Raw genomic sequence first — 226,357 nt, 5'->3', positions numbered from 1 at the left:
ATCGAGGCGCTGATCGACAGGAAGGTGTGCGGGTTGACCACTTTGCCGGCGCCGCGCGCAGCGGTACCGGTGGCCGCCAGCAGCGGCACGTTTTCGTTGGCTTCGATGGTCTTGATGTTCGGCGTTTCGCTGGCGGCGATCATGCGGTCGGCGAAGTCGTCATGACCGACCCCGTTGAGCACGATCACATCCAGACCGCTGATGCGTTTGATGTCTTCAGCGCGTGGCTCGTAGGCGTGCGGGTTGAAGCCGGCGGGAATCAGCGGCACCACCTCGGCCTTGTCGCCGACGATATTCGCCACATAGCTGTAATACGGGTGCAGGGTGATGCCGATGCGCAGGCGTTTGCCCGGATCGGCGCTGGCCAGCGGGCTCAGCAGGCACGCGCACAGGCCTAACAGCAGGGTGCGCAGGAGGGGACGGCGAGTCAGGGAAATAAGCATGGGCAAGCGGTCTTCTCTCGGGTGAAGGCGAAGGTTCAGTGGCGATGCTCGCGGGTCACGCCGGCATCGAACTGCGCGACGATCTGTTTCCAGCCTGCGGCGGACAGCGCGGCATCGGTCAGCTCGGCGGGCGTTTTCAGATCGGCGGCGCGGTTGAGCCAGATGTCCGGCGCGGCAGTGGCGTCGGCGCTCAGTAGCATCACGAATGAACCGGCGACGGCGGGCGCCTGGCTGTGGCCGAAATAGGCCGTGTCCGCCAGCAATTGCCAGGCATGCCCGCCACGGCTGACCGAACTGGCGTCCTGGGCGAACGGGGCGAAACCTTCTTCAGCCAGGGTCTGTGGCGTCGGCAGGCTTTGCTGTTCCTCACGCAGCAGGCGGATTTCATCGAGGGTCACCCGCAGGTCGGCATAGATGCCTTGCTCGGCGGCACTCAGGTCGCGCCGTGCATCGAGTTGATGGCTGGAAACCGGCTCCGGTTCATGGGACACCCCGCGCCATGCCACCACTGATCCGGCGACGGCAAGGATCAGTAAACACAACAGCAGAACATTGAGGGTTTCATGGCCGGCACCGGCCGGGCGGACGACTTGGGTGGTGGGCGTGCTCATGGGGCCTCGATGTCGGCTTGGTCGATTTCCACAACGTGGCCTGGGCCGGCGTCGAACAGCACATAAAACTCGGCCGCCGGTTTTTTGAACGTCACGGTCGAGTCGGCGCCGAGCTTGCCCGGCAGCAGAATGGTTTCGTCGTAACCGATCACATCGAGGGTTACTCCCGGTGCGCCGCTGCCGTCCGAGAAGCCGCCGGTGCATTTGATCTGCTCGGCATCGACGGCTTTGCATTCGCACATCGGGTTATGGGCCAGGGCGCCGGCGCTGAAACCTGCGCACAGCATCAGCAACGCGGCGCGCAACTGCAGGCGGGAAGGGCGTTGAACGCGGTTCATGGTTTGGCTCCTTGTTGGTTCAGCCAGGCGAGGGTGGCGGGGGAGGCCTGGCTCAGGGGAATCGAGGCCTGGTGCATGCTGCCGTCCCAGCCTTCCATGGTGATCCACAGTTCGGCATCGGCTTTGGTTTTTTCCGCCACCGGCAATTGCGCGCCCATGCGATACGGCGTGCCGAAAAAAATCACCCCGGCGGCGCGCAGGCTGCGCGGTTTGCCGATGCGCAGGTAGGTGGCCTTGACCTGTTCGACACAGGCATCGCACAGGGCGGCATTGAAGTCCTTCATGTAGCCGGCGGGGCCGCTCAGGCGCGGTGCTTCGTTACGCAGTTCGGCCAGGCGCAGGCTCCACGGGCCGACCTGGATTTCGCCGACCTCATGCTCACCGAGGCCGACGTCACCGCGAAACAGCGCGGCATCGGCGAAATACTTGGGCATGAAGCCCAACGGAATCAGCAGCAGCAGGGCGTTCAGATGAAAGCGCCATTTGTGCCAGAAGCGGCGCAGGGCGGACGGTTGGGCAGTGCGGTTGGACGGGCTCACAGGTTGACCTCCGCCGGTTCACGGCTGACGCGGGGGCTGCGGGCCTTTTTATTTTCGCGCTTGAGGGCGTTGGCGGTGGCCAGCGCGGTGCGCTTGGTCCAGATCAACAGGCCGCTGAGGACCATCATGCTCAGCAGCAGACCGAAGAAGAACCAGATCAGTTTGATCCACAGACCGCCGAAATCACCGGTGTGCAGCGGGCGCATCGACTCGGTGACGAACTCCAGCGAGGAACGGTCGGTTAGCAGTCGCGTGGCGGCCATCTCACCGTTGTACGGGTTGAGCGTGGCGGTCTGGAACATCAGCGGATACCAGCCGCGACCGCCAAGGCTCAGGTGGCTGTAGGCATTGCCCGGCAGGCTGACGAAGCTGACTTCCAGCCCGGGGATGTGCTGTTCGGCGATCTGTACCGCGCGATCGAGGCTGATCCGTGGGGGAGGACTCGCGTCGCTCGACATCGGTACGCTTTCCCGGGACATGGCAGGAATGATCGGTTCGCTGCTGATCGACACCTGGTTGTCGGCCAGAATGGCCTGGATCAAAAACCAGGTGCCAGTGATCGAGATCACCGCGATGAACCAGATCGACCAGATGCCGCTCAGTCGATGGAAGTCGCCCCAGAAGATCCGCGCGCCGTGGCGAAAACGCAGGGTGGGTTTGAAGAAGCCTTTCCAGAAGCGCTTGTAGACCACCAGCCCGGTGACCAGCGAAGCGAGCATCGGCAGGCCGAGGAACGACACCAGGTACCAGCCCCAGCTGAAACCGTTGGTGAACGGCACCAGCCACCAGCCGTGCAGGGCGCGGGTGAACGCCTTGAAGTTGAAGTCCGGCGCCGGGCCTTGAATCACCCCGGTGTACGGGTTGACGTAGACCGTCTGCGAGCGGCCGTCGGGGTAGCTGACCTCGACGTCGAGGGCGAAGTGCGATTCGTCGGGGCGGCTGATGCTTTCCACCAGCGTCTGCGGTTCGGCCTGTTTGATCGCGGCCAGCACTTGATCGTAGCTGAGCAGCGGCGCGTCATCCGATGGCTGGCTGGCGCGCATCTGCGGGTTGGCCAGCCAGACGATTTCCTGGCTGACCACCGCCAGCGTGCCGGTGACACAGACGATCAGGACAAAAAACCAGATCGGCAGCGCGAGCCAGCTATGCACCAGGAACCACAGTTTGGAACGGGATTTCTTCGACATGTTTGCGCGTCTTGATTTCGATGAAAGGGCACGCGGCTACGGGCTTCGCAGCGCGGGTGTCCGCAAAAGGCGCGGTCGTGGCTGTTGCCTGTGCGAACGGCCTGCATCTCTATAGGACGGATGAGCCGGACAAATCCCGAAAGGTGATATGAAAGCAAATGTTTCGCAATTCCCCCCCTGTGGGAGCGGGCTTGCTCGCGAAAGCGGTAGATCATTCAACATTGAGGTCGACTGACACGACGCCTTCGCGAGCAAGCCCGCTCCCACAGGGGCGTTCGGTGATCAGCCGATCAAACACGATTCATGAATGCCGCTCTCACTGCCTGGCAATTGATGCGGTCAAGGCGCTCCCTATGATGGAAATCACTCGATTCCCCTAGTGAGCCCCGTGATGAGCCCCAGAACCCTCTACGACAAACACATCGATTCGCACACCGTGTGCCGCCTCGACGATCAGGGCCATGTGCTGTTGTACATCGATCGCCAGGTGATCAACGAATACACCAGCCCGCAGGCGTTCAGCGGTCTGCGTGCTGCCGGGCGCAAGGTCTGGCGGCCGGGTACGGCGTTGGCGGTGGTCGATCACGTCAACCCGACCACCCCCAAACGGGTGGCGGCGATGCCTGATGCCGGCGGTGCGCGGCAGGTGTCGTATCTGGCGGAGAACTGCCGGGACTTCGGCATCGAACTGCTGGACATTCTCGATAAACGTCAGGGCATCGAGCATGTGATCGCCCCGGAGCAGGGCTTCATTCTGCCGGGCATGGTCATCGCTGCCGGTGACAGCCACACCACCACGTACGGTGCGCTGGGGGCGTTCGGATTTGGCATTGGCACCTCGGAAATCGAGCACTTGCTGGCCTCGCAGACGCTGGTCTACAAACGCCTGAAAAGCCTGTGCGTGACGGTGGATGGCGAGTTGGCGCCGGGGCTGACGTCGAAGGACGTGATCATGGCGCTGATCGGCCGCATCGGTGCATCGGGCGCCACTGGCTATGCGATCGAGTTCTGCGGTTCGACCATTGATGCGCTGAGCGTCGAGGCGCGGATGACCATTTGCAACATGGCGGTAGAAGCCGGTGCACGCGGCGCCTTCATGGCACCGGACGAAAAAGTTTTTGCTTATCTCAAGGGGAAACCCCGAGCGCCGCAAGGCGTACTGTGGGCGCGCGGCGTGGAAAAATGGCGTGAACTGCGCAGCGATCCCGGCGCCGTGTTCGACCGCGAAATCCATCTCGACGCCAGTCTGCTGGAGCCGATGGTCACCTGGGGCACCAGCCCCGATCAGGCGGCTGCGATTGGCGCGCAGGTGCCTGACCCGCAGGCTATCGACGATCCGATTCTGCGACAGGACATGCGCCGCGCCCTCCAATACATGGGCCTGGAGGCGGGGATGGCGCTGCGCGATATCGTCATCAGCCACGCTTTTATCGGCTCCTGCACCAACGCGCGGATCGAAGATTTACGTGACGCCGCCAGCGTCGTGCGCGGGCGGCGGGTGGCAGGGCATGTGCGGGCGATGATCGTGCCCGGCTCCAGTGAGGTCCGCGCTCAGGCTGAAGCCGAAGGGCTGGCGCAGATCTTCATCGACGCCGGTTTCGAATGGCGTCAGTCCGGCTGCTCGATGTGCCTGGCGATGAACGATGACGTGCTCGCGCCCGGCGACCGTTGCGCCTCCAGCACCAACCGCAATTTCGAAGGCCGCCAGGGCGCCGGGGCGCGCACCCACCTGATGAGCCCGGCGATGGTCGCCGCCGCCGCGATCAGCGGCCACCTCACCGACATCCGCCACTTTGGAGAACGCCCATGAGCCTGCAACCCTTCACGCAAGTCAGCGGCCGGGCCGCGCCGCTGCTCGCGGCCAACGTCGATACCGACGTGATCATGCCCAAGCAGTTTCTCAAGGGTATCGATCGTCAGGGACTGGATCGTGGACTGTTTTTCGATCTGCGCTTTCTTGCCGACGGTACGCCCAACCCGGAATTCGTGTTGAACCAACCGGCCTGGCAGGGCGCGAACTTTCTGGTGGTCGGGCCGAATTTCGGTTGCGGTTCCAGCCGCGAACACGCGGTGTGGGGGTTGCAGCAAATGGGCATTCGCGCGCTGATCGGCAGCCGTTTTGCCGGGATCTTCTACGACAACTGCCAGCGCAACGGGGTGTTGCTGATTACCCTGGACGAGGCACAGGTGCAGCGCATTGGCCGGTTGGTGAGTCAGCCTGAAACGGCACTGATCCATGTGGATCTTGAGGCGCAGCAGATACGTCTGGCGGACGGTGAAGTCATCGATTTCCAGATTGACGGCTTGCGCAAGACCGCACTGTTGCTGGGGCTGGATGCGATAGGCAGTACCTTGCAGCGGCGTGAGCAGATCGAGGCGTTCGAACGCGAACACCTGGCCGCCAACCCATGGCTGACCTGACACCCAACTAGCCCTCTGTAGGAGTGAGCCTGCTCGCGATGGCGTCGTGTCAGTCGAAATAATCATTGGCTGAATGACCGCCATCGCGAGCAGGCTCACTCCTACAAGGGTTTGGTGTTGCACCCGCTATAGCGACAAATCCTTGAAATGCCCCTGCAAAAACTCCACACACGCCCGTAGCTTGCCGGAATTGGCCAGCCGCGTCGGGTACACCGCCCAGACATTGGCGCTCTGGCTGTAAGCGGCCAGCACCGGCAGCAGTCGGCCCTGTTCCAGCAACGGTTTCACATCCCACAATGAACGCAGCAGCACGCCGCGTCCGTCGAGCGCCCATTGCAGGACGATCTCGCCGTTGTTGGAAGACAGCGGCCCACTGACCCGCACGCTTTCCTGCGTGCCGTCGCGATCCAGATGCCAGACGCCGAAAGCGTTGTCGCGCTCCTTGATCACCAGGCAGTCATGTTGTTGCAGATCGTCCAGAGTCTGCGGTGTGCCTCGGCGTTCAAGGTATTCGGGCGCAGCGCACAGCACCCGGCGGTTACTCACCAGTTGCCGGCCGATGTGCTGGCCGGGCAGGTCGTCGCCGACGCGGATTTCCAGATCGAAGCCTTCGTTGACGATGTCCACCGCGCGGTCGAACAGGTCCAGGCGAATCTGCAACTGCGGGTGAAGCTCGGCCAGCCGCGAAACCGCAGGCGCCACATGGTTGCGGCCGAAACCGAAACTGCTGCAGATGTGCAAACGCCCGCGTGGACTGTCGTGGGCGTCGGCGAGATCGTCATGCAGTTGTTGAAAATCATCGAGGATGCGCAAGGCCCAGCGCTGCACCCGCTCGCCGTCCTCGGTCAGCGACACGCGGCGACTGGTGCGGTGCAGCAGGCGAGTGCCGAGGGTCGATTCGAGAATCTGGATGCGTTTGCTGACGTAGGCCGGGGACAGGCCCAGTTCATCCGCAGCGGCGGCAAAACCGTTCTTGCGGATAACGGTCAGCAGCACGCGCAGGTCTTCGGGCAGGGGCACGGGGTTTTGGTTCTGGGACATGTGGGAACGAGCATTGGCGGCACAAGCCGCCAGCATATCATCGGCCGTACATGGCTCGATTCAGCGCAGGAAATCCAGCGCTTCGGCGAGCAACAGTTCCGGCACTTCTTCGGCCAGATAATGCCCAGCCGGCAGCGCCTTGCCACTGACGTTGGTCGCCACATGCTGCCATTCCTTGAGCGGGTCAAAGCAGCGCCCGACTGTGCCTTGCGCACCCCACAGCACCCGCAGCGGCAGGTCAAGATGATGGCCGGCTGCGATGTCGGCCCGGTCATGTTCCAGGTCGATGCTGGCGCTGGCGCGGTAGTCCTCGCAAATGCCCCGGGCGCTGCCGGGACGTTGCAGGCAACGCAGGTATTCGCTGAACGCTGGCTCGGTGAACGGCGTAAGTCCGGCGCTGCGGCTGCCCATCACGCTGCGCAGATAGGCTGCGGGATCGGCCTCGATCAGGGTTTCTGGCAACGGCGCCGGGCGGATCAGGAAGAACCAGTGCCAATAGGCGCGGGCAAAGGCTTCGTTGGTCTGCGTGTACATCGCCAGGGTCGGGGCGATGTCCAGCAGCATCATCCGTTGCACCGCAACGCGGTGGTCGAGGGCCAGGCGATGGCCGACCCGGGCGCCACGGTCGTGGGCCAGAATCGAAAATTGTTCGAAGCCCAGCGCCTGCATCAACTCGAGGTTGTCCCTGGCCATTTCGCGTTTCGAGTAATTACGATGTTGTTCATCGGCAGCCGGTCGGGCGCTGTCGCCGTAGCCGCGCAGGTCGGCGGCGACCACGGTGAAATGCTCCGCCAACTGCTCGGCAATCTTGTGCCAGATCACGTGGGTCTGCGGGTGTCCGTGCAACAGCAACAACCCTGGGCCGCTGCCGCCGAGGCGATAGGCGATGTCGACACCGTTGACGTGGCGCTGGTCTTTGACGAATCCGGCAAACATCGGGCTGATCCTTGTTCAGGTGCGGGTGGAATGCATCCTGAAAGTGTTCGGCATTCGGGGCAAGGGTTGAAGCGTGGTGTGGTGGTTCATGAAGTGTGATCTATCCGCATTGGCCTCATCGCGAGCAGGCTCACTCCTACAGTTGAAATGCGTTCCAATTGTAGGAGTGAGCCTGCTCGCGATAGGGCCAGCCAAAACCCTGAAAATCTCAACCCTGACTGAACATCTCCATCGCCCGCTGCTTGATCTGCTCTTCCGTCAGATCCTCCTTGCGCGTGGCGAGAAACCACAGGTGCCCATAGGGATCCTTCAGCGTCCCGCTACGATCGCCATAAAACTGATCCTTGACCTCCGACACCGCACTCGCCCCGGCATCCAGCGCCCGCTGAAAGGACTTGTCGACATCAGTGACATACAGATGCAGACCGACCGACACGGCATTGTCCGGACCACTCAACGGCCCTTGATCGCACGGCGTGCCGAGCATGATCGCGCTGTCGCCAATACGCAGTTCGGCGTGGCCGACGCGCCCGTCGGGCATGTCCAGGCGCATGACCTGGGTCGCGCCGAAGGCTTTCTTGTAGAACTCGATGGCTTCGGCAGCCTTGAGGATGCCGAGGTACGGGGTAATGCTGTGATACCCCTCGGGAATGGGTTTGACGCTCATGACGTTCTCCCTGTTTTTGTTTTGCGAGGTATGGCTCCACCGGATTTGTGGAAGATTCACTATAGAACTGTCTGCGCGGCCAGCATTTTTCCCCGACGAGCAGTCAGTCCAGAAAGTGCGCCCCCGGCCCCTGATCACCGAGCACATCGCCCTGATTGCGCAACGGGCAGGCCTCCATCGACAGACACCCGCAACCGATGCAACCGGTGAGCCGGTCACGCAACAAGGTCAGCTGATTGATCCGCTCGTCCAGTTCGCGGCGCCATTGTTCGGACAGGACTTTCCAGTCTGCTGCTGTCGGAGCGCGGTCGTCGGGGAGTCTCTTCAGCGCCTCGCCAATCTCCGCCAGCGGAATGCCCAGACGCTGCGCGACCTTGATCAACGCCACCCGGCGTAAGACCGCCCGTGGGTAACGGCGCTGATTGCCGGCATTGCGCTGGCTGGTGATCAGGCCTTTCGATTCATAAAAGTGCAGGGCAGTGACCGCGACTCCGCTGCGCGCGGCGACTTCGCCCACGGTGAGCTGTTTGTGCAGGTTTTCCGGGGTGATCATTTTGCAAAAGGACTCTTGACCTTGACTTAACTAGAGGTTTTACCCTGCAGGCCTTCGAGTCGCAAGACTCGGCTTACGATGAGTGGGGACTTCTCATGCAAACCTCAGCGAAAAATCGCAGCTTTACCCAATTGATCGAATTCGAGATCGAGCCGCGCCAGCAGCCGGCATTGGTCAGTGCGCTGGCGCAGCAGAGTGAACATCTGGCGCAGCGCTACGCAGGCTTTGTCAGCGCCAGCGTTCAGGTCAGCGACGACGGCCGGCGGGTGCTGAGCCTGCTGCAGTGGCAGAGCCGCGAGGCCGGGGAGGCGGCGTTCTGTCGCTTTGAAAGCGGCGAGCAGGATTTCTGGCAGCTGATCCGCGCCCATCAGGCGAAGACCGTGACCTTCAATTCATTTCAGGTGTTGAGCAGCATCGCCCGCAGTCATGACGATGCGCTGCACTGCAATCTGGTGGGCTAGATCGACAACTGGATCAGGCGTTCACCGTGCAGGTTCTCCGTGAGTCGCCGCTTGTTCACCGCCAGTTCGCCGATCTTGATCAGCCGCGTGCGGGTGACATTGCGGCTCAGACCGAGCAGCGCGGCGGTGTGCACCTGGTTGTAATGGCAGAAGCGATAGGCGGCGCGCAGCAGGGCGTCTTCGACCTTTTCGTGGAGGGCGCCGGCCTGTTGTTCGAAGAGCTTCTGAAAGGCTCGCTCCAGCAGCGCTTCCGGTGAGTCGTCGGCGTTCGACTGCTGATCGTCCGGACGCTCGATGCGCAGGTTAGACAGGCGCAAATCGTCGCGTTCGATCACGCCGTTGCGGCAGATCAACAGGGTGTGATGGATGACGTTTTCCAGTTCGCGGATGTTCCCCGGCCAACTGTAGCTGCGCAGTTTCTGTTCGGCACCGGAGCTGATGCTGACCCGTCCGTAACCCAGGCGCTGGCTGTAGGCCTCGATGAAATGTCGGGTCAGCGGCAGGATATCGCCGGGTCGTTCGCGCAGCGGACTGAGTTCCAGATTGACCACGTTCAACCGGTAGAACAGGTCTTCGCGGAAGTTTCCGGCATTGATCGCTTTCTCCAGTTGCACGTTGGTCGCGGCCAGCACGCGCACATCGATCGGAATGCTCTTGCGCGAGCCGAGGCGCACCACTTCGCGCTCCTGCAACACCCGCAGCAACTTGACCTGAATCGCCATCGGCAAATCGCCGATTTCGTCGAGGAACAAGGTGCCGCCATCCGCCTCTTCGAACCACCCGGCCTTGGCGCTGAGGGCGCCAGTGAAGGCGCCTTTTTCATGGCCGAACAGCTCGGCTTCCACCAGCGATTCGGAGAACGCACCGCAGTTGACCGCGACAAACGGCCGATGCCGGCGGTGGCTCAGATTGTGGATGTGCCGCGCCACCAGCTCTTTGCCGGTGCCGGTCTCGCCGATGATCAGCACGCTGGCTTCGCTCGGTGCGACCTGCTGCAGATGCGCCAGCAGGGCCTGGGACTTGGGGTCTTCGAAGACCTGTGCGGTGGCACGGATCGACGTCGCCAGAGCGGGTGAGGGCGGAAGGGTCAGCAGTTGCATGGGGCTCGCTCCATTAAAGGCAGGATCAGGAATAGAACGTTGGCACCGGCAGCGCCTGATTCAGCGCCCAGTCGCCCAACTCGTGAAGTTTGTAGTCGAGCGGGTCGTGCAGGGTCTGCGTGCGCAGGTTGCGCCAGTGCCGATCGAGACGCAGCGAAGCGTGGGTCGAGCGCGCGCCAGTGACTTCGAACAAACGGCTGCAAATATCCAGCCCCTGACGACTGGCGGCGACCTTGGCGGTGGCAATCGCTGTGGCCAGATGTCCGCGCTCTTCTGCGGTCAGGTTCGGGCCTTGGGCCCAGGCCTCGTCGAGCAGCGCGGCGGCCCGTTCGACCAGCAGGCGGATGCCTTCCAGCGCCACCCAGAACTCGCCGTAATGCGCGAGTACGTACGGGTCTTCACGCACATTGCGGGCGGCGGATTTGTGCCAGAGCCGGGTTTCGCTCAGGGTGTATTGCCGCGCTTCCTCAAAGGCACCTTCGGCGATGCCGAGAAACATGTGGGTGAAGGTCAGTTGCGCGATCAGCGGACGCAGGCAGGCGAACGGTGTGCTCAACGGGCCGGGATCGAGCAGCAGTTCGGATTCCTCGACCCGCACCCGTTCGAACGTAGCGCTGCCGCTGTCGGTCTGGCGCTGGCCGATGTTGTTCCAGTCGTCGTGCAGGGTGATGCCGCTGCGACCGCTGGGGATCGCCGCGATCAGCAACTTGCCGCCGGCACTTTCGTCGACGGCCGAAGCGATCAGCATCTGCGAATCGCTGGCGCCGGAGCAGAAGCTTTTCTTCCCGGAAAACTCGCGCCAACCGCCGAAGTCCTTGACCACGGTGCGGGTGTCGAGCGGGTTGAGGGCGTTGCCCCAGAACCAGTTCTGCCGCGCGGTCTGTTCGAACCACGGCTGCCATTGTTCGGGCCGCGAGAACAGGCGCACGGTGGCGAGCATCAGGTGATGAAAGCCGAAGACGTGGGCGATGGAACTGTCGACCTTGGCGAACTCGCGCACGATCTGCAGGGTTTCGCTCCATGTCGCGCCGAGGCCGCCGTAGCGGGTGGGAATGCTCAGGGCCAGCAGGCCGCTGTCGCGCAGGGCATCGCGCTCGGCCTTCGGCGTACCGCCGCGCTCGTCACGCTCGACGGCGGTGACGGCGAATTCGGCGGCCAGTTGGCGCGCGGTTTGCAGCGGGGAGAGCAGGGTGCTTTGTGGGTTGGCGGTCACGCGGTGTTCCTCATCAAATCGACGCGATTCTCTGTAGGAGTGAGCCTGCTCGCGATGTGGTCAGCACAGTCGACATCACCGTCGCAGACACACCGCTTTCGCGAGCAGGCTCACTCCTACAGGGGGCGTTTTAGGCCTTGGCTTGGGTGGGCAACACATCGTTGGCAATCATTTCGCCAAACGGCCCGGTGAGGTTGGTCACGCCGCGTCCGGCCAGGCTCGCGTACGGCTCGGGCAGCAGCGGGAACACCAGTTCGGCAAAGCGATAAGCCTCTTCCAGATGCGGATAACCGGAGAAGATAAAACTCTCGATACCGAGGTCGGCGTACTCCTTGATCCGCGCGGCCACTTGCTGCGGGTCGCCCACCAGCGCGGTACCGGCGCCGCCGCGTACCAGACCGACGCCGGCCCACAGGTTGGGGGCGATTTCCAGGTTGTCGCGACGCCCGTCGTGCAACGCCGCCATGCGCCGCTGGCCTTCGGAGTCGAAGCGCGAGAAGGATTTCTGCGCGGCTTCGATGGTCTCGTCGCTGATGTGCTCGATCAGTTTGTCCGCAGCCTTCCACGCCTCTTCGGCGGTCTCGCGAACGATGACGTGCAGGCGAATACCGAACTTCACCTTGCGTCCATGGCGAGCGGCACGTTCACGTACATCGGCGAGTTTTTCGGCAACGGCGGCGGGCGGTTCGCCCCAGGTCAGGTACACGTCGACTTGCTCGGCAGCGAGGTCATGCGCCGCGTCGGACGAGCCGCCGAAATACAGCGGCGGATACGGTTTCTGCACGGGCGGATAAAGGGCCTTGGCGTTCTGTACTTTCAGGTGCTTGCCCTCGAAATCCACCGATTCCCCTTGCAACACCCGGCGCCAGATCCTGAGGAATTCGTCGGTGACTTCGTAGCGTTCGCTGTGGCTCAGGAAGCTGCCGTCGCCACGGTTTTCGTCAGGGTCGCCGCCGGTCACCACGTTGATCAGCAGACGACCGTTGGAAAGTCGATCGAGCGTCGCCGCCATGCGCGCCGAAACGGTGGGCGAAATGATCCCCGGGCGGATCGCTACCAGATAACGCAGGCGTTCGGTCAACGGCACCAGCGCCGAGGCGATCACCCACGAGTCTTCGCAGGAGCGCCCGGTGGGAATCAGCACGCCGTGATAGCCGAGGCTGTCGGCGGCTTGCGCCACTTGTTTCAGATAATTCAGGGTGACCGGGCGCGCGCCTTGGGTGGTGCCCAGGTAATGGCCGTCGCCGTGGGTCGGCAGGAACCAGAAAACATCCATGAACAGCTCCTTAAGCGATTTTCAGCAACGGTTTGATTTGTGTGCCGAACAGCGGCGCGGCGCGTTCGGCGGCCAGACGGATCCGCGCTTTCAGCGGTTCGCTGGTGATCTGGTAGTCGGCGAAATCGGCTTCGGTGGCGTAGACCCCGATCGGCAGGGTCACCGCCTGGAAGAAACTGAACAGCGGCCGCAACTGATGATCGAGCACCAGCGCATGGCGCTCGCTGCCGCCGGTGGCGGCGAGCAGCACCGGGGTATCGATCAGCGCGTTGAGGTCGATCAGGTCGAACAGATGCTTGAGCAGGCCCGGGTAGGAACCGCGATACACCGGCGCGGCGACGATCAGCAGATCGGCCTGTTCGATGGCTTGCAGTTCGGCTTCGACCTCGGCGCTCAGCTCCTGACGCGACAGGGCAGCACCCAACGGCCGGGCGATGTCACCGAGTTCGATCAGATGACTCTCGACCGGCAAGTGCCCGGCCAGTTCGGCCAACAGCGCTTGGGTCAGCACCAGCGTGCGCGATGGACGCCAGGTGCCACCGGAGAGGGCGACGACTTTCAGGGGACGCGACATGATGAGTTCCTTTTTATCAACAGTTGCTCAGCGAGCAGTGAGTAAGTGCCAAGGCTTGAGCAAGTGCTGTACCAATTCCTGAGAGGCCCGGTTTACCTGGGCTTGAGCGTTCTGGCGTGAGTCGGTTGTGCGGATATCAGGCGGGTTTGTTGATCTGCTGTTGCCTGGGCAACAGTTGCTGGAGCAACAGTTTTTCGCCGCGTGCAGGGATTTATAGCGGCTGCTGGTTATTCCGTAAAAGAACGTTCATCGATATTTATAGATCTTTAGGAGATATAGCGCCGATCAAGCTGAAATCCTGATAGCCACTATTGAGAGCGTTGATTTTTGCCCGGGCGGGCGCGGGCGTAGCCTTTGTCCATCGACTACTACCGCTCGCCAGGACGCTCCCCATGAATCGTTTACTGACTGTTTCGCTGCTGCTCGCTGTCTCCGTACTCGCCGGTTGCGCGACCCACGTTTCCCCCGAACAACGGCCGTACACCGCCGAAGAAACCCGCGAATTGGCAATGGAAGCGCTGAACCGCAGCGGCTTGTCTTTCGACGAATATCACGCGAAGAAAGCTGCACTGCTGGGCGAATCGCAATTCGACAAGAAAGCTGAAATGAGCGCCGGGCGAGCCATACAGCTGCACGGTCGTCCAAGCTAATCGCAAACTGTACTGCTTGAATTTTCGCGTAACTGTCCGTGGGTTTGCGCGCTGCCGTGCGATAGGGTCAACACCTGAATGACCCTGACGGATTGCCCCATGACCCTCTCGCTTGATCTGCTGTTGGGCTTTGCCCTGTTTGCCCTTGTCACCTCGATTACACCGGGGCCGAACAACACCATGTTGCTGGCGTCGGGCGTGAACTTCGGCTTCAACCGCACCATTCCTCACATGCTCGGCATCACCTGCGGCTTCTTCGTATTGGTGGTCGCCGTGGGTTTCGGCCTGGGCGCGGTATTCCAGACTTACCCGATTCTCTACACCGTGCTGCGCTATCTCGGCGCTGCATATCTGTTGTACCTGGCGTGGAAAATCGCCCATTCGGGGCCGGTGGGTGAGGGCGTGGAAGGCGAGGCCAAACCGATCAGCTATCTGGGTGCCGCCGCGTTTCAGTGGGTCAATCCCAAGGCCTGGATCATGGCCATCGGCGCCATCAGCACCTACACGCCGATGCAGGGTTACTTCACCAACGTGGTGGTGATCGCCGCCGTGTTCGCCATCATCAACCTGCCCAGCGTCGGCGTCTGGGCAGCGTGCGGCACGCTGCTGCGTAACGTGCTGAAGGACCCGCGCTGGTTGCGCGTGTTCAACTGGGGCATGGCGGCGCTGTTGGTGATTTCGCTGTACCCGTTACTTCTCGAAAGCTTTCACTGACGCATTGCTTCAACCGCCGGCCCGATGCCTGTTAAGCTCGGCTTCAGGAGCGTTCCTACGCACTTTTAAATGAAGTTGTTCTTCTTTAACGGCATCCGATCAGGTATTGATGACGGTCTCGAACCCAGGCGCAGCTCACAAGGCTGCGTTGTGCCGTTTGCAGACACGAGCCTCCTGATCCCGGAACACGCTCTGCGAGTCTTTTATGATTAAACGTCCGTTGTATTTCGATTACGCCGCCACCACCCCGGTGGACGAGCGGGTCATCCAGGTGATGATCGATTGTCTGGGTTTTCACGGTAACTTCGGCAACCCGGCGTCCAGCTCCCATGCCTTCGGCCAGCAGGCCCGGCACACGGTCGAGCAGGCCCGTCGGCAAGTCGCCGAACTGGTCGGCGCCGAGGCCGCGCAGATCGTCTGGACTTCCGGCGCCACCGAATCCAACAACCTCGCCCTCAAGGGCGTGGCCCAAGCGCGCGGCGTTGCCGGCGGCCACATCATTACCAGTCAGATCGAACACAAAGCCATTCTCGATACTGCCCGGCAATTGCAGGATGCCGGCGTTGCGGTGACCTATCTGGTGCCTGATGCTGAAGGCCTGATCACCCCGCAGGCGGTCAGCGAAGCCATGCGCGACGACACCTTTCTGGTATCGCTGATGCTGGTCAACAACGAACTCGGCACCCTCAACGATATCCCGGCGATCGGTGAAGTCGTGCGCGGCCGTGGCGCGTTGTTCCATGTCGATGCCGCGCAGGGCGCCGGCAAAGTGGCGATCGATCTGCAGCAGTGGCCAGTGGACTTGATGTCGTTTTCGGCGCACAAGCTTTACGGTCCCAAGGGGATCGGCGCGTTGTATGTCGGCCCGCGCGCGCAGCAGCGTTTGCAGGCGCAGATTCATGGCGGCGGCCACGAAGGCGGGCTGCGCTCCGGGACTCTGGCGACGCATCAGATCGCCGGCATGGGCGCGGCATTCGCCTTGGCGGCTGCCGAATTCGATACCGAGAAAAAGTCCATCGTGGCGCTGCGTGAACGGCTGCTCGAACAGTTGCTGAGTCTGCCGGGCGTACGTCTCAACGGCAGCGCCAACCAGCGCATCGCGCACACGTTGAGCCTGACCTTCAGCGAAGGTGAATTCAACAGTGCGGCCTTGAGCCAGTCGATCGCCTTTTCCGCGACCTCGGCCTGTAACTCGGCGAGCAACACGCCTTCTCACGTGCTGCTGGCGCTGGGGCACGACGCCCGGCTGGCCGGGCGCACCATTCGTCTGAGCCTCGGCCGTTTCACCACCGCCGATGATGTCGATCAGGCGGCAGCACTGATCAAAGGCGCCTGCGCCAGTGCCCCGGCATTCTGGGCGACAGGGCTTTAACCAGCCGGTTTTCACGGCTACGAACAATAACGATGAAGTGATTGGCAGGAGACATGATGAGTACCCAGACTTTGACCGAAGGAACGGTTCCCCAGCGCCTGGCGCACACCCGTGAATTAATGCGCCGTGAAGGCATTCATGCGTTGCTGGTGCCATCGGCCGACCCGCATCTGTCGGAATACCTGCCGGGTTATTGGCAGGGGCGGCAATGGCTGTCGGGCTTCCATGGTTCGGTCGGCACTTTGATCGTGACTGCTGATTTCGCCGGGGTCTGGGCCGACAGTCGCTATTGGGAACAGGCGACCAAGGAACTCAAGGGCAGCGGCATCGAACTGGTCAAGCTGCAACCGGGTCAGCTGAGCCCGCTGGACTGGCTGGCCGAGCAGACCCCGGAAGGTGGCGTAGTCGCGGTCGACGGTGCGGTGATGGCCGTAGCTTCAGCGCGCACCCTGAGCAGCAAGCTCGAAGCGCGCGGCGCGCGTCTGCGCACTGACATCGACTTGCTGAATGAAGTCTGGGCGGATCGCCCGAGCCTGCCGAACGCGCCGATCTATCAGCATCTGCCACCGCAAGCGACGGTCAGCCGTGGCGAAAAACTCGCCAAACTGCGCGAGACCCTGCAGGAACGTGGCGCCGATTGGCACTTCATCGCCACCCTCGATGACATCGCCTGGCTGTTCAACCTGCGCGGCGGCGACGTGTCGTTCAACCCGGTGTTTGTTTCTTTTGCGTTGATCAATCAACAGCAGGCCACGCTGTTTGTGGCCTTGAGCAAAGTCGATGCCGAGCTGCGTGCAGTGCTGGAACAGGACGGCGTGACTCTGCGCGATTACCGCGAAGTGGCCGACGCCTTGCGCGCCGTACCGGGTGGTGCGAGCCTGCTGGTGGATCCGGCGCGGGTGACCAGCGGTTTGCTGGATAACCTCGACAGCGCGGTGAAACTGGTCGAAGGCTTGAACCCGACCACCCTCGCCAAATCGCAGAAGAGCGAGGCCGATGCACAGCACATTCGCAAGGCCATGGAACAGGATGGCGCGGCGTTGTGCGAATTCTTCGCCTGGCTGGAATCGGCCTGGGGGCGTGAACGCATCACCGAACTGACCATCGACGAAAAACTCACCGCTGCCCGCGAGCGCCGTCCGGATTACGTGTCCTTGAGCTTCAACACGATTGCCGCGTTTAACGCCAATGGCGCGATGCCGCACTATCACGCCACCGAAGAAGAACACGCGGTGATCGAGGGTGACGGCTTGCTGCTGATCGACTCGGGAGGCCAATACCTGGGCGGCACCACCGACATAACCCGAATGGTCCCGGTCGGAACCCCGACGGCTGAGCAGAAGCGTGACTGCACGCGTGTGCTCAAAGGCGTGATCGCGCTGTCGCGGGCGCAGTTCCCGAAAGGCATTCTCTCGCCGTTGCTCGACGCCATTGCCCGCGCACCGATCTGGGCGGAAAGCGTGGATTACGGTCACGGTACCGGTCATGGGGTCGGCTATTTCCTCAACGTGCATGAAGGCCCGCAGGTGATCGCCTATCAGGCAGCACCGGCACCGCAAACGGCGATGCAACCGGGGATGATCACTTCGATCGAACCAGGCACCTATCGTCCGGGTCGCTGGGGCGTGCGCATCGAGAACCTGGCGATGAACCGCGAGGCGGGAAGCAGCGAGTTCGGTGAGTTTCTCAAGTTTGAAACCTTGACCCTCTGCCCGATCGACACGCGCTGCCTGGAGCCGTCCTTGCTCACGCAGGAAGAAAAGGAGTGGTTCAACGCCTACCATGCTGAAGTGCGTGAGCGTCTGAGTCCGTTGCTTGAGGGGGCCGCGCTGGAGTGGCTGAACACGCGCACAGCGGCGATCTGAATGGCTGAAACCCGGGCGCTGTTGGCAGCGTCCGGGTTCTGAGGTTTTTCTAAGCCTGACGCAGGGCCTCTTCGACGAAGTCGAGGCGGTCCTGTCCAAAGAACATCTGGTTGCCGATAAACATGCTCGGCGCGCCAAACACCCCGCGTTTAATGGCTGTTTCAGTGTTGTCCTTCAGGGCTGCCTTGACTGTCTCGTCGTTGGTCAGGGCCAGGACTTCATTGGGATCGAATCCGTGTTCGCTCAAAACCGCAGCGACAGTCTCCGGCTCATCGAGAGGGCGTCCCTCCACCCACAATGCCTTGAACAGACAATCGATAAATGCGTGAAAGCGTTCCGGTTGGCGCAGTTGTATGCCGGTGACCGCGCGCATCAGCATCAGCGTGTTGATCGGAAAATGCGGATTGAATTTCAGCGGCACGCCATAACGTTTGGCGTAGCGATCCAGATCCTGAAACATGTAACGGCCCTTCGCCGGAATCATTGCCGGTGATGCGTTGCCGGTCGCCTTGAACACGCCGCCGAGCAGCATCGGGATGTAGATCAGCCGGCTGCCGGTCTCGGCACAGATCTTCGGCAACTGGGTGTAGGCCAGGTAGGTGGCAGGGCTGCCGAGGTCGAAATAGAACTCCACGGTTTTCGTCATGTTCGCTGCTCTCTATTTATTGTTATGGCGGAGGCGGGGCTTACCAGCGTTCGTTCCATGGGCGCAGATCCAGCTCGAAGGTCCAGGCATCCCGTGGCTGACTGTGCAGATACCAGTAGTTTTCGGCGATGTGCTCGGGATTGAGAATACCGTCCTGATCCTTGGTCGCGTACTTCTCCGGGAAACTGTTGCGAATGAAGTCGGTATCGATCGCGCCATCGACCACTACATGGGCGACGTGGATGTTCATCGGCCCCAACTCGCGCGCCATGCTTTGCGCCAGTGCACGGATACCATGTTTGGCGCCGGCAAACGCGGCAAATCCGGAAGCACCGCGCAGACCGGCGGTGGCGCCAGTGAACAGAATGGTGCCGCGTTGGCGGGTGACCATGCGCTTGGCCACTTCGCGGGCATTGAGAAAGCCCGAGAAACAGGCCATTTCCCAGATCTTGAAATACTTGCGCGCAGTTTCTTCGAGAATGCTGCAAGGCACGTTGGCGCCAATGTTGAAGACAAACGCCTCGATCGGGCCGACGCGGGTTTCAATCTCTTCAATCAGCGCAATCACGTCTTCTTCCTTGCGCGCATCGCAGGCAAAGCCGTGAGCTTCGCCACCCTCGGCCTGAATCGCCTCGACCAGCGGCTGTAATTTGTCGGCACTGCGCCGCGTGACGCAAGCGATAAAACCTTCCCGGGCAAAGCGCTTGGCAATCGCTCCGCCGGTGGCATCGCCAGCACCCACCACCAACACGACCTTCTTGTTATTCATGGGTAGATCCCTTTAGTAAACGATCGTTAAGTGAACGAACGTTATGCTAGGATCCGGACAACGTCAAGGCGGTCGATCAAGAGGGCAAGCACATGCGGTATTCCGCCGGTCACAAGCTGGAAACCCGAGAAAAACTGCTGAGCAGCAGCGCGCTGTCAGCCAAGCGTTCTGGCTTTTCCACAGTCGGTGTCGATGGTTTGATGAAGGCCATCGGCCTCAGTGGCGCAGCGTTTTATAACCACTTCTCGTCGAAAAACGAGCTGTTCACGGCGATCGTCGAGCGTGAACTGTGTCAGAGCCTGGAGCGACTGGGAGGGCAGGGGGCGCAGGATCGTGAGCGGCTGGAACGCTGTCTGAAACAGTACCTGAGCATGGCTCACGTGGAGCAGCCTGAATCGGGCTGCGCCTTGCCGACACTGGGTGCGGAAATTGCCCGTTCAGATGATCAGGTTCGCGAGCAGGCTGAACTGTGGATTTGTCGGTTGCACGCCAGTTGGGCGCAGATTCTGGAAAGCGACAGCCTGGCGTGGGCGATTCTGTCGCAATGCGTCGGAGCGTTGGTAGTGGCGCGGATGCTGGTGACGCCGGATATTCAGCGAACGGTATTGAAATCCAGTCATGAGGAAATCGGGCGTCAGCTGGCTGCTCGACAAGGCGAGCAGCCAGCATGATTCATTTGCAGATGACGATCATGCTACGGCTGGTATAACCGGCCGGATTAAGACCGAACGGGTAGTCGCCGGGTTCTTCCACGGCGTCCCCTGATTTGGCGATGACTTTGTAGCCCTTTGGGGCGCAGGCATTGGCGGCGCTGGTGTAGCACTTGTCCCAAGAGGACGACAGCCCGGAACAGTTGATGTGCAGCCCTTTTTTACCGTGCTTCACTTGGGTCTTGGAAGTGGCTGCGCACCCCGCTACTGCCAATACAGCGATCAGTATCAAAATTCGTTTCATTACCGTCCTTATGGTAGCCACGAGTCTGGCGCTCGGGTCTGCCTGTATTCGCCTGCGCTTTAAGCGGTTCGATATCCCTGTCCGAAAAAATCCATGCCTGGCACTGAGTTAAGGGGCCTAAACATGGCCTAAATGAACGCCAATTGCCAGACCTTCGTCAAATCCTGTTTCAATCTGCCGCTACAACGGGTTTGGCGCTACTGCCCATGGTCATGGTTGCCCCGACGGAAGCCAGAATAATGCACAGGATCGCCATCCATTGTGACAGCGTGAGGTACTCCTGCAGGAATAGCAGCCCGGACAACGCGCCAAAGGCCGGTTCGATGCTCATCAACGTCCCAAAGGTGCGGGCTGGTATGCGGGTGAGGGCGACCATCTCCAGCGTGTAGGGCAAAGCAGTCGAGAGGATGGCGACGCCGATGGCCACCGGGATCAGCGACGGGGTGAGCAATGCCGCGCCGGCATGCACTATGCCGATCGGGGCGACAAACAGTGCGGCAATCATCACGCCCAGCGCCGCGGTCGTCACGCCGTTGTCGGCGCCAGCCTTTTGGCCGAACAGAATGTACAGCGCCCAGCACACGCCGGCCCCCAAGGCGTAACCGGCGCCCATTAGATCAATCCCCGTGGATGTCGCTCCTGTCGGGATCAACAGCAGCAGGCCAACTGCCGCCAGAGCAATCCAGAGAAAGTCGATAGCGCGGCGGGAGGCGTAGATGGCGACGGCCAACGGACCCGTGAATTCAAGCGCGACTGCAATTCCAAGTGGCACGGTGCGCAATGACATATAGAAGAGGAAGTTCATCCCGCCCAGCGCCATTCCGTAAACGATCACCGTGCGCAGGGACTGAGCTGTCAGCCTTGCGCGCCAAGGGCGCAATAACAACAGCATGATCACGCTGGCGAAGACCAGGCGCAGAGTGGTCGTTCCTTGAGCGCCAACCACCGGGAACATGCTCTTGGCCAGAGAGGCGCCAGACTGAATGGATGCCATGGCTATTAATAAGAGGCCAACCGGGAACAGCATTGAGGCCAGAGAGCGAGGTTGGTCAGTCATTGCAAGGCATCATCCGAAGGTGAGAACAGGGTGTTGTTTTAAGTGTTGGGCAATATACTGCGCATTCGCTGACGTTGCATCTATATATAAGCAGGCTTTTTCGGTGCATTGATAGAAAACTGAAATTAACGGTTGACGGCAGATTCAGGAGGTCTATAATTCGCCCCACTTCCGGCGCAGTCGAAACGGAAAACTCCTTGAGATTCAATGAGTTACGCAGTTTTCGGCAGCGGCTTGCTTCAGTTCATCGAAGCCTGGAAGGAGTTGAAAGAGCGGTGATGTTTGGCTCTTTTGACGGTTCGATCTTCTCGGTCGAAAGCGGAGAAAAAGAGGTGTTGACAGCAGCGTGTAACGCTGTAGAATTCGCCTCCCGCTAACGAGAGATCGGAAGCGCAAGTGGTTGAAGTTGTTGAAGAAATCTTCGAAAACTTCTGAAAATAATCACTTGACAGCAAATGAGGCTGCTGTAGAATGCGCGCCTCGGTTGAGACGAAAGATCTTAACCAACCGCTCTTTAACAACTGAATCAAGCAATTCGTGTGGGTGCTTGTGGGGTCAGACTGATAGTCAACAAGATTATCAGCATCACAAGTTACTCCGCGAGAAATCAAAGATGTAACCAACGATTGCTGAGCCAAGTTTAGGGTTTCTTAAAAACCCAAAGATGTTTGAACTGAAGAGTTTGATCATGGCTCAGATTGAACGCTGGCGGCAGGCCTAACACATGCAAGTCGAGCGGATGAGAGGAGCTTGCTCCTGGATTCAGCGGCGGACGGGTGAGTAATGCCTAGGAATCTGCCTGGTAGTGGGGGACAACGTTTCGAAAGGAACGCTAATACCGCATACGTCCTACGGGAGAAAGCAGGGGACCTTCGGGCCTTGCGCTATCAGATGAGCCTAGGTCGGATTAGCTAGTTGGTGAGGTAATGGCTCACCAAGGCGACGATCCGTAACTGGTCTGAGAGGATGATCAGTCACACTGGAACTGAGACACGGTCCAGACTCCTACGGGAGGCAGCAGTGGGGAATATTGGACAATGGGCGAAAGCCTGATCCAGCCATGCCGCGTGTGTGAAGAAGGTCTTCGGATTGTAAAGCACTTTAAGTTGGGAGGAAGGGTTGTAGATTAATACTCTGCAATTTTGACGTTACCGACAGAATAAGCACCGGCTAACTCTGTGCCAGCAGCCGCGGTAATACAGAGGGTGCAAGCGTTAATCGGAATTACTGGGCGTAAAGCGCGCGTAGGTGGTTTGTTAAGTTGGATGTGAAATCCCCGGGCTCAACCTGGGAACTGCATCCAAAACTGGCAAGCTAGAGTATGGTAGAGGGTGGTGGAATTTCCTGTGTAGCGGTGAAATGCGTAGATATAGGAAGGAACACCAGTGGCGAAGGCGACCACCTGGACTGATACTGACACTGAGGTGCGAAAGCGTGGGGAGCAAACAGGATTAGATACCCTGGTAGTCCACGCCGTAAACGATGTCAACTAGCCGTTGGGAGCCTTGAGCTCTTAGTGGCGCAGCTAACGCATTAAGTTGACCGCCTGGGGAGTACGGCCGCAAGGTTAAAACTCAAATGAATTGACGGGGGCCCGCACAAGCGGTGGAGCATGTGGTTTAATTCGAAGCAACGCGAAGAACCTTACCAGGCCTTGACATCCAATGAACTTTCCAGAGATGGATTGGTGCCTTCGGGAGCATTGAGACAGGTGCTGCATGGCTGTCGTCAGCTCGTGTCGTGAGATGTTGGGTTAAGTCCCGTAACGAGCGCAACCCTTGTCCTTAGTTACCAGCACGTTATGGTGGGCACTCTAAGGAGACTGCCGGTGACAAACCGGAGGAAGGTGGGGATGACGTCAAGTCATCATGGCCCTTACGGCCTGGGCTACACACGTGCTACAATGGTCGGTACAGAGGGTTGCCAAGCCGCGAGGTGGAGCTAATCCCACAAAACCGATCGTAGTCCGGATCGCAGTCTGCAACTCGACTGCGTGAAGTCGGAATCGCTAGTAATCGCGAATCAGAATGTCGCGGTGAATACGTTCCCGGGCCTTGTACACACCGCCCGTCACACCATGGGAGTGGGTTGCACCAGAAGTAGCTAGTCTAACCTTCGGGAGGACGGTTACCACGGTGTGATTCATGACTGGGGTGAAGTCGTAACAAGGTAGCCGTAGGGGAACCTGCGGCTGGATCACCTCCTTAATCGACGACATCAGCTGCTCCATAAGTTCCCACACGAATTGCTTGATTCATTGAAGAAGACGATAGAAGCAGCCCGAAATTGGGTCTGTAGCTCAGTTGGTTAGAGCGCACCCCTGATAAGGGTGAGGTCGGCAGTTCGAATCTGCCCAGACCCACCAATTTTTGTGTGGGAAACCTGTAGAAATACGGGGCCATAGCTCAGCTGGGAGAGCGCCTGCCTTGCACGCAGGAGGTCAGCGGTTCGATCCCGCTTGGCTCCACCACCACTGCTTCTGAAGTTTGAAAGCTTAGAAATGAGCATTCCATCGCTGTGATGGCGAATGCTGATTTCTAGTCTTTTGATTAGATCGTTCTTTAAAAATTTGGGTATGTGATAGAAAGATAGACTGAACGTTACTTTCACTGGTAACGGATCAGGCTAAGGTAAAATTTGTGAGTGACTCTTAAGAGTTTTGCGAATTTTCGGCGAATGTCGTCTTCACAGTATAACCAGATTGCTTGGGGTTATATGGTCAAGTGAAGAAGCGCATACGGTGGATGCCTTGGCAGTCAGAGGCGATGAAAGACGTGGTAGCCTGCGAAAAGCTTCGGGGAGTCGGCAAACAGACTTTGATCCGGAGATGTCTGAATGGGGGAACCCAGCCATCACAAGATGGTTATCTTGTACTGAATACATAGGTGCAAGAGGCGAACCAGGGGAACTGAAACATCTAAGTACCCTGAGGAAAAGAAATCAACCGAGATTCCCTTAGTAGTGGCGAGCGAACGGGGACTAGCCCTTAAGTGGCTTTGAGATTAGCGGAACGCTCTGGAAAGTGCGGCCATAGTGGGTGATAGCCCTGTACGCGAAAGTCTCTTAGTCATGAAATCGAGTAGGACGGAGCACGAGAAACTTTGTCTGAATATGGGGGGACCATCCTCCAAGGCTAAATACTACTGACTGACCGATAGTGAACTAGTACCGTGAGGGAAAGGCGAAAAGAACCCCGGAGAGGGGAGTGAAATAGATCCTGAAACCGTATGCGTACAAGCAGTGGGAGCCCATTTTGTTGGGTGACTGCGTACCTTTTGTATAATGGGTCAGCGACTTATTTTCAGTGGCGAGCTTAACCGAATAGGGGAGGCGTAGCGAAAGCGAGTCTTAATAGGGCGTCTAGTCGCTGGGAATAGACCCGAAACCGGGCGATCTATCCATGGGCAGGTTGAAGGTTAGGTAACACTGACTGGAGGACCGAACCGACTACCGTTGAAAAGTTAGCGGATGACCTGTGGATCGGAGTGAAAGGCTAATCAAGCTCGGAGATAGCTGGTTCTCCTCGAAAGCTATTTAGGTAGCGCCTCATGTATCACTGTAGGGGGTAGAGCACTGTTTCGGCTAGGGGGTCATCCCGACTTACCAAACCGATGCAAACTCCGAATACCTACAAGTGCCGAGCATGGGAGACACACGGCGGGTGCTAACGTCCGTCGTGAAAAGGGAAACAACCCAGACCGTCAGCTAAGGTCCCAAAGTTATGGTTAAGTGGGAAACGATGTGGGAAGGCTTAGACAGCTAGGAGGTTGGCTTAGAAGCAGCCACCCTTTAAAGAAAGCGTAATAGCTCACTAGTCGAGTCGGCCTGCGCGGAAGATGTAACGGGGCTCAAACCATACACCGAAGCTACGGGTATCACGCAAGTGATGCGGTAGAGGAGCGTTCTGTAAGCCTGTGAAGGTGAGTTGAGAAGCTTGCTGGAGGTATCAGAAGTGCGAATGCTGACATGAGTAACGACAATGGGTGTGAAAAACACCCACGCCGAAAGACCAAGGTTTCCTGCGCAACGTTAATCGACGCAGGGTTAGTCGGTCCCTAAGGCGAGGCTGAAAAGCGTAGTCGATGGAAAACAGGTTAATATTCCTGTACTTCTGGTTATTGCGATGGAGGGACGGAGAAGGCTAGGCCAGCTTGGCGTTGGTTGTCCAAGTTTAAGGTGGTAGGCTGAGATCTTAGGTAAATCCGGGATCTCAAGGCCGAGAGCTGATGACGAGTTACCTTTTAGGTGACGAAGTGGTTGATGCCATGCTTCCAAGAAAAGCTTCTAAGCTTCAGATAATCAGGAACCGTACCCCAAACCGACACAGGTGGTTGGGTAGAGAATACCAAGGCGCTTGAGAGAACTCGGGTGAAGGAACTAGGCAAAATGGCACCGTAACTTCGGGAGAAGGTGCGCCGGTGAGGGTGAAGGACTTGCTCCGTAAGCTCATGCCGGTCGAAGATACCAGGCCGCTGCGACTGTTTATTAAAAACACAGCACTCTGCAAACACGAAAGTGGACGTATAGGGTGTGACGCCTGCCCGGTGCCGGAAGGTTAATTGATGGGGTTAGCTAACGCGAAGCTCTTGATCGAAGCCCCGGTAAACGGCGGCCGTAACTATAACGGTCCTAAGGTAGCGAAATTCCTTGTCGGGTAAGTTCCGACCTGCACGAATGGCGTAACGATGGCGGCGCTGTCTCCACCCGAGACTCAGTGAAATTGAAATCGCTGTGAAGATGCAGTGTATCCGCGGCTAGACGGAAAGACCCCGTGAACCTTTACTATAGCTTTGCACTGGACTTTGAATTTGCTTGTGTAGGATAGGTGGGAGGCTTTGAAGCGTGGACGCCAGTTCGCGTGGAGCCATCCTTGAAATACCACCCTGGCAACTTTGAGGTTCTAACTCAGGTCCGTTATCCGGATCGAGGACAGTGTATGGTGGGTAGTTTGACTGGGGCGGTCTCCTCCTAAAGAGTAACGGAGGAGTACGAAGGTGCGCTCAGACCGGTCGGAAATCGGTCGTAGAGTATAAAGGCAAAAGCGCGCTTGACTGCGAGACAGACACGTCGAGCAGGTACGAAAGTAGGTCTTAGTGATCCGGTGGTTCTGTATGGAAGGGCCATCGCTCAACGGATAAAAGGTACTCCGGGGATAACAGGCTGATACCGCCCAAGAGTTCATATCGACGGCGGTGTTTGGCACCTCGATGTCGGCTCATCACATCCTGGGGCTGAAGCCGGTCCCAAGGGTATGGCTGTTCGCCATTTAAAGTGGTACGCGAGCTGGGTTTAGAACGTCGTGAGACAGTTCGGTCCCTATCTGCCGTGGACGTTTGAGATTTGAGAGGGGCTGCTCCTAGTACGAGAGGACCGGAGTGGACGAACCTCTGGTGTTCCGGTTGTCACGCCAGTGGCATTGCCGGGTAGCTATGTTCGGGAAAGATAACCGCTGAAAGCATCTAAGCGGGAAACTTGCCTCAAGATGAGATCTCACTGGAACCTTGAGTTCCCTGAAGGGCCGTCGAAGACTACGACGTTGATAGGTTGGGTGTGTAAGCGCTGTGAGGCGTTGAGCTAACCAATACTAATTGCCCGTGAGGCTTGACCATATAACACCCAAGCAATCTGCATGCTCGAAAGAGACCAGATTGCGGTGTGTGAAGACGCAATGAACCGAAAGTTCGCGATGCTCACAAACACCTGTATCACATACCCGATTTGCTGAAGCGAGGCCAACCGGTCACGAGTCAGTACCCGAATTTCTTGACGACCATAGAGCGTTGGAACCACCTGATCCCATCCCGAACTCAGAAGTGAAACGATGCATCGCCGATGGTAGTGTGGGGTTTCCCCATGTGAGAGTAGGTCATCGTCAAGATTAAATTCCGAAACCCCAATTGCGAAAGCAGTTGGGGTTTTGTTTTGCCCGCAGGAAAGTGCTCCTCTCGCCAGAGTCAGACGGCACGAGAGTTCCAACCGTCGCCGGGACTGCCATTAGGGAAAATCCTTCTGAAGTGACCACTCGGTTTTTGGTATGGTGCAGCTCGTTTTTTAACGGACTGATGTCATGCCCACGGATCGGCACTCAATTTATGTCAAAGAGTTGCTGTAGAAATGCCTGAACCCATCCCGATCAAGGATCACGAAAAAGAGACGCGTCTGGTCAACAAGCGGTTGATCGCCTGCGCTCTGTTCGTCTTTGCCATCAGTTGCGCGCTGGTGGTACGCCTGTACATCCTGCAAGTGGTTGAATACGACTACCACTCGACCATCTCTGAAAACAACCGCGTGCACGTCTTGCCGATTCCGCCGACAAGAGGCCTGATCTACGATCGCAATGGTGTGCTGCTCGCTGATAACCGTCCCAGTTACAACCTGATCATTACCCGCGAACGCGCCACTGATGTTAATCAGGAGCTGGACGAGGTAATCAATCTGCTGCATTTACCCGCCGAAGATCGTACGATTTTCGATAAGGCCATGAAGCAGTCCCGTCACCCATTCACCCCGGTGACACTGTTCTACGAGCTGACGGAGGAACAAATCGCCGTGTTGGCGGTTAACGAGTTCCGTCTGCCGGGCCTTGATGTCGAGCCGCAGTTCGTTCGGCATTACCCGTTGGGGGCGCACTTCGCGCATTCGATCGGCTACGTTGGCCGGATCAACGAAAAAGAATCCAAGACCCTCGATTCGGTAGAGTACCGCGGCACACAATCCATCGGTAAAACCGGCATTGAACGTTTCTATGAGGCGCAGCTGCATGGCCACGTCGGTTATGAAGAGGTTGAGACCAACGCCCAAGGCCGGGTGCTACGCGTGCTCAAGCACACCGATCCGGTCCCTGGCAAAAACATCGTTCTAAGTCTCGACGTCAAACTGCAGGAGGCTGCCGAAGCCGCACTGGGCGACCGACGTGGCTCGGTGGTGGCTCTAGACCCGTCCACCGGTGAAGTGCTGGCCATGGTCAGCAATCCGAGTTTCGACCCGAACCTGTTCGTCACTGGCATCAGCTCCAAGGAATACTCGGCGCTACGCGATTCCATCGACCGCCCGCTGTTCAACCGTGTGTTGCGCGGCCTCTATGCGCCGGGCTCGACCATCAAGCCGGAAGTGGCAATCGCCGGCCTCGATGCCGGTGTCGTGACGCCGCAGACCCGCGTCTTTGACCCAGGCTACTACCAACTCCCGGATTTCGATCACAAGTACCGCAACTGGAACCACAGTGGCGATGGCTGGGTGGACATGGACGCGGCAATCATGCGCTCCAACGACACCTACTTCTACGACCTGGCACACAAGCTCGGCATCGATCGCCTGCACGACTACATGGCGATGTTCGGCCTTGGCGAAAAGGTCTCGCTGGACATGTTCGAAGAGTCGCCCGGTTTGATGCCGTCTCAGGCCTGGAAGCGTGCCACGCGCCGTCAGGCCTGGTTCCCGGGGGAAACGGTGATCCTCGGGATTGGGCAGGGTTACATGCAGGTCACGCCGCTACAACTGGCTCAGGCCACCGCACTGATTGCCAACAAGGGCGTATGGAATCGTCCGCACCTGGCGAAGACAGTCGATGGTGTGGCGCCGGTCGACGAGCATCCGATGCCGAACATTCTGCTGAAGAATCCGCGTGACTGGGATCAGGTCAACCACGGGATGCAGATGGTGATGCACGATGCCCGAGGTATCGCGCGCGCCGCAGCGGCAGGTGCGCAGTATCGCATTGCCGGTAAGAGTGGTACCGCGCAAGTGGTTGCGATCAAGCAGGGCGAGCGCTACAACCGCGAGAAAACCCTCGAACGTCATCGCGACAACGCCTTGTTTGTTGGTTTCGCTCCGGCAGAGCACCCGAAGATCGCCATCTCGGTGATGATCGAAAACGGTGAGGCCGGTGGTCGAGTGGCCGGCCCTGTGGTGCGACAGATCATGGACGCCTGGTTACTGGACCAGGACGGCCACCTCAAGCCGCAATACGCGGCGCCGGCCAAGCCGCCGGGTGATCCCCACGTCTAACCCGAGTCAGCTTCACAGCACCGCCTCACGCCGGCTGAGCTGTGAAGCTCTCACGTTTGGGCAACTGACTACTTGCAGCTGTAACCCTCGGGCATCGTGACGCTGTAGTTGCGTTGCATGCGGTCCTGGAAGTTCAGGTTCTGCAGGCCTTGCTCGACCAGAAACGCTTCGACCTTGGCGGCCTGACAGTCCTCGTTATAAGACGACGCCCGCAGCAGATACACCGTGCGCTTACTCGCCTCATCCCGGGCGGTGACAGTGAAGGTACTGAGGGTGGTGTAGCCGATACGCTCTGACGTTCCCACCGGGCCATAGGTTGTATTGGGCTTACTGGTGCAGGTCAGTCGGTCATCTTTCTTCTTGGCGTTCTTGCACACGGTCGTAGTGCTGGTTGGAACTTGCCCATAGTCGGTGGCGGTATAGCGATAAGACACTTGCCGGCTGCCGATATCGAGAGTGACGGTCATTTTGATCGGCGCGTGATTCCTGGGCAGGCTGGCGTCGGTATAAACCTCCTGAAAGCCTCTGTCTTTCAGTGCGTTGACCATGTCGCGAAGATAGTAGCGGGCATTCAGTGCGTTCTCATCGGCGCTGTTGGTCGAGGTCACCAGCACGGTTGCCTTTCGATCGAACGGATAGTCCGGATCAGGTATTGCGTTGAGTGCTACGTCTATTTGCGTGGCGCAGCCGCCAAGCAACGCGGTCAGCATTAATAGGACGCAGAACAAATAACGGGACATGACAAAGACGCCTTGCAACTAAGGATTGAATAAAAGTTAAACGGATGAGGGGGCGATAAATAAACCGCCGCCAGCGGGCTAGTCTTTCTGGTATTCCAGCAGATCGCCCGGCTGGCAATCGAGCGCAGCGCAGAGCTTGTCCAGAGTTGCCATCTTCACGCCTTTGACTTTGCCGTTTTTGAGCAATGACAGATTCGCCTCGGTGATCCCGAGCAGGGCGGCTAACTCTTTTGAACGAATTTTTTGCGTGGCCATGACTACGTCAAGGCGGACAATAATGGTCATTATATTGTTCTATATGTATTGGCTTTGCTCATCGCTGAGTACTTTTGCGTCACGCATGATAATTGAAAAAATACAGAGTAATACGCCTTTGATTATTTCGTAGGCAGAAGCGGAAGACATGCCGATCGAGAACTGGAAAATCCGATCCCCCGGCGGCAGATCTATCGACAACGCCAGACCTTGCAAGGTCTCTATTAGCGGGTAGGTTGCCGGAGAAACGATGCAAAGCACGCCTACTCGCCAGAGAACCCTGATGTTGCGGTCGGTCCAGGTTTCGCCGCGCGACAAGCGCAAAAAGAACAAACCGGTCAGCCATAACGCGTAAGCCGACAGGACCACGGGCAGGAAATCCAGAAAGACGATCAGCGCCGTGACCGTTGATGACAGCCAGGTGTCGGGATCAAGCAGTGCACCTTCGACAAACGGGTCAAGCAATTGCGGCGAGCCCTCAGCAAAGGCATAGAGCAGGCCCGCCAGCATTTCATCCTTTTTGAAGAACCAGATCGTTGCGTTGCCGCCGACCTCCGTTACCCCCAGAACCCAGACGAGAATTGCTGCCAGCAGCCCGATCCAATGCATGCGCTGCAGCGCCAATCCGTTGATGTGAGTACTCATGAAAATTCCTGGTTGCTACAATTTGGTAGCGAATTCTCGATGATAAATTATCTAATAACAATAATTAATTTTGATTTTGTTGTTTTGGTATCCTCTTCTGATCCGGCTCCGCATGGTCGCTCGCAATGGTGCGGGGAGTCGGTAGGCTGGCCAGCGCGCCGACAGGTGCTCCGAGTGGGGAATCAACAAACCTGTCGGCGAAACTGAAACCCCTGCTACATCAGGCCCCTGGCACCGGGCAACTCAAGTCACCTTCCTGACACTTCAAATACTGCTTCAGCGCCTCGACCCGCACCTTGGTCACCTCGGTCAGGCAATTGCTGTAAATCAATGGATAAACACTCCCGCCGTCCACACCGGACGCGGAAAACTTGCATTCGGCATCACGAAAGCCGATCCACGCCCGCTGCGCGCTCACCAGCAGCTTTTTGGCGTCGGCGTTGTCCTTCAAACGACCGGTGATCTGCTGATACACCGCGTTCAGCTGCTTGTCCGCTGCCTTGAATTCCTGCCCGGCGCACTGGTTCATGGTGGCCTGATCGCTGGCGTTGGCGCAGTCGACGGCGGCGTGGGCGAGAGGCGTGAACAGGACGGGTGTCAGGGCCAGGAGCAGGCGTGGGAGCATGGTTAATCTCACTGTGTCGGATGAAAGTGCAGAGCAGTTTAGCGGCTGTGGTGCTTCTATTCAGGAACGCGCAGTCGGGAGGCTTCGAGCAGGCGATCCGCTGTGGCTGCAATCTCCTCGCCGTCATGAAGTATTTCCAGCCAGTGAGCAGGAATCGCCCGAACGCCATAATAGGCCCCGGCCAATTGACCGACGATCGCGGCAGTGGTGTCAGCATCATCGCCGAGGTTGGCGGCTTGCAGAATCGCCGCTGTAAAACTGTCGGTGTAATGAAAACACCACAGCGCGGCTTCCAACGACTCAACGCTGTAGCCGCTGCCACGGATATCATTGACTGATTTGGCCAGATAATCTCCCCGAGCAATCGCGGCAACTTTAGGCTCAGTGAAAGCTGAGCGCGGCAGCCTGCACAGTTCGTTTTTGCAGGTACCGAACAGCGCGTTGGCGATCAGTTCGGCAAACAATTGACAGCATTCGATGGCTTCAGGGGCCGCGTGGGTTGTCCGCGAACTGTCGCTGGCGAAGTTGCGAATCTGCTGGACGTCAGGGAAGAAAAACAGCACCACCGGCGCCAAACGCATGAGCGAGCCGTTGCCGGCGGTAAACGGGTCGGTTGACCCGGCAAAGGGCTGACCGGTTTGCTGATACTGCGACAGTGCCTGACTGACGGTCATGCCAATATCGAAACAATCCCCCGTCGAGCTCAGATATCCCCACCGCCACCAGTTTAGATAGCGTCCCATCTGGTCCGCCGCATCGAATGTGTTTTTGCTCAGAAGACTCTCCGCCAGGCAAAGCGCCATCGAGGTGTCATCCGTCCATTGCCCGGGCTTCAAGTGAAAGGGGCCACCGCCGACCATGTCCGTCAGCGGCTGGAATGAGCCTCGTGGCTTGAACTCCACCGTGGTGCCGACGGCGTCGCCGCAAGCGAGACCGAGCAGAGCGCCACGATAACGTTCGGATAGAGATGGCTGCATGCTTCGTCCTTGTTTGTTTCCATTTCGCTGGAAAAGGTAACAGGTTCAGCGAGAGGGTTGCGTCAGTCATTCACTCATTCAACGATCGGAAATGCCGCCGAATGTTTCCTTTGGACTGAACAGGTGCAGCCCTTTGATACAACTTCAGGTTGGACATGTGGTCATACAAGCCTACTGTTCAAAACAGGAGGTGACTTATGAAACCGGTACCCAATAGTTTCGAACGCAAAATCACGCTCAAGGCGCCGCGTTCTTATGTCTGGCGCGCATTGGTCGATGCCGAGGCTTTTGGCCAGTGGTTTGGTGTGGCGCTGGAGGGCAGGCGGTTCATTGCCGGGGAATGGACGCAAGGGCAGGTCACGTATCCTGGTTATGAACACGTGTTGTGGAACGTGCTCGTCGAGCGGGTCGAGCCACAGCAGTTGTTTTCGTTTCGCTGGCACCCGTACGCGGTCAATCCACAGATCGACTATTCACAGGAGCCGACGACGCTGGTCAAGTTCGAGCTGCAGGATTACGAGGGTGGCACTTTGCTCAAAGTGTCCGAGTCCGGCTTCGCGCACATTCCCGACGTGCGGCAGAAGGAGGCGTATTACATGGACAGCCGTGGCTGGGAGGAACAGCTGAGTCGACTTGAACAGTTTCTCGCCGAAAGCGCGAAGGCGCGCGAGCGTGACGGTGACTGACTGCGCAATCTTCGAACCCTGGTTGCAACGCTGGGCGCTGGTGCCGGACGGTGAGCCGATCATCACCCCCGGCAGCCGTCTGTTGCCGGTGCGTTTTGGCGAAACGCCGGCCATGCTCAAGGTTGCGCTGGATACCGACGAGCAATTCGGCAATCGACTGATGACTTGGTGGGACGGTGAGGGCGCAGCGCAGGTGCTGGCCCATCACGAGGAAGGTTTGTTGCTGGAACGGGCCATGGGCCGGCGTTCGTTGATGCACATGGCGCTCAACGGTGAAGACGACGAAGCCACGCAGATCATGTGCACGACACTAGCGCGCTTGCATGCGCCGCGCCCGACGCCGCCACCGCCGCTGGTGGAGCTGGCACCGTGGTTCGCCTCGCTGCGCGTGGCCGCGGCCGAACATGGCGGGACCTATGCCCTGAGCCTGCGAGCGGCTGAAGCCTTGCTCGCAGATCCGCAGGACGTGGTGGTGCTGCACGGTGACATGCACCACGACAATGTTCTCGATTTTGCTGCACACGGCTGGCTCGCTATTGATCCCAAACGAGTACGCGGCGAGCGCGGTTATGACTACGCCAACCTGATCTGCAACCCGGACTTGCCGACGGCTGGCGATTCACAGCGATTGCGCCGGCAGGTCGAGGTGATCGTCGAGGCGTCCGGGCTTGATCGCCGACGCTTGCTGCAATGGGTGCTGGCGTTTGCCGGATTGTCGGCCGCCTGGTTCCTGGAGGACGATGTGCAGCAACAGGCTGCCCAACAGCTGCAGATCGCGCAAATCGCCGCTTGCCTGCTGGATGACTGAGAGGGCTAAGGGTTTTCGGAAGGGCTGGTATAGCGAATGTCTTACACGCGGTGGTAGCTTTTGCGACTATTGCCGATTGGATCCACCGCGTAATCTACACCCATCAACTGAGACACAGGGAGTGTTTCAGGATCACGGATGATCGACCATAGCAAGGATCGCTGCCGACAGGGAGTCGATAATGGTCTTGGGAAAAACCCGCTTCGGCGGGTTTTTTTTCGCCTGCAGAAAAGTGCTTGTGTCGAGCATCTGTAGCGAGGGGATTTATCCCCGATGGGTAGCGAAGCGACCCAAAAAAGGGCCCGCTGCGCAGTCCATCGGGGAAAAATCCCCTCACCACAGGAATCAAGCAATCAAGAGGCGATCAGCTGCCGCAACACGTAGTGCAGAATCCCGCCGGACTTGAAGTACTCCACCTCATTTAACGTATCGATGCGGCACAGCACCTCGATTTTCTCCTGGCGCCCGTCTTCACGGGTGATCACCAGCGTCAGGTTCATGCGCGGGGTCAGCTCGACACCGGTCAGGCCCTGAATATCCAGGGTTTCCTTGCCGGTGAGGTTCAGGCTCTTGCGGTTCTGATCGAGCTTGAACTGCAGCGGCAACACGCCCATGCCCACCAGGTTGGAACGGTGGATACGCTCGAAGCTTTCAGCGATCACCGCTTTGACGCCCAGCAGGTTGGTGCCTTTGGCCGCCCAGTCACGGCTGGAGCCGGTACCGTATTCCTGACCGGCGATCACCACCAGCGGCGTGCCCGAGGCCTGATACAGCATGGCGGCATCATAAATCGGCATTTTCTCGCCGCTCGGGATGTAGATCGTGTTGCCACCTTCTTCGCCGCCGAGCATCTCGTTACGAATGCGGATGTTGGCGAATGTGCCGCGCATCATCACTTCGTGGTTGCCACGCCGTGAGCCATAGGAGTTGAAGTCCCGCGGCTCCACGCCTTTTTCGCGCAGATAGCGCCCGGCCGGACTGTCAGCTTTGATGTTACCGGCAGGGGAGATGTGGTCAGTGGTTACTGAATCGCCCAACAGCGCCAGAACCCGCGCGCCCTTGACGTCGGTGATCACCGGCAAAGGTCCGGAAATGTCGTCGAAGAACGGTGGATGCTGGATGTAGGTCGAATCGTCCTGCCACACATAGGTGGCGGCCTGCGGCACCTGGATCGCTTGCCATTGCTCGTCGCCGGCAAACACTTCGGCGTATTCCTTGTGGAACATCGCGGTGTTCACCTGATTCACCGCCTCGGCGATTTCCTTGCTGCTCGGCCAGATGTCGCGCAGGTAAACCGGATTGCCTTGCTGGTCATTACCCAGCGGTTCAGTGCTGATGTCGGTGCGCACGCTGCCGGCCAAGGCGTAGGCGACCACCAGCGGTGGCGAGGCCAGCCAGTTGGTCTTGACCAGCGGATGCACCCGGCCTTCGAAGTTGCGGTTGCCGGAGAGCACCGACGCCACGGTGAGGTCGGCTTTCTGAATGGCTTTCTCGATCGGTTCCGGCAGTGGCCCGGAGTTGCCGATGCACGTGGTGCAGCCATAACCGACCAGCGAAAAGCCCAGTTGATCGAGGTATTGCGTCAGCCCCGCCGCCTTGTAGTAGTCGGTGACCACTTTCGACCCGGGTGCCAGCGAACTCTTGACCCACGGCTTGCGGGTCAGGCCTTTTTCCACGGCTTTTTTCGCCAGCAGACCGGCCGCCATCATCACGCTCGGGTTGGAGGTGTTGGTGCAGGAGGTGATCGCGGCGATTACCACCGCGCCGTTTTTCAGGCGATAGGTGTGGCCTTCGTATTCGTACTCGGTTTCGCCGACCAGATCGGCGTTACCCACGGCCACGCCACCGCCGCCCTCGCTTTCCAGACGGCCTTCTTCTTTGCTGGTGGGCTTGAATTGCAGGTCCATGAAGTCACTGAAGGCCTGCGCCACGTTCGGCAGCGAAACCCGATCCTGCGGGCGCTTTGGTCCGGCCAGACTGGCTTCGACGCTGCCCATGTCCAGCGCCAGGCTGTCGGTGAACACCGGTTCCTGACCGGGAAGGCGCCATAGGCCCTGGGCCTTGGTGTAGGCCTCGACCAGTTTCACCACTTCGGCCGGGCGACCGGACAGGCGCAGGTATTCGAGGGTTACGTCATCGACCGGAAAGAAGCCGCAGGTCGCGCCATATTCCGGGGCCATGTTGGCGATGGTCGCGCGGTCGGCCAGTGGCAGGTCGGCGAGACCGTCGCCGTAGAATTCGACGAATTTGCCGACCACCCCTTTTTTGCGCAGCATCTGCGTGACGGTCAGCACCAGGTCGGTGGCGGTGATGCCTTCCTTGAGTTTGCCGGTGAGTTTGAAACCGATCACTTCCGGAATCAGCATCGACACCGGTTGGCCGAGCATCGCCGCTTCTGCCTCGATCCCGCCAACGCCCCAGCCGAGTACGCCAAGGCCGTTGATCATGGTGGTATGGGAGTCGGTGCCGACCAGGGTGTCGGGGAAGGCGTAGGTGCGGCCGTCCTCATCCTTGGTCCACACCGTGCGCCCGAGGTATTCGAGGTTGACCTGGTGGCAGATCCCGGTGCCTGGTGGCACCACGCTGAAGTTATCGAAGGCGCTCTGGCCCCAGCGCAGGAACGCATAACGCTCGCCGTTGCGCTGCATTTCTATGTCGACGTTCTGTTCGAAGGCGCTCGGGGTGGCGAATTTGTCGACCATCACCGAGTGGTCGATCACCAGATCCACCGGCGACAGCGGGTTGATTCGCTGCGGATCACCGCCGGCCTTGGCCATGGCGGCGCGCATCGCGGCGAGATCCACCACCGCAGGTACACCGGTAAAGTCTTGCATCAATACCCGAGCCGGGCGGTACTGGATTTCCCGGTCGGAGCGGTGCTCCTTGAGCCAGGCAGCGATGGCCTTGAGGTCGGCGCCAGTGACAGTTTTTTCATCTTCCCAGCGCAGCAGGTTTTCCAGCAGGACTTTCAGCGACATCGGTAGCTGGTCGATATTGCCAAGGCTCTTGGCGGCATCGGGCAGGCTGAAATAGTGGTAGGTCTTATCGTCGATTTGTAGAGTTTTAAGGGTCTTCAGACTATCGAGGGACGGCATTACGATCACTCCTTTGAGTCCGCACGGCTACGGACGGAGGGGACGGGCAGAGCTATCAACGTAGCCCTGTTTTCAGTAGCTGGCTAATAACTGGACTCTATGGGCAAGTCCAAGGTTCCGACATCGGCTATCATGCGCCGGTTTTCGTGACAGGCTTTGCTTCACCGCAAGGCTTGAGCAGCGTGCAGGGGCCGAATGTCCGCCCTCTGCCCAGGAGTAAGAATGAACACCCTATTCATGCATTGCCGGCCAGGCTTCGAAGGCGAAGTCTGTTCGGAGATTTCCGACCTCGCCGCCCACCTCAACGTGGCCGGTTACGCCAAGGCCAAACCGGCCACCGCGTACGCCGAGTTTGTCTGCACCGAAGCAGACGGTGCCGAGCGCCTGATGCGCGGCCAACGCTTCGCCGAGCTGATTTTCCCGCGGCAATGGGCGCGGGGCGTTTTCATCAATCTGCCGGAAACCGACCGCATCAGCGTGATCCTCGAGCACATGGCGGACTTCCCGGTCTGCGGCAGCCTGTGGCTGGAAGTGGTCGACACCAACGACGGTAAAGAGCTGTCGAACTTCTGCAAGAAATTCGAAGGCCCGCTGCGCAAGGCACTGACCGGCGCCGGCAAACTGGTGGACGACGCGAACAAACCGCGCCTGCTGCTGACCTTCAAGAGTGGTCGCGAAGTGTTTCTCGGCATGGCCGACGCCGGCAACTCGGCGATGTGGCCGATGGGCATTCCGCGCCTGAAGTTTCCGCGCGAGGCGCCAAGCCGTTCGACCTTGAAGCTGGAGGAGGCCTGGCACCACTTCATCCCGCGTGATCAGTGGGACGAGCGCCTGCACAGCGACATGACCGGCGTCGATCTCGGCGCAGCACCGGGCGGCTGGACCTGGCAATTGGTTAACCGCGGCATGCTGGTGACCGCCATCGACAACGGCCCGATGGCTGAAAGTCTGATGGACACCGGGCTGGTGCAGCACTTGATGGCCGACGGCTTCACCTTCAAGCCCAAGCAGCCGGTGGACTGGATGGTCTGCGACATCGTCGAGAAGCCGGCGCGTAACGCGGCGATGCTTGAAGAGTGGATCGGCGAGGGCCACTGCCGCGAAGCGGTGGTCAACCTCAAACTGCCGATGAAACAGCGCTATGCCGAAGTGAAGCGCTTGCTCGAACGCATCGCCGATGGCTTCAAGGCGCGTGGGATCAAGGTGGATATTGGCTGCAAGCAGCTGTATCACGACCGCGAGGAAGTGACCTGCCATCTGCGTCGGCATGACATCAAGAAAACCAAATCCCGCTGAGTCACCACTAAACCCTGTGGAAATGATCTCTGTGATGAGGGGATAAATCCCCTCGCTACAGATGACTGAGCACCCGGCAATGCGCGACAATGCCGGCCAGTTTCAGGAGTGAATCATGAGTGAAATGATCGATACGCCGGTCGACGGCACCCTCGACGCCACCGGTCTCAATTGCCCGGAACCGGTGATGATGCTGCACCAGCACATCCGAGACCTGGTACCTGGCGGCCTGCTCAAGGTGATTGCCACCGATCCCTCGACCCGTCGCGACATTCCCAAGTTCTGCGTGTTTCTCGACCACGAACTGGTGGGCCAGCACGAAGAGGCTGGTACTTATCTGTACTGGATCCGCAAGAAACAAGCCTGACCCTCAGGCAAACGCAAAACCCAATGTGGGAGCGGGCTTGCTCGCGAAAGCGGTGTGTCAGTCACTGTAAATGTCGACTGAAACACCACTTTCGCGAGCAAGCCCGCTCCCACATTTTTTTTATCCTGCGTAAGGGTTTTAGCCGGCGCTGCGACTGATCCGAATACGCTTGCGCGCACTTCGGGTCAGGCGGATCGACAGCATGAGTGCCGCGCAGCTCAAACCGACGATCAAACCCTGCCACAAGCCGCTCGGGCCACGCGGTTCGCCGAGCCAGTCGGTCAGGCCGAGGGCATAACCCACCGGCAGGCCGATGCCCCAGTAGGCGAACAGGGTCAGGATCATCGTCACCCGGGTGTCCTGATAACCGCGCAGAGCGCCGGCAGCCGTCACTTGGATCGCATCGGAAAACTGAAACAGCGCCGAGTACACAATCAGCATCGCCGCGATATGGATCACCGTCGGATCAGCCGTATAGATCGACGCAATCGGCTCGCGCAGCAACAGCATCATGCTCGCCGAAATACAGGCGTAAGCCAGTGCAGTGCCCATGCCGACGCCGGCTGCAAAGCGTGCTTCACGCGGCTCTTCACGGCCCAAGGCCTGGCCGACGCGTACGGTCACCGCCATACCTAGCGAATACGGAATCATGAACACCAGCGAGCTGACGTTCAGCGCGATCTGATGCCCGGCCACCACGGTGGCGCCAAGGCTGCCGATCAGCAGGGCGATCACTGCAAAGATGCTCGACTCGGCAAACACCGCGATGCCAATCGGCAGACCGATCGCCAGCAGACGCTTGATCACCGCCCATTGTGGCCAGTCGAAACGGCTGAAGATCTCGCTCGAACGATAGGCCGGCGCCCAGCGCTCGTAACCGGCCAGCCCCAGCACCATGACCCACATCACGATGGCCGTGGCCCAGCCGCAACCCACGCCGCCCATGGCCGGCACGCCGAAGTGACCATAGATGAAGATGTAGTTCAGCGGAATGTTCAGCGCCAGACCGCACAGCCCCAGCACCATCGCCGGGCGGGTACGGCCGATGCCGTCACTGGTGCAGCGCAGCACATGATAGAACGCCACCGCCGGCAGACCGCTGGCAATGCCGTGCAGGTATTGCATGCACGGGCCGATCAGCTCGGGATCGACCTTCATCAGGTGCAGCACCGGTTCGGCGGCGACCAGCATTGCTGTCGCGATCAGGCCCACCACCAGCGCCAGCCACAGCGCCTGACGCACGATCGGGCCGATTTCACTGTGGGTGCCAGCGCCAAAACGCTGGGCGACTTTCGGCGTGGTGGCCAGCAGGGTGCCGGTCATCAGCAGAAACACCGGGACCCAGATCGAGTTGCCCAGCGCTACCGCCGCCAGATCTTTCGGCCCGACGCGGCCGGCCATCACCGCATCGACGAAGCCCATCGCGGTAGTCGCCAGCTGCGCGATGATGATCGGCAAGGCCAGGGCGAGCAGGTTCCTGAACTCCAGGCGAATTCGCGCGGGGCGGGTGAGTGAGGCAGCGAGAGGTTGATCAGTAACAGAATTCACAGGCAAAGCGTCCACAGGTGTTGATGCGCAAGGCGCCGCATTCTACGCCGCTGACGTGACAGTCAGGAAAAATCCTCTGTTGCGGATTTGTAATCATCGATGCCATCCACTGTGGCGCTGGCCCAACGGTGGATCTGCACCTAAACTGCCGATCCCCTCAAGGAGCCCGCCATGCTGATTGTTGCCGACGAAAATATTCCGCTGCTCGATGCCTTTTTTGCCGGTTTCGGCGAGATCCGCCGGGTGCCGGGCCGTTCCATCGATCGTGCAACGGTCGAGCAGGCCGATGTGTTGCTGGTGCGCTCGGTGACCAACGTCAACCGCGCGTTGCTCGAAGGCAGCAAAGTGCGTTTCGTCGGCACCTGCACCATTGGTACCGATCATCTGGATCTCGATTATTTCAACGAGGCCGGCATCAGCTGGTCCAGCGCACCCGGTTGCAATGCGCGAGGCGTGGTCGACTACGTGCTGGGCAGCCTGATGACCCTGGCGGAAATCGAAGGCGTTGATTTGCCGCAACGTACGTACGGTGTGATCGGCGCCGGTGAAGTTGGTGGGCGGCTGATCAAGGTCCTCAAGGGCCTGGGCTGGAATGTCAAAGTTTGCGACCCGCCGCGTCAGGCGGCCGAGGGCGGCGATTATGTCAGCCTCGAGCAGATCATCGAGCAGTGCGACGTGATCAGCCTGCACACGCCGCTGACGCGCACCGGCGAAGGCGCGACCTGGCATCTGTTTGACGAACAGCGTTTGCAACAGCTCCAACCCGGCACCTGGCTGATCAATGCCGCGCGTGGCCCGGTGGTGGATAACGCTGCGTTGCGCAAAGTGCTGCTTGCGCGTGAAGACCTGCAAGCGGTGCTCGACGTCTGGGAAGCCGAGCCTGAAGTCGATGTCGCCCTCGCCGAACTCTGCGTGCTCGCCACGCCGCACATTGCCGGTTACAGCCTCGATGGCAAACAGCGCGGGACGGCGCAGATTTATCAGGCCTATTGCGCATTTATCGGTCAACTGCCGAGCATCCAGCTCAGTGACCTGTTGCCGGCACCGTGGCTGTCAGAAGTGACCCTGCACGCCGACAGCGATCCGGCCTGGGCGCTGGCGATGTTGTGCCGCGGGGTGTACGACCCGCGCCGCGATGATGCGGATTTTCGCCGCAGTCTTGTAGGCAATGTCACTGAACAGCGTGCGGCCTTCGATGTGTTGCGCAAGCAGTATCCGGTGCGGCGCGAGATCGAGGGGTTGAAGGTGCGGATCGACGGTGATTCGCCGCAGTTGCAACAGATTGTGGCGGCGCTGGGGGCGGTGGCTGTCTGAAAATCCTGTAGGAGCTGCCGAAGGCTGCGATTTTTTGATCTTGCCTCTGAGAAACAAAATCAAAGGATCGCAGCCTTCGGCAGCTCCTACACAGAACAGAAGAGAACGGCAGGCAGAAAAAACCCGGCCAACCAGGGGCCGGGTCAGGAAGACGGTGGCTATATCACTTTTGTTCGGCAGGCTTGACCAATCGCTTCTCCAGTTCGCGGCACGCGTCCTGGATCATGTCTTCAGTGATCGGTACTTCACGCCCATCCTTGTCGATAATCGAGCAACCCAGAGGTTGGCCGGGCTTGGTGCGGATCACTTGAATCTTGTCATCGCTGCTGTGTTGCAAGGACATGGCCTGTCTCCTCATCAGGTTGTGCACGTAGATTAAAACCGCCACGTGACCAGGCTGTGACAACACCCTTGGGTCTGTCAAAAGCGGCACCTCCAGTCCAACAGAAATGACCGCTCGTCTCAACCGGGACATTAGACCAATAGCAACTATGGCCTAGTCTTTGGGGGCATATTTAACCTGACTCATTGTGATTTACAGAGTTCCGCCCCATAGAAGGTTTAGGCTAGCCCTTTCACCAACACGGATGTGTACCTGAATGATCTCGAAGCTTTCTTCCCGGCACCGTCGAGCGCTGAGTCTGACCAGCCGGTTTCTGGCGCCTTATCGTTGGCAAGTCGGCGCTGCGCTGCTGGCGCTGATCGTCACCGCGGCCGTCACTTTGTCGATGGGGCAGGGGATCAAATTGCTGGTCGATCGGGGCTTCATGACGCAGTCGCCGCACCAACTGAACCAGAGCATCGGCATCTTCATGCTGATGGTACTGGGCCTGGCGGTCGGCACGTTTGCACGGTTTTACTGGGTATCGTGGATCGGTGAGCGCTGTGTGGCGGATATCCGGCGCGAGGTGTTCAACCATCTGGTGTACCTGCATCCCGGGTTTTACGAAAACAACCGCAGTTCGGAGATCCAGTCCCGACTGACTGCCGACACCACGTTGCTGCAATCGGTGATCGGCTCGTCACTGTCGATGTTTTTGCGCAACCTGTTGATGGTGATCGGCGGGGTGGTCCTGCTGTTTATCACCAACCCGAAACTCACCAGCATCGTGGTGATTGCCTTGCCGTTCGTGGTCGCGCCGATTCTGATTTTCGGTCGGCGCGTGCGCAATCTGTCGCGGTTGAGCCAGGATCGGGTCGCCGACATCGGCAGCTATGTTTCCGAGACCCTTGGCCAGATCAAGACCGTGCAGGCCTACAACCATCAGGTGCAGGACGAGCGGCGTTTTGCCACGACGGTCGAGGACGCGTTCGATACCGCGCGCAAGCGCATCTTTCAGCGCTCCTGGATGATCACCGTGGTGATCGTGCTGGTGCTCGGCGCGGTAGCGGTGATGTTGTGGGTCGGCGGCATGGACGTGATTGCAGGGCGCATTACCGGTGGTGAGCTGGCAGCGTTCGTTTTCTACAGCCTGATCGTCGGCAGTGCGATCGGCACGTTGAGTGAAGTCATCGGCGAGTTGCAGCGTGCGGCGGGTGCCGCTGAGCGCATTGCGGAACTGCTCAGTTCGCAGAACATCATCCAGCCACCGAGCATCGGACTGGTGACATTGCCAGAACGGATCAAGGGCGAGCTGCAATTGCAGAATGTGCGTTTCTCCTACCCGTCACGTCCGGACAGCTACGCCGTCAACGGCTTGAGCCTGACCATCAGGGCCGGCGAGACCCTGGCCCTTGTCGGGCCATCCGGGGCCGGCAAGTCCACGGTGTATGACTTGCTGTTGCGCTTCTACGACCCGCTTGAAGGCCGGATCCTGATAGATGGTGTGCCGCTGACCAGCCTCGACCCGCTGGATCTGCGGCGCAATTTCGCCCTGGTCTCGCAATCGCCTGCGCTGTTTTTCGGCAGCGTCGAAGAGAATATTCGTTACGGCAATGCAGATGCGACGCTGGAACAGGTCAAGGAAGCGGCAAGAATTGCCCACGCCCATGACTTCATCGAGAAGATGCCCAATGGCTATCAGACCCACTTGGGGGACGCCGGCCTCGGACTTTCCGGCGGCCAGCGTCAACGCCTGGCGATTGCCCGCGCGTTGCTGGTGGATGCGCCGATTCTGCTGCTGGACGAAGCCACCAGCGCCCTCGATGCGCAGAGCGAACACTTGATTCAGGAAGCGTTGCCAAGCCTGATGCAAAATCGCACCACATTGGTAATCGCGCATCGCCTGGCCACAGTGAAAAACGCCGACCGGATCGCGGTGATGGATCAGGGTAGCCTGGTGGCCATCGGTACCCATCAGGAACTGATCGTAAGCAATCCGCTGTATGCCCGGTTGGCAGCGCTGCAGTTCAACGACGGGCATGCGGTGGCGGTGTAGAACTGCCGCAGATCTTTGCTGACGGCAAAAAAAATGCCCGCATCGATTGATGCGGGCATTTTTCATTTCAGGTATTCAGCACCTGTCATTGATCGTCGAAATACCGCTCATGCCAGTCCACCAGCGGCTGCGGCGAATTGAGCTTCTGCCCGTAGATCACCGAGTATGACAGCACGTTTTGCACGTACTGGCGGGTTTCGTCGAACGGGATGCTTTCCACCCACACGTCGAAGCTCAGGTGATCGGCACCGCGCAGCCACTGGCGCACGCGGCCGGGGCCGGCGTTGTAGGCGGCGGAGGCGAGCACGCGGTTGCCGTTGAACTGGCTGTGTACCTGGCTCAGGTAAGCGGCGCCGAGCTGGATGTTCTTGTCCGGATCGAGCACTTGTTGCGGCGAGGCCAGCGGGATGCTGAACTTGCGTGCGGTTTCCTTGGCAGTGCCGGGCATCAACTGCATCAGACCGCTGGCACCAACGCCGGAGCGGGCGTCGTCCATGAAGGCACTTTCCTGGCGGGTGATGGCGAACACCCAGCTTGAGTGCAGGCCGCGCGTCTTGGCTTCACGCACCAGGGTGTCGCGGTGGGCCATCGGGAAGCGGATATCCAGGTCGTCCCAGTATTGCGCCTGACTGATGGTGCGGATGGCCGGGAAATACCATTTCAGGTCGTAGGCCAGTTTGGCCTGAGCGACCATTTCGTCACGATTGAAATGGCGACTGACGTGATACCACTCGCGGCGCCCGTCAACGATCTGCCCACGCGCATGGAATTCCAGCGCGCGGCGTACGCCCGGGGTGTTGCGCACCTTGTTGATCAGCGCCTGGCTGAGGACCAGCGGCTTGTTGTTCAGCGAGTACGGCGATTGCGAGCGGTCGGCGGCGAGGAAACCGTAGAAGTCACGTTCGCGCGCAAGGTTTTTGTAAAGGGTCTGTGCTTCCGGGTTTTGTGGCTGGGCCAGTTCCAGACTGCGCGCCTGCCAGTAGCGCCAGCGGTTGGTGGTCGCCAGATCCTGCGGCAGGCGTCGGGTCAACTGATAGGCATCGTCCCAGCGTGCCAGACGCAGCAGCAGTCGCAGGCGCCATTCGGACACGGTGTTGTCGCGCAGTTCCGGGTCGTACTTGGTCATCACGTCCAGCGCGCGGCTGTCGAAACGCCGGGCCAGGGTCAGGCCGATTTCCCGGGCGATCGCGACCTTCTCGTCACGGGAGAAATGCATGCTGCTGGCGTATCCGTCGAGCAGCGCCATGGCCTTGTCCGGATCCTGACGGGCGAGGCGGCGCAGGCCGAGGCTGACCACGTCGGACATCGGCTCGTCGGCCGGGGTGAAGCGCGATGGTTGATTGAGCAGCTCGGGTTTTTGCGCGACATCCACCAGCAGCCGACCGCGCGGGGCGAGGGTGGTCAGGCCGTTGACCAGGCTGTTGGCCAGTGGATAGTTACGCGCCTGGGCGGCGAGTTTGGTGCGTTCCCAGCGTTTCTGTTCGGTCAGCTGGCCGTCGGCGGCCCAGATCCCGAACAGCCCGTCACAGGCGGCCGGTTGCGATTTGCCGGTCAGCCACAGTTTGTCGGCGTTGGCATAGCCCTCGGCCTTGTGGCCACTGCTGATCTGGTACTGCGCATTGAGGCAGTCCAGTTCGGTGAAGTTGAGTTTCGGATCGTAATACTTGGTGAAGGTCGCCCAATCGCCACGGTCGGCGAGCCAGCGCAACCAGCGCAGCTTCATCCAGTTGGCCTGGGGCAGGTCGCCGTGCTCGGCGAGGAACTTCTCGATTTCGGCGTTGCTCGCGGTTTTCAGACGCGCGGTCAGTTCGTCGTAGGCCAGATACGGTTCCAGCGGGTAATCGGCGAGGGCCTGGCTGTAACGGAAGTACGGGCCGGTATCGCCCTTGGCCAGGGCGCGTTTGGCTTCATCGTAATACTGGCGTTGGGTGGACAGGTCCACCGCCTGGGCGGATTGAGCGGCAGCGGCGGTAAGTAGCAAACAGGACAAGACACTGAAAAGGCGACTGCGCATGAGACATCCGGGCAGAGAAATCATGACAAGCACCGGCCGCGGCCAGCACTGAATTGTCTGTAGCTTAGCCTTTTGCCAGCAACGGGCGAAAGCTTTGCCGGTCTCGCAGCACAAGTTCGCAACAAATGTTGTGCAGAGTGCTTCGGCAGACAAATTGCCGGCCTGCTGAGGGCCTGAATCAGGTAGAATGCGCGCCCGGTTTTTGGAGAAGCTCATGACCCTGCTCAAATTCAGCGATGTGTCCCTTGCATTCGGCGCGATGCCGTTGTTGGACAAGGTGTCCTGGCAGATCGCCCGTGGTGAGCGGGTGTGCATCATCGGCCGCAACGGCACTGGCAAATCCAGCATGATGAAACTGGTCAAGGGCGACCAGAAGCCCGATGACGGCTCGGTGTGGCGTGCCCCCGGTCTGAAAATCGGCGAATTGCCGCAAGAGTTGCCAGTGGCCGACGGGCGGACCGTATTCGACGTGGTTGCCGAAGGCCTCGACGGCGTTGGCGCCTTGCTCGCCGAATATCATCACCTGAGCCAGAACATCGTCACCGACGCCGATCTGGACAAGCTGATGCACGTCCAGCACGACCTCGAAGCCCGTGACGGCTGGCGCTTGCAGACCCTGGTCGACAGCACTCTGAGCCGCCTGCAACTGCCGGCCGACAAGACCCTCGCCGAATTGTCCGGCGGCTGGCGTCGTCGCGTGCTGCTGGCGCAGGCGCTGGTATCCGAGCCGGATCTGCTGCTGCTCGACGAGCCGACCAACCACCTGGACATCGGTGCGATTGCCTGGCTCGAAGAAGCCCTTAAGGATTTCCAGGGCGCCGTACTGTTCATCACGCACGACCGCTCCTTCTTGCAGAACCTCGCCACGCGCATCCTCGAACTGGATCGCGGCGGCCTGATCGACTGGAACGGCGATTACGCCAGCTTCCTCGTGCACAAAGAAGCCGCGCTGGCCGCTGAAGAAACCGCCAACGCGCTGTTCGACAAGCGTCTGGCCCAGGAAGAAGTGTGGATCCGTCAGGGCATCAAGGCTCGTCGGACCCGTAACGAAGGCCGTGTGCGCGCCCTGAAAGCCCTGCGTGTTGAGCGCAGCGAGCGTCGCGAGCGGACCGGCAAGGCGAATATCCAGCTGGAAACTGCCGACAAGTCCGGCAAGCAAGTGATGGTGTTGGAAAATGTCAGCTTCCATCACCCGGACGGTCCGTACCTGATCAAGGACTTCTCGATGGTCCTGCAGCGCGGCGACCGTATCGGCCTGCTCGGCGCCAACGGTACCGGCAAGACCACCCTGCTGAAGCTGATGCTCAATGGTCTGCAACCGACCAGCGGCAAAGTGGAAGAGGGCACCCGGATTGACGTGGCCTACTTCGACCAGTTGCGCCATCAGCTGGATCTGGAAAAGACCGTGATCGACAACGTCGCCGAAGGTCGCGACTTCATCGATATCGACGGCCAGAGCCGCCACGTCCTGAGCTACCTCGGTGACTTCCTGTTCAGCCCGCAGCGTGCGCGCACGCCGGTCAAGGCGCTGTCCGGTGGTGAGCGTGCGCGCTTGCTGCTGGCCAAACTGTTCAGCAAACCGGCGAACCTGCTGGTACTCGACGAACCGACCAACGACCTCGACGTGGAAACCCTCGAGCTGCTCGAAGAAGTGCTGCTGACCTTCAACGGCACTGTGCTGATGGTCAGTCACGACCGGGCATTCCTCGACAACGTGGTCACCAGCACCCTGGTCTTCGAAGGTGAAGGCAAGGTGCGGGAATACGTCGGTGGCTATCAGGACTGGATTCGTCAGGGCGGCTCGCCGCGCCTGCTGGGCGTGACCGAGAGCAAGTCGGGCAAGGCTGACCTGAATTCGGCGGTGGTCACCGCTGAGCCAGCCGTGGTTGCCGCACCTGTCGCTGCCGCGCCGGCAGCCAAGAAGAAGCTGAGCTACAAGCTGCAGCGCGAGCTGGAAGCGTTGCCGGGTGATATCGATGCCAAGGAGCAGCAGATCGCGGCCGTCGAGGCTGAAATGGCCGAGGCCGGCTTCTATCAGCGTCCGCCAGCAGAAACGGCCAAGGTGATTGCTTCGCTGGAGCAGTTGCAGGCTGAGCTCGATACGCTGGTCGAGCGTTGGGCCGAGCTGGATGCCTGATTGATCCGGCCATGAAAAAGCCCGGCGTTCAGTGATGAGCGCCGGGCTTTTCATATACGGGTGGAGACCTAATGTGGGAGCGAGCCTGCTCGCGAATGCGGTATGTCATGCGGCATTAATGCTGATGTGCCGACGCCTTCGCGAGCAGGCTCGCTCCCACAATGATCAGTGTTTCAACGTTTGACCAGGTGTACCGCCAAAACATCGCAAGGCGCGCCATGCAGCACGTCATTGGCCGTGGAGCCCAGCAACAGTGCCAGACCGTGACGGCCATGGCTGCCGACCACGATAAGATCGCACGAGTTTTCCTTGGCGAAATGATGGATCTCCTGACGTGGCTGGCCATAGGTCAGGTGGCAATTGGCGCCTTCGAGCTCGGCATATTTGGCTTTCAGGCGCTCAAGACGCTCCTTGGCCTGATCGAACTGCTGCTGTTGCAGTTGTGACAGATCCATCGGCACATCGCCGCCGAACGCCATGGCCATCGGTTCGACGATATGCACCAGCGACAGCTTGGCGCCATTGCTCGCCGACAGCTCGCGGGCGCGGTGAATCACAGGGTCGCACTCTTCGGTCAGGTCTACGGCGACCAGGATATGGTTGTAGGGCATGAGGTGCTCCTCGTGACGGTTCAATATTGTTAAGTATGGCTGGTTTCAAGCGCATTGGTTCCAAAGTGACACAATGCGCTCACCTTAAGTCGGGAGTAGAGATATGACGGTCTGGTTGGTGGTGTCAATCCTGCTGGTGGTTTTGAGTCCACTGGCGTGGTTGCGCCCGTCGCGCGTGCAGAGCGGCCGGATGGCCCTGCGCATGGAGGCGCGACGCATCGGGCTGGCCATGCAGCTGGCGCCTCAGGAGTGGCCGCACTGGCTGTCTCAGGAGCCGCCCAGCCCGTGCGCGCAATATCATCGGCCACGGCGTGGCACTCAGCCGGCGTGCTGGACCTACTGGCAGAAATCGCCGGGGGTATGGGTCAATCAGTGGCAGGAAGTCTGCGAGGACCGGTTGCTGCTCGATCATTTCGAAAAGTTGCCGGGCAACGTGTTCAAGGTCGAGGCCGACAAGCAGATGATCGCGCTGTACTGGGGCGAGAAGGGCGAAGCCACGGTTTTGCAGGATATCGACGCGACTCTGAAAGCGCTGGCCTGACTCGCGGACTTTTCCCACTGCAAGGGTGGGGAGCGTCCGGCAGACGAGCAATAAAAAGCCCGACATGATTCATCGGGCGGGGTGGCCAGGCAGGCCGGTAACTGTTTTTATCGCTGCCTTGGCTTTTCGCGGTCAGCGATTCTCCCTGTAGTCCAGCCAGCGTAGCCTGTTAAACAAGGCTCGCCGGGAATTAGGGCGACTTTTCTAACTATTGATTCTATGAATGGCTTTGCATGCAGCTGCGTGTTGCGGATCTGTGTGCAACGGAAATGACCACAAAGTCGCATTTCAACCCGTATTTTGGGCGATTGACAATTGTTGGAAATTCCGTGAAGGTGACGTACCCAAATCAAACGGGCGTATGAATTGAGCGTTTGTCTTACAGACTGCTCCTACAGAATCCCGACTATCGCGTTGGCGGGTGTGCCGGGTGGATTGGCGTCAGCATCGACGAAAAAGCGTCCTGCCGAGCCATTTACCTGCGTCCGACGTGTACTGTTCAGCTTCCATATCGTGGAGATCAGTTGATGATTTACGAAGGTAAAGCCATCACGGTTAAAGCTCTTGAAAGTGGCATCGTCGAATTGAAATTCGACCTCAAGGGTGAGTCCGTCAACAAGTTCAACCGTCTTACCCTGAACGAACTGCGTCAGGCCGTGGACACCATCAAGGCAGATGCTTCGATCAAGGGCGTGATCGTCAGCAGTGGCAAGGACGTGTTCATCGTCGGCGCCGACATCACCGAATTTGTCGACAACTTCAAGCTGCCGGATGCCGAGCTGGTTGCTGGCAATCTCGAAGCCAACAAGATCTTCAGCGATTTCGAAGACCTCAACGTTCCGACCGTGGCCGCGATCAACGGCATCGCCCTGGGTGGCGGTCTGGAAATGTGCCTGGCGGCGGACTACCGCGTCATGTCGACCAAAGCCAAGATCGGTCTGCCGGAAGTCAAACTGGGCATCTACCCAGGCTTCGGCGGCACCGTGCGTCTGCCGCGCCTGATTGGCATCGATAACGCCATCGAATGGATTGCCGCCGGCAAGGAAAACCGTCCTGAAGATGCGCTGAAAGTCAGCGCCGTCGACGCCGTGGTTGCTCCAGAGAAGTTGCAGGAAGCTGCCCTTGAACTGATCAAGCGCGCCATCTCCGGCGAGTTCGATTACAAGGCCAAGCGTCAGCCAAAACTTGAAAAACTCAAGTTGAACGCCATTGAACAGATGATGGCTTTCGAAACCGCCAAAGGTTTCGTGGCAGGGCAGGCTGGTCCGAATTACCCGGCGCCGGTCGAAGCGATCAAGACCATCCAGAAAGCCGCGAACTTCGGTCGTGACAAGGCGCTGGAAGTCGAAGCCGCCGGTTTCGTCAAACTGGCCAAGACCTCTGCCGCGCAGAGCCTGATCGGTCTGTTCCTGAACGATCAGGAGCTGAAGAAAAAGGCCAAGGCCTACGACGAAATCGCCAAGGACGTGAAGCAGGCTGCCGTACTGGGCGCCGGCATCATGGGTGGCGGCATCGCTTATCAGTCGGCCTCCAAAGGTACGCCGATCCTGATGAAGGACATCAACGAGAACGGTATCGAGCAGGGGCTGGCCGAAGCCGCCAAACTGCTGGTTGGTCGCGTTGACAAAGGTCGCATGACCGCCGCGAAAATGGCAGAAGTGCTCAACGGTATTCGTCCAACCCTGTCCTACGGTGACTTCGGTCACGTCGATCTGGTTGTTGAAGCCGTGGTCGAGAACCCGAAGGTCAAGCAAGCGGTGCTGGCTGAAGTCGAAGACAAGGTCAAAGAGGACACCATCCTCGCGTCCAACACCTCGACGATTTCCATCAGCCTGCTGGCCAAGGCCCTCAAGCGCCCGGAAAACTTCGTCGGCATGCACTTCTTCAACCCGGTGCACATGATGCCGCTGGTGGAAGTGATCCGTGGCGAGAAGTCCAGCGAGCTGGCGATTGCCACAACCGTTGCCTACGCCAAGAAAATGGGCAAGAACCCGATCGTCGTCAACGACTGCCCGGGCTTCCTGGTCAACCGCGTTCTGTTCCCGTACTTCGGCGGTTTCGCCAAGCTGGTCAGCGCTGGTGTGGATTTCGTCCGCATCGATAAAGTCATGGAAAAATTCGGCTGGCCGATGGGCCCGGCGTACCTGATGGACGTGGTCGGCATCGACACCGGTCACCACGGTCGTGACGTGATGGCTGAAGGTTTCCCGGATCGCATGAAGGATGACCGTCGTTCGGCCATCGACGTGCTTTACGAAGCCAAGCGTCTGGGCCAGAAGAACGGCAAGGGCTTCTACGCCTACGAAGCCGACAAGAAAGGCAAGCAGAAGAAGGTTGCCGATCCGTCGGTGCTGGAAGTGCTCAAGCCGATCGTTTACGAGCAGCGCGAAGTCACTGACGAAGACATCATCAACTGGATGATGATCCCGCTGTGCCTGGAAACCGTGCGCTGCCTGGAAGACGGCATCGTTGAAACCGCCGCCGAAGCCGACATGGGTCTGGTCTACGGTATCGGTTTCCCTCCATTCCGTGGCGGTGCGCTGCGCTACATCGATTCGATCGGTGTGGCCGAGTTCGTTGCCCTGGCTGACCAGTACGCTGATTTGGGCGCGCTGTACCACCCGACCGCGAAGCTGCGCGAAATGGCCAAAAACGGCCAGAGCTTCTTCGGTTAAGCGCCCCCAACTAGAGTGAGAGTGAACTTATGAGCTTGAATCCTAGAGACGTCGTGATTGTCGACTTCGGTCGTACTCCGATGGGCCGCTCCAAGGGCGGCATGCACCGCAACACCCGCGCCGAAGACATGTCGGCGCACCTGATCAGCAAACTGCTGGAACGCAACGCCAAGGTCGATCCTGCTGAAGTCGAGGACGTGATTTGGGGCTGTGTGAACCAGACCCTGGAGCAGGGCTGGAACATCGCGCGCATGGCGTCGCTGATGACCCAGATTCCGCACACCTCGGCCGGCCAGACTGTCAGCCGTCTGTGCGGCTCGTCGATGAGCGCCCTGCATACTGCAGCGCAAGCGATCATGACCGGCAACGGTGACGTATTCGTGGTTGGCGGCGTCGAGCATATGGGCCACGTGAGCATGATGCACGGTGTCGATCCGAACCCGCACATGTCGCTGTACGCGGCGAAAGCCTCGGGCATGATGGGTCTGACCGCAGAAATGCTCGGCAAGATGCACGGCATCACTCGTGAGCAGCAGGATGCCTTTGGCGTGCGCTCCCACCAGCTCGCCCATAAAGCGACAGTGGAAGGCAAGTTCAAAGACGAAATCATCCCGATGCAGGGCTACGACGAAAACGGCTTCCTGAAGCTGTACGACTACGACGAAACCATTCGTCCGGAAACCACCCTGGAAAGTCTGGCGGCCCTCAAGCCTGCCTTCAATCCAAAAGGCGGCACCGTGACAGCCGGTACTTCGTCGCAGATCACCGATGGTGCTTCGTGCATGATCGTGATGTCGGCGCAGCGTGCACAGGATCTGGGGATCCAGCCGATGGCCGTGATCCGTTCGATGGCAGTGGCGGGTGTGGATCCGGCGATCATGGGCTATGGTCCAGTGCCGGCGACACAAAAAGCCCTGAAGCGTGCGGGCCTTGGCATCAACGATATCGACTTCTTCGAGCTCAACGAAGCTTTCGCTGCACAGGCCCTGCCAGTGCTGAAAGATCTGAAAGTGCTCGACAAGATGAACGAGAAGGTTAACCTGCACGGCGGCGCGATCGCCCTGGGTCACCCGTTCGGTTGCTCCGGTGCGCGTATTTCCGGCACCTTGCTGAACGTGATGAAGCAGAATGGCGGCACCTTCGGGGTGGCCACCATGTGCATTGGTCTCGGCCAAGGCATCTCCACCGTCTTCGAACGCGTTTAAGCGTCTCGTCGATGGAAGCCGGGGCCAAGTGCCCCGGTTTTTGTTTTTTGCGGATTTATTTTTGTATTTATTTTGAAAAAATTTGAGTGAGGGCCAAAACATGCCGATACAACCTGGGCTCTACCAACATTACAAAGGTCCGCAGTACCGCGTATTCAGTGTGGCGCGGCATTCCGAGACCGAAGAGGAAGTGGTGTTTTACCAAGCCCTGTATGGCGATTACGGCTTTTGGGTGCGCCCTTTGAGCATGTTCGTCGAGTCGGTCGAGGTTGACGGCGAGCAGGTGCCACGCTTTGCTTTGGTGCACGCCGAACCGAGCCTTTTTTCCAAGGCATAAGGCGAGTGCGCACAGAACCCTGTGCTTGACCTCACCTTGTAGCCACTATATATAGCGGTGCCGCGTCAGGCGCCAACCGCCTTTCACTTCTAGAATTCAGGAATTTTCTGATCCATGGGCAAATCGCTGGTCATTGTGGAATCCCCGGCTAAGGCCAAGACCATCAACAAGTATCTGGGCAACCAATACGTGGTGAAGTCGAGTATCGGCCATATCCGAGACCTGCCCACCAGCGGTTCGGCTAGCGCCAGCAAAGAGCCAGCCGCCAAGCGCGGCAAGGCTGCCGCGGGCGAAGGGCCGGTGCTCACGCCGAAAGAGAAAGCGCGCAAGCAACTGGTCTCGCGCATGGGTGTCGATCCCGATCATGGCTGGAAAGCCCAGTACGAGATCCTCCCGGGTAAAGAGAAGGTCATCGAAGAGCTGCGCCGGCTCGCCAAGGATGCTGACACCATCTATCTCGCAACCGACTTGGATCGCGAGGGGGAAGCCATTGCCTGGCACCTGCGCGAAGCCATTGGTGGTGACGACAGCCGCTACAAGCGCGTGGTGTTCAACGAAATCACCAAGAAGGCGATTCAGGAAGCCTTCTCCGAGCCGGGCGAGCTGGACATTGATCGTGTAAATGCCCAGCAGGCGCGTCGTTTCCTCGACCGCGTTGTGGGTTACATGGTCTCGCCGCTGCTGTGGGCCAAGATCGCCCGTGGCCTGTCGGCCGGTCGCGTGCAATCGGTTGCCGTGAAACTGGTGGTGGAGCGTGAGCGTGAGATTCGTGCATTCAACCCGGAAGAGTACTGGGAAGTGCACGCTGATCTTGGCACCGCCAAGGGTTCGACCGTACGTTTCGAAGTGGCGCGCGAGAAGGGTGAAGCCTTCAAACCGCTGAACGAAGCTCAGGCCACAGCCGCGCTGGAGAAGCTCAAGTCCTCCAGCTACAGCATCGTCAAGCGCGAAGACAAACCGACCAGCAGCAAGCCGTCGGCGCCGTTCATCACCTCCACCCTGCAGCAGGCCGCGAGCAACCGCCTGGGCTTCGGCGTGAAGAAAACCATGATGATGGCCCAGCGTCTGTACGAAGCCGGCTACATCACTTATATGCGTACCGACTCGACCAACCTCTCGGCTGATGCCGTGGCGATGGCGCGTACCTATATCGAGGACGAGTTCGGCAAGAAGTACCTGCCGGAAACACCGAACGTCTACAGCAGCAAGGAAGGCGCACAAGAGGCTCACGAAGCGATTCGTCCTTCCGATGCCAATACCACGCCAAGCAAGCTTGCAGGCATGGAGCGCGATGCTGAGCGCCTCTACGAGTTGATCTGGCGCCAGTTCCTCGCTTGCCAGATGCTGCCGGCGCAATATCTGTCGACCACCGTCAGCGTTGCCGCTGGCGACTTCGAGCTGCGTGCCAAAGGCCGCATCCTCAAGTTCGACGGTTACACCCGCGTTCTGCCGCAAATCACCAAGCCTGGCGATGACGATGTTCTGCCGGACATGGCGCAGGGCGATGCGATGAAGCTGATCAAGCTCGATCCGTCGCAGCATTTCACCAAGCCGCCGGCCCGTTACTCGGAAGCCAGCCTGGTCAAGGAAATGGAAAAACGCGGCATCGGTCGTCCTTCGACTTACGCAGCGATCATTTCGACCATTCAGGATCGCGGCTACGTGACCCTGCACAACCGTCGTTTCTACTCGGAAAAGATGGGCGATATCGTCACCGAGCGTCTGTCGGAGAGCTTCTCGAACCTCATGGACTACGGCTTCACCGCCGGCATGGAAGAGAACCTCGATGATGTGGCTCAGGGCGAGCGCGACTGGAAAAACGTGCTGGACGAGTTCTACGGCGACTTCAAGAAGAAGCTCGAAGTGGCCGAGAACCCGGAAAGCGGCATGCGTGCCAACCAGCCGGTCATGACTGACATTCCGTGCACCACGTGCGGTCGTCCGATGCAGATCCGTACGGCATCGACCGGCGTGTTCCTCGGTTGCTCGGGCTACAGCCTGCCGCCAAAAGAGCGCTGCAAGGCCACCGTCAACCTGGTGCCGGGCGACGAGATCGCTGCGGACGACGAGGGCGAGTCGGAGTCGCTGGTGCTGCGCGGCAAGCATCGCTGCCCGATCTGCAGCACCGCGATGGACGCCTACCTGCTCGACGAGAAGCGCAAACTGCACATCTGCGGTAACAACCCGGATTGTGCCGGCTATGAAATCGAAGAGGGCAACTACCGCATCAAGGGCTACGAAGGTCCGAGCCTGGAATGCGACAAGTGCGGCAGCGAGATGCAGCTCAAGACCGGCCGTTTCGGCAAGTTCTTCGGCTGCACCAACCCGACCTGCAAGAACACCCGCAAACTGCTGAAGAGTGGTGACGCGGCGCCGCCGAAGATGGACCCGGTGAAGATGCCTGAGCTGAAATGTGAAAAGGTCAACGACACCTACATTCTGCGCGACGGTGCTTCCGGTCTGTTCCTGGCGGCCAGCCAGTTCCCGAAAAACCGCGAGACTCGTGCTCCGCTGGTGATCGAGATTCTGCCGCACAAGGATGAGATCGATCCGAAGTACCACTTCCTCTGCGAAGCACCGCAGAAGGATCCTGATGGTCTGCCGGCAGTAATCCGTTACAGCCGCAAGACCAAGGAGCAATATGTGCAGACCGAGGTCGACGGCAAGCCTACCGGCTGGAAGGCTTACTACGACGGTGGCAAGTGGACTGTTGAAGACAAGCGCACAAAAGCCAAGGCTGAGTAAGCGCTAGCCTGATCCACAAAAGGCCGCATGATGACTCTCGGGTTTTCATGTGGCCTTTTTGTTTTGTGCTTGCGGTGGGATCGGCTGATCCATGACACTGTCCGGCCTGTGTGACGCAATTATTTCGCTGTGGAGACTGCCGGCATGGCGCACGAACTCTATACCCGCACCAATCAGAAGATCTATTTCGCCGGCCTGTCGCTGGAGGCTCTGGCTCGCGCCGAAGAGGGGCGGGCGATGAATTCGTTGGCGCTGATTCAGGCTGGCCGTGAATCAGCATTGTTTCACCTCTATGGCGCGCTTCTGGGACTGTGTCACGAGATCGCCGGTTTCTATCGTCTGCCTCAGGCCAATGCATCGCGAGCCGAAGCGTTGCTGACTCGCGAAGTCCTGGAATCGATTGCGATCCCGGAACTGGCCGAGATGGTTGAGCTGGCTGGTAACCCTGAAACCTGGCTGGCGAAATTGCTGGCGGCGCACTCGGCGTTGTTTCAGCCGCCACGGGTGCCCCACAAGCCCAAGGGTGATGTGACACAGCCATTGATTCAGGCCATTAATCTCGATGAAGAAGAGGCGCCGCAGGAGTTGAGTCGGGAAGAGCTGGAGAGCTGGCGGCAGAATCTCAAGGGCCTGGCAATCCGCTTTCGCGAAGGCTTGAACGAATGCTGAGGACAATTGACACGGTGGCAATCTGAAACATGCTGCTGGTCAAGATCCCGAGCGAAGCCCGAATGATGTCTATATAATCCCTGCCTTTCGTGGAGAACAGACCTATATGCCAACGTCCTTTCTAGAAATTGTCGAGTTACCAGACGGCCGAATCGAACTGCGCAGGGCTGAGGACGAGGGTTCTCTGGTGACGCTGGATTTCTCCGAGGATGCCAAAGCATTCCTGCAAGGCCAGCATGTGGAAATCGCGAAAGCGATGTTGAGCGTCGGCGTACAGATGGCCGGCCGTATGGTCGAAGGCGAATTTGATAAGGAAGAAGGGCCGCGGGTTCTTCACTGAGATCCGCCTGTCGGCGCTTGCCGCTGCAACATCAGATCGGCTTCTCTGTCCCTGGAGAAGCCCTGCGCTTCACACAGCGCGCGTTACAAGTGAATCAACCCAATCGAATGTTCAGGCTCTGAGCGTCGCCCGTGCGGGCTGCGCTGATCAGTTGTTGCCGTGAACTTGTGTTCAGCGGATTGAGCCAGGTTACCACCGTATGGCTACGACCCAGGCGCAGTGCTTCGCAGGCCAGTTGCTGAGCGCTTTGCGCACCACGAGGTTGCAGTAGCAGAATGCGTTCACGGTTCAGGCCGGCCTCTCGCAGCCAGATCTGGGTCAGGCTGGCTGGAGGGGCGATCAGCGTCAGCCAGCGTGCATCCTGATCCTCGCTCAGTTCGCGAAGGATCGGGGCCAGCAGGTTCAGGCAGTTCCCGGTCGCACCGCGCAGTGACAGCTCACTGAATACTTCCGGTTCGGCAATCCATGGGCGCTCGACCACATCTTTCAGGATCGGTGCCATCGGTTGTGCCAGAAACGCTTCGAATAGAGGCAGTTGTGTTTGCTGGGGTGTGTGTGGGAACTGCATAAAGCCTCCTTTAGCGGCGGATTACGCCGACACTCAAGCCTTCGATCACCAGTTCCTGATCTTTCAGGTCGACTTCGATAGGGGCGAACTCAGGGTTTTCGGCAATCAACCAGACTTTGCTGCCTTCGCGCTTGAAGCGCTTGACCGTCACTTCATCGCCGATCCGTGCAACCACCACCTGGCCATTGCGTGCTTCGCGGGTGGTGTGAACCGCCAGCAGGTCACCGTCGAAAATGCCGATGTCCTTCATGCTCATGCCGTGTACGCGCAACAGGTAATCGGCCCGTGGGTGAAAGAACGCAGGATTGATGTTGCAGGACTCTTCGATGTGCTGCTGGGCGAGGATCGGTGCGCCGGCAGCGACCCGGCCAATGATCGGCAGGGTAGAGTCGTCAGCCTTGGCTTCGAAACCGGGGATGCGAATGCCGCGGGAGGCGCCCGGGGTCATCTCGATAGCGCCTTTGCGGGCCAGGGCCTTGAGGTGTTCTTCCGCCGCATTGGGCGACTTGAAACCCAGTTCCTGAGCGATTTCCGCGCGGGTTGGCGGGTAGCCGTTGTCTTCGAGGCAGCGTTTGATAAAGGCCAGAATCTCGGCTTGGCGTGGCGTCAGCTTTAGCATATTGATCGCTCTGTCTTTTTATACAGTGACTGGGATTATATACAGTGAAGCGGTCTTGGCAATGCCCGTTTTTTTGCAGCCCGCCGGACGGTCGGTTCCCGTGCTTATTAATGCGCCGGTCGAGTGTGGTTAAATAGCTGACCGACCATTCCCAAAACGAACTGGCAGGCTTGACAAGGCACAGGCTGAAACGTATGTTTCAAACAAGTGTTTGTCAGGCGGAGTAGCCATGGCCCAGTCGGAAACCGTTGAACGCATTCTTGATGCTGCCGAGCAGTTGTTCGCGGAGAAAGGTTTCGCTGAAACCTCATTGCGTTTGATCACCAGCAAGGCCGGGGTAAACCTGGCGGCGGTGAATTATCATTTCGGCTCCAAGAAAGCGCTGATCCAGGCGGTTTTCTCGCGCTTCCTCGGGCCGTTCTGCATCAGCCTCGATAAAGAGCTGGAGCGTCGCCAGGCCAAGCCTGAAAACAAGCCGACCCTTGAAGAGTTGCTGGAAATCCTCGTCGAGCAAGCGCTCGTGGTGCAGCCACGCAGCGGTAACGACCTGTCGATCTTCATGCGTTTGCTCGGTTTGGCGTTCAGCCAGAGCCAGGGTCACCTGCGTCGTTATCTGGAAGACATGTACGGTAAGGTGTTCCGCCGCTACATGCTGTTGGTCAACGAAGCGGCTCCGCGCATCCCGCCAATCGAGCTGTTCTGGCGCGTGCACTTCATGCTCGGCGCTGCGGCGTTCAGCATGTCCGGGATCAAGGCCTTGCGCGCGATTGCCGAGACCGACTTCGGCGTCAACACCTCGATCGAACAAGTGATGCGTCTGATGGTGCCGTTCCTTGCCGCCGGCATGCGTGCCGAAACCGGTGTCACCGACCCCGCGATGGCGACTGCGCAGCTTCGCCCGCGCAGCAAATCGACTCCGGTGGCCGCCAAGGTTTAACCGCACACGGGTGGGCGCGGCTGCTTGTATCCGCTAAGCTAGCCGCCCATGCCGACTTTCGTTCTGAACCCGATCTCCATAGAAATTATTGGCCTGCCGAGCCCTGCTCACGGTAGCGATTTCTGGCGGATCGGGTTTTTCGTTTTCAAGGAATCTCTATGACTGCTGGCCTGCAAGGCTCGTTGATGGTGGACGTCGCCGGTACTTGGCTGACGGCCGAAGATCGCCAATTGTTGCGCCAGCCCGAAGTGGGCGGCCTGATCATTTTCGCGCGCAACATCGAGCACCCGCGCCAAGTGCGCGAGCTGAGTGCTGCGATCCGCGCCATTCGCCCGGATCTGCTGCTGGCGGTCGACCAGGAGGGCGGCCGGGTGCAGCGTCTGCGTCAGGGCTTCGTGCGCCTGCCCGCGATGCGTGCCATCGCCGACAACCCGAACGCCGAATACCTCGCCGAACAATGCGGCTGGGTCATGGCCACCGAAGTGTTGGCGGTCGGCCTCGACCTGAGTTTCGCCCCGGTGCTGGATCTGGATTACCAGCGCAGCGCCGTGGTCGGCACTCGTTCGTTCGAAGGGGATCCCGAGCGCGCAGCGTTGCTCGCCGGCGCCTTCATCCGCGGCATGAACAGCGCGGGCATGGCCGCTACCGGCAAGCATTTCCCCGGTCACGGTTGGGCCGAAGCCGACTCCCACGTCGCGATCCCGAATGACGAGCGCAGTCTCGACGAGATCCGCGCCAACGACCTCGTACCGTTCGCCAGACTCAGCAAGCAACTCGCTGCGGTCATGCCGGCGCACGTCATCTATCCGCAAGTCGATTCGCAGCCGGCCGGGTTCTCCCGTCGCTGGTTGCAGGACATCCTGCGCGGCGAGTTGCAGTTTGACGGCGTGATCTTCAGCGACGACCTTTCGATGGCCGGCGCCCACGTGGTCGGCGACGCTGCCAGCCGGATCGAAGCCGCGTTGACTGCCGGTTGCGACATGGGCCTGGTGTGCAATGACCGCGCTGCGGCCGAACTGGCCCTGAGTGCTGCGCAACGGATGAAGGTCAAGCCGTCCGCACGCATTGCGCGGATGCGCGGGCAGGCGTTCGCCAGCACCGACTACCGTCAGGATCCGCGCTGGCTCACCGCCATCGGCGCGCTCAAAGACGCTCAACTGATCGATTAAGGATTTTTGCTATGACGGTTTACGCAATCATCGGTGGCACCGGCCTGACCCAGCTCGAAGGCCTGAGCATTCGTCAGTCGTTGGCGGTGGATACGCCTTACGGTTCGCCGTCGGCTGAAGTGCAGATCGGCGAATATGCCGGCAAGGAAGTGCTGTTCCTCGCCCGTCACGGCCATCCCCATCGTTTCCCGCCGCACAAGGTCAACTACCGCGCCAACCTGTGGGCGCTGAAGCAGGCCGGCGCCGAGGCGATCATCGCGGTCAACGCGGTGGGCGGGATCCATCCGGCCATGGGTACCGGGCATTTCTGTGTGCCGCACCAGATCGTCGATTACACCAGCGGTCGCGAACACACGTTTTTCGCCGATGATCTGGAGCACGTCACCCATATCGATTTCAGCTTCCCTTACAGTGAGCCGCTGCGTCAGCAATTGATCGTCGCGCTGGCTGCCGAAGGTTGCGAATACAGCGATCAGGGCGTGTATGCCTGCACCCAGGGCCCGCGTCTGGAAACTGTGGCCGAGATCGTGCGTCTGGAGCGCGATGGCTGCGACATCGTCGGCATGACCGGCATGCCGGAAGCGGCATTGGCTCGTGAGCTGGATCTGGATTACGCCTGCCTGTCGCTGGTGGTGAATCCGGCGGCGGGCAAGACCACGGCGGTGATCACCATGGCCGAGATCGAGCAGGCGCTGCATGACGGGATGGGCAAGGTGAAATCGACGTTGGCGCGGGTGTTGGCCAGCTAAGGACTGTCCATGAGCAGTTTCATCGAGCGGCTTAAAGGGCTGGCATGGACTCACGCATTCAGTAGCAAGGCGTTGGCCAAGGCCCGCGCTTATGCTGCCGATGATCGGGTAGAGATCATCGAGATCGATGACAGGAAAATCGAGGCGTTCTGCGTCGGTTCGGAAACTCAGGCGTATGAACAAAGCATCTACCTGTCCGATGATCGCCTGGGATCGGTTAATTTGCGTTGCTTATGCACCTGCCCCGTCGCGATTGATTGCAAGCACTGCGCGGCGGTGCTCTATCTCCTGCAGGGCATTGACGACGATACGTCCGAAAGTGACGCCCAGATCCCCTTGGGTCGGGCGCTGGAGCATTGGCTTTCGACAGTCCCCGTCCCGGCCAGGCCCGTCGACGAAGGGGCGCAAACCGCGGGCACGCGCCTGTTTTACAAACTCAAACCCACGTCTGCGAACGGCAAGTGGCTGCTGGATATTTTCAAGGTCTATCAGCTCAAGAGCGGCGAGTTACGCGAAGTAAAACCGCTGTATTCGCTGTCGGACATGCTCATGCGTCAGCCCGGTTATCTGTCCGAACTGGATCTGCGCGTTGCCAGGCTGTTGGTCGCCATGCATTCCCATCACGCCTATTACAGCGGCTATCCGCTGGAAGGCAGCAGTGGCGCGGAACTGCTGGAAATGCTCCTGCGCACCTCGCGCCTGTTCCTCGACTTCGAAAACTTGCAGCCACTGACGCCGGGCGCGAAACGCATGGGTCTGTTCTCTTGGGCCGAGCAGGCCGACGGTGGGTTCCGCGCCCAGTGGAGCAGTGCCGAGGCTACGCAGGAAACCGTGCTGGCGCTGGAGCCGCTTTATTACCTCGATCGTGAGCAGCGACAGGTTGGTCCTCTGTTCAGTGAGCTGGAAGAAAAACTGGCCTGCCATTTGACCCTCGCCCCAGACATCCCGGCGCGTCAGGCGATGCAGTTCAGCCATCGCATGAGCGCGATGACCAAAATCTCGCCGCCGCACAAGCTCACCGAACGAATCATCGATGACGTGTTTCCGCAGCCGCAACTGACCTTGGTCAGCGGCCGGGAGCGTTCGCGCTGGGAATACGTTCTGGAGCACCGCGCCGCTCTGGTGTTTACCTACAACGGTCATCCGGCGGTGGATCGTAATCCGGAAGTGATGATCCTCAATGGCACTGAAACCCAGCGCATTCGACGCCAGCCTGCGATGGAAAAGAAGCTGCGCCAGAGCCTGCAAAAGCACGGCTTCAAAAAAGCCACGCGCAAGAGCGCTATGGATCGTCTCGGCGAGATGTTCACCTTGCCGGATGATTCCGCCTGGCTCGGATTCATGCATGAAGGGCTTGCCACACTGCGCGCCGCGGACTGGGAAATCGAAATCAGTCCCGGCTTCCATTTCGATGTGCAGCCGGTCGAACACTGGTACGCGGAGGTCGAAGAAGAGGCCGGGCATCAATGGTTTGATCTGCAACTGGGCATCGTCGTCAATGGCGAGCGCTACAGCTTGTTGCCGATCCTTCTGCATCTGTTGCGCACCCAGCCACGTTTGCTCGACCCGGTGAATCTGGCGCAACGCAGCGACGACGAAAAACTCCTGATCGAACTCAAGCCCAGCGGTTTTGGCGACCCGGCAGGCGCCAAGGTGGCGTTGCCGCTGAGTCGGGTCAAACCGCTGATGGCGACGCTGGGCGAGCTGTACCTGGGCGGACATCAGGGCGATGCGCTGCGCTTGACTGTTCCAGACGCCGCGCGCCTGAGTATGCTCGATGGCATGCCACTGGAATGGCAGGGCGGCGAACGCCTGCGCACTTTTGCCAAGCGGCTGCACAATTCCAGTCACACCCATATTGCTGCGCCGGCCGGCCTTAATGCGCAACTGCGCCCATATCAGCTCGAAGGCCTTGGCTGGATGCAGACTCTGCGGGAGCTGGAGGTCGGCGGCATTCTTGGCGATGACATGGGCTTGGGCAAAACCCTGCAGACCCTGGCGCATCTGCTCACGGAAAAGCACGCTGGTCGCCTCGATTGCCCGGCACTGGCGGTGATGCCGACCAGCCTGATTCCCAACTGGCTCGACGAGGCCCAGCGCTTCACGCCTCAGTTGAAGGTCCTGGCGCTGCATGGGGCCGGGCGGCAAAAAGACTTCGCCAATCTCGCCGAATACGACTTGGTGCTGACCACTTACGCCTTGCTGCCCAGGGATCTTGAAACGTTGCGGCCGCAGTCGTGGAGCGTGCTGATTCTCGACGAAGCGCAGAACATCAAGAACCCGCTGAGCAAAGCGGCGCAGGCCGCACGTGACTTGCAGGCCCGTCAGCGCTTGTGTCTGAGCGGCACGCCACTGGAAAACCATCTCGGCGAGCTGTGGTCGCAGTTTCATTTCCTCATGCCTGGCTGGCTGGGCGACAGCAAATCCTTCAACCGCGATTACCGCACACCGATCGAGAAGCATGGCAATGTCCAGCGCATGCAGCACCTGACGGCGCGCATCAAGCCGTTTCTGCTGCGTCGCAAGAAAGATCAGGTCGCCACTGAGCTGCCGCCGAAAACCGAAATCATCCATTGGGTTGAACTCAGCGACGGCCAGCGCGACGTCTATGAAACGGTGCGCGTGGCGATGGACAAAAAAGTGCGCGATGAAATTGCCCGCAGTGGTGTGGCGCGCAGTCAAATCATCATTCTTGATGCCTTGCTCAAGCTGCGTCAGGTCTGCTGCGATCTGCGCTTGATCAACATGCCTCTCACGGCGAAGGCATTGCGCTCGGGCAGCGGCAAGCTGATCAGCCTGATGGAGATGCTCGAAGAGTTGCTCGGCGAAGGTCGGCGCATCCTGCTGTTCTCCCAGTTCACCTCGATGCTGGCGCTGATCGAGCAGGAGTTGCAGCAGCGCGCTATCGGTTATTCGTTGCTGACTGGCGACACCACCGACCGGCGCACGCCAGTCAAGAATTTCCAGGGCGGCAAGGTGCCGTTGTTCCTCATCAGCCTCAAGGCTGGCGGTACCGGTCTGAACCTGACGGCTGCGGACACGGTGATCCACTTCGACCCGTGGTGGAACCCGGCAGTGGAGAATCAGGCAACTGATCGCGCTTATCGTATCGGGCAGAACAATCCGGTGTTTGTTTACAAGCTGATCGCTCGCGGCACGGTAGAGGAAAAGATACAAGCGTTGCAGCAGGAGAAAGCAGCGTTGGCCGGGGCGGTGCTGGAAGGGGGTACGACAGGTGGGTTCAAGCTGGAACAGAGTGACATCGAGGCGCTGTTTGCGCCGCTGCCGGTTTCCAGGCAGTAAGCTTCAGTTTGAACCTTCAACTGAGGTGATCCGTTCGCGAGCAGGCTCGCTCCCACAAGGGGAAATGCGATCCAACTGTGGGAGCGGGCTTGCTCGCGAAAGCTATCTAGCAAACACTGCACATCTCAACGCTTGTCGAACTTGTCCGGTAATGGCGCAAACAGCGCTTCGATGTCATCGCTCTGCAGTTTCCAGTCCCCGGCCTTGCGCCCATCCAGTACGCCTGCTGCCAAGTCAGACTTTTCCTTCTGCAGGTGCTGAATCTTCTCTTCCACCGTGCCCCGGGCAATCATCTTGTAGACGAACACCGGCTTCTCCTGGCCGATTCGATAGGCGCGGTCGGTTGCCTGGTTCTCGGTCGCCGGGTTCCACCACGGATCGTAATGAATCACCGTATCCGCTTCGGTCAGGTTCAAGCCGACGCCGCCGGCCTTCAGGCTGATCAGAAAAATCTGACGTTTGCCGCTCTGGAATTCCTTCACCGGCGTGCGCCGATCGCGGGTCTGGCCGGTCAGCAAGGCGTAGGCTACGTTGCGTTTTTTCAGTTCGTCTTCGATCAGGGACAGCATCGAGGTGAACTGCGAGAACAGCAGAATCCGCCGACCTTCTTCGAACAGCTCTTCGAGCATTTCCATCAGGCTGTCGAGCTTGCCCGAGCTGCTGCCGCGGGCGGGCAGGGTGGCGTCGTTGACCAGACGCAGATCGCAGCAGACCTGACGCAGCTTGAGCAGGGCTTCAAGAATGATGATCTGGCTACGCGCCACGCCTTTGCGAGTGATCTCGTCGCGGACTTTCTTGTCCATCGCCAGGCGCATGGTTTCGTACACGTCGCGCTGCGCCTCATTGAGATCGACCCAGTGGATGATCTCGGTTTTGGGCGGCAGTTCGGTGGCCACCTGTTCCTTGGTGCGGCGCAGCAGAAACGGTTTTATCCGCCCATTGAGGTGCTGCAGCCTGACTTCGCTGGCGCGCTTTTCGATCGGCACGCGGTAGTCGGCATTGAAGCTTTTGACATCGCCCAACCAGCCCGGCAGCAAAAAGTGGAACAACGACCACAACTCGCCGAGGTGGTTTTCCAGCGGTGTGCCACTCAGGCACAGGCGCTGGCGCGCGTTGAGTTCGCGAGCGGCCTGCGCGGCCTTGCTGTTCGGGTTCTTGATGTACTGCGCTTCGTCGAGCACCAGAACGTGCAGCGGCTGTTGTGCCAGCCGTTCGACGTCCTTGGGCAGCAGTGCATAGGTGGTCAGGATCAGGTCGAAGTCGGCCAGATGCTCGAAATGCTTTTTGCGGCCGGCACCGTACAGCGCGACCACTTTCAGTTGCGGCGTGAAGTGCGCGGCTTCGTCGAGCCAGTTCGGGATCAGGCTGGTGGGCATCACCACCATGCACGGTCGATCCAGACGCCCGGCGTTTTTCTCACTGAGAATATGCGCCAGGGTCTGTAAGGTTTTACCCAGACCCATGTCGTCCGCCAGAATCCCGCCGACCTCAAGCTGACGCAGGGACTGCATCCAGCTCAATCCTTCGAGCTGATAGGGACGCAACGTCGCGTTCAAGCCTTCCGGCGCTTTCGCGCTGTAGTCGCGGATGTCGCGCAGGCGTTGGGCGAAACTTCGAATCTGTTCGCCACCCTCCCACAGCAGGGGAATGCCTTCCAGCGAGTTGAGCCGCGTGGCGTCTGCCTTGCTCAAGCGCAGGGTGGTTTCGCCCGGCTCCTGCAAGTAGAACTCGCCCAGCGTCGCCAATACCGGTTTCAGTCGGCCAAGGGGCAGCGCCACTTGCAATGGCCCGTGCTCACTGTTGCGTTGCGGAATATTGACCAGAATCAGCTCGTCATCGCGGCGCCGCGCCAGGCGTTCCGGGTTGAGGATTTCCGTGTGCGAGCGCATCAGATTGAGCAGGATCGGCAGCAGGCTCAGGCGCTCACCATTGACGATGATCCCCAATTCCAGATCGAACCAGTCGCGTTCCGGCGCCTGTTCGACGGTGGCGTACCAGTCGTCGACGGCGGTCAGGTCGAAGCCGAATTCCTCGTCGATCTGCAATTCCCAGCCTTGGGTGCGCAGCTTCGGCAGTTCGTTGAGGGTGAACGTCAGCCAGGCGCTGTCGTTGACCATCTCGTACAGCTCACCGGCGCTTTCCGGCAGCGCTTTGCTCTGGCGCGTGGCGATACGGAAGCCGAGGATTCTTAACTGTTCGCGGTAGGACTGTTCCACTTCCGGATGGCGTTTTATCCGCAGGGTCTGGGTTTCCTGGCGAATCAGAATGTCGCTGTTTTTCTGCCCGCTGACGTACTCATCCAGATAGCTGAACGACAGCGCCGCCCGATGCTGAATATAGCGCTGCATCTTGCCGTTGCGCGGCTCGAACGCGCTGAACTCGACGCTGGCCAGCCACAGGCGCGGCAGCGGTTGCACGTTGTCCACCAGCACTTGCGGCGGCGCCTTGGGGCTGCGGTTTTCCAGAACAGCCTGGAGCTTTTCCAGCAACTCGGCGTCTTTCGCAGCGGCAGGGTATTCGAGGGTTTCCTGCACTTGCAGCAGCACCGCGGCGCAGTGTTTGCAGTTGTTGCGCACCGGGCAGGTGCAGGTGGCGTCAACCAGCAATAGGGTGTCTTTGGCTGACTCGCGCAGGTGAATGGTCTGACGGTAGACGTTACCGCCAGAGCCTTCGCAACTGGCGGTGATAGTCGCATCGCCGACCTGGGCGATGCGTACCCGGTTCTCCAGGGCGTAGCGGCGGCCACGCTCCAGGCTCTGTTCCTTGAATCGGCTGACCCAGGAGGGTGCCAACGGTTTACTCAGGGGCGGGGACATAAGGACTTCGATCAGTCCGGAATCGCTTCAGGGGCTTGCCGTGGGGCGGGCGCCGTCAGGGACGTGATCTTGATCAGCAGCGCCAGGTGGCCGTTGTCGAGATAGTTGAGCTGGCCGTTTTTGGTGTGACTGTCCTGTTTCAGGTGTTCGCTGGCAGTGACCATGCCGTTGGCGTCGATCTGGTTGACCCAGAAGTCGGCGTTCACGTCGGTAAAGCGCCCGAGTTTCATTTCCAGCGTGCCCTCGATCGGGAACTGGCCGAACTGTTCCTTGCCGTCGCTGACGGCCACCTTGGTCGGCGCTTCGCCGAGGGTCTGCTGCCAGGCCTTGTGCATCAGCACACTGTAATCACCGCTGGCGGTGAGTTTGCTGGCAACGTCGCCGAGCGCAGGTGTGCGCAGGCTGTCATCACCCAGGCGTTGAGCGCCGGCGGCCCAGTCTTCCGGGGCGGCGCGGCTGACGATAGCCGGCACGGCGTTCTGGCGCACCAGAATCATTTCGACCTGATACAGGTCATCGGCGAAAACCGAAGGGGCTACCAAGGCAAGTAGCAAAGTCAGTGAGCGAAACAGGCGCATGCGGCGTCCTTCAAACAGTTTTCGGGAGGAGGCGCTCGAACAGCGCCTCTACAGTATTAAAGCGCTCTTCCGGGCGTTCCATCGGCACCTGGAACTTGAACATCGTGGCGCCTTCGAATTTGTAGCGTTTTGGCTGAGTCTGGATCAGTTTGATCAAGGTCATCGGGTCGACCGGCGTCTGCGCGGCGAACTCGATGCGTCCACCCTGCGGGCCACCGTCGACTTTCTTGATGCCCAGCTGTTCGGCCTGCAACTTCAGCGCAGTGATGCGCACCAGATTCTTGGTCGGCTCCGGCAGCAGGCCGAAACGATCGATCATCTCCACTTGCAGATCCTTCAGGCCTTCCTCGTCGGTGGCCGAAGCGATGCGCTTGTACAGAATCAGGCGGGCGTGAACGTCCGGCAGATAGTCTTCCGGAATCAGCGCAGGCACGCGCAGGTTGACCTCCGGGCCACCGCCGAGCGGTTGATCGAGATTCGGTTGCTCGCCCTTGCGGATCGACTTCACCGCGCGCTCGAGCATTTCCATGTACAACGTAAAACCCACGGCCTGAATTTGCCCGCTCTGGCCATCGCCCAGCAGTTCGCCGGCGCCACGGATTTCCAGATCGTTGGTTGCCAGCACGAATCCGGCGCCCAGATCCTGGGTGTTGGCAATCGCTTCCAGACGCTTTTCAGCATCCGAAGTGATTTGCTGGCGCGGTGGGGTCAGCAGGTACGCGTAAGCCTGGTGGTGACTGCGGCCGACACGTCCGCGCAGCTGGTGCAATTGCGCCAGACCGAACTTGTCGGCGCGCTCGATGATGATGGTGTTGGCGCTCGGCACGTCGATGCCGGTCTCGATGATGGTCGAGGCGATCAGCACGTTGAAGCGCTTGTGATAGAAGTCGCTCATCACCTGTTCGAGTTCGCGTTCACGCATCTGTCCGTGGCCGATGCCGATCCGCGCTTCCGGCACCAGTTCGGCGAGATCCGCCGCGCACTTCTCGATTGTTTTGACGTCGTTGTGCAGGTAGTAAACCTGACCGCCGCGCAGCAGTTCACGCAGCAGAGCCTCTTTGACCGTGCTCTTGTTCTGCTCCATGACGAAGGTGCGCACCGACAGGCGGCGCGCCGGCGGCGTGGCGATGATCGACAGATCACGCATGCCCGACACCGCCATGTTCAGCGTGCGCGGAATCGGCGTGGCGGTCAGGGTGAGAATGTCGACTTCGCTGCGCAGGGCCTTGAGCTGTTCTTTCTGCCGCACACCGAAACGGTGTTCTTCGTCGATGATCACCAGACCCAGGTTTTTGATCTTCACGTCGTCGGACAGCAGCTTGTGCGTGCCGATGACGATGTCGATCTTGCCTTCCGCCAGATCGGCAATCGCCGCGTTGACTTCCTTGGCCGACTTGAAGCGACTCATCACTTCCACGGTCACCGGCCAGTCGGCGAAGCGGTCGCGGAAGCTGTTGTAGTGTTGCTGGGCGAGCAGGGTGGTCGGCACCAGAATCGCTACCTGACGCCCGCCGTGCACGGCGATGAACGCGGCGCGCATCGCCACTTCGGTCTTGCCGAAACCGACGTCGCCGCAGACCAGACGATCCATCGGCTTTGGCGCGAGCATGTCTTCGCGCACCGCTTCGATGGTCGCTTGCTGGTCCGGCGTTTCTTCGAACGGGAAACCGGCGCTGAAGGTCGCGTAATCGGCTTTCGGGTCGGCAAACGCGTAGCCTTCGCGGGCGGCACGACGGGCATAGATGTCGAGCAGCTCAGCGGCGACATCGCGCACCTGTTCGGCGGCTTTGCGCTTGGCTTTCTGCCAGGTCTCGGAGCCGAGGCGGTGCAGCGGCGCCAGTGAGTCATCGCTGCCGGTGTAACGCGCGATCAGATGCAGGTTGGCCACCGGCACGTAGAGCTTGGCGTTCTCCGCATATTCCAGAGTGAGGAATTCGGCCGCCTGGTTGTCGATTTCCAGAATCGTCAGGCCCAGATAACGCCCGACACCGTGGTCAATGTGCACCACCGGCGCGCCTTCGCGCAGTTCGGTAAGGTTTTTGATCACTGCATCGTTGTTGGCGTCGGCGCGTTTTTCCCGGCGACGACGCTGCATGACGCGCTGACCGAACAACGGGCTCTCCGCCACCAGCGCCAGCGCCGGGTCATCGAGCATCAAGCCTTCGTCGAGCGGCGCGATGGTGATCGCCAGGCGATCCTTGCTCGAAACGAAGTCCGGCCAGCTGTCGACGGTTTTCGGCCGCAGCTTCAGCCGTTCCAGCAGCTCCAGCAGGACTTCACGCCGGCCCGCGGATTCGGCGGTGAACAGCACGCGTCCGGGGAATTCGTCGAGGAATGTCGAGAGCGCCGCCAGTGGTTGTGTGGCCTTGGCTTCGATCGCCAGGTTTGGCAGTGCCTGCGCCGGGAAGCGCTCGCGACCGGCACCGGATTCGACGTCCTGCTGACTGGCAACGACCCGTGGCCAGCTCTTGAGGCGGGCGAAGCAGTCTTCCACCGGCAGGAACAATTCCGCAGGCGGCAATAGAGGGCGCGATGGATCGACGCGGCGCTCTTCGTAGCGATTGCGCACGTCGTTCCAGAAGTTTTCTGCCGCTTGTTCGATACCCGGCAGCGAGAACACTTGAGTGTCCTGCGGCAGGTAATCGAACAGTGTCGAGGTTTCATCGAAGAACAGCGGCAGGTAGTACTCGATACCGGCCGGGGTGATGCCGCTGCTCAAGTCCTGGAAGATCGGGCAGCGTCGGAAGTCGACATCAAAACGCTCGCGAAAGCGCGCCTTGAAGCGGGTGACCGCATCTTTCTGCAGCGGGAACTCTCGGGCCGGCAGCAGCTTGACCGAATCGACTTTGTCGATGGAGCGCTGGTTTTCCGGATCGAAGGTGCGCAGGGTTTCGATTTCGTCGTCGAACAGGTCGATGCGATAGGGCAGTTTGCTGCCCATCGGGAACAGGTCGATCAGCGCGCCGCGCACGGTGAACTCGCCGTGCTCGTAGACCGTATCGACGTAGCGATAGCCGCTGGCCTCAAGCCGCGAGCGCATCTGTTCGACATCGAGCTTCTGCCCGACATCCAGCACCAGGCTGCTGCCGAGCAGGAACTTGGTCGGCGCCAGGCGGTGCAGGGCGGTGGTGATCGGCACCACCAGCACGCCGTGCGCCAGTTCCGGCAGTCTATAAAGGCTGGCGATACGCTGGGAGATGATGTCCTGGTGCGGCGAGAACAGATCGTACGGCAGGGTTTCCCAGTCGGGGAAATGCAGCACGGGCAAATCCGGGGCGAAGAAACTCAGCTCCTGTTCCAGCCGTTCGGCACTCTGGCTGTCGGCGGTCAGTAGCAGGGTGAAGCGCTTGGCAGCGCTGGCAGCCTCGGCAATCGCGAGGCTGAGGGCAGCACCGGGCAGGTTGCCCCAATGCTGTTTACCTGCCGCGGCAGGGAGAAGCGGTAGACGCAGAACGGGCACGGAAGGTTGAGCTCCAGGCTTTGCGACAAAGTCGGTAATTGTAGCGGCGTCAGGTGCCGGCTGTCAGTTGCAGACTGCGTCTATCTTCGCGGTTTGCGCAAAATGTAGTGGTAACCATAAAAACGAGCACTTTTTTAGTGGTTATGTAGTGCCGAAATCGACTGGTGTTGCGGAGGGTTACAGACATCGTCTAACAGTCGTCGAAAAATTGACTGCGCTGGAAGCCCCGGTTTTACTGGGCTGGCGCGGGGCGTAATTTTTTTGAACGGAATTTTGTTACCGATTGCGCGACAAGCGCGCATTGCTACAAGAGGTTCTCGGCGGCATAATGTAGCCCCTTTTTTCTGCCCCTACATGTGGAAGGTTCCCGTGACTCAGAAGCCCGACCAGTGTCTTGGTGAATGGATCGACCGTGAAGCACTCGCAGAAGCGATGATTCCGCTTATCGGTCAGCTCTACCGCAATAACAACGTGGTGAGCTCGATCTATGGCCGCAGCCTGATCAACCAGTCTGTCATCGCGATTCTCAAAGCTCACCGCTTTGCTCGCCACCGTTCCTCCGACGATAGCGAACTCTCCGTCCACGAAACATTCCCTCTGCTGAAAGCCATGAGCGAGCTCAAGCTCGGCGCGGCTTCGGTAGACCTGGGCAAGTTGGCGTTCAAATTCCGCAGCGAAGGCAATGGCCGCAGCGCCGAGCAGTTCGTGCGTGAAGAACTGGCTGACGTGGTTGGTCAGCAAAACGCTTCGGCCCGCAAAGGCACTGACGTTGTGCTGTACGGCTTCGGTCGTATCGGCCGTCTGCTGGCGCGCATCCTGATCGAGAAAACCGGTGGTGGCGACGGTCTGCGTCTGCGTGCCATCGTCGTGCGCAAAGGCGCCGAAAACGACCTGACCAAGCGCGCCAGCCTGCTGCGTCGCGATTCGGTACACGGCCCGTTCAACGGCACCATCGTCATCGACGAAGAAAACAACACCATCACCGCCAACGGTAACCTGATCCAGGTGATCTACGCGAAGAACCCGACCGAGGTGGATTACACCCAGTACGGCATCAAAGACGCGCTGCTGGTGGACAACACCGGTGTATGGCGTGACGCCGATGGCCTGGGTCAGCACCTGCAATGCCCGGGTGTGGCTCGCGTTGTTCTGACCGCGCCTGGCAAAGGCAAGCTGAAGAACATCGTTCACGGTATCAACCACAACGAAATCACCGCTGACGACAAGATCGTGTCCGCCGCTTCCTGCACCACCAACGCCATCGTGCCGGTGCTGAAGGCTGTGAATGACAAGTTCGGCATCATCAACGGTCACGTCGAAACCGTTCACTCGTACACCAACGACCAGAACCTGATCGACAACTTCCACAAGGGCGATCGCCGTGGCCGTAGCGCCGCGCTGAACATGGTGATCACCGAAACCGGTGCTGCCACCGCCGCTGCCAAGGCCCTGCCTGAGCTGGCCGGCAAGCTGACCGGTAACGCGATCCGCGTTCCGACGCCAAACGTGTCGATGGCCATTCTCAACCTGAACCTTGAGAAAGCCGCCAGCCGTGAAGAGATGAACGAGTACCTGCGCTACATGGCGCTGCACTCCGATCTGCACAAGCAAATCGACTTCGTCAACTCGCAGGAAGTGGTGTCCACTGACTTCGTGGGTTCGCGTCACGCCGGTGTGGTCGATGCTGAAGCAACCATCGTTCAGGACAACCGCGTTGTGCTGTACGTCTGGTACGACAACGAGTTCGGCTACAGCTGCCAGGTGGTTCGCGTGATGGAAGACATGGCTGATGTAAATCCGCCAGCGTTCCCGCGCTAAGCCTTCGCTGCAAATGAAAACGCCCCGACTTAGGTCGGGGCGTTTTTTTATGCCTGCTGAATCTTTATTGCCTGTACCGGCCTCTTCGGGAGCAAGCCCCCTCCCACAGGTTTGGCGGTGTTCACACAATCATGTTGGCACCACCGGACCTTGTGGGAGGGGGCTTGCTCCCGAAGGCGTTTTATCGGGCGCCGCCTGCCACAGGCGCTTGCGCAGTCCGCAGCTCATGCTTATTGCCACGGAACAGCACCAGCGTCGCAATCAACCCCAGTACCGCCGCACCGCTGAGCCAGATCCCCGGCGCAGCCTTGTTGTCCAGCACATGGATCAGATAAGTACAGGCTGCCGGCGTGAAGCCACCAAAGGTCGCCGTCGCCAGGCTATAGGCCAGCGAGAATCCGGTGGTGCGCACTTCCACCGGCATGATTTCGGTCAGAGCCACGACCATCGCGCCGTTGTACGAACCGTACAGGAACGACAGCCACAGTTCGACGATCAGCAGATGACTGAAGCTCGGGTTCGCCACCAGCCACGACAGCGCCGGATAGGCGGTCAGGATCGCCAGAATGGTCGCCGCCAGCAGTAGGGGTTTGCGCCCGATCTTGTCGGACACCGCGCCCATCACCGGCAGCCAGAAGAAGTTCGACAGACCGATGCACACGGTCACCAGCAGCGCGTCGAAATCCGACAGATGCAGTTCAGCCTTGCCGAAGGTCGGGGTGTAGGCGGTGATCAGGTAGAACGACACCGTGGTCATCACCACCAGCGCCATGCCGGCGATGACGATGCCAAAGTTCTGACCGATCGAGCGGACGATTTCCCGCAGGGTAGGGCGATGTTTGCGCGCCTGGAATTCCGGAGTTTCCTCCAGCGAACGACGAATGACGAAGATCACCGGAACGATCATGCAGCCGATCAGGAACGGCACACGCCAGCCCCAGTCACCCATCTGTTCCGGGCTTAGCCAGTGATTGAGGCCCACCCCGAGCAGGCCGGCAAACACCACCGCCGCTTGCTGGCTGGCGGACTGCCAACTGACGAAAAAGCCCTTGCGGCCCGGCGTGGCGATTTCCGCCAGATAGACCGAAACACCGCCCAACTCGACGCCGGCCGAGAAGCCTTGCAGCAAGCGACCGAACAGCACGATCAACGGCGCTGCGACACCCAGAGTGGCATAGCCCGGCACGCAGGCGATCAGGATCGTACCGGCGGCCATCAACGCAAGGGTAATGATCAGGCCCTGGCGACGACCGTGACGGTCAATGTAGGCACCAAGGAAGATCGCGCCCAGTGGACGCATCAGGAAACCGGCACCGAAGGTGGCCAGGGACAGCATCAGGGAAGCGAAGGCGCTGTCGGCCGGGAAGAAGGTTTTGGCGATGGCCGTGGCGTAGAAGCCATAGACCATAAAGTCGAACATCTCGAGAAAATTGCCGCTGACAACGCGAAAAATCGCTTTGCCTTTGCCCGTGGTCGAGGACATTTTCAGTTACTCATTATTGGTTTCTTATGACGCGTTGCATCCGTTGGGGAGCGTGCGGGCCTTTGATCCATAATGGCCGGCGCGCTTTTATGGGGAGATGAAGAATTGTTCACTGGACGGTGGGTTTGGCTTGTGAGTGTGACGGTTGTCCTCGCTGCCTGTGGCAACGGTGAGTCCATGGAAAGCTTTGGGGGGCCGACCATGGGCAGCACGTATTCGATCAAGTACGTGCGGCACTCGGGTATTGCCGAACCGGCGCAAGTTCGCCGGGAAGTGGAGGCTATCCTCGCGAAAGTAGATCGGCAGATGTCGACCTATCGCAATGACTCCGACATCGAACGTTTCAATGCCTTGCCAGCGAACAGCTGTCAGACCATGCCGGCTGCCGTGCTCGAATTGGTCCGTGTCGGCGAGCAGCTGTCGGAGCAAAGCGAAGGTTCCTACGACCTGACTGTCGAACCGCTGATGAACCTGTGGGGGTTCGGCCCGCAAGGGCGTGAAGAGACAGTCCCCGACTCCGCCGCGCTGGCCGAAACCCTGCAGCGAGTCGGCTACCGCCATTTGCATATCGACGGCGACCGCTTGTGCAAGGACGCCGCTGTCGAAGTCGACTTCAACAGCATCGCCGCCGGTTACGCGGTCGACACCATCGCCGCCAGGCTCGAGTCGATGGGCATCCATGACTATCTCGCCGAAGCCACCGGTGAGCTAAAGGCCAAGGGCAAGAAGCTTGATGGCTCATCCTGGCGTATTGCGCTGGAAGAGCCGCGAGACGATCAACAGGTGGCCGAACGGATCATTCAGGTCGACGGCTACGGGGTTTCCACCTCCGGTGATTACCGTAACTATTTCCTGCAAGGTGGCCGGCGTTATTCCCACACCTTCGATGCGCGGAGCGGGGCGCCGGTCCTACACAGCCTGGCGTCAGTCACGGTAATTCATCCTTCAGCGTTGATGGCCGATGGACTATCGACGCTGTTGCTGATTCTCGGGCCTGAAAGGGCTTGGGACTATGCCGAAAAACACGACATTGGTGCATTCTTCGTGATTCGTGCCGATACAGGTTTTGTTATCCGCACCAGTGCAGCTTTCGAACGCCTCAGTGGCGCAAAAGTTGACTGAAAACAGTACGAAAGCTGGCGTTGTAGTGCAGGCAAAAGTAGCCTACGACGCGACCAAGGGTTAATGTGCGCGGCGTTGACGCTTCTATAGACTGTGTCCGGGTTCTTTACTGACCCCCAATTGTTCCTTCGCGCCACGATTCGGCGTGATTTAGCCGCAGGTGCTGCTGGCACCGCGGCCTGTTCTGAGGAGTACGCATGGCTGTCTACAACTACGACGTGGTGGTGTTGGGTTCCGGCCCAGCGGGAGAAGGCGCGGCAATGAACGCCGCCAAAGCAGGGCGCAAGGTGGCGATGGTCGACAGCCGTCGCCAGGTCGGCGGTAACTGCACCCACCTCGGTACCATCCCGTCCAAGGCCCTGCGTCACTCGGTGCGGCAGATCATGCAGTTCAACACCAACCCGATGTTCCGGGCGATCGGCGAGCCGCGCTGGTTCTCCTTCCCGGACGTGTTGAAAAGCGCTGAAAAGGTTATCTCCAAACAAGTCGCTTCGCGCACTGGCTACTACGCCCGTAACCGCGTCGACGTGTTCTTCGGCACCGGCAGCTTCGCCGACGAGCAAACCATCGAAGTGGTCTGCGCCAACGGTGTTGTCGAGAAGCTGGTGGCCAAGCACATCATCATCGCCACCGGTTCGCGCCCGTATCGTCCGGCGGACATCGATTTCAATCACCCGCGTATCTACGATAGCGATACCATCCTCAGCCTCGGCCACACCCCGCGCAAACTGATCGTTTACGGCGCCGGCGTGATCGGCTGTGAATACGCTTCGATCTTCAGCGGTCTGGGTGTATTGGTTGAACTTGTGGACAACCGTGGTCAGTTGCTGAGCTTCCTCGACTCGGAAATTTCCCAGGCGTTGAGCTATCACTTCAGCAACAACAACATCACCGTGCGCCACAACGAAGATTACGATCGTGTTGAAGGCGTCGATAACGGGGTTATCCTGCACCTGAAGTCCGGCAAGAAGATCAAGGCCGATGCCTTGCTCTGGTGCAACGGCCGTACCGGTAACACCGACCAGCTCGGTCTGGAAAACATCGGGGTCAAGGTCAACAGCCGTGGCCAGATCGAAGTCGACGAGGCTTACCGCACCTGCGTGCCGAACATCTACGGCGCCGGCGACGTGATCGGCTGGCCGAGCCTGGCCAGTGCCGCCCACGACCAGGGTCGTTCGGCTGCTGGCAGCATCGTTGATAACGGTAGCTGGCGCTTTGTGAATGACGTGCCGACCGGTATCTACACCATTCCGGAGATCAGCTCGATCGGCAAGAACGAGCAGGAGCTGACCCAGGCCAAGGTGCCGTACGAAGTCGGCAAGGCGTTCTTCAAGAGCATGGCGCGTGCGCAGATCGCCGGCGAGCCGCAAGGCATGCTGAAGATCCTGTTCCACCGTGAAACCCTGGAAGTGCTGGGCGTCCACTGCTTCGGTTATCAGGCGTCGGAGATCGTGCACATCGGTCAGGCGATTATGAGCCAGCCGGGCGAGTTGAACACCCTGAAGTATTTCGTCAACACCACGTTCAACTACCCGACCATGGCCGAAGCCTATCGGGTAGCAGCGTACGACGGCCTCAACCGGCTTTTTTGACGGGCTCCGGCCGGTGGCCTGAGCCGGCCGGGGAGACCGATTTCAGCAATTCTCAAGGGTGGCAGTGGCCAAACCGGGAAAGTCTGTAATCAGGCTGTCAACGCCGAAGTCGGCGAGTCTGCGCATCAGCGCAGGCTCGTTGACGGTCCACACCGAGACATGCAGCCCCTGACGCTGCGCCTTCTGCAGGCGTTCCGGCGTACACAGCGTCCAGTTCAAAGCCAGAATCTCACAGCCATAGCTGGCCGCGACCTTTAGCGGGTCGAGCCAGGCGTATTCGGCGACCAGTCCACGCGATACGTCCGGCACCAGGTCCAGCGCCGCTTTCAGCACTTCCCGTGAGCTCGAAGTGATGGTGACCTTGTCCAGCAAGCCATGACGCTGAGCCATTTCGCGAATCGCCAGTACGGTAGTCGCGGCGCGGGTGCGTGAAGCGCTTTTGACTTCCAGTTGCCAGTGCTCGAAATCACACTGCTCGAACAATTCTTCCAGGGTCGGAATCGGGCACGGTTTGATCCAGCCCGGGCCGCCCTTGCGCGCGTCGTAGGTCACCAGTTCAGCGGCGGTGTGTTCGACCACCTTGCCGCGCCGGTCGGTGGTGCGCTTGAGGGTCGGGTCGTGGATCACCATCAGCTCGCCGTCCTTGGACAGGTGCAGATCCAGTTCGCAACGGCGCACGCCGTGCTTGAGACATTCCTGAAAACTGGTCAGGGTATTTTCCGGTGCTTCGCCCTTGGCGCCGCGGTGGCCGTAGATGAGGGTCACGGTGCTTCCTTAATTTAAATGCCTGATTCGTTCTGTTCACGGGCCAGGCGTCGTTCCTGGGCCTGTTTCTGCAAGATATAGCGGGCGAGCAACTGGCGCTGGGCGTCGGTCAAGTGTTCGAACTCGGTGCCGACGTCGTAGCCGTCGCCCTTGCGGTCGCAATGGGTGACGCGGGCGCGCAGCAGCAGGCCCAATGCCTGCGGCATCAGCACCAGTTTGACCGACAGGTGTGCGCCAGTGGCCAGCGCGGTCGGGTGCTGAAAGTCGATCCCGCCTTCGGAGATGATCACCGGTTGCGGCTCGCCGATATGGCCGAGCACGGTCAGGGCGACCACCTGGCTGAGCAGGTCGACGCGTTTGTTCTGGGATTTGAGAAACGCGGCGATCGCCCGGTCGCGCTCGCTGATCTGGCGTAACAGGTGCTGCGACTCGAATTCGCTCAGGTGCAGTTCGCTGAGCAGGTTGAACAGCGGGGAAGCATCCTGCAACACTTCCTGGCCTGCGGCTTCGGGAGCGGACAGGGGCCGAATTTCCAGTGCGATCATGTCCTCGATACGGTAGTATTCGCGGCGATCTTCTTCATCTAATGTCGACATGGCGAACCCATGGTAGCGGCGGTGGTCTGAGTGTAAAGCTGGTTATCGACCCCCGCCACAAGGACGTTCCTTTTCCCTCCGAACAAGCCCCGACATGTTCAGACCTCTCTTCGTATTTATCGGCACGCGTTATACCCGTGCAAAGCGTCGCAATCATTTTGTGTCATTCATTTCCCTGACTTCGATGATCGGGCTCGCCCTCGGCGTGATCGTGATGATCGTGGTGCTTTCGGTGATGAACGGCTTCGATCATGAGATGCGCACCCGCGTGCTGGGCATGGTGCCCCACGCGACTCTTGAAACCGGCGAACCGATCAACGATTGGCAGAGCCTGGCCGCCAAGGTCAAACGCAACCCTGAGGTGACGGCGGTTGCGCCGTTCACCCAGATGCAGGGTTTGCTGACCAACAACGGTCAGGTATCCAAGGTGTTGCTCAACGCCATCGACCCCGCGCTCGAGCGCAATGTGTCGATCATCGACAACTTCATGAAGCAGGGCAAACTCGACGACCTGACGCCGGGCAGCTTCGGCATCGTCATCGGCGACAAGGCTGCGACCAAGCTCGGCGTGGGCCTCGGTGACAAAGTCACCTTCGTCGCGCCGGAGGTCAGCGTGACCCCGGCCGGGATGTTCCCGCGCATGAAGCGCTTTACCGTGGTCGGCATCTTCCATGTCGGCGCCGGTGAGCTGGACGGCTATCTGGGCGTCACCAACCTGCAGGATCTGGCGAAGATGCACCGCTGGAAACCTGATCAGGTGCAGGGCATCCGGTTGAAGTTCGATGATCTGTTCCAGGCGCCGCGCGTGGCCTGGACCATCGCCCAGCAGTTGGGCGAAGACCATTACTTCGCCCGCGACTGGACCCGCACCCACGGCAACCTGTATCAGGCGATCCGCATGGAAAAAGCCATGATCGGTCTGCTATTGCTGCTGATCGTCGCGGTGGCTGCGTTCAACATCATTTCCACGCTGGTGATGGTGGTAAATGACAAGAAGAGCGACATCGCCATTCTGCGTACCCTCGGCGCCACGCCGGGGACGATCATGCGCACGTTCATGGTGCAGGGCACCGTGATCGGCGTGGTCGGTACGGCGATTGGTGCCGTGGTCGGGATCTTCGCTGCGCTCAACGTCAGTGCGGCGATTTCCGCCCTCGAAGGGCTGATCGGCCACAAGTTCCTCAACGCCGATGTGTATTTCATCGATTACCTGCCGTCGCAGGTGCAGAGCCAGGACGTGGTCATGGTCTGCGCCGCTGCGTTGGTCCTGAGTTTCCTCGCCACCCTGTATCCCGCCTGGCGTGCTGCGCGCACCCAGCCGGCGGAGGCGCTACGTTATGAGTGAGTCGGGCATGAGTGATAAAGCAATCTTGAGCTGCCGCAACCTGGGCAAATCCTACGAGGAAGGCCCGGAGTCGGTGCAAGTGTTGGCCGGTCTGCAACTGGAGTTGCACCCGGGCGAGCGTGTGGCGATCGTCGGCAAGTCCGGTTCCGGCAAAAGTACCTTGCTCAACCTGCTGGGCGGTCTCGACACGCCGACTGAAGGCAGCGTCTGGCTCGACGGCGAAGAACTGTCGGCGCTGAGCGAGAAGAAGCGTGGCCTGCTGCGTAACCGTGCCTTGGGGTTCGTGTACCAGTTCCACCACTTGCTGCCGGAATTCACCGCGCTGGAAAACGTCTGCATGCCGCTGCTGATCGGCAAGACCGCGATCCCGGAAGCACGTCAGCGTGCTACCGCGTTGCTGGAGCGCGTGGGGCTGGGCCATCGTCTGGAGCACAAACCGGCCGAGCTGTCCGGTGGCGAGCGCCAGCGTGTGGCTATCGCCCGGGCGCTGGTGAACAATCCAGGCCTGGTGATGCTCGACGAGCCAACCGGCAACCTTGATTCGCACACCGCCGAAGGCATCCAGGACTTGATGCTGGAACTCAGCACTTCGATGCGCACGGCGTTCCTGGTGGTGACTCACGACATGAACCTGGCCCGCCAGATGGACCGCGTCCTGCAGTTGCAAGAAGGTTGCCTGACCGCCATCTGACCGACCGAAACCCGGTGCCTGTGTAAGGCATCGGGTCTTTTATTTTTATACGGTGCCCCAGCGAATGTTCAGACCGTTATCGATCTTTATCGGCACGCGCTATACCCGCGCCAAGCGCCGCAATCGCTTTGTTTCGTTCATCTCGATGACTTCGATGATCGGGCTCGCCCTCGGCGTGCTGGCGATGATCGTGGTGCTGTCGGTGATGAACGGCTTCCAGCGTGAAATGAGCTCGCGCATCCTCGGCATGGTGCCGCACGCGACCATCGTTGGCGTCAAGCCGATCGATGACTGGCAGCCGGTAGCCGCCACCGCGCTGAAAAATCCTGAAGTGACCGCCGCCGTGCCGTTCACCGAGATGGAAGGCATGCTGTCCTACAAGGGTTTGATGCAGCCGATTCAGATCAGCGGCGTCGATCCGGCCCAGGAAGGCAAGGTGTCGATCGTGGCCCAGCACATTGTGCAGGGACGTCTCGATGACCTGAAACCGGGCGAGTTCGGTGTAGTGATCGGTGAAATCACCGCGCGCCGCTTCCGCCTCAACGTCGGCGACAAGATCACTCTGATCGTGCCGGAAGTCAGCACCGCACCGGGTGGCATTACCCCGCGCATGCAGCGCCTGAACGTGGTCGGTGTGTTCAAGGTCGGCGCTGAACTGGACGGCTCGATGGGGCTGATCCACGTGGCCGATGCCGCGACCATGCAGCACTGGCAGCCGAATCAAGTGCAGAGCGTGCGCCTGGCGGTGAAGGATCTGTACGCCGCGCCGAAAGTCTCCTCGGACATCGCCGCAGGCCTCGGTGCCGAGTTCAAGGCTGACGACTGGACTCACACCCAGGGCAGCCTGTTCAGCGCGATGAAAATGGAAAAAACCATGATCGGCCTGCTGTTGCTGATGATCGTTGCGGTGGCGGCGTTCAACATCATCGCCACGCTGATCATGGTGGTTAACGACAAGGGCGCGGACATCGCGATCCTGCGCACCATCGGCGCCACGCCCCGGCAGATCATGGCGATCTTCATGGTGCAGGGCACGGTGATCGGCATTGTCGGCACACTGATTGGTGGCGTGCTCGGCGTGATCGCGGCACTGAATGTCAGCGAGATGGTCGGCTGGGTCGAGCGCGTTACCGGGCAGCATATCTTCAGTTCCGACGTGTACTTCGTCAGCAACCTGCCTTCGGAATTGCAGGGCGGGGATGTGCTGTTGATCTGCTCGGCGGGGTTTGTTCTGAGCTTCCTGGCGACGGTGTACCCGGCGTTGCGGGCGGCGAAGATCGAGCCGGCGCATGCGCTGAGATATTCGTAAGCGCCAATACCGTCTTCGCGAGCAGGCTCGCTCCCACAGGGAAATGCATTCCAATTGTGGGAGCGAGCCTGCTCGCGAAGGGGCCGGTCCTATCGACCTCATTCTCCTTTGGGCAACTCGATCACAAACCGCGTCCACCCCGCAGCCGATTCGCAATGAATCTGCCCACCATGGGCGCGGACGATCGATTGGGTAATCGCCAGCCCCAGCCCCGCATGTTCACTGCTGCCTTCCTGCCGCGCCGGATCTGCTCGATAAAACCGGTCAAACAGCCGTGGCAACAACTCTGCCGAAATGCCTTCGCCACTGTTCTCCACCGACACCTGCGCTATGTGCGGTTGATCGACGATGGACAGGCGCACGCTGCCTGACGCCGGGGTGAAGCGCAGCGCGTTATCCAGCAGATTCGACAAGGCCCGGCGCAGCATGCTGCGATCGCCTTCTATACGCGCATGACCTTCGCGGCTCAGCGTCACCCCGGCGTCCTCGGCCAGTGGCGCAAAAAACTCCAGCAATACATCGCTCTCATCCGCCAGCTCCAGCACCTCACGCTTGGGCATCAGCAAACCGTGGTCAGCCTTGGCCAGATAAAGCATGTCGTTGACCAGTTGGGCCATCCATTGCAGTTCTTCGAGGTTGCTGTGCAGGGCTTCGCGGTAATCCTCGATCGGTCGCGGGCGGGTGAGGGTGACCTGGGTGTGGGTCAGCAGGTTCGACAGCGGAGTGCGCAGTTCATGGGCGATGTCGGCAGAGAACGCCGACAGCCGTTGAAACGAGTCGTCGAGGCGTCCGAGCATGGCGTTGAAGCTGTGGGCCATTTCTGCAAGTTCTGGCGGCATTTGCGCTTCCGGCAGTCGGGCGTTGAGCGAATGTGCAGAAATCCCACGGGCGACTGCGCTCATACGGCGCAACGGACGCAAACCGCTGCGCGCGGCCCACGCGCCGAGCAGCGCGGTGGCCAGGGCCGACAAGCCGACGGTCAGCCAGATCAGATGCTGCATGCGTTGCAGGAAGTGCTGGTGATGGGTGATGTCCAGCAGCAGAGTGAGCTGTGGCGAGTCGGTTTTGTCAGGGTAGAGCGGGGCGTTGAGCACGCGGTAGTCGGCGCCGTCATGGCTGATGGTCGACAGGCCCGGCTGTTGCGGCAAGTCCTGCGGTAAATTGATCGAGCTGTCGTACCAGCGCTGGCCGTCACTGCCGGTAATACGCAGCGCCAGATCGGCCTGACGGCTCAGCTCATCCGCCAGCCGCGCCTCACGCTGAACGGGTTGCACATCCTGCAAGGCACGGCGCAAACCGATCAGCTTGCCGTCCAGCAATTGCTGATCGAGCTCAATGAAGTGCGCCTCGCTGGCGCGGCTGAACAGCACCCCGGCGAATAGCGAGACCACGGCGGTGCAGGCGGCAAAGAGCAGCGCCAGACGAGAAGTCAGCGACAGGCGACGCATCAGGCCGGACGCTCTTCAAGCACGTAACCCATGCCGCGCACGGTGTGGATCAGTTTGTTGGGGAAGTCATCGTCGATCTTCAGGCGCAGGCGACGGATCGCCACTTCGATCACGTTGGTGTCGCTGTCGAAGTTCATGTCCCAGACTTGCGAGGCAATCAGCGATTTCGGCAGCACTTCACCCTGACGGCGCAGAAGCATTTCCAGCAGGGCGAATTCCTTGGCGGTGAGGTCGATGCGCTGGCCACTGCGTTCGACCCGACGGCGAATCAGGTCCAGACGCAGGTCGGCCAGTTGCAGACTGGTTTCCTGGGGCAGGGCGCTGCCCCGGCGCAGCAGGCTGCGCACCCGGGCCAGCAATTCGGAAAAGGCGAACGGTTTGACCAGATAATCGTCGGCGCCGAGTTCGAGGCCGTGAACCCGATCTTCGACTGCATCTTTGGCGGTCAGAAACAGCACTGGCGTGTCGAGGCCGGCACTACGCACCGCCTGCAGAATCTGCCAGCCACTGCGCCCGGGCAGCATCACGTCGAGAATCAACAGCGCATAATCTCCGCTCAACGCCAGTTGCTGACCGCTGACGCCGTCGGCCACCAGTTCTGTGTTGAAACCGGCCTCGGTCAGGCCCTGGCGCAGGTAGTGGCCGGTTTTCGGTTGGTCTTCGACGATCAGCAGTTTCATGGGCGACTCGGGTTGTAGGAACAAAAGCGTTATACCGTGGGAGCAGGCGACGCACGCCAACCTGACAAAGTTGTAATCTGCCTGTCAGGTAGCTGCCAGCGCAGGCGGGCTAGAGTTTCCCACAGGCTGAACCTTATCTTGTTGGAGTATGACTATGTTTTTGCGCAACCCTCTGACCGTCGCCGCCTGTGTGCTGGCGCTGAGTTCACCTGTCTGGGCCGCACCCGCGCACAGCTATGATTTCGGCCAACCGGCACCAGCAGCCAAGGCTACTCGCAGCATTGAAGTTGTACTGAACGACATGTCGTTCGATCCCAAGGCGATTCAGGTCAAGGCCGGTGAGACGGTTCGCTTTGTGCTGGTGAATAAAGGCCAGTTGCTGCACGAATTCAACCTCGGTGACGCGGCGATGCATGCCCAGCACCAGCAGGAAATGTTGCAGATGCAGCAAAGCGGCATGCTCACGCCTACCGGCATGAAAGAAATGTCCCACGACATGGCGGGTATGGATCACGGCAGCATGGGCCACGGCATGAAGCACGACGACCCCAATAGCGTGCTGGTCGAGCCGGGCAAGACCGCCGAGCTGACCTGGACCTTCAGCAAGGCCAGCAGCCTGGAATTTGCCTGCAATATTCCCGGTCACTACCAGGCGGGCATGGTCGGCAAACTGACTGTCAGTCAGTAAGCACTCAAAGGCGGGCGCAAAGGCTGATAGAATCCGCTGATTCTTCAGTCAGGTTTCCGCCATGCATCCCGCAGCCGAACATTCGCCGCTGGGCAAATCCAGCGAATACATCGCCACGTACACGCCGTCCCTGCTGTTCCCGATTCCGCGCACCGCGAAATGGGCCGAGCTGGGCCTGACCGCCGAAACCCTGCCGTATAAAGGCGTGGATTTCTGGAATTGCTTCGAACTGTCGTGGCTGTTGCCGTCGGGCAAGCCGGTGGTGGCAATCGGTGAATTCAGCATTCCGGCGGATTCGCCGAACATCATCGAATCGAAGTCGTTCAAGTTGTACCTGAATTCGCTGAATCAGACGCCGTTTGCCGATATCGCCAGCCTCGAAGCGACGCTGGTCAAGGACCTGTCGGCCGCTGCCGGCAAACCGGTCGGCGTACGGGTACGCAGTCTGAAGGACGTCGAAGCCGAAGGCGTGTTGGCGTTGCCGGGCGTGTGCATCGACGATCTGGACATCAGCGTCAGCAACTATGAGCATCCGCGTCCGGAACTGCTGCGTTGCGATGATTCGAAGATTGTCGAAGAGAGCGTGCATAGCCATCTGCTCAAATCCAACTGCCCGGTGACCAGTCAGCCGGACTGGGGCAGCGTGGTGGTGGAATATCGTGGCGCGGCGCTGGATCACGCCAGTCTGCTGGAATACATCGTCAGCTTCCGCCAGCACTCGGACTTCCACGAGCAGTGCGTGGAGCGGATTTTCCTCGACCTGCAACGTTTGCTGAAGCCGGAGAAACTCACGGTGTTTGCGCGCTATGTGCGTCGGGGTGGGCTGGATATCAACCCGTATCGCAGCACTGAAGCGGTACAACTGCCGAACCATCGTCTGGTCCGTCAATAAACATCTGAATTGTGGGAGCGAGCAAGCCCGCTCCCACATTGGACTGCGTTTCAAATTGTGGAAATGAAAAAGCCCTGCCAGCGCTGGCAGGGCTTTTTGCATTTCAGGGGAGGGAAATCAGATCCCCATGCTACCCAGCGCATTGACGATATTGCGCAGGGTGCCGGCAATGGCTGGGTGTTCGAGTTCAAAGCGGTCCACCGCCAGGTTCACGCCATCGGCGATGCTGGCATCCTGAGTGGCGTTCTCCAGTTTGATTTCCGATTCGATCTGCGCCATCAGCGCATGCAGATCTTTACGCTCGGCTTCGGACAGCGGAGGATTCTGCTCCAGTTGCTCGCGCAGGGTGTCGAGTTGTTTTTGCAGTTCTTGGGCGGGCATGGTGGGGTTCCTTTTATCAAGAGGCACTGGCATTGACCGCAGCCGCGCGCCAAAGGTCTATGGCTGACCTTTAGATTAATCCACTCTGCGGCAACCTGCATGATCCCGGTCAGGGCTTTTCGCCCTTGAGGCGGCGCAGGTTGATGTCGGCCAGGCAGGTGTCGAGTTCGCCCAGATGATCGATCACCGAATGCACGCCCAGGTTAAACAACTGCAGGGTCGCCTTGCCGCGGCGCTGTTCGCGTTCCTGTTGGCTCAAGGCTTGCCACTCGCTCGGCGACAGGCCGCACAGTGAGCCGCAGGACGCCAGGCCGATGGTCCACAGCCCGGCGTTGAGGCCCGCTTGCAGCAACCGGGGCTCGCCGCTCACCAGCACGCAGCCATCCAGGCAGCTGACGTTCAAAACCATCAGCGCCTGCCAGCAGGCGTTCGGTGCGGGCCATGGATTGATTGTTGCTGAATATTGCGTCGGTTTGATCCACGCCGGCAGAGAGGCCGCCAAGGGTTGCGCGAGGGCAGGGGGCAGCTCGTCGATCCACGCACAGGGAATCTGCTGGCGCTGCAGGCTGAGCAGGCTGTCGAGAGCGCCGGGTGTGGCGTCGGCGTGCTCGGGCAGTACGCTGGCGTGTTGATGGGCACGGGCGCCGAAATCCACCAGACAGCCACTGAGTCCGAACAGCACGGCGGTCAGGCCGGGCGCGGCGACAGGCAAGACTTCAGCGTGGGTCATGGCAACGTCCCTGAAATAAGCATGAGGCTAGGCGACATCGGTGACAGTTGGATGACAGGTGTGTGAAGGCGCTCCCTGGAAACGTCCTGCATTACTCTTCACGGGCAGACTGCCCAAAACGGCTTTTGCGCTTATACTAGCGCTCTTAACGCCTGGGCCCGGGGCCCGCGCCAGTAAAAATCCAAGGAGTTTTTCTATGCGCTGGAGCAATCCTCTCGCTCAGCTATGTGTATGTGCCAGCGTCCTGCTGGTTCCGTTCGCCGCCAACGCTGCAACGGAAGAAGACCCTTGGGAAAGCGTCAACCGCCCGATCTTCCAGTTCAACGACTTCGTCGACACCTACGCGCTCAAGCCGCTGGCGCAGGGTTATGAGTTCGTGACGCCGCAGTTCCTCGAAGACGGCATCCACAACATGTTCCGCAACGTCGGTGACGTCACCAACCTGGCGAACAACATTCTGCAGGCCAAGCCGGCAGCAGCCGGTGTCGATACCGCGCGTATCATCTTCAACACCACCTTCGGCCTGCTGGGCTTCTTCGATGTCGGTACCAAAATGGGCCTGAATCGCAGTGACGAAGACTTCGGTCAGACCCTCGGTTACTGGGGCGTCAGCAGCGGCCCTTACGTGATGCTGCCGTTGCTCGGCCCGAGCACCCTGCGTGATGCACCGTCCAAGTACGTCGACAGCTACACCGGTCCGTACCGCTACATCAACGACGTGCCTGTCCGTAACTCGGTGTTCGGCCTGAACATCGTCGACACCCGCGCCAGCCTGCTGTCGAGCGAGAAGCTGATCAGCGGCGACAAATACACCTTCATCCGCAACGCCTACCTGCAGAACCGCGAGTTCAAGGTCAAGGATGGTCAGGTCGAAGACGATTTTTAATTTCGACCGATGACAGGAAGGCGGCCCATGAGGCCGCCTTTTTTGTGTGCGCTTATTTCATCAGCAGAATGGTCAGGCCGAGCTTCTGGCCATCGCCGTCCTGAGCCTTGACCCAGACCACTTCGGTCTCCGCCTCCAGCCCGCTCAACGCCGCATGCTCGGAATCGATGCGCACGCTCAAACGATCGCCAACCGCGAACTGGCGCGGCGCTTCGACCTGCATGCCGCTGCTGGAGAGGTCGATGCACACGCCGGCGATCTCATCGCCTTCATGAATCAGCACCACATCGGCATCGACCCGCATGCGGATGAAATCGCGCTTTTCGCTGTAGTCCCGACCGGTTTGACTCATGGCTTCGACCTTCCATTGGGTTACGGTTTGAGCTGTTCTTATAACTCTCGGTGATTTGACAAGTAAAGTCGTCAAGCGACCATCGGCGCATGCTTGAAACGCCCCGCGGATGGGAGTACCGTCTGCGCCTTAGAAGGGCACCTCTGGTGCAATCGCGTTCCGGCTCAGTGCTCGAAAGCGGTGCAGCAGAGAGGCTAGAAAGCGAATCCAGTAGTCTGAGCCGGGCCGATGCCCCGCCTGCTACGCCAACCTAATTCTGGCGCCGTTTGCCCACATGCCAAAAACCAGTGCCACGCTGCTGATAATCGATGATGACGAAGTAGTGCGCGCGAGCCTCGCGGCCTATTTGGAAGACAGTGGTTTCAGCGTCCTGCAGGCCAGCAACGGCCAGCAGGGTCTTCAGGTATTCGAGCAAGACAAGCCCGACTTGGTCATCTGCGATCTGCGCATGCCGCAGATGGGTGGTCTCGAACTTATCCGTCAGGTCACCGAGCGCTCACCGCAAACGCCGATGATCGTCGTTTCGGGTGCCGGCGTGATGAACGACGCGGTCGAGGCGCTGCGCCTGGGTGCGGCGGACTACCTGATCAAGCCTCTCGAAGACCTGGCCGTGCTCGAGCATTCGGTGCGTCGCGCGCTGGATCGCGCGCGCCTGCTGCTGGAGAACCAGCGCTACCGCGAGAAGCTGGAGAAGGCCAACCGCGAGCTCGAGGCCAGCCTGAACCTGCTCCAGGAAGACCAGAACGCCGGTCGCCAGGTGCAGATGAACATGCTGCCGGAAAGCCCGTGGCGCATCGACGAGTTCCAGTTTGCCCACCAGATCATCCCGTCGCTGTATCTGTCGGGTGATTTTGTCGACTACTTCCGTGTCGACGAGCGTCGGGTGGCGTTCTACCTGGCCGACGTATCGGGCCATGGCGCCTCGTCAGCGTTCGTCACGGTGCTGCTGAAGTTCATGACCACGCGCCTGCTGTTCGAGTCCAAGCGCAACGGTACGTTGCCGGAATTCAAGCCTTCGGAAGTCCTTGGTCATATCAACCGGGGGCTGATCAGTTGTAAGCTGGGCAAACACGTCACAATGGTCGGTGGAGTCATCGACGAGGAGACCGGTTTGTTGACCTATAGCATCGGCGGCCATCTGCCGTTGCCTGTGTTGTACACGCCTGACAGTGTTCGTTACCTCGAAGGCCGCGGTTTGCCGGTGGGCCTGTTCAATGAGGCCACCTACGAAGATCACGTGCTTGAGCTGCCTCCGACGTTCAGCCTGACGCTGATGTCCGACGGCATTCTGGATCTGTTGCCAGAACCGACGCTCAAGGAAAAAGAAGCCGCTTTGCCCCAACGGGTGAAGTCGGCGGGCGGCAGCCTGGATGGTCTGCGGCAAGTGTTTGGATTGGCCACGCTAGGGGAGATGCCGGATGATATCGCCCTGTTGGTGTTGAGCAGGAACCTTCAATGAGTACCGGTAGAATCCAGTTCGCCGAGCAGGACGGCACCTTCGTCCTGAAGTTCGTCGGTGAAGTTCGCCTGACCCTGTGTTCGGCGTTGGATGCGACTATTGAGAAAATCTTCACCGCGTTGAATTTCAACGCGATCGTGATCGATTTGACCGAAACCCGCAGCATCGACAGCACCACCCTCGGCCTGCTGGCCAAACTGTCGATCCTGTCGCGGCAAAAGGTCGGCCTGCTGCCGACCGTCGTCACCACCCACGAAGACATCACCCGTCTGCTGCAGTCGATGGGCTTCGAGCAGGTGTTCAACATCGTCAACCACCCGGTGCCGTGCCCCGAGTGCCTGGATGACCTGCCGGATCAGGACCAGTCCGAAGAAGTGGTGCGGATCAAGGTGCTCGAAGCGCACAAGATCCTCATGGGCCTGAACGACTCCAATCGTGAAGCCTTTCATGATCTGGTGAATGCCCTCGAAAGGCATTGATGGCCTGAAATGTGGGTAGGGTCTGCTGGCCCTATCGCGAGCAGGCTCACTCCTACAGGGTTTCTCATTCGACGCATAATCTTGAGTAATCCACAGATCCACTGTAGGAGTGAGCCTGCTCGCGATAGCTCTCGTCAAAACACTAATAATCCAGCAGGCACAAAAAAAGGGCGAACCCGTTTGGGTTCGCCCTTTTTGCGTTTCAGCGACTCAGATCACAGCTTGGCCTGCAGCAGCGCCTCGAGCTTCTCCTGGTCACGGGCAAACTGACGGATGCCCTCAGCCAGTTTCTCGGTAGCCATCGCGTCTTCGTTGGACAGCCAGCGGAATTGCGCTTCGTTGAGGCTCAGGCGCGCTTCGCCGGCGTGGCCCGGGGCGAGTTTGCGCTCCAGTTTGCCGGTGTCTGCCGCGAGCTTGTCGATCAGGTCCGGGCTGATGGTCAGGCGATCGCAGCCGGCCAGTTGCTCGATCTGGCTCAGGTTGCGGAAGCTGGCACCCATGACCACGGTCTTGTAGTCATTGGCCTTGTAGTAGTTGTAGATGCGGGTCACCGACTGCACGCCCGGATCATCGGCGCCGGTGTAGTCGTTGCCGTTAGCCTTCTTGTACCAGTCGTAGATGCGGCCCACGAACGGCGAGATCAGGAACACCCCGGCGTCAGCGCAAGCGGCAGCCTGAGCGAAGGAGAACAGCAGGGTCAGGTTGGTCTGGATGCCTTCCTTCTCGAGGATCTCCGCAGCGCGGATGCCTTCCCAGGTCGAAGCGATCTTGATCAGCACGCGGTCACGGCCGATGCCGGCCTTGTCGTACAGCTCGATCAGGCGATGCGCACGCTTGAGCACGGCGTCCTGGTCGAACGACAGGCGCGCATCCACTTCGGTAGAAATGCGGCCCGGAATCACTTTGAGGATTTCCTGGCCCACGGCGACGCCGAAACGGTCGCTGGCCAGACCCACGTCGCCCTTGCAGTCGCTGACGCAGTCGTTCAGCAGCTCGGCGTAGGCGGGGATGGCGGCTGCCTTGAGCAGCAGGGAAGGGTTGGTGGTGGCGTCGACCGGCTTGACCCGGGCGATCGCTTCGAAGTCGCCGGTATCGGCAACTACGGTAGTCATCTGTTTGAGTTGTTCCAGCTTGGAAGTCATGGGTGTGCTCTGTCCTGTGGGTTTGACGACATTACCCGAGCGTTGACAGCCACTCAAGGGCATCAAGGCGCAACGGGTTCCCCGGGGGCAACAACCTGAGAACGGCTGTTTGAACGGTGGGGCGCGGTATCGATGAATACGATGCCAAAATCGGCCGCAGGTTCAAAGCAACTGACGGCCAGCGCCCCTTGAGCACATTGATGGAGGTTATTGCTGGCTTAGCTGGGTTTTGACCGCAGTTTCTGCCGGTTTCGGCTGGCCATCGGACGTCAACAGACCGAAATTCTTCTCGCGGTCATTGCTGCCGGTGTCGCTGTTTTTCCACTCGTAAATCGAGGTCAGGGCAATGTTGCGGGTTTTGATATCGGCGACGAATGCGCTGATTTTGCTGGCCTGACCCTCAATCCCGCCGTTGGAGGCGAGCGCCGAGATGCCCCATTCGCTGATCACCCCCGGCAGATGGAAGTTCTGCTGGATAAACGCCTGGGCGGTGCTGATCTGCGTGCCGCTCATGCCGTAGGGATGGTAGGAAACCGCGTTGAGGCATTTGGGGTATTCACTGACGATTCGGTTGAGTGCCACAGTGGACGCCGAGCCGGCGGTGGGCGGCCGGGCAAAACCAAAACCGATCACCGGGACAGTCTGGGGTTTGTCTTGCAGGGTCTTGCACGCTGCGCTCATGAACGGCACGAAGGTCGTGTCGAAATTGCCGGTCGGCCAGTAGGTGCCGAGGTCCGGCTCATTCCATAGCTCGATCGCCACCAGTTGTGAGCCATAGGTCGCTGCCAGGCTGGTCAGCGCGTTGGCATACGCGACCCCAGCGTTCGCCAGATCATTGGCCGGTAACGGCTTGGTCGCGCGCAGGGTCATCAGCACCGGCAGACCGGCCGCGCGGGCCACGGCGAAGGCATCGCTGATCTGCTTCTGGTAGGCCGCGCTGGGCAGGCTGTCAGTCCATACGCCAAAACGCACGAAACTGAAGCCGGTGGCTTTGACGCGCTCGGCGTCGGCAGCGGAGAAGGTCTGGACTTTGACCTGAACCCCGATGGTTTTATTGGCGGGCAATGCCGGGAACAGTTCATTGGCCTGGCTCTGGCCGGTTGCCGCCAGCAGTAACAGGGTCAGGGCGCTCAGGGGTTTGAGATGGGCTGATTTCATGTCGGTTCTCCGGGTGAGAAGTGACAACGGCGAAAAGTATCTCGAGATAACTGTTTCGAAACTAACAATCGCACTAAGTGCGCCAATGTTATTTTTTGTCAGGAAAACCAGACCTGAAAATCACAGTTATTTTTAGTCCGTTAATTGTGTTTTGGCGGCTTTTGACCCTGTGGTACTTAATACGCTGGTACTAACAGGGCGAATCTATTTCTGAGTGCAGAATGATCTAGTGGGTTCATTAAGATCCGCTCTAGATGTTGGCAGAATGATATTACACAGGAATGTAAACCTTGTTCAAAAAGATCCTCGTCGTGTGCGTTGGCAATATTTGCCGAAGTCCGACAGCAGAACTTCTGCTGCGTAACGCGCTGACCCCCTCAACCATTTCGGTGACGTCCGCAGGTCTCTGTGCGCGGGTTGGCGAAGGCATGGAAGCCTCGGCGCGCCAGGTGCTGGAAGACCACGGGCACAGCGCCGAGGGTTTCCGGGCCCGGCAATTGACCGCCGATATCGTCAATGAATCAGACCTGATTCTGGTCATGGAAAAACAACATGTGAATCAGGTGCTGAAGATTGCCTCGCACGCCCGAGGCAAAGTATTTCTTCTTGGCAAGTGGCAGAGCGAACGAGAAATACAGGATCCGTATCGTCAAGGTAAGGCCGCTTTTATTCATGCCCATGCATTGATTGAAGATGCTGTTAGCTCGTGGGCGCAGCGCCTCGGACATTGATGAATATTCTTCAGATCAGTGAATGGTAAGAAAGACTTATGCAGTTACCGTCAGTAATCGCCAACCGTGATAACGATCAAGACAGTATTGATCTTCTCGGCATATTCGGCAGTTTGATCGACCAGAAATGGCTGATCGGTGCATTCACCGGTGCGTTCATGGCCGCCGGCGTTGCCTATGCGGTATTGGCGACGCCGGTGTACCTGGCGAACGCGCTGGTGCAGGTCGAACCGAAAAAGAACGACATGCTCGGCTTTTCCGACCTCAGCAGCATGCTCGGCGGGCAATCGCCGTCGGTGACCGAAATCGGCATCATCAAATCCCGTGCGGTGATCGGCAAAACCGTCGACGACCTGCGCCTGGATATCGACGTCACCCCCAACACCTTCCCGGTGGTCGGCGGTTTTCTCGCCCGGCGTTATCGCGGCGAAACCGAGTTCAGCGTGGCGCCGCCGCGTTTTGGCTTCAACAGCTACGCCTGGGGCGGCGAGCGTCTGGAGTTCACTCGGCTCAATCTGCCCAAAGAGTTGTTGGGCAAGAAGCTCACCCTGGTGGCTGGCGAACAACAGCACTTTCAGTTGCTCGATGACAACGACAACCTGTTGGTCGAGGGCGTCGCCGGCGAAGCCTTCGCCCAGGACGGCGTCGAGGGTTTGATCGAGCGCCTGCAAGCCAACCCGGGCACCCGCTTTGAAGTGGTGCGCAATCCACGGATCGTGACCATTCAGGGTTACCAGGATGCGCTGGATATCTCCGAGCAAGGCAAGGAGTCGGGGATTATCCGTCTGGCGCTGGCCAGCGCCGATGCGGCCGAGGCGGTGAAGATCCTCAACAAGATCGCCGCGCTCTACGTGGATCAGAACGTGCGCCGCACCTCGGCGGAAGCGGCGCAGAGCCTGGCGTTCCTGCAAAGTCAGTTGCCGCAGGTCAAGCGTGATCTGGCCAAGGCCAGCGATGCGCTCAACGCGTATCAGACCCACGGCAAGACCGTGAATATTTCTCTGGAAACGCAATCGGTGCTTGGTCAGTCCGTGGCGCTGGAAACGCGGATTTCCGAGCTGAAAATGCAGCAGGCGGAAATGGATCGCAAGTTCACCAAACAGCATCCGGCGTATCGCGCCTTGATGTCGCAGATCGGTGAGTTGACCCAGCAGCAGAAGTCGCTGGAAGGCAAGGTCGGTGATCTGCCGGCCACGCAGCAGGAGCTGCTCAACCTGACCCGGGATGTGGAAGTGGCTTCGCAGATCTACACGCAGTTGCTGAACAAATCCCAGGAACTGGACATCGTCCGCGCCGGGGCGGTGGGCAATGTGCGCCTGATCGATCCGGCGGATGTTGACCTGAGCAGTCCGGTCAAACCGAAAAAAGCCCTGATCGTGCTGATCGCAACGTTCCTCGGCGCCTTTGTCGGCGTAGCCCTGGTGCTGTTGCGCAAATCGTTGAGCAAAGGTCTGGAAGGGCCGGAAGCCATCGAACAGCTCGGGCTGCCGGTGTACGCGTCGATTCCCTACAGCGCCTTGCAGCGTGACGAGGACACGAAAAAGGGCCGGGCCAAAATCACCGCCGAAACACCGGCCTATCTGCTGGCGCTGCGCAACCCGACCGACCTGTCCATCGAGTCGATCCGCAGCCTGCGTACTTGCCTGCATTTCGCCGCGCTGGATTCGACCAACAACCGCATCATGATCTCCGGCCCTAGCCCGCAGGTCGGCAAGACCTTCGTCTCCTCCAACCTCGCGGCGGTCATGGCGCAGAGCGGTCAGCGCGTGCTGCTGATCGACGCCGACATGCGCAAGGGCCACCTGCACAAGACGCTGAATGTGCCGATCGCCAATGGCCTGTCGGATCTGCTGGTCAAGCGCTGCAGCATCGAGCAGGCGGTCAACACGGTGGAAATCGACAACCTGCACTTCATCAGCCGTGGCCAGGTTCCACCGAATCCTTCCGAGTTGTTGATGCATGCCAACTTCCGCGACCTGCTCGCCGAACTCAGTGAACGCTACGACGTGGTGATCATCGATACGCCGCCACTGCTCGCGGTTACCGACGCGGCGATTGTCGGCCGCGAAGCCGGCATCAGCCTGATCGTCACGCGGTTTGCGGTAAACCCGGCCAAGGAAATTGAAGCGACCATTCGCCGCTTCGCGCAGAACGGCATCGAGCTCAAGGGCGCGGTGTTCAACGGCGTCGAGAAGCGCGCTGCCAGCTACTACGGCAATGGCAGCTATGGCTATTACAACTACGAATACGCGTCGGACAAATCCTGAAATCAGGGGCGTTCCAACAGGCATGAAAGTGGGTGGGTTGTGAAGAAAATACTGCACGTGGCTGAAACGATAAAAGGTGGGGTCGCCACCGTTATCCGCACCATCTCGGCGTCGCCCGAAGGCCAGGATTCGAATTACGAGCTGGTCTATCTGGTGCCGCTCGACCAGAAACAAGAGCTGCACGGCATTGATGCACAGCAGATTCGCACGTTCGAACGCAGCGGGCGTGATGTGCGTTCGCTGCTGCGTTTTGCCTGGCAACTGACCCGGGTGATGCTCAAGGAAAAACCCGATGTGGTGCATTTGCACAGCACCTTTTCCGGGGTGATCGGCCGCGTGGTCTGTGTGCTTCTGCGACCGTGGCGCAAGCCGAAAATCGTCTACTGCCCGCACGCCTTTTCGTTCCTGATGGAAAGCTCGCCGACCAAGCAGAAGATCTACGCATGGATCGAGCGGGTCCTGCAGAGAGTCACCGACGTGATCATCTGCGTCAGCCGCTACGAGATGGACAAGGCTGCGCGGTTCGGCATTCAGCGCTCGCGCATGAAGCTGATCTACAACGGCATTCACCAGCGTGACGAAGCACCGAAGACCGAGAGCCCCGCGCCGATTCATCTGCTGTTCGTCGGTCGCCTCGACTACCAGAAGGGCTTCGACGTATTGCTCAAAGCCTTCGCCAAGGTACAGCGCAGCGATCTGAAACTCACAGTGGTCGGCAGTGCGGTCAACGAGGACACGGTCGAGTGCCCCGAGATGGACGCGGTCGAGTACCTGCCGTGGGTCACGCCAGCCGAAGTGCAGGCGCTGTATCAACAGGCCGACGCGCTGATCGTTCCGAGCCGCTGGGAAGGTTTCGCCATGGTGCCGCTGGAAGGCATGGCCATGGGCTTGCCGGTGATTGCCAGCAACTGCACGTCACTGCCCGAACTGGTCACCCATGAAGTGTCCGGCTACGTCTTTCCCACCGGTGATCATCAGGCGCTGGCCGACGTGCTGGCGCGAATCCAGAAGCCGCGGTTGCTCGACCTCGGCAGCGAAGGCCGGAACATCGTGCGCGAGCGCTTCAGTGCCGCGCTGATGATCCGCCAGACCTACGACGTGTATTGCGCTCCCACTTATTAAGTAGAACTCAAGCTTATGAACGTAACGATTTTGCATGGCTACAGTGCCTCCAACTCCGGTGACGGCCTGCTCGTCGATCTGGCCATCGCCTTGGTGCAGCGCAACTTTGGCGAAGACACCGCGATCAATGTCGTGGCGTCCGACCCGCAGTCTTTCGCCTACTTGCCGTACCCGCGATTCGACGCGCCGGTGATGGCGGCCAAGGGCCTGGGGCGGGTCAAGCAGGCGGTGTTTCTCAATCAGTCGTATGCCGGGCTGGCGGATCTGTTGCGCAAGACCGATCTGATCGTCGGCGTCGGTGGCGGCTACATGCGCTCGAAAAGTGCCTTCGAACACATCAAGCTCAAACTCGGCCACGCCAAGCAGCTGGAAACGGCGATCCTCAGCAAGGTGCCGTCGGTCTACCTGCCGCAAAGCATCGGCCCGTTCCATGGCGAGAGCCGCCAGATCGTCGATCACTACGCCAGCGCTGACGCGGTGTTCGTGCGCGATAACCGTTCCTCGGCGATGTTCGATGCCTGCGAAAACGTCTACCGTGCGCCGGATCTGGCGGTGCAGTCGTTGGCCAGCAAGATCCTTCAGCAACCCAAGTTCACCCGCTGCGCCGCATCGCCGGCCACCGTGTGCGTGGTGCTGCGCAAGCCGCCGGAGTGGAGCAAGGAAAAGAAAGTCGCCTACGTTGCCAACCTGAAGTTGCTGCTGCAGCGGCTGAAGAACAAAAGCAAAGTGGTCTGCGCCGTGCAGAGCGCCGTTCGCGGCAACGATGACGGTGCGTTCTATCGCGAACTGGGCATCACCGAGGACCTGCTGTCGTTGAAGGCGACGATTGCCAAATATCAGCCGGACCTGGTGATCTCGGTGCGTCTGCACGGCGCCATCGAGTCGCTGCTGTCCGGTGTCCCGGCGTACCACATCAGCTATGAGCGCAAAGGCTTTGGCGCCTATCAGGACATGGGCGTGGAAGACTGGGTGATCAATGGCGGCGATATCAATGTCGAGCAGATCATCGACACCGTTTATGCGCCGAACGCGCTGTCGAATTTCGGCAAGCGCCTGACCGATACTTGCCGCGAAATCGAAGCCAAGACGGTGATGATGGACGAGATCATCAAAGGCGTCGTTCGATGATATTTCGCTTGCTGCTGCGCGGCGGAGCCTTGGGCGCGAAGTTTCTGCTGGTGTTGGCCATCACCCATTACCTGGGCTACGAAGCGCTGGGGTTTTATGGCGTGGTGGTCGCGGCGTCGCTGATCGCTTCGAAGTTCTACAGCGTTGGTTTCAGTTCCGAGATCAATCGGTTGATCAGCGTTGGCGGCAGCTCGCGGCGGGTGGTCGACAAAGTCCTGTTGCTGTACCTGGCAGTGGGGCTGCTGCTGTCGCTGCTGACGGTGGGGATTTACTCGCTGTTCCAGCAGGTCGAGGCGAGCACCGCGCTGATCCTCTGCGTGACACTGGTGCTGCTCACCGAACACCTGTCGTTCGAGATCAACTCGTTCGTGTTTTCTGCGCAGAAGGCCACGGCAGGCGCGCTGCTGTTCTTCATCAAGACCGGTCTCTGGGCGCTGCTAGCGGTGGGCGGGATGATGCTCGACTGGGTCTCCGGCATCGCCAGTGTGCTGTGGCTGTGGGTGGCCGCCAACGTGCTGGTGATCGTCGCCGGTTACCTGATCGTGGTGAATGTGCACAAGGGTCGGGTCAGCGAAGCACTGACTACCGCGACCGTGTGGAAGGCCGGGTTGCCGTTCTACTTCGGTACGGGCTTGATCGCGCTGAGTCAGTACGCCGAGCGCTTTCTGATTGCCGATCTCGAACCCTACGCCAGCCTCGGTAAATACGTGTATGCGTGGTCGGCGGCGAACACTTTGCAGGCGCTGTCTTACGCGGTAGTGGCGGTGGTCGGCATTCCGGTGCTGGCCAAGCGGTTTCAGGCGGATCAGCAGGCGTTCACCGTACGGCACTTGTTCGTCAACAAGTGGGTGATGCGCTCGTTGGTGGTGTCAGCGGCGGTGGCCGTGTTGATCTATCTGTTCTTCAACGTGGTGCTCGATTATGTCGCCACCAGCGTACCGCGCCCGGACAACGCGATTCTCGGCGTGCTGATCTTTTCCTTTGCCCTGCGGGCCATCGGCGACATCGTCTGGGGCGGTCTGATCGCCTCGAAAAACAGTCGAGTGTCATTCGCCAGCGCGGCAATCTGCCTGCTGGTGTCGGTGCCGGTCAGCTATGTGCTGATCAAGCACTATTCGATTTATGGCGCGGCGTGGGGCAATGTCTTTGCGATCATCGTGCAGCTTGGCGTGATTGCCGTGTTGACCCGAGCGACCCGCGCAAAAGGGGCGCTGGCATGGGGTTGAAGTTGCCGTGCATCGAGTTTCGCGGCCGCAGACTCGATTCTTCGCTGTCGTTCCTGATTCTGTTCACCGGGCTGTTTCTGTCGGTGGCGATGCCGCTGCTGATCCCGCGCGCTCCGGGGCCGGATGCCATGACCTTATGGTCGTCCTACGCCCGCGCCGACAACTGCAATTTCTGGAACCCGTTCTCGCCGGATCGCTCCTCCTACGAGTGTTCGGCGTTCCTGCTGCGGCCCACCGGGATCAACCTGACCAACGCCTGGGCTTACGGGATGTTCTGCAATTTCTTCCTCACGGCGATTCCGGTGGTGGTGTTCCGGCGCATGCCGCTGGCGATCTTCGGCACCCTGTGTCTGTGGGGGATAGTGCGTTCGTTTTTTCTGGAAAACCTGACCAAGGAAATCATCGTCTCGGTGGCGGTGCTGAGCATTTTGTTCAGCTCGCTGACACGCAAATACCGCGGCGGATTTTTTCTGTCGGCGGTGATCTACGGCGTGCTGATCCGGCCTTACTGGATTCTGTTTTCGCTGTCGTGGGTCGGCGTCTGCGTGATGAAGAAGTACGTGTCGCGCTTCACTTTCTTCCTGATGCTGTTCCTGTTTTACCTGGCGGTGGCCATGGCGATCCAGCTGGCGTTGGGGTTTCCGGTGTCGTCGATTCGCGCCAGCAACAACGAGTTGCGCACGGCGGGGGAGGAGGGCTCGAAATCGCTGATTGTCTCGTGGCTCAGCGGCAGTGACTTCGTTTCGCAGGCGCTGGACTCGATGATCATTTTCTTCCGGCTGTCGTTCCCGGTGGAGCTGATTCTGTTGTCCGGGCCGGGCCAGGTGATCTTTGTGGCGCTGATGATCATGACCGCGCTGCTGCTGTTCAAAGTCATCACCTCCACTGATTACAAAGGCGCGCCGATCGAAACCAAACCCAAGGAACTGATCGCGATTCCGCTCGCGTTTTTGCTGGTGCAGGGTTTGTTCGAGCCGGACTTCGGCTCCTTCGCCCGGCACTTTTCCATGGTGGTGCCGGTGCTGTTTGTCGGTCTGGGCCTGATGTTGCGCGCGAACAAACCGGTGCGGGTTGAATCACGAGTTCTGAATTGAGGCAGGTGCTGTATGTCGAGCAAGAAAAAATCGCTGGAGATCGAAACCCTGCGTGGCCTGGCGTGCCTGCTGCTGGTGCTCTATCACGTCATTGGCCCGTTGGGCGGAGGGTTGAAAATCGATATCGGCTCGCCGTTCCGAGTGATCGCCGACTCGATGGTGTACGTGCGCATGCCGCTGTTCACTTTCATTTCCGGCTACATCTATTCGATCTACAAAATCCGTGGCAATGACTTCTCCGCGTTCTTCAGTGGCAAAGTGCGACGGCTGATCGTGCCGCTGTTTTGCGTCGGTGTGCCGTTCTCGGTGTTGCAGGCGGTGGGGCCCGGGGTGAACAAGGACGTCGGCGTGATCGATGCGTTGTTGTCGTTCTGGGTGCCGGTCAATCACTTCTGGTTCCTGCAGGCGGTGTTCATCATTTTCATGTTCGTCGGCCTGCTGGAATGGCGCGGGATGCTGCGCTCGATGACGCGCTTGTATCTGCTGTTCGCCTTCGCTGCGGCGGTGTTTCTGTTGCCGCCGTTCAAGCTCGATGCGTTCGGCATCAATGGTGCGATTTACCTGCTGCCGTTTTTTGTGGCGGGGATGATCGGTCAGGAAAATGTCGAGGCGTTGAAGCAACGGTTCAAGGTGATCGGGCCGCTGGTGTTTGTGCTGATCTCGCTGACGCTGCTGTACGTGGCGGCGATTGATCGTGAGTTGATCGTCGACCGCCGCAGTCTGATCGGTCTGACCGTGGGGTGTGTGTCCTGCATTGCTTTGCTGTCGAGTGACATGCGCTCGAAGTGGCTGACCTGGCTGGGCGGCTATTCTTACGCGATCTTTCTGTTCCATGTGCTGTTCGCGGCGACTTCGCGGTTTGTCATGGGGCGGCTGGGGGTGAAAGACGAAAGCATTCTGGTGCTCGGTGGGCTGCTGTTTGGTCTGTTGGGGCCGGTGGTGCTGTCGATGATTTTCAGTCGCTTCAATGTCACTTCGGTGCTGTTTCTTGGGGAGCGTGCGGCGAAGAAAAAACCGCTGGCGAGCGTTACTCCGGTGGTGCCGGCCAATAGCTGAAAGGCTTCGCGAGCAAGCCCGCTCCCACAGTTTTCGGTGCTGGACACAGATTCAGCAGATGACCGCAATCTCTGTAGGAGTGAGCCTGCTCGCGATAGCGGTTTGTCAATCAGAGTTGCACCGTCTGAACCAACGCCATCGCGAGCAGGCTCACTCCTACAATGGATCTGGGTCGTACTCCAGTCCCCGCATTCCAGACTGAAGGAAATAATGCATGTTGGCAGTAAATGACGCTCAGCCTGTCGCAGCGTCGATGGTTGAGGTAGGCGATGCCCGCGAGCGTTTTGCGCAGTGGCGCGAAGGCAAGGCCGGAAAGGTCTTGTCGGTCTCGGTGATCGGCGACAGCTACAGCGCCGGGCAGGATTTCTACCTGAACAAACTGGTGCAGCGCGTGGCCGGCGAGGTCGGTTTTGCCGGCCCCGGTTATGTCGGCTTCAACCATGGCGCGGCGCTGGGCGGCACGCATTTCAAATACACCCGCAGCAGCGAAAAGTACTTCGGTGGTGGCTGGCAGGTGTCCGGTCTCGGTCAGGCCAGCCCCGACAGCCGCACGGTGACCGGCAAGCCCGGTGCCTGGCTGCAAATCGATGCCAGCCCGACACCGGCCATCGACACCCAAGTCACCCAGGCGAAATTGCTCTATCTGGGCAACGGCGAAGCCAGTGAGCTGCGCTACCGTTGGACACCCTCGGAAGACTGGCAGCCATTGACGCTCAAGGGTTCGGGCGTTCAGGAAGTACCGCTTGCAGGTCTCTCTTCAGCGCCAGACTGGTCATTCAAACTGGAAGTGGTGAAGGGCGCACCGACCTTGTTTGGCTTGTGGATGAGCAACGAACAGAACGGCGTGCGTGTTTCGAAACTGGCGGCCTCGGGCGCGGCCTCGGCGGACTTCTATCACCGCGACCCGCAATGGCAGGTGCAGTGGAAAGCCGCCGTGTCGAAGATCCCCGCCGACGTTTATCTGATCATGCTCGGCGGTAACGACCAAGGCTTCGGCGTCAAACCTGCGGAGTATCTGCAGAACGTTCAGGGCCTGGTAACGATGATCCGCGAGATCCAACCGGCGGCGAGCATCAACCTGATCATGCGTCAGGACACCACACGTTCCAGTGCCTATCCGATGTCGGCGTATGCGCAGGTGCTGCAGCCGTGGGCGCATGAGCAGCAGCTGGGTTTTGCCAATCTGCAATGCGCGTTCGGCCCTGACGTCAAACGCTATGCGGCGGCGATGATCGGCCCGGACAAGATTCATCCGCAGCCGGCCACGGGCGGGAAGGTGATTGCCGATTACTTCTATCGCTGGATCGTCAGTGGCATCAACGCGGACAGTTGCGACTTGTAGGAGCTGCGGCACGCTGCGATCTTTTGATCTTGCTCTTCAAAACAAAATCAAAAGATCGCAGCGTGCCGCAGCTCCTACAGGGGGAGTGTTTTTATTTGAAGTTATCTATCTGGCTGAGGAGCTCAGCAGTCTTCTGCGGCATCAGTTGCGTGGCACACCGCGTCTCGACATTGATGATGATCGCCGGCTCGTTGCAGCACAGGCGTACGCGGAAGCGCCAGTCGCTGAAGATCACCTTCAGGCCATCACGATCGTCCATTTCCAGCGCCTGCTCGGCATACCGTTGTTTCAGATGGGCGAGCAGGGGATAGGGATCCGCCAGCGTGCGGCGAATGTCGCCGGACGAGGGAAACATGCCGATGCGTTCCACCAGCAGAATGCTGCCCAGCCACGACTCGTTGGCGCTGGGCAACGGCTGATGGTGTGACAGCCAGCTCACCGTGCCGAGGTTGCCCACCTCCCGTTCAATCTCTGCTGCATGCTGTGCCATGTTCATGGGTTGCCTCCTGAAAAGAGAAGTGGGCGGCGACCGTCTCAGCGGCCCTTGAGGTAGACGTTGTCGTAGCAGAAGTTGGTCGCCTGCAGGTAACCCTCGGCGTCGCCGCAGTCAAAGCGCAGGCCCTTGAACTTGTAAGCCAGCACGCAACCGTTCTGCGCCTGTTTCATCAGCGCGTCGGTGATCTGGATCTCGCCGCCCTTGCCCGGTTGGGTGTCGGCGATCAGGTCGAAGATGTCCGGCGTCAGGATGTAGCGGCCGATGATCGCCAGGTTCGACGGCGCGTCCTGCGGCGCCGGTTTTTCCACCATGTTATTGACCCGGTAGATGCCCTCGGAAATCAGCTCGCCGGCGATCACCCCGTATTTGTGGGTCTGGTCGGCCGGGACTTCCTGGATGGCGACAATCGAGCAGCGGAATTTCTTGTACAGCTGGATCATCTGCGACAGCACGCCGTCACCTTCCAGGTTCAGGCACAGGTCATCGGCCAGCACCACGGCGAAAGGTTCATCGCCGATCAACGGACGGCCGCTGAGAATCGCGTGACCGAGGCCCTTCATTTCCACCTGACGGGTGTAGGAGAAGGTGCAGGTGTCGATCAGCTCGCGGGTGCCGGCGAGGAATTTCTCTTTCTCGGTGCCGCGGATCTGGTGTTCGAGTTCGTAGCTGATGTCGAAGTGGTCTTCCAGCGCACGCTTGCCCCGACCGGTGACGATGGCCATGTGTTGCAGGCCGGCGTCCCGTGCTTCTTCAACGGCGTATTCGATCAACGGCTTGTTGACGATCGGCAGCATCTCTTTCGGCATGGCTTTGGTCGCCGGCAAGAAACGCGTGCCGTAACCGGCAGCGGGGAACAAACATTTACGAATCATAAAAGTATCCTGGACAGTCATGGAACACAGGCAACGGATGCGCGCACTTATCAAAGCGCACAAGTTTCAATGATTATTGAACGAGTACTTTAATACCTGAGTCAGGTTGTTAATGGCAATTAGCGCAGGGGGTAAAACATGACAATGTTATGAGATGTCGGTTAAGGCGTTATTAGTTATTTTTAGTCGGTATCTGTTGATAGTGATGAGTGTACTTGGGGTGCTAATAAGTACCGGGCAATACAGTTTGACCTGCAAAAATATTTATTGCCAGTGGTTGAACTAATTTTGTTTAAGGCTGTTGTCGTCCTTATTTGTGTGGTGCGCCACAGATTCAATGAAAGGGACTTGACAGGCTACTTGTCACTTATCCAATGACGGACCGCGCTATGAAGATTCTGGTAACGGGTGGCGCCGGCTATATCGGCTCGCACACCACACTTGCGCTGCTTGAAGCAGGTTATGAAGTTGTTGTACTGGATAATCTTTGCAACAGCAGCGATGCGGCACTGCACGCGATAGAAGGTATCTGCGGCAAAAGTGCGCTGATGATTCGCGGCGATGTCTGCGACCGGGCGTTGCTGGACCGGATTTTCCGCGAGCATGCGATCGACGCGGTGCTGCATTTTGCCGGGCTCAAAGCCGTCGGCGAGAGCGTGCGCAAGCCGCTGGATTACTACGAAAACAACGTCGGTGGCAGCATCACGCTGTGTCAGGCGATGGCGGCGGCCGGGGTGTTCCGGTTGGTGTTCAGTTCGTCGGCCACGGTGTACGGCGAGCCTGAGCAGATGCCGATCCGCGAGGATTTCCCCACCGGCATTCCGACCAATCCTTACGGTCAATCCAAGCTGATCGTCGAGAACGTGCTGCGCGACCTGAGTCAGGCCGAGCCGCGCTGGAGCATCGCCTTGCTGCGTTACTTCAACCCGATCGGCGCGCATCACAGCGGGCATATGGGCGAAGACCCCAGCGGCATCCCCAACAACCTGCTGCCTTACATCAGCCAGGTCGCGGTTGGCAGCCTGCAGGAGTTATCGATTTTCGGCGACGATTACCCGACGATCGACGGCACCGGGGTGCGCGATTACATCCATGTTGTCGACCTCGCCGATGGCCATCTCAAAGCCTTGCAATCGATTGCCGACCGCCCGGGCATCCATACCTGGAACCTCGGCACCGGCGACGGCTACAGCGTGATGCAAGTGCTGCAGGCCTTCGAACAAGCCAGCGGGCGACCCGTGCCGTACCGGGTGATGCCGCGGCGCAGCGGGGATATCGCCGAGAGCTGGGCCGACGCCTCGAAAGCGCAAAAAGAACTCGGCTGGAAAGCCACGCGCAGTTTGCAGGACATGGTCACCGACACCTGGCGCTGGCAATCGAATCATCCACGCGGTTATCTCGAATGATGTCGTTCTAATACTGAATGTTAGTTTCGGTCAGCTGTTAGATATCGTCGGGAAAATACGCTGGAAATGCCTTTTGCAAGTCCGTAGATATAAACCTGCCGTTCGACTTTTATCAGTTGGGTAAGACTGTGAAAGAACGACGGATCTTGTTCGCGCTTTTCGCGGACTTGAACGCTACCACCGCTAACAAAGACCGGTTTTTAACAGGTCGAATGTTAGAAAGGAGTTGATATGAAAAAAGTGATGGCGATTGCCCTGTTGACGATGTTGAGCAACTGGGCGTCCGCTGCTGAAGCGCCGCTAACTGCGGTGACCAATGTATCTGGCAGTGTTGCGGCTTCTACAGCGCCTGCTGCCAGTACTGCAATGGTTGCCAGTGCAGTCGCGGCGTCCAACAGCGGCGGAAGTGCCAACGGCGGTACCACTGGCACCACCGGTACTACCGGCACCACCGGCACGCACAACTAACAGGAACATTTGTTAGTGCAGTACAGGGTCGCCCGACGCAAGTCGGGTGACTTTATTTTTAGATTCGCCCTTGAATAGCGTAGTGCCATTATGACTCGTAGTTTTTCTCTTTTGCTGTTGGCAAGTATCGCTTTGCAAGGTTGCATGTTTTCCCCCGGCCAATACCTGAGCACCGGCGACATCACGCGCCAGGGCGCCAGCGAAAGCAGTCGGGTCGAGCTGATCCCGATCACGCCCAAGCTGATCTCGATGACCCGTGCCACGCAGAAGCGTGAAACGGTACCGTCGGAACTGTTGGCCACGCCTGCGGAATACCGCATCGGCAGCAACGATGTGCTGTACATCACGGTCTGGGATCACCCGGAGCTGACCGCGCCATCGGGGGCACAACAGCAGATCGACGCCAACGGTCGACTGGTGCGCTCCGATGGCACGCTGTACTACCCGTTCATCAAGGAGGTGCAGGCGGCCGGCAAGACCATTCAACAGCTGCGCTCGGACATCGAAACCCGCCTGTCGGCGTTCATCGCCGAGCCGCAGGTGGATGTCGCGGTGCTGCGTTTCGCCAGTCAGAAAGTGGTGGTCTCGGGCGCCGTGGCCAAGGCCGGTCCGCAGCCGATTTCCACCAACCCGTTGAGCGTGGTCGAAGCCCTCGGCACTGCCGGCATCGACACCAACAACGCCGATCTGTCGGGCCTGCTGCTGACCCGCAATGGCCGGGTGTATCCGCTCAATCTCGACTCGCTCAACCAGCAGGATTCCGAGTTGCAGCACGTCTTCCTCAAGGGCGGCGATCAGCTGTACCTGCCGTACAACGACAACAAGCGCATCTACGTCATGGGTGAGGTCAATCAGCCCCGTGCGCTGAGTTTCAAGACCGCGACGATGAACCTCTCCGACGTGCTCGGTTCGGTCGGCGGTCTGAGCCAGACCACCTCCAACGGCAACGCGGTGTACGTGATTCGCGGGGTGGAAAACCTCGATGTCGAGCCAGCGAAGATCTATCAACTGGAAGCCCAGTCGCCGACCGCCATGGCACTCGCTTCGCACTTTGAAGTGCGTCCACAGGACGTGGTGTACGTCGGCCCGGCCAATGTCACGCGCTGGAACCGCTTCATCAGCCAACTGGTGCCGTCGGCATCGATTGTCGGGACCGGGGCTTCCGCTGCGAAGAACTGGAGCGAATTCAGTAACAACAGCAAATAAGGCCGACCGTGAAAACCTTGAAAGTTGGCGTCTGCCTGATGGCGGCCTTGATGTTGTGTGGCTGTAACCCGCTGATGACCGCTTCGGTGCGCAACCTCAAGTCGGCGGTGCTCGGCCCGGACGAGCTGGACGTGAGTGCGGCGCAGGTGGCCGAGGTCAAGTACCCGCAAGTCAAACTGACCACGCCGTCCGGCTCCGGGGTGCTGGCGCTGGTGCGCGAGCGTGAAGACCTGCAGTTCTGGGTCGCTTCCGGCAAACAGGTGTTGCTGCTGCGTGACGGCCTCGCTGTGCGCACCATCGGCCTCGGCGTCGAGGGCGACCTGGACGGCACGCGGCTGGCCGACGACGCGCCGTTCAAACGCGGCCTGCATCAAGTCGCCGACGGGTTCACCAGTCAGCGCTGGATCGACCTGTACAAGGGCCAGGAAGTCGGTTTGATCGTCAATAGCCGGTTCTCCCGCCGATCCACGCAAACCCTGCAAATTCTCGACAAGGAATACACCGTGCTGCGTGTCGACGAACGTATCGACGTCCCGGCGATCGGCCTGCGCGCGACCAACCATTACTGGGTCGATCCGCTGGACGGTTTCATCTTGCAGAGCGAGCAGCAACTGACCACGCAACTGCGCGTGCGCATCGTGCAACTGACCCCTGATCGCAGGCACCTGCCGTGAAGCGCTTACGAATGTTATCGGCGGGTTTGCTGTTGCTCAGCGGCATCAGTCAGGCAGCGGTCACCGTCAGCGGCGATGTCGCCAACCCAGGGCCGGTGGAGTTGCCGCCGGGCGGGCGCTTGCTCGACGTAATCAGCGTGGCGGTGCCGAATGCCGAAGGTTACTGGCTGGCCGGCGTGTTGCTGCGCCAGTCGTTGCTGGAACAGCAGGCGCGGCTCAAGGCCGGGGTGTTGTTTGATCTCGATGTGTTGCAGCGCATGGCTTCGTTGTTTGACCGCCCGAGTCGCGCGGCGCTGGCGCTGCGCCTGGCTGAGCAGGTGCGGCAAATGCCGGTCACCGGGCGTCAGGTGGCGGACCTCGATCCGGTCGCGGTGGAAGTCGGTTTCGCGCGCAACATTCGTCTCGACGATGGCGATCGGCTGATCTACCCGAAACGGGTCGACGAGGTGCAAGTGCTGGGCGCGGTTGCCGAGACCTGCCACCTGCCTTATCAGCCTCTGCTGGAGGCGCGCGAGTACCTGGAAAGCTGTACGCCGCTGGACGATGCCGAGGCCGATTACCTGTGGCTGATCCAGCCCAATGGTGCGGTGCGGCGCGTGGGTATCGCGCACTGGAATCGCGAGAGCGGGCAGTTCCCCGTGGCCGGCAGCAAGATTCTGGTGCCGGTGAAAAACGATGATCTGGATCCGCCTGTTCCTGAACTGAATCAGCAGTTGGCCGAATTGATTGCCACGCAGCTGGCTGAGGTGGTTCGTTGAAGTTACGTTTTGCAGCTGTGTTGTTATTGCCGTGCGGTCTGGTGCATGCCGAGCCGCGTATTACCCAAAATGATTTCGGCGGCACCGGTCTGTTGCAGACCCCGACCGCGCGCATGGCCCCGGCCGGAGAGCTGAGCGTCAACGCCAACCGCACCGAGCCTTACAGCCGCTACAGCGTGTCGTTGCAGCCACTGGACTGGCTCGAAGGTTCGTTCCGTTACACCGCGATCACCAACCGGCCGTACGGCTCTGAGGCGCTGAGTGGCAGCCAGAGCTACAAGGACAAGGCGGTCGACGCCAAAGTCCGGCTGTGGCAGGAAAGCCACTGGGCGCCGGAAGTCGCGCTGGGCTTCCGAGACATCGGTGGTACGGGCTTGTTCTCCAGTGAGTTTTTCGTCGCCAACAAGCGCTTCGATAATTTCGATTTCAGCGCCGGTATTGCCTGGGGTTATCTCGGTAATCGCGGTGATCTCGACAACCCGCTGGGCTACGTCAGTGATCGCTTCGACACTCGACCGGCTCTCGAAGGTACCGGTGACGTCAACTCCGGCTCGTACTTTCGCGGTCGGCCGTCGTTCTTCGGTGGTGTGAGCTATCAGACACCGTGGGACCGACTCAGCCTGAAGCTCGAATACGAAGGCAACGACTACAAGCACGAGCCGAAGGACAACGTGATCAAGCAAGACTCGCCGATCAACTTCGGCGCGGTGTTCAAGGTGGCCGATTCGGTGGACGTCAGCGCGGCGTGGGAGCGGGGCAACACGGCGATGTTCGGCATCACCTTCCACACCAATTTTGTCAGCCGCAAGGCGCCGGCCAAGACCTACGATCCGACGCCGGAACCGCTGCCGGCGAAGATGCCGACCACGCCGATGGAACAGGTCAACTGGGCCGACGTGTCGCAACGCTTGCAACAGAATGCCGGGTACAAGGTCGAGCGCATCAGCCAGCGTGATTCCGAGCTGATCGTCTACGGCGAGCAGCAGCGCTACTTCCATTCGTCGAAGGCTGTCGGCCGCGCGAGCCGGATTCTCGACAACAGTGTGAACGACGACATCAACTGGTTCACCGTGGTCAACAAGCGTTACGACCTGCCGCTGGAAGAGACCAGTGTGCCGCGCCAGACTTTCCGCGAAGTGATCAACAACGAGGAGCCGCTGGAGTCGTTGCACCGCACCACCGAGATCAACCCGGCGATGCCGCACAACGAGAAAACCCTCTACAGCGAAGCGCCGCAGCACTTCAATTATGGTGTTGGCCTGGGCTTCAAACAGAACGTTGGCGGCCCGGATGGTTTGCTCTATCAGTTCAGTGCCGATGCGGACGCCGAGTACCGCTTCAACCGCAACACCTGGTGGAACGGCCTGCTCAGTGCCAACCTGGTGAACAACTTCGACAAGTTCACCTACGATGCGCCGAGTGGTCTGCCGCGGGTGCGTACCGATTTGCGTCAATACCTGACCACCTCGGAAGTGACCATGCCGTTGTTCCAGGTCAGCCATGCCGAGCAGTTGGACAAGGACCTGTATGGCATGGTCTACGGCGGCTATCTGGAGTCGATGTTTGCCGGCGTCGGCGGTGAGGTGCTGTTCCGGCCGACCGGTGAGCGCTGGTCGGTGGGGGCGGATCTGAACTATGTGCGTCAGCGCGAGTTCGACCAGGGTTTCGGCCTGCGCGACTACTCGGTCTGGACGGGGCACATCACCGGTTACACCGACTTGCCGTACGACACGCTGGCAGCAGTCAGCGTCGGTCGTTATCTGGCCGGCGACTGGGGCGGTACGCTGGACATCTCCCGCGAGTTTTTCAACGGCGTGCGCTTCGGCGCCTGGGCCACGATCACCACGGCTGGCAGCGCCGAGTACGGGGAGGGTAGTTTCGACAAGGGCATCTATTTGTCGATCCCGTTCGACGAAATGATGAGCATGTCGACCATGCGCCGCGCCAACCTGGTCTGGGCCCCCCTGACCCGTGACGGCGGCGCCAGGCTCAATCGCAGCTTCCAGCTGCACTCGATGACCGATAGCCGCGAGGGTGACATGTTCTATCGCAACTTCTCGAAGATTACCGAGTAAACCCGAGCCCCCCCCTTGAGACCTGTGGGAGCGGGCTTACTCGCGAAGGCGTCGGCCCATTCAACATCTGTGCTGCCTGACCCACCGCTTTCGCGGGCAAGCCACGCTCCCACAGTGTTTTGTGGTGAGGCACATATCCCGATCCATACCGAGATCCCCTGTGGGAGCGAGCTTGCTCGCGAAGGCGCCGGCACATTCAACACCTGTGCTGCCTGACCCACCGCTTTCGCGGGCAAGCCACGCTCCCACAGTGGTTCGAGGGTGAAGCAAATATCTTGATCCACACTCCAATCCCTGTGGGAGCGGGGTGAACTGGATATCTTGATCCCCCTCCCAATCCTTGTGGGAGCGAGCCTGCTCGCGAAGGCGCCAGTCCATTCAAAATCCATGTTGCCTGATCCACCGCTATCGCTTGCAGGCAAGCTCCCACAATGATTTTGTGGTGTGCCCGATTTGAGTGAACGCCGCCTGACCCTGTGGGAGCGAGCTTACTCGCGAAGGCGTCGGCCCATTCAACATCTGTGCTGCCTGACCCACCGCTTTCGCGGGCAAGCCACGCTCCCACAGTGGTTCGAGGGTGAAGCAAATATCTTGGTCCACACCCCAATCCCTGTGGGAGCGAGCTTGCTCGCGAAGGCGTCAGTCCATTCAAAATCCATGCTGCCTGACCCACCGCTATCGCTTGCAGGCAAGCTCCCACCAATAATTTTGTGGTGTGCCCGATTTGAGTGAGCGCCGCTGGACCCTGTGGGAGCGGGCTTGCCCGCGAAGGCGGCGGCACTGCCACCCTCGCAACAGCCTGACCCACTGCCCAAATTCCGCCCACAAAAAAGGGGACTTTCGTCCCCTTGCGGTATCGCCTGGCTTGTCACCAGCCCATCAATAAATATCTTTCGACAACAACGTAAACGGCGTCTTCACCAGGATCTTCAGATCCAGCCATAACGACCAGTTGTTGATGTAATGCAGGTCCATCTCCACCCGGCGCTGCATCTTGTCGATGGTGTCGGTCTCGCCACGGCACCCGCTGATTTGCGCCAGCCCGGTGATGCCCGGTTTGATTCGATGGCGAGCCATGTACGCGAGGATTTTCCCCGAGTAGTAGTGGTTGTGCGCTACAGCGTGCGGACGCGGACCGACCAGGGCCATTTGCCCCTGTAGCACGTTGAACAACTGCGGCAGCTCATCCAGCGAGGTGCGGCGAATGAAGCGCCCGACCGCAGTAATACGCGAGTCATTACGGCTGGCCTGAACCACTTCACGGTCATCGTGCACGCGCATCGAGCGGAATTTCCAGACCTGAATCACCTTGCCGTTCCAGCCGTGGCGATCCTGCTTGAAGAACACCGGCCCCGGCGAGTTGATCTTCACTGCCAACGCGATGAACAGCAGCACCGGGCTCAGCAGGATAATCGCCAGCAGCGCCACGCCTTTTTCCACCAGACTCTTGCTCAGCGCAGCAGTAGGGCGGCTGGTCAGCGGACTTTCGTTGAGGCAGATCGCCGGCAGACCATCCACGACCTTCACCGAGTGGTTGAGCAGGGTCAGACTGTTCAAGTCCGGCACCCAGACCACATCGACGTTGGCGCCGAGCAAATCGACGTACATCGCTTCGATTTTCGCGGCCTCAGCCAGCGGCAGGGTGATGTACAACCGGCGGATGTCATGGTCTTTGATCAGCTTGAGCAGATCTTCCTGATCACCGACCACACGCGGTGCATCCGAATCCAGATTCGGTGTCGCGCCATTGCTGACCAAACCCACCAGCGGCAGGTTTTCCACCTGACTGATCTTCTTCGCCAGACCCAGAGCCAGCTCGCCAGTGCCGACGATCAGGGTCTTCTGCGCGCTGGTGCGTGAACGCTGGTAGTACTTGGAAAAGGCATGCAGCGGCGCGTACATCAACGCCTGACCGAGGAAGCCGTAGACCGCCCAGCTCAGCGTCACCTCGCGGGAGAACACTTCGTCGGCCTTGCACACGAACGCGATGCCGGCCAGCGCCACCATGGTCATCGACCAGCCCATGAACAAGCGTCCAAGCCCGGTCAGGTAATTGTCCTGCTTGCGGTACACGCCGCTGAACGTATACGCCGGTACCGAGGCCAGTACCGCCAGTGTCGCGCACATGCGGTAATAGAACTCGACGGTGCCCGTCTGCCGTTCAGCCAGTATGAATAACAACGCAACAATGAAAGCCTGCGCCAATGCCCATTGGCCCCAGAAGGTAAGTCCCTTGAGGCCGTTATTTCGATTGATCCGTAGAGAAAGTTCCATGAGATATCCCCAGAAATACGTCCATTCAGGTTTCGACAGTTGAAGTCCGAGTTGCTAGATAGGCTTGTTGTTGTTATTGGACGAGTGTCCTGAGGTAACAACGTCGATAGGCCGAACTGTCGTCAATCAATAGACTAAGTTATTGCCGGAGAGGGTGTCTGACGAGTTCTAACAAGATGGCACAGTGCCAACTTTTTAATAATCAAATACAAGGGTGTTAGAAAAGGTCGCAGAGCGGGGGGTGAATAAATTATGTTGTGTTTGTTACTGTAGGAGGGGTGGAGGCAGGGAGCTATTATTACCAGGGGAGGTGAAGCCAAACAGAGTGCTCTTGTTGTTTTTGTAATCGCACTGTTTTCTGTTTGTTTTGTTCGCGGATATCGGCGGTATTTACGCAACGATTTCCTGAATGAGGCAATAACCGCGGTTTCTTACGGCACGGAACAATCGCTCACCATTACTCGCGTTTTTGAACTTGTCCTGCAGGCGACTCAGGCACATCTCCAGGCCCCGATACTGCTCCGGCTCGCGGCCGATGCTGAGGATCAGGTCATCTCGACTGACTACACGTTCTTCGTGATGGAGCATTTTGCGCACCAGCGCGGTTTCCAGTCCGGTAAGGCTGATCTCGACGCCTTCCTTGACCAGGGCCCCTTGATCGTTGTCCAGATGCCAGGTTTCGTTGCAAGTGGCGGCGTCTTCGATGGCAGCAGTGCGGTTGTCGCTCTCTGCACTTTGAAACGGCTTCGCCGATTGTGCGGACAACCATTCCGATTCGAGGGTGGCCAATATGCGCTGGGTGTCGTGTTCAATCGTGCGGGCAACGTTTTTCCGGGTGCCCCTTGGGTAAGTGAACTCCATCAGCATGGGAGCGGAAGAGGGCGAAGTAGCACCTTCAATAAACATTTGTGCCTGAGACGTGCCAAACGAATTGAAGCGCTCGCTGGACAGAATGCTCTCAAGTTCACGCTGCGACGTTGTACTGTTGGTCACGACGACAAAATATTTTCTTGGGAGGGTTGTACTAGTTTCCATGTCTCTCTCCTAAAATGTGCACCAAAATGGGCGAAAAGGTAAATCGGCAGGCGAGCAATAACTTCCTTGGAAGTAACCGACAGGCAGGGTCTGGGCCCAAAATGGCCTCGATAAATTCCACTCGTTCTGCTGCTATGTTGTTAAGTTTATTGTTATGGTTCGGTGTAGCCGTGCTCATTCAATGGCTTGATTATTAGTAGATTTGAAGTACAACTTGAGCTGTATGGTTGCATATGACGATCCTTCGTGATTATGCAAAGAGAATGGCTGCCCGAGAGTCAGGCAGTCGATATCAGACCCCGCATCAGGCGATAGCCGTAGCCGCGGATGCTCTGAATCGCATTGGTACCATACATGTCCTTGATTTTTCCACGCAAGCGGCTGATGGATTTTTCCAGCGCTCTCGGATCGTAGAAATTGGTATTGAGCCCCATGATGCTGGCGATTTCATCATGGCTGAGAATGTGATTGCTGGTCTGCGCAAAGGCTTCCAGGATCTTCATCTCGGCGAACGAAATGTCGAGTTTCTGGCTGGTGCCACCCTGCAGGCAGATGCGCGTTGGGTCGAGCGTGAGGTTGATATCCCGCTGCCATTCTTCACTGTTGAAGAATTCACCGAGCAACTCGTCGCCCTCGTCGGAAAGGGTATTGAGTTTGATACAGAAGTCGGCACCGGCCAGGAAATACTTGATCTTGTTGAAAGCGCCGCGACCGGTTATGACCGCGCAAATGATCGGTTTCAAGTTGTCGGAACGCAGGTTCTCGATCAGCGCAAGATTGTCTTCCAGCGCTTGCGGAGTGTCGATAACGATGAAGATGGCTCGATACGAACCAGAAAGTTCATTGTTATAGGAACTAGTGTACGAACTGGCCTCAAGTGCCATATCAGTGCGTACGTGCTTTGCGATCAGCGCACTAAAATGTTCGGCCACGCCACGGGTACGGCCCAGTGTGAGAACGCCGGGTACGTCGTTTGTCGGGCGCGGACTTCTAGTCGCCAAGTTCCCTGAGAGCATCATGCTTTGACTCGAATTAGGTGCTGACATCGGGATGTTAAAGCACCGGTTCTCATCTGTGACTGACAATTGGTAACATTCACGCGATTTTTAGACGTGGCTCCCGAGTTTTCTAACAATAATTAAGCATTTCAAGCTTTTAGTTGATTTTCTCGGGGTTGTGAACTAGTCGTTACATGATGGCGATGTGGAATTGTGCCACTATTTTGAATCTATGGCGATGGCTTTATTCATGTCCAATTGCCACTGTCGACGATCCTGAGACAATGTGAGCTGGATCACACTTTATTGGCCAGTCGAACTTTTTTCTACTATAGCCCTAAATATTTTTCGTGTAGTTCGTAGGCGGACGTTTATTAACATGGCTTGAGTGTGTCTTTTGATAAGACATATTCTCCGTCGCCTGATCAGGCAATGGGTGTCGCGTTATACCGATTGTTTAACTTCAGATACTCAATTCCTGAATACAGTTGACCGGTCGCTCATCAAGAGCGCTCTGACGGAGGATTAATGGATTTCTGGACCTTTATCCAGGTGTTGATATTGGGCGCGGTAGAAGGCCTGACCGAGTTCTTGCCGATCTCCAGTACCGGCCACCAGATCATCGTCGCCGACCTGCTGGACTTCGGCGGCGAACGCGCGATGGCGTTTAACATCATTATTCAGCTGGGCGCGATCCTGGCCGTGGTCTGGGAGTTTCGCCCGAAGATCTTCGACATCGTCAAAGGCCTGCCCACCCAACGCAATGCACAACGTTTCACCCTCAACCTGCTGATCGCCTTCCTCCCGGCGGTGGTTCTTGGCGTGCTGTTCGCTGACAAAATCCATCAATACCTGTTTAACCCGATCACTGTGGCCATGGCCTTGGTGGTGGGCGGCATCGTCATGTTGTGGGCCGAACAGCGCAATCATGTGGTGAGCGTCGATCACGTCGACGATATGCGCTGGTCAGACGCGTTGAAGATCGGTTTCGTGCAATGCCTGGCAATGATTCCCGGCACGTCGCGCTCCGGCTCGACCATCATCGGCGGTTTATTGTTCGGCTTGTCCCGGAAAGCCGCCACAGAGTTCTCGTTTTTCCTCGCCATGCCGACCATGGTCGGCGCCGCGGTGTACTCCGGCTACAAATACCGCGACCTGTTCCAGGCCGGCGACCTGCCAGTGTTCGCCCTCGGTTTCGTCATCGCCTTCATCTTCGCCATGATCGCCGTGCGCGGCCTGCTCAAATTCATCGCCAACCACAGCTACGCCGCGTTCGCCTGGTATCGGATCGCGTTTGGCTTGTTGATTCTGGCGACGTGGGTGTTTGGCTGGGTGAACTGGACGGAAGCGGCGGCGGGGTGATGCGCACGCCAGGCGGATCACCCCGCCTGGCGCGTGTTACGGAGGGAGGGCATCAACGCCCTTGCAGCAACTCGCCGGCCTGATCCAGCAACGCCAGCGGATCCTTGGCCTTGTGAATATCCACCGACAACAACTGGCGGAATTTACGCGCACCCGGGAACCCGGTGCCCAACCCCAGCACGTGCCGGGTGATGTGATGCATCGCGCCGCCGGCCTGCAAATGCTCGGCAATATAAGGCCGCAACTGCGCCAGCGCCTCGGCACGGCTGATCACCGGGGCGCTGCTGCTAAACAACTGCTGATCGACCTCCGCCAGTAAATACGGATTGTGATAAGCCTCACGCCCGAGCATCACACCGTCAAAGGTCTGCAAATGCTCATGGCAGGCCTCCATCGTCTTGATCCCGCCGTTCAGCACAACCTCCAGCTCCGGAAAATCCGCCTTCAACTGCGCCGCCACGTCATACCGCAACGGCGGAATGTCGCGATTCTCCTTTGGCGACAACCCCTCCAGAATCGCAATCCGCGCGTGCACAGTAAAACTGGTACACCCGGCATCGCGCACCGTCCCGACGAAATCACACAACTCGGCGTAACTGTCCCGCCCATTGATCCCGATCCGATGCTTCACCGTCACCGGAATCGACACCGCATCGCGCATCGCTTTCACACAATCCGCCACCAACTGCGGATGCCCCATCAGGCACGCACCGATCATATTGTTCTGCACCCGATCACTCGGGCAGCCAACATTGAGGTTCACCTCGTCGTAACCATGCTCCTGCGCCATGCGCGCGCAGGCGGCCAGATCCAGCGGAACACTACCGCCCAACTGTAGCGCCAGCGGATGCTCGGCTTCGTTGTGACGGAGGAAGCGTTCGTGATCGCCGTTGAGGAGGGCGCCGGTGGTGACCATCTCGGTGTAGAGCAGGGCGTTCTTCGACAGGAGGCGTAGGAAGTATCTGCAATGCCTATCAGTCCAATCCATCATCGGGGCCACGCTGAAGCGGCGGGACGGCTCAGAACGGGCAGGGCTAATAATTACGGGCGCTTCAGGTTTTTCGAAATTCATTGATACTGGTCTTTTATACAGCGGTTTTTACCCATTTTTCCTTGTTTTTCGAAGTCGGTTGCTACAATGTAGCAAGTGAATTCGGCAATGTAGCAACTGGAAATGGGCACGATCACATCACGCAAGCGCAAGGACAACTCGACGGCCTACACGGCGCAGATACGGATCAATCGGGACGGGCGCACAGTTTATCAGGAAAGCCAAACCTTCGACCGAAAGCAGGTCGCACATGCTTGGATCAAACGGCGTGAGACGGAGCTGGCTGAGCCTGGTGCGATTGAGCGCGCAAATCGTAAGGGTGTGACGATCAGAAAGATGATCGAGCAGTACCTGGACGAGTACGAGAAAATCCGGCCGCTGGGCAAGACCAAGAACGCGACGTTGAAGGCGATCAAGGATACTTGGTTGGGCGACCTAGACGACTCGGCCCTGACCAGCCAGAAGCTGGTGGAGTTTGCACAGTGGCGGATGGGCAAGGAAGGTGGCGGCGTCCAGGCGCAGACGGTTGGCAATGATCTCTCGCACCTGGGGGCGGTCCTATCCGTGGCGAGGCCGGCATGGGGCTACGAGGTGGATCCGCTTGCCATGCCTGACGCACGCAAGGTGTTGCGGAAGCTGGGCATGGTAAGCAAGAGCAAGGAGCGCAACCGTCGGCCCACGCTCGACGAGTTGGACAGGTTGATGGCGCATTTTTTCGAGATGCAGGTACGTCGGCCTGAGTCGATCAACATGCCGAAGATGGTTGCGTTTGCTCTCTTCTCGACGCGCCGGCAGGAGGAGATCACGCGGATCCGCTGGGATGATCTCGACGAGTCCCGGCAGGCCGTCCTGGTGCGAGACATGAAGAACCCCGGACAGAAGATCGGCAACGATGTGTGGTGCCATTTGCCCGATGAGGCGTGGGCGATCCTGCAGAGCATGCCCAGGACAGAGCGGGAGATATTTCCGTACAATTCCAGGTCGGTATCCGCGTCGTTCACGCGGGCGTGTCCGCTGCTGGGTATTGAGGACCTGCACTTCCATGATCTAAGGCATGAAGGCGTGAGTCGCCTGTTCGAGATGGACTGGGACATTCCTAGAGTATCGAGCGTATCCGGGCATCGGGATTGGAATTCACTTCGGCGATACACACATTTGCGCGGGAGAGGGAATCAGTACTCCATGTGGAAATGGCTGGATAGAGTCATAGCCTAGGTTTTATGTGCATAAATTTCAGCATTTGAGCGAGTGATTGATTGATGGACTTAAAGGGTATTTATCTTGTGGCGAGGCGTTACAGCGCGGCTGTGCTTTGCATGGCGACACTATTCGCTGGCGGCGCGTTGTTTCTCTGGAACGGCTACAAGGATCTCGATGCGCAAAAGGTAGCTTTCGAGAAAGAGAAGCTAAGTGTCGTTGAGGCCCAGTTCAAACGGGAGTTGGAGCTGCAAAAACGTGAGTTTCTAGTAACGCATACTGAGTCAATGAATGTCGAAAAAACTGCTCAGCTCAAGGCCAAAGAGATTGAGCAGGAGAAAGTTTCGGCCCTACTCATGGTGGAGCAGCAATCTATTAGCAAGGCGCAGATCAATAAGGCTGCAGAGGAAAAACTCCAGATGCTCATGTCTGAGTTTTCCGCTTTGGGTGTCAACTTAAATGCGAAGCCAAACTGCGGCGACGATCAAGCAAAGTACAATTCTGCGAAAGCTAAATATGATGAAATCTATTCGTGGGCTGAGGCACATGGGCTCGAAAAAAAATACAGCAATTTTCTCTTTCATAATCAGCGATCAACAATCACCTTCGGTTGTTTAAAGCCTGAAAAAGGGGCATTCGCCCCTTAGTACACCGCTCTACCCATGAGCTGGTTTTGCTCCTTCGCTGCTTTTTCGCGCTGCCGGTCGATGTAGTCAGAAAGGTCCTTCAGGTGGATGCCCAGCCCGGCCTTCTGGCTATTGGCGCCTAGACGCACCACCGGAATATCGATCTCGCCGGCCAAGCGCTTCTGTTTGAATTTTTCCACGGTCAAATTCATGTAATCGGCACACACGCGATCCAGGGGGATGACCGCTTGCCCGTTGTACTGGGCCATCAACAGGAAAAGGGTGTTCATGCGACCTCCTGGTTATCGTCTGTCAGAGAGTAATTTGAATGCGCTCGCAGCCACCGCTGGAACCTGTCCATTGCCAATGGCTTTAAGTCGGTCCACCCGATGGGCCACCCCATCAGCCACTCGGCCCATTCCGGGTTCAGATGACCACCATCCAGTGCCATCACGGCGTGATCCAGGCGATCGTTCGAGCGGTCTGCCCCGGAACGGCGAGTCAGTGCGGCAGGGGAGGATCCTTTGGCCATGCTCGCCACCGGTGTTGGCCATCGTCTGACGGGTGTCTTCTGCGATGAGCCAGATCCTGTCCCGCTGATGAGGGGCGCCGAGGTCAGCCGCTCCGATAACACCCCATCGCGCGTCATACCCGATTTCGGCAAGGTCACCGAGCACCACGGCAAGTCCTCTTCCCACAAGCAATGGTGAGTTCTCCAGTTCGACGTAGCGCGGTCGTACCTCATCGGTAATTCGTGCCATCTGCTGCCAAAGTCCTGAGCGGGCGCCGTCGATACCGAGGCCGTTGCCTGCGACCGAGATGTCCTGACAAGGAAATCCTCCCGAAACCACGTCAACAAGGCCTCGCCAGGGGCGTCCGTCAAAACTGCACACGTCAGACCAAATCGGGAAAGGCGGAAGCAGTCCATCGGTTTGTCGTTGCGCCAGAATCTGTGCGGCGTAGGCATCACGCTCAACGGCGCAAACGGTGCGCCACCCGAGGAGCTGGCCGCCGAGTATTCCGCCACCAGCGCCTGCGAAAAGAGCCAGCTCATTCACGCGGCCTCCAATGAAGGACGCTTATACCCCTGAACAAGCTGCGCGGGCGGGCGATCCGGAGCGATTAGCGTTGCCTTGGGTGTGGCTGCCTCGCGCAGCTTTTCGTGGGGTATAAGCGCCTCGGTGGTGCTGCTGGAAGAGGCAATAATGCCTGCTGCTTCGCAGCAGAGACTGTTTGTTTCTAGTGTGGCGACGCTGGTTTCTTTGCAGAGCAAAGCGGTCGTGGTTTGGGTGTTGTGCCGGTCCTTTTGCATGCCGCTTTCCTCTGAGGTTTGGTTGCGCGTTGGTTCGTCAGTCGCTGGTAAATCGTGTGCCGTGTAGCGGGGGTTGCCGGGCTGAGCAAGGTTCTCGGTCATGCTGCGTCTCCTGCATTGAAAGGAGCCAATTGCTGAGCCATGTCGAGTGCCTTATCACGTAGTGCGCGGGTGTCGCGCTCCAGCTTTTTACCTGTGCGGAAGGCACTGAATGTTTCTGCGGCAATCCGGAGTTTTTCGGCAATTTCCAGCAGTGCCAGGTGTTCAGGGCCACCGAATGCCAGCGCTCCCTCCAGTCTTTTGCTGTAGTGCGCCAAGCGGGTACGGTCGGCCGTGATGAAGTGGAGGGACTCTTTCAATTCGCGAATGTTCTTGGCGCTTGCGGCGTGCTGGATCTCTTGCCCTTCCTCCGCGCCGGTTGATTTGCCGTCGCTGTAACCCATTCTGTAGCCGACCCAGACAAGGAAGACGGCGAGGGCGATCAGGGCGATGAGTGCGCAGATCTGAATTGCAGTCATGTGGTGTGCTCCTGGTGAAGTCTTTGGCTGGTGGTGGCAGCCATTCAGTTTGTGGTGGTTACTCGTTTGCGTCGTCCTGCTGTCGCTGCATGTCTTCGTCGGCCTTGTAGGCGCGGATGTCGATCAGGGAAGCGACGTGTCGGATGTGTGCGTACTTCGGTGCCTTGCGGCTGGTGTCCAGCGTGGTGATGGGGAGCTGGATGCGGCCGCTGCTGATCTCGGCCACGAACGATTGCTCGTTGAGGTTGCGGAAGTACTGCTCTCGCACTTTGTCGAGCGGGATCAGGACGTCGCCGAAGATGCGGTAAAGCAATTCGACGGTGGCTGACTCCGGTGCCGGGTGTAAGCGGAGCGGGTTTTGTGCTGTGTTACTCATGGCTTTGTTGGGCCTCCTTGCGTTGTTTTCTGGCCGGATGGTTCCAGGCGTTCAGGCAATGCGTTTTGGTGAGCTCGCGCAGATGTTCGGGTACTTCGAGGAGCGCTGTGTTGCGCTCCTCTCGTGTCCGCATGGCGATAATCTGGCGGGCGTATTCCCTAGGCCACGTCACGGCTGTCTGCCGGAATGGCGGGTAGGTCGATTCCCAACTGTTCAGCCAGCCAACGGATACCGTGCTGTTTGATCCGGGTCGATTGGCTGTACTGCATGCCGAGCTGATCGTGGTACCACTGACCGTCCTTGATGCGCAGATAGTCGCGGTCACGGTTGGGGTAGACGGGTAGGTTCCGCTCGTTGAGCAGACCTTTTTCACGCATGCGTGCGATGAGCTTCGGACGAGTCAGGCCGAGTTGGGTTGCGGCTTGGGCGAGGGTGCGTTCCATAGTGTGCCCCTCATGCCGCGTGCGCAGCTGGAGTTGCCGCTGCAGCAAGGTGGTTGATGGACTCGCTGACCTTGACGTAGATCTCTGCATCGCTGCCGTACACGGTGAAGCACCGGGTGTGCGGGCTTTTGTTACCGATGCTCAGGATGGTGGTGATACCTGAGCGGGATTGCGTGCGGTGCACCGCGACTTGCAGGGGGTAGTCGAAGCCCATGTCGAGGCTCAGCACGCCGCCGGTGCGTACCAGCTCGAACACGCGCTGCTTGTCGGAGACCTCGAAGCGGCCATATTCGCGGCTGGCATGCGGGCTATGCACCAGGTCGCTGGTGTTGTTTGCGTCGAACGGGCCGTTGGCGATGTCTTCGATGAAGTCAGCTAGCTTGAGGTGTGTCTTCTTGTCGTTCTCCAGGGTCAGCGTGTGGCGTTCGCTGCCCAGCTCAACGACGAAGGTGCTCTCCGTTGCGCCGCGTTCGACCTTGAGGCGGAACGCCAGGCACTCACGCTTAGGCGCTGTCCGGAGGACGTGGTTGAACGTCTCGCTCAGGTTCACTTGGGCGTTGAGTAACTGCAGGGTACGGTTGTCGATTTTGAATTTCATCATGCCGCGTGCCCTCCGCCGTTGGGATCGAGTGGGGTGGGAGAAGTGGGCGCTTGCTGCTTCGGTTTGGTGGTGACAAACGAACAGCCACTCTCGCGGGCCAAACGGCGGATCTCGAAGATTCGGAAGGGGTCAGCAGCGGCTGGGTGGACATGTAGGGTTGCTGTGGTGTGCATGGTTTTGCATCGCTCTGTGGTGGAAGAGTGATGCAAATATCAACCTATGGTTTATAAAAGTCAACAACCAACAGTTGATAAAATGCGGGCGCAAAATCTGCGCGCGACGCTGCCGGCATTTGAGACGGATTTATTCGAACAAAAATGAAAATGTGGACCATATAATTGCTTTTAGCCATTATTCGGTCTTGAATGCTCCCCAATAGATGCAATCGATGATTGAAGCTCAAGGACTGGCACATGGCCAACGCAAAACCCCATAGGAAATCCTTTGGTGAAAACATGAATATTGTGCTGGTCACACAAGTCGGGGGTGTTTGCCCTAGATGTGATGTGCAATTGATGTATTCCAAAGCTTCCAGGAAGAATAAGAATTATGAGTTGGCTCATATTTATCCACTGCATCCTACTGGGCCTGAGCTTTTATTACTTCAGTCTGAAGAACGTCTCAGCAAGGATGTAGATCATGAAGATAATCTGATACCACTCTGTGTTACTTGTCATACGAAGTTTGATAAGCCAAGAACGGTGGATGATTATCGACGCATGGTGCAAACGAAAAAAGGCTTTATTGAGGCTGAAAGACAGCGAGCTCTAATCGGTGAGTTTGCAATTGAGGAAGATATATCGCAAATCATTGATGCCCTTTATGCTGGTGAAGATATGAGCTCTTTAGGTGAGTTGAGTTTGCAGCCTAAAAAGTTGGAAGATAAACTGAATGATACTATGACAAATTTAACTAAGAATAAAATTCAGTATTGCGTTACTAATTATTTTATGTTTGTTCGTAAAAAACTAGCTTTGATGGAGGCGGAAAAGCCACTCTCCGCGGAGAATATTAGTCTTCAGATTAGGTTGTTTTATAATAGACAAGCTCAAGGTTCCGATTGTCAGCAAGATATATTTAGGAATATTGTTGAGTGGATAAACTCTAAAACCAAAGCTAAGTCGGTGGAGGCTCCTGAGATCTTAGCTTCCTTTTTTGTCCAAAATTGCGAGGTATTCAGATGATATCTCCAAATAAATTTGTTACTTATAATGAGTCTGCGTTAAGTAAAGTTGAAAAAGTATACAATTTGTTTGAGGAAAGTATGTTTATTGGCGAGTTGTACGACGCTGCTAAAAAATATCTGGATTCAATAGATCAGTTTATGTATGCAATAGAAATACTTTATTTGAATGATAAGATTTTGGTTGATTTTGACTCTGGCTTGGTGAAGAAATGCTAATTAAGATCAGTTGTGAAAAGTTTAGAGAAAAGGATATTCACTTTCATGCTGGTCTTAACGTTGTGCTTGGCGACGACAAGGCTACAAATTCTATTGGGAAAACGACTCTTCTAAAAGTTGTGGATTTTGTTTTCGGCGGAAGCTCGCTTTTGAAGTACAGCGAGGATGTTGTACAGGTTCTCGGGCACCACGGCTATAATTTTACACTTCGTTTTGAGCGGGATTATGAGTTTTTACGAACAACTAATAATCCTGATGAGGTTTGTTTGTTGGGTGATGGACAAAAGATCGTCAAGATCTGGTCGCTAGAAACTTATGGAGAGTTTTTAAAGGGGAAATATACTGAGGGTATCCATGGTGTGTCCTTCAGAGAGCTTGTTACTTTGGTCTCAAGGATCTGGCCAAAGCCCAATTTAGAGCCTTTAAGACCGCTTCATGCGTTTTCGGCCCAAAACTTTACCAGTTGCGTTGAATACTTGATTAAGTTATTTGGAGAGTTCGACAAGATTGATCAGTTAACTCATGAAGTCACTGAAAAAAAGAATGAAAGGTCTGGAATTAAAAAAGCCTTTGATAATAATATCATTCAAAAAATAAATAAGACGCAACATAAGGAGAATAGTCTAAAAATCGAATCAAAAAATGCTCAAATTGAGAGCATTAAGGAAGAGCTTTCTCGCTTTGCTATAAGTTTGAATGAACTCATAAATGAAGCTGTTTTGGAGGCTAAGGCTGATAAGAATAGTCTTCTATCGACCAAGATGGAGTTGGAGAGTCAGCTTTTAAGGGTTCGAGGTAATCTCGAGGCTAGTATAAAGGTTACAAAGAAAAATTTTGAACCATTGGAAAGGATTCTGCCTAGCATTAATACTGCTAAACTCGCTGAGATCGAAATGTTTCATTCTGGATTGGCGAAAATCCTAAAAGACGAAATTCATCGAAAAGAACTCTCTCTTCTAAGTCAAATTGAAATCCTCGACCTTGAGATTGCTGAGGCTGACCTAAAAATAACACAGGCATTGAGTTCGGTTGATAAGCCAAGCTTCATAGTTGATGCTGTATGTGATATTTCACTGGAGCTTAGTAAGTTAAAGCGACAAAATTATTACTTTGAGTCCGAAGCTGAGCTGACAGCAAAGATTGTTGATTTGAATAAAGAAATTGTTTTAAAGAAAAACCAGATTCTCGCTGTGATCGAAAGTGCAATTAATATTAAAGTTCGGAATATTGTAGATAGAGTGTACGATACTCATCGTAAATCGCCAGTTGTAAGCTTGTCGCCAAGTCGTTACAGCTATTCAATTGTGCAGGATACAGGGACTGGGTCAGCTTATTCGAATCTTATTATTTTTGATATTGCCCTGCTTGAATTGACCCAGTTACCGTTCTTAATACATGACTCTGTGCTTTATAAAAATATTCAAAATAACGCAGTGTCAAATATATTGGGTATATATGATGGTGAAGAAAAGCAATGTTTTATTGCCTTCGATGAGATGTCAAAACAGTCTCCGGATACTCAAAAAATACTACTGAGAAATAAGGTGCTGAAGCTTGCCGATGATGCGGTTCTGTACATCGTGGACTGGAGAAAAAAACGGAAAGAAGGCGAGTTAGGACCAAGTAGCTAGTGAGCATTACGCAACTATTCTGGGATGAATGCCCCTACGACTTTTCCGCAAATATGTGTTTCTTCCGTAATGTCAATGATTGGATATTGCGGATTGATCGGCCTTAAAAACTGACGTCCAGCATCCGCCACCAAAATCTTGAACGTTGCTTCATTTGTTCGTGGAACTCTGGCGATAACACGGTCCCCTGTCTTAGTTTCTGCCTCAGGGTCTACGAAGATAATGCAGCCTGTTGGGTAGCTGCGGCCGGGTCCTGGGTTAGTCATTGAGTCCCCTAGGACCTTGAGGGCGTACCCATTTGGGCTAATCGGCACGGGGCAGGACAGCCATGAATCGGCATCATAGGCCTCGGTATTCGAGATTGCCTCGCACCAAGCTCCGGCTTGCACCCAGGAGATCAGTGGAACTTTGCCGAAGCGCTGCGTAACTTCGCTAACATTGCTCTCATTGTTGGTAACCAATTGACGCACATTGCTTTCACCGGTCTGTTCTTTTGGCAGAACGCCATATTCTAGCCATTCCCGGCGAACCTTCAGCCAAGAGCAAAGCGCAACCATGCTGTCCGCTTCGGCTATGGCCTCGCCGTTCAGCCATTTGCTGACGGCCTGGGTGGTCTTATCAACCCCTAAACTCTTCAACTGACGATGAATGTCCACGCCACGACCACGGCTGCGTACGCCGGCATCGTCGAGGGCTTCGTGTAGGCGCGAGCTGAAAGCGGCGCGTAATGCATTTTTATCAACCATGAGTTGAGAGTGCCATGGAGCTTGCGCAATAGTCAGTTGATGTTTAATATCAACTTCGGGTTGATAAATGGAGGTTGCAATGTTGGACCCCGCAGATTTTCCGAACGCCATAGCGTTTGCTTTCGAAGCAGTAGGCGGCATCGGGGCCGCCGCCAAGGTTTGCGACAGGAGTTATCAGGCGTTGAACAAGTGGCGCTTGGCGTCCAGCCTGCCACGAACTGACTACACCGGTGAAACCAAATACGCATTGCTTTTGGCGACAGCTGCAAAGCAGAAGGGCAACCCGTTTGAGTCTGCCTGGTTGCTGAAGGCGTCCGCGCCACAGAAGATTGCTGCATAGCATAGTCAGAAAAAAGGCGACCCAAAGGCCGCCCAGTTCCTCCCGGCACGCACCACCACAGCGCTGTCGGGTCGCGATAAAGGAAGGTGGGCACACCACATGCAACCACCTTCCTTTATCGCGCTTTTCCAAGGCTCGGAAGCCTTGGCGTTGCTGCCTCTTCCACCACAGATTTGGCAGCTTTTGCGCCAGGGGCAAGCAACGGATTGCTTGCCCCGGCACGGTGCCGGTATCGATCCCTAAGATCTAGCCGGCGTTTGGGCCCTTTCAAGCCACGCGGCAAATGTATCACCACTGCATGTCGCGCGGCACTGGCAACTTATAAGGATTAATGCCATGAGCCGTATCGCTCTGAGTTCTGTTGAGCGGGCGCAGCGGGAAGTTTTGCCGCTCGATCTCGCGCTTTACCATGCCGCTCGGGACTACCCTGGCGGCGCCGCAGCCATCGCCGCCACCACCGGCCGAAATGCGACCACGCTGCAGCACAAGCTTTCCCCAACTCACCCTAGCCACACAGTAAACATCCAAGAGTTCGGCGAGATTCTGGAGCTGACCAAGGATCGCCGCATTCTTGATGCGGTGCATGCGTTGGTCGGTGACACGACTTGGCAGGAGCTGGCTGAGGCGTATACCAATGATATGCCCGAGACGCTGACCACCGGGATTGCCGAGTACTTCCGGCAGGTGGCGGATTTGGCGGATACCTGGGCCAAGAGCATTGGTGACGGGGTTGTTTCCGATGAGGAACTCGCCGCGATTCGCCTGCAGGTGTTCCGTGGGATTCAGGGGCTGTTGGGGTTGTTCAACCGCGCCACTTATGTCAACCAGACGACGCGGGGTGTTGATCGTGGCTGACATCGCGGATTTCGCTAATGACTTGGTGCAAGAGCGTCTCGATCAAGCGCTCGCTGCACGCAACGCCGCTAAACCTGCTTTGGCGGCGCATTCGTTTCTATTCTGTGAAAACTGCGATACCCCAATCCCCGAGGGACGGCGTTTAGCTGTTCCTGGCTGCACGCAATGCGTGAGCTGCCAGGAGGTCGAGGAGATCATGGAGGCCATCCATGCTCGATGAAGTGTTGGGCCAATTCGCGGACTACGGCCTTGAGCCTGCGCAGCCGCTGGTTTTTGGCAAGCTGACCCGGTGTAAGACTTCGCAGGACAAGGGCAAGGAAAAGAATGGCTGGTATGTCGTCCATGAACAGCACACGGAGAAAGGCGAGACGCTGATCTTCGGTGCGTTTGGTGACTGGCGTTCTGGCGAGTCTCAGAAGATCAAGGTCAAGGCTGGACGGATGTCGCCTGAAGAACGCGAAGTTATGCGCGCTCGACAGGAAGAGGCCAAGCGCCGGGCAGCTGAGATCTCGGCCAACGCGGCACGTCGTGCGGCGAAGCGTGCAGCGGGTATGTTCAAACGCATGCCAGAGAAGGGCCGTAGCGACTATCTGGACCGCAAGCAGATCGTTGGCTTCGGCGTTCGATACGCGCCGCGCTCTGGTGCGTTTCTGGTGCCGATGAGCAACGTGCGCGAAGAGATTGTCGGCCTGCAGGTGGTGTTTCCAACCAAGCAAGAGAACACCGGCCGGGACAAATCCTATTGGCCTCACGGCATGTCGAAAGAGGGCGCCTTCCATCTGATCGGGCCGCACCCGGATCCGGGCGAGCCGGTGCTGGTGTGTGAGGGTTACGCGACTGGCGCAAGCCTGCATATGGCTACGTCTCTGACCGTGGCCGTTGCGTTTGATGCGGGCAATTTGCTGGTGGTTTGCAAGGCCATGCGCGAGCGTTTCGCCGGTTGCCCGCTGATCATCTGCCGAGATGATGACTGGAAAACCACGAAGCCGAATGGCGATGCGTGGAACCCCGGTGAAGAGAAGGCAAACAACGCGGCGCTGATTGTCGGCGGCCAGGTGGTCGCGCCGATCTTTTCCAGTGAACGGGAAGCTAAGTGGACCGACTTCAACGATCTGCATGTTGCGGAAGGTTTGGAGGCGGTGCGCCGTCAGGTGTTGGCGGTAGTCAAGCCGCCGGCCGCTGGTGGTTGGAAGGACATGCTCGCCCGTAGCGAAAGCGGTGCGTTGATTGCGCATATGCAGAACGTCGAGTTGATCCTGGCCAACGATGAGCGTTGGGCCGGCGTGATCAGCTACAGCGCATTCAGTTCGAAGATCGTGAAGCTGCGTGCGGCGCCTTATGGCGGCGGCACGGGCGATTGGGCGGACATTGATGATGTGCGGGTGATGAAGTGGCTCGCGCAGCAGTACAACTTGCGGGTCAAGGCCTCGCATGTGATCGAGGCGGTGAGTGTGGTTGCGCATGACCATGCGTTTCATCCAGTGCGGCAGTACTTGCGCAAGCTGCAGTGGGATCAGGTGCCTCGGCTCGAAAGTTGGCTGACTGACGTCATGGGCGTGAAGGCAACAGATTATTCGGCGAAGGTCGGCAAACGCTGGATGTTATCGGCGGTGGCGCGGGTGATGAAACCCGGCTGCAAGGCTGACTCGGTGATGATTCTGGAAGGTGCGCAGGGCGCCGGTAAGTCGACCGCGATGAGCATCCTCGGCGGCGAGTGGTTTATGGACACGCCGTTTGCGCTGGGTGACAAGGACGGCTTTCAGGCGATCCGGGGCAAGTGGATCGTCGAGTTGGGGGAGTTGGACAGCTTCAACAAGGCTGAGAGTACGAAGGCCAAGCAGTTCTTTTCGGCGTCTACTGACACCTATCGCGAAAGCTACGGCCGCAGAACGATGGACGTGCCACGCCAGTGTGTTTTCGTGGGCACAACCAACCAGGACGAGTACCTGAAGGATGCCACCGGCAACCGGCGTTACTGGCCGGTCGCGTGTACCAAGGTGGATCTGGAGTTGTTGCGCTCGATGCGTGATCAGCTGTGGGCCGAGGCGGTGTTCTGTTACGACGCCGGCGATCTTTGGTGGGTGACGCTGGATGAGGCGGCGATGTTCGGCGAGGAGCAGGACGAGCGCTTCGTAGTAGATGAGTGGGAAGGGCCGATTCTGACCTGGCTGGAAGAGTCGCAGATCGGCGAGACCGCCACCGGCAGTGACGTGCTGCTCAGTGCGCTGAAGTTGGACCTCGGGCATTGGGGTAAGCCGGAGCAGATGCGCGTCGGGGCGATCATGCATCGGTTGGGCTGGCGGCGGGTGCGGTTGCCAGCGCTGGCGAAGAGCGGGCAGCGGCCTTGGGCATACAAGAAACCGGCAGGGTGGGGCGGTGCTTCGGCGTTGCAGCGGGTTCAGTTCGAGGAGCCTTGCTTTGATTAAGGAAATCGATTCGTTGCTTCGGTTGTGGGCCCAGGAGCTGCACTCAGAACATTCAAAAGGGGGGCTCGCTGGGGGGAACATGGTTGCCATGATGATGGAGAGTAACGGGCAACTGATTCGGGGGCGACGTGCCTTCCGTGCGCCGATGGAAAGTTCGTTGGACATCGAGCTGATCGTGACCAAGCATCTCGCGCCGGAGCTGGTGACGGTGGTGCGTGAGCATTACTGCACGCTCGATGTGGATATGCGCTTGCGATATGCCCACTGCGGTTGTGGCCGCGACACGTACTACCAGCGTTTGCATGAGGCGCATCTGCAGATCTTCGGCGTAATGATGGGGCTGGCTGCGTGACCCCAGACATTGCTCCGGTTGTGGTTGTCCCACTGGCCCGTCTTGTCTCGCTGCGTTTTGATGCAGTGGGACAGGTGCGGGCCTTGTCGTTGTTTGGCTGTCCCACCGTCCCGCCTGCGAGTGCCTCCCGCCCATGTGAGCGTAGCGGGCGAGCAGTACGCGCTTACGCGCGAACGCGTGTTCTTTAAATTTCTTCCTTTACACGAGAAAGAAGAAAGATAAGTAGGACAGTGGGGCGAAGCCCCGAATTTAGGTGCTCTCAGGTGTCCTACTTCGATTCTGACAAGTGGGACGTATGGGACACCGCCCCAACAACAGAACGCCGTGGGGGTGTATTCGCCGACATTCGCTAGGCGTTCCCCCGGTGTTACCCACTTATTCACCGGGTGGCATTAAAACAGGGTTGCTGCCACCGGAATCGACCTGTAAAAAGTAGTCATCTTCGATAGGTGCGACCGCAGAGAGCGGCAGGCACCACACCACTAAACCCGGCCATTGCGCCGGGTTTTTGCGTTCATGGGGTAGGCGATGACAAACGAGCAACAAGCACTGGCAGAGATGCCGATCTGGTTAGTGGTTGTCCTGGCGCTGGTCGGCGGGGTGTCGGGTGAGATGTGGCGGGCGGACAAGGATGGGGCGCGGGGCTGGGCATTGTTGCGCCGGCTTGCGCTTCGGTCGGGTGCCTGCATTGTCTGCGGGGTGTCGGCGATGATGTTGATGATCGCTGCCGGCATGTCGCTCTGGACGGCGGGCGCCTTGGGTTGTTTGACGGCGATGGCCGGTGCGGATGTTGCCATCGGGTTGTACGAACGCTGGGCTGCGAAGCGGCTTGGTGTGTGCGATGTCCCGCCGAATGGCGGCGGGCCAGCCTGAAACCGCCGGGGACCCTAGGGTTATTCGGAGGGTACGGGGTCGGAAACCCGCGGGAAACTGTTAGCCGCAGGCTCCCCAGCTTACTGAAATTTCAATCATTGAAATCTTGAAAGGATTCATTGAAATACGTTGAAAAAGGAGGGCTCATGACAGAACCAACCTACCTGTCGAAGAGCGCCTTCGCGGCCCGGCTCGGCAGGTCGCCGAGTTACATCACCTGGCTTAAAGACAACAACCGGTTGGTACTTTCGCCGAATGGTAAACAGGTTGATGTTCAAGCCACCGAAGCGCTGATTCGCGACACCGCTGACCCGAGCAAGGCCGCTGTTGCCGAGCGACACCAACAGGATCGGATTCAGCGTGACGTTTACAGCCAACTGTCGACTCAGACCGAACCGACTCCCACGGCTGCGCCGCCGCAGGTGCTTACCGGCGACGGCAAGCTCCCCGATTTCCAGAAGGCCCGTGCCCTGCGTGAGCACAACATGGCCAAGCTGGCGGAGATCGAACTGGGCAAAGCCCAAGGCTCACTGGTCTCCAAAGAAGCGGTCGAAACCGGCGCCTACAACGCTGGCCGATTGCTGCGCGATCAACTGTTCGGTCCGCTGCCGCAACTGTCCCATGACTTGGCGGCCATGACCGACCCTTGGCTGATCGAAAAACACCTGACCGCCACTTTTCGTCGAACGCTGGAGGAAGCCGAGCGGCTCTCTTCAGCAGATCTTGAGCACGCCATGACATCGGACTGAACCTATGCACACGGAATTTCCTGACGGTGCAGAGGTGTACCGTGAGGCTTATTTCCGTGGACTGCGCCCAGACCCCGATCTCTGGATCGACGAATGGGCAGACGAGTACATGCGAATTCCGCGTGACACCGGTGCCCCTGAGCCCGGCCAGTACCGCACCTCACGGACACCTTATGCCCGCGAGCCAATGCGCTGCCTGTCGCCGGCTCACCCTTGCAGACGCGTGGTCACCATGGTGGCCTCGCAGTTGATGAAAACCCAGATCGCCCTGAACTGGATGGGTGGCCTGATCCACATGGCGCCGTCAAACATCCTGGCGCTGCTCCCCAGCCTTGGTCTGTCCAAGCGGGTATCCGGACGGATCAGCAAGACCATCAAGGCCACTCCCGTTCTGCGCGAGCGGGTCGCGGCCACCCGCTCGCGGGACGCACGCAACACGATGGACACCAAGGAATTCGAGGGTGGCTCGCTGTACGTCACCACCGCCGGTTCTGCGGCCAACCTTTCGGAGCTGTCGGCGCGTTATATCTACGGCGACGAAGTCGACCGCTGGGAGAATGACGTCGGCCAGGAGGGTGATCCCATCAAGCTGGCTGAGACGCGGGCGACCAACTTCGGTCGCAACGCCAAGATCTACTTCTCCAGCTCGCCGACTATCAAAGGCGCCTCGCGGATCGCCGACCTGTTCGAGTCCAGCGACCAGCGATACTACTACGTGCCATGCCCTACCTGCGGTCATATGCAGGTGCTGGAATGGGAGCGGCTGCACTACAGCAAGGACCTCAGCACTGTGCATTACGAGTGCGCAGCACCTGAATGCGACGTTCTGATTGAGGAACACCACAAGAGCGACATGCTCGCCCGAGGCGAGTGGCGCGCTCACGCTGGTGGCGACGGCAAAACTGTTGGCTTTCATCTGAACGCACTGTATTCGCCGACCGGCTGGATGGATTGGGCCGGCCTTGCAGAGGAGTTTGAAGACGCCAAAAAGGCGCAGGCTCAAGGTGACACGAGCCTGATGCAAGTGTTCTACAACACCCGTCTGGCCAAGGTCTGGGACAGCGCGCTCGAACAGACTAAGGCTGAAGTGCTGATCGCTCGGGCGCGGCTGGAGACCTACACCCTCGGCGCGATGCCGGCCGGTGTGCTGATGCTTACCGGCGCCGTCGACGTCCAGGCCAACCGCCTAGAACTGATGGTGATGGGCTTCGGCGTGGGCATGGAGCGCTGGGTGGTCGATCACCAGATCATCTGGGGTGATCCGGCAGATGAGCGCACCTGGGCTGTACTGGACGAGAAACTCAAGGCCCGTTACCGGCATCCCTGTGGTGTCGGTCTGGCGATTCTCGCCGTCGGCGTCGACTCCGGCGGTCACCACACCGATGAGGTTTACCAGTTCTGCCGCGTTCGCCGCTGGCGCAACATCTTCGCCATCAAGGGCGCGAGCAAGCCGGGCCGACCGGTGATTGCACAGCGCCCGTCCATGGTCGACGTGACATGGAAGGGGCAGACCGAACGCAACGGCGCCGAGCTGTGGTTCGTCGGCACCGACACCGCCAAAGACTGGATCTACAACCGCTATCCATTCCCGGATGGTCCGGGATCGCTGCACTTTGCCAATGACCTGCCGGACGAGTTTTTCGCCCAATGCGTCGCCGAACGCAAAGTCGTCCGCTACGTGCGCGGACACAAGCGTATCGAATGGGTGAAAGGCAAGGCTGAGCGCAACGAAGCGCTCGACCTGATGGTGTACTGCCTCGCTATGGCGCATTACCTCGGCATCAACCGCTACCAGGAACACGATTGGGACAGGGTGCGACAAGCCCTGGCTCAGTCCGGCTTGTTCGATGACGCCTTGAGCATCAAGCCTGTTCAGGGCGAGCGACTTGATGTTGAGCAAACACAGGCGCCCTCAGCTGTACGCCAAGCCCAGCCCGCACCACCACCCGTTGCACCGGTTACGCAAGCGCGACCGGCAGCACCCCCTCAACGCCGTAGTTCCACCAGCGGTTACCTGAAGAGACGCTGATATGTCCTTTACTCCAAAACACCTCGACGCCATCGAGCGCGCCATTGCGCGTGGCGAAAAGACCGTGCGCTACAGCGACCGAACGGTGGAATACCGTGACGTTGATGAGCTGCTCCGCGCACGGGAAGAAATCCGCAGTTCGCTCTCCAGCGCTGCCGGCCCGCGCTCGCGGGTTGTGCGGATCAGTCATGGAGGCAAGGGAATCTGATGGCTCGACAATTCCCGGCGCTTTCACGTAGCGGATTCTTGCTGCCATCGAACATCAAGGCCAGCTACGAAGGCGCCGGGGAGGGTCGCCGATCTGCTAGCTGGGACGCCACCGACGATGGTATCAACAGCATCAACACCCCGGCGCTACGCAACCTGCGTGCCCGCTCACGGGCGGCGGTGCGCAATGACCCGTATGCGGCCAATGCCATCAACAAACGCGTCAGCAACCTGATCGGCACCGGCATCACGCCGCGTCCAAAGGTAAAAGACGAAGAGCTGCGCAACCTGCTGCAGGAATTATGGGATGACTGGGCCGACGAGTCGGATGCCGACGGTCTCTGCGACTTTTACGGCCAGCAGGCGCTGGTGGCTCGCACCGTGGAAACGGCAGGTGAATGTTTTGTGCGCTTGCGTCCGCGCAGTCTGGACGATGGTCTGGTGGTGCCGCTGCAGCTGCAGACCCTGGCACCAGAGTTCGTGCCGCACGACAAGTTCGAGATGACCAAGACCGGCAACATCATCCGTGCCGGGATCGAGTTCAACCCGGCCGGCAAGCGCGTGGCCTACTGGATGTACCGCTCGCACCCGCGTGATGCGTCGTCGCTCAACAGCGGCTACAACCAACTGGTGCGCGTGCCGGCCAGCCAGGTGCTGCACATCTTCGAACCGCTGGAACCGGGGCAGTTGCGCGGCGTGCCGCGTATGTCGCCGGTTCTCAAGCGCCTGCGCAGCCTCGATAACTACGACGATGCGGTGCTGTTCCGGCAGGAGGTTTCCAACCTGTTCGCCGGCTTCATCAAGCGCCCGTCGCCGGACATGGGGCAGGTGCCACGCGACCCCGTCACCGGTCAACTGATCACCGCTGACCGCGACGGCTTCACACCTATGGTTGCACTCGAACCCGGCACCATGCAGGAGCTGGGCGCGGGTGAGGAGGTCGAGTTCTCCAAACCACCGGATGCCGGCAACAACTACCCGGACTTCATGCGGCAGCAACTGATGGCAGCGGCAGCGGGTACCGACACGCCCTACGAGATCCTCACGGGCGACATGAAAGGCATCAACGACCGTGCGCTGCGCGTCGTACTCAACGAGTTCCGGCGCCGCCTCGAACAGCTGCAATTCAACGTCTACATCCACCAGCTTTGCCGGCCGGTCCGCGCTGCTTGGCTCGACATGGCGGTATTGAGCGGCGTGATCGAGTTGCCGGAATACGCCAAGCGTCGTCGCGAATTTCTGCGCACGCGCTGGGTGCCTCAAGGCTGGGCCTACATCCAGCCGGTGCAGGACGTGCAGGCGCGAATGCTTGAGGTCAATGCCGGGTTCGGTTCGCGCAGTGAGATGTGTCTGCGAACCGGTTATGACTCCGAAACGGTGGACGCGGAAAACGCCGCCGACGCTCAACGTGCTCGCGACTTAAACCTCAATTACCGAACGCTCGTCGAGATTGATAGTGAACACGACGACCAGGAGAAACCATGAAACCGCCGTTCCCTCTACGAATCTTCAACAAACTGGACGGGCAACTACCCGTGCAAGACAAACACTGGTACAGCCTCCGGGCCAGCGGTGAAGCCGAACAGCGCACTATCGAAGTGTACGTTTACGGCGAGATCGGCACCTGGGGTATTACGGCCAATCAGTTCGTGCGTGACCTGGCCGCGTTGGATGACGGTAAGTCACCGATTGTGGTGGCGTTCAACAGCATCGGCGGCGACCTGTTCGACGGTCTGGCCATTCATAACGCCCTGTCGCGCCTGGGTGAGCGCTGCACCGGCCGCGTCGATGCCTTGGCTGCCAGTGCCGCGAGCGTTGCAGTGTGCGGCGCTCATCGGGTGGTAGTCGCGGAAAACGCCGCACTGATGATCCATAACCCGTGGACCTACGCCTCAGGTGATGCCGAGGACATGCGCAAGGTAGCGACCGCATTGGATCAGGCGCTGGAGCTCATCATCACAGCCTACAAGGCCAAGGCGCCGGATATCGACGAGTTGGAGTTACGGCGCCTGGTCAATGCAGAAACCTGGCTGACGGCTCGCGAAGCGGTGGCCCTCGGATTGGCCGATGAAGTCGGCGACGGTGTGCAAATCAAGGCGTGTCTGGGGCAGGGCACAGTCATGCAGAAATACCAGCGCACACCCCAGGCGCTGCTGGATCTGCTCAACGAACCCACGAAACCGACCGAGCCGGTGGTCGACCAGCCTGAGCTATCGGCGCCTGGTGCGGATGCGGCGGCGCTGGCTCTGCTGATCACCCAGTCATGCACCCAGGCCGGTATCAGCAACTTGATCGAACCGCTGATTGCAGCGACCAAGCTGGTTGACGAATCGACTGTGCAGGCTGCGATCACCCAGGCCAAGTCGATCCGCGATCTGTGCGTTGCCGCCCGGCTGCCAGAGTTTGCGGTGGAGTTTGTGCAGGCCGGACTGGATACCAGCGCCGTGCGTGCGCGACTCTTCGACAAAGTCGTCGGGAAAGGCGGGGGCTTCGAGATCGACAACAGCCTCCCGCAGAACGAAGACCCGACTCCCAAAATTCAAGCCAAGCAACCCGATCCGCCGTCGATTTGGGCGGCACGTCAGGCCGCTCAATCTCAAGCCTTTAAAGGAGTAAGACCATGACTATCAAACGCGAACCGATGCATGCAGGTGAGTTCCTGCTTTCCGAGGGCGCCGGGACCATCTCGCGAGAAGCAATCAACGTCGCTGCCGGTCACGCACTGGAGCCTGGTCAGATCCTCGGCCTGGTGACCGCGACCAGTGAGTTTGCCCCGTACAACCCGACCGCCGAAGACGGCACGGAAAACGCCATCGCCATTCTCTACGGCCCGCTCGGTGAGTCGGATGTCGTTCGTCGCGGCCGCGCCGTGGTGCGGTTGGCCGAAGTCAGCGAAGCACACCTGACCGGCTTGGATCTGGCCGCTGAGAAAGCACTCGCCACTCATTTCGTAATCGTCCGCTAAGTCGATCCTACTTTTATATGACTCCCGCCGCGTGCGGGATTTTTCGTTTCTGGAGAGTACCCATGGCCGATATCGCCATTTTTGACGACGAAGCTTTCAGCGTCGACTCGCTGACCGCTGCACTCAATGATCAACCTTACCTGCCGGGACGCATCAGCGCGCTGGGCCTTTTTCGCGAAGAAGGCATTACCACCCTGACCGTGCAGATCGAGAAGGACGGCGACACCCTGGCACTGGTGCCGGCCGGTGAGCGTGGTACGTCCGGCCTGGTAGTCGCGGCCAGCAAGCGCAACCTTATCCCATTCAACACCGTGCACCTGCCGGAACGCTTCACCATCAAAGCCGATGAGATTCAGGGCATCCGCGCCTTTGGTACTCGCACTGAGTTGCAGGCGGTGCAAGACGTGGTCAATGCGCGGCTGGCCAAGGCGCGCCGCCAGTTGGATGCCACTCATGAATTTCAGCGCATGGGCGCGCTCAACGGCATGATCCTGGACGCTGATGGTTCGACGGTCTTGCTGAATCTTTACGAGCGGTTCGGCGTGGAGCGTCAAAAGCTGTCCATGGGACTTAAGGATCCTAAGACTGAGCTGCGTATTAAATGTGTCGAGGCGTTAGATATGCAGGAAGACGCACTCGGCGCTGTAACCAGCACAGGCTCGCGTGCTTTTTGCGGTAAGCATTTCTGGAACGAACTCATCGTCCATCCCTCGGTAAAAGAGACCTACCTCAACAGTCAGCAGGCGGCGGCTCTGCGCGGTGATGCTCGCGAAAGCTTCGAGTTCGGCGGCATCATCTGGGAGCGCTACCGTGGCAAGGTGGCCGGCGTTTCGTTCGTGCATGACGACAAGGCACTTCTGATCCCTGAAGGCGTGCCGGATCTGTACATCTCGGTGTTTGCGCCGGCTGACTACATGGAAACGGTCAACACCCAGGGCATTCCGTACTACAGCAAGATCGAACCGATGCAATTCGGCAAAGGCATGGCCGGTGAAGCCCAGTCCAACCCGCTGCACCTGTGCACACGACCACGTGCGCAGGTCCTGCTGGAACTCTGACCGTGGGCTTTCGCGATCTGATCGCCGACGTCGACGCGGTGGTGTTCGAAACGCTGGGCGACACTGCGCGGATCGAAGGTCGCGAAGAGCCAGTGTTCGGCATGTTTGCCGCGCCCTGGCTGCAACCCAAGTTCGGCAAGCTCAACACCGGTTTGCGCGAGCCGCGCTTCGAGATCCGTGTCAGCGATTCGCAAGGTCTGGAGCAGGGCATGCTGGTCAGCGTCGAGTTGCCTGCCTTGGATGGTGGCGGTGACTACGACCTGATCCAGCTCGAGCCGAGCGGCGACGGTCTGGTCGCCCTGATTCTGAGGTTGCGGCCATGAGTGTCGGCAGCTATTTCAAACCCTCGGCCGGGGGCGGGATGATCTCTATCCAGTCCTCGGCCGCAGATTTTCAGGCGTTCCAGGACTTTGCCAAGGTGGTGCCTAAAGCGGCTGCTGCGGCGCATCGGCGCGCGATCAACAAGACGTTGGGAAGGTTGCGCACGCACATCGCCCGAGCCGTCAGCCGGTCAGAGCGCATTGCCGTAGCAGCGGTGCGTCAGCGGTTGCGCAGCTATCCAGTTTCCGGCGGTGCCGCGAGCGGCAAACTGTGGTTCGGGTTGAACAGCATCGAATCCAGCCGGATCGGCCGGGCGCGGCAGACCGGGAGCGGTGTGTCGGTGGCGGGGCGGCGTTACGAAGGTGCCTTTCTCAAGAAGGTCTACGGCAACAAGCCGGACATCTGGATCCGCACAGCCAGCAAGCATTTCAACGGGGACGACTACCCGGACAGCACGGTGTCCCCCGGTCGCGGGCCAAGTTCGGGGTGGGTCGCCGAAAACGGTAGTCGTTTCCCGCTGGCCAAAGCCAAGGTGTCGCTGGAGCAAGCCCGGCCGCACTTCGACAGCTGGGTCAAAAAGGCAGATGAGATCCTGTTGGCGATTCTCAAGCAGGAACTCAACTTTGAGCTGCAGAAATACCTTAAGAGGATCGGCAATGTCTGAAGAACCGTTCAGCCTGGACCAGCTTTATCGGGCGGTAGAACAGCATCTGCGTACCCACTTGCCTGGCGTACAGGCCGTCACAGCCTGGCCAGACATTAAGGATCGCGTGTCGCTGCCAGCGGTGTTTCTGGAGGTGGCCGAGATCGAGCCGGGTACCGATATCGGCACCGGCGAAACCTCGCTGGTGTGCAAGTTCGAGGCTCGGATCATTGTTGACCCGATCAAGGCGCACCATCATCAACAGGCCGTGCAATTGGCGACGCAGTTGGCGGTGCTGCTGCGTTCGCAGACGTGGGGGTTGGCAGTTGAACCCGCCGAGTTTGTGCAATCGCTGCAGGACTGGACCCAGCCGCACCTGGATGGATACACGGTGTGGCTGGTGGAGTGGACTCAGCAGGTTTATCTCGGCCTTGAGGAATGGCCGTGGCCGGACGAACCGCCGGGATCGTTGGTGTTTGAAGTCGATCCGGGTGACGGGCAATTCAGGCCGGAGGATCTGCCGTGAGTTACGCAAGCGCGCAGCATGACCGCATGATCGCGGGTGCGGTAAAGGCTTGCTACGTGGTCGCGGTGGATCTGTCCGCTTCGCCGCCGGTATGTCGCGTGTCGGATGGCAGTGAATGGGTCAGTGCTTGGGTGCGGTGGCACAGCATTGCAGCGGGCAAGGCAAGACACTGGCGGGCACCGTCTATGGGCGAGCAGGGCAGTTTGATCAGTCCCAGCGGTGACGTGTCACAAGGCACGTTTGTCCCAGGCTTGTATGGCAATGCCGGACCGCCGCCAGATAATCGCGACCATGTCGAGGTCTGGCGTTTTGATGATGGCGGCTCTCTGATCTACGACTGGCAGGCCAAGAGCTACAGCATCACTCTGCCGAGCGGCACAGTCACCATCAAGGTGGCCAGCACGGAAGCGGTTGTAACCGATAGCGCCGTGACCGTGACCACCGGCAACATCAATTTGAAAGCGGCGGTGATGATCGACGGCGCGCTGCACGTTACCAAGGGCATCACCAGCGCCGGCGCAATCATTGATGCCACCGGCAACAGCAATCACCACACGCATTAATTTCAACTCACCACAGCCCGCCCAGTGCGGGCTTTTTCATGCCTGGAGAACCACATGGCCAAGATCGATACGAACTCAACCGATGCGCAAGCGTCCTCGGAACCGGCATTGTCATCCTCAACTTACTCATCGCCTGAGTCCTTGAAATTTCGCGACAAGCTCTACACGTCGCGACTGGTGATCGTGCCCGGTACCGACCGTTCCTATCCGGTGGAGAAGGCGACGGTCGTGGTGCCGGTCTCCGACATCGAAGCGGTCAAGTTCCTGAAAGCCAGCGAAGAATACGAGCCGTTCAAGGAGTGACATCGATGATCGGAATGGATCGCCAGACCGGCCTACCCATATCCGGCATTGAGCACCTGCGGCAATCCATTGCCGACATCTTGAGCACGCCGCTGGGCAGTCGCCGGCACCGCATGGAGTACGGCAGCAAGCTGCGCCGGTTTGTCGATTTGCCCGTTAACGAGGGCTGGAAAAGCGCCGTACAGGCTGAGGTCGCCCGCGCTTTGGGGCGCTGGGAGCCGCGTTTGAAGTTGGATCAGGTGCGCGTCATTTCCGTCATTGGTGGGCAAATCAATCTGCAAATCGTCGGGACGTACCTGGGCGACGGCGTCACGTTGGAGGTGGCTGTATGAGTACCGTTGATCTGTCGTCGCTGCCGGCGCCGACCGTGCTGGAGCCTCTGGACTTCGAAGAGGTTTATCAGGACGGTTTAGGCATCTTTCGCGGGTACATGGATGGCAACTGGACGGCCGCGCTGGAAAGCGATCCAGTGGTCAAAGTGCTTGAGGTCGGGGCTTACAACAAGGTCGGCAACCGCGCCCGGGTCAATGACGCCGGCAAGGCGCTATTGCTGGCGCACGCCATTCGCGGCGACCTCGATCACTTGGGGGCCAACGTCAATCTGCAGCGCCTGGTCATTCAGGCCGAGGATCTGCTGGCGGTGCCGCCGGTGCCCAAGGTCATGGAAGAAGACGACCCGTTTCGCGAGCGCATCCAGTTGGCCTATGAGGGACTGACTACGGCCGGCCCGCGCAACAGCTACATCCTGCATGCGCGTAACGCTTCTGGGCTGGTTGCAGACGCTACGGCCGAAAGCCCGGCGCCTTGCTACGTTACGGTAACGGTGCTGGGGTTTGATGGGGAGGGTGAAGCGCCGCCGGAGTTGCTGGCCACTGTAGCCGCTGCGCTGAATGACGATGACGTGCGCCCGGTTGGTGATCGGGTGACTGTGCAGAGCGCGCAGGTGATCCGCTACGAGATTGATGCCATCTTGCACATGGCCGGCGCCGGCCCGGAAGCGGATGCCAGTTTGGCCGAAGCGAAAAGCCGATTGGTCAGTTGGATCAATCCACGCAAGCGGCTGGGCGTCGAGGTCGCACGCTCTGCTGTTGACGCTCAGTTGCACGTTGCCGGCGTTGCCCGGGTTGAGTTGGTCGGGTGGCAGGACTTGGCCCCGACCAAGGCGCAAGCGGCGTTCTGTACGCGCTACAACGTGAGGCTGGCGGGATGATATGAAAAGTCTACTGCCGCTCAACAGCACGCAACTGGAACGGGCCATGGAGGCCGCGTTTTTCGAAAAGACGATTGTCCCACTGCGCGACCTCTACAACCCCGACACCTGTCCGGTGCATCTGCTGCCGCATCTGGCCTGGGCATGGTCGGTCGATCGCTGGGATTACCGGTGGTCTGAGGCGACCAAGCGCGCGGCCATCAAGGCGTCTTTCTACATCCACAAGCACAAAGGCACCATCGGCGCTCTGCGCCGTGTGGTCGAGCCGCTGGGCTACCTGATTGAGATCGTCGAGTGGTTCCAGGCAGTGCCCGAGGGTGTGCCGGGCACCTTCGCGCTGAAGGTGGGCGTTCTTGATACCGGTATCACCGAGGAAATGTATCAGGAGCTGGAGCGCCTGATCGACGACGCCAAGCCTGTTACGCGGCATTTGATCGGGCTGGATATCACGCTGGAGACTCGTTTGGACGCCTATGTGGGGTTCTCCGTGTACGACGGTGATGAACTCGACGTTTACCCGTGGAGCAATCCAGACATTGACGTGGTGGTTCAGGGTAGCCACGGCATTAGCGAATACACCCTAGACGAAATGGATGTGTACCCCCATGGTTGATAAAAACTCTATTTTTGGTGGCATGCTCACGACACAGGGCGCTGCCAAAAAAACAAACTGCGACGCACTGGGCATCCCTTGGGAACCGCGCTACATGCTGATCGGTGATGCAAATGGCACCGATCCCGTACCCAGCGCCTCGCAGACCAAACTGGTGAATCAGGTTTACCGGGCGCAGCTCAATCAGTTGCGTGTGTCTCCCACCGATTCCAATGTCCTGATTGCCGAGTTGGTGTTGCCACCGGACGTGGGTGGTTGGTGGATTCGCGAACTTGCGCTGGAAGACAAGGACGGCGTTTTCTGCGCGGTTGCAAACGCAGCACCAAGCTACAAGCCGCTACTCGCCCAAGGTTCTGGACGCAACCAGGTGGTGCGGATGCACATCATCACCAGCGGCACCTCGAACATTCAGTTGAAGATCGACCCGTCGGTGGTGTTGGCCACTCGCGGGTATGTGGACGATTTGATCAACGGACTGCTGCCGGCGAACAAGGCTGCCGGGACGTATACAAAGGTCACGGTGAATGATCGCGGCGTGTTCATGTCCGGGTCCAATCCAACAACCTTGGCCGGGTTTGGCATCAAGGACACTTATACCAAAACCGAAATCGAGTCGATGATCGCGCAGGCTTCGGCCTTGCCGGTCGGCGCTACGGTCGCTTTTCCGTTGGACAAGGTCGCGCCGGGCTTTTTGGAGCTGGACGGTAGTGTCAAAAGCATTGCGGTCTATCCCGATCTAGCGGCGTTCCTCGGTACGGCCTTCAACAAGGGCGCCGAGGGGGCAGGTAATTTCCGTCTGCCAGAATCGCGCGGCGAGTTCCTGCGCGGTTGGGATCATGGCCGAGGCATCGACGCGGGTCGCGCGATTGGTAGCGCTCAGCTCGGCACACTTACGGTATACGACAGTACCTTCACGGGTGCATCGGTCGACATTGTACGAGGCACTATAGAGGGTGTTCAGGCTGACGTTTACAGCGTGGCGGATTATCCGGGTGTTGGGATCACTTTCACGTCAACGAATGTGAACTATAGCCAAAACCTCGCTGGCGGCGGTGTAGCCCGTCCTCGCAACGTTGCGGTGATGTGGTGCATCAAAGCATGGAACGCGCCCATCAATCAGGGAAATATCGACATTGCCGCGCTCGCGGCTTTGGCGACACAGGCCACGGAAATCAAACTGGGTACGGCCAAAATCGCCACGCAGGCGCAGTTTGATGCCGGTACCGATGACACGACGATCGTCACGCCGAAGAAGCTCAGGCAGGGTTTTATGGCGAATCTTTCGCCAAACGGATACCAGAAGCTCCCGTCAGGGTTAATCGAGCAATGGGGCACTGTCTCTGTTCAAGACAATACTGAGCAGACCGTTCTTCTTTCGACCGCGTTCCCGAACGCGATTCTGGGGGCTTTGGCGTCGGTCCCTAATGCGGGGTCTGCGGGGCCAGGGGAGTTCTCTACTGCCGGGGTGAGAAAGAACGGCAGTAGCCTCAACAGCATTTTGGTGAACTCGAACTCGGGGCCGACCGTTTCTGTAATGCCTGTCGTTTTCTGGCGCGTGTGGGGGTATTGATCGTGATCTTCTTTAGTGCGTCGCAGCTTGGCTTTTATGACAGCGCCATCAGTGAGGTAATTCCAGATGATGGCGTTGAGGTTTCCTATGAACACCGTCGCGCAATTCTGGATGGTCAATCTGCCGGGATGGTCGTCGCTGCTGACGAATTCGGCGGCCCCATCCTGATCGATCGATCGCCGCCTAGCCCTGAGGTGCAGGCCGCTGTAGAGCGCGCTTGGCGTGATGCGCAACTGGCGCTGACAGATCCGCTGGTTTCCCGGCACCGGGACGAGGTCGAGGAGGGCGGGTCGACCTCGATCACGGCCGAGCAATACACCGAGCTGCAAGGCTACCGCCGCCTGTTGCGCGACTGGCCGCAAGGGGATCAATTCCCGCTCGCCGGACACCGGCCGCCGGCGCCGACCTGGCTGTCAGCACAAGCCACTTAACCCCCTCGCTGACGGGGCGATTTTCATTCCGTTACGCGTAACACCAACAACCTCACAGCCTCGCTTATGCGGGGCTTTTTCGTTTCTGGAGACTGACCCTTATGAGTTTTTTCCACGGCGTCACGACCACGTCGGTCGACACTGGCGCGCGCATCATCTCGTTGCCGTCGTCGTCAATTATCGGGCTGTGCGACACCTTCACCCCGGGTGCCCTCGGCGGTGGTACGGCCAAGGCGGGCGAGCTGAAGTTGATCACCACCGAGCGCGAAGCCATTGCCGCCTTCGGCGCTGACTCGGCGATCACCAAGGCCTGTAAGGCAATCTACGTCAAAGCCAAGGCGGTGATCGTCGCCATCGGCGTGCCCAAGCTTGAAGACGCCGCGCTGCAAACCTCGGCGATCATCGGCGGCGAACTGGTCTCGGGTCAGCGCACGGGATTGCAGGCGCTGCTCGACGGTAAAAGCCTGTTCAACGCGCAGCCGCGGTTGTTGATCGCGCCAGGTCACACCGCGACTCAGGCGGTGGCCACGGCGCTCGATAGCTTGGCGCAGAAACTGCGCGCCATCGGCATCATCGACGGTCCTGGCACCACTGACGAGGCCGCCATGGCCTACGCCGATAACTTCGGCAGTCGCAACCTGTTCATGGTCGATCCGGGCGTCAAGTATTGGGACACCATCACCAGCAAAACCGTGGATGCGCCAGGCTCAGCTTGGGCGGCGGGCCTGTTCGCCTGGACGGATGCTGAATACGGCTTCTGGGCTTCGCCATCGAACAAGGAATTGACCGGCATCACCGGTACCGGTCGCGCGGTTGAGTACCTGGACGGCGATGAAACCTGCCGGGCCAACCTGCTCAACAACGCCAATATCACCACGATCATTCGCGACGACGGTTACCGCCTGTGGGGTAACCGCACGCTGTCGAGCGATCCGAAGTGGGCGTTCGTTACCCGCGTTCGCACGCTGTTCATTCTCATGGACGCGGTGCAGGCGGGGCACAAGTGGGCGGTCGACCGCTCGATCACCAAGACCTACGTGACCGATGTCACCAACGGCCTGGATGCGTTCATGCGCGACCTGAAAGCCCAGGGCGCGATCATCAACTTTGAAGTATTCCCCGACACCGAACTCAACACGGCCAGCCAGATCGCCCAGGGCAAGGTGTATTGGCGTATCCGTTTCACCGACGTGCCGCCGGCAGAAAACCCGAATTTCCTTTTCGAAGTCACCGATCAATGGATGACCGAAGTGCTTGAAGCAGCCTAAGGGGGCGTAACCAATGATTCCTCAGACTTTGTACAACACCAACCTGTTCGTCGACGGCGTGAACTTCTCCGGCGACGTGCCGAGCATGACGCTGCCCAAGGTGACCACCAAGACCGACGAATACCGTGGCGGCGGCATGGCCGGCCCCATCGATATGGATCAGGGGCTTGAGAAAATGGAAGCCTCGTTTGTCACCAAGGGCGTGCGCCGCGAGTCGCTGAAGTACTTCGGTCTGGCTGACGGCACGGCGTTCAACGCCACGTTCCGAGGTGCCTTCAAGGGCCAAAAGGGCGCGGTGACAGCGGTCGTTGCCACCTTGCGCGGCCGGCTCAAAGAGGTCGATCTCGGTGACTGGAAAGCCGGTGATGCTGCCGAGATCAAACACGCCGTTGCGGTCACGTACTACAAGCTCGAAATCGACGGGCGCCTGATGTACGAGATCGACATGGTCGCCGGCATTCAGGTGATCGACGGCAAGGACCAACTGCTCGAAGTGCGTCAGGCACTTGGCCTGTAAGGAATAGATCCAGATGACTCAAGCAACCGCTAAAAACCTGCCGGCCTGGCTGTCGCTCAGCGCGCTCGGCGCTGTTGTAACGCTGACCCGGCCAAGCCAGGCCAATAGCATCGACGTCGAGACTTTGAACCTGCGTAACCCGACCGTGCGTGAAGTGCGCGCGGCTGATCGTGCTGCCAACGGCGATGATGAACAGCGCGAGCTGATGCTGTTCGCAGGTCTCGCCGAAGTCGGACTGAAGGATCTGGAAGGCCTCAAGCTGACGGATTATCGCCGCGTGCAAACGGCTTATTCGCACCTGGTACCGAAAACCGATTATTCGGACTCGATGCCGGCGTGGTTGTCGCTGACCACCGACCAGGTGCTGGTGACACTGTCGTGCCCGAGTGAAATCAATGGCGTGACTGTCGACAAGCTGGCGTTGCGTTCGCCGACCGTGGGCGACGTGCGAGCCGCCAACCGTGAGGTGGGTGGTGATGATGAGCAGCGCGAGCTGGTGTTGTTTGCTGCATTGTCCGGTGCGCGTGTGGCGGATCTGGAGGGGCTGAAGCTGGTGGATTTTAACCGCTTGCAGGCCGGCTATTTTCGCATGGACAACGACGACGGGCTTTAACCCCAGCGTTATCAAGTCGGCGGCGAAACGTCTGGCGGCGGAAACCGGATTTTCCGCCGCCGAGATCCAGTCGATGCCGTTCGCGGATATGGTGTGGTGGCTCACGGATTGAGCCGCCACCGGTAGTGTTGGGCACATGAGGGCCATGACATGGCAAACAAACTCGCCCTCGGGCTGGTGATCGGCGGTGCCGTCAGTTCCACGGTCGGCGCCGCGTTCAAGGACGTGACCGGGCGCATCAAGCGCCTTGAGGCAGAAGGCAACAAAGCGCGCGTGCTGCAGCGCACGATCGGCGACACCATTCGCCTGCGCGAAGAATGGAAAAAGGCTCACGACACCGGCGCTGCCGGCGCGTCCAAATTACTCAACCGTTTGAACTCGAACCTCGACAGCTTGAAAAAGCAGGGGATCGAGGTCGGCCGGCTGGAAAAAGCCTATCGCTCGATGGGGCAGACGGTTAACAAAGCCGAGCTGAAAGCCAAGGGGCATCAGCAGATTGATTCTGGCGTAAAGGGCATGAAGGGCGCTGTCGGTGCGGCGGTGGTCGGTGTCGGTGCCATGGCGGTACCGGCCAAGGTCAGCGCTGATTTTGGCGCCATTGTGCGAGACATCGCGATCAAGGCTGGCATTGCCAACAAGCCGCAAGAACAGGAGATGTCGCGCAAGATCATCGACACTTCACGCGACACCGGCATGGCGCGCAACGATGTGGCCGACGTGGTCAATCAGTTGGTCGGTGCCGGTATGGACCTGAGCAAGGCGCTGGAGTACGCGCCTGTTGCGGCCAAGTTTGTCGTGGGGCAGGGATCCAGCGGCGTCGACACGGCCAAGATGATCAACGCCCTGGGGCAGAACGCCAAGATCACCGACCCCAAGCAGATGCAGCAGGCGCTGGAGGCGATCGCCTACCAAGGGCAGGCGGGCAGCTTTGAAGCGGCCGACATGGCCAAGTGGTTTCCGGAGCTGTTGGCGAACATGGCCAGCAACGGCATCACCGGCTTGGATGCGGTGACGCAACTGGGCGCCATGTTGCAGGTGCAGATGAAGCAGGCCGGCAGTTCGGATGAAGCGGCCAACAACCTGAAAAACTGGATGGGCAAAATCGGTTCGACCGATACGGTCAAGGCCTACGAAAAAGCCGGGATCGATTACAAGGGATCGATGCAGACCGGTTTGCAAAACGGTATGTCGACGCTTGAGACCAGCATGTCGCTGGCTCAGAAATACATTCAGGCGACCGATCCGAAGCGTGCGGCGGCCATGGCCGAAGCGACATCAAAAATCAGCAAGGAAGCGAATCCCGAAAAGGCCAAGGCCATGATGGCCTCGCTGGAAGAATCCCTGCGCACCGGCGACCTGTTCGCCGACATGCAGGTCAAGGCCGCACTGTCGGCCTACATGCAGAACAAGGCGCTGTACAGCCAGCTCAAAAACGATTCGCGTGACGCGACCGGGATCCTCGACAAAAACCTCGCCGAGCGGCGCGAGTCGTCATCGCAGAAATGGGCGGAAATGGCCCAGTCGATGGATGACGCCATGCGCAGCATCGGCGATGCGCTGCGCCCGGTGACGGACACCGTGGCCGAGTCGTTGACCAAGGTTACTAAAGGCATTACGTCGCTGACGGATAGCGCGCCCGGGGTGGTTGCCGGTATCGCCACGGTCGGGGCGGGGCTGATCGCCTTAAAAGGTATCTTCAGCACGATCAAGATCAGCAAGGGGCTGCTAAACCTTGCGCGTGGGTCGCGCGGTGGCAGGAATGGGAGCGAAGCCCCAAATAAAAACCCCGGAGAACTTGATCTGGTAGCGACTGGCCTGGATGTTGTTTCGCGGGTGAAGGATGCGGCAACAGGCGGTGGCCTTGGTACTGAAAGTGGTGCAGGTAACGACGGCGTCAAGAAGGTTTTCGTCGTCAATGCCGTCGCTATGGGGGGCGGTGTGGATACGTCGGGCGAATCGCGCCGACGTGGACGTGGGTCAAGGCGCAGCGCTCGGCGCCGGTCGTTGCCGAGTTCGAGAGGTCCTCGCCCGTCTGTGCCTCGTCCATCTGTTCCGGTTTCACGTCCCCCTGTTTCGATCCCATCGCCATCAGTCCCTTCCGTTCCAAGTGGAGCATTGTCCAAGCTCGGCGTCGTCGCAGGAACCGTCGGTAAGGTCGGCAAGGCGGCCAAGGTCATTCCTGGCGGCACGCTGCTGGAGTCCGGCGCGATGGCTTTTGAAACCTTTCAAAACGCCAAGACCAAGGACGAAAAAGCCGAAGGTTACGGTTCGGCCGCTGGCAACCTGGCCGGCACCATGGCCGGTGCAGCAGCAGGCGCCGCCATCGGTTCGGTTGTGCCTATTATCGGCACCGCGATCGGCGGCATGATCGGTGCTTACCTGGGCAGTCAGGGCGGTACGGCGCTTGGCGGGTCGTTGGGTAAGTCGCTGTTCGGCGGTGAGGATGAAAAGCCCGAGCAAACGGCAAAGGCGCCGGTGCCGACCACGCCGCTCATGATGGCATCAGCGGCGCAGCAAGGGCCGGCGTTGGGGGATGTCGCGCGCTCGATGGCAGTGACGGCGCCGCTCAAGTCGGCGGCGCTCGCCATTCAACCCAAGGAGCCAGAAAAACCGGTGCCGGCCAAGGTGGACCAGCAGTTTCAGTACTCGCTGAACATGCCGGTCACGGTGCAGGGCGATGTCAAAGACCCGCAGCGCTTGGCTCAAGAAATGATGCCGCACATGCAGCGAATGATGGCGGACGCGGCGAAGAGTAACGCCGCCAAGCTGTACGACGAACCCCATGTGTAAGGAGGTCTCATGGCTTACATGGAGCAAATGCAATCGAGCCTGAAGTATTTGGTCGAGGCAGCGGAAACCGGGCGGCGCAGTGCAGACGGCATGCTGACCCCGGTCAACGGTGCGATTCGCGAACTGACCGGCGCCGCGTCCGAGCTGGAAAACATCCCGTTTGTTGGTCCGGCCATCGGCGCCAAACTTCAGCGTGTGATGCGCGGCGTCGACGCGGCTCAGGCCAAGGTCGGTCAGGTGGTTGCAGTGTACGGCCGCGCCACCCGGGCGGCGGCCGAAGTACAGGAGCGGCTGGGCACATTGAAGGAACAGGCGGGCAAGGCGGCCACGGCGATCAACAACGTCGCCGGGAAGGTCAGTCCGTCGCTGGCCAACATCGTGCCCACCAGTTCCTTTGCCGGTGAGGCCACGCCGGCGCCGGAGGCGGTGAAGCCGTTCCCGCATCTGATGATCATTCAGCCGCGCGATCCGAAAATTGAGCCCTATTACTTCAACCTGGACACGGCGGCCTTTGATGAACTGAGCCGTTCGACCGAGTTCCGCTGGGCTTCGCAGGAGCGGTTGACGCGCCGGCCGGCGAAGCAGGCCATCGGTATGGGTGATGAAAAGCTGACGCTCAAAGGCACGATCTACCCGGGCTTCAAGGGTGGATTGAAGCAGCTCGATACCCTGCGTTCCATTGGTGCCAGGCTTCAACCGCTGACCCTGACCACGGGGTATGGCGAAGTGATCGGAACGTGGTGCCTGAAAAACATCAACGAAGAACAGTCCGCGCTGCTGCACGGCGGGATTGCTCGAAAACAGGGGTTCACTTTGGAGTTTGAGCGCTATGGCGACGACATGCAGGACGTCTGATGGCGACATGCTCGATGTCATTTGCAACAACGTTTACGGCCATCTGAATGGCAGCGTCGAGGCCGTACTCGATGCCAATCAGGGGCTAGCCGATGAGCCTCAACCGTTCCGATTGGGCGTGATCATCGTCCTGCCGGATCTGCCGAGCCCGACCAGTGAGGGCGTCAGCTTGTGGAATTGACCCTGGGCGATGCCGTCGCCGGCGCAGCGCCGCATCACGCATAAAGACACGTTGTTTTCTGACCCGCCTTGTGCGGGCTTTTTATTGGAAAAAAACCATGACTCCGATGTTTCGCATTGTCGCCGATGGGGCCGACGTCACGGCCAAGATCAACGATCGGCTGTTGTTGCTGCGAACCTCTGACAAGCCGGGCATGGAGTCCGACGAGTTTGAGCTGCGTATCGACGACCGTGATGGGCAAGTGCAATTGCCACGGCGTGGCAGCTCAATCGAGATCTACCTGGGCTATGCCGAAACGTCCTTGGCGCGTATGGGCAGTTATACCGTCGACACGGTCGAGGTGTCAGGGCCGCCGGATACCATCGTGATCAAGGGCAAGGCCAGCGACATGCGTGGCAGTGGCAAGACTATCCGTAGCGGAAGCTGGGAAGACGTGCCGCTGTCGAAGATCGTGGCTGACGTCGCGGCGCGTAATGGCTGGCAGCCGGTGTGCCCGGTGTCGACCAAGGTCGCCCGCGTCGACCAGCTCACCGAGTCCGATTTCAACTTCATCACCCGGCTGGCCAAGCAATACGACTGCACAGCCAAGGTCGCCGACGGCAAGCTGTTGGTGATGCCGCGTCAAGGTGGCCAGACAGCCAGCGGCAAGACGTTTGGCGCCATCACTCTGACCCGCCGCGACCTCAGCCGATGGCAATTCAGTCTCGGCGATCGCAATTCGCACAAGGCGGTGGCCACCAAGCATCAGGACAAAAAGAACGGCAAGCTCGCGGTGGTTACCATCGACAACGATGACGCTCCGGACGGCCTGCCGGCAGTGCATACCGACCGCCATATCTACCCGGACAAAGGCGCTGCTGAAGCGGCGGCCAAGGCCCGATTGTCAGCGTTCAACCGCTCGACAGCCGATGTGCGGCTTGAGATGCCCGGCCGCACAGACATCTTCGCCGAGCGTCCGATCATCGCTCAGGGTTTCAAGGTCGGGCTTGATGGCGAGTACCTGGCGGATTCGGTCGAGCAGGTGTTCACCCAGTCCGGCTGGTCGACCACGGTCGAATGCAACGCCGGCAAAGCCGGTAAATCCAAGGGCAAGAAAAAGAAAGGGCCGAAACCACCCCTCAAGGTGGTGAACATCGAGAAACAGTAACCGCATCCCATCGCCGCCTGAGTGCGGTTTTTTTATGTCTGGAGTTTGTATGTCCATCACTGAACAACAGCTGCAAAGCATCATGCCCAACGCCCGCCGCCAAGCGGGCGTTTTTGTATCCGCCCTCAACGCAGCCATGGCCCATCGACAGATCAACACGCCGAAACGCCAAGCCGCGTTCCTGGCGCAAGTCGGCCATGAGTCGGGCCAGCTGCAATACGTCCGGGAACTGGGCGGCGATCAGTACCTGAGCAAGTACGACACCGGTAACCTGGCTGCGAAACTGGGCAACACGCCGGCAGCGGATGGTGATGGCCAGCGCTATCGCGGTCGCGGCCTGATCCAGGTCACTGGCCACGACAATTACTTGCGCTGCAGCTTGGCGCTGTTCGGTGACGAGCGATTGCTGCGCACGCCTGAACTGCTGGAACTGCCGCAGTGGGCCGCTGAATCGGCCGCGTGGTTCTGGTCCGTGAATGGACTGAACGCGCTGGCCGATCAAAATGAATTCAACACGATCACCCGCAGGATCAACGGCGGCCTCAATGGCCTGCAGGATCGGCTGGAGTTGTGGGGGCGGGCGAGGGCGGTGCTATGCGTCTCGGCGAACTGATCCCGGACCCGTATTGGCTGCTGGCAAAAGGCGTGCTGCTGGTCGTCTTGGTCTGTGGTTTCGCTGCCATTACTTGGCAAGTACAGGATTGGCGCTACGGCAAACAGCTCGCAGAGCAGGCCCGACGCCACACCGAAACCATTAACGAGTTGGCCCTGGCCACGGTTGCGCAGCAGCGTGCCCAACAGGACAAACGCCTTGCGCTCGAGCAGCGCCTGGCTACCAGCGAACAAACCCATTACCGAGCCTTGAGTGATGCCCAACGTGATCAAGGTCGCCTGCGCGACCGCCTTGCCACTGCTGATCTGCGCCTGTCAGTCCTACTCGACGCTACCACCGCCACCGGCAACGGATCGGTGTCAGCCACCACCGCCACCGGCGGCATGGTTCATGGCCCCACAAGAGCCGAACTTGACCCAGCGCATGCTCAACGAATTATCGGCGTCACCGATGACGGCGACCGGGGGCTAATTGCCCTCGCGGCCTGTCAGGCATACGCCAAAGAAGTCTCAACACCAAAGTAAAAAAGAGCGGCCGGTCTGGATGCGTCAACATCCGGATCGACCGCCGTCCCTGCAGATGGTCCCTGCAAGTCCAGCCAAGGCTCTTGCTCCGTGCACAAAGCGCGGCGAGCCTAGCACCTGTTTATTCATACAGTAAAGGTCTTGCTTTCAATGTCTACACCCATCATCCCTTGGATGGGCGGCAAACGCCGCCTGGCCGATCGCCTCATTCCGCTTTTTCCGCCACACGAATGCTACGTTGAAGTCTTTGCCGGCGGTGCCGCGCTGTACTTCATGAAGCCCCAGCCGTCGCCGGTCGAAGTCCTCAATGACATCAACGGCGACCTGGTCACGCTTTACCGCGTCGTGCAGAACCACCTCGAAGAGTTCGTCCGCCAATTCAAATGGGCGCTCAGTTCTCGGCAGGTGTTCGAATGGCAGAAAATGACCCGCCCCGAAATCCTAACCGACATCCAGCGCGCCGCCCGATTCTTCTACCTGCAGCACCACGCCTTCGCCGGCAAGGTCTCGGGGCAGACGTTCGGCACGGCGACCACTGCCCCGGCTATCAACCTGCTGCGGATCGAGGAAAACCTCTCGGCCGCGTGGCAGCGCCTGTCCGGCACCTACGTCGAAAACCTCCCCTGGCTTGAATGCGCTGAACGCTACGACCGTGCACATACCTTCCACTACATGGATCCGCCTTACTGGCAGACCGCCGGTTACGGCGTGGATTTTCCGTTCGAGAACTACGAACGGATGGCCGACTTCATGCGCCGCTGCAAAGGCAAGGTGATGGTTAGCATCAATGACCATCCGGACATCCGCCGTGTATTTGAAGGCTTCCACTTCGAGACGCTGGACATTCGCTACAGCAACACCAACCAACGACAAGGCAAAGTCGAAGTTAGCGGTGAACTGGTGATCTTAAACTGGGTTCCCGAAGAGTTAGGTAGTATTTTTTAAACAAAGCTTAACGATTTACTGATCTAGTGGTGCTTCTATCTTTGTCATCGCCCTAATATAAGCACCACAGGTTTCAGCGGCTGGACACCTTGTTTCATTTGGTTTCTCGAACCAAATGTGGGAGATGCAAGTTCCGCTATGAAAAGTGATGTGCTCTTCCAAGGGGAGTTCGCGCGCTAATACTTTTCCCTTACACATTCCGCAGACTTGAGTGGTTATATAAGGTTTCAATTGGGTGTTAAGAAAATAAAATACTTCACCTAGAAATTTATTGACTTCAGATATTAGAGTTTCAATTTTTTCAAATATGTCTGGGATGATTAAAGGTTTTCCCTTGGTTTTTATTCCTGTGTGCATATATTGGATGCTTCTATTTTCTCTGTTGAGGGTACAGTGGCCCAATTCTGAGTGTGTAAGTTCATCTCTTATTCTGAGCAAATCTTCGTACCAGCTTGCTGAGAGAAAGGCTTTTTTTAGTTCGTCAGGGAAATCGCTCCCTAGCTGATGATCTCGAATCCGCTGAAAAATTTTTCGAGTGGAGTCGGGTATTCTTCGGCATTTCCTATAAATACTAACAATGATTTTTCGAGTGCAGTCAATAGATGAGTATAGTTCGGTAAAAACTTCTTCTGCTACGGCAGTAAATTCTGCGGAGTTGATAGCAGCTGTGTGTCCGTTTTGATTTAGTTCTTCTTCATCGATTTGCAAGTTTGGGCTAAGTTTGCGAGCAAGATTGTATAAGATTTGGGCCTTGTTGAAGTGGTTCGCGACTCCGGTTATCGCCTTGGTTGTGTCGCTGTCAAATGTATGTGTGCCCATATAAAAGAATTTGAACTTGGACAGTGTTCCCCATTTTTCGGGTTGGAAAAAAATCGCGGTTGGTGCTGTGCGCATTGCGCTTACTCTAAGTTATATGTTTAAAGAGGCTGGATGGTCCGGTGTTATATCCACTTTTAAACTTATTTGGCAATCAATTTCGTCACAATGGGAGTGGCTTAATCAAGTCAGCCCCGTGGTTGCGAATGTTACCTACTGCCCGGTCGATCCTAAACCATTCAAACGCTTCGGATACCTCCCCTTGATGAAGCACGATCTGCTCTGCGCGCTCCTTCGGCGTGTCCAAATCTAGCCATTCGCGCGCGACCGCCGACGATAGCGTGACCGGGCGCCTGTCATGTATGTCAACCATACCACCAGCACTGTCAGCTGTGATGATCACAAAGCCATCGTGCTCGCTAGGTGGATGCTCTGCATCGGGATACTGGCCGATCGCAGCGCAGAAAAGAGGCGCACGATCTCTTCGACGAATAAGATAAGGCTGCTTTTTCGGATCGCCTTCGTCGACCCATTCGAACCAGTTATTTATCGCAATGATCGCCCGATGCGGCCAGATCGTCCGGAAGAATGGGCCGTGTGCCACTTTTTCGGCCCGAGCGTTAATGGGGGCAGCTCGATCTTTTGCCCAATGTGGACGCCACCCCCAGCGGACCATGTCCGCGTGCAGGTACTGTCCTTCCTAATGAAAGAGCGCGAGTTGTGTAGAGGGGGCGGCGTTGTACCGTTCGAAGGGCAGATCACCGGTATGATTGACTAGAGGGGTGGGCATGCTCAGTGCCGCAACGAAGTCATGAATGCCGTCGTACTGTGAAGGTCGTCCGCACATCTCCTGCCCGCCTATCTGATATTTCCTACAGGAATTGACCGCAAGTCATTCTGAAAGTTAACTGTACATTCGTACAGTATCGGAAGTCGTGCGTCATGAGCTTTTCAATCTTAGGCCCTATTACCGTGGCCGGTCGTAAATTACCTCTGTGCCTTTTTCAGGTGCCCGCTGGCTTTCCTTCGCCGGCAGCGGATCACATTGAAGCCCACATATCAATTGATGAGGTTTTGAACATTCGTGCTCCTCACGTTTATCTGGTGAAAATCACCGGAGAGAGTATGCAGGGAGCGGGGATCTTCGACGGGGATTTGGCGGTGGTGGATCGTTCTCTTGAGCCTGCTCATGGACATATTGTTGTTGCGCTGCTGAACAACGATCCGCTGTGCAAACGCCTGAGCATCCGGGGTAAGGAGGTGATTCTGCTTTCGGAAAATCCCAAATACCCGCCTCGCTACGTGCTGGAGGGCGATGAGCTGGCGATTTGGGGCGTGATCATCGGTAGCGTTCGCAGCCATGTCTAAGACTAAAACGGTATTCGGCCTGATCGACTGCAACAGCTTCTATGCCAGCTGCGAGCGAGTGTTCCGCCCCGACCTCGCCAAAGTGCCTATCGTGGTGCTGTCGAATAATGACGGTTGCGTCATCGCCCGCAGCTACGACGCTAAGCCGTACGTGAAAATGGGCGAGCCGTACTTTCAGATCAAACACAAGCTCAGGCAACATGGCATTGTCCCGTTTTCCTCAAACTACGCGTTGTACGGCGATATGAGCGAGCGTGTCATGACACTGATCGAATCGATGGTGCCAGCCGTCGAGGTCTACAGCATTGACGAGGCCTTCGTCGATCTCACCGGCATCAGTGACTTGGACGGCCTCGGCCGCAAGATTCGTAGCCAAGTGCTGCGTTGCACGGGTATTCCCGTCGGCGTTGGCATCGCGCACACCAAGACCCTGGCCAAGCTGGCCAATCACACCGCCAAACGCCTGCAGGCGCAAACCGGTGGCGTCGTGAACATCTGCGATCCAATCAAGCGCGATTGGGTGCTGCGCAATACGGACGTATCAGAGGTGTGGGGAGTGGGGCGGCGCATGAAAATGCACCTGGACGGCATGGGAATCAAGACCGCCATGGATCTGGCCAAGGCGGACCCATGGACGTTGAGAAAAAATTTCAGCGTCGTGATCGAGAAAACTGCCCGGGAATTGGCGGGCACGTCGTGCCTGGAACTGGAGGAGCCGGATCCACCCAAGCAGGAGATCTGCTGCAGCCGAATGTTTGGCAAAAGGCTGAAGGAACTGCCGCCGATCAAGGAGGCAGTGGCGACCTACATGATGCGGGCATCGGAAAAGCTCCGGGCGCAAAAGTCTCTGTGCAAGAAGATCCGGGTCAGCGTCCGCACCGGAATGTTCAACCCCGATGAGGCAAAGTATGCGAATGGTGTCATGGTGGATTTGCCTTACCCAACGGATGACGTTCGGCTGCTAACGACGGCGGCCGTCGATGCGCTTGATCGTGTGTTCCGTCCTGGATTCAGTTACAGCAAAGCGGAAGTAATGCTGCTGAATCTATGCCAGCCGGGTGAATACACAGACGATCTGTTCGCCATTTCTCAGCCCACTGAAGCAACAAGAGTGATGGCGGTGTTGGACGAAATCAATGGACGGTGGGGCAGGGGTACGCTCCGGGCTGCGAGTGTGCCGAGCAATCCAGATTGGGGCATGCGACGAGAGATGATGAGCCAGAGCTATACGACAAAAATAGACCAATTGTGGACTATCCTCTGTAAATGACACTAAGCATCAGTTATAAGCACAAAAATCCTATTCAATTTTAAGTGATAACGTGTCGACAACTGTCGGCCATTTTTTTCTCGCGCGTCGGGCGAGGCTATTTAATTCGCCTAAGTATCTGTCGAATGCTCACGCGTTTGAGCATGCCATGCGAGATTGCCCTAAACGACAAGAAAAAAGTTCCAAATGAACTTAGGATGAGTATTATTGGAATAAAGAAAATCAGAAGTAAATAGGACTGTTGTTCTTTAGTAACAAGAGAGAGCTTTAGTTGCGCAATTATCGTGGCTATGATTGCGCCACTTCCAAATCCTAATGCGAATAAAACTGTCGATTGAAGTGCCCTCTCAGCAGCATACAAAGAGCGACGCTGAACTGGGCCAGGTTGGAATGCTCTTGAACGGTTATATAATAATGCCGAAAATCCAAACAATACCGCTAAGATAGGGAAGCATACAGTGGCTAAGAGGATGAAGTTATTTTGTCTTAAATAATGATCCATTGCGCCAAAAAAAATAGTTGCACCAAACATCCAAATGGAAAAAAAGAAAAGTCTTGTGAGGAGTCTGTCGATAGATCGCAATAGTTTGGCTGGCATATGATCTCCATGTTGAACGGCTTGGGTAATTCTGGCTTGAGCTTAGTTATGGTTCTGGTTGTGGTCTACTGGATTCAAGTCACATATTGAAAATTAATCTTATTTCAGCTCGGCTTCCGCCTCGCACTGATCTCTATGCCAGTTTTGCCAAGCGTTCTCCTCTTGCTTATATGTTTCCGTGCATACGAGTCGAGGTTGAAATGTATCGACATCGCATGGGTCTGTCGAAAAGATGTAGCGGTCCGCATGTTGAATGATAATTTTACGCAACAGTTGAGCCATACCAGTTTCTAACACCGTACCGCGCATCCAAGAACGCTTGCCAATAGTCGTGTGTAGAAGATGTTTCGGGCTCAGTGGGAGTAATATGTCGGTGTTCGTCACTCCCCATCCTCCCCCGAAGTCGTAGTTGCTAGGGTCTTGATAGTTAAGTCTGATTAGAGGGTTGTCTGACGTCGGCCATGATACTCCTGCCGGAGCGTGGAGCACAGTCCACCGTTGTCGGGGAATACGTTTTAAGGTGCTGGTTAGAAGGTGTTTGATATTCCAAAGCCACATTCCTCTACCGATAGTTGCCTCGGCCTGCACCTTCCAACTCCCTGATGTGGGTTTCTCTATAGTGATTTTTAAAGGTAGCTCACGAGCCATATCGATTTCATTAACTTGAATTTTATGGTTTTCAGCGAGGCGTTGTTCCAGATTATTAACGGTTTGTGCCAATGTTTTATCCATCAGCGGTTTCAATGTCTTATTTTGGCGACTAAGGAACTCTTTAAGCCGTGCAGGGGTGCGCACATCTTGAGCCACAGCAAAGCGAACCAAATGTCTCCAGTGATCTGGCGTGAGGCGCTGTTCGTTGATGACGCGATATATCGCTTCTTGAGCCGGACTTTCAAACTCTCTATCAAGCCAGCGTTCAATCTCATCTGTCTCCTCTTGCCCGATCAGAGCGGTATAGAGATGCCGACGAAAGGCAATACTTTTCAGGGGTAACCTTTCCCAAAGAGGAAAGCTGTCATGGGGGACCAGAAGCCGGTAAGTGGGAACTCTACCTGCATGCTCCCACTGCTTTAAATAAAGCTCCGGAACGTAATGATTTCTAACGCGTAGCTGTTGCATTCGCTCTCCTTGCTCGAAGGTAAACCGTGCAGACCATCATAGACTACACAACCTTGTGGGCACCCGGTACGACGATCAATATCAGCCCATTTCGTTCTGATATTACCTAGCTCTCCTTACAAAAGTGATATCGTTATGATTTGTGCGGATCATAATCCTAGGAGGAAATGATGAGTGAAGTGAAAGCTTTGGAAAAGCTTCTGGAAACCGGCAGCCTTGATGATGAAGATGTCAAGGTACGCGGCATCGCTCAGCTCGCGGTGGATAAGGGCTTCGATCATCTGAGTGAGCCTCAGAAGAACGTGTTGCGACCGCATTTGACGAAGGCATGTGACGGCGTGACGGATCCAGGTGGTTACCATAATGATTGCCAGACGGTTCTTGAAAGTGATGAGCTGGCGACTGCTCTAGAGAATCAAGCCTATTACGGCAGCCTACTTTGCGAAAAATGCATTGATGAAGCAGAGCAATATGCTCGGGAGTGGGAACGGATTGACCGAGAGTAGTTCTATGAACGAACTGTGATGAGTTACACATCGGAGTGCCCAGCACTAATTGTTCGTCCATGGCGCAAGAGTGTTAGGATATGGGGAAATTTGACCTGATATTGCAGCGAGTTACTTCAGTTAGTCAAATTGTTCTTGTGGCTATTGCTGTTTTTACGATTTTTTATTCAGTGATTCCACTTTATCAGAAAGAACTAGCAAGCGAGCAACTTGCAAAGATACAAATTGACCAAATAGCTGCAGAGGAACGATTGGGTTTTCTGAATGCTAGCTACTCTTCACAGCTTCAGGAAGTAGAGTCTGCTCGGAAGGAAGTTTCAGGCCTGACGACAAAGTTAGCTGATGACAGATCTCGGTTGCACGCTTTAGAGGAAGAGATAGGGCAAAAAAATGATCAACTGCTCCGCTTAAGTTCGACATTGAATAAAGAGAAGCTCCGGGCGCTATCCGCCAACGCTAAAATTGTTCAATCTCAGAAGCTGAGGTTTATTCAAGCCTTGGAATGGTATACTTTAATTTCTCCACTCGACAAAAAATGTGATACCGGCCTGAGGCGGTGGACCCGTCCCGATAGTCCTGAATATGAAAAAATGAAAAAAGTTGGTTGTAATCCTTACGAAAATATAAAGTCAGCTATATCAAATGTTCAGCTCGCAACGGCAAAAGATTCATCCGGGGATGATTTGCAAATTGAAAGAACTAGTCTTGAGGCGTGGAGTAAGCAGGCTTATTCGTTGATGGAGAAAAATAAATATCAACTCTCTGACAGAATGGATTACGCATACAGAGATCAGCTCTTACGCGAAGCAGAAAAAGAAACCGAAAACGGCCTGTCTCCTGCTGAAGTTGACGAGGCATTGAGAAAAAGTCTTGAGGCTGGAAAGACGCTCATTAATTATGAGCACTCTATTAGGGAAAAAAATAGAGAGGCAGTTAGCTGGTACATCAAATTGTTACGGGACGCGATTTGAGTGCTATCGGGCATGCATATACACTAAATATCTATTCGCAGCATTGAATGGTTTCGAGTGGCTTCTAATTTTTTTTGGGGTGGGCGGCGTAAACCATTGTGTGGTCATTTTACTGCGCAAAAGGAGGCGCTCGAAAGGAGACTCCCTAGAATGATTACAGACGTGAGTTTAGGGCAAATTTAGGGCATATCGTAGGCGGCAATAGACCGCGGCATGCCATGCGATTACCGCGTAAATGCCCAATTTGGTGGCCTGAAGTGGCCTAGAAGGAGTTCGGAGGGGGTTCGAATCCCTAACCAAGGCGACTGAGTTGCGGTAACGGATAGATAGCTGCCATTGCAATAGGCAGCTATCAATAACAAATGGTCATCTGGCGTTTAAAATTTGTGTGATTTGGCTAGCGGCCTACTACGTCAACGCTCCAGAAAGCCGCGCTCGCGTTTTTCAACTGCTCATCGAGCGAATGCCATGCGAACCCGGCATTGCGGATAAGCATCCCGATGATCTCCACCAGGCGTTGCATCTGCTCTACGGTTGCCTTGATGTCGCCCCATTTAATGCCTAACGTGCTGATGTCAACAAACTGGTATTTATCTGCTACATAGCGCACTTCTGTATGTGCAGATACCTTGTCACGGATAGTTCTGAATGACTTAATTGTTGCACTGGTGGATAACTCTTCCCATAGTTTGGTGGCTTCGCAATACAAATCATCGAATTGGGATCCAAGCTGAGCCTCTTCACGCAGCTCAATACGTCTGAGGGCCTCGAGTATTTCAGTGTCGGTCACATCCTTGCCGTTAGGTATTTTCCAGCTAGCAAATTGTTCACGTAGTGTTTGTCGAAGCTCGTCGTCAGCCAGTGCTTGAATGCTATTGTTTAGACTTGGTGTTCGCGGATCATCATCGAACGTCAGTTTCGCTATGTCCTGCGCACATGAGAGGAATAATGAGTGCTTAAGAATGCTAAACCCCATAGCTCGTTTTCCGGCGCCAAGGGTGGTCACGACAGATTCATCGAAGAGCATCGGGTCGAGGATCGAATACCTCTGACGCATTTCAATAAATGCGTCGAGTAAATGAGATGCGTGAGCCTGCATTTTTTCAAGCGGGGTAGGCATGAGTAGTGCCTCTATTAGCCATGTAAACAGATCATGCCGTCTTTGTCCGAGAGCGGCCCAATAACGCTGATTCCGAAACGGCATAGCCGATCGAATCTAGCCCTCGCTTTTTCCCCTCAGCTTGGCCAAGCCCTGCTTGATGTGACCAGAGTTCTCGCCGATCACCCACAAGGCGCCACGAACGTTTTCACCAACCTCGGCTAAACCTTGTTGTTCTGCATGAAGCGTCAGCTCCATCAGAGCTGCTTCCAAACCGAGCTGATTCTGGTAGATCCTTTCCAGCACATCCCGTAACGAATATTCGTCTGACATTGCATCGACTCCTTTCGAAAAAGAACAAGCATAGTACCGGTAGTGCTCTTTATGGGCGGTGATTGCTGCTTGCTTAAAAATTGCTACAAAGAATTGTAGTTTCGAGGGGGGAGCTAGGCTGGCCGGTGTGCAAGCGAGGGGCTACGCCCAATCCATCATCGGGGCGACGGAGAAGCGGCGGGAGAGTGGGGCGGGTGTGGCGGAGATAGGGGACATTGGCGGTTCTGGATTGGGTGGGGCTGGGAGGTGGGGGAGTTTATCAGGATTGAGAGTGGCGGGCTTGCAGATGCTCTCCCGCGATGATTGCGACATTTGTGAGTGCTTTTTTCAATCATCTGACTAGCATAGGGTGGCTATTTGATGGCTAAATCCCTATTTTCTAAACCAACAAAACCAAGCCTGTGCAGGGAGAAGCAATGGACGCTCAGCAAGAAAAAGTCTTTTTTGACGAACGTGAAGTAAAGGTTACCAACAGCCGATTCATCCTTCCGGGGCAAAAGACGTTCGCGATGAGCGGAGTCACGGCAGTGAAAACCTCTCAAATAAATCCTAATCGTACTTGGCCCATACTGCTGATGATTGTCGGGGCGATTATCGGATATAAAAAAGGTATAGATACCGCTTCCGTCGTCTTGTTTTTTGCAGGTCTTGCTTGGTTCCTTATGCAGAAGACGATATATACAATTGTACTTACTACGTCTTCTGGGGAGCAGCAAGCTCTGCAAGATGCGGATCTTTCTTGGATTTCCAGAGTCGTTGGCGCGATAAATGACTCAATCATTCATCGTGGATGAAAAAAAGCGACGGATTTATTTAATGCTAGATGCTCGACGGTAAATGATCGGCGGCAAATTAATTCGTCCAGTTTGTCGCTTTGTTGGTTAACTTTGTTGCGTTCATCCAATTTAATGGTTTGGTTTTTTATTGAGGTGGTTGTTTTTTTGTTTCCATCTCATTCGGTTTCTATATCATGAAGTACAAAGCATAAGGGTTGTGGTTTTATGGAGGAGACTCAGGTTGAGAAGTCTAGAAGCTTTTATCTTGGTCCAGATTTGGATTATCGAGATATGAGAGTTGGTGATCGATTGAATGATGAGCTTATTTTGAATATTTATCATGTCAGTCCAAGAGCGATTGTTTATAGGAATGAATCAATTATTAACTGGGCTGCCAGAGGAGTCTCGCTTGTAGAAAGACGCCTAATGTCACGGCTAAATTTTTTGCTTGAAAGGGCGAAGGATAAATTTAAAGGAGTTCACGCTAATAGACTAGACAGATATAAGGTTCGTATTTTTACGGCAGTGCTTAGCGGTGAGAAAATAGGAGATTTGCAGCATGATGACTCTGATGCTTGCTATCTGCTCGATGAACTGGAAAAGTATATAGATGCATCTGATGAAATATTCAGAGTGATTGATAAGTCAAACGATTTTGTCGTCTGGATCGATAGGGAAGGAGAGGTGGCTTATGAAGTAAGGGATGGGAAAAAATTTGATGATGGTATTTTTGTTGAGTTGTCTGAGCTTAGTGCTTTAGGGCGATTAATGTTAGGGGATGGTCAGCGGAAATTATTTGTTTTTAAATTGGCGTCAAGTTTGGTTGTTGCGTTGCGTAAAAATTCTTCAGATACAAGTGGCGCCTATGAGTCGGCAAAGCAATATTTAATGAAGGTGATTGAGGTGCAAGCCAGTTCCAGGTTGATCTATTCTGTTATAGCTTTTTCGTTGTTACTTTTTTTTGTTTTCGCTTTTATTTATTTTAAGTGGGAAGTTTTTGGTTTTGATGGACTAAGTCCGTTATTTTTGGTGGGTGCGGTTGGCGGCTTACTTGGGGCATTGATTTCGGTTTTGCAGCGTTCAAAAGATATAAAGGTTGTTCCTTTCGAGCCTTTGCATCATATCGTTTTGCAAGGTGTAGTACGCATTGGCTTAGGTTGCTGTTTCGGAGTTGTTGCTATCTTGGCTTGTAAAGCTGGAGTATTTTTTGAGTTGTTAAGCTCTGATGTTAAGAAGTTGCTTTTGTTGGCAATAGTGGCTGGGATTAGTGAAAGATTGATTCCAGATTTTATTGAGAAAATTTCCGATGAGGGTGGGCGATCTACACAGAGTTTGTAAGGGACGTGAAAACGGATGATCTGAAGGTCGGGCAGCTTATTCGTCGAATGTTTGGTGGTGAATAAAGTTGGCGTGGCTGTAAGTCCGCAGAAAGGATATCGAGGGATGTAGAAATGATATTTTTGGGGCGGTGCCGGGCATTGGACAATTGGTGGGATCGGTGATACGCGCGGCGGGCTTTGCCATTTTTGACTCCCTGACAACGAATGAACCGGTGCTGACTTTATCAGACTTGCCTAGACTCGTGCCTTGGGCAGCGCCCTCAATTTAAACGTCTTAGATACGGTCTGTTTAAAGTGTGGTTGCCTGCACTACCTTAGCCCTACAACGCCTTGCACCATCCCCTACACCTAAGACAGAATCCGCCGGCTTGTGCGTCTAGCTCGTGGGTTCTATCGTCCCTATGTCACTGCAAACCAGTGTCCGGGTTTGGTAGCCCGCTTCGTTTCTAGACTCATGGCGTCACCGTGTGCAGTCCTTCCCGGGACTTCGATTTCATGGTGGTCATGCGTGGGGCTCATTCGTGGGCGCCGGGTTCTAGTGCGACCGGTCTACCAACCCGCGTATGGCCGCCACCTATCGTTTGGTAGCGAGGGTGATGGCTCCTTTTAGTATTCGCACTAGAGGCTCCATCCATGTTCAAACCAACACCCAACCCACCCGAATCCAACCCCGCATCCCCCTACGAATCCCTCGATTCCCGCAAACTCCACGAAGCCGCCGAGCGCGCCCTCGATCACTACCTCACCCCGGCCAGCCAGATCATGGCCAGCGGTGATCAATCCAAACCAATGTTCCTCGCCAACCCGGCCTACGACACCGAATCCCTGCTCGCCAACGCCAGTGAATCCCTGGGTTCCGCCACGACCATGCTCAACGACTTCGCCGCGTTGCTGGATGTCTCGCACCGCAAGACGCTGCTGGGCATTGCGCAGGTGGTGATGTTGGGGGAGTTGGCGGTGAATCAGGCGTTGGATAACGTCGAGCTCAAGGCGTAGATCGCTGCCCTCCGTGGCGAGCGGCGAGCTTGTGATCGCGGAGGGCGTTCATTCGATGCGCAAAACAACCGCCGAAAACGACGGGTTTCAGCCTGTTTCCGGAGCAATAGCGATGTGCCACAAAAAATGATGGCAATGCGTCATCACGCGCTCAAAAAAGTTCAACGATTATACAAAAAAATAAAGTTGTACAACTTTTCTCAAAATTTATAGCATCCGTTCCAACACCTTTGCTGAAACGATAAATCCAGCGTCAGTCCTGGATTTGTCCGCTGGTGCGTGGGCCGTCGGTACGGCTTTACACGTCAGTTTGTTGCAGCCGGGTCAGTGGAAGCTGCCCGTATTTCGCCCAGGACGACGACCCCGAATATGAGCGGTAACTCCGGTTATCAGAGATCTACTTTTTGTGCCTGACGTTGAACCGCGTCAAGGCGTTAGAGGCTGAACATGGCAGAAGCATCGAATTTCCTGGGCAACATCAAGGTTTCCCGAAAGTTGGGAGCCGGGTTTGGCGTTCTTTTGCTGGCGGTGGGGGCGGTGGCGTTCATTGGCTATAGCAGCAGCAATGTGCTGGTTGATCGCTTGGGCACCACGCGTCTGATCGGCACGCTCAACGATGCGACGCAGGATATGCGGCTGTCGGAGAAGCAGTACGAAGCGGCGGCGGATGTCGCTTATACCGAGGCTTATCAGTCGCAGCTGAATGTGTTGCAAGGGCTGATCGCCAAGGCGTTGCAGACCCTGACGCGGGCGGAAAACCAGCAGGCCTTGAAGCGTTTGCAGGACACCACGCTGGCTTACGATCAGCAGGTCAAGCGTTTGGTCGAGGCGGACAAGGCGACCAGCGATGCGCTGAAACCGTTGGGGGCGATGTCGGACAAGTACGCCGAGACCTTCAACAGCATGTTCGAGAGCACCACGGCCAGTGCGTTGGCATCTGCCGACAGCGCGCGGGTGGCGGACTTGCGCACGGTGGCGGATCTGCGCAATGGCATGACTATGTTTCGTCTGATGTTGCGGCGTTATATCGCGGTGCCGAGCGAGGCCAACAAGCAGGTGCTGCTGGACACCACCGATGCGTTTCTGGCCGACATGAGCAAGGCGCGCAGCGGTTTGCCGGCGGCCCTGTCGAGTCAGCTTGAAGAGGCGCAGGCCGGGATGCGCCGTTATCGCGAGGTGCTGGTGCAGGTTGCCGCGCTGTTCGAGCAGAAGCAGAGCCTGCGTCAGCAGGTGGATCAGCAGAGCCAAGCGATGGACAGCATCATGACCGGCCTGATGGACACTCAGCAGCGTCTGGCGCGGGACGATCAACAGCGTGCGTTTATCCAGATTGCAGTGCTGACGGTGCTGGCGCTGGTGGTTGGTCTGTTTGCTTCAGTGCTGATCTCGCGGCAGATCACCGGGCCGCTGGCGCTGACGGTGGAGCTGGCGCGACGGATTGCCAAAGGCGATCTGACGGTGCAAGCCAAATCCAGCCGCAAGGATGAGTTGGGCGATCTGCAAAACGCGATGCAGGACATGGCGCAAAGTCTGAACACGTTGGTGCAGGGAATCGGTAACGGCGTGACGCATATTTCGACGTCGGCCGAGAAGCTTTCGGCGATGAGCGAGCAGACCAGCGCCGGTGTGCGTCAGCAGAAAGTCGAGGTGGATCAGGTCGCCACGGCGATGCACGAAATGGCCTCGACCGTGCAGGAGGTGGCGCGCAACACCACCGACGCATCCGCCGCCGCGACCCTGGCCGATCAGCAGGCACGACACGGCAGTGCGGTGGTCAAGCAGGCGACCGTGCAAATCAGCGAACTGTCGGTGGCGATCGAGGAGTTGGGCGCGGCGATGAACGTGCTGTCCCAGGACAGCGAGCAGATCGGCAAGGTCATCGATGTGATCAAGGCTGTCGCCGAGCAGACCAACTTGCTGGCGCTGAACGCGGCGATTGAAGCGGCGCGGGCGGGGGAGCAGGGCCGTGGTTTTGCCGTGGTTGCCGATGAAGTGCGCTCGCTGGCGCAGCGCACCCAGGATTCGACCAAGGAAATCGAAGCGCTGATTGTCACTCTGCAGCAGGGCACGCAAGCGGCATCTACGCTGATGACATCCAGCCGCGAGCGCACGCTGGACACCGTGGTGCTGGCGCAGAAGGCCGAACAGGCGATTACCGAGATCAACCATTCGATCGGCACGATCCAGCAAATGAGCCTGCAGATTTCCGCCGCCGCCGAGCAGCAAAGTGCGGTGGCCGATGAGATCAATCGCAGCATCGTCAGTGTGCGCGATGTGGCCGATCAGTCGGCCGTCGCCAGCGAAGAAAGTGCTGCTGCGACCATTGAGCTGGCGTCGCTGGGGCAGGACCTGCAACGCATGACGGCGCATTTCCGCACCTGATGGCATTTCGCAATGAACTTGGCCGGAATTGACCGGTCAGCCTGTATAAGCGGGGGCCGCCAAGCGGCGCCACCCGGTCCGTGCAGTGATTTTTTTCTGGGCCATGGATGGTTGCAACCCGCTCTCAGGGGGCGTCATGACCAATACACCAATTTTCCCCCAGCCCAGCGGGGGGTGCCAAGGATGCCGGCAAAAAGGCGAGGCCGATATGGCGTTCTCCTTCGCGTTCCAGCCGATTGTCGATGTGCGTGATCAATCGACCTTCGCCCACGAGGCACTGGTACGGGGCGTGCAGGGCGAAGGTGCACTGTCGGTTCTGCAGCAGGTCGATGACCAGAACCGCTATCGCTTCGATCAACTGTGCCGTGTGCGGGCGATCTCTACGGCAGCGCAGTTGGGGCTCACCGGGTTCCTTTCGATCAACTTCCTGCCGAACGCCGTTTATCGCCCGGATCTGTGCATTCGCAGCACGCTGGAGGCGGCGCGCGCGCATGCGTTTCCGCTTGAGCGGTTGATCTTCGAAGCGGTCGAGGGCGAGCACGTTGAAAGCAATAAGCACTTGATGAACATCCTGCGCGAGTATCGCGAGTTTGGTTTCAAGACGGCCATTGATGACTTCGGTGCGGGGTATTCCGGGCTGAATCTGCTGGCGGACTTTCAGCCGGATCTGATCAAACTGGACATGGCGCTGATCCGCAATATCCACCGAGACCGTGTGCGTCAGGCGATCGTGCGGGGCGTGGTGGGCATGTGTACTGAACTGGGGATCGAGGTGATTGCCGAGGGCATCGAGCACCCGGAGGAACGGGACTTTCTCGCCGATTGCGGGATTTATCTGATGCAGGGTTTCTGGTTCGCCAAACCGGCGTTTGAGGCGATGGCGCAGATTCCGATGGAGGCGTGGCGGGCGGTTTGATGCCAACCTGAACCCGTGCTGTCGATCGGCAAAATTTCATCTTCCCGAGTGCGGCTTAGGCCTAGGATGCTTGCACAAGATCATCCCAAGGGGAGCTGTACCATGCGCACCAATGTCGTCAAAGTGCTGTTGATCGCCGCAGCTGTCTCGGTATTGAGTGCCTGTTCGGGCGCCGGAGGTTTGACCACCACCAGTTGTTTCTCCTCGGATTGTCAATCGCCGGAGGGGCGCAGTCATGCGACGACCCTGAAGTTTGGCGGCAACAGCATTGGCAGCAGCTTGAACCAGTACAGCTCCGGGATGTTGCATGACGATTGATCAAAATCGAGGCTGACCCTGACCCTGTGGCGAGGGGATTTATCCCCGATGGGTCGCGAAGCGACCCCACTTTTAAAACAGCAGGACTGCTACGCAGTCCATCGGGGATAAATCCCCTCGCCACAGGTGTAATTGCCTCCACAGGTTTACTTGGCTCTACAGGTGCAATTAGCTCCATAGCTTCAATTAGATCCTCAGGTTCAGTGTACAGGCCAATAAAAAGGCGCCCATGTCGGGCGCCTTTTTTTGTGCCTGTCGCTTACAGATACTGCTTGAAGAACCCCACCATTTTCTCCACCGCCGGCCCGACGAACTGTTCCTTGTCGTACAGGTCGATGTGGCTTGCGCCCTCGATCAGCACCAATTCCTTCGGCTCCAGCGCCTTCTTGATCGCCATTTCGCTGAAGTAACGGGTGTCGGCTTCCGAGCCGGCAATCATCAGCAGCGGATGCGGCGAGATCAGGTCGATGTGCTCGTAGGACGAGTACGCCGCGATCCGGCCGATGCTGGTGAACACGTACTTGTTCGGCGAGTTGGGATGTTGCGCACGCGGGGTGCGGTAGTAGTCGCTGCCTTCGCGGAACAGGGGCGGGGTGTCGGCGTTGATATCGGCGGTTTCCGGGACGATCGGGTCGATGCGCACCGGTTCGCCACGGGCTTCGCGAGTGCGTTGTTCGCTGACTTGTTCCAGCAGTTGTTTGAGCTGTTCCGGGCTGACGCTGCCGCCAAGGCCTTCGCGGTAAAGCAGGCCGATGTCGGCGGCGCTCACGGTGGCGACGGCGCGGATGCGGCGGTCGGTCTGGGCGGCGAAGGGCACGTAACCACCGGAAGCGCAGATGCCGAGGGCGCCGATGCGTTGTGAGTTGACCGAGGCGTGGTTGGCGAGGAAGTCCACCGCGCTCTTGATGTCTTCGGCGCGGACGAACGGGTCTTCGAGGTAGCGCGGTTCACCTGCGCTTTCACCCTGGTAGCTGGCGTCGTAGGCGAGGGCGATCAGGCCTTTGGCCGCGAGTTTGGCGGCGTAGAGGCCGGCGGTCTGCTCCTTGACGCCGCCGAACGGGTGGGCGACGACGATGGCCGGGCGTTGTTCACCGGGTTGCAGGTCGTCCGGGGTGTAGAGGTGGCCGGCGAGTTTGAGGCCGTTGCTGAGGAAGCTGACGTTGGTTTTCATAGGTGCACTCCACGGGTTGCTGCGATGCCGCAGGTGGCGGCTGACGAGGCACAGATTGCCGCCGTGGGTGGGAGGCAAAAAGAGAGCGCGGATCCTGGGAAAAACTTTCCTATGATAAGGATTGCCTTCCCCCGGACGCGCTCGCGCGCAATGATCGCCCCATGAATACACACACCAGCCCCAACGACCTCGGCGAATTCCTCCGCGCCCGTCGTTCCGAACTCGAACCGACGCAAGTCGGTTTACCCGCCGACGCCGGTCGGGCACGCCGCGTCGCCGGTTTGCGCCGCGAAGAGGTGGCGATGCTGGCCGGCATCAGTGTCGATTACTACACACGCCTGGAGCAGGGGCGCTTGTCGCCGTCTAAATCCGCATTGGCGGCGGTCGCCCGCACGTTGCGCCTGCGCGAGGATGATCTGGATTACCTCTATCGACTGGCGCGTCTGGGGCGAACCACGGTCGATCAGCATCGCCGGCAAACCGTCGGCCCGCAGCCCCAACGATTGCTGGACAATCTGCAGGGCATTCCGGCGATGGTCATCGGGCGCTACATGGATGTGTTGGCGTGGAACCCGTTGGCTGCCGCACTTTACGTCGACTTCGCCGAGATACCGATCGAGCAGCGCAACCTGATTCGGTTGTCATTTCTCGACCCGAGGTTTCGCAGTCTGTACATCGATTGGGAGAACAACGGGCGCAACTGCGTGGCGTTTTTGCGCATGGACACCGCGCGGTTTCCCGATGACCCGAGGCTGGCTTCGCTGATTGGCGAACTGTCGCTGCGTGACGAAGATTTTCGCCGCTGGTGGGCGACGCATCTGGTGGCCAGCCCGACCTGCGGCAGCAAAACCTTTTTGCATCCGCAGGTGGGTAAACTCAGCCTCGACTGGCAGATGGTGTCATGCGCCGAGAGCCCGGATCAGGCGCTCATCGTCATGACCGCCGCGCCGGGCAGCGAGGCCAGCGAAGCGCTGGAAACGCTTATTGCGGCACTGCCAGCCACTCACCAATGACCTTCTGATAACTGCCAGTGACTTTACTCAGATGCAGCCACTGATCAACGTACAGTTTCCAGCTGATGTCATCGCGCGGCAGCAGATAAGCCTTCTCACCGTACTGCATGTATTGGTGCGGATTCACCGCGCACAACCCCGGTTTGAGTTTCTGCTGATACAGCGCTTCCGAGGCGTCGGTGATCATCACGTCTGCCTTGTTGTCGAGCAGTTGCTGGAAGATCGTCACGTTGTCGTGCAGCGCCAGTTGCGCCTTGGGCAGGAAGGCATGGACGAAGGCTTCGTTGGTGCCGCCCGCCGGTTCAACCAGACGCACGTTGGGCTGGTTGATCTGCTCGATGGTCTGGTACTTGGCCTGCTCGGCACAGCGCACCAGCGGGATCTTGCCGTCGCTGTCGAGGGTGTCGCTGAAGTAGGCTTTTTTCTGCCGGTCCAGCGTCACCGAAATCCCGCCCATGCCGATGTCGCACTTGCCGGCCTGCATGTCCGGCATCAGGGTTTTCCAGGTGGTTTGCACCCACTCGACCTTGACTCCTAGGCTGTCGGCCAGCGAGCGCGCCATGGCGATGTCGATGCCCTCGAAGTCGCCGTCGGTGCGCTTGAAGGTGTAGGGCTTGTAGTCGCCGGTGGTGCAGACGCGCAGTTGGCCTTGTTGCTGGATGCTGTCGAGGTGCGAAGGGCTTTCCTGCGCCTGAACGCCAGCGGCCAGGGTCAGCGCGCCGCAAAGGATCATCGTGCTTTTTAGAATGGTCATGGACATCGGGCTTCTGCAGAGGACGGTAAGCCAGTGTAGTGAAAGGCCTTCGCGGGTGTCATCCCGAGTCCGGACTCAACGTGCCGAGCCACGCCACCAACGCCACGATCAGCAGGGCCAGGCCCAGTTCCAGCAGCACGCTGCGCCTGAGTGCATTCGCCGCGATCCCGTGCTGTCCATCGCGTATGGATCGCTCCAGCGCAGGCCCAAGGTGAAAGCGGTTCAGCGCCGCCAGCACCAGCATCGCGGCAAACAGCAAAACCTTGATCGCCAGCAACATCCCATAGGTGCCGAGCAGCACGTCGTCCAGCCTCGGGCCGACGATGAACAGGTAATTGACCACGCCGCTCACCGACAGCGTCAGCACAATCGCCGCGCCGATCCATTCGAAGCGTTTCACCGCCTCTGCCAGCAGGCGAATCCGTGCTTCATCCACATGACCCCGCACCAGCAGCACCAGCGCCAGCATACCGCCCAACCATGCCCCCGCCGCCAGCAGATGCAGGATGTCGCTGAGGAAATGCCAGACCCGCAGCGAGCCCTCGTCCATTGCTCCGTGCCCACTCCACGCAAGGGAGGTGAGGGCGACCGCGCCGGTCATCGACGCGAGCCACTTCCCCGGCTGAGCCAGCACCACGATCAGTGCAATCATGCGCAGCGCCCACGCCAGCCCGACGTCCGTTTCCAGCAGCATCATCTGCAGGTGCGGCCAGAGTGCGGCGAATTCGGTTTCGCCACTCATGGCGCTCGTCATCAGCAGCAATCCAGCCACCGACAGCAGCGCACCGAGCAACGCCAATCCACGCAACAGCGGCCTGAACCGCAGCGGCGCGTTCACGCTGTACAGCGCAAACAACGCCACCCCGAACAACAGCAGCAAATCCACATACAACGCCAGGCGCAGAATGATGTTGATCAGTTCAGCCATCGCTCACTGCACTTTGAACGTGACGTTGCCGGTGATCGGGTGCGTGTCGGACGACACCGCGCGCCACTCGACCTTGTAGGTGCCGGCGGGCAACGGCGTGAGCGGGGTGACGAGCATGGATTTCGGGTCGCTGCCGGCGCTGACTCTGGCCTTCATCGGCATCGGCGAATGGGCCATGCCGGGCATCTCGGTCATCACCAGTTTGGCGCCGGAGAACTGAGTCAGCAGGCTCTCGGAAAAGTGCAGTTCGATCTTGTCGGGAGCCGCGCCGTCGGCACCTTCGGCCGGGGTTGATGACAGCAGTTTCGGGTGAGCCTGAGCGAGGCTGCTCAAGAGCAATCCGCTGGCGAGTACAAGGGTGATATTCAACGTGCGCATGCAAGACCTCTGGGGTGTTTTTCAGTGGGAATTCAGAACCACAGCCGCACACCAAGCACGAGCCGTGCTTCGCTGCGACTTTCGCCTTCTTCGCGGACGTAATCGGCGGTGTTGCCGTAGGTGCGGTGCCACGTCACGCCGAGGTACGGCGCAAATTCGCGGCGGATTTCGTAGCGCAGGCGCAGGCCGGCTTCAGTGTTCGACAGGCCGGAGCCGAGGCCTCGTTGCGGGTCGTTTTTGCCGTAGACGTTGAGCTCGGCGGTGGGCTGCAGGATCAGCCGATTGGTCAGCAGAATGTCGTAATCGCCCTCCAGCCGCAGCGCGCTTTGTCCGCCCTCACCGAGAAACGCCGTGGCCTCGGCTTCGAAGTTGTACAGCGCCATGCCCTGCACGCCGAACGCGGCCCAGGTTTGCGGCGCGCCGGGTTTGAAGTCCTGACGCACGCCGCTGACCACGTCCCACCACGGCGAAATCGCGTGGCCCCACAATGCCTGGAGCTCGGCGTCCTCGGTTTTGCCGTTGCTGCGTTCGCCTTCGGAGCGCAGCCACAGGCGATCGATGTCGCCGCCGATCCAGCCGGACAAATCCCAGGCCAAAGCGCTGCCGTCATCGGCGTTTTGCCATTCGAGTTTGTCGGCGAGGAAGTAGCTGTTGATCGCGCTGTCGTGCACCTGATGGCCGCCGGGGCTGACAAACACGGCGGCGCGGTCGGCGTCGGTCAGCACCGGGATCGGCGTGCGACTTTCTGTCGGCGCGGCGGGCTGCATCATGCCGTCGTCCATGCTCTGCATCGAGTGATCCATGCCGGGCATCTGACTGTGATCCATGCCTTGCATGTCGTCGGCGGCCATGACGGAGCTGCCGATGATTAACAAGGAGAACGCTGCGATTCGAGTCATGATCGGCCCCTTCATTCTTCCACCCGCACTTCGCGGAACATGCCGGTTTCCATGTGATAAAGCAGATGGCAGTGATAGGCCCAGCGGCCCAATGCATCGGCCGTCACCCGATAGCTGCGACGGGTACCGGGGGGCATGTCGATGGTGTGTTTGCGCACCTGAAAGTTGCCGTTCTCGTCTTCCAGATCGCTCCACATGCCGTGCAGGTGGATGGGGTGGGTCATCATGGTGTCGTTGACCAGCACCAGACGGATGCGCTCGCCGTACTTGAGGCGCAGCGGCTCGGCGTCGGAGAACTTGATGCCGTTGAACGACCAGGCGAACTTCTCCATGTGCCCGGTCAGGTGCAGCTCGATCGTGCGCCCGGGATCGCGGCCGTCCGGGTCTTCGAAGGTGCTGCGCAGATCGGCGTAGGTCAGCACGCGGCGGCCGTTGGTGCGCAGGCCAAGGCCGGGGTCGTCGAGTTTCGGCGCGGTGCTCATGGCTTGCATGTCCACCAGCGGATTGTCCTGTTCGCTGGCGGGGTGCGATTGCATCGGGCCCATCGCCGAGTGATCCATGCCCGCCATGGCGCTCATGTCCATCGAGCCGTGATCCATGCCGGCCATGCCCATGTCATCCATGGTCACCAACGGGCGCGAGTCCAGCGCAGGCACCGGTGCTACCAGACCGGCGCGGGTGGCGAGGGTGGCGCGGGCGTAACCGCTGCGATCCATGGCCTGGGCAAACAGGGTGCAGGCCTCGCTGTCAGGCTCGACGATCACGTCGTAGGTTTCCGCCACGGCGATGCGCAGCTCGTCGACGCTGACCGGTTTGACGTGCAAACCGTCTGCCGCGACCACGGTCATTTTCAGCCCCGGAATGCGCACGTCGAAGTAAGTCATGGCCGAGCCGTTGATCAGCCGCAGACGCAGTTTCTCGCCGGGGCGAAACAGCCCGGTCCAGTTGCTGTCGGGCGTATGGCCGTTGATCAGGAAGGTGTAGGTGGCGCCACTGACGTCGGCGATGTCGGTGGGGTTCATCTTCATTTGCGCCCACATCGTGCGGTCGGCGACGGTGGCCCCCCAGCCTTTGTCGCTGACGTCGTCGATGAAATCGCCAACGGTGCGCTTGTGGTCGTTGTAGTAGTCGGACTGCTTTTTCAGGGTCTTCATCAGGCTGGCCGGGTCTTCGTCGGTCCAGTCGCTGAGCATCACCACGTAGTCGCGGTGGTACTGGAACGGCTCCGGCTCTTTCGCGTCGATCACCAGCGGCCCGTAAACCCCGGCCTGCTCCTGCAAGCCGGAATGGCTGTGATACCAGTAAGTGCCGTGCTGCCGCACCTTGAACTGGTAGACGTATACGCCGCCGGGTTCGATGCCGTGAAAACTCAGGCCCGGCACACCGTCCATGTTCGCCGGCAGCAGAATGCCGTGCCAATGGATCGAGGTGCTGGCGCTGAGTCGGTTGCGCACCCGCAACGTCACCGTATCACCCTCGCGCCAGCGCAAGAGCGGGCCGGGCAGACTGCCATTGATGGTCAGCGCAGTGCGCGGGCTGCCGGTGAAGTTGACCGGGGTTTCGCCGATGAACAGCTCGAATTCGCTGCCGCTCAGTTCGTTGATCTGCCCAGGCGGGGTCAGCGCCCAGACAGGCGCGCGCCACAGACCGAGGCCGCCGAGCAGGCCGCTGGCGGCCAGGCCTTTGACGAAGGTGCGTCTTGAGGTGTTGGAAGGCATGCGCTGGAAGTCCCCGTTTGATACATGACGGGGAGGCTACCCAGCGCTGGCTTTCAGTTGGCTGAGAGGGGGATTACAGTTTTGACAGTTTGGCCGCTCGCGTTACAGACCGAGCCCTTCCTGCACCACCTGCAACAGGTTGTTCTCGGTCAGCGCAATGGCATCCAGTTCCTGCCCGGTTTCCACCGTTTGCAACCACCAATGGCTCTCATGATGTTCATCGACGGTGCGCAGCAGATAGGTGTTGCGATCCGGCAGGGTGATCTGCACGCGGCCGGCGCCGTCTTCGGTAAACCGGGCGATGGGATCAAAGGTCAGGGTTTGCTGGTTGGCTTCGATCACCAGTTGGTCGATCGCGTAATCGTGACTTTCGCCATCGGGTGAGCTTTCGCAAACGTGGGTCGGGTTGCGACGGATTTTCAGGCCCACTTCAGTGACTGGCTGCAGCCAGGCCTCGATGCGGTGGTACAGATCGTAGACCTGCGCCGGCCAGCAATCGATCTCCAGCGCGGCATCCGCTTGGGTGTGCCGGGTTTGCTTGAGTTTGGCGGCGAGTTCGTCTGCTTTACTCATTTCGGATCCCTTGGTTTGATGTCTGCCTGTTAATCGTAGACCTTTCAACGGCGTACGGCCTTGCCTTGCGTCATGCGCTTGCAACACAAGCATGGCGAAATCAGCGCTGGCCAAGTCTGGTCAGCATCAAAAACCACGGACGCAGGCGTCCCAAGGAGCGGGTACATGAAAAAGCTGTTTACAATTCTGGCGCTGATCGCGCTGACGGCCGGTAGCATCGGCCTGAGTTCGGCGCGTCAGTCGAACGCCAGCAAGGTACAAACGGAAGCGGTAGCGGGGCAGTTCGATTACTACCTGCTGACGCTGTCCTGGTCGCCAACGTTCTGCCTCACCCACAAAGATGACGTGCAATGCTCCGGCAAGGGCTACGGCTTCGTGCTGCACGGCTTGTGGCCGCAATACGCCAATGGCGGCTGGCCGGAATCCTGCCCACCGCTGACCACGCTGTCGGCGGCGGAAACCACCAAGGGCCTGACGCTGTTCCCGACCAAGAAACTGCTCGATCACGAATGGTCCAAGCACGGCACCTGCAGCGGTCTGGGCGCAATCGGTTATCTGGACGAAGCGGACAAAGCCGTCGGCGCGGTGAAAATTCCGCAGGAGCTGCAACCGTTCAGCTCCTCGTATTACTTCGAAGCCCAGGAAATCGCCGACCTGTTCCGCAAGGCCAACCCGGGGATCCCGGCCAATGGCATCGCGGTGATCTGCAGCGGCCCGGAACTCTCGGAAGTGCGCGTGTGCATGGGCAAAGATCTGCAGTTTGGTGCGTGCGGCAAGGGCGTGAAGACCCAGTGCCGGGCGGGGGATATTCGGGTGCCGCCATCGCGTTGATGTGAGTGGTTTGCACGAATAAAAAAGGCGCCTCGATCGGGCGCCTTTTTTTGCCTGAAGGTTTGAAGCAACCGGAAAATTCACGCATGCTTGCGCCCCCAAAAAGGATGACCCGCAACACTGCAAGGAGCTGTTCATGAGCGGAAAACCCGCCGCCCGCGTCACCGACCCAACCGCCTGCCCACTCCCGGGACATGGCACCAATCCGATTGCCAGTGGCTCGCCGAATGTGAATTTCGACGGATTGGTGAAAAGTGGCTTATCTCCTTTGGCCCTTCATTAAACGTCAATGTAGACACAAATCATGCAAATGCTTTGGGGTTGTTTACTGCCCGTATCGCCGGGGGCAAGCCGGCAGGCGATATGCTTTTTGACTCAATCATGAAGGAGTTTCCATGATGTACAGGCTACTCCTTTGCGTTTTACTCGCTATTTGCTCTGGTTGTGCGAAGAACCACGTAAAGCCTCCCGCAAACCTGAACTTCGAATCTGTGGAAAGAGAAAAGTCGCTGCTATACATCATCCGGTATCAGTCGGACGTTGATGTGTTGGATCTTTTTGATCGCGGGGAGCGAGTTGGGATGATTTCGGGCATGCTTCATTGCGCATTGGCGGATGATCATGATTTCTCAGTAGGCAAAGCCATACAGTTCTCCGCATCCGGTTTGATACGATCGGAAAAAAATGACAACAACAAGGGAAAGTTTTCCTACCTTACTCGCGCATTCCTCAGTGAAACTTCCAGCAACCGAAGTTCTGAGAGAAATCTTTCAGTAACGGAACTGAATCAACTCCTCGCGAACAAACAACAAATCCCCTGCAAAGTCGTCGTCACCGCGTACGGCTACAAACCCTACTACTCAAACACCATGAACCTGCCGGTCGCGGATCTGCTGCGCGAAATCAACAAACCCCGATAGTCGTCATCGGTGCCCTGCGCAGATACGCGAGGGCGATCGCCCGCAAAACCACCACTGAAAATAAATCGACGTGCGGAGGTCATCCAAATCCCTTGCGCGCCGATACAGCGGGGCAGGCGTGTGTTGGCGGGGCGGGTTTGCTGTGCGCACCCCGCTGGGCTACGCTCATGAAAAGTAAGGGTTTCGGGCTGCGGCCCCTGTCGTACCTGCCCAGGACACGTTTTTGCCAATCCCCATTCACGACCCCCATCAGACTCCCGGCACGCTTAAACGCCTGCCACTGCGCAAGGCGGCAGCGCTGTTCATCGTTGCGGTGTGCCTGTGCCTGTCTGGCTTGCTCTATCTGCAACTGGAGCAGACACGGCGTCAGGACCTGGCGAACGCGCAGATCGCGTCGACCAACCTGACCCGAGCCATGGCGCAGCAGGCCGAGGACACGTTTCTGGCCGCTGACCTGGTGCTCACCAGTCTCGCTGATTGGGTCGAGGACGATGGTTATGGCGCCGCGCAGCGACCACGTCTGCAAAAAACCTTCGCGCGTCGGGTGCAACAACTGGAGCAGTTGCACGGCATGTTCCTCTTCGATCGCGAGGGCCAGTGGGTGATCACCTCGTTCCCGGACCTGCCCCGTGGCAAGGGTGTGGCCGACCGCGAGTACTTCAGGTTTCACCAGCAAAACGCTTCTACCGTGGCGCACATCGGCCCGGCGATTCGCAGCCGCGAGAATGGCCAGTGGATCATCCCGATCTCGAAACGCATCAACGACCGCGCCGGCAACTTCCAGGGCGTGCTGATGGCCGGGATCAAGATGGCGTACTTCGACCGGTTCTTCAAAAGCTTCAGCCTCGATGACAACGGCATCATGTTTCTCGGACTCAAGGACGGCACGTTGCTGGCGCGGCGACCGTTCGACGAAGGCCTGATCGGCTCGTCGCTGGCGCAAGGCAGGATCTACCAGAAGCTGCTGCCCGAAGCCCCGGCCGGCACTGCGATGATCAAGTCGGTGGTCGACGGCGTGGTGCGCTTGTACGGCTACCGCCAGTTGGCGGCTTATCCGCTGGTGGTAGCGTCCGCCTCTTCGCGCGACACGATTCTCAAGGGTTGGTATGAGCGGGCCTTTCAGTCCAGCGTGATTGTGGCGCTGGTGATTCTTGGCGTCGGCCTGTTCGGCTGGGTGTTCATTCATCAGGTGCGTGACGGCGAGCGAATCGAGAAAAACCTGCGCAAGGCACAGCGCACACTGGAGCAGATCGCGACCCACGACAGCCTGACGGGGCTGGCGAATCGGCGCCTGTTCGAGCAATCGCTGGAGATCGAATTTGCCCGCGGTGCACGGCAGTCGAGTCCAGTCGGCTTGATCATGCTCGATATCGATTTCTTCAAGCGCTACAACGATGCCTACGGGCACGTGGCAGGGGATCACTGCCTGACTCAGGTGGCCCAGGTGTTGAAGAATTGCTCTCAACGCAAGTCTGACCTGGCGGTGCGTTACGGTGGCGAAGAGTTCGCGGTGTTGCTACCGGATACCGACATCAACGGCGTGCTGGCGATTGCCGGGCAGATTCGCCGCAGCGTGATGGATAAACGCATTACTCACAGCGGTTCGCCCACCGGTTACCTGACGGTGAGTCTGGGCTGCTACTCATTTGTTCCGAGTGGCAATGACAGCCTCGAAGTGTTTATCCAGCGTGCCGATGCGGCGCTGTATCAAGCAAAAAATGCCGGACGCAATCGCGCGGCGGTGTTGTCGCTGGAGGAGGGTGTTGCCGAGTTGATGCGGTCGGATCGCTAAAGCCTCCGCGCTTGATCTGTGGCGAGGAATCGGACTCCAGCGCCACAGATTCATGCCTTCATGCCGGATCACCAGCGGTCACGCTTGTTCGTTCAGCTGCCTGTGCCACCACCGGCACCGCCAGTTCCGCCGCCGGCCGAACCAGTGCCGCCCCCCGCTCTCGATCCAGAACCCATGGTGCCACTGTTGGTGCCGGTACCCTTGCTGGCGCCATCGGTACTGTCACCGTTTTTCGGAGCGCCGGGGGTGCTGTTGGGTGGCATGTTGGTGCCGCTTGTAGCACCGGATTTGGTGCCTGAGGCATCCGCCCCGTCATTGGCGGCAAAGGCGCCGACCGAGGCGGTGGCCAGCAGCCCGGCGAGCAACAGGGAAGTCAGTTTGCGCGTTGTCATGGTACGTCTCCCAAAAAGGTTCGGTTACCTGACTTTGGTCTGACGGCCGCAACTGTTGGTGCCGATTGGCTGACGAGCGGTTGTCGAGCCTCAGCCTCGATCCTCAGCCAGTTTCTGCTCCAGCACCTGCCGCACCTGCGGCCACTCGTCATCGATGATGCTGAAACGCACCGAGTTACGCTTGCGGCCGTCGGGCATGATCCGCTCGTGGCGCACGATGCCTTCCTGTTGCGCACCGAGGCGCAGAATCGCGTTGCGCGACTTCTGGTTGTTCTCGTCGGTGGTGAACTGCACTCGCACGCAGTCGAGCACCTCGAAGGCGTGACGCAACATCAGGTATTTGGCTTCGGTGTTGACGAAGGATTTCTGCCAGCGCGCCGAAATCCAGCTGCTGCCGATTTCCAGTTTGCGATTGAGCGGGTCGATCTTCCAGAACCGGGTCGAGCCGATCACTTCGCCGCTATCCTTCAGTACGATGACAAATGGCATGACGCTGCCGGCATCACGACCGTCGAGGGCTTTTTTCAGATAGCTGTCGATGGTGCTCGCCGACGGCACCACAGTGACGGTGAGGTTCCACAGTTCGCCGTCGGCGGCAGCGCGGAGCAGGGCGTCGGCGTCGCTGTACTGAAGTGGACGCAGGAGGATGCGCGGGCCTTGCAGGGTGGTGAGCATGGAGGCGAGTCTCGGCAGTTTGGGGCAGTGACGAGCGCCTATTACGCCGCAGCCGGTTGATCCGATGCAACCACCGCCGTTAGCACAGGGTCACAATTTTCACACCTTGTTCGCCGGAGCCTGGACGATGAAAAACCTGCGGATCGCCACGTTCAACGTCAACGGCCTGCGCGCACGCTTGCCGAACCTGCTGGCGTGGCTCAAGCGCGAGCAACCGGACATCGCTTGTCTGCAGGAACTCAAGTCGGTCGACAGTGCATTCCCCGCCGCCGAACTGGAGGCAGCGGGGTACGGCGCGATCTGGCACGGGCAGGCGTCATGGAACGGCGTGGCGATTCTCGCCCGCGATGCGCAACCACTGGAGAGCCGTCGCGGTCTGCCGGGCGATCCCGAGGACAAGCACAGCCGTTATCTGGAGGCGGCGGTGCACGGTGTGTTGGTCGGCTGTCTGTACCTGCCCAATGGCAACCCGCAACCGGGGCCGAAGTTCGACTACAAACTGGCCTGGTTCGAACGCTTGATCCGCTACGCCAAGGATTTGCAAAGCAGTGATCATCCGGTGGTGCTGGCCGGCGATTACAACGTGGTGCCCACTGACATGGACATCTACAACACCCGTTCCTGGCTCAAGGATGCGCTGCTGCAACCCGAAAGCCGCGAGTGTTATCAACGACTGCTCGATCAGGGCTGGACTGATTCGCTACGCCATCTGTATCCCGACGATCGCCTCTACACCTTCTGGGATTATTTTCGCCAGCATTGGCAAACCAACTCCGGTCTGCGCATCGATCATCTGCTGCTCAACCCGGCACTCAGTCCGTATCTGCACGAGGCCGGCGTCGACGCCTGGGTGCGCAACGAACCGCACGCCAGCGACCATGCGCCGACCTGGATTCGCATCGGTTCGCGCAAGCGTCGGTAGCGCTGATTGGCGAAATCAATTGTCGGAGTCGGGGCCCGATCCCGTATACATGTCGGCCAGCGGCGCAACGATCCGCGGCCACATGCAAAAGGACTGAGCAATGAGCGAGCCACGTCTGGCGAATCCAGCGTTATACCTGCAACACCTGGGGTTCGACGCTCCACCGGCACCGACCCTGGAAACCCTGCGGCAGTTGCAGTTGCGCCACACCGGCGTCTTTCCCTTCGAGAACCTGTCGACGATCACTGGCGCGCCGGTGCTGATCGATCTGGCGTCGGTCGAACAAAAGGTTCTCCACGGTGGCCGGGGTGGTTACTGCTACGAACTGAACAATCTGTTTCTTGCGTTATTGCTGGAGCTGGGCTTCGACGCCCGTGGCATCTCCGGGCGTGTGGTGCTGGCGCAACCCGAAGGCACGTGGACGGCGCGTACCCACCGCTTGAGCCTGGTAATCATCGATGGCGAGCGCTACATCACCGACGTCGGCTTTGGCGGTATGGTGCCGACCGCGCCGCTGCTGCTCGATACCGAGGCTGAACAGGCGACGCCGCACGAGTCCTATCGCATCGAGAAACAGGCCGATGGCTACATGCTGCGCGCCAATGTCGCCGGCGAATGGCGCGCGATGTACCTGTTTGATCTGCAACGCCAGGAAGACATCGATTACACCCTCGGCAACTGGTACGTCTCGACCCATCCCGAATCACCGTTTGCTCAGCGGTTGATGGTTGCGCGCACCGGCGATGGCTGGCGCCGGACCCTGAATAACGGCAGTTTCGCGATTCATCATATGGGCGCCGACAGCGAGCGGCGCGAGGTGGCGGATGTCGATGAGTTGATCGAGGTGCTGGAGCAGGAGTTCGGCTTGCGTCTGCCTGACCAGCCGCATGTGCGTCAGTCGCTGGCGCGGATGCTTGTACCAGCCTGATCTCAGGGCTTGGCTTCCGGTTCCAGTACCCGGCGGATTTCCCCGACCGCCGCCGACAGCTTTTTTTCCAGACTCTTGAGGTCGGCGGCGGTGATGCCTTTCTTGAATTGCCCGGAGTGGGGCGGCTCGGCTTCCTGCTTTTTGCTGCCAGCCTCCAGCAGGGCATGGCGCAGGGTGTTGTTGATCACCGTCTGATAACCGAAGCCTTCGTTTTCCGCCACGCTGCGGGCGGCTTCGATGACCGCGTCATCGAGCATGATGGTGATGCGGGTCTTGCCCTTGGCGGGCGCCAAGGCACCGCGCTTGCCGTGCGAGAAATCGTATTCGTCTTTCATTGATCAAGCCTCCAGAAAATATGCGCGACGTTCGCTCGGTGTGGCGACACGTGCAGAAATGATTCGTACGACGTTGGCTTCGCGATAACTGTACGCAACCACCAGCAAGCGCCCTTTGCCGTCGAGGCCGAGGGTGATCCAGCGCTGTTCGTCATGGTCGTTGTCCTCGATCGTCAGCGCGCGTTCGTCATGAAAGACCGGCTCGGTCTCGGCAAGGCTGACGCCCCTGTGCTTGAGTTTGTTGGCTGCGTTCTCGCTTTTGTCGTACTGAATTTCGAATGACTTCATTATGCATACTTTATATGTATAAAAAGAGCGCCGGTGCACCGCTGGTCGCCATGAACAATTCAGCCTAGTGCGATAAAAACCGGGGGCAGGAGGGGATGTGTTGCCGGATTTGTGGGAGATGGAGGTGGCGAGATAGAAGCTTGGGTGGCTACCTATCCATTATGTGACTGACAAGTTGTATACAACTCTATGGACATTTGTCCCGAGTATTGAATACAGTGTGCGCATAACAAAAACCAGGGAACCCCCCACATGAAAACGCCCCATGTTTCACACCAACGGCCCGAGGACGAAAATCTCGGGGTCGGCGCGAATATGGCTTACGGCCTGCAACATGTTCTGACCATGTACGGCGGTATCGTTGCGGTGCCACTGATCATCGGCCAGGCGGCCGGGCTGTCGCCGGCGGACATTGGTTTGTTGATTGCTGCTTCATTGTTTGCGGGGGGGCTGGCGACACTGCTGCAAACCCTGGGTCTACCGTTTTTTGGCTGTCAGTTGCCGCTGGTGCAGGGCGTGTCGTTTTCCGGTGTGGCGACCATGGTCGCGATTGTCAGCAGTGGCGGGGAGGGCGGCTTCCAGTCGGTGCTGGGCGCGGTGATTGCCGCATCGTTGATCGGCTTGCTGATCACCCCGGTGTTCTCGCGAATCACCAAGTTTTTCCCTCCACTGGTCACCGGTATCGTGATCACCACCATCGGCCTGACGCTGATGCCGGTGGCTGCGCGCTGGGCCATGGGTGGCAACAGCCACGCGCCGGACTTCGGCAGCATGCAGAACATCGGTCTGGCGGCGGTGACGCTGGTGCTGGTGTTGCTGCTGAGCAAGGTCGGCAGCTCGACCATCTCACGTCTGTCGATCCTGTTGGCCATGGTGATCGGCACGATTCTGGCGGTGTTCCTCGGCATGGCGGATTTCTCCGGTGTCACCCAAGGGCCGATGTTCGGCTTCCCGACGCCGTTCCACTTCGGCATGCCGACCTTCCACTTCGCCGCGATCCTGTCGATGTGCATCGTGGTCATGGTGACCCTGGTGGAAACCTCGGCGGACATTCTGGCGGTCGGTGAGATCATCGGCACCAAGGTCGACTCCAAGCGCCTGGGCAACGGTTTGCGCGCGGACATGCTGTCGAGCATGTTTGCGCCGATTTTCGGTTCGTTCACCCAAAGCGCCTTCGCGCAGAACGTCGGGCTGGTGGCGGTGACCGGAATCAAGAGCCGTTATGTGGTGGCTACCGGGGGCATCTTCCTGGTGATTCTCGGGCTGCTACCGTTCATGGGCCGGGTGATCGCGGCGGTGCCGACTTCGGTGCTGGGCGGCGCCGGTATCGTGCTGTTCGGTACGGTGGCGGCGAGCGGGATTCGCACACTGTCGAAGGTCGATTACCGCAACAACGTCAACCTGATCATCGTCGCCACCTCGATCGGCTTCGGCATGATCCCGATTGCCGCGCCGAACTTCTACGATCATTTCCCGAGCTGGTTCGCGACCATTTTCCATTCGGGCATCAGCTCCTCGGCGATCATGGCGATCGTGCTGAACCTGACCTTCAACCACTTCACTGCCGGCAACTCGGATCAGCAGTCGGTTTTCGCCGCAGCGGAAGAACGCACCCTGCGTTATCGCGACCTGGCGGCGCTGCGTGAAGGCGATTACTTCAGCGACGGCAAGCTGCACGATTGCGATGGCAAGGAAGTGCCGGTGATCGAGCCTGATGAACACGATCATGGGCATGGCGTCCCGAAGGTGCAGGTGAAGAGTGGCGAGCATGTCTGAGCGCTGACTGCATGAAAGAGGCCGATCAGTTGTGAGACAGATCGGCCTTTTCGTTTGAGTGATGCTGAATATGCTCACTCGGGTCTAGCATGACGTTGGCTTCCATTCTGATAGCTCAGGACAATCGAATTGGCGCGCCAGGCTCGATAAAAGCTGTGTATCGAGGCTGTTGCGACCTGTGACCATTCATCGGAAATCCGCTCCGACCTGATAGTTCTGACAGTAGCCAACGTCCTCTTTTGCTCCCTTAATAACTCTGTCGTCCAACCAATCGATGGAGTTCTACCATGTCATCTACATCGCTAAAATCCCGCGTCGAAAACTTTCAGTCATATCCAGAAGGCGGAAAAATTTCGGATTCTACTCAAACCCTCGAGGGGGAACACACCAAAGTAAAGATTGTAATAACCGCGGGATTGTCTTCGAATAATTGCACAGTGACCAATGAGCCGAGTCTGAGGGCCGTGATGTTTAGCGTGAGGGAAGACAGCGATTTTGTGTACTCATTGGCACTGAATGAAGGGCGTGCCAAGAGTGCAGAAATCAGCGGCCGATTGTCTTTCATGTACCGTACTAAAATCCTTCTTTACTTCCTGCTGAATAAGGAAGCATTAGAAGAACCCACAATCCTGTTCGACGGAACTGGCAAAGAGCTTGCACTTGATAAAAAGGTCGCTCCAGAAAATGGCCAAGAATTCGATGAAGTGCATTTTCAGATAAAGACTATGACTAACGATCTGACAAGCCCCAGTTTCACATTGCGTACAATCGCCTTCACGCTCAAAGACAATCACTCCTCTTGAAGCATCACTGACGCGAAAACGGGTGGTAATCCACGCCAAGTGCCTCCCTTGATGGGGAGGCGCTGCTCAAGCTGGCGCCTTATTTCTACGCATGGCGCTCATCACTGACGCATTTCTCCCGCCGCCAGCAACTGCTCATGCATTCTCCACGGGTTCGAAAAGACAAGTAGCTGGCCTGTCGAGTGATTCGCTGCTTTCAATGGTGGCGACGCAGCATTGAGGCTATGGGATCGTGCGACCGTTCATCGCAAATACCTCCTCACCTGTAATTTCTGACAGTAGCCAGAGCCGTTATCTTCAGCGCTGAATAACTCCACGCCCTTTGTCTCCCGACAGTTCGCTTGGAGTTCCGACCATGCTCGTTCAGCCCAAGAAGAAAAGCTCTGCCCCCCATTCATTGCTGGACCCGATAGTGCTCGGACGCCTCCTGCCTTCCGGCCAGTGGGGGATCAACCGGGCGGCGGTGTTCACTTTTCCCGACCTCGGCCTGCTTGTCGTCATCCCCGTCTGGGCCAGCAAGGATGTCGGCGATACCGTCAAGCTGCTGCTCAATGGCCGTGAGGTCGACGGGCGTCCCATCATTGACGAGGCCGAGCTCAAGCAACCGACCCTCTTGTGGGTGGCTCCCCGTCATCTGCAGACCGGTTCTTACGAACTCACCTACGAAATCAAACAGCCCAATCAAAAAGAAGAGCGTCCAGACAAGCCCCTCAATCTCTTCGTCAAACTGGAACTCCCCGGTGGCCAGGACATCGACCCGGGCCCTGGTCACTCCAACCTGTACATGTACATTCCCCCGGAAATCGTTAACGGCGGGGTGGACAAAGACGTTGCCGAAGCGGGAGTGCCGATTGTCATCAGGTCCGCGTCCGGCAGCGGCTCGCCTTACCCGGACATCGCGGTGGGCGATGTCATTCATCTCAGTTGGGGTGGCTTTTTTGAGTATTCCACACCGGTGACCCTGGAGCAGATCAACGATCCAGCGGCAAACCCGATATTGATCACGGTCTCCAAAGCCACTATTGAACGGGCTGGTGACACCGACCTCTCCGGTCTGGCGGTCACCTTCAAGGTGCGCGACATCGTCGGCAATGAATCGGAAGACTGGTGCAAGGAAACCCGCATCGTCGTCACCACCGGCATCGACCTGCTGGCCGCACCGATTGTTCAGGAGGCCGTCAACAACAAGCTCGACGTCGATAAACAGGGCGACAACGACATCACGGTGCATGTCACGGCCGACCGACCAGACTTCGAGATGGGTGACATCATCCACTTGAGCATGCTCGGCACCACCCTGGAGGGCGAAAAAGTCGAAGTCACCGCCCTGCCCCAGACCGTCGACAACATCCCGCATAACTACGAGTTCAAGCTGCCCATTGCCGACGTGCGCAAACTGGTCAATACCCAGGTCAGTTTCTTCTATCGGCTGGAACGCAGCGGCAGCAGTGACCCGTTACGCTCAAAAAGGCAGTTTGTACAAGTCACCGGCGCAGCCCACCGCCTGGCCGCACCGATCATCGAAGAAGCCGAGGGAGAATTCATCGATCCCACCGAAACGCAAATCAACGTCCGCATTCCGTTCGATCCGGCCATCGAGTACGGCATGGGCATCGAGCTGTTCCTGTTGGGTAAACGTCCGGACGGCAGCACCTTCCTGCCTGAGTTGAAGTGGCACATTCCGGAGGAGGATGAAGTCGAGAATCCCGAAGGTTTTGTCATCACCGTCGATGACTACAACCTCAAGCTCCTTGACGGCGGAACCCTGAAGGGGTGGTACGACCTGCTGACAGCCGAAGGCGACGAGATCCTCAGACGGGAGTCGCTGCACACGAAATTGCTCAATGTGGGTGAACCGAAATTCGAGCTGGACGCCCCCATTGTCCTCGGGGTGGCGAACGGCTTCCTCGACCCGGCCACACTGCCCGGCGGTACCAGTAAACTGACCATCCCCAGGCCTGTGGTGAAGCCATGGGTAGCCAACGACGAGGCCACCTGGAAGTGGGTGGGCGACATCTCCGGCGAGGAACCCGGGTCCCGCACATTCAATGCCGTAACCGCCCAGCAAGACTGGGTCATCAACCTGGACGCCGCCTTCGTCGCCCAACACATCGAACCGAACCGCGGCAGCAAGATCACCGTCCGCTACCAGCTCTGGCGCCATGCCACAGATGAGACCAGCCTTTCGAATCCATTGGTGTTCACCGTGGGCGTCGCGCTGGAACTGCTCGCCCCCTCGATCAAGGAGAACAACGGCGACAGCGCACTCAACCCGCTGCTGGTCAGGGACACCTTGACCATCGTGGTGCCGGACAACAGCGCGTTGCTGCCAAACCATGCAATCAGCGTCACCTGGACTGGCGCTGACGGCACGCCGGCCGGCGGGTCGCACACCTCAGTGCCGCGTGCGGTAAGCGAAGGGCTTGAGTTTGCGATCCCCAACAGCGTGGTGGCGTTCAATCTGGGTAAGCAGGTAAAAATCTCCTACGTCGTCATCATTGATGGTCATCCAACACCGTCCCGGGTATTTGACCTGACGGTGCAAGCAATGCCGCAGAGCGCGCTGGCCAGCCCCACCATCGAGCAGGCCGACAACGACGGCGCCGGCCCGGAACTGCATACCGGCAACCTGACCCAAGCTTCCGTACGCATGGGCGACTGGCCGCTGATCGCTCTCGGCCAGTACGTCTGGTTGCGCCTGCACGGGACCAATGCCGACGGCAGCGCCTACCTGCGCGAGATCTGGAGCGCGCCGACGGCCTTCACCAACCCCGACTGGATTGCCGACCGGTTCTTCACTGTTTCGCTTCCAGTCGATGAGCTCCAAGCTCTGCAGGATGGCAGCGGCCTGGAATTGGTGTTTAAAGCGGCGCTTGGTCAGAGCACGGTGGAGAGTGAGGCGGTGGCGTTTCCAGTGCGCACTTATACGATCAAAGCGATTGAGGATGTGCGGCCAGAAATTACCCGAGTGGAAGACTCCAAAGGGAATGAGATTCTCCCAGGCACCACGACCGTTGACACCTCGATCATGCTTAAAGGGAAAGGGGCTAAAGGTCAGAAAGTCCTGATCAAGGACGGCAATATCGAAATAGGCACGGCCGACATCGATCCACAGAGTGGTGACTGGGAGTTCCCGGTGACGGGGCTGAGCGTCGACACCCATAGTTTCACCGCTACTGCGATGTATGGCAGCGGGCAGGTGTCGGATCCGCCGCGGATCGTGGTCGTGGTGGCTGCCGACACACCGGCCATCACATCAGTAAAAGACGAGAGCAACTGGAACATCCGCGAAAACGGTTACACCGTGCACACCAGCGTCACGCTCACTGGCTCCGCGCCGGACGGCCAGGAGGTGGAAGTTTTCCTCGGTGCGGTCTCCAAAGGCAAGGCCAAGGCAAACAGCAACTCCATCTGGACCCGTACCGTGAGCGGGTTATCGCTGGACGTGTTGCATACCTTCAAGGCCATTGGTCAATACGCAAATAACCCGCCGTCGAATCCCTGGCGCCTGACCGTGTTGAATGGGGTCCAGCCGGCCATCACCGGTGCGGAAGATTCCAAAGGGCAGCCAATCAGCAATGATGGAAGCACCAGTGACACCACTGTTCGTCTGAGGGGGACGGCGACCAAGTATCTTGAGGTGGAAATTTTCGACGGTAACAGCTCCACTGGCACAAGGGTCGAGGTCAATGGAAATGGCATATGGACCGTTGAACTGACCGGGCTGACACGTACGAAGCATGTGTTCAAAGCCAAGGCGTTGTATGGCAGCGGGACGGAGTCGGGGGAGTGGACGGTGACTGTGGTGGTCGATCTCATTGATCTCGTCGAAGACTTTAAGTCATATCCGGAAGGCGGAAAAATCTCAGAGCCTTTTGTTGGATTACTCGAGGGGAAACACACTGAAGCAAGGGTTTTTATCACCATGGGATTGTCTGAGAATAATTGTAAAGTGACCCCTGTGCCGAGTCTGAAGTCCGAACTGTATGGCCGAGGGAGTGAAGATTATTTTGGGTATGCCTTGAAACTGAAAGAAGGGAGTGCCACGAGTGCACAAATCAGTGGCGACGTGTCTTTCCCATCCAGAATGATTATCTATAGGGATTTACTATTGGAAGGGAAGGAATTGGAAGGAGAATTCCTAAAACTTTTTGAACGCGAAGGCAATTTTGAATTGAATGAAAATATCGCCCCAAAAAACGGCAAAAACTTTGATGAAGTAAGATTGCGGATGACGACTACGATTGCAGGTGTGAAGACCTACAGTTTCACGTTACGTAAAATCGTCTTCACGCTCAAAGATAATCACTCTTCCTGAAGCATCATTGACGCGAAACTGGAAATCCACGCCAAGTGCCTGCCCTTGATCGGGTTACAGGCCAAAAAAAGCCCCTGAATCTTTCGATTCAGGGGCTTTGCTATTTGGCTCCACAACCTGGACTCGAACCAGGGACCCAATGATTAACAGTCATTTGCTCTACCAACTGAGCTATTGCGGAATTGGTGCGTATGTTACTGATTCAAAAAGAGAAGTCAAGCGTCGGGTGTAAATTTTGTGCGTTCGGCAGGACGGACGGTGTTTTGTCAGCGATTGGCGGTTACCAGAACCGCCTCACAGGTCTACCATGGTTGCCCGGAAGTGGTGACACGCGCTGCCGGCCATTCGCCGAAAAGGTACGCGCCATGACTCGAACCGTTATTGTTTCCCTTTCACGCGAGGTGCTCGTATGAGCGTCACGCAAATCAGTCTGCCCAAGGGCGTTGGCCCTCACGCCGAGAAACTCTTCGACGCGATCACCCAGGCCAGCACCGCTGAAGAGCTGAACCGTGCTGGCGGCAAGGCCGAAGGGTTCGTGCTCGGTCTGGAAAGCACCAAGGCGATCAAAAGCCAGATCGCCGAATCGCTCTACGTCGCGTATGACGATGCTGCCAGTCAACGGGCGACGGAACTGGCCTAACCGCCGAAGGTGATCGTACCGAGCATCAGCTTGGCGTAAGCGGCGGTGGCGGCCAGTTGTACCAGCCACAGGGCCAGGCCGCCGAGGAAGACGCCCGCTGCGACTTGCAGCACCAGGCTTTTGTCGCGTTTGGCCGGGGTGCGGGGGATGAAGTCATCCAGGTCGTCTCGGTCAGCGCGCAGGTTGTCGTTTTTCATTTGGGTTCTCACAAAATTCCTGGATGTACGAAACCTGTGGGAGCGAGCCTGCTCGCGAATGCTGTCAGCCACCAACAATGGCGACTGACCCACCGCATTCGCGAGCGGGCTCGCTCCCACAATTCAGATTTGTGTGCAGTTTAGAGGGAATGTTGGATTCCTTCGGACAAATAAAAAACGGGAAGCCCCAAGGCTTCCCGTTTTTCATTGCCAGGCGAAATCAGATGACCTGAACGATCGCATCCGTGACCGCTTTGATGTTGCTCTGGTTCAGTGCTGCCACGCAGATGCGGCCGGTGTCCAGGGCGTAGATGCCGAACTCGTTACGCAGACGGTGCACCTGTTCGGTGGTCAGGCCGGAGTAGGAGAACATGCCGCGCTGACGGCCGACGAAGCTGAAGTCACGCTGCGGGGCTTTTTCGGCCAGCAGGGCGACCATCTGCTCGCGCATGCCGCGAATGCGCAGGCGCATTTCTGCCAGTTCCGCTTCCCACTGGGCGCGCAGTTCCGGGCTGTTCAACACGGCGGCGACGATGCTGGCACCGTGGGTCGGCGGGTTGGAGTAGTTGGTGCGGATCACACGCTTGACCTGCGACAGCACGCGCGCGCTTTCTTCTTTCGATTCGCTGACGATCGACAATGCACCAACGCGCTCGCCGTACAGCGAGAACGACTTGGAGAACGAGCTCGAAACGAAGAAAGTCAGGCCCGATTCAGCGAACAGACGCACAGCCGCGGCGTCTTCGTCGATGCCGTCGCCGAAACCCTGGTAAGCCATGTCGAGGAACGGCACGTGACCTTTGGCCTTGACCACGTCCAGCACGTTTTTCCAGTCGGCCGGGGTCAGATCGACGCCGGTCGGGTTGTGGCAGCAGGCGTGCAGCACAACGATCGAGCCGTTCGGCAGGGCGTTGAGGTCGTCGAGCATGCCGGCACGGTTCACGTCATGGGTGGCAGCGTCGTAGTAACGGTAGTTCTGCACCGGGAAACCAGCGGTTTCGAACAGCGCGCGGTGGTTTTCCCAGCTCGGGTCGCTGATCGCCACGACGGCGTTCGGCAGCAGTTGCTTGAGGAAGTCGGCACCGATTTTCAGCGCGCCGGTACCGCCGACCGCTTGAGTGGTGACGATGCGACCGGCAGCGATCAGCGGCGAGTCGTTACCGAACAGCAGCTTTTGCACGGCCTGGTCGTAGGCGGCGATGCCATCGATCGGCAGGTAGCCACGGGAGGCATGCTGAGCAGCGCGAATGGTTTCGGCTTCGATCACCGCGCGCAGCAGGGGAATTCGCCCCTCTTCGTTGCAGTAAACACCTACACCCAGGTTGACCTTGGTGGTCCGGGTATCGGCGTTGAATGCTTCGTTGAGGCCCAGGATTGGATCGCGGGGTGCCATTTCGACAGCGGAGAACAGGCTCATTATTACGGTGGCTCTGAATGGAGAGTGGAGGGACGTGTCGCGCTCCAGCCGAATGCACTAGAGCGGTGCACAAACGGGGAGCTAGTATAGAGGCCATCACCGAGCAATGGCGACAGGCGATTCAGCTTTTCCGGCAAGTTTTTCGGATTATTTCTTGACCGTTAGTCGATTGACTCTGTCAGAGACTTTATCGGATGTAGGACGTTTGCCTTGAAAGGCGAGGCAATCGGCTCCACATTGAGCACAATCTTCGTTTTTCCTTGGGCGACAACGGTCGTTTGCGGTCATCCCCGCGGCTCGGCTGTTTTCTGCGCGAGCCGCGATCCCAGAGGTGTGTATGTCCGAATTCCAGCTAGTCACCCGCTTCGAGCCTGCCGGCGATCAGCCAGAAGCGATCCGCCAATTGGTCGAGGGCATCGAAGCCGGGCTGGCGCACCAGACGCTGCTCGGTGTGACCGGCTCGGGCAAGACCTTCAGCATCGCCAACGTCATCTCGCAGGTACAACGCCCGACGCTGGTGCTGGCGCCGAACAAGACCCTCGCCGCGCAATTGTATGGCGAGTTCAAGGCGTTCTTCCCGAACAACGCGGTCGAGTATTTCGTTTCCTACTACGACTACTACCAGCCCGAAGCCTATGTGCCGTCGTCCGACACCTTCATCGAGAAGGACGCGTCGATCAACGACCACATTGAGCAGATGCGTCTGTCCGCGACCAAGGCGTTGCTCGAGCGCAAGGACGCGATCATCGTCACCACGGTGTCGTGCATTTACGGTCTCGGTAGCCCGGAAACCTATCTGAAGATGGTGCTGCACGTCGATCGCGGCGACAAACTCGATCAGCGCGCCTTGCTGCGGCGTCTGGCCGACCTGCAATACACCCGCAACGACATGGATTTTGCCCGCGCGACCTTCCGCGTGCGCGGCGACGTGATCGACATCTATCCGGCGGAATCCGATCTGGAAGCGATCCGCATCGAACTGTTCGATGACGAGGTCGAGAGCATCTCCGCGTTTGACCCGCTCACCGGCGAAGTCATCCGCAAGATGCCGCGCTTCACCTTCTACCCGAAGAGTCACTACGTGACGCCACGTGAGACCCTGCTCGACGCCATCGAACACATCAAAGTCGAATTGCAGGAACGTCTCGAATACCTGCGCAGCAACAACAAACTGGTCGAGGCCCAGCGCCTCGAACAGCGCACCCGTTTCGACCTGGAAATGATCCTCGAACTGGGTTACTGCAACGGCATCGAAAACTACTCGCGCTACCTGTCCGGACGTCCGGCCGGTGCCGCGCCGCCGACGCTGTATGACTATCTGCCGGCCGACGCCTTGCTGGTGATCGACGAGTCTCACGTCAGCGTGCCGCAAGTCGGCGCGATGTATAAGGGCGACCGTTCGCGTAAAGAAACCCTGGTGGAATACGGCTTCCGCTTGCCGTCGGCGCTGGACAACCGGCCGATGCGTTTTGACGAGTGGGAAGGGGTGAGCCCGCAGACCATTTTCGTCTCGGCGACGCCGGGCAACTACGAGGCCGAGCATGCCGGGCGCGTGGTCGAGCAAGTGGTGCGTCCGACCGGTCTGGTCGACCCGCAGGTTGAAGTGCGTCCGGCGCTGACTCAGGTTGATGACTTGCTCTCGGAAATCACCAAGCGCGTGGCGGTCGAGGAGCGGGTGCTGGTCACCACGCTGACCAAACGCATGGCCGAAGACCTCACCGATTACCTCGCCGACCACGGCGTGCGCGTGCGTTATCTGCACTCGGACATCGACACCGTCGAGCGGGTCGAGATTATCCGCGACCTGCGTCTGGGTACCTTCGATGTGTTGGTGGGGATCAACCTGCTGCGCGAAGGTCTGGACATGCCGGAAGTGTCGCTGGTGGCGATTCTCGATGCGGACAAGGAGGGCTTCTTGCGTTCCGAGCGCTCGCTGATCCAGACCATTGGCCGGGCCGCGCGGAACCTCAACGGCCGGGCGATTCTCTACGCCGACCGCATCACCGGCTCGATGGAGCGGGCGATTGGCGAGACCGAGCGTCGTCGCGACAAGCAGATCGCCTTCAACCTGGAAAACGGCATCACCCCGAAGGGTGTGTTCAAGGACGTCGCCGACATCATGGAAGGCGCCACCGTGCCCGGCTCGCGCAGCAAGAAGCGCAAGGGCATGGCCAAGGCTGCCGAAGAAAACGCCAAGTACGAAGCCGAACTGCGCTCGCCGAGCGAAATCACCAAACGCATTCGCGCGCTGGAAGAGAAGATGTACCAGTTGGCGCGGGATCTGGAGTTCGAAGCGGCGGCGCAGATGCGCGATGAGATTGCCAAACTGCGTGAGCGGCTTTTGGCGGTTTGATCTTCATTGTCTTGGCGGGCCTCTTCGCGAGCAGGCTCGCTCCCACATTGGATCTGTGTCGTTCACAAATCCCCTGTGGGAGCGAGCCTGCTCGCGAATGGCGGCAACGCGGTCTTAATGAGACTCCCCGGCCTTCAGCCCTTGCGGCAATTTCCTGGTCAACAAAATCGCCAACATGCTGACCCCCAGCGCAATCCCGACAAAATGAAACGCGTCGTTGTAGGCCATGATCAGCGCCTGCTGATGCACGATCTCACTCAACTTGCCGAGCGCCGCCGTGTCACTGCCAAACCGGTCTGTCATCGACGCCAACCGCTCGGCCACTTGCGGATTGGTCGGCACCACCGCTTCACGCAAATAATCGAAGTAGGTCTTGGTGCGCGCATCCAATAGCGTGGCGAGCAGGGCGATGCCGATCGCGCCGCCGAGGTTGCGCAGGATGTTGAACAGGCTCGATGCCGATCCCGCGTCCTGCGGCAGGATGTACGCGGTGGCGATCAGCGAAATGGTCACCATGATCAGCGGCTGACCCAGCGCGCGGATGATCTGGATCTGATTGAACTGCGGCCCGGCGAAATCCGGGTTGAGCACCCCCGACGAAAAACTCGCCAGCCCGAACAACCCGAAGCCCAGGGTGCACAGCCACTTCGGCGAAACGAACTTCATCAGCTTGGGCACCAGCGGAATCAGGAACAGCTGCGGCACGCCCATCCACATGATCACTTCGCCGATCTGCAGGGCGTTGTAATTCTGGATCTGCGCCAGGTACAGCGGCAGCAGATAGATCGAGCCGTATAAACCGACGCCCATGCCCAGGCTGGAAATGCTCGACAGGCCGAAGTTGCGATTACGCAGGATGCCGAGGTTGATCAGCGGGTTGGGTTTGGAAATCTGCACGATGACGAAGGTAATCAGGCTGAGCAGGGCAATGCTGCCCAAGGTCACGATCAGGTTCGATTCGAGCCAGTCCTTGCGATGGCCCTCTTCAAGAAATACCTGCAAGCATCCGAGGCCGACACCGAGCGTGAGAATCCCGGTGTAGTCGGTGCTTTTCAGCAGTTCCCAGTGCGCTTCCTTCTTCTCCAGCCCGTACATCAGCCCGGCGATCATGATCAGCCCCGGAGGAATGTTGATGTAGAAGATGTATTCCCAGCCCCAGTTTTCCGTGAGCCAGCCGCCAAGGGTCGGGCCGATGGACGGGGCGAAGGTGGCGGTCATGGCGAACATTGCCATGCCTTTGGCGCGGTGGTGTTCAGGGAGTTTGATCAGGGTCAGGGTGAACGCCAGCGGGATCAGCGCGCCGCCGGTGAAACCCTGCATGGCGCGAAAGACGACCATGCTTTCGAGGCTCCAGGCCATCGAGCACAGCAGCGATGACACCAGAAAACCCAGCGACACCCACACCGCCAGCCGTCGCGCGGAGAGCAACTGCACCAGCCACGCGGTCAGCGGGATCATGATGATTTCCGCGACCAGATACGAGGTGGAAATCCACGAGCCTTCTTCCAGCGTCGCCGACAGCGCGCCCTGAATATCCTTGAGCGAAGAGTTGGTGATCTGAATATCGAGCACCGCCATGAACGCGCCAAGCATCACGCTCATCACCGCAATCCAGTCCCGCCGGGTCGGTTCGCCAACGGGGCGGATCAGCGAATCACCGGCCATTGTCTGGGGCGTCTTTGATATTCACGGTGGCGGTGACCGACATGCCCGGGCGGATCTTGCCATGCAACGGGTTATCGGCCTTGAAGGTCAGTTTCACCGGAATCCGCTGCACGACTTTGGTGAAGTTGCCGGTGGCGTTATCCGGCGGCAGCAGGCTGAACTGTGCGCCCGAGGCGGCGAACAGGCTGTCGACCCGCGCTTCGATCGGCGTGTCGCTGTAGGCATCGAAGGTCAGCTCGGCTTTCTGTCCGGGCTGCATGTGACCGATCTGGGTTTCCTTGAAGTTGGCCTGCACCCAGATGTCTTCATCGGGAACGATCGACAGCAGATAGGCGCCGGCCTGCACCACCTGACCATTGCGTGCAGCACGCTGGCCGACCATGCCGCTGATCGGCGCGTGGATTTCGCTGCGGGTCAGGTTGAGTTCGGCTTGCGCCAGATCGGCGCGGGCGTTGGCGATCTGCGCGTCGAGGCGTTTGATCTCGGCAGTCAGTGCGTTGACCTGCTGGCGCTGGCTCTGTGCATCGGCCTGGGCCTTGGCCACTTGCGAGCGGGCAATGTGCGCGTCAGCAGAGAGGGTGGTCACCCGTTCTTCGGAAACGTAACCGGGTTTGCGCAAGGTTTCGGCTCGCGACAAATCCATCTGCGAACGGCCAAGGGTGGCTTGGGTGGTCGCCACTTGCGCGTCGCTGGCGGCGATCAGGCTCGATTGCTGGGTCAATTTGCTTTGTGCCTGCAAACGCTCGGCTTCGCGGGTGGCGAGGGCGGCATTGGCGCGGTCGACCGCGAGGCGGAAATCATTAGGTTCAAGGCGCACCAGCAACTGGCCTTTTTCCACGTGCTGGTTGTCCTGCACCAACACTTCGTCGATGCGTGCGCTCAACTGGCTGGAGACGCGGGTGATCTCGCCCTGGACATAGGCGTTATCGGTGCTTTCATAAAAACGGCCCTTGAAAAACCAGTGGGCGAAGAAGCCCCCGGCAATCAACAGAACCAGCAGCAGGAAAATAAACAGGCGACGCTTGAGTTGGGCAGGCATGGGCAAACTGTAGTCGAGGAATTGTAAGGAAAGTTATCTGCGGCTGAATCTGGCATACCGCCGATAAACGGTAAATGCCAATGGCTGATATTCGGGCCGTCACCACGGTCTATGGGCGTTACAGACGCAAACTTGGCTTAAATGCCCTGCCCGCTGGAGCGGGGCGGGTGTCGCCTGTTACCATTCGCCGCTTGATTGTTTTGCTTTTCATTCTTTTCGAGACATGCCATGACCACCGTCCGCACTCGCATCGCGCCATCGCCTACCGGGGATCCCCACGTAGGTACCGCTTACATCGCATTGTTCAACTACTGCTTTGCCAAGCAGCATGGCGGTGAGTTCATCCTGCGCATCGAAGACACCGACCAGTTGCGTTCGACCCGCGAGTCCGAACAGCAGATCTTCGACGCCCTGCGCTGGCTGGGGATCGACTGGAGCGAAGGCCCGGACGTTGGCGGCCCGCACGGCCCGTACCGGCAGAGCGAGCGTGGCGATATCTATCAGAAGTATTGCCAGCAACTGGTCGACATGGGCCATGCGTTCCCATGCTTCTGCACCGCTGAAGAACTGGATGAGATGCGCGCCGAACAAATGGCGCGCGGCGAGACCCCGCGCTACGACGGCCGCGCGCTGCTGCTGTCGAAGGAAGAAGTCGCCGCCCGTCTGGCCGCCGGCGAACCGCACGTGATCCGCATGAAAGTGCCGACCGAAGGCGTCTGCGTGGTGCCGGACATGCTGCGTGGCGATGTCGAGATCCCGTGGGATCGCATGGACATGCAAGTGCTGATGAAGACCGACGGCCTGCCGACGTACTTCCTCGCCAACGTGGTCGACGACCACCTGATGGGCATCACCCACGTGCTGCGCGGCGAAGAATGGCTGCCATCGGCGCCGAAACTGATTCTGCTTTACGAATATTTCGGCTGGGAACAACCGGAGCTGTGCTACATGCCGCTGCTGCGTAACCCGGACAAGAGCAAGCTGTCCAAGCGCAAGAACCCGACCTCGGTGACCTTCTACGAGCGCATGGGCTTCATGCCCGAAGCGATGCTCAACTACCTCGGTCGCATGGGCTGGTCGATGCCCGACGAACGCGAGAAGTTCTCGCTGCAGGAAATGGTCGACAACTTCGACCTCAAGCGTGTGTCCCTCGGCGGGCCGATCTTCGACATCGAGAAACTGTCGTGGCTCAACGGCCAGTGGCTGCGTGACCTGCCGGTGGAAGAGTTCGCCGCACGCGTGCAGAAGTGGGCGTTCAATTCCGAGTACATGATGAAGATCGCACCGCTGGTGCAGGGGCGCGTGGAAACCTTCAGCCAGGTTGCACCGCTGGGCGGCTTCTTCTTTGCCGGTGGCGTGAACCCGGATGCCAAGCTGTTCGAATCGAAAAAGCTTTCCGGTGATCAGGTGCGTCAGTTGATGCAATTGATCCTGTGGAAGCTGGAAAGCCTGCGTCAGTGGGAGAAGGACAGCATTACCGCGACGATTCAGGCGGTGGTCGAATCTCTTGAGCTGAAGCTGCGTGACGCGATGCCGTTGATGTTTGCCGCGATTACCGGGCAGGCCAGTTCGGTATCGGTGCTCGATGCGATGGAAATCCTCGGCCCGGATCTGACCCGTTTCCGTCTGCGCCAGGCGATTGACCTGCTGGGTGGCGTGTCGAAGAAAGAAAACAAAGAGTGGGAAAAGCTGCTGGGCGCGATTGCTTAAGCACGTCTGACTCTGCGGTTACCGCCGAAGGCCGGGATCGTTTGATTCCGGCCTTCGGCGTTTTTCCCCCGGATTTTCGGGGGGAGGGCGGTAAGTGATTGTTATGCCGACAAAAAACTTTGAAATTTTTCAAAAATAAGTTTGACAGGCTTTCGATACGCCCTTAAGATTCGCCCCGTCCTCAGCGATGACATCAACGATGAGGGGCTATAGCTCAGCTGGGAGAGCGCTTGCATGGCATGCAAGAGGTCGACGGTTCGATCCCGTCTAGCTCCACCAATTTACACTTCGAAGCCTGGCCACACCGGCTCCGAAGCGATCAACACTCAGCGTTGATCAGTTGTATAGAAGGGTTTGCGTCCCCTTCGTCTAGTGGCCTAGGACACCGCCCTTTCACGGCGGTAACAGGGGTTCGAGTCCCCTAGGGGACGCCAGTTTTACAGAAGCGATGTTGCAAGATGTCGCTGCGCCGCGAGGCGAAAAATCCGGGGCTATAGCTCAGCTGGGAGAGCGCCTGCATGGCATGCAGGAGGTCAGCGGTTCGATCCCGCTTAGCTCCACCAATTTTACAGTTCAAGGTCTGGCCACACCGGCCTTGAATCAGATCAGATCTCAGCACTGATCAGCTGTATAGAAGGGTTTGTGTCCCCTTCGTCTAGTGGCCTAGGACACCGCCCTTTCACGGCGGTAACAGGGGTTCGAGTCCCCTAGGGGACGCCACGATTACCCGCTCTGCGGGATTTATAAGGGTCATTCAATTATTGAATGGCCCTTTTGTTTGTCTGGCGTTTGGCCAACTCTCCTTTTCCTTACACTGTGCTTCAGACCAGCGGTCATATCCTCGACTTGCGGAATATTATTATGCGAATAATATTCTAGTCGTAATATTCGGAGGCAACGATGAACGATAAAAAAGCTCAAACCCGCGAACGCATCCTCAAGGCGGCCAGCGCCGCGCTGATGCAGCGTGGCCCGGCGGATCCAAGCGTGGGCGAAGTGATGGGCGCCGCCGGCCTGACCGTCGGTGGTTTCTATGCGCACTTCGAAAGCAAGGACGCGATGATGCTTGAGGCGTTCAAGCAACTGCTCAGCCGTCGACGCGACCTGATTGCCGACATGGACTCCGAGCTGACCGGCGAAGAGCGTCGCGCCTTGGTCGCTGCGTTCTATCTGTCACGCAAGCACCGTGATTCCAGCGATGCCGCGTGCCCGATTCCGGCTTCCATCGGCGAACTGGGGCGTCTGCCGGAATCCTTCCGCATCGCGCTGAACGAACACTTGGAACTGATGATTGCGCAGTTGGCGTCCAGCCCCGAGGACACCGACAAAGCATTGGCTGATGTGGCGTTGATGGTGGGTGGTCTGGCGCTGGCACGTGCGCTGGGCCCGGGCGATTTATCCGATCGATTGCTGCGCGCTGCCAAGTCGGCGGTGCGTTGACCTGAAGGCAACACGCCTGAGGAGAAAGCGATGAACACGTTGAAGTGGGTTCGTGGCGTTAATGGCACCTTGGGCTGGATTGCACCGCAACGAGTAGCAAGCAAAATGCGTCAGGCGTTCATGACGCCGCGCACGTTGCCGCTGCGTGATTGGGAGCTGCCGCTGCTGGCGAGTGCCGAACGCATCACGCTGCGCTTCGGCCTGTCGGCGCTGCGTTGGGGGCAGGGGCCGGCGGTGCTGTTGATGCACGGTTGGGAAGGGCGGCCCACCCAGTTTGCGGCGTTGATCACGGCGCTGGTTGAGGCCGGTTACACCGTCGTTGCCCTCGATGGCCCGGCCCATGGTCGTTCGCCGGGGCGTGAAGCCAACGTCGTACTGTTCGCCCGCGCCATGCTCGAAGCGGCCGCCGAATTGCCTCCTCTTCAAGCCGTCATCGGCCACTCCATGGGCGGCGCCAGTGCCATGCTCGCGGTGCAACTGGGCCTGCGCACCGAAACCCTGGTCAGTATTGCAGCCCCTGCACGAATTCTCGGCGTGCTGCGCGGTTTTGCCCGCTACGTCGGCATGCCACCGCGGGCGCGCTCGGCGTTCATCCGCCAGGTCGAGCAGGACGTCGGCATGCGCGCCGCGACCCTCGATGTCGCGCACTATCAACTGGATATGCCGGGCCTGATCGTGCATGCCGAGGACGACACCTTTGTCTCGGTCAAGGAATCGCAATTGATCCACGAATCGTGGTTCGACAGTCGCCTGCTGCGCCTGGAAAGCGGCGGCCACCAGCGGGTGCTGGCCGACCCTCGGGTGGTTGATGGAGTGTTATCACTGTTGGCGGGGCGCAGCCTTCAGGCGCTGCAATCGGCCTGACATCCGTTACACTGCCCCGGTTGAATCATCTGACCGGGAGTGGGGCATGGGCTGGGATCGGGCAACGCCGTTCACCATTGATCTGCAAGTAGGCGCCGAGGACATCGACGGGCTGGGTCACGCGAACAACGCGGTGTACGTGACCTGGCTCGAACGCTGCGCCTGGCGCCACTCGCAGCGTCTGGGGCTGGATCTGGTCGAATACCGGCGCCTGGATCGGGCGATGGCCGTGGTGCGTCACGAAATCGATTATCTGGCGGCGGCCTACGAAGGCGACGAACTGCAACTGGCGACCTGGATCGTCGATTGGGATCAGCGCCTGAAAATGACCCGGCACTTCCAGCTGATCCGCCCCAGCGACAACGCCACCCTGCTGCGCGCCCAGACCACTTTCGTCTGCATCGAACTGTCCAGCGGCAAGCCCAAGCGCATGCCGGCAGAGTTTATCGAGGGCTACGGCCCGGCGATCCTGTCCCTGGCCTGACCCGATCCCTGTAGGAGCTGCCGCAGGCTGCGATCTTTTGACTTTGATTTTTAAGGATCACAATCAAAAGATCGCAGCCTGCGGCAGCTCCTACAGGTGGTCGTGGGTTTAACCGGCTTAATCCAGTAAACTGCCGCACGTTTTTTCTTCCTGAGTAGTGTTTTCCCCATGCAAATTGCCCTGGCGCCCATGGAGGGGTTGGTCGACGACATCCTGCGCGACGTGCTGACCCGCGTTGGCGGCATCGACTGGTGCGTGACCGAGTTCATTCGGATCAACGATCAGTTGCTCACCCCGGCCTACTTCCACAAGTTCGGCCCGGAGCTGCTGAACGGCGCCCGCACCCGTTCCGGTGTGCCGTTGCGCGTGCAATTGTTGGGCTCCGATCCGGTGTGCCTGGCGGAAAACGCGGCGTTGGCCTGCGAGCTCGGCTCGGAAGTGATCGACCTGAACTTCGGCTGCCCGGCCAAGACCGTCAACAAATCCCGGGGCGGGGCGGTGCTGCTCAAGGAGCCGGAGCTGCTCAACTCCATCGTCGAACATGTGCGTCGCGCCGTGCCGGCGCACATCCCGGTCACCGCGAAAATGCGTCTCGGTTTCGACAGCCCGGACGGCTCGCTGGTCTGCGCCACGGCGCTGGCCGAGGGCGGCGCCGAACACATTGTGGTGCATGCCCGGACCAAGGTTGATGGCTACAAGCCGCCGGCGCATTGGGAGTGGATTCCGCGGGTGCAGGACGTGGTCAAGGTGCCGGTGTTCGCCAACGGTGATATCTGGAGCGTCGAGGACTGGCGCCGCTGCCGCGAGATCAGCGGCGTCGAAGACATCATGCTCGGACGCGGTCTGGTATCGCGCCCGGATCTGGCCCGGCAGATCGCTGCCGCGCGCGCCGGTGAAGAAGTGGTCGAGATGAGCTGGGCCGAGCTGTTGCCGCTGATTCAGGACTTCTGGCTGCAAGCCAAGGCGCAGATGACCGCACGCCAATCGCCGGGTCGCTTGAAGCAATGGCTGGCGATGCTGACGCGCAATTATCCCGAGGCGACCGAGCTGTTTACCGTGCTGCGTCGCGAGACAGAACCGGATCAAGTCTCGCGTTTGCTGGGTTTGCCGGTCGCCGCCGCAGCCTGAAAAAAATCTGTAAATACGCTCTTGAAATCATTTTGGCGGTCCCTATCTAAGGGTTACGCGATGCCGAATTCGGGTCGCGGAGACACAAAAACTTGCTGATTGTTTTCAGGAGATTTGAACCATGAGTACTGCATTTTCCCTGGCACCACTGTTCCGTTCCTCGGTGGGTTTTGACCGTTTCAACGATCTGTTCGAAACCGCGCTGCGCAACGAGCCAGGCAGCACCTACCCACCCTACAACGTGGAAAAACACGGTGACGATCAATACCGCATCGTCGTAGCGGCCGCCGGTTTCCAGGAAGAAGACCTGGAGCTGCAAGTCGAGAAGGGTGTGCTGACCATCAGTGGCGGCAAGCGTGATGCCAACGAAGGCGTGACCTTCCTGCATCAAGGCATTGCCCAGCGTGCTTTCAAGCTGTCCTTCCGCCTGGCCGATCACATCGAGATCAAGGCCGCCGATCTGAGCAACGGTCTGTTGAGCATCGACCTGTTGCGGGTGATCCCGGAAGAAGCGAAAGCCAAGCGCATCCCGATCAACGGAGCGCAGAAGCCGGTTCTGCAATAAGGCCGAGCAAGAAAAAAGGGCGCCACTGGCGCCCTTTTTTTGTGCTCGTCATTCGAGCATTTTTTTCAACGCCTCCAACGCCACCGGCCGACTGTGCAGATAGCCCTGATACAAATGGCAGCCCAGCCCTTGCAGGAACGCCAGTTGCTCCGGCGTCTCCACGCCTTCGGCAATCACCTCCAGTTCCAGGCTGCGGGCCATGGCGACGATGGCGCGGATGATCTCGGCGTCGTTGGGGTCGGTGGTTGCGTCGCGGATGAACGACTGGTCGATTTTCAGGGTGTCCACCGGCAGGCGCTTGAGGTAGGTCAGCGATGAATAGCCGGTGCCGAAATCGTCCATGGCGAAGCTCACACCGAGTTTTTTCAGGCGACGCATTTTGCTGATGGTGTCTTCCAGGTTCTGGATGACGATGCCTTCGGTGATCTCCAGTTTCAGCAGCGAGCAGGGCAGGCCGTGACTGCTCATGCTGTGTTCGATGCGTTCGACGAAGTCGTTCTGGCGGAACTGCCGTGGGCTGATGTTTACGCACAGGCTGAAGTTGAGCGGGTCGACCAGTTTCAGCGCGATCAATTGTTTGAACGCCTCACAGGCCTCATCGAGGATCCAGGTACCGACCTCCAGAATCAGCCCGCTGTCTTCCAGCACCTTGATGAATTCAGTGGGCGATTGCGCGCCGAGTTCCGGGTGATTCCAGCGCACCAGCGCCTCGGCGCCAATGATGCGGTTGTCCCGCGCATCGACCTGCGGCTGGTAGTGCACGTTGAATTCACCGCGCGACAACGCCAGACGTAAGTCAGTCTCCATGCGCAGCCGTTCGCTGGCCGCCTTCTGCATGGTGTTGTGGTACATCTGCGTGGTGTTGCGCCCGGAATCCTTGGCCCGGTACAGCGCAATGTCGGCGCGTTTGAGCAGGTCGGTCGGGGTCGAGCCGTGATCGGGAATCAGTGCCACGCCGATGCTCGGTGTCACTTGCAGGCGCTGGCCGTCGAGGAACATCGGCTCCGAGAGCAGTTCGCGAATGGTGTCGGCCAGTTCTCGCACTTGTGCACTGACCTCGTTGCGCGTGCCTTCCAGACCACTGAGCAGCACCACGAATTCATCGCCGCCGAGACGCGCCACCGTGTCCTCCATGCGCACGCTGGCTTCAAGCCGCGCGGTGATGATTTTCAGCACCGTGTCGCCGACCGGATGACCCAGCGAGTCGTTGATGTGCTTGAAGTGATCGAGGTCGAGGAACAGCAGCGCACCGCGAAGGTTGTGGCGCTTGAGCAGGGCGATCTGCTGGCTCAGGCGATCCATCAGCAAGGCGCGGTTGGGCAGATTGGTCAGCGGATCGTGATAGGCCAGATGGCGGATCTGCGCTTCGGCGTTTTTCAGCAGGCTGACATCTCGGGCGGTCAGCAGCAGGCACGCGGTTTCGTTGAGGGTGATCGGTTCGATCGACACTTCCACCGTCAGCAACTCACCGCGCTTGTTGCGCCCGAGCATTTCCTGATGGTGCACGCGGCCCTTGATCTGCAGTTCGGCAAGCAGCGCCGAGCGTTGTTTCTCTTCGGCCCAGATGCCGATCTGGTACACGGTTTTGCCCACCACTTCTTCGGCGCGATAGCCGGTGAGGCGGCAGAAACCGTCGTTGACCTCCAGATAGCGCCCGGTGTCACGTTCGGTGATGGTGATCGCGTCGGGGCTGGAGTGAAACGCCTTGGCGAATTTCTCTTCGCTGGCCTTGAGTGCGGCCTCGGAGCGCTGTTGTTGGGTGATGTCGCGCAGGGTGGTGACGATGCACGGCTGATTGCCGACGCTGATCTGCCGGCTGGAAATCACGCACGTCAGCGACTGGCCGTCCTTGTGCTGGACGATGATCGCGACATTGCTCAGGCCCTGTTCGCGGATCACCCGCTCGATACGTTGCAGGCTTTTCGCCGAGGCGTCCCACAGGCCGATGTCCTCGGCGGTGCGCCCGATCACGTCGGCGGCGCTCCAGCCGAAGGTCTGGGTGAAGCTGTTGTTGATTTCGATGAACTCGCCGCTGTCCTGACGGGTGACGCAGATCGGGTCGGGGCTGACCTGGAACAGCGTGGCGAATTTCTCTTCCGAAGCGACCAAGCGCTGCTCGCGCTCGACCTGATCGGTGATGTCCAGCAAGGTCCCGGCCATGCGCAGCGGCGCGCCGTTTTCGTCGCGGTAGAGGCGGGCGCGGCTTTCCAGATAGCGCGAGCTGCCGTCGGACAGCTGCACGCGATAAGTCAGTTGATAGTTGCCGGCCGGGCCTTCACGCAGGCTGCGGTAGGCGTCGCGCATGCTGTCGCGCTCCTCACCGGGCACGCCTTCGAAGAACTCCTCGAATGATTCGTGAAACGGGATCGGCTCCAGCCCGTGCAATTGCGCGGCCCGCGCCGAGCCGTAGAGCATGCCGCTGGGAATGTGCCAATCCCAAGTGCCGAGTTGCGCCGAGTCCAGCGCCAGATCAAGGCGTTCCTGACTGTCTTTCAAGGCGTGTTCGGCGGCTTTGCGTTCGGTGGTGTCGAGAAACGTGCTGAGCAGATACGGCTGGCCTTCGAGTTCGACCTTTTGCGCACTGAGGATACCGTCATGAATCTGCCCGTTGCTGGCGCGGAACTGCACTTCCATGCTGATCAATTCACCTTTGGCCTTGGTCTTTTTCACCAGCTCTGCGCGTTGTTCCGGGTGCACCCACAGGCCCAGTTCCAGTGTGGTGCGACCGATGGCGTCCTGGACCGGCCAGCCGAACAGACTTTCGAAATACTGGTTGGCTTCGGTGATCAGGCCGTCTTCCTGGCGCGTCAGCAGCACCATGTTCGGGCACAGGTGAAAAAGTGTGGCGAAACGTTTCTCCGAGCTGCTCAGAGCCTGTTCGCGCTGGCGCTGGTGGGTGATTTCGCGAATCACCCCGATCATTCGGGGCCGGCCGTTTTTGTCCGGCAGCAGGCTGCCGCTGATTTCCAGCCAATGCAGGCTGCCGTCGGGCCAGCGGATGCGGTGGTGCATCGCCTGTTCCAGCGGGGCGCCGGCAATCACCGCGTGGAAGGCGCGCACGGTTTTCGCCCGGTCTTCGGGCGGCAGCAGATCCAGATATTCAAGATCCTGCGGCAACGGTTGACGTGGATCGAAGCCGAACAGCGCCTGAGTGCCCCGTGACCAGCTGATCTGCCCGCGCTCGATGTCCCAATACCAGGCGCCGAGCCGGGCGCCGTTGAGCGCGGCGAGCAATTGCGGCGCACTCTCCCAGCTCTGCTCGGAACGTCGCGGATCAATGGCCTGAATACGCGGCATCGGCGGAATTCGGTCAACAGATTTCGGCATTGTTAACGGGCCTTGAGCTGATGGTGGCGTTAGGCACAGGGACAGCGGCTCTATAGGAGTAGCACAAGTTAGCCGGGAGTCCCTGGCAGATCGATTTGCGCATCCAGCAAGGCCATGAAAGCCCTTGCCGCATTCGACAGCGTCCGTTCGGTGTGCACGATATAGCCTAGCTGGCGACTGAGCTGTATGCCCGGCAAAGGTATGCGCGCGACCTGTTCATCAAGCATGGTGCGGGGCAGAACACTCCAGGCCAGACCAATGGAGACCATCATCTTGATGGTTTCCAGGTAGTTGGTGCTCATGGCGATGTTCGGCGTCAGCCCTTGGGCTTCGAACAAGCGTTGGACAATGTGATGAGTAAAGGTGTTGCCTCCGGGAAAAACCGCCGGATGACCGGCAATGTCCGCCAGGCTCACCGCGCCATTGCTGATCAGCGAATGTTCCGGCGCCACCACGAAATCCAGCGGGTCGTCCCACACCGGCGCGGCTTTGACCAGCGTGTGCGGTTCCGGCGCCAGGGTGATCACCGCCAGTTCCGCACGGCCATGGAGAATCTCTTCGTAGGCCACTTCCGAATCAAGGAACTGAATATCCAGCGCCACCTGTGGGTAGCGGCGGGTGAATTCCCTTAACAGGGGCGGCAAGCGGTGCAGGCCGATGTGGTGACTGGTGGCCAGGGTCAGCCGGCCGCTGACTTCGCCGGTCAGGTTGGTCAGGGCACGGCGGGTGTCGTCCAGCACGTTGAGAATCTGATAAGCCCGGGGCAACAGGGCGCGGCCGGCCTCGGTCAGGCCGACTTCACGACCGAGTCGGTCGAACAGCCGCACCTTCAATTGTTGCTCCAGTCCGGCGATGCGTTTGCTGATCGCCGGTTGCGTCAGATGCAGGCGTTCCCCGGCGCCGGAGAAGCTGCCGGTCTCGGCGATGGCGATAAAAGCATTGAGGTTGGCCAGATCCATGGTTCGTATTCCAGTTAGTTATCCAAAGCATAAAAAATATGAATTTGAGTTATTTAATGTAACCCCATAGGATCGGCCTCACAAGCCAAAGGGTTATTGATAAGCCCAGGGCATAGAAACAAGCTGATGAGGAACCGTCTGATGGCCGGCAAAACGCTCTACGACAAGCTCTGGGATTCGCATTTGGTCAAACAGCGCGACGATGGCTCGGCGCTGATCTATATCGATCGTCACATCATCCACGAAGTGACCTCGCCGCAAGCCTTCGAAGGCCTGCGTCTGGCCGGGCGCAAGCCTTGGCGCATCGATGCCAACATCGCGACCCCGGACCACAACGTACCGACCACACCGGAGCGCAAGGGCGGCATCGCCGCGATTGCCGACCAGGTCTCGCGTTTGCAGGTTCAGACCCTCGATGACAATTGTGATGAGTACGGCATTGTCGAGTTCAAGATGAACGACATCCGCCAAGGCATCGTCCACGTGATCAGCCCGGAGCAAGGCGCAACCTTGCCGGGCATGACCGTAGTCTGCGGCGACTCGCACACCTCGACCCACGGCGCGTTCGGTGCCTTGGCGCACGGGATCGGCACTTCCGAGGTCGAGCACGTGCTCGCCACCCAGTGCCTGGTCGCGAAGAAAATGAAGAACATGCTGGTGCGCGTCGAAGGTCAGTTGCCATTCGGCGTGACCGCCAAGGACATCGTCCTCGCGGTGATCGGCAAGATCGGCACCGCCGGCGGTAACGGCCATGCCATCGAATTCGCCGGCAGCGCGATCCGCGACCTGTCCGTCGAAGGCCGCATGACCATCTGCAACATGTCCATCGAAGCCGGCGCCCGTGTGGGCCTGGTGGCTGCGGACGAAAAGACTGTCGAATACGTCAAGGGCCGTCCGTTCGCACCGACCGGCGCGCAGTGGGATCAGGCAGTTGAAGCCTGGAAGGATCTGGTCTCCGATGCCGATGCCAAGTTCGACACCGTAGTTGAGTTGGACGCTGCACAGATCAAGCCGCAAGTCAGCTGGGGCACTTCGCCTGAAATGGTGCTGGCCGTTGATCAGAACGTGCCGGATCCGGCCAAAGAGATGGATCTGGTCAAGCGCGATTCGATCGTCCGCGCCTTGAAATACATGGGTTTGACCGCCAATCAGGCGATCACCGACATTCAGCTGGATCGCGTGTTCATCGGCTCCTGCACCAACTCGCGCATCGAAGACTTGCGCGCTGCGGCTGTGATCGCCAAGGGCCGCAAGGTCGCTTCGACGATCAAGCAGGCGATTGTCGTACCGGGTTCGGGTCTGGTGAAGGCGCAGGCGGAAGCCGAAGGTCTCGACAAGATCTTCCTCGACGCCGGTTTCGAATGGCGTGAGCCGGGATGCTCGATGTGCCTGGCGATGAACCCGGACCGTTTGGAGTCCGGCGAGCATTGCGCCTCGACCTCCAACCGTAACTTCGAAGGCCGTCAGGGCGCCGGTGGTCGTACCCACCTCGTGAGCCCGGCCATGGCCGCTGCGGCGGCGGTGAACGGTCGTTTCATCGACGTTCGTGAATTGATCTGAAGGAGAGCGCAGCATGAAAGCTTTTACCCAGCACACTGGTCTTGTCGCGCCTCTGGATCGTGCCAACGTCGACACCGACCAGATTATCCCGAAGCAGTTTTTGAAGTCGATCAAGCGCACCGGTTTCGGCCCGAACCTGTTCGACGAGTGGCGTTACCTGGATGTCGGTCAGCCGTATCAGGACAACTCCAAGCGTCCGTTGAACAAGGAGTTCGTGCTCAACGCCGAGCGTTATCAGGGCGCCAGTGTGTTGCTGGCCCGCGAGAACTTCGGTTGCGGCTCCAGCCGTGAACACGCGCCGTGGGCGCTGGAAGAATACGGTTTCCGCAGCATCATCGCGCCGAGCTACGCCGACATCTTCTTCAACAACAGCTTCAAGAACGGCTTGCTGCCGATCATCCTGAGCGACGCTGAAGTCGATGAATTGTTCAAGCAGGTCGAGGCCGAGCCGGGCTATCAATTGCAGATCGATCTGCACGAGCAGACCGTGACCAGCCCGAACGGCAAGGTGTACCGCTTCGAGATCGACGCGTTCCGCAAGCATTGCCTGCTCAATGGTCTGGACGATATCGGCCTGACCTTGCAGGACGGTGATGCGATTGCCGCGTTCGAGGCCAAGCATCGTGTGAGCCAGCCTTGGTTGTTCCGCGACGCGTGATTGATTCGAGATTGATGTAGTCAGGGCCGGCCTCTTCGCGAGCAGGCTCGCTCCCACACTTGAAATGCATTCCCCTGTGGGAGCGAGCCTGCTCGCGAAGACGGCCGCTCAAACAACACAAATGCAGGATGTGACCATGACCAGCACCGCCCAACACAGTCAGGTTGTACAAAAGCAATTCGGTGAACAGGCCGCCGCCTACCTGAGCAGCGCTGTTCACGCTCAAGGCACCGAATTCGCGCTGCTACAGGCTGAACTGGCCGGGCAGGGCGAAGCCCGGCTGCTGGACCTGGGTTGCGGCGCCGGTCATGTGAGTTTTCATGTGGCGCCACTGGTCAAGGAAGTGGTGGCCTACGACCTGTCGCAGCAGATGCTCGATGTGGTGGCCGCTGCGGCGGTTGATCGCGGCATGAACAACATTGCCACGGTCAACGGCGCCGCCGAGCGCCTGCCGTTTGCCGATGGCGAATTCGATTACGTGTTCAGCCGTTATTCGGCGCACCATTGGAGCGACCTCGGGGTGGCCCTGCGTGAAGTGCGTCGGGTGCTGAAACCGGGCGGTGTGGCAGCGTTCATCGACGTGTTGTCACCGGGCAGTCCGTTGTTCGACACTTACCTGCAAAGCGTCGAAGTGCTGCGCGACACCAGCCACGTGCGCGATTATTCCGCCGGCGAGTGGTTGCGTCAGGTCAGCGAGGCCGGGCTGCACACTCGCAGCACCACGCGTCAGCGCCTGCGTCTGGAATACAGCAGTTGGGTCGAGCGCATGCGCACGCCCGAGGTGATGCGCGCGGCGATCCGCCAGTTGCAGCAGTCGATGGGCAACGAAGTACGAGAATATTTTGAGATTGATGCCGACGGCTCGTTCAGTACAGATGTAATCGTATTGATGGCTGAGCGCTAAGAATTTTTCCGGGCGCGCCCTGAGTGGCGCACCGATTGAAGACACGAGGAAAGCATGAGCAAGCAGATTCTGATTCTCCCAGGTGACGGTATTGGTCCGGAAATCATGGCCGAAGCGGTCAAGGTGCTGGAGCTGGCCAACGACAAGTACAACCTGGGCTTCGAGCTGAGCCATGACGTGATCGGTGGCGCGGCCATCGACGAGCATGGCGTGCCGTTGGCCGACGAAACCCTCGAGCGTGCCCGTGCTGCCGACGCCGTGCTGCTGGGCGCAGTGGGCGGCCCGAAATGGGACACCATCGAGCGTGACATCCGCCCTGAGCGTGGTCTGCTGAAAATCCGTGCGCAGCTGGGCCTGTTCGGCAACCTGCGTCCGGCGATCCTCTACCCGCAACTGGCCGACGCTTCGAGCCTGAAGCCGGAAATCGTTGCCGGTCTGGACATCCTGATCGTCCGTGAGCTGACCGGCGGCATCTACTTCGGCGCGCCACGCGGCACCCGCACCCTGGAAAACGGCGAGCGTCAGTCTTACGACACCCTGCCGTACAGCGAAAGCGAAATCCGCCGTATCGCCCGCGTCGGTTTCGACATGGCCATGGTTCGCGGCAAAAAGCTGTGCTCGGTGGACAAGGCCAACGTGCTGGCGTCCAGCCAACTGTGGCGTGAAGTGGTCGAGCAGGTCGCCAAGGATTACCCTGAAGTCGAGTTGAGCCACATGTACGTCGACAACGCCGCCATGCAACTGGTGCGCGCACCGAAGCAGTTTGACGTGATCGTCACCGACAACATGTTCGGCGACATTCTCTCCGACGAAGCCTCGATGCTTACCGGATCGATCGGCATGCTGCCGTCGGCCTCGCTGGATTCGAACAACAAGGGCATGTACGAGCCGTGCCACGGTTCGGCCCCGGACATCGCCGGCAAAGGCATTGCCAACCCGTTGGCGACCATTTTGTCGGTGTCGATGATGCTGCGTTACAGCTTCAATCTGCACGATGCGGCCGATGCCATCGAGAAAGCCGTCAGCGTGGTGCTGGATCAAGGCTTGCGCACCGGTGACATTTATTCGGCCGGTTGCACTAAAGTCGGAACGCAGGAAATGGGTGACGCAGTAGTCGCCGCGCTGCGGAATCTGTAATCTCTCGGGCCCGCTGCGAAATTCAATACAAAGCAGCGGCCCACTTTTCAAGAAGGTGTAGTTGCGATGAAACGTGTAGGTCTGATCGGTTGGCGCGGCATGGTCGGTTCCGTGCTCATGCAGCGGATGCTGGAAGAGCAGGATTTCGATCTTATCGAGCCGGTGTTTTTCACCACTTCCAATGTCGGTGGCCAAGGCCCGTCCGTGGGCAAGGACATTGCTCCGCTCAAGGACGCTTACAGCATTGAAGAGCTGAAAACCCTCGACGTGATCCTGACCTGCCAGGGCGGCGACTACACCAGCGAAGTGTTCCCCAAGCTGCGCGAAGCCGGCTGGCAGGGTTACTGGATCGACGCGGCTTCCAGCCTGCGGATGAACGATGACGCCGTCATCATTCTCGACCCGGTCAACCGCAAGGTCATCGACCAGCAACTGGACGCGGGCACCAAGAACTACATCGGCGGCAACTGCACCGTCAGCCTGATGCTGATGGGCCTGGGCGGTCTGTTCGAGGCCGGTCTGGTCGAGTGGATGAGCGCCATGACTTATCAGGCGGCCTCCGGTGCCGGCGCGCAGAACATGCGTGAACTGATCAAGCAGATGGGCGCGACCCATGCTGCGGTGGCCGATCAGCTGGCCGATCCGGCGAGCGCGATCCTCGACATCGACCGTCGCGTGGCCGAAGCCATGCGCAGTGACGCGTACCCGACCGAAAACTTCGGCGTACCGCTGGCCGGCAGCCTGATCCCGTGGATCGACAAGGAACTGCCGAACGGCCAGAGCCGTGAAGAGTGGAAGGCCCAGGCCGAGACCAACAAGATCCTCGGCCGCTTCAAGAGCCCGATCCCGGTCGACGGTATCTGCGTGCGCATCGGCGCCATGCGTTGCCACAGCCAGGCGCTGACCATCAAGCTGAACAAAGACGTGCCGATCGCTGATATCGAAGGGCTGATCAGCCAGCACAACCCTTGGGTCAAACTGGTGCCGAACAACCGCGACATCAGCATGCAGGAGCTGAGCCCGACCAAGGTCACCGGCACACTGAACGTACCGGTGGGTCGTCTGCGCAAGCTGAACATGGGCTCGCAATTCGTCGGTGCCTTCACCGTCGGCGACCAACTGCTGTGGGGCGCGGCCGAACCGCTGCGTCGCATGCTGCGGATTTTGCTGGAGCGTTGATCGCTTGATGCAATGAAAGAACCCGTGCCTTGTGAGAGGTGCGGGTTTTTTTATGCCTCAGGTTTCCCGTTGTCTGGTCTGACGCCTTCGCGAGCAGGCTCACTCCTACAATGTTCGGTGTGAGGCGAACTTTTGTGTGCAACCACCCCTGTAGGAGTGAGCCTGCTCGCGATGAGGCCGGAACTGACAGCGCAAATGCCCGACAGAAATTGCCTGCATCTCACTCACCCGGTAAAGTGCCGCTCCCCCCGTTTCGCCAGAGGTAGAACCATGACCCAGACCCTTGATATTGCCGTCGTCGGCGCCACCGGTACTGTCGGCGAAACCCTCGTACAGATTCTCGAAGAGCGCGACTTCCCGGTCGGCAACCTGCACCTGCTGGCGAGCAGCGAATCCGCCGGCAGTTCGGTGCTGTTTCGCAACAAGAACGTGCGCGTGCGTGAAGTCGACGAGTTCGATTTCAGCAAGGTCAAACTGGTGTTCTTTGCCGCTGGCGCTGCCGTTTCCCTGAGTTACGCGGCGCGTGCCCGCGCGGCCGGTTGCTCGCTGATCGATCTGTCCGGCGCATTGCCGGCCGAGCAGGCGCCGCAAGTGGTGCCGGAGGCCAACGCCGAGGTGATTGCCGGTCTGAAAGCGCCGTTCCAGGTCAGCAGCCCAAGTCCGTCGGCGACGACGCTGGCCGTGGTGCTGGCACCGCTGCTCGATTTGCTCGAGCTGCAATACGTCAACGTCACCGCCAATCTGGCCGTGTCCGCCCAAGGTCGCGAAGCCGTGACCGAGCTGGCCCGGCAGACCGCCGAGCTGCTGAACATGCGTCCGCTGGAGCCGACTTTCTTTGATCGGCAGATGGCCTTCAACCTGTTGGCCCAGGTCGGCACGCCCGACGCTCAAGGCCACACGCTGCTGGAAAAACGTCTGGTGCGCGAGTTGCGTCAGGTGCTGAAGCAGCCTTTATTAAAGATTTCCGCCACTTGCGTTCAAGCCCCGGTGTTTTTTGGCGATAGCTATAGCGTGACCTTGCAGTCAGCGAGCGCGGTCGACCTGGCAAAGGTCAACGCTGCGCTTGAGGATGCGCCCGGCATCGAGCTGGTTGAGGCCGGCGATTATCCGACTGCGGTGGGTGACGCGGTGGGGCAGGACGTTGTCTATGTCGGTCGGGTGCGCAGCGGTGTCGACGACCCGGCGGAACTTAATCTGTGGCTGACGTCAGATAACGTACGCAAAGGCGCGGCCCTGAATGCTGTGCAGGTCGCTGAATTGTTGATAAAAGACCTGCTGTAAAAGATACTTGGCAACAATTTGTCGACTGATTCTAGGTGAGCGCTATGCTTGCCCGGAGCACTTGATAACGTGTCACCCTCCGGGACTTTCCGGGGCATCAAAGAAATGATCGCGCGCGGCAGTCTGTCGTCGTCGCGCGCAATGCCTTACGGCAGCGGCAATCAACATCTTCTCGCTGGCCGAGGAACGTTCAAACAAAGGATGAGGCTATGGTTCAAGTTCGCAAACTGGTGTTAGCAATAGCGGCCGCCTCGGCGCTGTCCTCCGGTATGGCGCATGCCCTCGGGCTCGGGGAGCTGACCCTGAAGTCGACCCTGAACCAGCCGCTGGTGGCCGAGATCGAGCTGCTCGACGTCAAGGATCTCACCGCTGCCGAAGTGGTGCCGAGCCTGGCTTCACCCGAAGATTTCGCCAAGGCCGGCGTCGATCGCCAGGCCTTCCTCAACGACCTGACGTTCACCCCGGTGCTCAACGCCAGCGGCAAAAGCGTGCTGCGCGTGACTTCGAGCAAACCGCTGTCGGAACCGATGGTGAAATTCCTCGTGCAGGTGATGTGGCCGAATGGCCGTCTGCTGCGCGATTACAGTGTGCTGCTGGATCCGTCGAAATTCTCGCCACAGACCGCTGACGCCGCCGCACAACCGGCGCCGGCGCAGACCATCGCCGCACCGACCACCGGCGCCACGCACCCGTCGCAATACACCACCACGCCGCGCGACACCCTGTGGGAAATCGCCGCGAAGGCGCGCACCGGCGGCTCCGTGCAGCAGACCATGCTGGCGATTCAGGCGTTGAACCCGGACGCGTTCATCGACGGCAACATCAACCGGCTGAAAACCGGTCAGGTGCTGCGCCTGCCGGACTCGGTGGAAAGCACCGCGCTGCCGCAATCGAAAGCGATTGCCGAAGTCGCCGCGCAGAACGAAGCCTGGCGTCAGGGTCGTCGCTATGTGGCCAAGCCGGGTACCGGCCAGCAGCAGCTCGATGCCACCAAGCGTGGTCGCAGCAATGTCGGCGCCGGCCAGAATGCCAAGGACAACCTGAGTCTGGTCTCTGCCGAAAACGCCAAAGGGCGTGGCAAAGGCCCGGCCGGCGATGCCAAGGCCTTGAGCAACAAGCTGGCGGTGACTCAGGAAAGCCTCGACACGACCCGTCGTGACAACGAGGAACTGAAAAGCCGCATGGCCGATCTGCAAAGTCAGCTGGACAAGCTGCAACGCCTGATCGAGCTGAAGAACAATCAACTGGCGAAGATGCAGGCCGAAGGCCCGGGCGCTGCGCCAGCCGCGACCGCTGCCGTACCGGCGATCACCGCCGAACTGGCTGCAACCCCTCCAGCCACCCCGGCAGAAGCGGCGCCAACACCTGAATCGGCGATTGCGCCACCGGTCGACACGCCTGCCGAGACGCCAGTGGTTGCGCCAAAACCGGTAGTCGACGAAGACAAAACCTTCAATGAACTGCTGACCAATCCGATCCTGTTGGGTCTGATCGGTGGCGGTGCGGTGGTGTTGCTGCTTCTGCTGTTGCTGCTGGCCCGTCGCCGCAAAGCCCAGCAGGAAGCCGAGAAACACCTGCGCATGGCCCGCGCCCTGGCGGAAGAACAAGAGTTCTCTGCCGAGCAGGATCTGCCGGAAAGCAGCTTCGAAGGCCTGGAAACACCTGCTGCCAGCGTCAAGCTCAACACCCCGGCACCTGCGCCAGCGCCTGCTGCGGTAGTGGCTCCGGTGGTGATGGCTGAGCCGATTGCCGCGCCATTGGTCGCACCGTCCGCCGAGCGTTCCGATGACGTGCTGGACAAGGCTCAGTCGCACATCAATGCCGGTCGCCTGAATCAGGCCGCAGCGTTGCTGGAAGAGGGCGTCAGCCTCGAGCCGCAACGCAGTGATCTGCGTCTGAAGCTGATGGAAGTCTACGGTCAGCAGGGTGATCGCGATGCGTTCGTGGGTCAGGAGCGTCAGTTGGTGGCCAACGGTGATAACTTCGCCAAGGTCGAAGAGCTGAAAAAACGCTTCCCGGCCATGGCGGTCGTCGCTGTCGCGGGTCTGGCTGCAGCGGCAGCCGCCGCCGAACTCGATGCGCAATACGTCAAGGAGCTGCTGCTCGACGAGCCGGAGGCGCCTGCACCTGAGCCTGCGGCAGACGATCTCGATAGCGCGTTCGACCTGAGCCTGGACGATCTCGACAACATCACTCCGGTTGAGCCTGCACCTGTTGTTGAGCCTGACGCGCCGGTGGAGCTGGACGAGTTCCCGGCCGACGACGATCTGAGCTTTGAATCGGTGCTGCAACAGCAGACCGAGATCAAAGAGAACCTCGACGACCTGTCGGACTTCGACCTCGATCTGGATCTGGGTGCCGAGCCTGCGCCAGCCCCGGCGGCGGATCTGGCGGAGGATGACTTCCTGCTGGATCTGGACGAAGGCGTGAAAGATCTGTCGCCGGCCGAGCCTGTGGTCGCCAACGAAGTGCCACAGGACGATCTGGAGCTGCCGGCGGATTTCGATCTGTCGCTGGCTGATGAAATGGACAGCAACCCGGCGGCCGAGCCTGACGCATTCGCAGCGGAACTGAATGACGTCAACGCCGAGCTGGATCGCCTGTCGCAGAGCATCGCCGAGCCGACCTTCACCGAAGCCGATGCGGCCATGGGCGATGATCTGGGCGAGGACGATTTCGACTTCCTCGCCGGCACCGACGAAGCCGCGACCAAACTCGATCTGGCCCAGGCCTACATCGATATGGGCGACAGCGACGGCGCACGCGACATCCTCAACGAAGTGTTGACCGAGGGTGACGAAAAGCAGCGTGGCGAAGCCAAGGAAATGCTTTCGCACCTGGCATGAGCCAGCGGTAAATAAAAACGGCAGCCCATTGAGGCTGCCGTTTTTGTTTGGGCTGGATTTTGTGGCGGCGGTGCTATCGCCATCGCTGGCAAGCCAGCTCCCACAAGTATTGCATGCGCTGCAGAAACTGTGGGAGCTGGCTTGCCAGCGATGGGGCCAGATCGGTCAACACAGAACTGACTGGCATCCCCGACTCACAGCCTTATAATGCCCGCCTTTGTACATCAGCAGGCTGTCCCACCTTGGCAAACATAGATAACCCGGTCGCCGAAATGGCACCCGAAGGCTTTTACCGTGTGGCACTGGGCGTCGAGTACAAAGGCTCGCGCTACAGCGGCTGGCAGCGTCAGTTGACCGGCGTGGCCACGGTGCAGGAAGAGCTCGAAAAAGCCTTGTCGAAAGTCGCCAATTCGCCGATTTCGCTGCAGTGCGCCGGGCGTACCGATGCCGGGGTGCATGCTTGCGGACAAGTGGTTCATTTCGACACGCCAGTCGATCGTTCGCTGAAAGCCTGGGTGATGGGCGCCAATATCAATCTGCCCCACGACATCAGTGTCAGTTGGGCGCGGGTGATGCCGGCGCATTTCCATGCGCGGTTCAAAGCCATCGCCCGGCGTTATCGCTATGTGATCTACAACGATCAGATTCGTCCGGCGCATCTCAACGAAGAGATCACCTGGAACCACCGCCCACTCGACGTTGAGCGCATGGCGCAAGCTGCGCAATATCTGATTGGCACCCACGATTTCAGTGCGTTCCGTGCTGGTCAGTGCCAGGCCAAGTCGCCGATCAAGAAGATGCATCATCTGCGCGTGACCCGTCACGGCAAGATGATTGTGCTCGATATCCGCGCCAACGCCTTTTTGCACCACATGGTGCGCAACATTGCCGGTGTGTTGATGACCATCGGTGCTGGCGAGCGCCCGGTCGAGTGGATGAAGGAAGTGCTGGAAAGCCGCGAGCGCCGTTCCGGTGGCGTGACAGCGCATCCGTACGGGTTGTATCTGGTGCAGGTCGAGTATCACGACGAATTTCCGTTGCCCGAGCGTTTTATCGGGCCACATTTCCTTACGGGTTTCTCGGAACTTGACGGCTGACGCCCTCGAACGCATTTGTTACCATCCGGGACTTTCCCGAATTTGACGCGGAGTTTTTCTCGATATGTCAGCCGTTCGCAGCAAGATCTGCGGGATTACCCGCATAGAAGATGCGTTGGCAGCGGTCGAGGCCGGGGCGGATGCGATCGGGTTCGTGTTCTACGCCAAGAGCCCGCGTGCAGTGAACGTGCAGCAGGCGAGGGCGATCATTCAGGCTTTGCCGCCGTTCGTGACGACGGTGGGCCTGTTCGTCAACGCCAGCCGCTGCGAGCTGGGGGAAATCCTCGATGCCGTGCCGCTGGATCTGTTGCAGTTCCATGGCGACGAAACCGCTGAACAGTGCGAAGGTTGGCATCGTCCGTACATCAAGGCATTGCGGGTCAAGGCTGGCGACGACATCGCCGCTGCCGTCGATGCCTATCCGAGTGCCAGTGGCGTGCTGCTCGACACTTACGTCGAAGGCGTGCCGGGCGGAACCGGCGAGGCGTTCGACTGGTCATTGATTCCGCAAGCGTTGAGCAAGCCGCTGATCCTGGCCGGTGGCCTCACCCCGGAAAACGTCGCCGACGCTGTGGCCCGGGTCAAACCGTACGCGGTCGATGTCAGCGGCGGGGTAGAAGCGAGCAAGGGCATCAAGGATCATGCGAAGATCCGCGCGTTCATCAATGCCGTACGTAGAAGCTCGCAGGGAGCGTCTACTTCGATGTGACGGCTGGCGAACTGCCGCCGTCCATCAATGCACTTGCACAAAGCAGGCGAGGCTGAGGGTTTCTGGAGTTGCACGCAGGTCATGTTCCGCGCTGACCGCGGCGTTCCATCAATCATCGCCACACACATGAATTTAGCTGAAGGGCATACGCGGGGCTGCGAACCAGAGCGTTCGGGCCGCCGGTACTGGAGAAAGAAAGCATGAGCAACTGGTTGGTAGACAAACTGATCCCTTCGATCATGCGTTCGGAGGTCAAGAAGAGCTCGGTGCCTGAAGGTCTGTGGCACAAATGCCCGTCCTGCGAGGCTGTGCTGTATCGCCCTGAGCTGGAAAAGACCCTGGACGTTTGCCCCAAGTGCAACCACCACATGCGCATCGGCGCACGGGCGCGCATCGACATCTTCCTGGATGCCGAAGGCCGCAACGAGCTGGGTGCAGATCTGGAGCCGGTTGACCGTCTGAAATTCCGCGACGGCAAGAAGTACAAGGACCGTCTGGTCGCTGCACAGAAGCAGACCGGCGAAAAAGACGCGCTGATCTCCGTCAGCGGCACCCTGCTGGGTATGCCGGTGGTGGTGTCGGCGTTCGAATTCAGCTTCATGGGCGGTTCCATGGGCGCCATCGTCGGTGAGCGCTTCGTGCGCGCCGCCAACTACGCCCTGGAAAACCGTTGCCCGATGATCTGCTTCGCCGCCTCCGGTGGTGCGCGCATGCAGGAAGCGCTGATCTCGCTGATGCAGATGGCCAAGACGTCGGCGGTACTGGCGCGTTTGCGTGAAGAAGGCATTCCGTTCATCTCGGTGCTGACCGATCCGGTCTACGGCGGCGTTTCCGCCAGCCTGGCAATGCTCGGCGACGTGATCGTCGGTGAGCCGAAAGCCCTGATCGGCTTCGCCGGTCCGCGCGTGATCGAGCAGACCGTGCGTGAAAAACTGCCGGAAGGCTTCCAGCGCAGCGAGTTCCTGCTGGAGCATGGCGCGATCGATCTGATCATCGATCGTCGTGAACTGCGTCCACGCCTGGGCAATCTGCTGGCGCAACTGACCGGCCAGCCGACTCCGACCTACGTCGCCGCTCCTATCGAGCCAATCGTCGTTCCACCGGTGCCTGCCAACGTATGACCGAGCGTACCCTTGGCGAGTGGCTCGCCTACCTTGAGCAGTTGCATCCATCGGCCATCGACATGGGGCTGGAGCGTTCGCAACAGGTAGCGTCCCGCATGGGACTGGGCCAGCCGGCGCCTCGGGTGATTACGGTCACCGGCACCAACGGCAAGGGTTCGACCTGCGCTTTCGTGGCTTCATTGCTGCGGGCGCAGGGCCTGAGCGTGGGTGTCTACAATTCTCCGCACCTGCTGCGTTACAACGAGCGGGTGCAGCTCAATGGCGTCGAAGCCACTGACGCTCAGCTGTGCGAAGCCTTCGCTGCAGTCGAGGCCGGGCGTGGCGACACTTCCCTGACTTACTTCGAAATGGGCACCCTGGCGGCGTTCTGGCTGTTTCAACAGGCAAAACTTGACGCTGTGGTGCTGGAAGTCGGGCTGGGCGGGCGTCTGGACACGGTCAATGTGGTGGACGCCGATATCGCGCTGGTCACCAGCATTGGCGTCGATCATGCCGAGTACCTGGGCAATACCCGCGAATCCGTGGCCTTCGAGAAGGCCGGGATTTTCCGTCAGGGCAAGCCTGCGCTGTGCGGTGACCTGAATCCTCCGCAACCGTTGCTCGACAAGGTCCGCGAGTTGGCGTGCCCATTCTCTCTGCGCGGGCGCGACTTCGATCTTGGGATCACCGATCACCACTGGCAATGGCGCGGCACTGACGCCCAAGGTCAGGTGGTCGAATTGCATGATTTGCCGCTGCTCGATCTGCCGATGGAAAACGCCGCGCTGGCCTTGCAGGCGTATCTGCTGCTCGGTTTGCCGTGGAATCCGTCGCAAATTGTTGCTGCCTTGCAGGCCACTCGCGTGGTCGGCCGGCTGGATCGCCGCTCGTTCGAATTCGATGGCAAGCGCCTGAACCTGCTGCTGGACGTGGGGCATAACCCGCACGCGGCGGAGTATCTGGCGCGGCGCCTGGCCACTCGGCCGCCGGTAGGCAAGCGCCTGGCGGTGTTCGGCTTGCTGGCCGACAAGGATCTGGATGGTGTTGTCGGCGAATTGAATGCTAGTGTCCAGCATTGGGCGGTCGCGCCGCTGGATTCGCCGCGTTCGCGTCCGGTCAGTGAATTGCACGCCGGGTTGCAGAACCTTGGCGCGTCCGTCACGTCCTATGACAGTGTCGCGGCTGCGCTGGAAGGGCAGTGCGAGATCGCAACCAGCGACGACGAGATTCTGTTGTTCGGATCATTTTATTGTGTCGCCGAGGCCCTTGAATGGTTGGCCCGGCGCTCCACGGAGGAAGCGGCAAATGGCTTTGCTGGATAAAGCGTACAAGCAGCGCATGGTTGGCGCCCTGGTGCTGGTGGCACTGGCGGTGATTTTCCTGCCGATGCTGTTTTCCCGCCAGGACGAGCAACGTCAAGTGACGGTCGAGGCGCCTGCCGCGCCGCAAGCCCCTTCGATGCCGCAGGTGCAAATGGAATCGGTGGCCGTGCCTGAGCCGCAGGCTTTGCCGCAAGAACCGGTGCCAGCGGATGAAGAAGTCGCAGAAGATACTGCGCCTGCTGCACCAATCGCGGCAGCCCCGGCGCCGACGGCGCCCATAGCAATCGCCAAGCCGACTGCGCCGCCTGCGGTGGCCAAACCGATTCCGGCACCTGCTCAGCCTATTGCTGCTGCGTCGAAACCTGACACTACGCAAAGTCGCGTCGATGCCAATGGCCTGTCGGTCAGCTGGTCGGTGCAACTGGCCAGCCTGTCGAGTCGCGCCAGCGCCGAAAGCCTGCAGAAAACTCTGCGCAGCCAAGGCTATAACGCCTATATCCGTTCCGCCGATGGCAAGAATCGGGTGTTCGTCGGGCCGCTGATCGAGCGTGCCGAGGCCGATCGTCTACGTGATCTATTGAGCCGCCAGCAGAACCTCAAGGGTTTTGTCGTGCGCTTCCAGCCCGAGCGCGGCTAGGATCTATCGATTCGATTGAAATGCACTGAAAATCGCAGCTTACCGACAGCGGTGCGCTCTGCTAAAATGCGCCGCCTTATCCGTCTGTAGGCTGCACTGTGCCATTTACCCTGGTTGACTGGGCGATCGTTGCAATCATCGCCATCTCCGCTTTGATCAGTTTGAGCCGCGGCTTCGTCAAGGAAGCATTATCGCTGGTGACCTGGATCATCGCAGGAGCGGTTGCCTGGATGTTCGGTGGCTCACTGTCCGAGTACCTCGCCGGATACATCGAAACCCCATCGGCTCGCGTGATCGCGGGCTGTGCCATCATGTTCGTCGCCACACTGATCGTGGGCGCAATGATCAATTATCTTATCGGCGAGTTGGTGCGCGTGACCGGGTTGTCCGGCACCGACCGATTCCTGGGCATGGCCTTCGGCGCGGCGCGTGGCGTGTTGCTGGTGGTCGTGGCAGTCGGGCTGTTGAGCCTGGGGCCGGTACAGCAGGACGGGTGGTGGAAAGAATCACAGCTCGTGCCAAAGTTTCTATTGGTCGCCGACTGGTCCAAAAACCTGATTCTCGGGTGGAGCAGTCAGTGGCTTGCCAGCGGAATCAGCGTACCCGCTGATATTCCGTTCAAGGAGCAACTCTTGCCGTCGGCCAAAACGCCTCAGTGAGTGTTGTTCAGTTCAGATCCATTAAGTAGGGGTTGCGTCGCATGTGTGGCATCGTCGGTATCGTCGGTAAGTCGAACGTCAATCAGGCGCTGTATGACGCGCTAACCGTGCTCCAGCACCGCGGCCAGGACGCTGCCGGTATCGTGACCAGCCATGATGGCCGGTTGTTCTTGCGCAAGGACAATGGTCTGGTGCGTGACGTGTTTCAGCAGCGTCACATGCAGCGCCTGGTCGGCCACATGGGTATCGGCCACGTCCGTTACCCGACTGCCGGCAGCTCGACCTCGGCCGAAGCGCAGCCGTTTTACGTCAACTCGCCTTACGGCATCACCCTGGCGCACAACGGCAACCTGACCAACGTTGAACAGTTGGCCAAGGAAATCTACGAATCCGACCTGCGTCACGTCAACACCAGTTCCGACTCGGAAGTGCTGCTCAACGTGTTCGCTCATGAGCTGGCCCAGCGCGGCAAGCTGCAACCGACTGAAGAAGACGTGTTTGCCGCCGTGACCGACGTGCACAACCGTTGCGTCGGCGGTTACGCGGTGGTGGCGATGATCACCGGTTACGGCATCGTCGGTTTCCGTGACCCGCACGGCATCCGTCCGATTGTGTTCGGCCAGCGTCACACCGACGAAGGCGTCGAGTACATGATCGCTTCCGAAAGCGTTTCGCTGGACGTGCTCGGTTTCACCCTGATCCGCGATCTGGCCCCGGGCGAAGCGGTCTACATCACTGAAGACGGCAAGCTGCACACCCGTCAGTGCGCGACCAACCCGTCCCTGACCCCGTGCATTTTCGAACACGTCTACCTGGCGCGTCCGGATTCGATCATCGACGGCGTGTCGGTGTACAAGGCGCGTCTGCGCATGGGCGAGAAACTCGCCGAGAAGATCCTGCGCGAGCGTCCGGAGCACGACATCGACGTGGTCATCCCGATTCCGGACACCAGCCGCACCGCCGCGCTGGAGCTGGCGAACCACCTGGGTGTGAAATTCCGCGAAGGCTTCGTCAAGAACCGCTACATCGGCCGGACCTTCATCATGCCGGGCCAGGCGGCGCGCAAGAAGTCGGTTCGCCAGAAGCTCAACGCCATCGAACTGGAATTCCGCGGCAAGAACGTGATGCTGGTCGACGACTCGATCGTACGCGGCACCACCTGCAAGCAGATCATCCAGATGGCCCGCGAAGCAGGCGCGAAAAACGTCTACTTCTGCTCGGCGGCTCCGGCCGTACGCTTCCCGAACGTTTACGGTATCGACATGCCGAGCGCTCACGAACTGATCGCGCACAATCGTTCGACTCAGGACGTGGCGGATCTGATCGGCGCTGACTGGCTGATCTATCAGGACCTGCCTGACTTGATCGAAGCGGTCGGTGGCGGCAAGATCAAGATCGAAAACTTCGATTGCGCGGTGTTCGACGGCAAGTACGTGACCGGCGACGTCGACGAGGCTTACCTGGACAAGATCGAGCAGGCACGCAACGATGCCTCCAAGGTCAAGACCCAGGCGGTCAGTGCGATCATCGATCTGTACAACAACTGAGTTTCTACCGGCCCTGAGGGGCCGGTTTTGTATCTGGCAAAAGACTTTCATTTATTCAGAACAGGGCAAGGAGTGACAGCATGAGTCAGGAATGGGATGCCGGTCGGCTGGACAGCGACCTCGAAGGCGTAGCGTTCGATACCCTGGCCGTACGTGCCGGTCAGCACCGTACGCCGGAAGGCGAGCACGGTGATCCGATGTTCTTCACTTCCAGCTACGTGTTCCGCACCGCTGCCGACGCAGCAGCGCGGTTTGCCGGGGAAGTGCCGGGCAACGTTTACTCGCGCTACACCAACCCGACCGTGCGCGCGTTCGAAGAGCGCATTGCCGCTCTGGAAGGTGCCGAGCAAGCGGTCGCCACCGCCACGGGCATGGCCGCGATCATGGCGGTGGTGATGAGCCTGTGCAGTGCCGGTGATCACGTGCTGGTGTCGCGCAGCGTGTTCGGTTCGACCATCAGCCTGTTCGAGAAGTACTTCAAGCGTTTCGGTGTGCAAGTTGATTACGTGCCGCTGGCCGATCTGTCGGGTTGGGATGCGGCGATCAAGCCGAACACCAAGCTGCTGTTCGTCGAGTCGCCGTCCAATCCGTTGGCCGAGCTGGTGGATATCACCGCACTGGCGGAAATCGCTCACGCCAAAGGCGCGATGCTGGTGGTCGACAACTGCTTCTGCACGCCAGCCTTGCAGCAGCCGCTGAAACTCGGCGCGGACATCGTCGTGCACTCGGCGACCAAGTTCATCGACGGCCAGGGCCGCTGCATGGGCGGTGTGGTGGCCGGTCGCAGCGAGCAGATGAAAGAAGTTGTCGGTTTCCTGCGCACCGCCGGGCCGACACTGAGTCCGTTCAACGCGTGGATCTTCCTCAAGGGCCTGGAAACCCTGAATCTGCGGATGAAGGCGCACTGCGCCAACGCCCAGCAACTGGCCGAATGGCTGGAGCAGCAGGACGGTATCGAGAAGGTTCATTACGCCGGTCTCAAGAGCCATCCGCAGCATGAACTGGCCCAGCGTCAGCAGAAGGGCTTCGGCGCGGTGGTGAGTTTCGAGGTCAAGGGCGGCAAAGAGGGCGCGTGGCGCTTTATCGATGCCACCCGGTTGATCTCGATCACCGCCAACCTTGGTGACAGCAAAACCACCATCACTCATCCGAGCACCACCTCCCATGGCCGTCTGGCGCCACAGGAGCGTGAAGCAGCAGGGATTCGTGACAGCCTGATCCGCATCGCGGTCGGTCTGGAAGACGTGGCGGACCTGCAGGCTGATCTGTCGCGCGGTCTGGCGGCGTTGTGATCGAGTTGTCTACTCCGAAGGCGGGCACCCATGGCCGCGTGGCGCTGGTTACCGGTGCTGCGCGCGGCATCGGTTTGGGTATCGCGGCCTGGTTGATCAGCGAAGGCTGGCAAGTGGTGTTGACTGATCTCGATCGTGTGCGCGGTTCGAAAGTGGCGAAGGTGCTGGGCGAGAATGCCTGGTTCATCGCCATGGACGTGGCGGATGAAAGTCAGGTCGCGCTGGGCGTTGCCGAGGTGCTCGGCCAATTTGGTCGTCTCGATGCGCTGGTGTGCAACGCGGCAGTCGCTGACCCGCACAACATCACCCTGGAAAGTCTTGATCTGGCGTACTGGAATCGGGTGCTGGCGGTGAATCTCAGCGGGCCGATGCTGCTGGCCAAGCACTGTGCGCCGTATCTGCGCGCGCACAACGGCTCGATCGTCAATCTGGCCTCGACCCGTGCGCGGCAGTCGGAGGCTGATTCCGAGGCGTATGCGGCGAGCAAGGGCGGGTTGTTGGCGCTGACCCACGCGCTGGCGATCAGCCTCGGGCCGGAAATTCGCGTCAATGCGGTCAGCCCTGGCTGGATTGATGCCCGGGATCCTTCTGCGCGGCGAGCCGAGCCTTTGGCCGATGCCGATCATGCTCAGCATCCGGCGGGCAGGGTAGGGACGGTCGAGGATGTGGCGGCGATGGTCGCGTGGCTGTTGTCGCGCAATGCCGGGTTTGTCACTGGGCAGGAATTCGTCGTGGATGGCGGCATGACCAAGAAGATGATTTACACGGACTAAGAAGCGAAGCCGCAAACCTGTGGGAGTGAGCCTGCTCGCGATAGCG

The 226,357-nt window shown here is 58.9% G+C and carries 212 protein-coding genes, 7 tRNA genes, 3 rRNA genes and 3 pseudogenes (1 of these 225 running past the window's edge); 145 read left to right on the top strand and 80 right to left on the bottom strand.

The annotated features are described in order from the left end of the window. The 5 genes in view from ACOYXG_RS18135 to ACOYXG_RS18115 are tightly spaced (at most 35 nt apart) and all read right to left on the bottom strand, a layout consistent with a single transcriptional unit that may run on beyond the window. On the bottom strand, positions 1 to 443 hold the start of the coding sequence (locus ACOYXG_RS18135; protein ID WP_027613391.1) for a metal ABC transporter substrate-binding protein. 487 nt of this gene lie to the left of the window's left edge; the window shows 443 of its 930 coding nt (coding positions 1-443); the start codon lies at positions 441 to 443; its stop codon lies off the left edge, out of view. A 35-nt stretch (positions 444 to 478) separates the two neighbouring features. Continuing rightward, positions 479 to 1,054, bottom strand: coding sequence for a DUF6162 family protein (locus ACOYXG_RS18130; RefSeq protein WP_460353210.1), 576 nt, complete (start codon positions 1,052 to 1,054; stop codon positions 479 to 481). Next, positions 1,051 to 1,392, bottom strand: a complete 342-nt coding sequence (locus ACOYXG_RS18125; RefSeq protein WP_097088250.1) for a hypothetical protein — start codon at positions 1,390 to 1,392, stop codon at positions 1,051 to 1,053. Before ACOYXG_RS18125 ends, ACOYXG_RS18130 begins: the two co-directional genes overlap by 4 nt. After that, the gene (locus ACOYXG_RS18120) at positions 1,389 to 1,931 is read right to left on the bottom strand and encodes a hypothetical protein (RefSeq protein WP_027613388.1); all 543 of its coding nucleotides are present in this window, start codon (positions 1,929 to 1,931) and stop codon (positions 1,389 to 1,391) included. Before ACOYXG_RS18120 ends, ACOYXG_RS18125 begins: the two co-directional genes overlap by 4 nt. Continuing rightward, positions 1,928 to 3,118 carry a PepSY-associated TM helix domain-containing protein gene (locus tag ACOYXG_RS18115; RefSeq protein WP_150368228.1) on the bottom strand — a complete coding sequence of 397 codons (1,191 nt, stop codon included), beginning with the start codon at positions 3,116 to 3,118 and terminating at the stop codon, positions 1,928 to 1,930. The genes ACOYXG_RS18120 and ACOYXG_RS18115 overlap by 4 nt, the downstream gene beginning before the upstream one ends. A 391-nt stretch (positions 3,119 to 3,509) precedes the next feature. Between ACOYXG_RS18115 and leuC (ACOYXG_RS18110) the strand changes: the two genes are divergently transcribed. Then, positions 3,510 to 4,928 (top strand): 3-isopropylmalate dehydratase large subunit, encoded by a 1,419-nt coding sequence (gene leuC, locus ACOYXG_RS18110; protein WP_460353206.1) that lies wholly within the window; start codon positions 3,510 to 3,512, stop codon positions 4,926 to 4,928. Further along, entirely contained in the window at positions 4,925 to 5,539 is a 615-nt protein-coding gene (leuD, locus tag ACOYXG_RS18105) for a 3-isopropylmalate dehydratase small subunit (protein WP_097088242.1), read from the top strand. The genes leuC (ACOYXG_RS18110) and leuD (ACOYXG_RS18105) overlap by 4 nt, the downstream gene beginning before the upstream one ends. A gap of 126 nt (positions 5,540 to 5,665) precedes the next feature. Here leuD (ACOYXG_RS18105) and ACOYXG_RS18100 read toward each other — a convergent pair whose 3' ends face one another. The 4 genes from ACOYXG_RS18100 to soxR all read right to left on the bottom strand — a co-directional run bounded on the left by ACOYXG_RS18100 (position 5,666) and on the right by soxR (position 8,736). Further along, positions 5,666 to 6,616: a LysR substrate-binding domain-containing protein gene (locus tag ACOYXG_RS18100; RefSeq protein ID WP_103368492.1), complete on the bottom strand. Its 951-nt coding sequence runs from the start codon at positions 6,614 to 6,616 to the stop codon at positions 5,666 to 5,668. A 24-nt stretch (positions 6,617 to 6,640) separates the two neighbouring features. Further along, complete coding sequence (locus ACOYXG_RS18095; RefSeq protein ID WP_460353202.1) at positions 6,641 to 7,516, bottom strand: alpha/beta fold hydrolase; 876 nt, start codon at positions 7,514 to 7,516, stop codon at positions 6,641 to 6,643. 208 nt (positions 7,517 to 7,724) lie between these two features. Then, positions 7,725 to 8,183: a VOC family protein gene (locus ACOYXG_RS18090; RefSeq protein ID WP_097088236.1), complete on the bottom strand. Its 459-nt coding sequence runs from the start codon at positions 8,181 to 8,183 to the stop codon at positions 7,725 to 7,727. Positions 8,184 to 8,286: 103 nt separating this feature from the next. Then, the gene (gene soxR / locus ACOYXG_RS18085; RefSeq protein ID WP_097088235.1) at positions 8,287 to 8,736 is read right to left on the bottom strand and encodes a redox-sensitive transcriptional activator SoxR; all 450 of its coding nucleotides are present in this window, start codon (positions 8,734 to 8,736) and stop codon (positions 8,287 to 8,289) included. Between the two features lie 95 nt (positions 8,737 to 8,831). Between soxR and ACOYXG_RS18080 the strand changes: the two genes are divergently transcribed. Continuing rightward, entirely contained in the window at positions 8,832 to 9,197 is a 366-nt protein-coding gene (locus ACOYXG_RS18080; protein ID WP_115989268.1) for an antibiotic biosynthesis monooxygenase, read from the top strand. On the opposite strand, the gene ACOYXG_RS18075 is transcribed toward ACOYXG_RS18080, so the two are convergent. The 4 genes from ACOYXG_RS18075 to msuE all read right to left on the bottom strand — a co-directional run bounded on the left by ACOYXG_RS18075 (position 9,194) and on the right by msuE (position 13,360). After that, the gene (locus tag ACOYXG_RS18075; protein ID WP_103368496.1) at positions 9,194 to 10,297 is read right to left on the bottom strand and encodes a sigma-54 interaction domain-containing protein; all 1,104 of its coding nucleotides are present in this window, start codon (positions 10,295 to 10,297) and stop codon (positions 9,194 to 9,196) included. The genes ACOYXG_RS18080 and ACOYXG_RS18075 overlap by 4 nt on opposite strands. A 25-nt stretch (positions 10,298 to 10,322) precedes the next feature. After that, positions 10,323 to 11,510 carry an acyl-CoA dehydrogenase family protein gene (locus tag ACOYXG_RS18070; RefSeq protein ID WP_460353198.1) on the bottom strand — a complete coding sequence of 396 codons (1,188 nt, stop codon included), beginning with the start codon at positions 11,508 to 11,510 and terminating at the stop codon, positions 10,323 to 10,325. 130 nt (positions 11,511 to 11,640) lie between these two features. After that, positions 11,641 to 12,786, bottom strand: a complete 1,146-nt coding sequence (gene ssuD, locus ACOYXG_RS18065) for an FMNH2-dependent alkanesulfonate monooxygenase (RefSeq protein WP_007965452.1) — start codon at positions 12,784 to 12,786, stop codon at positions 11,641 to 11,643. 10 nt (positions 12,787 to 12,796) lie between these two features. Beyond that, a complete protein-coding gene (gene msuE / locus ACOYXG_RS18060) occupies positions 12,797 to 13,360 on the bottom strand; it encodes an FMN reductase (RefSeq protein ID WP_095137368.1) in 564 nt (187 codons plus the stop codon). 392 nt (positions 13,361 to 13,752) lie between these two features. Here msuE and ACOYXG_RS18055 point away from each other — a divergent pair, with 392 nt between their 5' ends. The 4 genes from ACOYXG_RS18055 (at position 13,753) to ACOYXG_RS18040 (ending at position 17,961) form a co-directional block, all read left to right on the top strand. Beyond that, positions 13,753 to 14,010 carry a hypothetical protein gene (locus tag ACOYXG_RS18055; RefSeq protein ID WP_041069780.1) on the top strand — a complete coding sequence of 86 codons (258 nt, stop codon included), beginning with the start codon at positions 13,753 to 13,755 and terminating at the stop codon, positions 14,008 to 14,010. Positions 14,011 to 14,109: 99 nt separating this feature from the next. Further along, entirely contained in the window at positions 14,110 to 14,724 is a 615-nt protein-coding gene (locus ACOYXG_RS18050; protein WP_003226640.1) for a LysE family translocator, read from the top strand. Between the two features lie 205 nt (positions 14,725 to 14,929). After that, entirely contained in the window at positions 14,930 to 16,096 is a 1,167-nt protein-coding gene (locus ACOYXG_RS18045; protein ID WP_097088228.1) for an aminotransferase class V-fold PLP-dependent enzyme, read from the top strand. A gap of 56 nt (positions 16,097 to 16,152) precedes the next feature. Continuing rightward, positions 16,153 to 17,961: an aminopeptidase P family protein gene (locus tag ACOYXG_RS18040; RefSeq protein WP_460353192.1), complete on the top strand. Its 1,809-nt coding sequence runs from the start codon at positions 16,153 to 16,155 to the stop codon at positions 17,959 to 17,961. Between the two features lie 49 nt (positions 17,962 to 18,010). On the opposite strand, the gene ACOYXG_RS18035 is transcribed toward ACOYXG_RS18040, so the two are convergent. Beyond that, complete coding sequence (locus tag ACOYXG_RS18035) at positions 18,011 to 18,607, bottom strand: 2-hydroxychromene-2-carboxylate isomerase (protein ID WP_096795008.1); 597 nt, start codon at positions 18,605 to 18,607, stop codon at positions 18,011 to 18,013. Positions 18,608 to 18,647: 40 nt separating this feature from the next. Beyond that, on the bottom strand, positions 18,648 to 19,376 hold the full coding sequence (locus tag ACOYXG_RS18030) for an SDR family oxidoreductase (protein WP_460353189.1): 729 nt from the start codon (positions 19,374 to 19,376) through the stop codon (positions 18,648 to 18,650). A gap of 92 nt (positions 19,377 to 19,468) precedes the next feature. On the opposite strand from ACOYXG_RS18030, the gene ACOYXG_RS18025 reads away from it, so the two are divergent. Further along, the gene (locus ACOYXG_RS18025) at positions 19,469 to 20,047 is read left to right on the top strand and encodes a TetR/AcrR family transcriptional regulator (protein ID WP_460353187.1); all 579 of its coding nucleotides are present in this window, start codon (positions 19,469 to 19,471) and stop codon (positions 20,045 to 20,047) included. 1 nt (position 20,048) lies between these two features. Here ACOYXG_RS18025 and ACOYXG_RS18020 read toward each other — a convergent pair whose 3' ends face one another. Beyond that, complete coding sequence (locus ACOYXG_RS18020) at positions 20,049 to 20,330, bottom strand: hypothetical protein (RefSeq protein ID WP_007965435.1); 282 nt, start codon at positions 20,328 to 20,330, stop codon at positions 20,049 to 20,051. Between the two features lie 169 nt (positions 20,331 to 20,499). Further along, positions 20,500 to 21,387, bottom strand: coding sequence for a threonine/homoserine exporter RhtA (rhtA, locus tag ACOYXG_RS18015; RefSeq protein ID WP_027613370.1), 888 nt, complete (start codon positions 21,385 to 21,387; stop codon positions 20,500 to 20,502). Positions 21,388 to 22,057: 670 nt separating this feature from the next. Between rhtA and ACOYXG_RS18010 the strand changes: the two genes are divergently transcribed. From ACOYXG_RS18010 to mrdA, 6 genes are all read left to right on the top strand, one after another. After that, positions 22,058 to 23,594 (top strand): 16S ribosomal RNA (locus ACOYXG_RS18010). Between the two features lie 81 nt (positions 23,595 to 23,675). Continuing rightward, positions 23,676 to 23,752 (top strand) — tRNA-Ile (locus ACOYXG_RS18005). A gap of 29 nt (positions 23,753 to 23,781) precedes the next feature. Beyond that, positions 23,782 to 23,857 (top strand) — tRNA-Ala (locus ACOYXG_RS18000). Between the two features lie 247 nt (positions 23,858 to 24,104). Then, positions 24,105 to 26,996 (top strand): 23S ribosomal RNA (locus ACOYXG_RS17995). 153 nt (positions 26,997 to 27,149) lie between these two features. After that, positions 27,150 to 27,265, top strand: a 5S ribosomal RNA gene (gene rrf, locus ACOYXG_RS17990). Together the 16S, 23S and 5S rRNA genes with 2 tRNA genes alongside form the textbook arrangement of a ribosomal RNA operon. Before the next feature lie 236 nt (positions 27,266 to 27,501). Then, a complete protein-coding gene (gene mrdA / locus ACOYXG_RS17985; protein WP_027611428.1) occupies positions 27,502 to 29,394 on the top strand; it encodes a penicillin-binding protein 2 in 1,893 nt (630 codons plus the stop codon). A 68-nt stretch (positions 29,395 to 29,462) separates the two neighbouring features. On the opposite strand, the gene ACOYXG_RS17980 is transcribed toward mrdA, so the two are convergent. From ACOYXG_RS17980 to ACOYXG_RS17960, 5 genes are all read right to left on the bottom strand, one after another. Then, the gene (locus ACOYXG_RS17980) at positions 29,463 to 30,134 is read right to left on the bottom strand and encodes a hypothetical protein (RefSeq protein ID WP_097088530.1); all 672 of its coding nucleotides are present in this window, start codon (positions 30,132 to 30,134) and stop codon (positions 29,463 to 29,465) included. A gap of 78 nt (positions 30,135 to 30,212) precedes the next feature. After that, a complete protein-coding gene (locus ACOYXG_RS17975; RefSeq protein ID WP_003226632.1) occupies positions 30,213 to 30,419 on the bottom strand; it encodes a helix-turn-helix domain-containing protein in 207 nt (68 codons plus the stop codon). Positions 30,420 to 30,428: 9 nt separating this feature from the next. Beyond that, positions 30,429 to 31,034, bottom strand: a complete 606-nt coding sequence (locus ACOYXG_RS17970) for a DUF2975 domain-containing protein (protein WP_095140016.1) — start codon at positions 31,032 to 31,034, stop codon at positions 30,429 to 30,431. A 220-nt stretch (positions 31,035 to 31,254) separates the two neighbouring features. Further along, positions 31,255 to 31,659: a lysozyme inhibitor LprI family protein gene (locus tag ACOYXG_RS17965; protein ID WP_150369303.1), complete on the bottom strand. Its 405-nt coding sequence runs from the start codon at positions 31,657 to 31,659 to the stop codon at positions 31,255 to 31,257. Positions 31,660 to 31,715: 56 nt separating this feature from the next. Further along, a complete protein-coding gene (locus tag ACOYXG_RS17960) occupies positions 31,716 to 32,636 on the bottom strand; it encodes an ADP-ribosylglycohydrolase family protein (protein ID WP_460353180.1) in 921 nt (306 codons plus the stop codon). Positions 32,637 to 32,833: 197 nt separating this feature from the next. On the opposite strand from ACOYXG_RS17960, the gene ACOYXG_RS17955 reads away from it, so the two are divergent. Next, positions 32,834 to 33,322 carry an SRPBCC family protein gene (locus ACOYXG_RS17955; protein WP_096797186.1) on the top strand — a complete coding sequence of 163 codons (489 nt, stop codon included), beginning with the start codon at positions 32,834 to 32,836 and terminating at the stop codon, positions 33,320 to 33,322. Then, complete coding sequence (locus ACOYXG_RS17950; protein WP_460353177.1) at positions 33,309 to 34,130, top strand: aminoglycoside phosphotransferase family protein; 822 nt, start codon at positions 33,309 to 33,311, stop codon at positions 34,128 to 34,130. The genes ACOYXG_RS17955 and ACOYXG_RS17950 overlap by 14 nt, the downstream gene beginning before the upstream one ends. A 353-nt stretch (positions 34,131 to 34,483) precedes the next feature. Here the strand turns inward: ACOYXG_RS17950 and acnA are convergent, their stop codons facing one another. Further along, the gene (gene acnA / locus ACOYXG_RS17945) at positions 34,484 to 37,225 is read right to left on the bottom strand and encodes an aconitate hydratase AcnA (protein ID WP_460353174.1); all 2,742 of its coding nucleotides are present in this window, start codon (positions 37,223 to 37,225) and stop codon (positions 34,484 to 34,486) included. A gap of 222 nt (positions 37,226 to 37,447) precedes the next feature. Here acnA and rlmM point away from each other — a divergent pair, with 222 nt between their 5' ends. Both rlmM and tusA read left to right on the top strand, forming a co-directional pair. Then, positions 37,448 to 38,521: a 23S rRNA (cytidine(2498)-2'-O)-methyltransferase RlmM gene (gene rlmM / locus ACOYXG_RS17940; RefSeq protein WP_460353171.1), complete on the top strand. Its 1,074-nt coding sequence runs from the start codon at positions 37,448 to 37,450 to the stop codon at positions 38,519 to 38,521. A 115-nt stretch (positions 38,522 to 38,636) separates the two neighbouring features. After that, positions 38,637 to 38,888, top strand: a complete 252-nt coding sequence (gene tusA / locus ACOYXG_RS17935) for a sulfurtransferase TusA (protein ID WP_003226616.1) — start codon at positions 38,637 to 38,639, stop codon at positions 38,886 to 38,888. A gap of 138 nt (positions 38,889 to 39,026) precedes the next feature. Here tusA and ACOYXG_RS17930 read toward each other — a convergent pair whose 3' ends face one another. Then, entirely contained in the window at positions 39,027 to 40,436 is a 1,410-nt protein-coding gene (locus ACOYXG_RS17930; RefSeq protein ID WP_460353168.1) for an MATE family efflux transporter, read from the bottom strand. 171 nt (positions 40,437 to 40,607) lie between these two features. Here ACOYXG_RS17930 and pdxB point away from each other — a divergent pair, with 171 nt between their 5' ends. Further along, on the top strand, positions 40,608 to 41,750 hold the full coding sequence (gene pdxB, locus ACOYXG_RS17925; RefSeq protein WP_027611438.1) for a 4-phosphoerythronate dehydrogenase PdxB: 1,143 nt from the start codon (positions 40,608 to 40,610) through the stop codon (positions 41,748 to 41,750). Positions 41,751 to 41,913: 163 nt separating this feature from the next. On the opposite strand, the gene ACOYXG_RS17920 is transcribed toward pdxB, so the two are convergent. Beyond that, a complete protein-coding gene (locus ACOYXG_RS17920; RefSeq protein ID WP_027611439.1) occupies positions 41,914 to 42,093 on the bottom strand; it encodes a PA1571 family protein in 180 nt (59 codons plus the stop codon). A gap of 256 nt (positions 42,094 to 42,349) precedes the next feature. On the opposite strand from ACOYXG_RS17920, the gene ACOYXG_RS17915 reads away from it, so the two are divergent. Continuing rightward, complete coding sequence (locus ACOYXG_RS17915) at positions 42,350 to 44,128, top strand: ABC transporter transmembrane domain-containing protein (RefSeq protein WP_027611440.1); 1,779 nt, start codon at positions 42,350 to 42,352, stop codon at positions 44,126 to 44,128. Positions 44,129 to 44,213: 85 nt separating this feature from the next. On the opposite strand, the gene ACOYXG_RS17910 is transcribed toward ACOYXG_RS17915, so the two are convergent. Continuing rightward, positions 44,214 to 46,142, bottom strand: a complete 1,929-nt coding sequence (locus tag ACOYXG_RS17910; protein WP_460353164.1) for a transglycosylase SLT domain-containing protein — start codon at positions 46,140 to 46,142, stop codon at positions 44,214 to 44,216. Between the two features lie 214 nt (positions 46,143 to 46,356). On the opposite strand from ACOYXG_RS17910, the gene ACOYXG_RS17905 reads away from it, so the two are divergent. Next, complete coding sequence (locus tag ACOYXG_RS17905) at positions 46,357 to 48,279, top strand: ATP-binding cassette domain-containing protein (protein ID WP_460353161.1); 1,923 nt, start codon at positions 46,357 to 46,359, stop codon at positions 48,277 to 48,279. 173 nt (positions 48,280 to 48,452) lie between these two features. Here the strand turns inward: ACOYXG_RS17905 and ACOYXG_RS17900 are convergent, their stop codons facing one another. After that, positions 48,453 to 48,890 carry a universal stress protein gene (locus ACOYXG_RS17900; protein ID WP_027611443.1) on the bottom strand — a complete coding sequence of 146 codons (438 nt, stop codon included), beginning with the start codon at positions 48,888 to 48,890 and terminating at the stop codon, positions 48,453 to 48,455. A gap of 103 nt (positions 48,891 to 48,993) precedes the next feature. Between ACOYXG_RS17900 and ACOYXG_RS17895 the strand changes: the two genes are divergently transcribed. From ACOYXG_RS17895 to ACOYXG_RS17865, 7 genes are all read left to right on the top strand, one after another. Further along, positions 48,994 to 49,431, top strand: coding sequence for a hypothetical protein (locus ACOYXG_RS17895; protein ID WP_027611444.1), 438 nt, complete (start codon positions 48,994 to 48,996; stop codon positions 49,429 to 49,431). A 527-nt stretch (positions 49,432 to 49,958) separates the two neighbouring features. Then, positions 49,959 to 52,106, top strand: a complete 2,148-nt coding sequence (fadB, locus tag ACOYXG_RS17890) for a fatty acid oxidation complex subunit alpha FadB (protein ID WP_460353157.1) — start codon at positions 49,959 to 49,961, stop codon at positions 52,104 to 52,106. A gap of 29 nt (positions 52,107 to 52,135) precedes the next feature. Continuing rightward, positions 52,136 to 53,311, top strand: coding sequence for an acetyl-CoA C-acyltransferase FadA (gene fadA, locus ACOYXG_RS17885; protein WP_003226599.1), 1,176 nt, complete (start codon positions 52,136 to 52,138; stop codon positions 53,309 to 53,311). 100 nt (positions 53,312 to 53,411) lie between these two features. Continuing rightward, complete coding sequence (locus ACOYXG_RS17880; protein ID WP_027611446.1) at positions 53,412 to 53,648, top strand: DUF1653 domain-containing protein; 237 nt, start codon at positions 53,412 to 53,414, stop codon at positions 53,646 to 53,648. A 114-nt stretch (positions 53,649 to 53,762) separates the two neighbouring features. Continuing rightward, positions 53,763 to 56,393, top strand: a complete 2,631-nt coding sequence (gene topA / locus ACOYXG_RS17875; protein WP_096797175.1) for a type I DNA topoisomerase — start codon at positions 53,763 to 53,765, stop codon at positions 56,391 to 56,393. A gap of 144 nt (positions 56,394 to 56,537) precedes the next feature. Next, positions 56,538 to 57,062, top strand: a complete 525-nt coding sequence (locus ACOYXG_RS17870) for a DUF6586 family protein (protein WP_097088548.1) — start codon at positions 56,538 to 56,540, stop codon at positions 57,060 to 57,062. Between the two features lie 106 nt (positions 57,063 to 57,168). Next, positions 57,169 to 57,402 (top strand): hypothetical protein, encoded by a 234-nt coding sequence (locus ACOYXG_RS17865; RefSeq protein ID WP_003226592.1) that lies wholly within the window; start codon positions 57,169 to 57,171, stop codon positions 57,400 to 57,402. A gap of 94 nt (positions 57,403 to 57,496) precedes the next feature. Here the strand turns inward: ACOYXG_RS17865 and sulA are convergent, their stop codons facing one another. Together sulA and lexA are read right to left on the bottom strand one after the other, a co-directional pair. Further along, positions 57,497 to 57,970 carry an SOS-induced cell division inhibitor SulA gene (gene sulA, locus ACOYXG_RS17860; protein WP_097088550.1) on the bottom strand — a complete coding sequence of 158 codons (474 nt, stop codon included), beginning with the start codon at positions 57,968 to 57,970 and terminating at the stop codon, positions 57,497 to 57,499. A 10-nt stretch (positions 57,971 to 57,980) separates the two neighbouring features. Further along, positions 57,981 to 58,589 carry a transcriptional repressor LexA gene (gene lexA / locus ACOYXG_RS17855; protein WP_003226590.1) on the bottom strand — a complete coding sequence of 203 codons (609 nt, stop codon included), beginning with the start codon at positions 58,587 to 58,589 and terminating at the stop codon, positions 57,981 to 57,983. Between the two features lie 229 nt (positions 58,590 to 58,818). Between lexA and ACOYXG_RS17850 the strand changes: the two genes are divergently transcribed. The 4 genes from ACOYXG_RS17850 (at position 58,819) to ACOYXG_RS17835 (ending at position 64,747) form a co-directional block, all read left to right on the top strand. Beyond that, on the top strand, positions 58,819 to 59,526 hold the full coding sequence (locus tag ACOYXG_RS17850; RefSeq protein ID WP_007961819.1) for a TetR/AcrR family transcriptional regulator: 708 nt from the start codon (positions 58,819 to 58,821) through the stop codon (positions 59,524 to 59,526). 158 nt (positions 59,527 to 59,684) lie between these two features. Beyond that, positions 59,685 to 60,695 (top strand): beta-N-acetylhexosaminidase, encoded by a 1,011-nt coding sequence (nagZ, locus tag ACOYXG_RS17845; protein ID WP_041068989.1) that lies wholly within the window; start codon positions 59,685 to 59,687, stop codon positions 60,693 to 60,695. A gap of 11 nt (positions 60,696 to 60,706) precedes the next feature. After that, the gene (locus ACOYXG_RS17840) at positions 60,707 to 61,444 is read left to right on the top strand and encodes an S-methyl-5'-thioinosine phosphorylase (RefSeq protein ID WP_027611451.1); all 738 of its coding nucleotides are present in this window, start codon (positions 60,707 to 60,709) and stop codon (positions 61,442 to 61,444) included. A 9-nt stretch (positions 61,445 to 61,453) separates the two neighbouring features. After that, complete coding sequence (locus ACOYXG_RS17835; RefSeq protein ID WP_460353149.1) at positions 61,454 to 64,747, top strand: DEAD/DEAH box helicase; 3,294 nt, start codon at positions 61,454 to 61,456, stop codon at positions 64,745 to 64,747. Positions 64,748 to 64,872: 125 nt separating this feature from the next. On the opposite strand, the gene ACOYXG_RS17830 is transcribed toward ACOYXG_RS17835, so the two are convergent. From ACOYXG_RS17830 to mfd, 3 genes are read right to left on the bottom strand one after another with little or no spacing between them, the layout of a single operon-like run. Beyond that, a complete protein-coding gene (locus ACOYXG_RS17830) occupies positions 64,873 to 67,563 on the bottom strand; it encodes a DEAD/DEAH box helicase (RefSeq protein ID WP_150369289.1) in 2,691 nt (896 codons plus the stop codon). Between the two features lie 11 nt (positions 67,564 to 67,574). After that, positions 67,575 to 68,141: a CsiV family protein gene (locus tag ACOYXG_RS17825; protein WP_097088556.1), complete on the bottom strand. Its 567-nt coding sequence runs from the start codon at positions 68,139 to 68,141 to the stop codon at positions 67,575 to 67,577. A gap of 10 nt (positions 68,142 to 68,151) precedes the next feature. After that, on the bottom strand, positions 68,152 to 71,601 hold the full coding sequence (gene mfd / locus ACOYXG_RS17820) for a transcription-repair coupling factor (protein WP_096797171.1): 3,450 nt from the start codon (positions 71,599 to 71,601) through the stop codon (positions 68,152 to 68,154). Positions 71,602 to 71,955: 354 nt separating this feature from the next. On the opposite strand from mfd, the gene ACOYXG_RS17815 reads away from it, so the two are divergent. Next, positions 71,956 to 73,419, top strand: coding sequence for a glyceraldehyde-3-phosphate dehydrogenase (locus tag ACOYXG_RS17815; RefSeq protein ID WP_095140040.1), 1,464 nt, complete (start codon positions 71,956 to 71,958; stop codon positions 73,417 to 73,419). 181 nt (positions 73,420 to 73,600) lie between these two features. Here ACOYXG_RS17815 and tcuC read toward each other — a convergent pair whose 3' ends face one another. Beyond that, positions 73,601 to 74,902, bottom strand: a complete 1,302-nt coding sequence (tcuC, locus tag ACOYXG_RS17810) for an MFS transporter (protein WP_330207084.1) — start codon at positions 74,900 to 74,902, stop codon at positions 73,601 to 73,603. Between the two features lie 72 nt (positions 74,903 to 74,974). Between tcuC and ACOYXG_RS17805 the strand changes: the two genes are divergently transcribed. Both ACOYXG_RS17805 and sthA read left to right on the top strand, forming a co-directional pair. Continuing rightward, the gene (locus ACOYXG_RS17805) at positions 74,975 to 76,024 is read left to right on the top strand and encodes an FAD:protein FMN transferase (RefSeq protein ID WP_333989684.1); all 1,050 of its coding nucleotides are present in this window, start codon (positions 74,975 to 74,977) and stop codon (positions 76,022 to 76,024) included. Positions 76,025 to 76,221: 197 nt separating this feature from the next. Next, on the top strand, positions 76,222 to 77,616 hold the full coding sequence (gene sthA / locus ACOYXG_RS17800; RefSeq protein ID WP_003226580.1) for a Si-specific NAD(P)(+) transhydrogenase: 1,395 nt from the start codon (positions 76,222 to 76,224) through the stop codon (positions 77,614 to 77,616). 42 nt (positions 77,617 to 77,658) lie between these two features. Here sthA and ACOYXG_RS17795 read toward each other — a convergent pair whose 3' ends face one another. Then, positions 77,659 to 78,381, bottom strand: a complete 723-nt coding sequence (locus ACOYXG_RS17795; RefSeq protein ID WP_047600122.1) for a glycerophosphodiester phosphodiesterase — start codon at positions 78,379 to 78,381, stop codon at positions 77,659 to 77,661. Between the two features lie 14 nt (positions 78,382 to 78,395). Then, positions 78,396 to 78,977, bottom strand: coding sequence for a PilZ domain-containing protein (locus ACOYXG_RS17790; protein WP_460353141.1), 582 nt, complete (start codon positions 78,975 to 78,977; stop codon positions 78,396 to 78,398). 94 nt (positions 78,978 to 79,071) lie between these two features. Here ACOYXG_RS17790 and ACOYXG_RS17785 point away from each other — a divergent pair, with 94 nt between their 5' ends. The 3 genes from ACOYXG_RS17785 (at position 79,072) to ACOYXG_RS17775 (ending at position 82,322) form a co-directional block, all read left to right on the top strand. Then, positions 79,072 to 80,322 carry a lipoprotein-releasing ABC transporter permease subunit gene (locus ACOYXG_RS17785; protein ID WP_097088565.1) on the top strand — a complete coding sequence of 417 codons (1,251 nt, stop codon included), beginning with the start codon at positions 79,072 to 79,074 and terminating at the stop codon, positions 80,320 to 80,322. 7 nt (positions 80,323 to 80,329) lie between these two features. Further along, the gene (lolD, locus tag ACOYXG_RS17780) at positions 80,330 to 81,013 is read left to right on the top strand and encodes a lipoprotein-releasing ABC transporter ATP-binding protein LolD (protein WP_164747873.1); all 684 of its coding nucleotides are present in this window, start codon (positions 80,330 to 80,332) and stop codon (positions 81,011 to 81,013) included. A 64-nt stretch (positions 81,014 to 81,077) separates the two neighbouring features. Then, positions 81,078 to 82,322, top strand: coding sequence for a lipoprotein-releasing ABC transporter permease subunit (locus tag ACOYXG_RS17775; protein WP_097088567.1), 1,245 nt, complete (start codon positions 81,078 to 81,080; stop codon positions 82,320 to 82,322). 98 nt (positions 82,323 to 82,420) lie between these two features. Here the strand turns inward: ACOYXG_RS17775 and ACOYXG_RS17770 are convergent, their stop codons facing one another. Continuing rightward, on the bottom strand, positions 82,421 to 83,770 hold the full coding sequence (locus ACOYXG_RS17770; protein ID WP_460353137.1) for a heavy metal sensor histidine kinase: 1,350 nt from the start codon (positions 83,768 to 83,770) through the stop codon (positions 82,421 to 82,423). Beyond that, positions 83,770 to 84,450, bottom strand: a complete 681-nt coding sequence (locus ACOYXG_RS17765) for a heavy metal response regulator transcription factor (RefSeq protein ID WP_027611462.1) — start codon at positions 84,448 to 84,450, stop codon at positions 83,770 to 83,772. The genes ACOYXG_RS17770 and ACOYXG_RS17765 overlap by 1 nt, the downstream gene beginning before the upstream one ends. A gap of 154 nt (positions 84,451 to 84,604) precedes the next feature. Here ACOYXG_RS17765 and copI point away from each other — a divergent pair, with 154 nt between their 5' ends. Together copI and queF are read left to right on the top strand one after the other, a co-directional pair. Further along, positions 84,605 to 85,138, top strand: coding sequence for a copper-resistant cuproprotein CopI (gene copI / locus ACOYXG_RS17760; protein WP_333989681.1), 534 nt, complete (start codon positions 84,605 to 84,607; stop codon positions 85,136 to 85,138). Between the two features lie 61 nt (positions 85,139 to 85,199). Next, complete coding sequence (queF, locus tag ACOYXG_RS17755; protein WP_346651377.1) at positions 85,200 to 86,030, top strand: NADPH-dependent 7-cyano-7-deazaguanine reductase QueF; 831 nt, start codon at positions 85,200 to 85,202, stop codon at positions 86,028 to 86,030. 117 nt (positions 86,031 to 86,147) lie between these two features. On the opposite strand, the gene ACOYXG_RS17750 is transcribed toward queF, so the two are convergent. Beyond that, entirely contained in the window at positions 86,148 to 86,411 is a 264-nt protein-coding gene (locus ACOYXG_RS17750; RefSeq protein ID WP_460353134.1) for a DUF4404 family protein, read from the bottom strand. Between the two features lie 109 nt (positions 86,412 to 86,520). Continuing rightward, a complete protein-coding gene (locus ACOYXG_RS17745; protein ID WP_460353132.1) occupies positions 86,521 to 87,141 on the bottom strand; it encodes an HAD family phosphatase in 621 nt (206 codons plus the stop codon). A gap of 196 nt (positions 87,142 to 87,337) precedes the next feature. On the opposite strand from ACOYXG_RS17745, the gene ACOYXG_RS17740 reads away from it, so the two are divergent. After that, positions 87,338 to 88,027: an MlaA family lipoprotein gene (locus tag ACOYXG_RS17740; RefSeq protein WP_115989289.1), complete on the top strand. Its 690-nt coding sequence runs from the start codon at positions 87,338 to 87,340 to the stop codon at positions 88,025 to 88,027. Between the two features lie 52 nt (positions 88,028 to 88,079). On the opposite strand, the gene ACOYXG_RS17735 is transcribed toward ACOYXG_RS17740, so the two are convergent. Further along, positions 88,080 to 88,379, bottom strand: a complete 300-nt coding sequence (locus ACOYXG_RS17735) for a PilZ domain-containing protein (RefSeq protein ID WP_460353129.1) — start codon at positions 88,377 to 88,379, stop codon at positions 88,080 to 88,082. A 274-nt stretch (positions 88,380 to 88,653) separates the two neighbouring features. Between ACOYXG_RS17735 and rssB the strand changes: the two genes are divergently transcribed. Further along, positions 88,654 to 89,838: a two-component system response regulator RssB gene (gene rssB, locus ACOYXG_RS17730; protein WP_041074010.1), complete on the top strand. Its 1,185-nt coding sequence runs from the start codon at positions 88,654 to 88,656 to the stop codon at positions 89,836 to 89,838. Continuing rightward, positions 89,835 to 90,317, top strand: a complete 483-nt coding sequence (gene rssC, locus ACOYXG_RS17725; protein ID WP_003226553.1) for an anti-sigma factor antagonist RssC — start codon at positions 89,835 to 89,837, stop codon at positions 90,315 to 90,317. The genes rssB and rssC overlap by 4 nt, the downstream gene beginning before the upstream one ends. Before the next feature lie 215 nt (positions 90,318 to 90,532). Here rssC and tal read toward each other — a convergent pair whose 3' ends face one another. Beyond that, positions 90,533 to 91,459, bottom strand: a complete 927-nt coding sequence (gene tal / locus ACOYXG_RS17720; protein ID WP_096797766.1) for a transaldolase — start codon at positions 91,457 to 91,459, stop codon at positions 90,533 to 90,535. Positions 91,460 to 91,666: 207 nt separating this feature from the next. Further along, positions 91,667 to 92,617 (bottom strand): glycosyl hydrolase family 5, encoded by a 951-nt coding sequence (locus ACOYXG_RS17715; RefSeq protein WP_096797765.1) that lies wholly within the window; start codon positions 92,615 to 92,617, stop codon positions 91,667 to 91,669. Between the two features lie 290 nt (positions 92,618 to 92,907). Between ACOYXG_RS17715 and ACOYXG_RS17710 the strand changes: the two genes are divergently transcribed. From ACOYXG_RS17710 to ACOYXG_RS17675, 8 genes are all read left to right on the top strand, one after another. Then, positions 92,908 to 93,348, top strand: a complete 441-nt coding sequence (locus ACOYXG_RS17710) for a low molecular weight protein-tyrosine-phosphatase (protein ID WP_247269280.1) — start codon at positions 92,908 to 92,910, stop codon at positions 93,346 to 93,348. A gap of 38 nt (positions 93,349 to 93,386) precedes the next feature. Beyond that, positions 93,387 to 95,615, top strand: a complete 2,229-nt coding sequence (locus ACOYXG_RS17705; RefSeq protein ID WP_027611473.1) for a polysaccharide biosynthesis tyrosine autokinase — start codon at positions 93,387 to 93,389, stop codon at positions 95,613 to 95,615. A gap of 39 nt (positions 95,616 to 95,654) precedes the next feature. After that, positions 95,655 to 96,737 (top strand): glycosyltransferase, encoded by a 1,083-nt coding sequence (locus ACOYXG_RS17700; protein ID WP_460353123.1) that lies wholly within the window; start codon positions 95,655 to 95,657, stop codon positions 96,735 to 96,737. 15 nt (positions 96,738 to 96,752) lie between these two features. Next, positions 96,753 to 97,865 (top strand): polysaccharide pyruvyl transferase family protein, encoded by a 1,113-nt coding sequence (locus ACOYXG_RS17695; protein WP_460353120.1) that lies wholly within the window; start codon positions 96,753 to 96,755, stop codon positions 97,863 to 97,865. Continuing rightward, the gene (locus tag ACOYXG_RS17690) at positions 97,862 to 99,091 is read left to right on the top strand and encodes an MATE family efflux transporter (RefSeq protein WP_460353117.1); all 1,230 of its coding nucleotides are present in this window, start codon (positions 97,862 to 97,864) and stop codon (positions 99,089 to 99,091) included. Before ACOYXG_RS17695 ends, ACOYXG_RS17690 begins: the two co-directional genes overlap by 4 nt. Further along, entirely contained in the window at positions 99,082 to 100,185 is a 1,104-nt protein-coding gene (locus ACOYXG_RS17685; protein WP_115986932.1) for a hypothetical protein, read from the top strand. The genes ACOYXG_RS17690 and ACOYXG_RS17685 overlap by 10 nt, the downstream gene beginning before the upstream one ends. A gap of 12 nt (positions 100,186 to 100,197) precedes the next feature. After that, complete coding sequence (locus ACOYXG_RS17680; protein ID WP_460353114.1) at positions 100,198 to 101,241, top strand: acyltransferase family protein; 1,044 nt, start codon at positions 100,198 to 100,200, stop codon at positions 101,239 to 101,241. 214 nt (positions 101,242 to 101,455) lie between these two features. Then, positions 101,456 to 102,583 (top strand): SGNH/GDSL hydrolase family protein, encoded by a 1,128-nt coding sequence (locus tag ACOYXG_RS17675; protein ID WP_460353111.1) that lies wholly within the window; start codon positions 101,456 to 101,458, stop codon positions 102,581 to 102,583. A 91-nt stretch (positions 102,584 to 102,674) separates the two neighbouring features. Here the strand turns inward: ACOYXG_RS17675 and ACOYXG_RS17670 are convergent, their stop codons facing one another. Both ACOYXG_RS17670 and galU read right to left on the bottom strand, forming a co-directional pair. Beyond that, the gene (locus ACOYXG_RS17670; RefSeq protein ID WP_183781183.1) at positions 102,675 to 103,079 is read right to left on the bottom strand and encodes a phosphohexomutase domain-containing protein; all 405 of its coding nucleotides are present in this window, start codon (positions 103,077 to 103,079) and stop codon (positions 102,675 to 102,677) included. Positions 103,080 to 103,117: 38 nt separating this feature from the next. Beyond that, positions 103,118 to 103,951 (bottom strand): UTP--glucose-1-phosphate uridylyltransferase GalU, encoded by an 834-nt coding sequence (gene galU, locus ACOYXG_RS17665; protein WP_027611481.1) that lies wholly within the window; start codon positions 103,949 to 103,951, stop codon positions 103,118 to 103,120. 389 nt (positions 103,952 to 104,340) lie between these two features. Between galU and galE the strand changes: the two genes are divergently transcribed. The 6 genes from galE to ACOYXG_RS17635 all read left to right on the top strand — a co-directional run bounded on the left by galE (position 104,341) and on the right by ACOYXG_RS17635 (position 110,538). After that, the gene (gene galE, locus ACOYXG_RS17660; protein ID WP_460353108.1) at positions 104,341 to 105,357 is read left to right on the top strand and encodes a UDP-glucose 4-epimerase GalE; all 1,017 of its coding nucleotides are present in this window, start codon (positions 104,341 to 104,343) and stop codon (positions 105,355 to 105,357) included. 231 nt (positions 105,358 to 105,588) lie between these two features. Continuing rightward, positions 105,589 to 105,825, top strand: a complete 237-nt coding sequence (locus ACOYXG_RS17655; RefSeq protein WP_003226528.1) for a hypothetical protein — start codon at positions 105,589 to 105,591, stop codon at positions 105,823 to 105,825. Between the two features lie 90 nt (positions 105,826 to 105,915). Then, complete coding sequence (locus ACOYXG_RS17650) at positions 105,916 to 107,031, top strand: polysaccharide biosynthesis/export family protein (protein WP_177416201.1); 1,116 nt, start codon at positions 105,916 to 105,918, stop codon at positions 107,029 to 107,031. A gap of 8 nt (positions 107,032 to 107,039) precedes the next feature. Beyond that, the gene (locus ACOYXG_RS17645; protein WP_330207071.1) at positions 107,040 to 107,705 is read left to right on the top strand and encodes a YjbF family lipoprotein; all 666 of its coding nucleotides are present in this window, start codon (positions 107,040 to 107,042) and stop codon (positions 107,703 to 107,705) included. Next, a complete protein-coding gene (locus ACOYXG_RS17640) occupies positions 107,702 to 108,463 on the top strand; it encodes a capsule biosynthesis GfcC family protein (protein WP_333989666.1) in 762 nt (253 codons plus the stop codon). The genes ACOYXG_RS17645 and ACOYXG_RS17640 overlap by 4 nt, the downstream gene beginning before the upstream one ends. Beyond that, positions 108,460 to 110,538 (top strand): YjbH domain-containing protein, encoded by a 2,079-nt coding sequence (locus tag ACOYXG_RS17635; protein ID WP_027611486.1) that lies wholly within the window; start codon positions 108,460 to 108,462, stop codon positions 110,536 to 110,538. Before ACOYXG_RS17640 ends, ACOYXG_RS17635 begins: the two co-directional genes overlap by 4 nt. A gap of 879 nt (positions 110,539 to 111,417) precedes the next feature. Here the strand turns inward: ACOYXG_RS17635 and ACOYXG_RS17630 are convergent. The 3 genes from ACOYXG_RS17630 to ACOYXG_RS17620 form a co-directional block, all read right to left on the bottom strand. Then, a complete protein-coding gene (locus ACOYXG_RS17630; protein ID WP_183781175.1) occupies positions 111,418 to 112,812 on the bottom strand; it encodes an undecaprenyl-phosphate glucose phosphotransferase in 1,395 nt (464 codons plus the stop codon). A 390-nt stretch (positions 112,813 to 113,202) separates the two neighbouring features. Next, positions 113,203 to 113,847: a winged helix-turn-helix domain-containing protein gene (locus ACOYXG_RS17625; protein WP_027611488.1), complete on the bottom strand. Its 645-nt coding sequence runs from the start codon at positions 113,845 to 113,847 to the stop codon at positions 113,203 to 113,205. 278 nt (positions 113,848 to 114,125) lie between these two features. After that, a complete protein-coding gene (locus tag ACOYXG_RS17620; RefSeq protein ID WP_027611489.1) occupies positions 114,126 to 114,866 on the bottom strand; it encodes a winged helix-turn-helix domain-containing protein in 741 nt (246 codons plus the stop codon). A 507-nt stretch (positions 114,867 to 115,373) separates the two neighbouring features. On the opposite strand from ACOYXG_RS17620, the gene ACOYXG_RS17615 reads away from it, so the two are divergent. Then, positions 115,374 to 116,207: an undecaprenyl-diphosphate phosphatase gene (locus ACOYXG_RS17615; protein ID WP_460353101.1), complete on the top strand. Its 834-nt coding sequence runs from the start codon at positions 115,374 to 115,376 to the stop codon at positions 116,205 to 116,207. A 52-nt stretch (positions 116,208 to 116,259) separates the two neighbouring features. Here the strand turns inward: ACOYXG_RS17615 and dusA are convergent, their stop codons facing one another. Continuing rightward, the gene (dusA, locus tag ACOYXG_RS17610) at positions 116,260 to 117,279 is read right to left on the bottom strand and encodes a tRNA dihydrouridine(20/20a) synthase DusA (protein ID WP_460353098.1); all 1,020 of its coding nucleotides are present in this window, start codon (positions 117,277 to 117,279) and stop codon (positions 116,260 to 116,262) included. Positions 117,280 to 117,381: 102 nt separating this feature from the next. On the opposite strand from dusA, the gene ACOYXG_RS17605 reads away from it, so the two are divergent. Then, the gene (locus tag ACOYXG_RS17605) at positions 117,382 to 118,473 is read left to right on the top strand and encodes a site-specific integrase (protein ID WP_460353095.1); all 1,092 of its coding nucleotides are present in this window, start codon (positions 117,382 to 117,384) and stop codon (positions 118,471 to 118,473) included. A gap of 44 nt (positions 118,474 to 118,517) precedes the next feature. Further along, positions 118,518 to 119,102 (top strand): hypothetical protein, encoded by a 585-nt coding sequence (locus tag ACOYXG_RS17600; protein WP_460353092.1) that lies wholly within the window; start codon positions 118,518 to 118,520, stop codon positions 119,100 to 119,102. Here ACOYXG_RS17600 and ACOYXG_RS17595 read toward each other — a convergent pair. The 7 genes from ACOYXG_RS17595 to ACOYXG_RS17565 form a co-directional block, all read right to left on the bottom strand. Further along, complete coding sequence (locus ACOYXG_RS17595; RefSeq protein WP_460353089.1) at positions 119,099 to 119,371, bottom strand: pyocin activator PrtN family protein; 273 nt, start codon at positions 119,369 to 119,371, stop codon at positions 119,099 to 119,101. The genes ACOYXG_RS17600 and ACOYXG_RS17595 overlap by 4 nt on opposite strands. Before the next feature lie 12 nt (positions 119,372 to 119,383). Beyond that, positions 119,384 to 120,139, bottom strand: a complete 756-nt coding sequence (locus ACOYXG_RS17590) for a DNA cytosine methyltransferase (RefSeq protein ID WP_460353086.1) — start codon at positions 120,137 to 120,139, stop codon at positions 119,384 to 119,386. Then, a complete protein-coding gene (locus tag ACOYXG_RS17585; protein WP_460353084.1) occupies positions 120,136 to 120,495 on the bottom strand; it encodes a hypothetical protein in 360 nt (119 codons plus the stop codon). Before ACOYXG_RS17585 ends, ACOYXG_RS17590 begins: the two co-directional genes overlap by 4 nt. Further along, positions 120,492 to 120,911 carry a hypothetical protein gene (locus tag ACOYXG_RS17580; protein ID WP_460353082.1) on the bottom strand — a complete coding sequence of 140 codons (420 nt, stop codon included), beginning with the start codon at positions 120,909 to 120,911 and terminating at the stop codon, positions 120,492 to 120,494. Before ACOYXG_RS17580 ends, ACOYXG_RS17585 begins: the two co-directional genes overlap by 4 nt. A gap of 58 nt (positions 120,912 to 120,969) precedes the next feature. After that, on the bottom strand, positions 120,970 to 121,287 hold the full coding sequence (locus ACOYXG_RS17575) for a pyocin activator PrtN family protein (protein WP_137215285.1): 318 nt from the start codon (positions 121,285 to 121,287) through the stop codon (positions 120,970 to 120,972). Between the two features lie 158 nt (positions 121,288 to 121,445). After that, a complete protein-coding gene (locus tag ACOYXG_RS17570; RefSeq protein WP_460353079.1) occupies positions 121,446 to 121,730 on the bottom strand; it encodes a phage antirepressor KilAC domain-containing protein in 285 nt (94 codons plus the stop codon). 10 nt (positions 121,731 to 121,740) lie between these two features. Further along, positions 121,741 to 122,331, bottom strand: a complete 591-nt coding sequence (locus ACOYXG_RS17565) for a hypothetical protein (protein WP_460353076.1) — start codon at positions 122,329 to 122,331, stop codon at positions 121,741 to 121,743. Between the two features lie 413 nt (positions 122,332 to 122,744). Here ACOYXG_RS17565 and ACOYXG_RS17560 point away from each other — a divergent pair, with 413 nt between their 5' ends. Genes ACOYXG_RS17560 through ACOYXG_RS17550 form a run of 3 tightly spaced genes read left to right on the top strand, consistent with a single transcriptional unit; the run spans position 122,745 to position 125,364 of the window. Further along, on the top strand, positions 122,745 to 123,515 hold the full coding sequence (locus tag ACOYXG_RS17560) for an ABC-three component system protein (RefSeq protein WP_460353073.1): 771 nt from the start codon (positions 122,745 to 122,747) through the stop codon (positions 123,513 to 123,515). Then, positions 123,512 to 123,733 carry an ABC-three component system middle component 7 gene (locus ACOYXG_RS17555; RefSeq protein WP_460353070.1) on the top strand — a complete coding sequence of 74 codons (222 nt, stop codon included), beginning with the start codon at positions 123,512 to 123,514 and terminating at the stop codon, positions 123,731 to 123,733. Before ACOYXG_RS17560 ends, ACOYXG_RS17555 begins: the two co-directional genes overlap by 4 nt. Beyond that, positions 123,727 to 125,364 (top strand): DUF2326 domain-containing protein, encoded by a 1,638-nt coding sequence (locus ACOYXG_RS17550; RefSeq protein WP_460353067.1) that lies wholly within the window; start codon positions 123,727 to 123,729, stop codon positions 125,362 to 125,364. The genes ACOYXG_RS17555 and ACOYXG_RS17550 overlap by 7 nt, the downstream gene beginning before the upstream one ends. Before the next feature lie 14 nt (positions 125,365 to 125,378). On the opposite strand, the gene ACOYXG_RS17545 is transcribed toward ACOYXG_RS17550, so the two are convergent. Continuing rightward, positions 125,379 to 126,110 carry a LexA family protein gene (locus tag ACOYXG_RS17545; RefSeq protein ID WP_460358499.1) on the bottom strand — a complete coding sequence of 244 codons (732 nt, stop codon included), beginning with the start codon at positions 126,108 to 126,110 and terminating at the stop codon, positions 125,379 to 125,381. Between the two features lie 79 nt (positions 126,111 to 126,189). On the opposite strand from ACOYXG_RS17545, the gene ACOYXG_RS17540 reads away from it, so the two are divergent. The 33 genes from ACOYXG_RS17540 (at position 126,190) to ACOYXG_RS17380 (ending at position 153,597) form a co-directional block, all read left to right on the top strand. Further along, positions 126,190 to 126,450, top strand: coding sequence for a hypothetical protein (locus ACOYXG_RS17540; RefSeq protein WP_460353064.1), 261 nt, complete (start codon positions 126,190 to 126,192; stop codon positions 126,448 to 126,450). Between the two features lie 336 nt (positions 126,451 to 126,786). Continuing rightward, on the top strand, positions 126,787 to 127,305 hold the full coding sequence (locus ACOYXG_RS17535; protein WP_083366735.1) for a phage regulatory CII family protein: 519 nt from the start codon (positions 126,787 to 126,789) through the stop codon (positions 127,303 to 127,305). Then, positions 127,298 to 127,525, top strand: a complete 228-nt coding sequence (locus tag ACOYXG_RS17530) for a TraR/DksA family transcriptional regulator (protein WP_460353062.1) — start codon at positions 127,298 to 127,300, stop codon at positions 127,523 to 127,525. The genes ACOYXG_RS17535 and ACOYXG_RS17530 overlap by 8 nt, the downstream gene beginning before the upstream one ends. Further along, positions 127,515 to 129,731, top strand: coding sequence for a VapE domain-containing protein (locus ACOYXG_RS17525; RefSeq protein WP_460353059.1), 2,217 nt, complete (start codon positions 127,515 to 127,517; stop codon positions 129,729 to 129,731). The genes ACOYXG_RS17530 and ACOYXG_RS17525 overlap by 11 nt, the downstream gene beginning before the upstream one ends. Then, positions 129,724 to 130,083, top strand: coding sequence for a PA0613 family protein (locus ACOYXG_RS17520; protein WP_460353056.1), 360 nt, complete (start codon positions 129,724 to 129,726; stop codon positions 130,081 to 130,083). Before ACOYXG_RS17525 ends, ACOYXG_RS17520 begins: the two co-directional genes overlap by 8 nt. Before the next feature lie 528 nt (positions 130,084 to 130,611). Then, the gene (locus ACOYXG_RS17515) at positions 130,612 to 130,956 is read left to right on the top strand and encodes a phage holin family protein (protein ID WP_095180796.1); all 345 of its coding nucleotides are present in this window, start codon (positions 130,612 to 130,614) and stop codon (positions 130,954 to 130,956) included. Between the two features lie 146 nt (positions 130,957 to 131,102). Next, a complete protein-coding gene (locus ACOYXG_RS17510; protein ID WP_460353053.1) occupies positions 131,103 to 131,705 on the top strand; it encodes a terminase small subunit in 603 nt (200 codons plus the stop codon). Between the two features lie 4 nt (positions 131,706 to 131,709). After that, positions 131,710 to 133,734 (top strand): phage terminase large subunit family protein, encoded by a 2,025-nt coding sequence (locus ACOYXG_RS17505; RefSeq protein ID WP_460353051.1) that lies wholly within the window; start codon positions 131,710 to 131,712, stop codon positions 133,732 to 133,734. A 1-nt stretch (position 133,735) separates the two neighbouring features. Further along, positions 133,736 to 133,942 carry a phage head-tail joining protein gene (locus ACOYXG_RS17500; protein ID WP_460353048.1) on the top strand — a complete coding sequence of 69 codons (207 nt, stop codon included), beginning with the start codon at positions 133,736 to 133,738 and terminating at the stop codon, positions 133,940 to 133,942. Then, positions 133,942 to 135,426: a phage portal protein gene (locus ACOYXG_RS17495; RefSeq protein ID WP_460353045.1), complete on the top strand. Its 1,485-nt coding sequence runs from the start codon at positions 133,942 to 133,944 to the stop codon at positions 135,424 to 135,426. Before ACOYXG_RS17500 ends, ACOYXG_RS17495 begins: the two co-directional genes overlap by 1 nt. Next, positions 135,423 to 136,565, top strand: coding sequence for a head maturation protease, ClpP-related (locus ACOYXG_RS17490; protein WP_460353043.1), 1,143 nt, complete (start codon positions 135,423 to 135,425; stop codon positions 136,563 to 136,565). Before ACOYXG_RS17495 ends, ACOYXG_RS17490 begins: the two co-directional genes overlap by 4 nt. After that, complete coding sequence (locus ACOYXG_RS17485) at positions 136,562 to 136,906, top strand: head decoration protein (protein WP_447786394.1); 345 nt, start codon at positions 136,562 to 136,564, stop codon at positions 136,904 to 136,906. Before ACOYXG_RS17490 ends, ACOYXG_RS17485 begins: the two co-directional genes overlap by 4 nt. Positions 136,907 to 136,968: 62 nt before the next feature. Continuing rightward, entirely contained in the window at positions 136,969 to 137,964 is a 996-nt protein-coding gene (locus tag ACOYXG_RS17480) for a major capsid protein (RefSeq protein ID WP_460353041.1), read from the top strand. Positions 137,965 to 137,966: 2 nt separating this feature from the next. Beyond that, positions 137,967 to 138,287 (top strand): head-tail joining protein, encoded by a 321-nt coding sequence (locus ACOYXG_RS17475; RefSeq protein ID WP_460353039.1) that lies wholly within the window; start codon positions 137,967 to 137,969, stop codon positions 138,285 to 138,287. After that, positions 138,284 to 138,949, top strand: coding sequence for a hypothetical protein (locus tag ACOYXG_RS17470; protein ID WP_460353037.1), 666 nt, complete (start codon positions 138,284 to 138,286; stop codon positions 138,947 to 138,949). The genes ACOYXG_RS17475 and ACOYXG_RS17470 overlap by 4 nt, the downstream gene beginning before the upstream one ends. After that, complete coding sequence (locus ACOYXG_RS17465; RefSeq protein WP_460353035.1) at positions 138,942 to 139,454, top strand: hypothetical protein; 513 nt, start codon at positions 138,942 to 138,944, stop codon at positions 139,452 to 139,454. Before ACOYXG_RS17470 ends, ACOYXG_RS17465 begins: the two co-directional genes overlap by 8 nt. Then, complete coding sequence (locus ACOYXG_RS17460; RefSeq protein WP_460353033.1) at positions 139,451 to 140,017, top strand: phage baseplate assembly protein V; 567 nt, start codon at positions 139,451 to 139,453, stop codon at positions 140,015 to 140,017. Before ACOYXG_RS17465 ends, ACOYXG_RS17460 begins: the two co-directional genes overlap by 4 nt. Positions 140,018 to 140,071: 54 nt before the next feature. Continuing rightward, positions 140,072 to 140,320, top strand: coding sequence for a hypothetical protein (locus ACOYXG_RS17455; protein WP_460353031.1), 249 nt, complete (start codon positions 140,072 to 140,074; stop codon positions 140,318 to 140,320). Positions 140,321 to 140,325: 5 nt separating this feature from the next. Next, entirely contained in the window at positions 140,326 to 140,652 is a 327-nt protein-coding gene (locus tag ACOYXG_RS17450) for a GPW/gp25 family protein (RefSeq protein WP_460353029.1), read from the top strand. Further along, positions 140,649 to 141,530, top strand: coding sequence for a baseplate assembly protein (locus ACOYXG_RS17445; protein WP_460353027.1), 882 nt, complete (start codon positions 140,649 to 140,651; stop codon positions 141,528 to 141,530). The genes ACOYXG_RS17450 and ACOYXG_RS17445 overlap by 4 nt, the downstream gene beginning before the upstream one ends. A 1-nt stretch (position 141,531) precedes the next feature. Further along, positions 141,532 to 142,143, top strand: coding sequence for a phage tail protein I (locus tag ACOYXG_RS17440; RefSeq protein ID WP_460353025.1), 612 nt, complete (start codon positions 141,532 to 141,534; stop codon positions 142,141 to 142,143). Continuing rightward, positions 142,136 to 143,713 (top strand): phage tail protein, encoded by a 1,578-nt coding sequence (locus ACOYXG_RS17435; RefSeq protein WP_460353023.1) that lies wholly within the window; start codon positions 142,136 to 142,138, stop codon positions 143,711 to 143,713. Before ACOYXG_RS17440 ends, ACOYXG_RS17435 begins: the two co-directional genes overlap by 8 nt. A 2-nt stretch (positions 143,714 to 143,715) precedes the next feature. Next, the gene (locus tag ACOYXG_RS17430; RefSeq protein ID WP_460358496.1) at positions 143,716 to 144,144 is read left to right on the top strand and encodes a tail fiber assembly protein; all 429 of its coding nucleotides are present in this window, start codon (positions 143,716 to 143,718) and stop codon (positions 144,142 to 144,144) included. 101 nt (positions 144,145 to 144,245) lie between these two features. Continuing rightward, positions 144,246 to 145,412 (top strand): phage tail sheath subtilisin-like domain-containing protein, encoded by a 1,167-nt coding sequence (locus tag ACOYXG_RS17425; RefSeq protein WP_460353021.1) that lies wholly within the window; start codon positions 144,246 to 144,248, stop codon positions 145,410 to 145,412. Positions 145,413 to 145,425: 13 nt separating this feature from the next. Further along, positions 145,426 to 145,929: a phage major tail tube protein gene (locus ACOYXG_RS17420; protein ID WP_460353019.1), complete on the top strand. Its 504-nt coding sequence runs from the start codon at positions 145,426 to 145,428 to the stop codon at positions 145,927 to 145,929. A gap of 13 nt (positions 145,930 to 145,942) precedes the next feature. After that, positions 145,943 to 146,542, top strand: coding sequence for a phage tail assembly protein (locus tag ACOYXG_RS17415; protein ID WP_150751238.1), 600 nt, complete (start codon positions 145,943 to 145,945; stop codon positions 146,540 to 146,542). Positions 146,543 to 146,692: 150 nt separating this feature from the next. Next, the gene (locus ACOYXG_RS17410; RefSeq protein WP_460353017.1) at positions 146,693 to 149,332 is read left to right on the top strand and encodes a phage tail tape measure protein; all 2,640 of its coding nucleotides are present in this window, start codon (positions 146,693 to 146,695) and stop codon (positions 149,330 to 149,332) included. A gap of 9 nt (positions 149,333 to 149,341) precedes the next feature. Further along, complete coding sequence (locus tag ACOYXG_RS17405; protein ID WP_460353015.1) at positions 149,342 to 150,187, top strand: phage tail protein; 846 nt, start codon at positions 149,342 to 149,344, stop codon at positions 150,185 to 150,187. Beyond that, positions 150,162 to 150,368 carry a tail protein X gene (locus tag ACOYXG_RS17400; RefSeq protein ID WP_460353013.1) on the top strand — a complete coding sequence of 69 codons (207 nt, stop codon included), beginning with the start codon at positions 150,162 to 150,164 and terminating at the stop codon, positions 150,366 to 150,368. The genes ACOYXG_RS17405 and ACOYXG_RS17400 overlap by 26 nt, the downstream gene beginning before the upstream one ends. A gap of 97 nt (positions 150,369 to 150,465) precedes the next feature. Further along, positions 150,466 to 151,515, top strand: a complete 1,050-nt coding sequence (locus ACOYXG_RS17395) for a phage late control D family protein (protein WP_460353011.1) — start codon at positions 150,466 to 150,468, stop codon at positions 151,513 to 151,515. A gap of 49 nt (positions 151,516 to 151,564) precedes the next feature. Next, entirely contained in the window at positions 151,565 to 152,128 is a 564-nt protein-coding gene (locus ACOYXG_RS17390) for a glycoside hydrolase family 19 protein (RefSeq protein ID WP_123377008.1), read from the top strand. Further along, positions 152,110 to 152,652: a lysis protein gene (locus ACOYXG_RS17385; RefSeq protein ID WP_460353009.1), complete on the top strand. Its 543-nt coding sequence runs from the start codon at positions 152,110 to 152,112 to the stop codon at positions 152,650 to 152,652. The genes ACOYXG_RS17390 and ACOYXG_RS17385 overlap by 19 nt, the downstream gene beginning before the upstream one ends. Positions 152,653 to 152,802: 150 nt before the next feature. Continuing rightward, positions 152,803 to 153,597 (top strand): DNA adenine methylase, encoded by a 795-nt coding sequence (locus ACOYXG_RS17380; protein ID WP_460353007.1) that lies wholly within the window; start codon positions 152,803 to 152,805, stop codon positions 153,595 to 153,597. A gap of 15 nt (positions 153,598 to 153,612) precedes the next feature. On the opposite strand, the gene ACOYXG_RS17375 is transcribed toward ACOYXG_RS17380, so the two are convergent. Next, positions 153,613 to 154,491 (bottom strand): hypothetical protein, encoded by an 879-nt coding sequence (locus ACOYXG_RS17375; protein WP_460353005.1) that lies wholly within the window; start codon positions 154,489 to 154,491, stop codon positions 153,613 to 153,615. A gap of 85 nt (positions 154,492 to 154,576) precedes the next feature. Beyond that, positions 154,577 to 155,260: pseudogene (locus tag ACOYXG_RS17370) on the bottom strand (SOS response-associated peptidase family protein). 95 nt (positions 155,261 to 155,355) lie between these two features. Here ACOYXG_RS17370 and ACOYXG_RS17365 point away from each other — a divergent pair. Together ACOYXG_RS17365 and umuC are read left to right on the top strand one after the other, a co-directional pair. Beyond that, positions 155,356 to 155,781, top strand: coding sequence for a LexA family protein (locus ACOYXG_RS17365; protein ID WP_460353003.1), 426 nt, complete (start codon positions 155,356 to 155,358; stop codon positions 155,779 to 155,781). Then, entirely contained in the window at positions 155,774 to 157,051 is a 1,278-nt protein-coding gene (gene umuC, locus ACOYXG_RS17360) for a translesion error-prone DNA polymerase V subunit UmuC (protein WP_460353001.1), read from the top strand. The genes ACOYXG_RS17365 and umuC overlap by 8 nt, the downstream gene beginning before the upstream one ends. Positions 157,052 to 157,148: 97 nt before the next feature. On the opposite strand, the gene ACOYXG_RS17355 is transcribed toward umuC, so the two are convergent. Continuing rightward, entirely contained in the window at positions 157,149 to 157,649 is a 501-nt protein-coding gene (locus tag ACOYXG_RS17355; RefSeq protein WP_460352999.1) for a hypothetical protein, read from the bottom strand. A gap of 99 nt (positions 157,650 to 157,748) precedes the next feature. Then, positions 157,749 to 158,768 (bottom strand): DUF4238 domain-containing protein, encoded by a 1,020-nt coding sequence (locus ACOYXG_RS17350; protein ID WP_460352997.1) that lies wholly within the window; start codon positions 158,766 to 158,768, stop codon positions 157,749 to 157,751. 170 nt (positions 158,769 to 158,938) lie between these two features. On the opposite strand from ACOYXG_RS17350, the gene ACOYXG_RS17345 reads away from it, so the two are divergent. Both ACOYXG_RS17345 and ACOYXG_RS17340 read left to right on the top strand, forming a co-directional pair. Next, complete coding sequence (locus ACOYXG_RS17345; RefSeq protein WP_460352995.1) at positions 158,939 to 159,274, top strand: hypothetical protein; 336 nt, start codon at positions 158,939 to 158,941, stop codon at positions 159,272 to 159,274. An 80-nt stretch (positions 159,275 to 159,354) separates the two neighbouring features. After that, on the top strand, positions 159,355 to 160,245 hold the full coding sequence (locus ACOYXG_RS17340) for a hypothetical protein (RefSeq protein WP_460352993.1): 891 nt from the start codon (positions 159,355 to 159,357) through the stop codon (positions 160,243 to 160,245). 397 nt (positions 160,246 to 160,642) lie between these two features. Here the strand turns inward: ACOYXG_RS17340 and ACOYXG_RS17335 are convergent, their stop codons facing one another. Further along, positions 160,643 to 161,365 carry an AbiU2 domain-containing protein gene (locus ACOYXG_RS17335; RefSeq protein ID WP_460352991.1) on the bottom strand — a complete coding sequence of 241 codons (723 nt, stop codon included), beginning with the start codon at positions 161,363 to 161,365 and terminating at the stop codon, positions 160,643 to 160,645. Positions 161,366 to 161,461: 96 nt separating this feature from the next. Beyond that, positions 161,462 to 161,677: a hypothetical protein gene (locus ACOYXG_RS17330; RefSeq protein ID WP_460352989.1), complete on the bottom strand. Its 216-nt coding sequence runs from the start codon at positions 161,675 to 161,677 to the stop codon at positions 161,462 to 161,464. A 416-nt stretch (positions 161,678 to 162,093) separates the two neighbouring features. Here ACOYXG_RS17330 and ACOYXG_RS17325 point away from each other — a divergent pair, with 416 nt between their 5' ends. The 7 genes and pseudogenes from ACOYXG_RS17325 (at position 162,094) to ACOYXG_RS17295 (ending at position 168,405) form a co-directional block, all read left to right on the top strand. Beyond that, the gene (locus tag ACOYXG_RS17325) at positions 162,094 to 162,471 is read left to right on the top strand and encodes a DUF6232 family protein (protein ID WP_150369181.1); all 378 of its coding nucleotides are present in this window, start codon (positions 162,094 to 162,096) and stop codon (positions 162,469 to 162,471) included. Positions 162,472 to 162,678: 207 nt separating this feature from the next. After that, entirely contained in the window at positions 162,679 to 163,791 is a 1,113-nt protein-coding gene (locus tag ACOYXG_RS17320) for a hypothetical protein (protein WP_150369179.1), read from the top strand. Positions 163,792 to 164,426: 635 nt separating this feature from the next. Next, the gene (locus ACOYXG_RS17315; RefSeq protein ID WP_103520375.1) at positions 164,427 to 164,789 is read left to right on the top strand and encodes a DUF6124 family protein; all 363 of its coding nucleotides are present in this window, start codon (positions 164,427 to 164,429) and stop codon (positions 164,787 to 164,789) included. 447 nt (positions 164,790 to 165,236) lie between these two features. Next, positions 165,237 to 166,313 (top strand): annotated as a pseudogene (locus tag ACOYXG_RS17310) (methyl-accepting chemotaxis protein); the annotation flags it as partial. Beyond that, positions 166,299 to 167,171 (top strand): methyl-accepting chemotaxis protein, encoded by an 873-nt coding sequence (locus ACOYXG_RS17305; RefSeq protein WP_401277246.1) that lies wholly within the window; start codon positions 166,299 to 166,301, stop codon positions 167,169 to 167,171. The pseudogene ACOYXG_RS17310 and the gene ACOYXG_RS17305, both read left to right, overlap by 15 nt. A 136-nt stretch (positions 167,172 to 167,307) precedes the next feature. Beyond that, positions 167,308 to 168,087 carry a S6 modification regulatory phosphodiesterase RimA gene (gene rimA, locus ACOYXG_RS17300; protein ID WP_460352986.1) on the top strand — a complete coding sequence of 260 codons (780 nt, stop codon included), beginning with the start codon at positions 167,308 to 167,310 and terminating at the stop codon, positions 168,085 to 168,087. A 102-nt stretch (positions 168,088 to 168,189) separates the two neighbouring features. After that, on the top strand, positions 168,190 to 168,405 hold the full coding sequence (locus ACOYXG_RS17295) for a hypothetical protein (protein ID WP_027611503.1): 216 nt from the start codon (positions 168,190 to 168,192) through the stop codon (positions 168,403 to 168,405). Positions 168,406 to 168,664: 259 nt separating this feature from the next. Here the strand turns inward: ACOYXG_RS17295 and ACOYXG_RS17290 are convergent, their stop codons facing one another. Beyond that, entirely contained in the window at positions 168,665 to 169,576 is a 912-nt protein-coding gene (locus tag ACOYXG_RS17290; RefSeq protein WP_414888496.1) for an alpha/beta hydrolase, read from the bottom strand. 161 nt (positions 169,577 to 169,737) lie between these two features. Between ACOYXG_RS17290 and ACOYXG_RS17285 the strand changes: the two genes are divergently transcribed. Next, positions 169,738 to 170,589: a helix-turn-helix domain-containing protein gene (locus ACOYXG_RS17285; RefSeq protein ID WP_460352983.1), complete on the top strand. Its 852-nt coding sequence runs from the start codon at positions 169,738 to 169,740 to the stop codon at positions 170,587 to 170,589. On the opposite strand, the gene ACOYXG_RS17280 is transcribed toward ACOYXG_RS17285, so the two are convergent. The 6 genes from ACOYXG_RS17280 to ACOYXG_RS17255 all read right to left on the bottom strand — a co-directional run bounded on the left by ACOYXG_RS17280 (position 170,558) and on the right by ACOYXG_RS17255 (position 175,839). Next, positions 170,558 to 171,343: a transporter substrate-binding domain-containing protein gene (locus ACOYXG_RS17280; protein WP_097088620.1), complete on the bottom strand. Its 786-nt coding sequence runs from the start codon at positions 171,341 to 171,343 to the stop codon at positions 170,558 to 170,560. The genes ACOYXG_RS17285 and ACOYXG_RS17280 overlap by 32 nt on opposite strands. A gap of 58 nt (positions 171,344 to 171,401) precedes the next feature. Next, positions 171,402 to 172,271: a copper homeostasis membrane protein CopD gene (copD, locus tag ACOYXG_RS17275; RefSeq protein WP_103369562.1), complete on the bottom strand. Its 870-nt coding sequence runs from the start codon at positions 172,269 to 172,271 to the stop codon at positions 171,402 to 171,404. Between the two features lie 3 nt (positions 172,272 to 172,274). Beyond that, positions 172,275 to 172,649, bottom strand: a complete 375-nt coding sequence (copC, locus tag ACOYXG_RS17270; RefSeq protein ID WP_027611506.1) for a copper homeostasis periplasmic binding protein CopC — start codon at positions 172,647 to 172,649, stop codon at positions 172,275 to 172,277. A gap of 32 nt (positions 172,650 to 172,681) precedes the next feature. After that, positions 172,682 to 173,548, bottom strand: coding sequence for a copper resistance protein B (locus ACOYXG_RS17265; protein WP_460352980.1), 867 nt, complete (start codon positions 173,546 to 173,548; stop codon positions 172,682 to 172,684). An 11-nt stretch (positions 173,549 to 173,559) separates the two neighbouring features. Then, entirely contained in the window at positions 173,560 to 175,266 is a 1,707-nt protein-coding gene (locus ACOYXG_RS17260; RefSeq protein WP_460352978.1) for a copper resistance system multicopper oxidase, read from the bottom strand. A gap of 102 nt (positions 175,267 to 175,368) precedes the next feature. Then, on the bottom strand, positions 175,369 to 175,839 hold the full coding sequence (locus tag ACOYXG_RS17255; RefSeq protein ID WP_096796942.1) for a hypothetical protein: 471 nt from the start codon (positions 175,837 to 175,839) through the stop codon (positions 175,369 to 175,371). A 165-nt stretch (positions 175,840 to 176,004) separates the two neighbouring features. Between ACOYXG_RS17255 and ACOYXG_RS17250 the strand changes: the two genes are divergently transcribed. From ACOYXG_RS17250 to ACOYXG_RS17235, 4 genes and pseudogenes are all read left to right on the top strand, one after another. Continuing rightward, the gene (locus ACOYXG_RS17250; protein ID WP_103369565.1) at positions 176,005 to 176,670 is read left to right on the top strand and encodes a ribonuclease T2; all 666 of its coding nucleotides are present in this window, start codon (positions 176,005 to 176,007) and stop codon (positions 176,668 to 176,670) included. A gap of 136 nt (positions 176,671 to 176,806) precedes the next feature. Then, positions 176,807 to 176,917: pseudogene (locus tag ACOYXG_RS17245) on the top strand (PAAR domain-containing protein); the annotation flags it as partial. Between the two features lie 148 nt (positions 176,918 to 177,065). Next, positions 177,066 to 177,590, top strand: coding sequence for a hypothetical protein (locus tag ACOYXG_RS17240; protein ID WP_460352975.1), 525 nt, complete (start codon positions 177,066 to 177,068; stop codon positions 177,588 to 177,590). A 223-nt stretch (positions 177,591 to 177,813) separates the two neighbouring features. Next, positions 177,814 to 179,382, top strand: coding sequence for a sensor domain-containing diguanylate cyclase (locus tag ACOYXG_RS17235; protein WP_115989352.1), 1,569 nt, complete (start codon positions 177,814 to 177,816; stop codon positions 179,380 to 179,382). A 92-nt stretch (positions 179,383 to 179,474) separates the two neighbouring features. Here ACOYXG_RS17235 and ACOYXG_RS17230 read toward each other — a convergent pair whose 3' ends face one another. Both ACOYXG_RS17230 and ACOYXG_RS17225 read right to left on the bottom strand, forming a co-directional pair. Then, positions 179,475 to 179,774 carry a hypothetical protein gene (locus tag ACOYXG_RS17230; protein ID WP_460352973.1) on the bottom strand — a complete coding sequence of 100 codons (300 nt, stop codon included), beginning with the start codon at positions 179,772 to 179,774 and terminating at the stop codon, positions 179,475 to 179,477. 90 nt (positions 179,775 to 179,864) lie between these two features. Then, positions 179,865 to 180,449, bottom strand: a complete 585-nt coding sequence (locus ACOYXG_RS17225) for a GNAT family N-acetyltransferase (protein WP_460352971.1) — start codon at positions 180,447 to 180,449, stop codon at positions 179,865 to 179,867. A 127-nt stretch (positions 180,450 to 180,576) separates the two neighbouring features. Here ACOYXG_RS17225 and xth point away from each other — a divergent pair, with 127 nt between their 5' ends. Both xth and ACOYXG_RS17215 read left to right on the top strand, forming a co-directional pair. Then, positions 180,577 to 181,371: an exodeoxyribonuclease III gene (gene xth, locus ACOYXG_RS17220; protein WP_096796937.1), complete on the top strand. Its 795-nt coding sequence runs from the start codon at positions 180,577 to 180,579 to the stop codon at positions 181,369 to 181,371. Positions 181,372 to 181,471: 100 nt separating this feature from the next. Then, positions 181,472 to 182,299, top strand: a complete 828-nt coding sequence (locus ACOYXG_RS17215) for an arylamine N-acetyltransferase family protein (RefSeq protein WP_460352968.1) — start codon at positions 181,472 to 181,474, stop codon at positions 182,297 to 182,299. 2 nt (positions 182,300 to 182,301) lie between these two features. Here ACOYXG_RS17215 and ACOYXG_RS17210 read toward each other — a convergent pair whose 3' ends face one another. Both ACOYXG_RS17210 and ACOYXG_RS17205 read right to left on the bottom strand, forming a co-directional pair. Further along, the gene (locus tag ACOYXG_RS17210) at positions 182,302 to 182,634 is read right to left on the bottom strand and encodes a BrnA antitoxin family protein (protein WP_027611517.1); all 333 of its coding nucleotides are present in this window, start codon (positions 182,632 to 182,634) and stop codon (positions 182,302 to 182,304) included. Positions 182,635 to 182,637: 3 nt separating this feature from the next. After that, positions 182,638 to 182,922 (bottom strand): BrnT family toxin, encoded by a 285-nt coding sequence (locus tag ACOYXG_RS17205; RefSeq protein ID WP_103369573.1) that lies wholly within the window; start codon positions 182,920 to 182,922, stop codon positions 182,638 to 182,640. A 252-nt stretch (positions 182,923 to 183,174) separates the two neighbouring features. Here ACOYXG_RS17205 and ACOYXG_RS17200 point away from each other — a divergent pair, with 252 nt between their 5' ends. The 3 genes from ACOYXG_RS17200 (at position 183,175) to ACOYXG_RS17190 (ending at position 189,819) form a co-directional block, all read left to right on the top strand. Further along, the gene (locus ACOYXG_RS17200) at positions 183,175 to 184,698 is read left to right on the top strand and encodes a nucleobase:cation symporter-2 family protein (protein ID WP_460352966.1); all 1,524 of its coding nucleotides are present in this window, start codon (positions 183,175 to 183,177) and stop codon (positions 184,696 to 184,698) included. Between the two features lie 287 nt (positions 184,699 to 184,985). Continuing rightward, positions 184,986 to 185,501, top strand: a complete 516-nt coding sequence (locus tag ACOYXG_RS17195; protein ID WP_460352964.1) for a hypothetical protein — start codon at positions 184,986 to 184,988, stop codon at positions 185,499 to 185,501. 355 nt (positions 185,502 to 185,856) lie between these two features. Next, a complete protein-coding gene (locus ACOYXG_RS17190) occupies positions 185,857 to 189,819 on the top strand; it encodes a hypothetical protein (RefSeq protein ID WP_460352962.1) in 3,963 nt (1,320 codons plus the stop codon). A 105-nt stretch (positions 189,820 to 189,924) separates the two neighbouring features. On the opposite strand, the gene ACOYXG_RS17185 is transcribed toward ACOYXG_RS17190, so the two are convergent. Continuing rightward, positions 189,925 to 190,000, bottom strand: a tRNA-Asn gene (locus ACOYXG_RS17185). Between the two features lie 228 nt (positions 190,001 to 190,228). Between ACOYXG_RS17185 and ACOYXG_RS17180 the strand changes: the two genes are divergently transcribed. Beyond that, positions 190,229 to 190,459, top strand: coding sequence for a hypothetical protein (locus ACOYXG_RS17180; RefSeq protein WP_003226459.1), 231 nt, complete (start codon positions 190,229 to 190,231; stop codon positions 190,457 to 190,459). Here the strand turns inward: ACOYXG_RS17180 and ACOYXG_RS17175 are convergent. Beyond that, positions 190,456 to 190,656: a hypothetical protein gene (locus ACOYXG_RS17175; RefSeq protein ID WP_097088650.1), complete on the bottom strand. Its 201-nt coding sequence runs from the start codon at positions 190,654 to 190,656 to the stop codon at positions 190,456 to 190,458. The genes ACOYXG_RS17180 and ACOYXG_RS17175 overlap by 4 nt on opposite strands. Before the next feature lie 220 nt (positions 190,657 to 190,876). Then, positions 190,877 to 192,073: an amino acid aminotransferase gene (locus tag ACOYXG_RS17170; protein WP_027611521.1), complete on the bottom strand. Its 1,197-nt coding sequence runs from the start codon at positions 192,071 to 192,073 to the stop codon at positions 190,877 to 190,879. A 337-nt stretch (positions 192,074 to 192,410) separates the two neighbouring features. Here ACOYXG_RS17170 and uvrB point away from each other — a divergent pair, with 337 nt between their 5' ends. Beyond that, on the top strand, positions 192,411 to 194,426 hold the full coding sequence (uvrB, locus tag ACOYXG_RS17165; RefSeq protein WP_007969222.1) for an excinuclease ABC subunit UvrB: 2,016 nt from the start codon (positions 192,411 to 192,413) through the stop codon (positions 194,424 to 194,426). A 114-nt stretch (positions 194,427 to 194,540) separates the two neighbouring features. Here uvrB and ACOYXG_RS17160 read toward each other — a convergent pair whose 3' ends face one another. Beyond that, complete coding sequence (locus tag ACOYXG_RS17160; protein WP_460352959.1) at positions 194,541 to 196,091, bottom strand: MDR family MFS transporter; 1,551 nt, start codon at positions 196,089 to 196,091, stop codon at positions 194,541 to 194,543. Continuing rightward, on the bottom strand, positions 196,081 to 197,130 hold the full coding sequence (locus ACOYXG_RS17155; RefSeq protein ID WP_027611523.1) for an HlyD family secretion protein: 1,050 nt from the start codon (positions 197,128 to 197,130) through the stop codon (positions 196,081 to 196,083). Before ACOYXG_RS17155 ends, ACOYXG_RS17160 begins: the two co-directional genes overlap by 11 nt. Before the next feature lie 228 nt (positions 197,131 to 197,358). On the opposite strand from ACOYXG_RS17155, the gene gltX reads away from it, so the two are divergent. The 10 genes from gltX to ACOYXG_RS17105 all read left to right on the top strand — a co-directional run bounded on the left by gltX (position 197,359) and on the right by ACOYXG_RS17105 (position 203,321). Continuing rightward, positions 197,359 to 198,840 (top strand): glutamate--tRNA ligase, encoded by a 1,482-nt coding sequence (gene gltX / locus ACOYXG_RS17150; protein WP_097088657.1) that lies wholly within the window; start codon positions 197,359 to 197,361, stop codon positions 198,838 to 198,840. 203 nt (positions 198,841 to 199,043) lie between these two features. Continuing rightward, positions 199,044 to 199,119, top strand: a tRNA-Ala gene (locus tag ACOYXG_RS17145). Between the two features lie 79 nt (positions 199,120 to 199,198). Further along, positions 199,199 to 199,274: transfer RNA gene (locus ACOYXG_RS17140), tRNA-Glu, on the top strand. Positions 199,275 to 199,327: 53 nt separating this feature from the next. Next, a tRNA-Ala gene (locus ACOYXG_RS17135) sits at positions 199,328 to 199,403 on the top strand. 81 nt (positions 199,404 to 199,484) lie between these two features. Next, a tRNA-Glu gene (locus ACOYXG_RS17130) sits at positions 199,485 to 199,560 on the top strand. Positions 199,561 to 199,740: 180 nt separating this feature from the next. After that, complete coding sequence (locus ACOYXG_RS17125; protein ID WP_007969225.1) at positions 199,741 to 200,280, top strand: TetR/AcrR family transcriptional regulator; 540 nt, start codon at positions 199,741 to 199,743, stop codon at positions 200,278 to 200,280. Between the two features lie 30 nt (positions 200,281 to 200,310). Beyond that, the gene (locus ACOYXG_RS17120; RefSeq protein WP_097088658.1) at positions 200,311 to 201,144 is read left to right on the top strand and encodes an alpha/beta fold hydrolase; all 834 of its coding nucleotides are present in this window, start codon (positions 200,311 to 200,313) and stop codon (positions 201,142 to 201,144) included. A gap of 46 nt (positions 201,145 to 201,190) precedes the next feature. Next, on the top strand, positions 201,191 to 201,628 hold the full coding sequence (locus ACOYXG_RS17115; RefSeq protein ID WP_097088660.1) for an acyl-CoA thioesterase: 438 nt from the start codon (positions 201,191 to 201,193) through the stop codon (positions 201,626 to 201,628). Between the two features lie 168 nt (positions 201,629 to 201,796). Next, on the top strand, positions 201,797 to 202,756 hold the full coding sequence (locus tag ACOYXG_RS17110) for a tRNA dihydrouridine synthase (RefSeq protein ID WP_027611526.1): 960 nt from the start codon (positions 201,797 to 201,799) through the stop codon (positions 202,754 to 202,756). Between the two features lie 121 nt (positions 202,757 to 202,877). After that, the gene (locus tag ACOYXG_RS17105) at positions 202,878 to 203,321 is read left to right on the top strand and encodes an Hsp20 family protein (protein WP_007969230.1); all 444 of its coding nucleotides are present in this window, start codon (positions 202,878 to 202,880) and stop codon (positions 203,319 to 203,321) included. Positions 203,322 to 203,369: 48 nt separating this feature from the next. On the opposite strand, the gene ACOYXG_RS17100 is transcribed toward ACOYXG_RS17105, so the two are convergent. Together ACOYXG_RS17100 and ACOYXG_RS17095 are read right to left on the bottom strand one after the other, a co-directional pair. Continuing rightward, positions 203,370 to 206,648: a sensor domain-containing protein gene (locus ACOYXG_RS17100; RefSeq protein ID WP_460352954.1), complete on the bottom strand. Its 3,279-nt coding sequence runs from the start codon at positions 206,646 to 206,648 to the stop codon at positions 203,370 to 203,372. A 68-nt stretch (positions 206,649 to 206,716) separates the two neighbouring features. Then, entirely contained in the window at positions 206,717 to 207,607 is an 891-nt protein-coding gene (locus tag ACOYXG_RS17095; RefSeq protein WP_103367614.1) for a LysR family transcriptional regulator, read from the bottom strand. 141 nt (positions 207,608 to 207,748) lie between these two features. Here ACOYXG_RS17095 and leuC (ACOYXG_RS17090) point away from each other — a divergent pair, with 141 nt between their 5' ends. From leuC (ACOYXG_RS17090) to ACOYXG_RS17015, 16 genes are all read left to right on the top strand, one after another. Further along, entirely contained in the window at positions 207,749 to 209,167 is a 1,419-nt protein-coding gene (leuC, locus tag ACOYXG_RS17090; RefSeq protein WP_460352951.1) for a 3-isopropylmalate dehydratase large subunit, read from the top strand. Between the two features lie 13 nt (positions 209,168 to 209,180). Beyond that, entirely contained in the window at positions 209,181 to 209,825 is a 645-nt protein-coding gene (gene leuD, locus ACOYXG_RS17085) for a 3-isopropylmalate dehydratase small subunit (RefSeq protein ID WP_007969234.1), read from the top strand. Positions 209,826 to 209,961: 136 nt separating this feature from the next. After that, entirely contained in the window at positions 209,962 to 210,729 is a 768-nt protein-coding gene (locus ACOYXG_RS17080) for a class I SAM-dependent methyltransferase (protein ID WP_460352949.1), read from the top strand. Positions 210,730 to 210,783: 54 nt separating this feature from the next. Further along, on the top strand, positions 210,784 to 211,866 hold the full coding sequence (gene leuB / locus ACOYXG_RS17075) for a 3-isopropylmalate dehydrogenase (RefSeq protein WP_115989365.1): 1,083 nt from the start codon (positions 210,784 to 210,786) through the stop codon (positions 211,864 to 211,866). Between the two features lie 66 nt (positions 211,867 to 211,932). After that, complete coding sequence (asd, locus tag ACOYXG_RS17070; RefSeq protein WP_003226428.1) at positions 211,933 to 213,045, top strand: aspartate-semialdehyde dehydrogenase; 1,113 nt, start codon at positions 211,933 to 211,935, stop codon at positions 213,043 to 213,045. 270 nt (positions 213,046 to 213,315) lie between these two features. Further along, complete coding sequence (locus tag ACOYXG_RS17065) at positions 213,316 to 214,326, top strand: aspartate-semialdehyde dehydrogenase (RefSeq protein ID WP_460352946.1); 1,011 nt, start codon at positions 213,316 to 213,318, stop codon at positions 214,324 to 214,326. A gap of 209 nt (positions 214,327 to 214,535) precedes the next feature. Next, positions 214,536 to 217,172 (top strand): FimV/HubP family polar landmark protein, encoded by a 2,637-nt coding sequence (locus ACOYXG_RS17060; protein WP_460352944.1) that lies wholly within the window; start codon positions 214,536 to 214,538, stop codon positions 217,170 to 217,172. Positions 217,173 to 217,444: 272 nt separating this feature from the next. Continuing rightward, entirely contained in the window at positions 217,445 to 218,269 is an 825-nt protein-coding gene (gene truA / locus ACOYXG_RS17055; RefSeq protein ID WP_027611533.1) for a tRNA pseudouridine(38-40) synthase TruA, read from the top strand. 64 nt (positions 218,270 to 218,333) lie between these two features. Beyond that, positions 218,334 to 218,978 (top strand): phosphoribosylanthranilate isomerase, encoded by a 645-nt coding sequence (locus tag ACOYXG_RS17050; protein WP_183780985.1) that lies wholly within the window; start codon positions 218,334 to 218,336, stop codon positions 218,976 to 218,978. 200 nt (positions 218,979 to 219,178) lie between these two features. Continuing rightward, the gene (gene accD / locus ACOYXG_RS17045; RefSeq protein ID WP_460352941.1) at positions 219,179 to 220,099 is read left to right on the top strand and encodes an acetyl-CoA carboxylase, carboxyltransferase subunit beta; all 921 of its coding nucleotides are present in this window, start codon (positions 219,179 to 219,181) and stop codon (positions 220,097 to 220,099) included. Next, positions 220,096 to 221,403 (top strand): bifunctional tetrahydrofolate synthase/dihydrofolate synthase, encoded by a 1,308-nt coding sequence (gene folC / locus ACOYXG_RS17040; RefSeq protein WP_460352939.1) that lies wholly within the window; start codon positions 220,096 to 220,098, stop codon positions 221,401 to 221,403. The genes accD and folC overlap by 4 nt, the downstream gene beginning before the upstream one ends. Then, on the top strand, positions 221,387 to 222,040 hold the full coding sequence (locus ACOYXG_RS17035; protein WP_096796160.1) for an SPOR domain-containing protein: 654 nt from the start codon (positions 221,387 to 221,389) through the stop codon (positions 222,038 to 222,040). Before folC ends, ACOYXG_RS17035 begins: the two co-directional genes overlap by 17 nt. A gap of 98 nt (positions 222,041 to 222,138) precedes the next feature. Then, positions 222,139 to 222,699 carry a CvpA family protein gene (locus tag ACOYXG_RS17030; RefSeq protein ID WP_007961197.1) on the top strand — a complete coding sequence of 187 codons (561 nt, stop codon included), beginning with the start codon at positions 222,139 to 222,141 and terminating at the stop codon, positions 222,697 to 222,699. A 41-nt stretch (positions 222,700 to 222,740) separates the two neighbouring features. Further along, complete coding sequence (gene purF, locus ACOYXG_RS17025; protein WP_003226416.1) at positions 222,741 to 224,246, top strand: amidophosphoribosyltransferase; 1,506 nt, start codon at positions 222,741 to 222,743, stop codon at positions 224,244 to 224,246. An 80-nt stretch (positions 224,247 to 224,326) separates the two neighbouring features. Further along, positions 224,327 to 225,538 carry an O-succinylhomoserine sulfhydrylase gene (locus ACOYXG_RS17020; protein WP_103484392.1) on the top strand — a complete coding sequence of 404 codons (1,212 nt, stop codon included), beginning with the start codon at positions 224,327 to 224,329 and terminating at the stop codon, positions 225,536 to 225,538. Next, positions 225,535 to 226,311 (top strand): SDR family oxidoreductase, encoded by a 777-nt coding sequence (locus ACOYXG_RS17015; RefSeq protein WP_027611540.1) that lies wholly within the window; start codon positions 225,535 to 225,537, stop codon positions 226,309 to 226,311. Before ACOYXG_RS17020 ends, ACOYXG_RS17015 begins: the two co-directional genes overlap by 4 nt. Positions 226,312 to 226,357 lie beyond the last annotated feature (46 nt).

The sequence above is a fragment of the Pseudomonas sp. G3-39 genome, from assembly GCF_054790485.1.
The sequence above is the reverse complement of the archived record's forward strand: the minus strand, read 5'-3'. Positions and strand labels throughout refer to the sequence as shown.

Coding starts and splice junctions, on each gene's coding strand:
- ACOYXG_RS18130 (WP_460353210.1), bottom strand. CDS start 1,054: ATGAGCACGCCCACCACCCAAGTCGTCCGCCCGGCCGGTGCCGGCCAT.
- ACOYXG_RS18125 (WP_097088250.1), bottom strand. CDS start 1,392: ATGAACCGCGTTCAACGCCCTTCCCGCCTGCAGTTGCGCGCCGCGTTG.
- ACOYXG_RS18115 (WP_150368228.1), bottom strand. CDS start 3,118: ATGTCGAAGAAATCCCGTTCCAAACTGTGGTTCCTGGTGCATAGCTGG.
- leuC (WP_460353206.1), top strand. CDS start 3,510: ATGAGCCCCAGAACCCTCTACGACAAACACATCGATTCGCACACCGTG.
- leuD (WP_097088242.1), top strand. CDS start 4,925: ATGAGCCTGCAACCCTTCACGCAAGTCAGCGGCCGGGCCGCGCCGCTG.
- ACOYXG_RS18100 (WP_103368492.1), bottom strand. CDS start 6,616: ATGCTGGCGGCTTGTGCCGCCAATGCTCGTTCCCACATGTCCCAGAAC.
- ACOYXG_RS18095 (WP_460353202.1), bottom strand. CDS start 7,516: ATGTTTGCCGGATTCGTCAAAGACCAGCGCCACGTCAACGGTGTCGAC.
- ACOYXG_RS18090 (WP_097088236.1), bottom strand. CDS start 8,183: ATGAGCGTCAAACCCATTCCCGAGGGGTATCACAGCATTACCCCGTAC.
- soxR (WP_097088235.1), bottom strand. CDS start 8,736: ATGATCACCCCGGAAAACCTGCACAAACAGCTCACCGTGGGCGAAGTC.
- ACOYXG_RS18080 (WP_115989268.1), top strand. CDS start 8,832: ATGCAAACCTCAGCGAAAAATCGCAGCTTTACCCAATTGATCGAATTC.
- ACOYXG_RS18075 (WP_103368496.1), bottom strand. CDS start 10,297: ATGCAACTGCTGACCCTTCCGCCCTCACCCGCTCTGGCGACGTCGATC.
- ssuD (WP_007965452.1), bottom strand. CDS start 12,786: ATGGATGTTTTCTGGTTCCTGCCGACCCACGGCGACGGCCATTACCTG.
- msuE (WP_095137368.1), bottom strand. CDS start 13,360: ATGTCGCGTCCCCTGAAAGTCGTCGCCCTCTCCGGTGGCACCTGGCGT.
- ACOYXG_RS18055 (WP_041069780.1), top strand. CDS start 13,753: ATGAATCGTTTACTGACTGTTTCGCTGCTGCTCGCTGTCTCCGTACTC.
- ACOYXG_RS18050 (WP_003226640.1), top strand. CDS start 14,110: ATGACCCTCTCGCTTGATCTGCTGTTGGGCTTTGCCCTGTTTGCCCTT.
- ACOYXG_RS18045 (WP_097088228.1), top strand. CDS start 14,930: ATGATTAAACGTCCGTTGTATTTCGATTACGCCGCCACCACCCCGGTG.
- ACOYXG_RS18040 (WP_460353192.1), top strand. CDS start 16,153: ATGAGTACCCAGACTTTGACCGAAGGAACGGTTCCCCAGCGCCTGGCG.
- ACOYXG_RS18035 (WP_096795008.1), bottom strand. CDS start 18,607: ATGACGAAAACCGTGGAGTTCTATTTCGACCTCGGCAGCCCTGCCACC.
- ACOYXG_RS18030 (WP_460353189.1), bottom strand. CDS start 19,376: ATGAATAACAAGAAGGTCGTGTTGGTGGTGGGTGCTGGCGATGCCACC.
- ACOYXG_RS18025 (WP_460353187.1), top strand. CDS start 19,469: ATGCGGTATTCCGCCGGTCACAAGCTGGAAACCCGAGAAAAACTGCTG.
- ACOYXG_RS18020 (WP_007965435.1), bottom strand. CDS start 20,330: ATGAAACGAATTTTGATACTGATCGCTGTATTGGCAGTAGCGGGGTGC.
- rhtA (WP_027613370.1), bottom strand. CDS start 21,387: ATGACTGACCAACCTCGCTCTCTGGCCTCAATGCTGTTCCCGGTTGGC.
- mrdA (WP_027611428.1), top strand. CDS start 27,502: ATGCCTGAACCCATCCCGATCAAGGATCACGAAAAAGAGACGCGTCTG.
- ACOYXG_RS17980 (WP_097088530.1), bottom strand. CDS start 30,134: ATGTCCCGTTATTTGTTCTGCGTCCTATTAATGCTGACCGCGTTGCTT.
- ACOYXG_RS17975 (WP_003226632.1), bottom strand. CDS start 30,419: ATGACCATTATTGTCCGCCTTGACGTAGTCATGGCCACGCAAAAAATT.
- ACOYXG_RS17970 (WP_095140016.1), bottom strand. CDS start 31,034: ATGAGTACTCACATCAACGGATTGGCGCTGCAGCGCATGCATTGGATC.
- ACOYXG_RS17965 (WP_150369303.1), bottom strand. CDS start 31,659: ATGCTCCCACGCCTGCTCCTGGCCCTGACACCCGTCCTGTTCACGCCT.
- ACOYXG_RS17960 (WP_460353180.1), bottom strand. CDS start 32,636: ATGCAGCCATCTCTATCCGAACGTTATCGTGGCGCTCTGCTCGGTCTC.
- ACOYXG_RS17955 (WP_096797186.1), top strand. CDS start 32,834: ATGAAACCGGTACCCAATAGTTTCGAACGCAAAATCACGCTCAAGGCG.
- acnA (WP_460353174.1), bottom strand. CDS start 37,225: ATGCCGTCCCTCGATAGTCTGAAGACCCTTAAAACTCTACAAATCGAC.
- rlmM (WP_460353171.1), top strand. CDS start 37,448: ATGAACACCCTATTCATGCATTGCCGGCCAGGCTTCGAAGGCGAAGTC.
- tusA (WP_003226616.1), top strand. CDS start 38,637: ATGAGTGAAATGATCGATACGCCGGTCGACGGCACCCTCGACGCCACC.
- pdxB (WP_027611438.1), top strand. CDS start 40,608: ATGCTGATTGTTGCCGACGAAAATATTCCGCTGCTCGATGCCTTTTTT.
- ACOYXG_RS17920 (WP_027611439.1), bottom strand. CDS start 42,093: ATGTCCTTGCAACACAGCAGCGATGACAAGATTCAAGTGATCCGCACC.
- ACOYXG_RS17915 (WP_027611440.1), top strand. CDS start 42,350: ATGATCTCGAAGCTTTCTTCCCGGCACCGTCGAGCGCTGAGTCTGACC.
- ACOYXG_RS17910 (WP_460353164.1), bottom strand. CDS start 46,142: ATGCGCAGTCGCCTTTTCAGTGTCTTGTCCTGTTTGCTACTTACCGCC.
- ACOYXG_RS17905 (WP_460353161.1), top strand. CDS start 46,357: ATGACCCTGCTCAAATTCAGCGATGTGTCCCTTGCATTCGGCGCGATG.
- ACOYXG_RS17900 (WP_027611443.1), bottom strand. CDS start 48,890: ATGCCCTACAACCATATCCTGGTCGCCGTAGACCTGACCGAAGAGTGC.
- ACOYXG_RS17895 (WP_027611444.1), top strand. CDS start 48,994: ATGACGGTCTGGTTGGTGGTGTCAATCCTGCTGGTGGTTTTGAGTCCA.
- fadB (WP_460353157.1), top strand. CDS start 49,959: ATGATTTACGAAGGTAAAGCCATCACGGTTAAAGCTCTTGAAAGTGGC.
- fadA (WP_003226599.1), top strand. CDS start 52,136: ATGAGCTTGAATCCTAGAGACGTCGTGATTGTCGACTTCGGTCGTACT.
- ACOYXG_RS17880 (WP_027611446.1), top strand. CDS start 53,412: ATGCCGATACAACCTGGGCTCTACCAACATTACAAAGGTCCGCAGTAC.
- topA (WP_096797175.1), top strand. CDS start 53,763: ATGGGCAAATCGCTGGTCATTGTGGAATCCCCGGCTAAGGCCAAGACC.
- ACOYXG_RS17870 (WP_097088548.1), top strand. CDS start 56,538: ATGGCGCACGAACTCTATACCCGCACCAATCAGAAGATCTATTTCGCC.
- ACOYXG_RS17865 (WP_003226592.1), top strand. CDS start 57,169: ATGCCAACGTCCTTTCTAGAAATTGTCGAGTTACCAGACGGCCGAATC.
- sulA (WP_097088550.1), bottom strand. CDS start 57,970: ATGCAGTTCCCACACACACCCCAGCAAACACAACTGCCTCTATTCGAA.
- lexA (WP_003226590.1), bottom strand. CDS start 58,589: ATGCTAAAGCTGACGCCACGCCAAGCCGAGATTCTGGCCTTTATCAAA.
- ACOYXG_RS17850 (WP_007961819.1), top strand. CDS start 58,819: ATGGCCCAGTCGGAAACCGTTGAACGCATTCTTGATGCTGCCGAGCAG.
- nagZ (WP_041068989.1), top strand. CDS start 59,685: ATGACTGCTGGCCTGCAAGGCTCGTTGATGGTGGACGTCGCCGGTACT.
- ACOYXG_RS17840 (WP_027611451.1), top strand. CDS start 60,707: ATGACGGTTTACGCAATCATCGGTGGCACCGGCCTGACCCAGCTCGAA.
- ACOYXG_RS17835 (WP_460353149.1), top strand. CDS start 61,454: ATGAGCAGTTTCATCGAGCGGCTTAAAGGGCTGGCATGGACTCACGCA.
- ACOYXG_RS17830 (WP_150369289.1), bottom strand. CDS start 67,563: ATGTCCCCGCCCCTGAGTAAACCGTTGGCACCCTCCTGGGTCAGCCGA.
- ACOYXG_RS17825 (WP_097088556.1), bottom strand. CDS start 68,141: ATGCGCCTGTTTCGCTCACTGACTTTGCTACTTGCCTTGGTAGCCCCT.
- ACOYXG_RS17815 (WP_095140040.1), top strand. CDS start 71,956: ATGTGGAAGGTTCCCGTGACTCAGAAGCCCGACCAGTGTCTTGGTGAA.
- tcuC (WP_330207084.1), bottom strand. CDS start 74,902: ATGTCCTCGACCACGGGCAAAGGCAAAGCGATTTTTCGCGTTGTCAGC.
- ACOYXG_RS17805 (WP_333989684.1), top strand. CDS start 74,975: ATGGCCGGCGCGCTTTTATGGGGAGATGAAGAATTGTTCACTGGACGG.
- sthA (WP_003226580.1), top strand. CDS start 76,222: ATGGCTGTCTACAACTACGACGTGGTGGTGTTGGGTTCCGGCCCAGCG.
- ACOYXG_RS17790 (WP_460353141.1), bottom strand. CDS start 78,977: ATGTCGACATTAGATGAAGAAGATCGCCGCGAATACTACCGTATCGAG.
- ACOYXG_RS17785 (WP_097088565.1), top strand. CDS start 79,072: ATGTTCAGACCTCTCTTCGTATTTATCGGCACGCGTTATACCCGTGCA.
- lolD (WP_164747873.1), top strand. CDS start 80,330: ATGAGTGATAAAGCAATCTTGAGCTGCCGCAACCTGGGCAAATCCTAC.
- ACOYXG_RS17775 (WP_097088567.1), top strand. CDS start 81,078: ATGTTCAGACCGTTATCGATCTTTATCGGCACGCGCTATACCCGCGCC.
- ACOYXG_RS17770 (WP_460353137.1), bottom strand. CDS start 83,770: ATGCGTCGCCTGTCGCTGACTTCTCGTCTGGCGCTGCTCTTTGCCGCC.
- ACOYXG_RS17765 (WP_027611462.1), bottom strand. CDS start 84,450: ATGAAACTGCTGATCGTCGAAGACCAACCGAAAACCGGCCACTACCTG.
- copI (WP_333989681.1), top strand. CDS start 84,605: ATGTTTTTGCGCAACCCTCTGACCGTCGCCGCCTGTGTGCTGGCGCTG.
- queF (WP_346651377.1), top strand. CDS start 85,200: ATGCATCCCGCAGCCGAACATTCGCCGCTGGGCAAATCCAGCGAATAC.
- ACOYXG_RS17750 (WP_460353134.1), bottom strand. CDS start 86,411: ATGCCCGCCCAAGAACTGCAAAAACAACTCGACACCCTGCGCGAGCAA.
- ACOYXG_RS17745 (WP_460353132.1), bottom strand. CDS start 87,141: ATGACCCACGCTGAAGTCTTGCCTGTCGCCGCGCCCGGCCTGACCGCC.
- ACOYXG_RS17740 (WP_115989289.1), top strand. CDS start 87,338: ATGCGCTGGAGCAATCCTCTCGCTCAGCTATGTGTATGTGCCAGCGTC.
- ACOYXG_RS17735 (WP_460353129.1), bottom strand. CDS start 88,379: ATGAGTCAAACCGGTCGGGACTACAGCGAAAAGCGCGATTTCATCCGC.
- rssB (WP_041074010.1), top strand. CDS start 88,654: ATGCCAAAAACCAGTGCCACGCTGCTGATAATCGATGATGACGAAGTA.
- rssC (WP_003226553.1), top strand. CDS start 89,835: ATGAGTACCGGTAGAATCCAGTTCGCCGAGCAGGACGGCACCTTCGTC.
- tal (WP_096797766.1), bottom strand. CDS start 91,459: ATGACTTCCAAGCTGGAACAACTCAAACAGATGACTACCGTAGTTGCC.
- ACOYXG_RS17715 (WP_096797765.1), bottom strand. CDS start 92,617: ATGAAATCAGCCCATCTCAAACCCCTGAGCGCCCTGACCCTGTTACTG.
- ACOYXG_RS17705 (WP_027611473.1), top strand. CDS start 93,387: ATGCAGTTACCGTCAGTAATCGCCAACCGTGATAACGATCAAGACAGT.
- ACOYXG_RS17695 (WP_460353120.1), top strand. CDS start 96,753: ATGAACGTAACGATTTTGCATGGCTACAGTGCCTCCAACTCCGGTGAC.
- ACOYXG_RS17690 (WP_460353117.1), top strand. CDS start 97,862: ATGATATTTCGCTTGCTGCTGCGCGGCGGAGCCTTGGGCGCGAAGTTT.
- ACOYXG_RS17685 (WP_115986932.1), top strand. CDS start 99,082: ATGGGGTTGAAGTTGCCGTGCATCGAGTTTCGCGGCCGCAGACTCGAT.
- ACOYXG_RS17680 (WP_460353114.1), top strand. CDS start 100,198: ATGTCGAGCAAGAAAAAATCGCTGGAGATCGAAACCCTGCGTGGCCTG.
- ACOYXG_RS17675 (WP_460353111.1), top strand. CDS start 101,456: ATGTTGGCAGTAAATGACGCTCAGCCTGTCGCAGCGTCGATGGTTGAG.
- ACOYXG_RS17670 (WP_183781183.1), bottom strand. CDS start 103,079: ATGAACATGGCACAGCATGCAGCAGAGATTGAACGGGAGGTGGGCAAC.
- galU (WP_027611481.1), bottom strand. CDS start 103,951: ATGATTCGTAAATGTTTGTTCCCCGCTGCCGGTTACGGCACGCGTTTC.
- galE (WP_460353108.1), top strand. CDS start 104,341: ATGAAGATTCTGGTAACGGGTGGCGCCGGCTATATCGGCTCGCACACC.
- ACOYXG_RS17655 (WP_003226528.1), top strand. CDS start 105,589: ATGAAAAAAGTGATGGCGATTGCCCTGTTGACGATGTTGAGCAACTGG.
- ACOYXG_RS17650 (WP_177416201.1), top strand. CDS start 105,916: ATGACTCGTAGTTTTTCTCTTTTGCTGTTGGCAAGTATCGCTTTGCAA.
- ACOYXG_RS17630 (WP_183781175.1), bottom strand. CDS start 112,812: ATGGAACTTTCTCTACGGATCAATCGAAATAACGGCCTCAAGGGACTT.
- ACOYXG_RS17625 (WP_027611488.1), bottom strand. CDS start 113,847: ATGGAAACTAGTACAACCCTCCCAAGAAAATATTTTGTCGTCGTGACC.
- ACOYXG_RS17620 (WP_027611489.1), bottom strand. CDS start 114,866: ATGATGCTCTCAGGGAACTTGGCGACTAGAAGTCCGCGCCCGACAAAC.
- ACOYXG_RS17615 (WP_460353101.1), top strand. CDS start 115,374: ATGGATTTCTGGACCTTTATCCAGGTGTTGATATTGGGCGCGGTAGAA.
- dusA (WP_460353098.1), bottom strand. CDS start 117,279: ATGAATTTCGAAAAACCTGAAGCGCCCGTAATTATTAGCCCTGCCCGT.
- ACOYXG_RS17605 (WP_460353095.1), top strand. CDS start 117,382: ATGGGCACGATCACATCACGCAAGCGCAAGGACAACTCGACGGCCTAC.
- ACOYXG_RS17600 (WP_460353092.1), top strand. CDS start 118,518: ATGGACTTAAAGGGTATTTATCTTGTGGCGAGGCGTTACAGCGCGGCT.
- ACOYXG_RS17595 (WP_460353089.1), bottom strand. CDS start 119,371: ATGAACACCCTTTTCCTGTTGATGGCCCAGTACAACGGGCAAGCGGTC.
- ACOYXG_RS17585 (WP_460353084.1), bottom strand. CDS start 120,495: ATGACCGAGAACCTTGCTCAGCCCGGCAACCCCCGCTACACGGCACAC.
- ACOYXG_RS17580 (WP_460353082.1), bottom strand. CDS start 120,911: ATGACTGCAATTCAGATCTGCGCACTCATCGCCCTGATCGCCCTCGCC.
- ACOYXG_RS17575 (WP_137215285.1), bottom strand. CDS start 121,287: ATGAGTAACACAGCACAAAACCCGCTCCGCTTACACCCGGCACCGGAG.
- ACOYXG_RS17570 (WP_460353079.1), bottom strand. CDS start 121,730: ATGGAACGCACCCTCGCCCAAGCCGCAACCCAACTCGGCCTGACTCGT.
- ACOYXG_RS17565 (WP_460353076.1), bottom strand. CDS start 122,331: ATGATGAAATTCAAAATCGACAACCGTACCCTGCAGTTACTCAACGCC.
- ACOYXG_RS17560 (WP_460353073.1), top strand. CDS start 122,745: ATGGCCAACGCAAAACCCCATAGGAAATCCTTTGGTGAAAACATGAAT.
- ACOYXG_RS17555 (WP_460353070.1), top strand. CDS start 123,512: ATGATATCTCCAAATAAATTTGTTACTTATAATGAGTCTGCGTTAAGT.
- ACOYXG_RS17550 (WP_460353067.1), top strand. CDS start 123,727: ATGCTAATTAAGATCAGTTGTGAAAAGTTTAGAGAAAAGGATATTCAC.
- ACOYXG_RS17545 (WP_460358499.1), bottom strand. CDS start 126,110: ATGGTTGATAAAAATGCATTACGCGCCGCTTTCAGCTCGCGCCTACAC.
- ACOYXG_RS17540 (WP_460353064.1), top strand. CDS start 126,190: ATGTTGGACCCCGCAGATTTTCCGAACGCCATAGCGTTTGCTTTCGAA.
- ACOYXG_RS17535 (WP_083366735.1), top strand. CDS start 126,787: ATGAGCCGTATCGCTCTGAGTTCTGTTGAGCGGGCGCAGCGGGAAGTT.
- ACOYXG_RS17525 (WP_460353059.1), top strand. CDS start 127,515: ATGCTCGATGAAGTGTTGGGCCAATTCGCGGACTACGGCCTTGAGCCT.
- ACOYXG_RS17515 (WP_095180796.1), top strand. CDS start 130,612: ATGACAAACGAGCAACAAGCACTGGCAGAGATGCCGATCTGGTTAGTG.
- ACOYXG_RS17510 (WP_460353053.1), top strand. CDS start 131,103: ATGACAGAACCAACCTACCTGTCGAAGAGCGCCTTCGCGGCCCGGCTC.
- ACOYXG_RS17505 (WP_460353051.1), top strand. CDS start 131,710: ATGCACACGGAATTTCCTGACGGTGCAGAGGTGTACCGTGAGGCTTAT.
- ACOYXG_RS17500 (WP_460353048.1), top strand. CDS start 133,736: ATGTCCTTTACTCCAAAACACCTCGACGCCATCGAGCGCGCCATTGCG.
- ACOYXG_RS17495 (WP_460353045.1), top strand. CDS start 133,942: ATGGCTCGACAATTCCCGGCGCTTTCACGTAGCGGATTCTTGCTGCCA.
- ACOYXG_RS17490 (WP_460353043.1), top strand. CDS start 135,423: ATGAAACCGCCGTTCCCTCTACGAATCTTCAACAAACTGGACGGGCAA.
- ACOYXG_RS17485 (WP_447786394.1), top strand. CDS start 136,562: ATGACTATCAAACGCGAACCGATGCATGCAGGTGAGTTCCTGCTTTCC.
- ACOYXG_RS17480 (WP_460353041.1), top strand. CDS start 136,969: ATGGCCGATATCGCCATTTTTGACGACGAAGCTTTCAGCGTCGACTCG.
- ACOYXG_RS17470 (WP_460353037.1), top strand. CDS start 138,284: ATGAGTGTCGGCAGCTATTTCAAACCCTCGGCCGGGGGCGGGATGATC.
- ACOYXG_RS17465 (WP_460353035.1), top strand. CDS start 138,942: ATGTCTGAAGAACCGTTCAGCCTGGACCAGCTTTATCGGGCGGTAGAA.
- ACOYXG_RS17455 (WP_460353031.1), top strand. CDS start 140,072: ATGGCCAAGATCGATACGAACTCAACCGATGCGCAAGCGTCCTCGGAA.
- ACOYXG_RS17450 (WP_460353029.1), top strand. CDS start 140,326: ATGATCGGAATGGATCGCCAGACCGGCCTACCCATATCCGGCATTGAG.
- ACOYXG_RS17445 (WP_460353027.1), top strand. CDS start 140,649: ATGAGTACCGTTGATCTGTCGTCGCTGCCGGCGCCGACCGTGCTGGAG.
- ACOYXG_RS17440 (WP_460353025.1), top strand. CDS start 141,532: ATGAAAAGTCTACTGCCGCTCAACAGCACGCAACTGGAACGGGCCATG.
- ACOYXG_RS17435 (WP_460353023.1), top strand. CDS start 142,136: ATGGTTGATAAAAACTCTATTTTTGGTGGCATGCTCACGACACAGGGC.
- ACOYXG_RS17425 (WP_460353021.1), top strand. CDS start 144,246: ATGAGTTTTTTCCACGGCGTCACGACCACGTCGGTCGACACTGGCGCG.
- ACOYXG_RS17420 (WP_460353019.1), top strand. CDS start 145,426: ATGATTCCTCAGACTTTGTACAACACCAACCTGTTCGTCGACGGCGTG.
- ACOYXG_RS17415 (WP_150751238.1), top strand. CDS start 145,943: ATGACTCAAGCAACCGCTAAAAACCTGCCGGCCTGGCTGTCGCTCAGC.
- ACOYXG_RS17410 (WP_460353017.1), top strand. CDS start 146,693: ATGGCAAACAAACTCGCCCTCGGGCTGGTGATCGGCGGTGCCGTCAGT.
- ACOYXG_RS17405 (WP_460353015.1), top strand. CDS start 149,342: ATGGCTTACATGGAGCAAATGCAATCGAGCCTGAAGTATTTGGTCGAG.
- ACOYXG_RS17400 (WP_460353013.1), top strand. CDS start 150,162: ATGGCGACGACATGCAGGACGTCTGATGGCGACATGCTCGATGTCATT.
- ACOYXG_RS17395 (WP_460353011.1), top strand. CDS start 150,466: ATGACTCCGATGTTTCGCATTGTCGCCGATGGGGCCGACGTCACGGCC.
- ACOYXG_RS17390 (WP_123377008.1), top strand. CDS start 151,565: ATGTCCATCACTGAACAACAGCTGCAAAGCATCATGCCCAACGCCCGC.
- ACOYXG_RS17385 (WP_460353009.1), top strand. CDS start 152,110: ATGCGTCTCGGCGAACTGATCCCGGACCCGTATTGGCTGCTGGCAAAA.
- ACOYXG_RS17380 (WP_460353007.1), top strand. CDS start 152,803: ATGTCTACACCCATCATCCCTTGGATGGGCGGCAAACGCCGCCTGGCC.
- ACOYXG_RS17375 (WP_460353005.1), bottom strand. CDS start 154,491: ATGCGCACAGCACCAACCGCGATTTTTTTCCAACCCGAAAAATGGGGA.
- ACOYXG_RS17365 (WP_460353003.1), top strand. CDS start 155,356: ATGAGCTTTTCAATCTTAGGCCCTATTACCGTGGCCGGTCGTAAATTA.
- umuC (WP_460353001.1), top strand. CDS start 155,774: ATGTCTAAGACTAAAACGGTATTCGGCCTGATCGACTGCAACAGCTTC.
- ACOYXG_RS17355 (WP_460352999.1), bottom strand. CDS start 157,649: ATGCCAGCCAAACTATTGCGATCTATCGACAGACTCCTCACAAGACTT.
- ACOYXG_RS17350 (WP_460352997.1), bottom strand. CDS start 158,768: ATGCAACAGCTACGCGTTAGAAATCATTACGTTCCGGAGCTTTATTTA.
- ACOYXG_RS17345 (WP_460352995.1), top strand. CDS start 158,939: ATGAGTGAAGTGAAAGCTTTGGAAAAGCTTCTGGAAACCGGCAGCCTT.
- ACOYXG_RS17340 (WP_460352993.1), top strand. CDS start 159,355: ATGGGGAAATTTGACCTGATATTGCAGCGAGTTACTTCAGTTAGTCAA.
- ACOYXG_RS17335 (WP_460352991.1), bottom strand. CDS start 161,365: ATGCCTACCCCGCTTGAAAAAATGCAGGCTCACGCATCTCATTTACTC.
- ACOYXG_RS17330 (WP_460352989.1), bottom strand. CDS start 161,677: ATGTCAGACGAATATTCGTTACGGGATGTGCTGGAAAGGATCTACCAG.
- ACOYXG_RS17325 (WP_150369181.1), top strand. CDS start 162,094: ATGGACGCTCAGCAAGAAAAAGTCTTTTTTGACGAACGTGAAGTAAAG.
- ACOYXG_RS17320 (WP_150369179.1), top strand. CDS start 162,679: ATGGAGGAGACTCAGGTTGAGAAGTCTAGAAGCTTTTATCTTGGTCCA.
- ACOYXG_RS17315 (WP_103520375.1), top strand. CDS start 164,427: ATGTTCAAACCAACACCCAACCCACCCGAATCCAACCCCGCATCCCCC.
- ACOYXG_RS17305 (WP_401277246.1), top strand. CDS start 166,299: ATGCAGGACATGGCGCAAAGTCTGAACACGTTGGTGCAGGGAATCGGT.
- rimA (WP_460352986.1), top strand. CDS start 167,308: ATGACCAATACACCAATTTTCCCCCAGCCCAGCGGGGGGTGCCAAGGA.
- ACOYXG_RS17295 (WP_027611503.1), top strand. CDS start 168,190: ATGCGCACCAATGTCGTCAAAGTGCTGTTGATCGCCGCAGCTGTCTCG.
- ACOYXG_RS17290 (WP_414888496.1), bottom strand. CDS start 169,576: ATGAAAACCAACGTCAGCTTCCTCAGCAACGGCCTCAAACTCGCCGGC.
- ACOYXG_RS17285 (WP_460352983.1), top strand. CDS start 169,738: ATGAATACACACACCAGCCCCAACGACCTCGGCGAATTCCTCCGCGCC.
- ACOYXG_RS17280 (WP_097088620.1), bottom strand. CDS start 171,343: ATGACCATTCTAAAAAGCACGATGATCCTTTGCGGCGCGCTGACCCTG.
- copD (WP_103369562.1), bottom strand. CDS start 172,271: ATGGCTGAACTGATCAACATCATTCTGCGCCTGGCGTTGTATGTGGAT.
- copC (WP_027611506.1), bottom strand. CDS start 172,649: ATGCGCACGTTGAATATCACCCTTGTACTCGCCAGCGGATTGCTCTTG.
- ACOYXG_RS17265 (WP_460352980.1), bottom strand. CDS start 173,548: ATGACTCGAATCGCAGCGTTCTCCTTGTTAATCATCGGCAGCTCCGTC.
- ACOYXG_RS17260 (WP_460352978.1), bottom strand. CDS start 175,266: ATGCCTTCCAACACCTCAAGACGCACCTTCGTCAAAGGCCTGGCCGCC.
- ACOYXG_RS17255 (WP_096796942.1), bottom strand. CDS start 175,839: ATGAGTAAAGCAGACGAACTCGCCGCCAAACTCAAGCAAACCCGGCAC.
- ACOYXG_RS17250 (WP_103369565.1), top strand. CDS start 176,005: ATGAAAAAGCTGTTTACAATTCTGGCGCTGATCGCGCTGACGGCCGGT.
- ACOYXG_RS17240 (WP_460352975.1), top strand. CDS start 177,066: ATGATGTACAGGCTACTCCTTTGCGTTTTACTCGCTATTTGCTCTGGT.
- ACOYXG_RS17230 (WP_460352973.1), bottom strand. CDS start 179,774: ATGACAACGCGCAAACTGACTTCCCTGTTGCTCGCCGGGCTGCTGGCC.
- ACOYXG_RS17225 (WP_460352971.1), bottom strand. CDS start 180,449: ATGCTCACCACCCTGCAAGGCCCGCGCATCCTCCTGCGTCCACTTCAG.
- xth (WP_096796937.1), top strand. CDS start 180,577: ATGAAAAACCTGCGGATCGCCACGTTCAACGTCAACGGCCTGCGCGCA.
- ACOYXG_RS17215 (WP_460352968.1), top strand. CDS start 181,472: ATGAGCGAGCCACGTCTGGCGAATCCAGCGTTATACCTGCAACACCTG.
- ACOYXG_RS17210 (WP_027611517.1), bottom strand. CDS start 182,634: ATGAAAGACGAATACGATTTCTCGCACGGCAAGCGCGGTGCCTTGGCG.
- ACOYXG_RS17205 (WP_103369573.1), bottom strand. CDS start 182,922: ATGAAGTCATTCGAAATTCAGTACGACAAAAGCGAGAACGCAGCCAAC.
- ACOYXG_RS17200 (WP_460352966.1), top strand. CDS start 183,175: ATGAAAACGCCCCATGTTTCACACCAACGGCCCGAGGACGAAAATCTC.
- ACOYXG_RS17195 (WP_460352964.1), top strand. CDS start 184,986: ATGTCATCTACATCGCTAAAATCCCGCGTCGAAAACTTTCAGTCATAT.
- ACOYXG_RS17190 (WP_460352962.1), top strand. CDS start 185,857: ATGCTCGTTCAGCCCAAGAAGAAAAGCTCTGCCCCCCATTCATTGCTG.
- ACOYXG_RS17180 (WP_003226459.1), top strand. CDS start 190,229: ATGAGCGTCACGCAAATCAGTCTGCCCAAGGGCGTTGGCCCTCACGCC.
- ACOYXG_RS17175 (WP_097088650.1), bottom strand. CDS start 190,656: ATGAAAAACGACAACCTGCGCGCTGACCGAGACGACCTGGATGACTTC.
- ACOYXG_RS17170 (WP_027611521.1), bottom strand. CDS start 192,073: ATGAGCCTGTTCTCCGCTGTCGAAATGGCACCCCGCGATCCAATCCTG.
- uvrB (WP_007969222.1), top strand. CDS start 192,411: ATGTCCGAATTCCAGCTAGTCACCCGCTTCGAGCCTGCCGGCGATCAG.
- ACOYXG_RS17160 (WP_460352959.1), bottom strand. CDS start 196,091: ATGGCCGGTGATTCGCTGATCCGCCCCGTTGGCGAACCGACCCGGCGG.
- ACOYXG_RS17155 (WP_027611523.1), bottom strand. CDS start 197,130: ATGCCTGCCCAACTCAAGCGTCGCCTGTTTATTTTCCTGCTGCTGGTT.
- gltX (WP_097088657.1), top strand. CDS start 197,359: ATGACCACCGTCCGCACTCGCATCGCGCCATCGCCTACCGGGGATCCC.
- ACOYXG_RS17125 (WP_007969225.1), top strand. CDS start 199,741: ATGAACGATAAAAAAGCTCAAACCCGCGAACGCATCCTCAAGGCGGCC.
- ACOYXG_RS17120 (WP_097088658.1), top strand. CDS start 200,311: ATGAACACGTTGAAGTGGGTTCGTGGCGTTAATGGCACCTTGGGCTGG.
- ACOYXG_RS17115 (WP_097088660.1), top strand. CDS start 201,191: ATGGGCTGGGATCGGGCAACGCCGTTCACCATTGATCTGCAAGTAGGC.
- ACOYXG_RS17110 (WP_027611526.1), top strand. CDS start 201,797: ATGCAAATTGCCCTGGCGCCCATGGAGGGGTTGGTCGACGACATCCTG.
- ACOYXG_RS17105 (WP_007969230.1), top strand. CDS start 202,878: ATGAGTACTGCATTTTCCCTGGCACCACTGTTCCGTTCCTCGGTGGGT.
- ACOYXG_RS17100 (WP_460352954.1), bottom strand. CDS start 206,648: ATGCCGAAATCTGTTGACCGAATTCCGCCGATGCCGCGTATTCAGGCC.
- ACOYXG_RS17095 (WP_103367614.1), bottom strand. CDS start 207,607: ATGGATCTGGCCAACCTCAATGCTTTTATCGCCATCGCCGAGACCGGC.
- leuC (WP_460352951.1), top strand. CDS start 207,749: ATGGCCGGCAAAACGCTCTACGACAAGCTCTGGGATTCGCATTTGGTC.
- leuD (WP_007969234.1), top strand. CDS start 209,181: ATGAAAGCTTTTACCCAGCACACTGGTCTTGTCGCGCCTCTGGATCGT.
- ACOYXG_RS17080 (WP_460352949.1), top strand. CDS start 209,962: ATGACCAGCACCGCCCAACACAGTCAGGTTGTACAAAAGCAATTCGGT.
- leuB (WP_115989365.1), top strand. CDS start 210,784: ATGAGCAAGCAGATTCTGATTCTCCCAGGTGACGGTATTGGTCCGGAA.
- asd (WP_003226428.1), top strand. CDS start 211,933: ATGAAACGTGTAGGTCTGATCGGTTGGCGCGGCATGGTCGGTTCCGTG.
- ACOYXG_RS17065 (WP_460352946.1), top strand. CDS start 213,316: ATGACCCAGACCCTTGATATTGCCGTCGTCGGCGCCACCGGTACTGTC.
- ACOYXG_RS17060 (WP_460352944.1), top strand. CDS start 214,536: ATGGTTCAAGTTCGCAAACTGGTGTTAGCAATAGCGGCCGCCTCGGCG.
- truA (WP_027611533.1), top strand. CDS start 217,445: ATGGCACCCGAAGGCTTTTACCGTGTGGCACTGGGCGTCGAGTACAAA.
- ACOYXG_RS17050 (WP_183780985.1), top strand. CDS start 218,334: ATGTCAGCCGTTCGCAGCAAGATCTGCGGGATTACCCGCATAGAAGAT.
- accD (WP_460352941.1), top strand. CDS start 219,179: ATGAGCAACTGGTTGGTAGACAAACTGATCCCTTCGATCATGCGTTCG.
- folC (WP_460352939.1), top strand. CDS start 220,096: ATGACCGAGCGTACCCTTGGCGAGTGGCTCGCCTACCTTGAGCAGTTG.
- ACOYXG_RS17035 (WP_096796160.1), top strand. CDS start 221,387: ATGGCTTTGCTGGATAAAGCGTACAAGCAGCGCATGGTTGGCGCCCTG.
- purF (WP_003226416.1), top strand. CDS start 222,741: ATGTGTGGCATCGTCGGTATCGTCGGTAAGTCGAACGTCAATCAGGCG.
- ACOYXG_RS17020 (WP_103484392.1), top strand. CDS start 224,327: ATGAGTCAGGAATGGGATGCCGGTCGGCTGGACAGCGACCTCGAAGGC.